We start from the raw sequence: 230,686 nt of genomic DNA, 5'->3' as shown, positions 1-230,686 counted from the left end.
TCGCCCGAACGCGCTACATCCGTCTTGCGGCCGCTCTCTGCGCCTTCTCGACCTGTCTGCGCGTCTTCTTGCGCGCTCTTTTCACGTCTGGATTGTTCCAGAAGGAACTCACGGACTCGACGATCGCCTCGTAGCGCTCGCGCCCAGCCCGGGCGCCGAGCAGGTATGCCACGACCGCGATGATCGCGATTCCCCAGTAGTTCATGCGCATAGCGTGTCTCCCTCGTGCTCTCGTGTCGCAGACGGCTGCGCCGCCCGGAACCATGTGGCTGATACGGATCGATCGCAGACCTGACCGGTCAGGTCTGACGCTCAGGTCTCCGGTTGGGCCTTTTCGTCTTCTTCTGGTTCGAACGTCGATTGCTTGTCCGTTCGGCCCACAGCGAGCCCATCGTCGGTCTCGGGGATCGTCTTGTCTGAGCCCGTGTAGCCTTGTGGCTCGTTGTCGTTCCTGCCCACGTGGTCCTCCCGTTCGTGGTCGCGACGGTGGGTCGCGCCGTTCGGATATGCTCTCCACGGTAATCCGAATGCTCGCGCAGCCAACCCTGCACAGCTGAGTCTCGCCTGTGTTCAGGGGGGAGCGCTCAACGCAGACGGTCAGTGCGAGCGGCAGCGGGGTGCTCGATGCGGGCGTTCGGTACCGGGTGCCGAGCGCCTGGTTCAGTGCCGAGTGCTGAATGTTGTGACCTCGGCGCTCACACGGTGCGCCGGTACACGTCGGCGCGCACGCGGGCGCGTCCGCGCCAGGAGAGCGGCGGCGATCGCTGTTCCGATCAGGGCCCCGAGTGTGTTCGCCACAACGTCTGAGGGGTCGGAGATGCGTTCGGGACGAAACCAGAGCTGGCCGAGCTCCACGCAGATCGACGCGGCGGCGGCAAGGAACGGTGCGGTCCAGCGGTACCCCGCACGCAGGACCAGCGTCAGCAGAAGCCCGAGCGGCAGGAACATCAGCACGTTCGACATGAACTCCGTCAGCGTGTAGTCGATGGAGCTCGGCAGCCCGCGATCGTGCAGGGCGGCGAGAACGCGGATCAGAGTGTTCTGCACCGGGGCATCCACCGGCGTGGGCCAGAAGGTGATGAGCGCGATCAGCCCGAGCAGCACGATCAGGGCCACCAGTGCGACACGGCGCTTCACGACCACGGCGGCTCCTTGTGCGGGTAGTTGACGGACGATCCCCCGTGATCTGTTTGCAGCAGTGTACTCCGCCACCCCTGAGAACAGTGCGCCCGAACGCAGATCGCACGCACGCGTCCGTCCCGGATGTGTGTGGCGTTGCCCTCACACCGCCCTCACCTGGAGTTTTGTGCTGGGCCGTTCGCGCCGTGTTCTGATCGGTTCTGCCCGCGCTCGGCAGTACTCTGAGCCTGAGTTCGAACACGAGGGAGTCGGCAGATGGTCAGATGGAAGTTGCGCGGCACGAAGCCTGTCGTACCGGAACCACCCGTCGCAGACGTGGTGCCTCTCGAGGGCGAGAAGGGCGTTCACATCCATGCCTTCCGCATAGGCCTGGTGGGCGGAATCGGTGTGCTGATCGCACTGTTGATCGGGCTCGTCTTCACGCAGCTCGGAACCGTGCTCGTCTATATCGGGCTTGCCCTGTTCCTCGCGCTCGGCCTCGACCCGCTCGTCTCATGGCTGGCGAAGAAGATGCCGAGAGGACTCGCGATCGGCATAGTCGTGCTCGCTGTGTTGCTCGCGTTCGCCGGCATCCTGTTCGCGGTCATCCCGGTTCTCATCACTCAGATCAGCAATTTCGTGCGGGACTTCGACGACTTCACGGCGAATCTCGAATCGAACCCGTTCGTTCACTGGGCCGAACAGGCCCTCGGCAACGACTTCGACATCGACTCGGCGCTGCAGAATGCCGCCGAGTTCCTGCAGAATCCTGAGAACCTGCTCGCCATCGGCGGTGGTCTCGCCACCGTCGGTGCTGGCGTCGCCGGGGGAGTGACGGGCGCCATCATCGTTCTGATCCTGATGCTCTATTTTCTCGCGTCGATGCGATCGATCAAGAACGTCATCTACCGATTCGTTCCGGCATACCGGCGCGACGGCTTCGCGCGCGTCACCGAAGAGATCACCGGTGCTGTCGGGCGCTATGTCGTCGGACAGTTGAGCCTCGCCCTCGTCAACGGCATCCTCAGCCTGATCCTGCTGACGATCATCGGGGCGCCCGTGCCGTACCTGCTTGCGCTCGTGTCATTCCTCGGCTCGCTGATACCCCTCGTCGGAACCCTGACCGGATCGGTGATCAACACGCTTGTCTGCCTGTTCGTCTCTCCCGTGACCGCGCTCATCGCCGGTGTCTACTACCTCGTCTACATGCAGATCGAGGCATATGTGCTGAGTCCTCGGATCATGAACCGCGCGGTCGCCGTCCCCGGTGCAATCGTGGTGATCGCCGCCGTCGCCGGCGGCGCGATCGGCGGAATCCTCGGTGCGCTCGTGGCGATACCCGTCGCGGCCTCTGCGATCATCATCATCCAGAAGGTCGTGTTCCCTCGCCAAGACGCCAAGGTCAAGGCCTAGCAGTGGGTTCACGCAGCAGTGAGTTCACGCGGTGAAGAGCGGGGTTGAAGTGGCACCCCGCCCCGCATAACCTGCGAGCAGGTGCGTTCGTGCGGAGCCGCACGGCGTTTGTGTGTCACCGGCCCGGTCAGGTGGCGCACGAGCCCGAGGCTCGGTTCTATCGCGTGCCGGAGAGAGGACGCAATGCGGCTGCAGGCATCCGGCGCACGGAATGACATCCCCACGCTGCGTGTGCCAGACAGCTCACTCGGGTTTCTGCGCGATGGCTATCTCTTCGGCACCCGGCGGTTCAGGGCCGTCGGCGCCGACGGCTTTCACACCCGGATCGCGGGGCTGCCCGTCACGGTGATGCACGGCTCGGATGCCGCGCGAATCTTCTATGAAGGCGGTCGGTTCGGACGGGAGCGGGCGATGCCGACATCCGTTCTGCACCTTCTGCAGGACGAGGGCAGCGTGCAGACGCTGAGCGCAGAACCGCACACACGCCGCAAGATGCTCTTCGTGAGGATGCTCTCGACCCAGCAGGCGCTCGCCGGACTGCGTGAGATCTTCGTTGAGGAACTGAGGGAAGCGGTGGGCGGCTGGCCTGCAGAGATCGTGCTGCACAACGCGTTGCAACTGGTGCTCACGCGGACCGTGCTGAGGTGGACGGGGATATCGGCCGACGATGTCGATGTGCCGAAGCTCGCAGGCGAACTGGGATCGATGATCGAGAACGCGGGGCGCTTCGGCCCGCCGAACTGGATCGCCCGCGCCAGGAGAAGGCGAACGGAGGCCTGGGCCGAACGCGTGATCGATGCCGCGCGAGCGGGTCGATTCGGCGACGAAACACCCGTCGCGGCCTTCGCCGAGCACGTTGACGAGAACGGCGAGCTGCTGCCGGCCGCCGTCGCAGCCGTCGAGCTGCTCAACGTGCTTCGGCCCACAGTGGCAGTCGCCCGATTCATGGTTTTCGCTGTGCACGCGCTGCACACGCGGGGGCGCTGGCGGGACCAGTTCGCGGCCGGTGACGACACGGACGTGTTGAATTTCGTGCACGAGGTGCGCAGGTTCTACCCGTTCTTTCCCGTGATCGGCGGTCGGGTCGAACGCGAGTTCGAGTGGAGGGGGCATCGATTCGGCGTGGGGGACTGGGTGATGCTCGACCTGTATGGCACCAACCACGATCCAAGACTCTGGTTCACGCCGGAGCGATTCACGCCGGAGCGGTTCCGCGACTGGTCCGGCGACCGCAACGCGCTCATTCCGCAGGGTGCCGGTGAGGCGAAGACCGGCCACAGGTGTCCGGGTGAGCAGGCGACCGTGGAGCTGATGGCAGAGGCGGTGCGGGTGTTCTCACGCGATATCGACTACACGGTCCCCGATCAGGATCTGCGGATCAGCCTGCGTCGTTTTCCGGCGCTGCCGCCCACCGGCCTGCTGCTGACCGCCGCACGACTGCGTCGGCCGTGACGGCTGTCGCCGGTGGCCCGGCCGGGCTTCCCGGGCGCCGGGTGGGACCGGCCGGCTTTGTGAGCGCTGTAGTGCCCGACACGGGCCGACGCCGCATGGTCAGCCGACGCGCTCGAGTGCCGGTCGATCGGTGCGTTCAACCTGTTCGGGCCGTGCATCCGGAGTCGGGGTCGATTTCGCCCTGGTCAAGGCCGGGTCGTTCCTGGTGAGAGGCGCGCCCATGACCGGTAGGGGCATACGCGGAAGGGTCACGATCGCCGGCACGGCATTGTCCGCTGCGCGGGAGCGGTGACGGTTCATCACGATGAGAGCCTCACCGAAGGTCTTCACGAACTCGTGCCCCACGACGCCGCCGTGCACGAACACGTCATACCCGAGGATGGCTCGCTGGATGTAACCGAGGAGCCGGGCCGAATCCGAAGAACTCACATCGGGGTCGCAGACACGCCAGAGGTGGTCGCTGAGGGTATAGATGTCAAGCGTGCGGTCCGAAGGCAGACCGAGAAACTGCACCATGTGTGCTCGTCGCCCCTCTGTGCTGTCGCGGCCGGTGTTGTCTGGCCGGTGTCGTCACGGCGAAGATTCCCTGTTCTTCGTCATATTCGAACACTAAATCGCGCAACAGTTTCTTGCACGGGGCTTGACAACCGCGCAACTGTGTGGCGGCAGCTTCTGGTGCTCACGAACTCGCTTCAGGAATTCGCTGGTGGCCCTGGCGGGCCGGGAATGAGGCCGAGCGAAGCCACGATGAACTCGCCGCCCGAGAAACGGTCTGCATAGCAATACCAGGCGGGACCTGCCGGGCCGAACACCTCGAACCTGGCCGAGGGCGAGGCATCCTGCACCGTGCGTTCCACGAGCACCGTGCACGTGTTGGCGGCCGTTGTGCTCGCGACAGAGATCGACACGAGGATGCTGGGCAGCACGAGGGCGAGGATGCCCAGGACCACGACCACCCGCAGCACACGGTGCCTGCGCGACGACCGCAGCGGCTGCTCGTCGTCGTCGTGCGCCGCAAGCTCGGGGTGATAATCCGACATGCAGCCATTGTCTCAGCTCAGGCCGAGTCGGAGGGCCGGTTGCACGGCTGCGCTATGCGGATGCGGGTTGTTCCTCTTGTTCCGGGATCTTGGTTCCGCGGATGGACGCGCCGGCGGTCTCTTTCACAAAGAGCAGCGCGATGAACCCCACCGCGCAGGCCGCCATCATGTAATACGCCGGAACGAGCAGGTCGCCCGTCGCCCCGATGAGGGCCTCGTTCACGACGGGCGCCGTGCCGCCGAAGAATGCCGTCGAGATGTTGTAGGTGATGGCGAAGCCTGCGAAACGCACCTGAGTGGGGAACATCGCGGGGAACGTGGCAGAGATGGTCGACAACTGCAGGACGTAGAGCACGCCGAGGATCGCGAACCCGATGAGCGCGCCGGCGAATCCGGTGCCCATCAGAAGGTAGAGCGGCACGGCGCCGACGAACAGGCCGAGCAATGAGTATCTCCACATCGGTTTTCGACCGATGCGATCTGACAGGCCGCCGGCGAACGGGATGAGCGCCATCATCATGACTTCGCCGACCAGGATCAGGGTGAGCGACCCGTTCGCCGTCAGCCCGATCTGGGTCTCGAGGTAGGTCGGCATGTAGCTGATCAGTGTGTAGTTGGCGACGTTGAGGGCGACCACGAGGCCGGCCATCGCCAGGAGAGGCCTCCAGTAGTGCAGGAAGAGATCCTTGAGCTCAAGGCCCGTGCCCGGTTCTGTCTCGTGCATCTCGTCCACTTCGCGGAACACCGGGCTGTCTTCGAGCCTGCTTCGCAGATAGACGCCGATCAGGCCGAGGGGGCCGGCGAGAAGAAAGGGAATGCGCCAACCCCAGTCATACATGATGTCTTCACCGAGTGTCAGCTGCAGGGCGAGCACAACTGCCGTTCCGAGCACGAACCCGCCGAGGGTGCCGAACTCGAGAAAGCTGCCGAAGAACCCGCGGTGCTTGTCGGGCGAGTACTCGGCCATGAACGTCGCGGCTCCACCGTATTCGCCCCCGGTCGAGAAGCCCTGGATGAGGCGCATAACGACGAGAAGCGCCGGAGCCCAGTAGCCGATGACGTCGAAGGTGGGCAGTAGTCCGATGGCGAATGTCGCGCTCGCCATCAGGATGATCGTCAGCGCGAGGACAGCCTTGCGTCCGATGCGATCTCCCAGCGGTCCCCAGACGAGACCACCGATCGGCCGGACGAGGAACGAGATGGCGAACGTCGCGAGCGCGAAAACGGTGCCGCCCGGAAAGAAGTTGGCCGTGATGTAAGTCACCGCCACCGCATAGACGCCGTAGTCGAACCACTCGGTCGCATTTCCGATCGCCGATGCGGCGATGGCTTTGCGGATCGTCTGGCGTCCTTCACGCGTGTCTGTCTCTGGCGCTGCGTATTGTTCTTCAGGTTCTGCATTGATGTTGATGGGGCGGTCTCCGTTGTCCCGACGCTCTCCCGTTGTCATCGTCACTTCGCCTCCACATGGCTGGCCCAGCCGATCGCCGTTGTCGATTGTTCTATCCTGGCTCTCATCGCGTACGGTCCGTAGGGGTTGCGCAAGGTGAAAATCGCCTTACTCACTCGAATCCTTGTTCGATTCCGACGCGCCAGGTATACTTCTTCGCATGGAAGATGTCTTCGACTCGCTGCGACATTCGGTGCACAGGGTGACAGCTGTGCGTGACCAGGCCGAGGCATCCGGCATCAGGGGGATAATGGGCCCGTCTGTGCCGCGGGGCGGACCTGTGCCGCGGGAAGTGCCGCGGAGTGGACGCCCAGACGGTAGCGCCGAAAGGGGGGCCACCACGGGTGCTGCGACGAACGGCAGTGCGCTCTCGCGCACGTCTGCGGCGACGAGCGTTTCTGCCGTGATGAGACAGCTGAGCGATGAGTCCGTGACTCAGCTGCTCTGGCAGCTCGGCGAGCTGCGCAGGCACGCAGACGCCTTGATGGCCGTCGTCTCTGGAGAGGTCTCACAGCGCTCACGCGGAGGTGTGCGGCCAACGGCGGTCGGGCTCACGCAGCGAAATGGCTATCGGGCGCCCGCCGCGATGGTGCAGGCCGTCGCCGGCGTGACACGGGATGACGCCGTCAGGCTTGTGCAGGTGGGCGAGGTGATTGTGGATGCAGAGCAGGCGATCGACGTTCGTGCCAGTGTTGACGAACTCGGACTCGACATCGAGGTCGACGGGTCGTGGTTGGGGCCGATAGGTGTCGCCGTGGTGGCACACGGCCTCTCGGTGGCAGCAGCACACGCGTTGATGCGCGGGCTCGGTGGGCCGAGCGGCGCGGTTCCGGCCGAAGCGCTTGAGAACGCGGCGGCGCGACTGGCGGCGGATGCTCGTGGCACGGTTCCCGATGAACTGTACCGGCGGGCCGTACGGGTGCGTCGACAGCTCGAGGGCGCCGTCGACCTGCTCGAGCAACCGGTGAGAGGTCGCGCTGCCGTCGGGTGAACGCGGGAGCCGAACGGGCGGCGTCATCGCGGGCTCGGATTATCGGCTATTCTTATTGAGGCTCTCGGGCCATCGGGGTGTGGCGCAGCTTGGTAGCGCGCTTCGTTCGGGACGAAGAGGTCGTGGGTTCGAATCCCGCCACCCCGACACATGGAGCTCCGGCTCACACCACGCACAGCGTGGTGTGAGCCGGAGCTTTGTCGGCCAGACCGGTGCAGTTGTCAGTTCTCGATGCCTGTGCGGCGATTCCGTGGGCTCAGGGGCGAGGGACGAGGGTGAGCAGCGTCGCCTCTGGGCGGCACGCGAACCGCACCGGCGCATAGATCGATGTGCCGAGACCGGCAGAGACGTTGAGGAACGCCGACCGCAACGCATGACGCCAGAGACTCAATCCCTTGACCTGGGTGCGCGGAATATCGCAGTTCGTGACGAGCGCGCCGTAGCCGGGCACACACACCTGGCCACCGTGCGTGTGCCCGGCGAGAATGAGGTCGGCCCCGTGCGTGACGAACGAGTTGAGCACACGCTGATAGGGCGCGTGCGCGACACCGATGTGCACAACGCGCTCAAGCCCGGCATCGTCGGTGTCGAGCGACTCGTCGTCTTGCTGCGCATCGATCAGGCCCGTGAGCAGATCGAGCCTGTCCGCGCCGATATGCGGGTCGTCAACCCCGAACACGTCGAATCGGGTGCCACGAACCGTGATGCTTCCGACGGCATTGTTCAGCGGATGCCAGCCAAGCGCATCCGTGAAGAACGATTCGAGTCGTGCGGTGTCGAGATCACGCGGCTTGCGGTGAGCGGGCGTCGACGACGGCCCGGCGAAGTAGCGCAACCAGTTCTTGCGCATCGGACCGTGATAGTCGTTCGAGCCGTTCACATAGAGTCCCGGAATGCCGCCGAAGTCAGCGAACGCGCGCTCGACACCGACGATGCCGTTCTCGTGGCCGAGATTGTCGCCCGTGTCGACGATCAGGTCAGGCCTGAGAGCGGCGAGCGAGCGGACCCAGTCCTGCTTGTCGCGCTGCCACGGGGCCATGTGCAGATCGGAGAGGTGCAGGATCGTCACCGGCTCGGCGCCGTGAGGCAGAACCGGAACCGAGACGCGTCGCAGGGTGAACATCCGGCGCTCGATGAGCGAGCCCCACGCGAATGAGCCGACGACGGCCGCGGCCAGGGCGAAGAGGATCGCCCTGCCGCCGCTCTGGCCTGAGCCGCTCAACCGCAGTCGGGTTTCTGGACGTTGAGCTTCACCTCTGACCCACGTGGCGCCTGTTCGCCTGCCGCGATGCTCTGCGCCGTCACCTTGCCCTGTGCATTGCCCGACTTCTCTTCACACTTGTCGATGGTCGGGTTGTAGCCGGCGCTGGTGATCGCATTCTGCGCCTCGTTGATCGTCTTGCCGACGACGTCAGGCACGGTGGCCGGCGGAGTGCCCGTGCTCGGTCGCAGTGTCACCGTCGAACCAACGGTTGCAGTCGTGCCCGCGCCTGGTTCTGTCGCGGCCACGAGCCCTGCGCCGACCGCCGAGTCGACGGGTTCTCCGACGGCAGCCGTGAACCCGGCCTCTTCGAGCAGCGCGGTCGCCGCCTCGACGGACTGCCCGGCGACATCCGGAATGGCGACCTCACGCACGACCGTCAGGTCTCGCGGGGGCGCAGGGAACTCGTTGCCGCCGAACTTGGCGATCGTGGCCGCTGTGATCCCCGCCCAGGTCGGGAACTTCGCGTTGTACGCCGATCGACCGTTCACATAGACGTTGTAGATGTTGCTGAATCCAGAGACGTTTCCGACCCAGAACGCGGTGACGGCCTCCGTGGTTCCGCCGATGATCCACGACGCCGTCGCTCCGGTCTTCAGGCCACCGTCCGCCGTTCCCGTCTTGCCGAAGATCGGTGCTCCGCTGACACGAGCGGCCGAACCGGTGCCGCCCGCAAAAACGCTCTGCATGGCGAACGCAGCGGTGTGAGCGACCTCGGGCGAGATGCCCTGTGTGCACTCAGACTGAGGCGGTGCCATCTCGGTGCCGTCGTGGCCAACGATCCGGTCGATGGCGACAGGTGTGCAGACGACACCGTCGTTGGCGATGCCCGCGAACGCCGTGGCCATCGTGAGGCCCGCGATCTCATTCGTGCCGAGGATCGTCGCCGGTGTGAACCCGAGCTCGCCGCCGTCTGCTCGATGGACCCCGAGCGCCTGGGCGGTGTCGCGGATGTCGCAGAGGTCGAGCTTCTGGGCCATCGCGATGAAGGCGGTGTTCACCGACTGCCGTGTGGCGTCATAGGCGTTTGTGGACGCCGGGCTGGAGCCGTCGTAGTTCTGCGGCGTGTATTTTTCGTAGTAGCCGCCGATGCACTCAGCCGGAAAACTCGTGAACGTGCGCTTCGCCGAGTTGATCTGCTCATAGAGGGAGTGGCCCTTGTTCAACCACTCGAGCAGGGCGAAGATCTTGTAGGCCGACCCCACCTGGAAGCCAGAAGAGCCCCCATAGTCGCGATCGGTGTTGTAGTTCACCGAGGTGTACGACGGGTCTGCGGCCGCGAGGGCTGGATCGTTGCTGTACACCTTGCTCTGCGCCATCGCGAGAACTCGCCCGGTGCCCGGCTGGACGGTGACGGCCGCACCTGCGATGTTCGCCGTCGGGAGCGACGAGGGGATGTGAGAGTTGATGGACCCTTCCGCCGCCGCCTGGATGTCGAGGTCGATGGTGGTGTAGATGTCGAGCCCACCGCGACGCAGCAGCGCCTCACGCTCTTCTGGTGTGTCTCCGAATGTCGGGTCGTTTTTGATGATCCACGTCACGTAGTCGCAGAAATATGCGCTTCCGCCGGCCGTCTGGCACCCGGTCGACGGCTGCACGATGTTCGGGGCGACCGGCGTCGCCACCGCCGCGTCATACTGCTCGCGCGTGATCTTCTTCTCGTCGAGCATCTTTTCGATGACGTAATCGCGACGGAGCTTCGTCTTCGCATAGCCGTCGGCGGCGCCGTTGACCTCGTTGTCGGGCTGATCGATGCGCAGGTTGCCCGGGTTGTTCAGGATCGCGATGAGCGTTGCGGCCTGCTCCACGGTGACGTCGGCGGCGTTCACACCGAAGTAGTACATCGACGCCGACTGCACGCCATACGTCCGAGCGCCGAAGTTCGCGAGATTGAGGTAGCCGAGCAGAATGTCGTCTTTCGCGTATTTCTTCTCGAGTCCGATGGCCATACGCATCTCTTTGAGCTTGCGGCTCGCGCCCTCGGCGCCGTCGGCGGTCGTCGCATCGTTTGCACAGGCATCCAGCTCTTCGAGCGACGTGGCGTCTTTGTCGCACTCCTGCACGAGAACGTTCTTGACGTACTGCTGAGTGATCGTGGAACCACCCTGCGTGTCGCCTCCGACGACATAGGTCTTGACGATCGCGCGGGCGGTTCCCATCATGTCGACGCCGCCGTGCTCGTAGAAACGCGGGTCCTCTGCCGCGATCGCCGCGTCTTTCAGATTCTGCGAGACGGCCTCCCAGCCGATCTCTTCGCGGTTCTGGTCATAGAACGACGCGAGCAGGGGAGTGGAGCCGTCACTCGCCGTGGCGTAGATGTTGCTCCGTTCCATCGGCTGTCCGATGGCGAGGTACTCTGGCAAGCCGTCGAAGACCCCGATCGCTTCGTTCGCTGTCATACCGGTCACCGCAAGGGCGGGTGTGACCGCCGCTGTGACGAGAATCCCGGTGGCCGCGCTCAGGCCGATGAAGCCCAGCAGGCCCCCGAGCGCGCCTCTAGCCGTGCGTTTTTGTTCAGGCATAAGCTTGAGTTTAAGTGAGAAGTCTGAAAAAGCACCTCATCAGCGTGGTGAGTGCTGTATTTTATGGCCCGACGGGGCCGTTGCTTGAGGAGAATCTGTGACCCGCTGGGAGTACATCACCACCCCGCTCATCATTCACAACACCGCGGCGATCCTCAATAACTGGGGATCCGAGGGGTGGGAGCTCGTGCAGGTCATCGCCGGCCCAGAGGGTGGACTGGTGGCGTACTTCAAACGGCCGGTCGCCGACCCGGCGGACTCCTGATGTCGCGGATCGATGACCGTCTTCGTGACCTGGGGCTGAGTCTTCCGGATGTCGCTGCTCCGGTCGCCGCATATGTTCCGGCCGTTGTGAGCGGCAACCTCGTGTACACGTCCGGTCAGCTTCCGTTCGTGGCCGGTGCTCTGCCCACCATAGGCAAGGTCGGGGACGGCCCCGGTCTCGTGTCCGTTGCAGATGCCGCGGGTCTCGCGGCGACGGCGGTGCTCAACGCGCTCGCTGCCGCCGAGAGCGTGATCGGGTCACTCGACCGGGTGACGCAGGTCGTCAAGGTCACGGGATATGTGGCATCCGACCCCGTATTCACTGGACAGCCTGCAGTGATCAACGGCGCCTCTGAGATGCTCGGCCGCATCTTCGGCGACATCGGATCGCACGCCAGGGCCGCCGTCGGTGTCGCCGTTCTGCCGCTCGACTCGCCGGTCGAGGTGGATGTTGTGCTCGCCTTCGCCTGAGACCGCCTGATGTCGCGGGCCTGAGAGCGGGCAAAACGGCCGGCAGCGGGACAACGCGAATTGATCTCCCGCTGCCGGCCGTCTATCCCGCGCCCGGCGTGAGCCTACGTGGCTCCGACCTGCCCGGTGATGATCTGCATCACCGTGGTATCGGCGAGGGTTGTTGTGTCTCCGACCTCGCGGCCCTCCGCCACATCGCGCAGCAGGCGGCGCATGATCTTGCCCGACCTGGTCTTCGGCAGCTCGTTCACCACGAAGATCTCGCGCGGACGAGCGATCGGGCCGATCTGCTCGCCGACATACGCGCGAAGAACCCCGGCGATGTCTTCAACGGCAGCCGACTCTTCGAGCTGGCTCTCTTTGATGATGACGAACGCGACGATGGCCTGCCCCGTTGTGTCGTCTGCAGCCCCCACGACCGCGGCCTCGGCCGTGAACGGATGCGCCACGAGCGCCGATTCGATCTCTGCGGTCGAGAGACGGTGCCCAGAGACGTTCATCACGTCGTCGACGCGACCGAGAAGCCAGATGTCTCCGTCTTCGTCGAGACGGGCACCGTCTCCGGCGAAGTATTTGTCGCCGAACTTGTCCCAGTAGGTTTCTGTGAATCGCTCGGGGTCGCCCCAGATCCCGCGAAGCATCGACGGCCACGGCTCGGTGACGACGAGAAGTCCTCCGTTGCCGTTGCCGACCCGGTTTCCGGCATCATCGACGACGTCGATCGCGATCCCGGGAATCGGCACCTGCGCGCTGCCTGGCTTGGTCTCGGTGATGCCGGGAAGAGCAGAGATCATGATCGCACCGGTCTCTGTCTGCCACCAGGTGTCGACGATGGGAGCCGTGCCCGCGCCGATCACCTCGCGGTACCACATCCAAGCTTCTGGGTTGATCGGCTCGCCGACCGAACCGAGCAGGCGAAGCGATGACAGGTCGAACTTCTCGGGAATCTTGCGCCCGAGCTTCATAGACGAACGGATGGCCGTCGGTGCCGTGTAGAAGATCGAGACCTTGTACTTCTCGATGATCTCCCACCACCGGCCGGGGTGGGGAGTGTCTGGTGTGCCCTCGTAGAGCACCTGGGTGGCGCCGTTGGCCAGTGGGCCGTAGACCACGTAGCTGTGGCCGGTGACCCAGCCGACGTCTGCCGAGCACCAGTAGACATCCGTCTCCGGGTGCAGGTCGAAGACTGCCTTGTGTGTGAAGGCCGTTTGCGTGAGATACCCGCCTGAGGTGTGCAGGATGCCCTTGGGTTTGCCGGTCGTTCCGCTCGTGTAGAGGATGAACAGCGGGTTCTCGGCTTCGAACGCCTGAGCTTCGTGGTCTGGGCTCGCCGTGGCCATCTGCTCGTGCCACCAGAGATCGCGTCCGTCGACCCAGTCGACGTCGTTTCCTCCGCGCCTCACCACGAGCACGTTCGTGACGGTCTCTTGCGCGCCGAGGCCGCCCCTCGGCTCGAGCGACGCGTCGACGGCCGGCTTGAGCGAAGAGACCTTGCCCTTGCGGTACCCGCCGTCTGCGGTGATGACGACCTTGGCGGCTGCGTCGTCGATTCTCGCGCGCAGGCTGTCAGCGCTGAATCCGCCGAAGACGACCGAGTGGGCGGCACCGAGGCGTGCAACGGCGAGCATCGAGATGACAGCCTCTGGGATCATCGGCAGGTAGATCGCCACGCGGTCCCCCTGCCCGACGCCGAGGCCGGACAACACGTTCGCTGCTTTCTTGACCTCTTCGGTGAGCTCGGCGTACGTGATCGCGCGGCTGTCGCCTGGCTCGCCTTCCCAGTAGATGGCGACGCGTTCGCCGTTGCCCGCAGCGACGTGGCGGTCGAGGCAGTTATGAGCGACGTTGAGGCGGCCGTCTTCGAACCACTTCGCGAACGGAGGGTTCGACCAGTCGAGTGTGCGTGTGAACGGAGTGTCCCAGCCCAGAAGCTCGCGGGCCTGGTTCGCCCAGAACTCGACGCGGTCGGACTGGTCATAGATCTCTGGGCCCACGACGGCAGAGGCTGCGAACTCTTCGGGCGGGGGAAACCGGCGGGACTCGTTCAGCAGGTGATCGATCTGAGTGCTCATGGTGTCGTTCTCGCTCCTTCGCGCGTCATATCGGTGGTCCTCCACGACTGTACTCCGATTCGGATAATGGCTTCATCTCGCGCCCGGGCGCCGGATGGGCGGTCTGGCGCAGTGGTCGGGCGCCTCGACGAACACGTGTTCCGGCCGTTTTCGAACCGGCGGGGAAGTGCCTGCTCGTGTGCTCGCCGGGTGCCGTCTGATTGTCCACCAAATGGTGGACAATCGGCCTTGCAAACCTGACTGTAACGCGTACACTTATTCACGGCCGAATGATCAATTCGTGCGTGCGGCGTGTTCCGATTCCCCCCAATCGGGCGCCGTTGCGGCGGCATCCATTCCCCCCAATGGGTGCCGCCTCTTTAATCTGACAACACACATCCAGCAGCGTGCTGATCCGGCAGTGCGACAGATGCCACACCGGCTGCGACGAAGCAGCCGTCGAGCCGGAGCGCTGTCATCGCCGCACCGATTCCGCTGTGACGCCGTCGTGCGCTCATGGCTTCTGCACAGGTGACGGCGTGCCAGGGCGTTCTCCACTCCGCGGGTGCCGGGGTCTTCTCGGCCGCCGAACTCTTCGTACTCTCGACGCATGCCTGACCGATTCGTGGCCGTGCCGAGTGAGAGCTCGAGCTCGCGTGCCGGCATCCGTCGCATCGGAACAGACCCGCCCGGAAGCCGCTCACTCGGAACGGAGCCGCGCGTGGCGAGGCCGCCCGTGGCGAAGTCGCCCGTGGATGCGACCCTGCCGGCAGACACGACGCCGCCCGTGGACGCAGACCTGCTCGCCGCGAGGTTCGTGGCCAGACCCACCGCACGAGCGCCGGCCGGTCGCATGCGCATTGCCGCCCAGGCAGGACCGCTCGGTCGTTATCTGACCGAAGAGGGCGTCACAGACATCTTCGTCAACGGTGCGGCAGGGCTCTGGATCGACAGGGGAACCGGACTGGAAGCGGTGCCAGGGTGGAACCTCGACGAACAGGGGTTGCGCCGCCTCGCCGTGCGCCTGATCGCCATGGGCGGGCGACACATCGACGAGGCGAGCCCGTGCGTCGACGTGCGACTGCACGGAGGAATCCGCGTGCACGCGGTGCTGCCACCGATCTCGGTCACGGGAACCCTGCTGAGCATCCGCCTGCCACGGATGCGCAGGCTGACCCTGGCCGAGCTCGCGGACCGGGGCATGTTCCGTGATGACCCCCTGCTTCTCGAGCGGCTGCGGTCCGCTGTCGTCGAGCGCACGAACCTGCTCATCACGGGCGCGGGCGGAACAGGCAAGACAACACTTCTCGGTGCCATGCTCGCCGAGGCCCCGGCGAATGAGCGCATCGTGGCGATCGAGGATGTCGCGGAGCTGGGTATCGAGCATCCGCACGTGGTGTCGCTCGAGGCCAGGCAGGCGAACCTCGAGGGAGCGGGCGGGCTCGGCCTCGACCGGCTCGTGCGCGAGGCGCTGAGGATGCGACCTGATCGCCTGGTGCTCGGTGAGTGCCGCGGCCCAGAGGTGCGCGACATGCTCGCCGCTCTGAACACTGGCCATGACGGGGGCGCCGGCACCCTCCACGCCAACTCGCTCCATGACGTGGCCGCCCGTATGGAAGCTTTGGGGGCGCTCGCCCACATGACCCCGGATGCCGTGGCTCGCCAGACGATCTCGGCCATCGGTGTTGTGCTGCACCTCGAACGCGTCGACGAGGTCAGACGGCTCGCGCAGATCGGTCGTTTCGAGCTCGATGCGCATGGGCGGCTCACGATGAGGGAGGAGTGGGGATGACCGGGCGACAGATCGGGCGACGGATGAACGGGCGACGGGTGAACGGGCGGGCGTCAGGCCAGGCGGAGAGGGAACGCTCTCGCGGCGGTGCTCCCGTCGTCGAGCGGATCGCTGCCGTCGCGGAACGGGTGGCCGTGATGCTCGAGGCCGGTGTGACGCCGAACGCTGCGTGGCAGTACCTCGCGGACCCGCCGCCGGGCTCGCGAGGTGAGCCGAAGAGCGGCGGGCGCAGCCCAGCCGAAAGGCGGCGGACGATGACGGTGCGCGGTGGTGTGAGCGACCCGGAACCGGTGGAGGACGTGGTCGCTGCGGCCGCGCGAGCCGGTCGCACAGGAGAAGACGTCGCAGACGCGATCGTCGAGGCGTCTTCGCCCCACCGTCGCGGAGCGGAGGACGGGGCGGCGGATGCCTGGCGTGCGCTCGCGTCTGCGTGGATGGTCGCGACCGAGACCGGCGCACCACTCGCCTCGACACTGCATCAGCTCGCCCGCTCCCAACGCTCCCTCGGCCAGACGCAGAGAGACATCCAGGCAGCGCTCGCCGGTCCGCGCTCGACGAGCCGGCTGGTCATGGTGCTGCCGTTCGTCGGCATCCTCTTCGGCCTGGCGCTCGGCTTCGACACGCTTCACACCCTGTTCGCCACCGGTCCGGGCCTGGCCTGCCTCGGAACCGGCCTTCTGCTGATGCTGGTGGCCTGGCGGTGGAGCGCGCAGATGGTGCGAAAGGCGACACCGTCCGAATCCGCTCCCGGTCTCACCATCGAGCTGACAGCCATTGCCATGGGCTCGGGAGTCTCCGTCGAGCGGGCACGGGCGAGTGTCAGCGACGCGATCCGTCGGTGCTCACCGGGGGTTCGTTCGGCAGAGGAGTCCGAAGCCGTCGACGCTGTTCTCGCGCTCTCGCGCGCAGCAGGGATCCCGGCTGCCGAACTGCTGCGTGGCGAAGCGGCACAGGCCAGACGAGACGCCCGGTCGTCTGCGCAGCTCGCGTCGGCGGCGCTTGCCACTCGACTGATGTTGCCGCTCGGTGCGTGCATCCTTCCCGCGTTTATGCTCGTCGGCGTCGCGCCGCTTATGTTGAGCGTGCTTGCATCGACCTTGCAGGTCGTGTGACGCCAGGGGTTATGCCTCGTGCGGCTCGCCGTCGGCTGTTTGCGGCGGCAGATCAGGCCGAACGCCATGCGCGAGCTGATCAGTGACGCGCTATATGTTTGTGACGCGCTACACCTTGTGACGCGCTACAGCTTTTGTGACGCGCGCCCCGAAATAGAGTGGCGCGTCACAAAAGGCGTAGCGCGTGGCAGAAGAACCCGGTGGCGGCTCGATGTGTGGCGGGCACCGCACATTCGGCATGATCGGCGCAGTGGAGTTCTGCACAGACTCGCCCTCACGTTGTGTTGTGCACGGATGTCTCTCTGGCACCCTTCGCAGACCCTTCCGTTGCGAGACTGGATCTGCTCGCGCCACCACCCCACCGCGGACCTCGGTCCGCCCATACACGTCGTGGCGACCCGGCTCCCCCACCGGGTCGCCACGATGTGGGAAGGAGCAGAAATGAATCTATTTCGAGCAGTCGCCGATCGAGCGCACGGGCCCACCACGGCCCGGGATGCCGCGCGCCGGGTCATCGCCCGATTGCGTGACGACGAGGGAGCGGCGACAGCGGAGTACGCCATCGCGACGATGGCAGCTGTCGGGTTTGCCGGGCTGCTCGTGGTCATCATGCGCTCAGATGAGGTCAGGGGAATCCTCACCGACCTCGTGCGCCGCGCGCTGTCATTCGAAGGGTGAGAGTCGTGCGGGCGGCGTTCAGTATCACGCACAGCGGCCTGCGATTCTTGGCTGCCTGCCGGGGGAGTGTGAGTGCGGAGTTCGCTGTTGCTCTTCCCGCCGTGGTCGTTGTGCTCAGCTGTTGCGTCGGAGCGATCCAGGTCGCATCGCAGCAGGTGCGGCTCACCGATGCCGCGGCGGACGCCGCCCGCACCCTCGCCAGAGGGGATTCACCGGACGTCGCCGCGGCACGTGTCGCTCGTGTCTCCGGCGGTGCAGCACTGTCGTCGTCTCACACCGGCGAGTTCGTGTGCGTCTCGCTCACCGCTCCCGCTGCATTCCCCGCCGCGAGTGCTCTCGGGCTCACCGTCGCAGCCTCCGGGTGCGCGCTCGCGGGAGGACTCTGAGATGGCGCGCTGTGGGAAGTCACGCTGTGCGGCCCGCGTTATGCCGCACGGCTGTGGAATGTCGCGTCTCGCCGGCGACGAAGGCTCTGGATCCGTGCTGATGGTGTCGGTGATGGCGGCGACGATGCTTCTCGCCGGCATCGCCCTGCCGTTCAACGCTGCTCTGACGGCACGGCAGCAGGTATCGAATGCAGCGGACGCCGCAGCGCTCGCCGCCGCCGACACCGCGTCGGGCTACGTGGCCGGCAGCCCGTGCCCGAACGCGGCCGAGGGGGCTCGGCTGAACGGGGCAGCACTGACAACCTGCACGATCGGAGGGTCAGGCCGGGCCGAAGGGCTCGAAGCGACAGTGGTCGTCGAACGCATCGTCATCGGGATCGCGGTCAGGGCGACGGCAAAAGCAGGCCCTCCGCCATAGCCGAGGGATGCGGCGGTCGCGGAGCTTGTGGCCACGGCGGCTGCTCGAATGCTCGAGCGTCAGTCGAATGACGTTGTGAGGTACCGGTAGTCCACTGCGCTCGGGCGGTCGGACGCCTCGAACTCCTGGCCGGCTGAGCGCGCATACACATAGGTCTTCGAACCGGCGGGAATTTCGATGCTCGGACGAGGATCGCCCGACTCGAGAAACTCGGTGGAGATGGTCTTGCCCTCGAGCGGACCATCGGTCAATTTCGCGGTGTAGCTGCTCTCGGTTGTGTTCATAGCCCCATTCTGCCCAACATTCCGCCGCAGGCAAGAGCCAGCTGTCGACGCCCGGTACTCGACGACGGATGGAAGAACCCTTACGTATGCGGGAGAGCCCCTCCGATAAAAACGAGGGCGAGACTCCTCATCGCGGTTCTCTTCGGCCTGGCCGGGTCTTCTTCGAGGGGGCGTCCTCTATATTAAGGGGTTCTGCCACCCGCCTATATAAGGGACCTGCCACTCGGGCTCCGCCGGCCGTTGACTTTCAACGGGTCTTCGATTAGGTGCATGCCGGGTAATGGTGTGTATGGTGTGCCTGATGAAAGGAGACGAGTGCCAGACAAAAAGAAGCTCGTCATCGTCGAGTCGCCCACCAAGATGAAATCGATCGCCGGGTACCTCGGCGACGACTTCGAGGTGCTCAGCTCGGTAGGTCACATCCGCGATCTCGCGGAGCCCAAGAATCTTCCTCCCGAGCTGAAAAAGGGAGCGTTCGGCAAATTCGCCGTTGACGTCGACAATGGGTTCGAACCGTACTACGTCGTCTCTGAGAGCAAGAAGAAGACCGTCGCCGAGCTCAAACGAGCTCTGAAAAATGCCGACGAGCTGTTGCTCGCGACGGATGAAGACCGTGAAGGCGAGGCCATCGCGTGGCACCTGCTGCAGGTGCTGCAGCCGAAGGTTCCCGTGAAGCGCATGGTGTTCCACGAGATCACCAAAGACGCCATCCTCGCGGCCAAAGACAACACCCGCGACCTCGACGAGGCGCTCGTCGACGCACAGGAGACCAGGCGCATCCTCGACCGGATCTACGGTTACGAGGTCTCACCCGTGCTCTGGCGCAAGGTCGGCCCCAGCCTGTCTGCAGGTCGTGTGCAGTCCGCCGCCACCCGACTTGTCGTCGACCGGGAGCGCGAGCGCATAGCCTTCAAAGCCGCCGAGTACTGGGACATCACCGCCCAGGCCGTTCCCGAGACAGACAACGATGCCACCCGCTTCGAAGCGCGCCTCGTGCGGCTCAACGGAAACCGGATCGCAACCGGCCGCGACTTCGACGACGACGGCGCTCTCAAAAGCTCTTCGACCGTGCTCGACGAGGCATCAGCCCAGCGCCTCGCTGCTGCGCTGGCCGCACCAGAGGCATCCGTGCGGGTGTCGAAGGTGGAATCGAAGCCCTACTCGCGCCGCCCCGCTGCTCCGTTCACCACCTCGACGCTTCAGCAGGAGGCCGCGCGCAAGCTGAGGTTCTCGGCCAGGCAGACCATGAGCGTCGCCCAGTCGCTGTATGAGAACGGCTACATCACCTATATGCGCACGGACTCGCCCTCGCTCTCGGGCCAGGCGATCAAGGCGTCGCGCGACCAGGCGACCTCGTTGTACGGCGCGGAGTCGATTCCCGAGAAACCGCGTCTCTACACCGGCAAGTCGAAGGGCGCGCAAGAGGCCCACGAGGCGATCAGGCCCTCAGGCGACACCTTCCGCACCCCGGCGTCGCTCTCCGGCAGCCTGCGTGGCAACGACTTCAAGCTCTATGACCTGATCTGGAAGCGCACCGTCGCCAGCCAGATGGCCGACGCCAAGGGGCAGACCGCAACGGTGACCGTCGAGGCGAAGGCGGGCGACGACCTCGCCGAACTGACGGCATCCGGAACCGTCATCACCTTCCGAGGCTTTTTGCAGGCCTATGAAGAGGGCCAGGACGAAGAACGCAACAGCGAGGGCGCGCGGGAAGCGAAGCTGCCGGCGCTGACCGAGGGACAGACCCTGGCGCTCAGCGAGGTCGAGGCCAAGGGCCACGAGACGAGCCCGCCGCCGCGCTACACCGAGGCGAGCCTCGTCAAGCGACTCGAGGAGCTCGGCATCGGGCGCCCGTCGACCTATGCTCAGACGATCGCGACCATCATGGATCGCGGATACGTGAGCTCCCGCGGGCAGGCTCTGATTCCGTCGTGGACGGCCTTCAGCGTTGTGCGCCTTCTCGAGGAGCATTTCGGTGAGCTCGTCGAGTACGACTTCACCGCGGCCATGGAAGAAGACCTCGACGAGATCGCTTCTGGCTCGCGCAACGCCACCGATTGGCTCTCGACATTCTATTTCGGCGGAGGAGACCACACTGGGCTTCGTCAGGTGATCGACAACCTCGGCGACATCGACGCCCGCGAGATCAACTCGATGCGGCTCGCAGACGACGTCACCCTGCGCATCGGCAAATATGGCCCCTATCTCGAGGTGACGGATGCCGAGGCCGGGCCAGACGCACAGCCTCGGCGGGTGAACATCCCCGAAGAGCTGGCGCCAGACGAGCTGACGATCGAGAAGGCGCGCGAGCTCCTCGACGCACCCGTCGCCGGAGATCGTGTGCTCGGCGTCAACCCGTCCACGGGCAAGCAGGTCGTCGCGAAGGACGGCCGTTTCGGCCCGTACGTCACGGAGCTCGATCCGGAGCCGGAACCCGTGGTCGACCAGGCGACCGGCGAGGTGCTCGAACCCGAACCCGCGAAACCGGTGAAGAGATCGGCCAAGAAGGCTGCTGCGCCCAAGCCGCGCACGGCATCCCTCTTCAAAACGATGTCGCCGGACACCGTTGATCTCGAGACCGCCGTCAAGCTGCTCGACCTGCCACGGGTTGTGGGAGCCGACCCCGAGTCGGGCGAAGAGATCACGGCGCAGAACGGCCGGTACGGCCCGTATCTCAAGAAGGGCGCAGACACCCGCTCGCTCACGAGCGAGGACCAGATCTTCGAGATCGACCTGCCGGGTGCCCTCGACCTGTTCGCACAGCCCAAGTACGGCGCCAGGCGAGCGTCGAGCGCGCTCAAGGAGTTCGAGGCAGACCCCGTGAGCGGCAAGCCGATCAAGGTGAAGGACGGCCGATTCGGGCCCTACGTCACCGATGGTGAGACGAACGCGACGATTCCGCGGGGCGAGGATGTCGAAGACGTCGATTTCGAACGAGCTGTGCAGCTGATCGCGGACAAACGCGCGAAGGGGCCTGCGAAGCCGCGCGCCAGGAAGGCGCCGGCCAAGAAGGCGCCCGCCAAGAAGGCACCCGCGAAAAAGGCGTCGACAACAAAGGAGCCGACAACACAGGCGTCGACCACCAGAAAGGCTCCAGCCAAGAAGACGGGCGTATCGACGAAGACAGCGTCGTCTGGCGACGCCGAGTGATCGGAATGGCGTCGACTGACCGGTATCCGGGGCTGTTCGTCACCCTCGAGGGGGGCGACGGCTCCGGCAAGTCCACGCAGGCAGCCGAGCTCGAGGCCTGGCTCGTCGCGACCGGCCGGTCGGTCATGCGCACGCGTGAGCCAGGCGGCACGGAGGTCGGCAACGAGGTCAGGGAGATCGTTCTGCACCATCGCGGCGACATCGCGCCACGTGCCGAAGCGCTGCTGTACGCGGCGGACAGGGCCCATCACATCCACTCGAAGGTGAGGCCGGCCCTCGAGCGCGGTGAGGTGGTGATCCAGGACCGCTACATCGACTCGTCGCTCGCGTACCAGGGCGCCGGGCGGGCGCTCGGCGTCGACGAGGTGCGGTCGCTCACGCTGTGGGCGACCGAGGGGCTGCTTCCAGACGTCACTGTTCTGCTCGACCTGCCCGAAGACGCCGCCCGCGCTCGGCTCGACGCCACCGAACGGCGGTTCGACAGGCTCGAGGCCGAGGAGGCGTCTTTTCACCGGAGGGTGCGCGAGGTGTATCTCGAGCTCGCCGCGGCAGAGGCAGAGCGTTTTCTCGTTCTCGACGGTACGAGGCCCGTGGCGGAGCTGGCTGCCGAGATCCGCGGGCGCATCGAGCCGCTGCTGCAGAGGCCGCTGTCGTCCTGAGCACGAGGGTGGAGGCCGCCGGGCGCCGATCGTGCGCATAGAATCCGGCTGGCTCCGTTGTCGACGCGGGATTCCGGGGGGCGAACAGCTGTTCCGACCAATCCGTTTGGGGGGTGCAGGCTTCGCGGCTCGCCTCCATTCGACACGTCCGTGCCAGGCCGCTGTGTCAAACCGTCTGTGCCAGGCCGCTGTGCCAGGCCGTCCGTGCCAGGCCGCCCTGCCAACCGTCTGTGCCAGGCGCCCCGAGCACAACTTCGGAAGAATGTGTCAATCGCGCCGATCCGAGCCCGAACCCGGGACGAAACGCACATTCTTCCGACGTTGTGCACACCCCGTTGGAGAATTGTGCGCGCAGACAGAGCTGTCAGCGGCGCCGGGTAGTCTTGTCGGTATGGCCTCGTGGAGTGATGTAGTCGGTCAGGGCGGGGCCGTCTCGCTTCTGCAGCAGGCCGCCTCTGAGCAGCTCGACCCGATCGACGGAATCTCTGCGGCGGCGCCGGCGCACAGCTCCATGGCACACGCCTGGCTGATCACCGGACCGCCCGGCTCAGGGCGATCGAACCTCGCCTATGCCTTCGCCGCCGCCCTGTTGAGTCCGCAGGCCGGCGACGAGGTGACGGCGCGTCAGGTGGCGGCTCGCACACATCCCGATCTCTCTGTGCTCGCCACAAGCAATGTGATCATCAAGATCGAAGAAGTGCGCGAGCTTGTCAAGAGCTCGCAGTTCTCGCCCTCGCTCGGCAGGTATCGTGTGGTCGTCATCGAAGACGCGGACCGCATGGCCGAACGCACGAGCAACGTGCTGCTGAAAGCACTCGAAGAGCCGCCTGAACGCACCGTGTGGATTCTGTGCGCGCCGAGCGAAGCCGACCTGCTTCCCACCGTCCGCTCGCGCGTGCGCGCCGTCAGGCTTCGGGTGCCGGCTGTCGACGAGGTGGCCGAACTCATCGTGGCCAGGGACAATGTCGATCGTGAGACCGCCGAACGCGCGGCCAGGCACGCTCAGAGCCACATCGGCATGGCGCATCGGCTCGCGACAGACGCCGGGGCGCGCGAAAGACGCGACGAAACGCTGAGGCTCGCCCTCGGCATCCATTCCGTGACGGATGCTGTGCTTGCGGCCGCCCGCATGATCGAGATTGCAGGCGCAGACGCCAGCGCGTTCACTCAGCAGCGCGACCAGGTCGAACGGGAGCACACGCTTCGCTCGCTCGGCCTGGAGCCAGGGCAGAGTATTCCGCCTGCCCTGCGCGGGCAGATCCGCCAGCTTGAAGACGATCAGAAACGGCGTGCGACGAGAAGCCTGCGCGACGGCATCGACCGCATCCTGACAGATCTGCTCTCGCTCTATCGTGACATCGTGATGCTGCAGCTCGGTCGCGAAGAGTCGGTGATCAACCGTGAGCTGCTCGGTGAACTGCGCAAGGCGGGTGAACGCTCAGCCGCGGCTGAGACGATGGCGACGCTGGATGCCATCCAGCAGGCACGGTTGAGAATAGAGGGGAACGTCGCACCGGCACTGGCGCTCGAAGCCATGCTCGTCGCGGCGATCAGGTAAGGACATACGCATGATTCGCACACGCTCGACTCTCGCCGCCGCTGCCATCGCAGCAGTTGTGGCCCTTGGCCTGAGCGGGTGCTTCACCGCGTTCGTGCCCGGAGGGAATGGGGCGACGCCGTCTGCCACCCCCTCGCCCACCGTCGAAGACGTCGCGGAGAACCTCAAGCCGTTCTATGGGCAAGAGCTCGAGTGGACAGACTGTGACGGTGGTTTCGAGTGCACAGCTGTGACGGCTCCGATGGACTGGGAGAACCCCGAAGCGGGCGAGATCGAGCTCGCGGTCATTAGACAGGCGGCGAGGGGTGACGACCGCATCGGTTCGCTCCTCACGAACCCGGGCGGTCCGGGGGCATCCGGTTATGAGTTCGTTGCGGGCTCGCTCGACTTCGCCGTGGATTCCGCGCTGCAGGAGCGGTTCGACATCGTCGGGTTCGACCCGCGTGGTGTGGGCCGCTCGACGGCCGTCGAGTGTCTCGAGCCCGACGAGATGGACGAGTACCTCTATGGGATCGTCGAACCGGAGCGCGGCAGCGAGGAATGGATCGCCGAGATGACAGAGGGCGCGATCGACTTCGGCGCCGCCTGCCTCGAGAACACCGGCGAGCCCCTCGGGTTCATCGACACGGTGAGCTCGGCGAGAGACATGGACCTGCTGCGCGCCGTGCTCGGTGACGCGAAGCTCAATTACCTCGGATACTCGTACGGCACGTTCCTCGGTGCGACCTATGCAGAGCTCTACCCCGAGAAGGTCGGCCGGATGGTGCTCGACGGCGCCATCGACCCGGCGGCGAGCAACTTCGACGTCACGAAGACGCAGGCCATCGGGTTCGAGAACGCGTTAGAGGCGTACCTCGACGACTGCGTCTCTGGGCAAGAGTGCCCGTTCGACGGCACCGTCGACGAGGCCATGCAGGTGGTCGCCGACCTGCTCGCCTCGGTCGACGAGACGCCGATCCGCAACGAAGACGGGCGGATGCTCGGGTCGAGCACTCTGCTCACGGCCATCATCTACCCGCTGTATTCGGCAGGCTCATGGTCAGCGTTGAGCGACATGTTCCGCGAGGTCATGGCGGGTGATGCGCAATACGCCTTCTACTTTGCGGATGCCTACAACGGCCGCGACGAAGACGGCACCTATGCAGACAACTCCACAGAGGCGTTCTCGGCGTACAACTGCCTGGACTACACCTATGACGACGATCCCGCGAAGATGGCCGAAGAGGCAGAACAACTCGCAGAAGAAGCGCCCGTGATCGGTCGGTACATGTCATACGGTGACATCTCGTGCGCGAGCTGGCCGTTCACCGACGGGGCGGAACGTGACGAGATCCACGCGGAGGGCGCGGCGCCGATCCTCGTGATCGGCACCACGAATGACCCTGCGACCCCGTATGTGTGGGCTGAATCGCTCGCGGAGCAGCTCGACAGCGGCGTGCTCGTGACCTATGAGGGCGAAGGCCACACGGCATACAACAAGGGCAGCACCTGTGTGAACGACACGGTGGACGAGTACCTCATCGAAGGCACTGTGCCGTCGAGCGACCCGGAGTGTGACTGACCCTGCGTGACGCCGGGCGTGGCTGGCCGGTGTGGCTGACCGGTGTGATTGACCTGTGTGGTTGACCGGTGTGGCTGGCCTGACGCGTTCGGGCACGACGGCCGAGGTGTGTTAAGATCGGTAGCTGTGTCGCCCACGCGTCACGCGCCGCCCTAGCTCAGTCGGCAGAGCGATTCACTCGTAATGAATAGGTCGGGGGTTCGATTCCCCCGGGCGGCTCCGTTCCCCTTCTCCGGGCGGTGAGAGATCAGCGCTTGCGCGGCTTGATGAATGAGGTCTCGCTCTTCTCGCGCTTGATCGCGCGCTTCTCTTTCAACGACATCTTCGGTTCTTTCTTCGCGGAGTCACCGCGGGGCGCCTTGTTTGCCATCTCCATCGCTTCCCCTCTTCAGCTGGCGTGGTTCCGACGACCATAGCCCATTCCAAAAAATAAAGCATCTTTTAGCTGACCGGGAAATAAATGGGCTCGAGAACGTGAGTTCCTGCCGGGGCGCCCACTCCCGCTACGCTGTGGATATGACCTCTGAAATCTCGTCCCGCGGCCTGCGCTGGGGGATCCTCGGCCCGGGCGGGATCGCTCAGGCGTTCGCCAGCGATCTCGTGCAGAGCGGGCTCACGGTCCAGGCCGTCGGATCGCGCAGCGCAGAAGCCGCACGACTGTTCGCCGAGCGATTCGGTGTGCCGAATGCTCATAACGGCTACGCGGATCTCGTCGGGGACCCCGAAGTCGATGTCGTCTACGTGGCCACGCCGCATCCGTTTCACGCAGAGCAGGCGATGCTCGCCCTCAACGCGGGCAAGCACGTGCTGATCGAGAAACCGTTCACCCTCAACGGCGCAGAGGCAGAGGAGGTCGTCACCCTGGCTCGTGAGAAGGGTCTTGTGGTGCTCGAGGCGATGTGGACGCGTTTTCTGCCGCACATGGCGCGGATTCACGAGATCGTGGCATCCGGCATCCTGGGCGATGTGCGCACGCTGATCGCCGACCACACTCAGGATCTGCCAGACGATCCCTCACACCGGATCAACAACATGGCACTCGGTGGCGGGGCTTTGCTCGACCTCGGCATCTACCCGATCTCGTTCGCGTCGAGCCTGTTCGGACCGCCACAGACCGTGCAGGCGACGGCCACGTTCGCCGAGACCGGTGCAGATTCGTCGATCGCCACTCTGTTCGGGTACGCGAACGGCAGCACAGCCCTCACGATCAGCGCGAGCGACCAGCGCGGTCCCAACACGGCGACAATACTCGGAACAGAAGGCCGCATCGATGTCGACGGCGTCTGGTATGCACCGACGTCGTTCCGCGTCTACAACTCGGCCGGCGAGGTCGTCGAGACCTTCAGCTCAACGGTCGCCGGGCGCGGCATGCAGTACGAGGCATTCGAGTTCGAGCGCCTGGTCGCTGAAGGACTGACGGAGACACCACTGCTCCCGCTCGATGAGACAGTGCGGATCATGCACACACTCGACGACATTCGTTCGCAGATCGGGCTCGTCTACCCCGGCGAATGAGCATCGCGGGGCGAACGAGCACCGCTGTCTTCTGTGACGACGTGTCGGTCACCGCTCGCGGGCCTGCGCCCTCTGCCTGCCGACGGGTCACCGAGCGGTCGCGAGAGGCCGCAGTCGTCCTGATGGGGGGAACGGAACGGTGAATTCTCTCAACGGCACACCGACGTCGCCCCAGTCCTCCTTTTTGACGCGTATCTCGCGAGGCGAGGCCTCGGTGATCCGCACTCGGAGCCAGCGGCCGTCGTCGAGGCGCAGTTCATAGGGGTCCGCGAGATATCCGATTCCCGTGGCCTCCAGAGTCTCTTCCGCGGTCAGCCAGTCGACGGCATCCGTCAGCGGCCGACCGAGCAGATCGATGGCGACGAAGCCCTCGAGCTCGGGCCGCATCCAACCCAGAAGCTCGCCGTCCGGGCGACGATGTTCGATCCAGTCAGAAGCTAGGGGCACTCGTCGAGACTACCAACGACCTCCTTTTCGAGCACGATCCGGCGTCAGCGGCTAAAATTCTCGAGTGCACGAATCTGCAACGCCCCACCCCGAGAGCGATGAGCCTGGGTCAGACGACCTCCAGGTGGATGACCAGTCGCTCAGTGCGCCCCGCGTGCCGGTGACGGATGCCGGGGGTCACGGCCCGGCGGCCCAAGATTCGGGGGTCGCCGAAGGCACAGGGGCCGAGAACGCAGAGACCCCGTCTGCCGGAGCGGACCGCGGTAGCCGCCGGCGCGCATTCGCGGCCGGAGGCGGCATCGGGGCGTACTTCTCACGGCATCGCAGAGGCTGGACGGCCGCTGCAGGTGTGGTCGGCTTCGCCCTGCTCGGTTCGGGCGCGGTCGCAGCCGGAGCGGCGACCGCGGGCCCTGCACCGGTAGCGGCTCCGCTGAACACAGAGACGAACACGCCGACCGCCACACCGACACCCGACCCGCGGCCGGTGCTCGAGACATCCGCCCAGCCGCTGCGCACCTGTTCGGTGCTGCCCGCGACTCAGGACCCGCGTTTCGGGCATCTGCAGGCGCAGGTGCTCGACGCTGCAACGGGTGAGCTGCTGTTCGAACGGGATCCGGCAACCCCGTCGCCCACCGCGAGCTCCATGAAGGTGCTCACCGCGGCCGCGGGCCTCGCCGTGCTCGGCCCCGATTTCCGTATGACCACACGTGTGGTGGTCGGCACCGAGCCCGGAACGATAGTGCTCGTCGGCGGCGGAGACGTGACGCTCACCCGACTGCCGACGGGGCAGGAGCCCGTCTATGCGGGCGCGGCCCACCTCGATGCGCTCGCGCAGGCGACGCTCGCCGCGTGGGAGGCATCCGGTCACACCGAACCGATCTCACGGATCGTGCTCGACTCGAACTACTTCGGTGGCGAGACCTGGGATCCGAGCTGGCCGGCCACCGAGCGCCAAGCAGGCTGGCTGTCGCACATCACCGCGCTTCAGGTCGACGCTGACCGCGCCGACCCGCAGGTGTTCCTCTCGCCGCGCGGAGAAGACCCGATCGGCCGGGCAGGGTCGGCCTTCGCCTCGTATTTCGGTGGGGTGACCGTTGAACGCGGCGCCGCCCCGGTCGGAGCAGCGGAACTGGCGTCGGCGCAGTCACAACCGCTGACCACCCTCATTCCGCAGTTTCTCATCCCGAGCGACAACACCCTCGCAGAAGCGATCGCCCGGATCGTGGCCATCACGCTCGGCACCGGCAACACCCTGCAGGCGCAGCCCGCAGCCATTGCCGAGGGTCTGCAGGGCTACGGCATCGACACCGCGGGAATCAACGCGTATGACGGTTCGGGCATGAGCCCGAACAACGCGGTGCCCCCGTCGTACTTCACGAAGCTGTTCCTCAAGATCAATGCACGTGAGGGCAACCTCGGTGCGATCTACGACGGCCTTGCTGTCTCTGGAGAGACGGGCACCCTCAACTACAGCAACCGCTTCTTCGGTGACAACGCTGTCGCTCGTGGGAAGGTGTACGCCAAAAGCGGTTCGATCACCTCGGCGTACACCCTGAACGGCATCATCTATGCCGAAGACGGCTCAACACTGGTCTTCTCGATCTATGGCACCGGACCCGGGGTGAGCTCGGGAACGAGAACGGCCATCGACACCCTCACCACCGCGTTCTATCGCTGCGGGTTGAACCTCTCGAACAACTAGGCGTGCCGCCCAAGCCGTCCTGACGGTTTCGCCGGCTGACGAGTCGTTCTGCAGACTGACGAGTCGTTCTGCAGGCAGGCGACGCAGAACATCCACCGGCGTAGGCTGGGAGTGACGCGATCAGGAGGAGACCATGACAAAGGCGCTTTTCATCATCGACGTGCAGAACGACTTCACAGAGGGCGGCGCTCTGGCCGTTGAGGGCGGTGCCGCCGTCGCGGCGGGGATCACCGGCTATCTCGCCGCGGCGGGATCACAGTACGACCTCGTCTTCGCCTCACGCGACTGGCACGATGCGGGAAACGACAACGGCGGGCACTTCAGTGAGCATCCGGATTACCGGCGCACCTGGCCGCCGCACTGCGTCGCGGGCACCCCGGGCGCCGAGTACCACCCGGATCTCGATGTCTCTCGTGTCGACATCCACGTGAAAAAGGGGCAGGGTGTTCCGGCGTACTCGATCTTCGAGGGGACCGCTGACGGCGGAGAACACGACGGTGACACGGTGTCACACCTGCTGGAGCATCACGGTGTCACCGAGATCGATCTGGTCGGGCTCGCAACAGATCACTGCGTGCGCGCGTCGGCGTTCGACGCCATAGAACACGGGCGTCATGTGCGTGTTCTCACCGATCTCGTGGCCGGGGTGGCAACCGAGACAAGCGAGGCGGCCCTCGCCGAGCTCGGGCACGCCGGCGCCGCGATCACCTCGTCCCGGGGCTGAGCGACGCAGCGGGTGAGTGGCTCGGCGGGCCGCTGAGTCACAGGCTCCCGTCGTCCTGGTTCTCGGGGTCGTCCGCGTTTCCTTCGAGCCCTTCGACGATGCCGTTCGTCTGGTCGAAAGGATGCGCGGGGTCGCCGAGCGAACTCAGGTTGCGCTCGTCGTCGCGTGGCTGAGCGACCTCATCGTTGATATCGCGTTCGGTATTCATGACTTAAACGGTACGCCGAATTCACCGCGAACCAAGAGGCCGAGTCGAAACGGCCAGCCGTCTTTGGCACGTGTGTCATCCCCGGCTGTGGCGGTCGAGGAACTGGAACACCTCTGTGTCGTCGACCCCGGGAAAGGTGCCGCTCGGCAATGGTGCGAGAACGTGCATGTGCAGGCGCGCGCTCGGCCACGCCTTGCCCTGCCAGCGCGACGACAGTTCCTGGCTCGGATGCCGGCAGCACGAGGGGTCGGGGCACGTCGAGACGGCCCGCGCGCTGGTTTCGCGACCCCTGAACCATTTCGCGTCGTCGAACGGCACGCCGATGGTGATCGAGAACTCACCCGATGCCTGTGAGCCGGTCTGGGTCGCGCACCAGTACGTGCCGGTCGGCGTGTCTGTGTACTGATAATGCTCGGTTGTGCGATTGGTCTGCTCGAACGCGGCGCGGGCGCTCCAGCTGCGGCAGACCTGCTGGCCCTCGATCGACCCGGTGACGTCTGTGGGAATCGGAAGGTCGTCATTCTCATACCCCTTCATCAGGGCGCCGTCGTCAGAGACCCGAAGAAAGTGCAGGCGGATGCCGAGGCGCGACGTGGCGAGGTTGGTCAGGCGCAGAGCAGCCGCCTCGTGTGTGACGCCGAATGCGTCGCGAAAGTCCTCGACGGCGATGTTCCGTTCGCGTTTCGCCTGCGTGAGAAAGTCGACGGCAGGTGTCTCTGGCATCAGGCAGCACGCGGCGAAATAGTTGATCTCGAGCCGCTGCTTCAAGAACTCGGCGTAGCTCACCGGTCGTTTGTGGCCGAGGATTCTGTGCGCAAGAGCCTGAAGGGCCATGGATCGCAGACCGTGACCGCCCGGGATCGACGACGGGGGCAGGTAGATGCGACCGTTCTCGAGGTCGGTCACCGACCTGGCCGAGTGCGGAAGGTCGTTGACATAGATCAGGTCGAAGCCCAGCTGCTCGGCCATGATGCTGACCTCGCGGTGTGTCAGCGCTCCGCTCACATGTCCAGACGCACGCACGCGCTCTTCCGCGACGCGTTCGATATCGGGCAGGTAGTTGTCGAGCTCACGCATCTGCAGACGCTGCTCCGTGTTGGCGCGCCGGGCCTCTTCCGGTGTGGCGATCGCTTCCCGTGCACGCCTCTGCAGCTCACGGTGCAGCCCGACGAGCGATTCGAGTGTGTCGTCGCTCATGCTCTTCGACACGCGCAGAGTCGGCAGGCCCAGGGTGCTATAGGTCGAGGATTGCTGCGCCTGTGCGAGTTCGATCTCGAGTGCCGCCCGCTTCGACGGCGCTTCGCCGTTCAGAAGGTCGCTGAGCCGGATGTCGAGGGAGTCGGCGATCGACTGCAGCAATGACAGCTTCGGCTCGCGTTTTCCGTTCTCGATGAGTGACAGCTGGCTTCCTGCGACATCGACGAGTGCGCCGAGAGCGTCGAGCGTCATTCCTCGGTCGATGCGAAAGTGGCGGATGCGATGGCCGAGCGTTGAGAGATCGGCGTTCGGTGGGCTCATTCTTTGACAATATCTAAAGAACTGTACTTTTTTCCATACAGATGGCCAGATTCCCTCGCTATTTATGCGCCAAAGTTGAATCACGTCCGAAAATTCGATCTCCGTCAGTGAAGTCCACATCGCAACGGCGCTGCACGGGTCCACCGAAGATCCGGACAACCGGAACCAGACAGACAAGTGGAGAAGCAATGTTCATCGCAGAACTCCCCTCGAGCGCGGGTGTCGAATCAGCTCGCCGTGGTGACGTCGCAGTCGACGACACCACGACCGGCCCGCAGTCAGACGGAGGGCTCGCCGCACTTCGAGCCTGGGTCTCAGACATCGCAGAGCTCACCCAGCCAGACCACATCGTGTGGTTCGACGGCTCGGCCAGGCAGACGAACGAGATCACGACGCAGCTCGTCGCAGAGGGCAAGTTGATCAAGCTGAACCCCGAGTGGCGCCCCAACAGCTATCTCGCCCGCAGCACTCCGAGCGATGTCGCTCGGGTCGAGGCGCGCACGTTCATCTGCTCCGAGCACGAGATCGACGCCGGCCCCACCAACAACTGGCGTGCGCCCGCAGAAATGCGCCGGGAGCTGGGCCAGGTCTTCGCCGGGAGCATGCGTGGTCGCACCATGTATGTGGTGCCGTTCTCGATGGGCCCCGTCGGCGGGCCGCTGTCACAGCTCGGTGTGCAGGTCACCGACTCCGGCTACGCAGTGCTCTCGATGGGAATCATGACACGCGCCAGCGACGAGGTGCTCGAGCTCATCGAGGAGGGCGAGCCGTGGGTGAAGACCGTTCACTCGGTCGGCGCCCCGCTCGAGCCGGGGGAGCAGGACGTCGCCTGGCCGTGCAACGACACCAAGTACATCGTGCAGTACCCCGAAACGCGAGAGGTGTGGTCCTACGGCTCAGGCTACGGCGGCAACGCGCTCCTCGCGAAGAAGTGCTTCGCCCTGCGCATCGCGAGTGTGATCGGGCGGGACGAAGGCTGGCTGGCCGAGCACATGCTGCTCATCCGCATCACGTCGCCCACCGGGCGCCGGTACCACGTCGCGGCGGCGTTCCCCTCTGCATGCGGCAAGACGAACCTCGCGATGCTGCGTCCGACGATTCCCGGATGGAGTGTCGAGACGCTCGGAGACGACATCGCCTGGCTGCGGCCGGGGGATGACGGACGCCTCTGGGCCATCAACCCCGAAGCCGGATTCTTCGGTGTTGCTCCCGGAACCGGGGAATCGACGAATCTCACCGCCGTCGAAACCCTCTGGGGAAACACGATCTTCACCAACGTCGGGCTTCGCGACGACGGCGATGTCTGGTGGGAGGGCCTCACAGACACCCCTCCCGCGCACCTCATCGACTGGGAGGGTCGTGACTGGACACCGGACTCCGGGCGCCCGGCCGCGCACCCCAACTCACGGTTCACCGTCGCTGCGGCCCAGTGCCCGCAGATCGCCGACGGCTGGGACGAAGCAGTCCCGCTCGACGCGATCCTCTTCGGCGGCAGGCGCGCGACAAACGTGCCGCTGGTCGCCGAGGCGACCGACTGGACGCACGGCGTGTTCATGGGCGCGACGATCTCAAGCGAGAAGACAGCCGCAGCCGAGGGCACCGTCGGCGAACTCAGGCGAGACCCGTTCGCGATGCTGCCGTTCTGCGGATACAACATGGCGGACCACTGGGCACACTGGCTCAAGATCGGCCAGAAGCTGCGCTTCGATCGCGCCCCCCGGCTCTACCAGGTGAACTGGTTCCGCAAGGGTGACGACGGCGATTTTCTGTGGCCGGGCTTCGGTGAGAACAGCAGGGTTCTCGAGTGGATCGTGCGCCGGATCGAGGGCGACGTCGAAGCCGTCGACACACCGATCGGCCGGCTTCCGAAACCCGCCGACCTCGATACAGATGGACTCGAGATCACCGACGACCGGCTTGACGCGCTTTTTGCGATCGACAGGGACTCGTGGCTCGCAGAGGCGGACCTGACCGAAGAGTTCTTCAGCAGATTCGGCACGAAGGTCCCACCGGCGCTCAACGCCGAGCTGGCGTCGTTGCGGTATCGGCTGCGCTCGGAGTAATACTCCGCCCACAGGCAAGTGCGCCTTACCCGCTGGGGGGTGGGGCGCACTTTTGTTCCACGGCGAATGCACCCCTCTCTGGGCATGCCACCCCCGCGTGAAGGTCCAGAGAGGGCGAGAACGCAGGCGGGGCGCGACTACACGAGCAGCTGGTGCTTGGCCAGGTCGCGGTAGAGCGGCACGGATGCCACAAGCTCACTGTGCGTGCCAGAGCCGATGACGCGCCCATGGTCGAGCACGATGATCTCGTCGCTGTCGACGACCGTCGAGAGGCGGTGGGCGATCACGATGAGCGAGCGGTCCTCGGCGACAGCGTCGATGGCGAGGCGCATCTTCTGCTCGTTCACCCCGTCGAGGCTCGACGTGGACTCGTCGAGCAGCAGCACGGGGGGTGCCGCGAGCAGCGCACGGGCGATCGCGAGCCGCTGTCGTTCACCGCCAGAGAGCATGATGCCCTCTTCGCCGACGGGGGCCGAGAGCCCGGCCGGGTTGCGGTCGAGCACGTCGCCGAGGTTGACGGCGTGCAGAACACGTGTGCAGTCCTCGTCGGATGCCTCCGGTGCGGCGAGCAGCAAGTTGTCGCGTATCGATCCGGCCAGAACGGGGGCGTCCTGCTCGACATACCCGATCCGGGAGCGCAGCTCACTGCGGCTCAGCGAACGGATGTCGATCCCGCCCATGAGAATCGCGCCGGACGAGGGGTCGTAGAAGCGCTCGATCAGCCCGAGCACGGTGGACTTGCCCGCTCCCGACGGGCCGACGAGTGCAGTGCGCTTTCCCCGCTGCGCGCGGAAGGAGACGTCGTGGAGCACCGGGTCACCTGGGCGTCTGGAGCTGCGCTGAGCCGGCTCGGACTCGGTGGCCGTTGCGGCACTCGGGGCAGAAGGCTCCGCCTCGCTCTCCGCGGTGCTCGCCCTGCTCCTCCCGTCGTCGTCCGCGCCGACCGGTACCGGCTCGGCGTAGGCGAACGTGACGTTCCTGAACTCGATGGCCGGGGCATCCGCCGTTGCGACGCCGCCGGTCAGAGTGCCGGCGACAGTGGCGTCTGTGTCGTCTTCGAGGGGGAGTTTGATGATCTCTTGGATGCGGCCGAGCGCACCGAGCGCCTGATTGGTGGCGGTGATGGCGCCGAAGGCCTGCCCGAGGGGCATGATCATCATAAAGAGGAACAGGATGAAGGCGACGAGGTTCGCGATGGTGATGGCGCCAGACGCGACGCGGAATCCGCCCACACCGAGCACAACGAGGAACGACACCTGCATAGCGATTCCGGCCACCGGCACCACGAAGGCCGAGATCTTCGCCACGCTGATGCCCGCTCGCCACGCACCGACGGCGTCGCTGTCGACGGCAGCGATCTCACGTTCGGTCGCGTTGGCGGCGCGTATCGTGCGCACGGCGCTGATCGCGCGTTCGACAGACGCTGTGAGGTCGCCCACCTTCTTCTGCGCCCGTGCGCTGGCGACGCGGATGCGACTGCCGAGCAGCGTGACAGACACGATGGACACAGCGATGACGAGCACCGTCAGCCCGAGTAGCACCGGGTCGAGAATGAGCATGGCGATCAGGGCGCCGATGAAGGTGATCGTGCCGCCCACCGCCTCGACGAGACCCTGCGTGAGCACTGCACGCAGAAGGGTCGTGTCGCTGCCGACGCGAGAGACGAGGTCTCCGGTGCGACGGGCGTCGAACTCGGAGATCGGCAGGTGCAGCATACGCGATACCAGCCTGCGCCTGCTCTGCAGCACAACCCCCTCACCCATACGCTGCAGCAGGTAGTGCTGGTAGCCGGCGATCACCCCAGAGATCACAACGAGTGCGATGAGCGCCCAGACGAGCCAGCCGAGCGGGGCGTTCTGCTCCACGATGGTGATGACCTGGCTCACCAGCAGGGGCTGGGCGAGCGAAGCGGCAGCTCCGAGCACACTGAGCACGATGACGAACCACAGCGCACGCTGGTGTTCGAACAGGTAGGGCAGGAGCTCGGAGAATCTCGCTCGAGGCCCCTCGTCTTTCTGACGGGTGAAGGGTGAACGCCGCGGTGGCCGCGGCTCTGCCGTCGAGTCTTCTGTCGGTGCGTGCGTCGTAGGCGTGCTCATTCTGCGCTTTCTGCCGGTTGGGAGGGTTCCAGTTTCTCGCGCGGCTGCTCGAGGGCCGAATCGACGAGCATCCTCGCAGCGAGCGGTCGATCTCTGCGCTGCCGCACGAGCCCCGGGATCGTGCCCCATGCGGCGCTGTCAGACGGTGTGCGGCCCACATCGGCCCGCGTGGCGCTGCGGCGTCTCTCCCCGGTGAAGGTCACCGGCGCCCGTACTTCTTGTGCACGGCCTGCCGGCTCACGCCGAGGGCGAGGGCGACGAGCTGCCACGAGGCATTCGCATTGCGGGCGCGGCGCACGGCGACGGCCTCGATGCCGTCGAGCTCACGCCTGAGCGCAGAGATCGCCCTGAGTGCCGTGATCGGATCGTTCGAACCGGCGTCGCCGGCGAGCGTGCGGATCGTGTCGAGTGTCATCGTGCCCCTCCCATATCGCAGTCAACATTAGTTGACACATGAGGGTGATGTCAACCATCGTTGACGCCATCCGGTGACGCGGCGATCGGGTCCGAAGCGGTGCTCCCCGAACCGAGGAGACCCGCATCGGGCCCACAGCAGGCGGGACCGAACACCCGGAACGAGCTCGGCGGGACTGTCGGCTCAGCGCACGCGTGCGAAGTCGGCCGGCTCATGCAGACGGCGCAGAACACGAGCCGCCGCAATGGCCGCTTCCGCGGCCTCTTTGCCCTTGTCTTCCTTCGACCCTTCCAGGCCTGCACGGTCGAGTCCCTGTTTCTCGTCGTCGAGGGTCAGCACACCGAAACCGATCGGTTTTCCGACGCGGATGGCCACATCCATCAACCCGGTGGTCGCCGCACTCGAGACGTACTCGAAATGCGGGGTTCCCCCGCGGATGATGACGCCGAGGGCTACCACGGCGTCCGCGCCGTTCTCGAGCGCGGCAAGCGCTGCGACCGGAAGCTCGAAGCTTCCGGGCACGCGCACCACCGTGTGGGTGGCGCCGGCCGCATCGAGGGCACGTGTGGCACCGGCGAGAAGACCATTGGAGATCTCTGTGTGCCACATGCCTGCGATGACGACGATTCTCAATCCCCGGCCATCCACAGACAGCTCGGGTACTCCTTCAGAACTCATAGATACTCTCCTGTGTGCTCGGGTTCACGGGGCGGTCGTGTACGGGGCGCCGACCGATCACAGCTGTTCGGTCGAGACGATCGCCTGCTCCAGCTGGTGGCCCATGCGGTCGCGCTTAGTCTCAAGGTAACCCTCGTTGAAAACTCCCACACCCACGACAAGCGGCACGCGCTCAGAAACCGTGATGCCGAACGACTCGAGCTGGCGCACCTTCTCGGGGTTGTTCGTGAGCAGGCGCACCTCGTCGAAGCCGAGATCCTTGAGAATCGCCGTCGCCGCGATGTAGCTGCGGGCATCGGCGGGAAGACCGAGCGCGAGATTCGCGTCGAGGGTGTCGAGGCCTTCCTCCTGCAGCTGATAGGCGCGCAGCTTGTTGACGAGCCCGATGCCCCTGCCCTCGTGACCGCGCAGGTAGATCACCACACCGCCGTGTCGCTGGATGGTGTCGAGCGATGCGTCGAGCTGTGGTCCGCACTCGCATTTGAGCGAGCCGAACGCCTCGCCGGTCAGACACTCCGAGTGCACGCGCACGAGAGCGCCGGATGCGGGGGAGCCGGCGATGATGGCGACGTGGTCCGCTCCGGTCTGACGGTCGCGATAGGCACGAATGCGGAACGGTCCATGGGCGGTGGGCACAGTCGTCTCGACTTCGAATCGCACAGCGTTCGACTCGGGAACCACGCTCTCGCCGCCCGAGCAGGCGACAGAGGCATCCGGATGCTCGTTGATGAAGTCGATGAGATCGGCGATCGTGATGACGGGGATCCCGTGCTCGGCGCCGAGCACGATGAGGCCGGGCAGCCGCATCATCTCACCGTCGTCTGCGATGACCTCGCCGATGGCGCCGACCGGCGGCAGACCCGCGAGGCGCATAAGGTCCACCGCTGCTTCGGTGTGGCCCGCGCGCTGCCTGACACCGCCGTCGACGGCCCGAAGCGGAACGATGTGCCCCGGCCTGACGAGGTGGTGCGCCGACGACGCGGGGTCTCCGAGAACCCGCAGGGTGCGTGTGCGGTCCGATGCGCTGATTCCCGTTGTCACGTGCTGTGCAGCATCGACGGTGATCGTGTACGCCGTGTTCCTGGTGTCTTCGCTCTCGCTCACCATGATCGGCAGTTCGAGGCGGTCCGCATAGTCGTTCGGCATCGGCGCGCAGATGTAACCGCTGGTGTGCGCGACTGTCCACGCCACCCACTCACGCGTGGCGAGCGTCGCGGAGAGGATCACGTCGCCCTCGTTCTCACGGCCCTCGTCGTCGGCGACGATGACGGGCTTTCCCGCACGCAGCGCGTCGAGGGCCTCTGGGATCGTCGCAATGCTCATGGCTGTGTCCTCTCTGGTGCCGTGTCTTCGCTGACGCGGAAGGCGAGCATCCGTTCGACATGTCTGGCGAGAATGTCTGTTTCGATGTTGACACGCTCGCCCACTCGGCGCTCGCCGAGGGTGGTGGCGGCGAGTGTCTCCGGAATGAGCGACACCTCGAACCACTGCTCGGTTTCGCCCGCGTCTGCCAGGTCGCTGACGGTGAGTGAGATGCCGTCGATGGCGATGGAGCCCTTGTTCGCCACGAACGGGGCGAGTTCGGGTGACAGGCTGAACCTGAGGACGCGCCAGGCTTCGCCCGGCGCGATGCTGAGCACGCTTGCCGTTCCATCGATGTGCCCCTGCACGATGTGGCCGCCGAGGCGGCCTCCGACGAGCGCGGCGCGTTCCAGATTCACCCGGCGTCCTGGTGCGACACCGTCGAGCGTGGACATCGAGAGGGTCTGTGCCATCACATCGGCGGTGAAGCCGTCCGGTGTCTGCTCGACGACCGTGAGGCATACGCCCGACACCGAGATGGAATCGCCGCGCTTCGCCCCATCGACCACCGCGGGGCCCCGCACAGTGATGCGGGCGGCGTCAGCGCCGTTCTCGACGCCCACGACCTCGCCGATCTCTTCGATGATTCCGGTGAACATTCAGAGGGGTCCTTTCACGGGAGCAGGTGTCGCGCGAATGAGAATGTCATCGCCGAGGTTCTGCAGGTCTGAGACAACAAGTCGTTTCGTCTCGTCGATCGTCGAGACGCCGAGGTCGCCAAGGGCGGTGATCGGCCCTCCGATGAGCGCGGGCGCCAGGTAGATGAGGTATTCGTCGACCAGCCCGGCGGCTATGAACGCGCTCGCGAGCGTGGGCCCGCCCTCGATGAAGAGGGTGCGGATGCCGCGTTGGCGCAACGCGCACAGGTCTGCCGCGAGGTCGTCGCCGTCGAGTGTGAGGTAGGGGCGTGGATGCCTTCTGAGGGCTGCGTCCGTCGGCACCTCTGTGTGTCCAAAGACGATCGGCGTCGGCTGGGCAGGCAGGAGCCCGCCGTTCGCGGTGCGCGCGGTGAGCGCCGGATCGTCGGCGATGAGGGTTCCCGTTCCGACGCCTATGCCGTCTGCCGCCGCCCGCCGGGCATGGACATCGGCCCGTGCCGCCGGCCCCGTGATCCACCGGCTGGTGCCATCCGCCGCCGCCGCCCGGCCGTCGAGGCTCTGCGCCCACTTCACCGTGACGAGCGGACGCCCGAGCCGTGCCGTCTCGAGCCAGTCGCCGAACGACACGGCAGCTTCGTCTTCGAGTACTCCGCCGTGGACCTCGACGCCCGCACTGCGCAGGGTCTTCGCGCCCCCGCCAGAGGCACGACCCGGATCGGTGACGGCATAGATCACGCGAGCGACGCCGGCATCGATCAGAGCGCGCGAGCACGGGCCAGTCCGACCCGTGTGGTTGCACGGCTCGAGGGTGACGACTGCGCTCGCCCCGCGCGCAGCGCCCGGCGGGAGCTTCGAGAGAGCGTCGACCTCGGCGTGTGGTGTGCCCGCTCCGCGATGCCAGCCTTCTGCGACGACGGCGCCGTCTGCGTCGACGATCACGCAGCCGACCCGCGGGTTCACCCCGCGCTCCGGTCCGTGTGCGGCGAGCTCGATCGCACGCCGCATCAGCGCCATGGTCGCGCTGTCTGCCGTGCCCGATCGGGGCTGCAAGGTGGTCATCCGTCTCAATCGTCTTCGTGATGAAGAAACGAGATCCGGGAAACGGCGTCGGCCGTACGGTGCGGAGCGCGTGCTGCGCTTCACACCCGTGCTTCCTCCCATCCGGACTCGAGTCGTCAGCTGTGCGGCTGGACGACCCATAACCGTCGGTACCGGAATTTCACCGGTTCAGCCGTCACCCTGTCGGGCGACGGCTCGCGGACTGTCACCGCCGGTTCGGACTCTCACCGACCCCGGAGCACGTTTCGTTTGATTCATGGTACTGCAACGCGGCGCGGCCGAGTCTATTCCCCGTGTTCTCAGGCTCAGGCTCAGGCTCGCTCGCGTTCAGTGAGATCGCCCTCTCCCTCGCTCGCCCTCCCGCTCCCCGCTGTCTCTCTCTGTGTGACCTTTCCGGACAGAGGTGGCCGGCGGAACGGCGACCTCCGTCCGGAAAGGTCACACAGGGGGGGGCGTCAGCGGAGAGGGGTGAGCAGGAGAGGGGAGGGGGGGTCAGCGGAGAGGGGCCGGGGCGTCAGCCCTCGACCAGCAGCTTGGCCGTGCCAGAGTCGACGATGAGGTCGGTCACAAGACCGGCGGCCAACGCGCCGCGCAGGCTGGCGAGCTTGCTCGAGCCGGTGACGACACAGACTCGACGCGCAACACTCCTCAGCACATCGACGCCCGGGCCCGACGATCGCTCGTTGAGAGCAATGCCGTCTGAGCTGCCGTCCTCTCGAAAGAACACCGTCGCCACGTCGCCCACAACCCGCTCCGCGCTCAGCGCTCGAAAGTCCTCGTCGTCGAGATAACCGCCGATGTAGACATGGCTCGGCACACCAGAGAACGGTGAGCCGAGGCCGAACACGGCGACGTCGAGAGTGCTGTGCATCGCCACAACCCGCGCGATGCTGCGTTCCCGCCACATCGCCGTTTTCGTCGCCGGGTCGTCGAACACCGCGGGAACAGCGAACTGCTGCACGGCCGCGCCGTATGCCGCGCCGAATCGCTGCAGGATCTCGCTGGCATAGAGGATGCCCGTGGTGCGGGGATTGGCCGCACCGTTCAGTTGCACGATCGTCGAGTTGTGCGTCGGTTTCGCGACCAGGTGCCGCGAGACTGCGCTCATGGTCGAACCCCACGCCACGCCCATCGACATGCTCGAGTCCATAAAGCCACCGAGAATCCGTGCAGCCGAGATGGCCACGCGCTCGAGACGGTCGACGTCATTGGTCTGGTCCGGCACGGGAACCACGTGGGCGGTGACCCCGAACCGCGCCCGGATGTCACCCTCGAGCTGACGGGGCATCTCGAGCGGTGATCGCACCTGGATCTCGACGAGTCCCGTCTCGCGTGCGTGGCTCAGCAGGCGGGAGACCGACGAACGCGACGTGTGCAGCTCGTGGGCGATGGCATCCATCGTGAGGTCCTGCAGGTAGTAGAGCTGGGCTGCGGTGAGCGCGTCGCGCAGACGAGGCGACTGGTGGATCGTCGGCATAACGACATCCTTGCACGTTTGTGCACCGAGATTGCACATCCTTGACGGATCTTCAAGAATCATCCGTGTCGATGCACCCGCGCGAGAAGCCACAGACCGGCACCGACATCAGCGAACGAAGGAACACAGGCAATGACACGCCACTCGCACGAGCAGAACACACCTCGAGCCCAGGTCGACGCCCTGCGGGAACGGCCCTCGGCGCGTGTGCTCGTCATCGGCGGCGGCATCAACGGAATCGCCACATTCCGTGACCTCGCCATGCAGGGCATCGACGTGGCGCTGGTCGAGCGATCCGACTGGGCATCCGGCGCGTCGGCGGCATCGAGCCACATGATCCACGGCGGCATCCGCTATCTCGAGAACGGCGAGTTCCGGCTGGTCAAGGAGTCCGTCACGGAGCGCAACGGCCTGCTGAAGATCGCACCACACTATGTGAAGCCCCTCGAGACCACCGTGCCGATCTTCTCGACGTTCTCTGGCATCCTCTCGGCACCCCTCCGGTTTCTCACGCACAAGCAGGGTGCGCCGAAGGAGCGCGGCGCCCTGCTCATCAAGATCGGTCTCACCCTCTATGACTCGTTCTCGCGCGACGGCGGCACGGTGCCGCGGCATCGTTTTCGCGGCAAAAGGACGTCGCTCTCAGAACTGCCGCAGCTGAACCACGACCTGAGCTACACGGCGACATACTTCGACGCATCGGTGCACGACCCCGAGCGGCTGGCCCTCGACGTGCTGCACGACGGACTCGCCGCGGGCAGAGCCACAGGGGCGCGCGCCGCGAACTACGTCGAGGCCGTCGGCTTCGACAGCGCCTCTGGCACGGTGACCCTGCGCGACACGGTCTCAGGCACCGAGTTCCCCCTGGCGGCAGACGTTGTGGTGAACGCCTCTGGGCCGTGGACAGACCTCACCAACGAAGCGCTCGGCACCCAGACCGCGTATATGGGCGGCACCAAGGGCTCGCATATCGTGCTCGACAACCCGGAGCTGGTCGCGGCAACGGGCGGGCGTGAGATCTTCTTCGAGCACTCAGACGGCCGCATCGTTCTGATCTACCCGCTCAAGGGCAGGGTCATGGTCGGCACAACCGACCTCGAGGCGGACCCGCGCGAGCAGGCCGTCTGCACCGAGGCCGAGGTCGACTACTTCTTCGATCTCATCGCCCACGTGTTTCCGCGGATCGCGGTCGACAGGTCGCAGATCGTGTACCGGTTCGCCGGCATCCGCCCCCTGCCCGGCCACGGCGACACGGCACCCGGCTTCGTGTCGCGGGACTACAGGATCGTTCCAGAAGAGCTGGGCGGGGTGAAGCTGTTGAGCCTCGTCGGCGGCAAATGGACGACGTTCAGAGCGCTCGCGGAGCATCTGTCGACAGAGGCGCTGACCGCCATCGGAGTCAGCCGGACGACGTCGACGGCGGGTGTTCCGATCGGTGGCGGCGCCGGATACCCGCAGACGGATGCCGCCCGCCGCGTCTGGCTGGCCGCCCACGCCGCAGAGGTGGGCGCCGCGCGAGCCGAGCAGCTGCTCGAGCGCTATGGCACACGGGCGTCGGAACTCATCGACGTGCTGTCCGAATCCCCGGAGACACCTCTGCTGCATGCGCCCGGCTACAGCGTCGAGGAGCTCTCACACCTCGCCCGCACAGAGAGCGTTGTGCATCTGCTCGATATGCTGCAGCGACGCACGAGCCTCGCTTTCACCGGTGCGGTGACGGCTGACCTGCTCTGCGAGGTGGCCGAGGTCGTGGCGGTCGCCCTCGGCTGGGATGCGGCGACCACTGCCGACGAGATCCAGACGTCTGCACGCGTACTGCGCGAGTTGCACGGTGTCGACATGCACCTGCATCAGGCCGGCGGTACGAGGATGGTCTCGTCGACCGGGTAGAAAAAGAAGACCACAACTGCACGAATTCTCACGTGTCGCCCTTGTCACACACAGCGGGTCATCGATACGTTTCAGATGGGTGGAAAAACAAGCGTCCCGAGCGAACGCGCGGGCAACCGAAAGAAGGTCAATGTGGACGTAACTTTAGGGACAGTGTTCCTGTCGGAGATCGTTGGTACGGCGATGCTCATATTGCTCGGTGGTGGCGTCGTCGCGAACGTCGTCCTGGCCAAGACGAAGGGGTTCGACGGCGGCTGGCTGTTGATCAACTTCGGGTGGGGACTCGGTGTGTTCGCCGGTGTGGTCGTCGCCTATTCGTCTGGCGCTCATATCAACCCGGCCGTCACGCTCGGCATCGTCACCAGCGGCGAGACGGAGTTCGCGCCGGGGATCCCCGTCAGCATCGTGTCTGTCCTCGTGTACATGGCCGCTCAGATGATCGGTGCGATGATCGGTGCCGCCCTCGTCTTCCTGACGTATAAACGACACTTCGACGCCTCGGAGGACCCGGCGGCGAAACTCGCCGTCTTCTCAACCGGTCCGGCCATCCGTTCATACGGCTGGAACCTCGTCACAGAGATCGTGGGAACCTTCGTTCTCGTGTTCGTTGTGCTCGCGTTCGGCCACCACGGCGATGCCTCGGGCCTCGCCGCACTCGGCGCCCTGCCCGTTGCCCTGCTGGTTCTCGCCATCGGTGTCTCGCTCGGTGGTCCCACCGGATACGCGATCAACCCTGCGCGTGACCTCGGGCCACGGCTTGTGCACGCGCTCCTGCCGATCAGCGGCAAGGGATCGAGCGACTGGAGCTATTCCTGGGTTCCCGTCGTCGGCCCCCTCGTCGGTGGCGCCATCGCGGGATGGGCATCACTCGTGCTGCTGCCCGTGCTCGGCTAGCACCGCGGCGGTGCCTCGGCCGGGTGGGGCACGGCTTCACCGTCTCGCTGCCCGGCCCGGGCACGGCCACGACACCCACGACATCCGACATACTTTCTGAGGAGTTTTCCATGGCCGACTACATCATCGCCATCGACCAGGGGACAACGAGTTCCCGAGCCATCATCTTCGACAAGTCCGGGTCGATCATCTCGACCGGCCAACTCGAGCACGAGCAGATCTTCCCGAAAGCCGGCTGGGTGGAGCACGACCCCGCCGAGATCTGGAACAACACCCGTGAGGTCATCGGACAGGCGCTCTCGAAGGCCAATCTGACGAGGCACGACATCGCGGCCGTGGGCATCACCAACCAGCGCGAGACGGCCGTCGTGTGGGACAAGAACACCGGCAAACCGGTCTACAACGCCATTGTCTGGCAGGACACCCGCACACAGCCCATCGTCGACCGCCTCGCGGCGGACGGCGGAGTCGAGCGGTTCAAACCCCAGGTCGGGCTGCCGCTTGCGACGTATTTCGCCGGCACGAAGATCGTCTGGATCCTCGAGAACGTCGACGGGGCGCGCGAGAAGGCCGAAGCCGGAGACCTGCTCTTCGGAACGACGGACACCTGGGTGCTCTGGAACCTCACGGGCGGCACAGACGGCGGCATCCACGTCACAGACGTGACGAACGCGAGCCGAACCCTGTTCATGGACCTCGAGACCCTGCAGTGGGACGACGAGATCCTCGGCATCTTCGACGTTCCGCGCTCGATGCTGCCCGAGATCAAGTCGTCGAGCGAGGTGTACGGCCACGCACACAGTTCGAGCCTTCTGCGCGAAACGCCGATCGCCGGCATCCTGGGCGATCAGCAGGCGGCGACATTCGGTCAGGCCGCCTTCGAGACCGGGGAATCGAAGAACACCTACGGCACCGGAAACTTCTTGATCTTCAACACCGGTGAAGAGATCGTGCACTCCAAGAACGGGCTGCTCACCACACTCGGCTACAAGCTCGGCGACAACCCGCCGCACTATGCGCTCGAGGGGTCGATCGCCGTGACCGGATCGCTGATCCAGTGGCTGCGGGACAACCTCGGCCTGATCAACTCCGCTCCAGAGGTCGAGAAGCTCGCCACAACCGTCGACGACAACGGCGGTGTGTACTTCGTGCCGGCCTTCTCTGGTCTGTTCGCGCCGTACTGGCGGCCGGATGCCCGTGGGGCGATCGTCGGGCTCACACGCTTCGTCAACAAGGGGCACATCGCCCGGGCGGCTCTCGAGGCGACGGCGTTCCAGACCCGCGAGGTTCTCGATGCGGTCAACGCCGACTCCGGTGAAGACCTCTCGGTGCTGAAGGTCGACGGCGGAATGGTCGCGAACGATGCCCTGATGCAGTTCCAGGCAGACATCCTCGACGTGCCGGTCGTCCGACCGGTGGTCTCAGAGACCACAGCACTCGGTGCGGCGTATGCGGCGGGCCTCGCCGTCGGCTTCTGGGCGAACCTCGACGAGCTGCGCGCGAACTGGCAGGAAGACAAGCGGTGGGAGCCGTCGATGGACGCGGACGAACGCGACCGTCAGCTGCGCCTGTGGAAGAAGGCCGTCACAAAGTCGTTCGACTGGGTCGACGAAGACGTGAGCTGAGCCGCTGCCCTCGCGGCACAAGAGGGTGAAAGAGTCACGAGGCTAGGACGAAATCGGTCATTTCGTCCTAGCCTCGTGACTTTTGCCTTTTGTGACGCTGACGTGTGCCTTCTGTGACGCACGGTGAGCTGGGGGTCTGGGCTGGGGCTCCCGCCGGTGTGCACAACGTCGGAAGATTGCGCGTTTCGTCGCGTATCTGCGCGGGATCGGCGTGATATGCGCATATTCCCCCGACGGTGTGCACGTGGCCGGAGGCGCGGCGGGGCATGGCCCAGCCCGGCGGAGCGTGAGACGTGCGGACAGTGGCCGAGCCGCATCCTGCGGACCAGGGCAGTACAGCTACGCCCGGCGGAGCAGCCCAACCCGGTCGTAGACAGCGGAGAGGGTCTCGTCGGCAACGGCATCGGCCTTCGCCGCGTTGACGGCGAGCACACGGTCGAGCTCGGCCGGATCGTCGAGCAGTTCGAGAGCCCTCTCTCGAACCGGTGTGAGCTCTCCGGTCACAACCGTGGCGAGATCCTTTTTGAAATCGCCGTAGCCGCGCCCCGCATACTCGTCGGTGAGCTGTGCGACGGACCGGCCCGAGAGCGCCGAATAGATCGTGAGCAGGTTCGAGACGCCCGGCTTGTTCTCGCGGTCGTACGCCACCACACCCTCTGTGTCTGTGACGGCGCGCATGATCTTCTTGGCGGTGATCGACGGCTCATCGAGCAGTGACAGCACACCCGCAGCAGACTCCGCGGACTTCGACATCTTCGACGTCGGGTTCTGCAGGTCATAGACACGGGCCGTGCCCTTCTGGATCACCGGCTTCGGCAGTGTGAAGGTGTCGCCGAACCGGGAGTTGAACCGCTCCGCGAGGTCACGGGTGAGCTCGACGTGCTGCTTCTGGTCGTCGCCGACCGGCACGATCTCGGTCTGGTAGAGCAGGATGTCGGCGGCCATCAGCACCGGATACGCGAACAGGCCGACGGTTGTGGCATCCGCCCCGTACCTGACCGACTTGTCTTTGAACTGTGTCATCCGGCTGGCCTCGCCGAAGCCGGTGATGGTGTTGAGGATCCAGGCGAGCTCGGCGTGCGCGCGAACGTGCGACTGCACGTAGAGCGTCGACCGCGACGGCTCGATGCCCGCCGCGATGTACTGTGCGGCTGTGCGCCTGGTCTTCTCGCGCAGTTCTTGCGGGTCTTGCGCGACGGTGATGGCGTGCAGGTCGACCACGGAGAAGAACGCGTCGTGCGACTGCTGCAGCTCTTTCCACTGCAGCAGGGCTCCGATGTAATTGCCGGCGTGCAGCGAGTCCGCCGACGGTTGCATACCCGAATAGAGACGGGGTTTTGTCATGGTGTGTCCAAAGAGGTCGTGTGTCACACGTGCGAGCGCCGCAAACCGGCGCCGACGAAAGGGAGAAGGGTTCAGATGGCGTAGTCGACGACAACAGGCGCATGGTCCGACCATCGCTGGTCGTATGACGCCGCACGATCGATTGTGTAGTTCGTCACGCGTTCCGCGAGCTGCGGGGTGACGACGTGGTAGTCGATGCGCCAGCCGGTGTCGTTGTCGAACGCCTGGCCGCGCTGCGACCACCAGGTGTACGGCCCCTCGACCTCGCCGGCCCAGCGACGACCGACGTCGACCCAGCCCAGGCCTGGCCCTGTCGTTCCGTCGACGCCCTCGACCGTCTCGCCCTCCGGGCCGAAGAACCGGTCGAAGTACGCTCGCTCGCGCGGCAGGAAGCCGGAGGTCTTGCGGTTGCCGCGCCAGTTCTTGATGTCGAGCTCACGGTGACCGACGTTGAGGTCGCCCAGGACGACCGCGAGCTCGGAGTGCGTGCGGAGCTCGGGGAGGCGTGCGGTCATCGCGTCGAGGAACCTGTACTTCTCGATCATCTTCGGCTCGTCATCGGCGACCCCCGAATGCACGTAGGTCGACACGACGGTGACGACAGAACCGTCGACCTCGTAGTCGGCCTCGAGCCAGCGGCCGGCGCTGTCGAAGTCGGGGTCGCCCAGATCAACACGGTGGATCGACGCCTTCGACCGGCTCGCCAGCGCCACCCCTGCCCGGCCTTTCGCAGTGGCGGGATCGTGCAGGATGTCCCATTCGGAGCCGAGCAGGTTCTCGAGGTCTTCTGTGGACGCCCGAACCTCTTGCAGTGCGAGGATGTCGACGTCTCGCCCCTCGAGCCAGTCGCCCATGCCCTTGCGGAATGCGGCACGCACCCCGTTGACGTTGACAGAGGCGATGCGAAGGCGGGTTGTCATGATTCCAGTCTAGGATGCCGCGCCGACACGTGAGCAAAGCGCCGGCGGCGCGCGAAATCCGCTCTCACCATCCACAGCTCACCGGCTCCGCTCATGGGGCGCGCCTGGCCGCATGTTCGGCGCGGCGCAGACGACGGCGGGCGACGAACCTGTGGAGTCCGCGGGCGGAGGCGTAGTCGGCCGCAGCGTCGTCGAGGTCGGCCTCGACGACGATGCGCCTCGCTTCTTCGAGACGTGCGAGCAGCTCAGCCTCTGTCGGCGCCAGCAGTTGCACGTTCCTGTCTTTCAAGCGCACGGCGATCCACGACGCAGAGAACAGGATGACCCGGCTCACCAGGTTGAACCACAGCAACAGCCCGATGAACACGGCGAAGGTCGCGAGCAGCGGGTTTCGGCTGGCCCCGGCGATGACGGCGCTCGACGCGACGCTGAGCAACGACAACGCAATGCCTCCGAGTCCGGCACCGACCCGCAGGTCCCGCCAGGGGATCGGGATGTTGGACAGGATCCGGAACATCGTCCCGAGCGCCACCACGTCGATCAGCACGGCGAGCACGAGCCCGGTGGTGCGTGTGCCGATCTCGCCCCAGAGCGAGTCGAGGCCGAGGCCGGTCAGATCGAGCACCCAGCTGAGGGCGGCGGTGCTGATGATGCTGACCACGGCTGAGGCCAGCAGAAGCAGCCCGAGCCCGAGCGCGAGCAGCAGATCCGAGGCCTTCTGCAGAAGGTAGGGCCGCGGATCGGGGGGCAGGCTGAAAATGGTGCGCACGGCCTGGCGTGTGTAGTACAACCAGGCGATCAGGGTCCAGAGCAGGCTGACCAGCGAGATCACACCCGTCCAGCCGAAGAAACCGCTCCGGCTGAGCATGGCGGGATCGATGAGACCGTGCTCGCCGATGAGGCCGGGAACAACCCGGTCGATGATGACGATGAGCGCCTCGACGAGGTCGTCGCTCGACGTCACCCAGACTCCCGCAATCGAAAAACCGACGAAGACCGCGGCGAAGACAGCGAAAAGCGCCTGAAAGCTCATGCCGGCCGCGAGAAGGTTCCCGTCGGCGTCGAGGTACTGCCTGAGCACGCGGTATGGCCGCCATCGGATCACCCTGTCTGCTGTCGCAGCCGCTGTCGTCGCCGGAGCCGCGAGGCGTCGGAGCAGGGCGTTGTCGCTCTCGCGCAGCCGTCTGGTGAATGCCGGTGCACTGTCGCTTCCACCGGCCGGGGCATCCGTTCGAGTGATGCGCCCTGTGCCGTGCCCGTCTGCCCCCACCACGTTCACAGACTATCGATCGGCGGCGTGAACAGGGCCGAGAATTCGCGGCCGATGCTCGCGAGGGGGCAGAATGAGAGGTGAGACGACATAACCCAGAGGTATGGGACCGGCTCGCACCACTCGAATTGCGACCACGGCAATGCAATCACGCGCAGGGGCACGGTTAATGAGAGCACACACAGCGCACGGCACCGGTGCCGTGGCGACGGCGAGGAACACTGCCGTGCGCGGCAGCTATCGGTACACACTCGGCTCTGAGGGCGCACCCTGGTTCCTGATCGCCGGCGAGAGCGTCGTCGTCGCCCTGCGGCCACCTGTCGATCCCGGGCTCGTCGACACCCTGTGGGCTCTCGTCAGACGCGGTTCGGCGACGCTCGACGACGTGCTGCGCGACATCCCGGATCCGTCGCTTCAGCCGGGGGAGCCCGTCGCGTTCTCTGTCATCGAGCGCACGGCAGATCGCGCACACGTGTTCGTGCATGGGTCGGCTGTCGTCGATGTGGGAACGGCAGAGGGCTGGCAGCGCGTCGCGACCCGGGGTGCGCACCCCTGGCGGCGCGAAGAGGTGACCGAGGCCACAAGGTTCTCGGTGGGCGACCTCGAGAACACGGCGGGCGGCACGGCATCCGGTGTGTCGTTCGCTCTCGGCAGCGGCGTCGTCGTCGCAGACAGGCTCGACTGGGCAGCGGATGCCCGCACGACGTCGCCGCCGGGCGTCGCCGGAGAAGGTGAGCGCGTCGAGGCCCCGCAGCCGCCCGCGTCGCGTGCGGATCACCCGAGCGCGGACCACCCGAGCGCAGACCGACCGAGCGCAGGGACTCCGGCTCGCGAGGCATCTGGCCTGATCGGACCGCCACCGGCGGCAGAACCACTGGCATCGCCGGACGAACGGGCACCCGCACCGGGCACAACGGCGCCCGGCATCCCGGCGCCGGCGCCCGCAGCGCCGCTCACCCACTCACCCGCGCCGTCCAGCCCGCCTGCGGCCAGCGAGCTGTCACAGGCCGACATGGAAACGGTCATCAGAAGGCGCAAGCCGTCGGCACCTGCCCATGACGACTCGCTGCTGAGGCACGATGGCGAAACCGTGCTCCGGCGCGACATCGAGCCGCCGATCGAAGACGAAACGGTTCTGAGGCAGAGACCGTTCGTGCCGGACGACCCGCAGACGGTGCTCTACGGGTTCCGCATCAACGGCGGGCAGGCGTATCCCCTCGACGCTGTGCATTACTTCGGCCGCAACCCCCGGCAGCCACGCATTCCGTTGCCGGATCCGTCGCGGCTCGTGCCTGTCGTCTCGGCGTCGAAGTCCGTGTCGGCGACGCACCTCGAGGTCAAGCAGGTCGGCGACGCGATCGTCGCGACGGACCTCAGATCCACGAATGGAACGAGCGTGATCCTGCCGGGCAAGCACTGGCAGCGGCTGAGGGCGGGAGAGACGATAGTCGTCGTTCCCGGAACGTTCATCGACATCGGCGACGGCAACGTGATCGAGATACTGCCCCCCTGGCCTGGGGTATAACCGCATCACCAGCGTCGCCTCCGGCACCGTAGAATTGTCGCGCGGCCGGGGGGCCGCACGACGATCACACGAGAAGCATCACACACGACACAGAGGGGGAGAACGTGGCACGACGACTGCCTTCGCAGCCGCCCACCCTTCCCGGTTTCTCGTTCGTGCGCGTGCTCGGCTCAGGCGGGTTCGCCGACGTGTTCCTTTATGAGCAGAACAGCCCGAGGCGTCAGGTCGCCATCAAGGTCATGCTCGCCGAATACGTGAACAACGAGGTCAGGGACATGTTCCAGGCCGAGGCCGATCTCATGGCCCAACTGAGCGCGCACCCGTCGATCCTGACCGTCTATCAGTCCGGGATCGCTGCCGACGGCCGCCCGTACCTCGTGATGGAGCTCTGCTCGGCGTCGATCGGTCACGAGTACCGCGAGAGACCTCTTCCGGTCGCGGATGTCTTGCGCATCGGCATCAAGATCGCCAGCGCCACAGAGATGGCTCACCGCTCGGGGGTGCTGCACCGAGACATCAAACCGTCGAATATTCTGATGACGGCATACGGCAACCCGGTGCTGAGCGACTTCGGCATCGCCGGACGCGTCGGCGAGACCCAGATCGATGAGTCACTCGGAATGTCGATTCCGTGGTCGTCTCCGGAGGTGCTGAACAATCAGACGAACGGCACCGTGCAGAGCGAGATCTGGGCGCTCGCCGCGACGCTCTATTCGTTTCTTGCCGGGCGTTCCCCGTTCGAGATCCCCTGGCAGAGCAACCGCTCAGCCGACCTGATCTCGCGCATCATGAAGGGCAAACCGCAGCCCATCGACAGGACAGATGTTCCCGAGCAGCTCGAGCTCGTGCTCCTCAGATGCATGTCGCGTCGGCCGGAGGCGCGTCCGCAGTCCGCCATGGAGTTCATCCATGCGCTCCAGACCGTTGAATCGGAACTCGGATACACGCCGACACAACCGGATGTCGCCGTCGACGTGTGGGCGACAGCCGCTGTCGACGACCCCGGCGATCGCACGAGGGTGAGCCCGGTGCGCACCGTCGATCCGGGTCGACGGCGCCGACGCGCGGCGAAGGAGCCCGCTGCAGGGGCCGACCAGACCGTGAAGCGCCAGGGAAGGGACCTCGGCCCGACGCCGCTGAGCGACAGGAGCGCTCCGGCCGTCGCCACGCCGCACAGCCGAACCTTCGTCGCCGTCATCCTCGCCTGTTCGGTGCTTGTGCTCGCCCTCGCGATCACCACCATCGTTGTTCTCACCCGGTCCGGAGCGTCTGCCGAGATACCGAAGGTCGCCAACGTGCAGGCCGAGGTGGCCGACGGATCCGTGGTGTTTAGCTGGGCAGACCCCGGTGTCGAGGCCGATGACACCTATCAGATCCGAACGTCGGACGGCGAGACGAGCATCCAGCGGTCGACGGAGTTCACCGTGACGGCAGAAGCGGGAGAGAACGTCTGCGTCACAGTGGCCGTCAACAGGAACGGCTCTGTCGGAGACCCGAGCAGCGAGAAGTGCATGATCGCCCCGGAGGGCTCCGGCTGATGATCGTGGTCTGGCTGCGCAGGTATCGGTCCGCGATCGCCACCGTCACGAGCGGCATGGTGGTCGCAGCTCTCGTCGTCACCGTCGCCGTGGTCTCGGCGGGCTATCGAGCGCAGCGCATCGATCTGGGGGACGCCGCGGTCTGGGTGGCGAATGAGGCCAGGCAGGCCATCGGGCGTGCCAACACCGAAGTGCTCGAGCTGAACACGGCCGTCGAGTCGGCGTCGACGCGGATCGACGTGCTGCAGGACGGCGCGAACGTGCTTCTGGTCGACCACGGCAGCAGCTCGATCGACATCGTCGACCCGGCTACGGCGACCATCGTCGAGACGGCGCCGATGCCGTCGGGCGAGGTCGAGGTCTCGCTCGCCGGCAGCCGGGTGACGATGGCGGCGGGGGGCGACCTCTGGTTCTCGTCCGTTGAGGACCTCGGCGACTTCAACGCCGACACCGACCCGGCTCTTTCGCTGGGCGACGATGCCGTGACGGCCGTCAGCCCTGACGGCGATGTCTTCGTCTTCTCGCCCGAGACCTCAGAGGTGTCGAAGATCGCTACCGACGAAGACGTCGTCAGCCAGACGAGCAGGGTCGACCTCGGCGAAGACGACGGCCTCGGGGCGTCACTCACCGTCATCGGCGACACCTGGGCGCTGCTGAGCGATGACACGGTGCACACAGCTGGCGCATCGACCTCGCTGAAGGGCGTCAACGGCGCCGTGCTCGAACAGCCGCGCACACGAGGCTCCACGGTGCTCGTCGCTCACGATTCCGGACTGCTTCGCGTACCGCTCTCCGGGGGCGATGCGAGCGTCGTCTCTGAGAACCCCACGGGCGAGCCCGCCAGGCCGGTGACGGTCGGCGACTGCGCGTTCGCCGCCTGGGCAGACGGCTCTGTGGTGCGCAGCTGTGCGGGTGAAGACCCTGAGAACAGCACCATCGAGACATCCGGCCTGGCACGGCCGGTGTTCGCCGTGAACAGCGGCAACGTTCTGCTCAACGATGCCGTCACCGGGGCGTCGTGGGCCGTGCAGCGGAGCAACGAGCTCATCGACAACTGGGACGATCTGATCGATGTCGTCGAAGACGAGCAAGAGGTCGAAGAGAACGACGAAGACATTCCGCCGGAGTACGAGCAGACGCAGGAGCCACCCGTGGCCATTGCGGACGAGTTCGGGGCGCGACCGGGGAAGACATCGACGCTCCCGGTGCTGCTGAACGACTACGACCCGAACGGCGACGTGCTCGCCGTGACCCAGCTCACCGCGCTTCCCGAGGCGATCGGAAGCCTTGAGCTCATCAACAACGACCAGCAGGTGCAGGTGCGGCTCCAGCCGACGGCCACCGGTCAGTTCACCTTCGACTACACGATCACCGACGGCAGGGGAGGCTCGGCGACAGCCGCTGTCACCGTGACCGTGCGGCAGCCGGGTGAGAACTCCGCACCGGTTCAGATGCGTCAGACGAAGGCGACGGTGGTGCAGGGAGGCCGCCTGACGATGCAGGTGCTCGGCGACTGGATCGATCCGGACAGCGATCCGTTCTATCTCACCGAGGCATCCGTGCCGGCACCGGACAACTCACAGTTCAAGCCGGACGGCACGGTCATCTTCACAGACGCCGGTCAGGGCGGGGACGTCAAGGACGTCGGCCTGGCTGTGTCTGACGGCATGGCGACGGGCAACGGGGTCTTCGCCGTGACCGTCAAACCCACCGGCGAGGTGCCGATCGACGCTGAGCCGTTCATGATGACGACGAACGCGGGCGAAGAGATCCTCGTCGAGCCGCTCGATCACGTTCGCGGCGGATCGGCACCACTGAGGCTTGTCAACGTGCAGGCGACGGACAAAGCGACGATCACACCCGATTACGGCGGCGGCACCTTCCGTTTCTCGAGCACCACCATCGGTTCGCACAACCTCGAGTACTCGGTGACAGACGGAGTCGACACGGCGACGGGAGTCGTCCGGATCGATGTGAAAGAGCCTGCAGAGGTCGGGGCGAAGCCGATCACGGTGCCTCACAGCGCGTTCATCGAGGAACGCAGCAGCAAGGTCGTCGACGTGCTCGCCGGTGATCGCGATCCGTCTGGCGGTGTGCTCGTCGTTACCGGCACCTATAACGTGCCGCCCGAGTCCGGCGTGCGCGTCGAGATCATCGAGCAGCGGATGCTGCGGATCACCCTGACGCGCCCGCTCGACGGACCGGTCTCGTTCACCTACAGCGTCTCGAACGGTGTCGCAGAGGCAGAGGGCACGGTGACCGTCATCGAGATCCCGACGCCGGCGAAACGCCAGCCTCCCGTCGCATACCCTGACACCGTTTCTGTGCGCGTCGGCGACGCCATCGACATCCCGGTGCTTCGGAACGACACCCACCCGAACGGCGACCCTCTCGCCCTCGATCCGGAACTCACCTCGAACGTCCCGGCGAACGGCGGTCTGCTCTTCGTCTCTGGCACCGTGTTGCGCTATCTGGCGCCGGACAAACCCGGCGACTACACGGCTGTGTACCGCACCGTCGCTCCAGACGGCCAGTGGGCCGATGCCGAGCTGCGCATCAACGTGCGTGAGGTGGATGCCGCGTCGAACGCGCCACCCATCCCTCTGACGGTGACCGCCAGAGTGCTCAGCGGCGAGTCCGTGCGCATCACCATCCCGCTCTCGGGAATCGACCCGGACGGCGACTCCGTGCAGCTCATCGGGCAGGCGTCCAATCCAGAGAAGGGCTCGGTGATCGACGCGGGCTCAGACTATTTCGACTACGAGGCCGGCGCCTATTCCACGGGGACGGACACCTTCACCTATACGGTCGTCGATGCTCTTGGAAAACAGGCGACCGGCACCGTGCGCGTGGGCATCAGCCCCAAGCTCGACGGCTCTCGCAACCCGATAGCCGTCGAAGACGAAGTAGTGGTGCGGCCGGGGCGAACGGTCTCTGTGCAGGTGCTCCTCAACGATTCAGACCCGGACGGCGGTGCGCTCGCGATCAGCTCGATCGAAGCGACCACTGAGGGCGCAGAGGCCGAGATCGACGGAGACATCGTCAGGATCACCGTTCCAGAGGGAAACGGGCGATACGGGTTCATCTACGAGATCCGCAACAAGTGGGGCGGCACGAGCTCGAACTTCATCACCGTCATCGCACGCGAAGACGCACCGCTCTCGCGCCCGATCGCGCGTGACGCCGTGCTGGCGCTCGACGACATCCTCGACCGCGACTCCGTTGACGTGAACGTGCTCTCGGGCGTCTTCTTCGCCGACGGCCCTGTGTCGAGCCTCGACCTCTCGATCCCCGCCGGTTATTCAGAGAACGCGTCCGTGACCGCGAACAACCGGGTGCGGGTGCGTATTGTCGACGAGTCCCAGATCATCCCGTTCGACGTCGCTCATCCCGACGACCCCGCCATCACCGCGACCGCCTTCATCTGGGTGCCGGGGCGCGACGATGCGCTTCCGCAGGTGCGCGCGGGCGTCAAACGCATCAGCGTGGTGAGCGAGGACTCGGTCACGATCGAGCTCGAGGACTACGTGGTGGCGGCAGACGGCAAGGCCGTTCGGCTGACGGATGCCGCGAACGTCAGGGCAACGCATGCCAACGGCGCCGACCTCGTTGTGGACTCGAACACCCTCTCGTTCACCAGCGCAGACCAGTACTTCGGCCCCGCATCGATCTCGTTCGAGGTGACCGACGGCACGAGTGCGGACGACCCGGACGGACGGAAAGCGACTCTCGTGCTGCCCATAGACGTGACGCCGCGCGAGAACCAGCCTCCGGTGTTCCAGGGCGGAAGCATCGATCTGGAGCCCGGGCAGGAGAAGAGCATCGAGCTGGTCAGGCTCACGACGTATCCCTATGCAGACGACCTCGACGAGCTGACGTACTCGATCCTCGACCCGAAACCCGCGGGCTTCAGCGCACGCATCGACGGTCAGACCCTCGTCATCAAGGCGTCGGATACCCTCAAGAAGGGCAAGAGCTCGCGCGTTCTCATCGGTGTGAAAGATGCGATCAACGACGGAACCTCCGGGGGCATCGGCTTGCTCGCCGTGCCGTCGACGAGGCCGCTCGCGGTGCCGGCCACCGACAGCGCGGTCGTCGAGCGCGGCGAGACGACGACCATCGACGTGCTCGCCAACGACGGCGCGACGAACCCGTTCCCGACCGCGCCCCTGCGAGTCGTGAGCGTTCGTGGCCTCGACGGTGGAGGCCTTCCCGCCGGTGTGACGATCACACCGAACAGCACGAACAGCAAGCTCGCCGTCTCGGTCTCCGCCGACGCCGCAGCCGCGGACGCCGTGCTGCAGTACCAGGTCGCCGACGCGACGGACGACCCCGATCGCTATGCATGGGGCACCGTGCGGATCTCGGTGCAGGACCGCCCTGAGCCGGTCACCGGGGTGCGGGTGACTGGATTCGCTGATCGCTCCATCTCGCTGAGCTGGGCGGCTGGAGGATTCAACAATTCACCGATCGAGGGGTACACCGTGACGCTGACCGGAGGTGGCGGCGTTGTGGGAACAACATCGTGCCCCTCTACGACATGTTCTGTTCCCACCCCTGGAAACGGCTCCGACAACAAGGTCCGCGTTCAGGTGACAGCGAAGAACGGGATCGGAGACTCAGACGCGGCGACTTTTGCTGAACCTGTCTGGTCAGACATCATTCCCGCAAAGGCAACCGAGCTCAACGCAGCACCGCTTGACGGCGGACTTCGGATTTCCTGGGCTCGCGTTCCGACCCCCGGCCACGGTTCGCCCGTCAGCTCGTACGTTGTCACCGTCAACGGGAACCAGATCGGGAACCCGAGTTGCGACGGGGCCCGCTGCACCGTGGAGACGCATGGTCTGCCGAACGGTTCGGAGGCCAAAATCCAGGTGTCCGCAAGAAACGATGCGTATCCGGCACTCGCCGTCTGGAACTGGGCGGACGGCGGAGGGACACCCTTCGGTGCTCCGCGTGCGGGCGGTATCAGGGTCAGCTCGGACGCCGAGGCAGGAACGGCAACTGTCAACTGGGACGCATTCGAAGGGCGGGGCGACGGCATCGCCGGCTACTTCGTTCAGCTTCTGAACTCTGCGGCGACGCCGAGCGGTGCACAGGCCTGCTCAGTGAGTTCTCCAGCACCCGGCACCGTGAAGGCTCCGTCTAGCGGAGGGAATGTCATCGAGACCGCCGCCGTCGGTGGTACCTCTCACACCTTCAAAAATCTCACGGGAGACGACACAACCTATTCATTCGTCGTCTGGGGATACAATCGCGCCGGGTGTGCTGTCACCGGGGTGGCGAGCGAGAACGTGCGGCCACGGCCGGGACCGGTGACCGCGATAAACGGCGAGATGCAGAATATCGAGGCGGGAACCGTCTGGGACTACTACGTCTCTAGCGTGAGCCCTGGGGGATACACATACGAGATAAGGGCTCCTGGCGGTGCATGGCAATCCTTCAGCGGCTCTGGGTACCCGCGGCAAATTCTGTCGCTCAGCTATGGGCAACCGGTGTCGTTCGAGGTCAGGGCCTGCAACGTCAAAGGAATATTCAAACTGTGCGGAGAGCCGCTTGCCCAGACAGCATCGCGAGCGTCGGTGACGCTCGCGATGACCGGCGTCGAGTACGATCCCGAGACCGGAGTGATCAGTTGGCTGACAGGACCACAAAACGGTGCACTGGTCGCCAGCTATTCCTGCAAGTCCGAGGAATCCCCGACTGTCGGGCACACCGTGGGGTCGAACTCCTGCACATTAAGCTCGCCGGTCGAGGGCAAGGTGAAACTGCTCGTCACCGTCGACGGGCGCAGCCGCGAAATTACTCTTCCATGACAGGTCGCACGGCACAGATAACGGCCCTATGAAAGGCGCACACGAATGACAATGACAGCGGAACAGGCGAGCTGGTTCGCCGACGTCACCGAGAGCATCGTCGACAACGTCGAGCAGGTGCTCCTCGGCAAGAACCACGTGATCAGGCTCGCCGTGGTGTCGATGCTGTCCCGTGGTCATCTGCTGCTCGAAGACGTGCCGGGCACGGGCAAGACCTCTCTCGCGCGCGCTCTCGCCGAGAGCATCGACGGCACATCGAACCGTGTGCAGTTCACACCGGATCTGCTCCCCGGCGATATCACGGGCGTCTCGATCTACGACCAGCGCAGCGGTGCATTCGACTTTCACCACGGCCCGATCTTCGCGAACGTGGTGCTTGCCGATGAGATCAACCGCGCGAGTCCGAAGACGCAGTCGGCGCTGCTCGAGGTGATGGAAGAAGGGCACGTCACGGTCGACGGCGTGTCTCACCCCGTCGGCGCGCCGTTTATGGTGATCGCCACCCAGAACCCGATCGAGCAGGCAGGCACCTACCGCCTTCCAGAGGCACAGCTCGACAGGTTCCTAATGCGCACCTCGATCGGATATCCGGATCACCAGACGACCATCCGCATCCTCGAAGAGTCAGAGAACGCCGCTGCCGTCCGTGTGCCGCCGATCGTTCCCGCGTCGACCATCACCGAGATGATCGCCGTGGCGACGACGGTGTATGCAGACGCCACCATCAACGACTACGTCGCCAGACTCGTCGACGCCACGCGCACCGCGAGCGAGGTCACGCTCGGCGCGAGCGTTCGCGGTGCGCTCGCGCTGATCCGTGCCTCGAAGACCTTCGCCGCGGCATCCGGCCGCGCCTTCGTCACGCCAGACGACGTCAAGTCGCTCGCCGAGCCCGTGCTCGCCCACCGCCTGGTGCTCGACGCAGAGGCCGAGTTCGACGGTGTGACAGCCTCGAGCGTGATCTCGAAGGTGCTCATCGAGGCGGCGCCCCCCGTCGATGCCGTTGCAGCGAGGCCCTGAGGCCGATGGCGGGCACACGAGCACCACGCGGCGACACAGGCCGCACCACGCGTTCTGACGCCACGGCCGGTCAGACGCAGCTCGACAACGCCCGCACGAGGCTCGTCGGCACGAGAGAGGGAGTTCTCGCCGACTCCGTCGTCTTCGTCGCACGCGTCGCCCGGCAGGTCGCCGCGGTCGCGCGTGTCTGGTGGGCTGTGCTCACCGACGTCATCACCCCACTCGGGTGGGGAATCGCGCTCGGCGTCGTCGCCGCGTTCGTCGTCGGCTACGGCTTCGCCTGGTCCGAGCTCGTCGCGATTGCGTGGGCCGGGCTGATCGTCGTCGCCGCCGCCGTGCTGTTCCTGATCGGGCGCACCGTGCACGAGGCGAACCTCGGGATGCCCGTGAACCGTGTGACCGTCGGCGAGACGGCTGTCGGGCAGATCACCGTGCGCAACCCGACGAAGCGGCTGCTGGGGGGTGCGCGCGTCGAGGTGCCCGTGGGCGAGGGGCGCGCCGACTTTCAGGTGCCCGTGCTCTCGGCGGGTTCGGAGTACGAGGACGTCTTCAGTGTTCCCGCCCTGCATCGCGGTGTGATCACCGTCGGGCCGGCACGCACTGTCCGGGCAGACCCGATCGGGCTCGTGCGCCGTGAGCGCGAGTGGGAGACGAGCGTCGACCTGTTCGTGCACCCGCAGACGATCTCGATCCCCAGCATGAGCTCGGGGTTCGTCCGTGACCTCGAGGGAAACCCGACGCGGGATCTCACCTCGAGCGACATCTCGTTCCACGCGCTCCGCGAGTACGTGCCAGGCGACGAGCGCAGGAACATCCACTGGAAGAGCACGGCGAAGACCGGGCAGCACATGGTCCGGCAGTTCGAGCAGACGAGACGCAGCCATCTGATGGTGGCGCTCAGCCTGTTCGAGGGCGATTACCTGAACGACGACGAGTTCGAGATGGCCGTGAGCGCAGCCGGCTCCCTCGGTGTGCGGGCGATCCGGGATGCGCGCACGGTCACGGTGGCCGTCAGCGAGTCCACACCGGAGTTCGCCCGAAAGCGCGTGCTCGCGATGCGTTCGCTCGCCGCGGTCAGTCCCACGCGCCTGCTCGACGACCTGAGCCGCGTCGACACCTCGTCTCGCGCACTCGGCATCGCCGACCTCGCTCGGGTGGCCGCAGACTCCGTGGCGGGCATCTCGCTCGCCTTTCTCGTCTGCGGATCGACGCCGACGGGGTCGATGCTCCGGCAGGCCTCGCAACACTTTCCCGCCGGTGTCGAAGCGGTTGCGATCGTGTGCGATCCCGAGATCACCCCGAGCGTCAAACGTGCGGGTGCACTCACCGTGATCACCATCGGGTTCCTCGACGACCTGAGGAACTCCCTGATGCGAGCGGCGGCATGAGCGGCGTGGGCCTGGGCTCCGTCGCGGCTCCGACGGGCTCGGCAGGGGGGCGGATGGCGTCACGGACCGACCATCGCACACACGGCAGGCATCCGGGCGCCGTCATCACCACGACCCTGTTCGCGCTCGTGGCGATCGCCGTCGCCGCAGCTGTCTGGTGGCCGATCTACCAGAGCCCCCAGTTCGTTGTGATGGCCGTGGTGTCCGCGGGCCTCGCCGCGATCATCGCGGCGCTCGGAACCCTCTTCAGATGGCCGGGCATCCTCACCGTCGCCGTTCTCATCGTGACCTACCTCGCCGCGGGGGTGCAACTCGCCGTGCCGAATCAGGCCGCCGCAGCTGTGCTGCCCACCTGGCCGGGCTTTCTCGCGCTGCTCGAGGGCTCCACCTTCGGCTTCAAGCAACTCGTCACGATCGTCACACCCGTCGGATCGTTCGAAAGCCTGCTCGCGCCGGCGATGCTCTCGATCGTCGTCACAACCGCGGCGACCGTGTCGATCGCAACCCGGCTCCGGCACTCGGCCGTCGCCGGCATCCCGCCGTTCCTGCTCGCGGCACTCGGCATCGCCCTCGGCAGAAGCACCGAATGGTGGTCTGTGGCGCTCGGCGTCGCCCTGATCGTGGTCACGCTGATCTGGCTGGTGTGGATGCGCGTGAGCCGTGAGCGACACCGGGAGCGTCGCCACGGTGCGGCCGTCGGCAGTGTGCGGTCGTCGTCACGGGAACGACGCAGGTCTGCACTCGTCACCCTCGCCGGGGCTTCGGTGATCATCGCCTCCGCGGCGTTCGGGGGAGCAGCACTCGCCTCTGTGGCGCCACCGTCGTCGGAGCGCGACGTCATCCGCACCCACATCGAGAAGCCGTTCGATCCGCGGGCCTATTCGAGTCCGCTCGCCGCCTTCAGGGCATACCTGCAACCCGAGAACGCCGACGAACCACTGCTCACGGTGTCTGGGCTGCCCGACGACAAGCGCGTGCGGATCGCCGCCCTCGACACCTGGGACGGCGTGGTGTTCTCCGTCGGGAGCGCCGAGCATAAAAGCGCCTCGGGAACCTTCACCCGCGTGCCGTATCGGCTCGAGCAGCCGGCACAGGGTGAATCCGTCACCCTCGACGTGACCGTCGAGGGATACAGCGGGGTGTGGGTGCCCGGGATCGGGCAGCTCGCCGAGATGTCGTTCTCGGGCGGCAATCGGGCGGCACTGACGAGCGAGTTCTTCTACAACGACAACAGCGCGACCTCCGCGGTGCTCGCTGGCCTCAGCGCCGGCGACGGGTACCGCGAGACGTCAGTGGTCGTTCCCGTTCCCACCCTGCAGGAGCTCGCCGGCATCAGCCCAGCGGCGACCTCGCTGCCGACGTTCGAAGAGCCGCCGGCAGAGATGCTCGACCAGCTCGAGGTCTGGACCGGTGACGTCGACGGCGCCGGCGAGAAACTCGTGGCCATGATCGAGGCCCTCAGAGCAGAGGGATACATCAGCCACGGAGTCTCTGACGACGAGCCGGTGAGCAGGTCAGGGCACGGTTCCGACCGCCTGTCTGAGCTGTTCACCGAGAAGCCGATGCTCGGCGACCAGGAACAGTATGCGGTCGCTGCCGCGCTGATGGCGCGTGAACTCGGGTTTCCTGCGCGAGTGGTCATGGGCTTCATTCCCGGAGGCGCCGCCGGCGCCGGGGGAGAAGCCGGGGCAGAGGCGGGGGCAGGCGGGACGTCTGCGGAAGATCCCGTCACGTTCACCGGGTCAGACGTGCACGCCTGGATCGAGGTGCAGGACGACTCCGGACGCTGGCTGACCGTCGACCCGACTCCTCCCGTGCGCGAGATTCCCGAGAAGCAGCCAGAGGACCCGACGACCGTCGCGAGACCGCAGACCGTCGTCGAGCCTCCGCTCGAAGAAGAAGAACACGAGGCCGAGCAGAGTCACCCCGATACCACGGAAGACGACGAGCAGCCAGAGGAAGACCCGCTGCTCAAGTTGCTGTTGCTGATCGCGCAGGTGCTCGCCTGGGTCGTCGTCGTGACCGCGATCGTCGCCGCGCCGTTCCTCGTGGTGATCGCTGCGAAGGTCAGGCGGCGCTCGCTCCGCCGGACGAGACCCGATCCCGCCGACCGCATCAGGGGCGGTTGGCAGGAGTTCAGAGACGCCGCCGTCGACCACGGTGTCGAGCCACCGCCGTCTGCCACCAGGCGGGAGACCGCGGCAGCCGTCGGCGGGAATCGGGCGCTCGCGCTGGCATCCGTTGCCGACCGGGCGACGTTCTCGCTCGAACGACCGAGCCACGAAGACGCCGACCGCGTCTGGATCGCGGTCGACGACCTGCGGCGCTCGTTCGACTCGGGCCGCACCCGGCGCGAGAAGCTGCGCGCCGCCGTGTCGTTGCGGTCGCTGTCTGCTGGCCGCTCGCGCAGGCGCCCGCCGCGCGAGGAGTGAAGCTGACCGGCGGTTCACCACGCGCTACACATGTTGCGACGCGCGCCCCTAGCTCGGGTAGCGCGTCACAAAAGAAAGCGCGCGTGGCGCCTTCGCGCCGCAGCGCCTACGGCTTGCCGCGCATGATCGCCTGCTTGACCTCGGCGATCGCCTGCGTCACCTGGATGCCGCGGGGGCAGGCCTCGGTGCAGTTGAACGTGGTGCGGCAACGCCACACGCCCTCTTTGTCGTTGAGGATGTCGAGGCGCACCTTGGCCTCGTCGTCGCGGGAGTCGAAGATGAAGCGGTGGGCGTTGACGATGGCGGCCGGGCCGAAGTACTGCCCGTCGGTCCAGAACACCGGGCACGACGACGTGCACGCGGCGCAGAGTATGCACTTGGTGGTGTCGTCGAAGCGGGCGCGGTCCGCAACAGACTGCACACGTTCCTTGCCGGCGCCGGGCTTCGTCTTCGCCTGCAGGAACGGCTGCACCTCACGGTACGACGCGAAGAACGGCTCCATGTCGACGACGAGATCCTTCTCGAGCGGAAGGCCTTTGATCGCCTCGACATAGATCGGCTTCGAGATGTCGAGATCCTTGATCAGGGTTTTGCACGCGAGACGGTTGCGACCGTTGATGCGCATGGCGTCCGACCCGCAGATGCCGTGCGCGCACGAACGACGGAACGTGAGCGATCCGTCCTGCTCCCACTTGATCTTGTGCAGGGCGTCGAGGATGCGATCGGTGGCATACATCTCGACGTCGTAGTCGACCCACTTGGGCTCGTCGTCGAGCTCCGGGTTGTAACGACGGATCAGCAGCGTGACGGTGAACGATTCGATGGCGTCGCTCTCGGCCGGCGCGTTTTCGAGGGTGGCTGTCGACATGACTAGTACTTCCTCTCCATCGGCTGGTAGTTCGTGATGACCACGGGCTTCCAATCGAGTTTGATGTGGTCCTCTGCCGTCGACGAGTGAGGGTCGCCGGTGAGGTAGGCCATCGTGTGCTTCATGTAGGTCTCGTCGTCGCGCTTGGGGTAGTCGTCGCGCATGTGCCCGCCACGGCTTTCTTTGCGGTTGCGGGCGGAATAGACCACGACCTCGGCGAGGTCGAGCAGGAACCCGAGCTCGACGGCCTCGAGCAGGTCGGTGTTGAAGCGCTTGCCCTTGTCCTGCACCGAGATGTTGCGGTAACGATCCCGCAGCTCGTGGATGGTCTGCGTGACGAGCCCGAGGGACTCGTCTGTGCGGAACACCTGGGCGTTCCGGTCCATCTGGTCCTGCAGCTCTTTGCGCAGCGTCGCGATGTTCTCGGTGCCGCCGGCGTTTCGGATGCCCTCGATCATGTTTCGCACGCTGGCGGCGGGATCCTCTGGCAGGGGCAGCCAGTCGGCGGTCTTGACGTATTCGACGGCGTTGTTGCCCGCGCGCTTGCCGAACACGTTGATGTCGAGCAGCGAGTTCGTGCCGAGCCGGTTCGAGCCGTGCACAGAGACGCACGCACACTCGCCCGCCGCATACAGGCCGGGCACAACGGTTGTGTTGTCGCGCAGAACCTCTGCCTTGACGTTGGTCGGGATGCCGCCCATCGCGTAGTGCGCCGTCGGCATCACGGGAACGGGCTCGGTGACCGGGTCGACGCCGAGATAGGTGCGGGCGAACTCGGTGATGTCGGGGAGCTTGGTCTCGAGGACCTCTGCGCCCAGGTGTGTGCAGTCGAGGTACACGTAGTCCTTGTTCGGGCCGGCGCCGCGGCCCTCTGCGACCTCTTGCACCATACAACGTGCGACGATGTCGCGCGGCGCGAGGTCCTTGATGGTCGGCGCGTAGCGCTCCATGAACCGCTCGCCTGAGGCGTTGCGCAGGATCGCTCCCTCGCCGCGTGCACCCTCGGTGAGGAGGATGCCGAGGCCGGCAAGGCCTGTCGGGTGGAACTGGAAGAACTCCATGTCTTCGAGCGGAAGACGCTTGCGCCAGATGATGCCGACGCCGTCGCCGGTGAGGGTGTGGGCGTTGGATGTCGTCTTGTAGATCTTGCCGAAGCCGCCCGTGGCGAAGATGATGGCCTTCGAATGGAAGACGTGCAGGTCACCCGTGGACAGCTCGTATGCGACGACGCCGGCGGGCTGGTCGACACCGTCGACGTTGCTCATCACCACGTCGAGCACATAGAACTCGTTGAAGAAGTTGATGCCGAGCCTGACGCAGTTCTGGAACAGCGTCTGCAGGATCATGTGCCCGGTGCGGTCAGCCGCATAGCACGCGCGCCGGACCGGCGACTTGCCGTGGTCCCTCGTATGCCCGCCGAAGCGACGCTGGTCGATCTTGCCCTCGGGTGTTCGGTTGAACGGCAGGCCCATGTTCTCGAGGTCGATGACCGCGTCGATTGCCTCTTTGGCCAGGATCTCGGCGGCATCCTGATCGACCAGATAGTCGCCGCCCTTGACGGTGTCGAAGGTGTGCCATTCCCAGCTGTCCTCTTCGACGTTCGCGAGGGCTGCGGCCATGCCGCCCTGTGCCGCCCCCGTGTGGGACCGGGTGGGATAGAGCTTCGAGATCACAGCGGTCTTCGCGCCGGGGCCGGCTTCGATCGCGGCCCGCATGCCGGCGCCGCCTGCGCCGACGATCACGACGTCGAACTGGTGGTAGTGGACTCCGTCGATGATTGTCGAGTCCGAGGTGGCGTCAGTCACAGAGTCAGTCACAGAGGCATCCGTCTTTTCACGCGTGGGGGTTTAGTTGCAGAACGAGGGGAGGAGGTGTGCCTGGTCCGGGCTCACGACCGGGCACGGGTCGAAGGTGAAGACGACGAGGGTGCCGAGCACGATGAGAACGACGACGGCGGCGAGGATGGCGACCTTCAGGATGCTCCTGATCGTCGTGCCGCGCGCGTAGTCGTTGACGAGGGTGCGCATGCCGTTGCCGCCGTGGATCAGCGCGAGCCAGAGCATCGCGGCATCCCACCACTGCCAGAAGGGATCCGCCCACTTGCCGGCGACGAAGCCGAAGTCGATGGCGCTGACGCCTTCGCCGACGATCAGGTTCACGAACAGGTGGCCGAAGATCAGCACAACGAGAACGACGCCGGAGGCTCGCATGTAGATCCAGCCCCATTTCTCCCAGTTCACGCCCTTCTTGCGTGCGGGGTGAATCGGGGAGCGAGGAGCTTCGATGGTTGCAGACATGTCTTCTCCTCTCAGTGACCGAACACGTTGATCAGGTGGCGGGGTGTGAAGCCGAGCATCGTGATCGTCCAGAGGGCGATGACGATCCAGAACATCAGCGTCTGGTAACGCGTGCCCTTCGACCAGAAGTCGATGAGGATGATGCGCAGGCCGTTGAAGGCGTGGAAGGCGATGGCCCCGACGAGCGCGACCTCACCCAGGCCCATGATCGGGGTCTGGTAGGTGCTGATCACCGCGTTGTACGCCTCTGGCGAGACACGCACGAGCGCGGTGTCGAGAATATGCACGAGCAGGAAGAAGAAGATCGCGACACCGGTGATGCGGTGGAGCACCCACGACCACATGCCTTCGCGGCCACGGTACAGAGTCCCCGCGGGGCGGGGCGATGTCGTTGTGGACGGATCTGGTGCCCGTGACGGCGTTGGCGGAGTTCCTGCAGTCTTCACTGACACGAACGGGCCCTCCCTGGTCGAAGCTTTCGCCTGGTCGAAGCTTTCGGCCGCCGTTGGCGGCCGTGCGTCGCGCCGGCGCGTGCCTCCAGTCTATGGCGAGAGGCAGACGCATGTCCCGTAAGGCATGCCTAAGTATCTTGACGTCGAGAGATTTCCCGTGCCTGCTTGTCTGCTCGCGGCCCCCTGTCTGCTCGCGGCCCCTCTCTGTGACCTTTGCGGACGAGTGTGCTCGTTACGCCGGCCACCTACGTCCGCAAAGGTCACAGAGAGGGGTGCGACTCGCGAGCCCGGCTACCCTGGAGACATGTCCAGTGCTCTTGAGCGTTTCTACAGTGTGATCCCGGCGGGTGGCATCGGTTCCAGGCTCTGGCCGCTCTCGCGCGCAGACGCCCCCAAGTTTCTGCACGACCTCACCGGCTCGGGCAGCACACTGCTCCGCAGCACCTGGGATCGCCTCGCCCCGCTGTCTGGCGACCAGCGCATCATGGTCGTCACCGGTCGCGCGCACCGCCGGGCGGTCGAGGAGCAGCTGCCAGACCTCAAGGACCACAACGTTGTGCTCGAGAGCGAGCCGCGAGAGTCGACGGCGGCCATCTGCCTGGCCGCGGCGATCCTGGCCACACGCGAACCGGATGTCATCATCGGCTCGTTCGCCGCCGATCACGTGATCAGGGGAGACCGGCTGTTCCGAGCCGCCGTGGTGCAGGCCGTGCACACCGCAGAGGCGGGCTACATCACCACGATCGGCATTCAGCCGACAGAGCCCGCCATCGCTTTCGGATACATCCGCTCCGGAGCGGCACTCAGCGTGCCGGCGGCAGACCAGGCGATGCTCGTCGATTCGTTCGTCGAGAAACCGGACCTCAAAACGGCCAAGCGATACCTGTCCGCGGGGGACTACCTCTGGAACGCCGGAATGTTCATCTCGCGCGCGGACGTGCTGCTCTCCGAACTCGAACGAAATCGCCCCGAGCTGCACGCGAGGGTGGTCGAACTGGCATCCGTCTGGGACGACCCCGCCACCAGGGGCCCGGCCGTCGACCGCATCTGGCCCGACCTCGAGAAGGTCGCCATCGACTATGCGATCGCCGAGCCCGCGGCGGCTGCCGGTCGGCTCGCCGTTGTGCCGGGCCTCTTCGACTGGGACGACGTCGGAGACTTCGCGTCGCTGGCCAAGCTGAACTCCGGTGGGCGCCAGACCGACCTGGCGATCCTCGGCGAGAACGCCAGGGTGCTGGCAGACGCGTCGAGCGGCATCGTGGTCAGCCACAGCAATCGGGTGATCAGCCTCATCGGCGTGAAGAACATCGTGGTCGTCGACACCCCGGATGCCCTGCTGGTGACGACGAGCGAGAACGCGCAACGGGTGAAGAGCGTCGTCGACGCCCTCAAGCTCTCTGGGCGCGGAGACGTTCTCTAACGGGGCGTTCCGTGAAAAACGGGGGCGTTCTGTGACAACGGAGACGGTTCCGCAGAGAGGCGTCGTGTGCACCGCGAGGCAGGCCGGTGTCTCGCGCGGATGTGGCATCGAACGCCGGAGTCGCACCGCCCGCGTTCCGACCGACCTGCCCGGTGTCGCGGCGGAACGACACTGGACAACGTGGCGTGAACCGCCTATGCTTGTCGATCGTGAAGTTGTGACGCCGTCATCCTGCTCGCGTCCGAGGCGCATCCGCCCGGCGAGCTCCATGACAGGCGCACCTTCCAGCTCCGTACCCCGACAGGGTGCGTGCTCTGTGCGCCTGTGCTTCGACCGAAGGCGTTCTTCGTGCACTCATCATCGAACACAGTCACTCATTCCCGCGCGATCTTCTCCGTAACCGGGGCGCCGGCCGGCGCGGGCTTCGGCACCGGGGCGCCCGTCGAGCATCTCAGGGTCGACGGCGTCTCGCGTTCCTTCGGCGACCGCCGGGTGCTGACCGACGTTTCGTTCACCGTGCCCGCGGGCAACCGCATCGGGCTGATCGGCGAGAACGGTGCGGGCAAATCGACGCTGCTGCGGATCGTGGCCGGCGCGGACGAGGCGGATGCGGGGACCGTTGTGCGCCCTCTGCGCACGGGCATCCTCTGGCAGGAGATGCAGCATACGCCAACTGCCACCGTCCGGCATCTGCTCGAGACCTCGCTCACGGAGGTCCGTGCGATCGAAGCCGAGCTGACGGATGCCGCGACAGGCCTCGCCGACGGCAGCTCGGCATCCGCTCGCCGGTACCAGGCCGCTCTCGATGCAGCGGAACGGGCGGACATCTGGTCGGCCGAGGCCAGGCGAGACACGATTCTGGCCGGGTTGTCGATCGACGAGATCCCGATGGAACGTGAGCTCGGCGAACTGAGCGGCGGGCAGCGGTCGCGCTTCGCGCTCGCCGCACTGCTCGTCGCGAGGCCGACGGCCCTGCTGCTCGATGAGCCGACGAACCACCTCGATGATCGCTCCGTCGTCTTTTTGCGCGAGCACCTGCTCGGCTGGAAGGGCCCGGTGCTCTTCGCCAGTCACGACCGTGCGTTTCTCGACGAGGTCGCGACCGGTCTCATCGATCTGGACCCCACCAGGAGCACTGCCGGAAGCACTGCCGGATCGCGAGGTGTGAGCGTCTTCGGCGGCACGTTCACCGAATATCTCGCCGAGAAGGCGCAGGAGCGTGAACGCTGGCAGGCGCAGTACGAGGCGGAGCAGCGCGAACTCGACGCGCTCACGCACGCTGTCGATGTGACGGCGAGGTCGATTCAGGTGCGCGATCGCGCACCGCGCGACAACGACAAGTTCATCGGGGTGTTCAAGGGCGCACGAGTCGACGCGCAGATCAGCCGCAGAGTGAAGAATGCGCGTGGCCGCCTCGACGAGCTGCGTGAGAACCAGGTGCGCAAGCCGCCAGCGCCGCTGAGCTTCGCGGGGATCCCTCCTGGCTCGCAGATGCTCGACGAGGGGATGCTGCTGCAGCTCACCGATGCGAGAGTGAACGGAAGGCTCGCTCTCGACAGGCTGAGCGTCGAGCCTGCCACGCGGCTGCTCGTCACCGGGGCGAACGGCGCCGGAAAGTCGACGCTGCTCTGTGCGCTCGCCGGAACCGTGCCGTTGGACGGGGGTTCCATTCGTCGTCGCCGCGGGCTGCGGGTCGCGCTGCTCGAGCAGGACGTCAGGTATCCGGAGCCCTCAGAGACACCACATACGATCTATGAGCGTGTGCTCGGCCCGAAACGGTCGGAGCAGGTTCCGCTCACGACCCTCGGCCTGATCGCGCGGCGTGACGCGGACAGGCCGGTCGGGATGCTGTCGATCGGGCAGCAGCGCAGGCTCGCCCTCGCGCTCATCATCGCCAGGCCTCCGCACGTCTTCCTGCTCGACGAGCCGACGAACCACCTGTCGCTCTCACTCGCGACGGAGCTCGAGAAAGCCCTCGGCACATATCCGGGAGCCGTGCTCGTCGCGAGCCACGACAGGTGGCTGCGACGCCGGTGGCAGGGCGAGGTGCTCGCGCTCTGAGCGGTCGGCTGTGAGAAAGGGCCGGCTGTAAGCGGGCAAATCGTCCGGCAGCAGGGAAGTGGAGGCGCGCGCATCCGACTGCCGCCGCCACGAGGTCGAATGCCAGGCTCGTCGGGGTATGCTCTGCACTGCCCAGCGCCGGGTTAGGTCACCGTTGTCGGATCCCAATCCAGAGGAACGAGGTGGTCAGAACGAGCGTGCGCGTGGAACTCATGGACGAAGAGTCTCGCGACATGCGACAGGCGATTGGTGCCGTTCCAGAAAAGCCCTATCGAACGCCCGCGTCCGTCGTCCAGCTGATGCGTGACGAGGCCTGTTGTGCCAACCATCTCAGCGGCGAGACGGCCGATCAGTCCCATACCGACCCCCGCTCGAACGAGGGCGACGAGTGTTGCCGGCTGACTCACGACCATCCGGCGCATGTTCTCTGCCAGAGAGTGCTGCAGGACGTTGCGATACTCGTACCCTATGTATTCTTCGTAGACGGGTTCGCCGATGGTGATGATCGGAGCGGTGCCGAGCCGAGTGAGAAGGTCGGCCGCGCCGGTATGGACACCATCATCAGGTCGTGCGATGAGCAGCAGCGGCTCACGAAATATCGGGACGTGTCTCAGCAGCGACCTGACGGGCTCTGGTTCGACCGCGCGGATCGCCACCTCGACGCGGTTCTTCGCAAGCGCCTCCTCCATCCAACGAGCGGGTCCTTCGTGCAACTCGATCTCCACATCGGGGAAAGTCCGCCCGTATCCGCTGATGAGCGGTGCGAGGAGCATGGCGCTTGCACTCGGAAAACTGCCGATCTTCAGACGGCCGACGGCGTGACCACCGATCGCGGCGACGTCGGCGGACCCCGCTTCCAACTCGTGCAGTACACGTTGCGCTCTGGGAACGAACGCGCGGCCCTCCTCTGTGAGGGCAGCCGGATTGCTGCGCCGGTCGAAGAGCCGGGCTCCCAGCTGGTGCTCCAATGCGGCGATATGGGCGCTCACCCGCGATTGCGTGCGGTGGAGGATCAAGCCCGCATTCGTGAATCCCTCGTGTTCCACCACGGCGAGGAATGACTCCAGCCATTCGAGGTTAAAGTGCCTTCTGGCCATCCGGTTTCCGAATCAGTCTCAGTCAAACAACGTGTTTTACAGATGATAGCGTCCATGCCTAACCTTGACGAGGGTCGCCCGGCCCATCAGTCGCACGGATAGAGCGGAGTCTCGATTGCGCAAGCCATCAGTGATCTTGGTGCACGGTCACGATGTCGGAACGTGGCTTTCCGCCTATGGCCACCCCACCGTGCCCACGCCTCAACTTCGTGCGTTCGGCCAGTCGTCGATTGTCTTCGATCAAGCCTTCGCCACCGCTCCATTGTGTTCTCCTGCACGAGGGTCTATCTTCACTGGCTTGATGCCACACCAACACGGGCTCATGGGTCTTGTTCACCACGCGTGGCGTTACCGTGAGGGAGTCACGACCCTTCCGGAATACCTCAACGGAAACGGATATGACACCATCCTCGTGGGTCTGCAGCACGAGAACGTCGACCCGTCAGTCCTGGGCTACCAGGCGGTTCTTAGCGACGGGTTCCTTCCCCGAGCTCTACCCGTAGCCGATCTCGCCGCCGAATGGCTGACGCGCCGCGACGACGCATCGACGACGGATCCCTTTCTCCTCACCGTCGGCTTCTGGGAGGCGCACCGTCCCTGGCCCGAAGAGGATTATGAGCCCGTGGACCCGATGCGGGTCGAGGTGCCCCCGTACCTGCCAGACACCGAGGGCACACGCAGGGATCTCGCCGCCTTCTATGGGGCGTTGCGTCAGCTCGACACCGCATTCGGACGGCTGCTCTCTGCGATCGACGACACGGAGGCCGGTCGCGAGGCCTTGGTCGTGTTCACCACGGATCATGGCGCGGCGTTTCCCCGCGCCAAGAGCACGCTCTACGACCCGGGTGTGCAGGTTGCGCTGATCGCCCGCCCCCCGCGCTCGTGGGGTCGGGAGCCCGCCCGTCACGCACAGCTGGTCAGTCATCTCGACATCCTTCCGACTGTGCTCGACCTGGCGGGCATTCCCATCCCGCACGAGCTCCCCGGTGAGAGCCTCGCAGGCATCCTCCGCACGACCGACGAATCGTCGTCGGCGACCCGCTCGCTGTACTTCGAAAAGTCGTACCACGACGGCTATGACCCGCTGCGAGCGGTGCGGACTAACCGATTCAAGTACATCCGCAGTCTTGAACCGAGCGTGTCTCCCACCGTCCCGGGCGACATCCTGAGCAGCGAGACGTACCGGTCGTCCTCACACTGGGAACGCCTTGTCCATGCGCCAGAGGAACTGTACGACCTGCGCGCCGACCCCGACGAGTTCGTCAACCTCATCGACTCACCGGCCCACGACATCGTTCGCGCAGAGCTGTCAGGAGCGCTCGACGAGTGGATGCGGGCAACCTCCGACCCCGTGCTGTCCGGGCCGGTCGCGCCCCCTCCTCCCCGCACACGCAGTACCGACGCTCTGCCTCCGCTCAGCGACGTGACCGCGCGCGCGGAGTCCAACTCCACCTCGTCATCATGAAGGAGCCATCATGAACACAGCCGCCACATCACGCATCGGCTTCGCAGGGCTTGGCAATATCGGATTTCCTGTGGCTCGCCGCCTAGCCGAAGCAGGCAACGACATCGTGGTCTACGACCCACACCCCAGGCCCGAGCGTCTCGAACTGCTCCGCGCCGCCGGCGCGCGTATTGCAGTATCCCTGGCAGACGCCGCTGCGGATCGAAGCGTCTTCATCACCCTTCTCCCCAGCTCTGCCATCGTCGAGCAAGTCCTCTCGGATGGGTCGTTACACGACGGTCTCGCGAACACAGCCTTGCTCATCGATATGTCATCGGGTTTTCCGCCCGACACCCGCCGCGTCGCCGCTGGGCTCGGAGCGCGCGGCTTCCGCTTCGTCGACGCACCCATCTGCAACGGGGGCGTCGACGGCGCGGACGCGGGCACCATGACGCTTATACTGGGCGGCGCAGTCGACGACGTGGAGGAGGCGACCCGCGTGCTGCAGCCGGCTGCGTCGACGATTCTTCGTGCTGGAGGCATCGGCGCTGGGCACACGGTCAAGCTCGTGAGCAACCTGCTCGCCAATGCGATCCCTGCCCTCGTATCTGAAGCGTTTGCGATCGGCAGAGCCGACGGACTTGAGGCGGCGACGCTGCGCAGTCTTCTTGAGGTGTGCGCAGCGACGAACAGTCTGGACTTGGAGGCGTACGTCCCGCCAGCAGATACCGACGTCGACGCCTCAGGAACCTTCCGCACCGATCTGGCGGCGAAGGATATGCGGTATGCCGCCACTCTGGCCGGGGAACACACTGTCCCGCACCTGTTCGCCGATGCCGCGCACGAGTTCTTCGTTGGCGCGGCCTTCGCCGGACACGCCAACGTCGAAGCTCGCCTCGCCGGCTGGGCCTGGCTCAACCGTCCCTGAGCATCACACAGCAACCCAATGAAAGGAAGCACCATGAAGAAGCTGCGCCACACAGTCGTCGCCAGCATCGCGTTCGTCGGGGTCACCGTGACACTGGCAGCATGCTCGAGCGGGGGCGGTCCCCTTCCTGATGGTGACGGGACACCGTCAGGTGCTGTCAACATCATCCTTAACTCGAACCCGACCGGTAACGCGGTCGCGGCACTCGTGGACGAATACAATGCCCTCGGCGGCCCACAAGTGAAGACCCAGCTGTTTGCCGAGCAGCAGATGCGCGACAAGATCCAGCTCAATCTCCAGTCGCGCAGCAGTGACATGGATCTGTACATGTCGCTGCCTAACCGTGAAGGTCCGCTGTATTTTACGTCCGGCTACTACGAGCAGCTCGACGAGTACGTCGAGGATGCACCAGCCGATTATGACGCGGCGGGCTTCGCCAGCGCTGCTCTGCAGGCGATGAAGGTGGACGACAAGCTCGTGGCGCTCCCGCTCAATGTCGAGGGGCCGGTGATGTACTACCGCACGGACCTGTTCGACCAGTGGGGCCTCGAGGTTCCAACCACGATTGACGAGCTGATCGACACCGCTGCACAGATCAAGGAGAAATCGGCGGGTTCCATCGTCCCGATCACCCTACGCGGTGCCGCCGACGCGCTGCCATACACTTTTGGGCCGTTCTTCCACGCCGAGGGTCTGCAGTGGACTGATGACGACAACGAGCCGAATTTCGACGACTCCAAGGCGGTGACGGCGATAAAGCAATACACCGACCTCGCTGCCAGCTACGGTCCTCCCGGCGTCGCGAACTATTCATTCAACGAGTCGACCAACCTGTTCGCTTCGGGCGGTGCGGCCATCGAACTCGAGTCGACGAACTTGTTCTCCACCATCATGGACCCGAACACATCAATTGTGACCGAGACCACGAGCGTCGCCAACATCCCTGGCGGTGCCGACGGCCCTATGCCCACCATTTCGGCATGGGGTCTCGCCATGTCGCCGTTCTCGATCAACAAGTCTGCCGCCTGGGACTTTATGCAATGGATCACCAGCCCAGAACAGCAGGCGAAGATGGCCCTCGCAGGCAACGCTCCCTCACGCGCATCCGTGTTCGACGACGCCGACTACCAGGCCGCCCTCGACAGTGACGCGGAGCAGCAGTGGGCTGACGCCGTGCTTTTCATCCAAGAGAACGGCAACACCGAGGTCGGCCCCGTCGGCACCCAGGCTCCAGCGATGCGCAAGGTGATCGGGGATGGCGTCGGATCGGCCATCCTCGGTTCCGCCACGCCGGAGGAAGCAGCTCAGGCCATCCAAGCCGGCCTCAAGCCGCTCCTCCAGCAGGACCGGTAGAGGTAGCCCATGACCACCTTGAGCGGCCCCTCCCGCCCGTTGCAGCCATCAGACGCGCCCTCTGCGGCGAGGGGTCGCTCACGGCGCAGGAACGATCCCCTCGGGAGAGGGATCTGGCCTCTTGCATCGCCCGCGCTCCTCATCACCGCTGTCGTGGTGTTGGCTCCTCTCGTCTACACCATCGTCCTGTCATTCACTCGGCAGCTCCCCACCGGCCTCAACACCGGCTTCGTCGGCGCGGACAATTTCACCCGCATGTTCAACGATTCGCTGTTCTTCGACTCCCTGCGCATCACGCTCGTGCTGTTCGTCGTCTGCCTGGTGATCGAGACGGTTCTGGGCCTCGGACTGGGCTACCTCCTCAGTCTTGACATCCGTGGCCGGAAGATCTTCTTGGCAGCGATGCTGATCCCCGCAATCACAGCGTCGGTGGCGGTTGGTCTGCTGTGGATCTTCATCTACGACCCGTCACTCGGCCTCGCCACAAAGATCCTTGCCTTTTTCGGGCTCGATCCCATCGTGTGGCTGGGCGACCCGTCCTTCGCGCCGTGGGCGATCGCGATCGTAGACATCTGGCAGTGGACTCCGTTTATGGCACTGATCATTTCCGCTGGCATCCGCTCGCTGCCGGTGGAGCCCTTCGAGGCCGCCGCGTTAGATGGAGCGACGGGATTCCGGAAGGCGTTCCACATCGGGCTGCCTCTTCTAGCTCCCGTGCTCACTGTCGCGATGCTCTTGCGCACCGTCGACCTCGTTCGTCTCTTCGACAGTATCTACGTGATGACCCAAGGCGGGCCGGTGAACTCCACGAACACACTCAACGTCTACGGCTACCGTGCGGCCTTCGTGAATCAGGACCCCAGTTACGCCGCCACCCTCCAGGTGACGCTGTTTCTCATCGTCCTTGGCATTGCCGCCGTGTTCACCTGGGCGCGTAGGAGGTTCACCGTTGAGTACTGACGACACCACACTCATCCGCGGCAAGCGGACGCTGCTGGTCTACCTCGGGTATCTGGTTGCGCTGATACTCTTCTTCAGCCCCGTCGCCTTCATGATCTGGTCCGCCTTCCGCAACGGGATCGACATCACGTCCCGTCCGCTCGACGTCACGTCCCCGGTGACGTTCGACAACTTCGTGAACATCTTCCAGCGATTCGACTTGACCCGATACATCCTCAACAGCCTCGTCATCGCAGGAACGTCCACGATCGTCGGGTTGGCGCTGGGGGCGCCGATGGCATACGTGGCTGTGCGACTGCGCTGGACGTCGATAGCGTTCGTCACGCTCATCGCGCGCATGGCACCGGGCGTCATGTTCGTGGTGCCACTGTTTATCATCGCAGTCGCCATCGGCTCGCCGAGCAACACCGCACTGAACTACGTGGTTCTCGTCGTTGCCCATCTGATCATTACGCTTCCGCTGTGCGTCTGGTTGCTGATCCCCTTCTTCGAATCCGTGCCGGTCAGCCTCGAAGAAGCCTCAATGATCGACGGCGCGGGAGTCTGGAACAGATTCACGCGAATTGTGCTCCCGCTGGTGGCACCCGGCATGGGCGTGGCCGTCACGCTGTCGTTCGTCTTCTCCTGGAACTACTTTCTCTTCGCACTCGCCCTCTCAAACTCAGACACGATCCCACTCACCGTCGTCGCTTTCAGCTTCATCGGCGAAGGGCAAAGCGACTACGGCGCGCTCATGGCCGCGAGCGCAATCATTTCCGCACCCGCCGTTGTCCTCGCCATCGTCGCTCAACGCTGGCTGGTACGAGGCATCACGGGCGGCGCCGTGAAGTGAGAACGGTCTCCGTGCCGTCACGGTGCGGCGGCACGGAGACCGACTTTGTGGATGGCCGAGGGGACGCAAACCGGGGATCGCGGCCACCACCTCCGACGTCGGTCAGGGCCGGTGCTGCTCGTCTGGGCGCCTATTTCATCGGCAGGTTCTCTGCCTGGATCAGGGCCGTCAGCTGTGCTTGCATGTCGTCCATGCCGTCCTGAGGGCTGACCTTTCCCGCCGCGATATCCTCCAGGATCGACTCGGTGAAGCCGAGCATCTTCTGCGAGAAGGACCAGCGGAGCTGACCCTGTGGGTCGTTCTCGGCTGTCTCTTTCGCAGCGTTGAGGATCTGCTCGCTCGCCTCAGAGATTCCCTCGGGGGCGAAAGCGTCTGAGCGGGTCGGGATGCCGCCGTTCTCGGCGAAGATCTCCATCGCCTCTTTCGACGACACGTACGCGATGAAGTCGAGGGCCGCCGCGCTGCGTTCCTCCGACAGCCCGACAGGAACAGCCAGGCTCCAGACCCCGGTGGCGGATCCCGCCGTGCCGCTCGGGGTCGCGGGGAGGGCGGCGTAGCCGACCTTGCCGACCACCGACGAATCCGACTCGCTTTCCATAGCCGCACCCGTCGCGGCAACCAAGAAGGTCTCGGCTGCTTCGCCGGCTTGCATCGTGGCGAGTGCTTGACCCTGACCGATCGTGGTCGTCGCCGAAGGACCGAGCTCTGCCAGCTGGCGGTAGATCGTCGCGGCTCTGACTCCGGCCTCCGAGTTCACCTGAGGGGTCCAGTCGGTTCCCTCGTCTGCGAACCATTGAGCCCCTTCGGCGTTGAAGATGGCCTGGAAGTCGAACGTCGTCGAGGCTGAACCCGGTGTTCCTTGAGTGCGGAAGACACCGCCGTACTCGGTCTCGCCGGCGTCGAGCGCGGCGCGGCCGTTCGCGACGATGTCGTCCCAGGTGGTCGGGACATCCAGGCCGAGGGCGTCATAGACATCCGTTCGGTACATAAACAGGTGAAGGTTTCCCATCAGCGGAACGCTCGTGAGCTCACCGTCCGCATCGAAAGCCTGAGTGTCGGCGTTCCAGTAGGGAAGACTGTCATAGGTGAAGACCTCTGGATCGAGCGTGAAGCTCGAGTCGATCTCGGAGAACGGCTGGACGAGCTCGTCTTCGAGAAAGCTCACCATGTCGCTCTCATTGATCTGGAACACGTCGTAGGTGCGGGTCTGACCCTGGATGTCGTTGCGTTGCTGCGTCTTGACGTCGTCGTTGGGGAACGAGCGGAGGTCGACAGTGACGCCCGTCTTCTCTTCGTAGGCCTTCACCACGGCTTCGTACGCCGGGTTCCAGGGTGCTTGACTGGTGGCCACGACGAGGGTTGTTCCGCTCCCGAGCGCACCGCCGCCGCCACCGCCGGCGGCGCACGCGGTCAGTGCGCTCAGGCTCAGCATGGCAGCGGCGCCTGCAGCGATTCGTGCGACCCGTCGTCGCGATTTCGGTGTTCGGTGTGTCATCTTGACTCCTTCATTGATGCAGTGTGCGGGGGAGGGGCTGTCGAGACCGGTCATCCTTTGACGGCCCCGGCTGTCAGACCGGCGACGATCTGCCGGTTGGCGAGGATGGCCAGCGCGATCGGAGGGACCGCCGCGGCCGTTCCCGCCGCGGCGAGCTGACCCCAGGTGATCGTCTCGGGCTGGAGGAGGCCGGCTATGCCGACCGTCAGGGGCGCTGTTGTGCCGCCCGATGTTGTGGTGAGCGCCATAAGGAACTCGTTCCACGCCATGATTCCGACGAAAACGCCGACGGCGGCGATGCCCGGACGCACGAGGGGCACCATGATCGAGAAGAATGCTCTCCATTCGCTCGCGCCGTCCACGATCGCCGACTCTCGGATCTCTTCGGGTATGCCCGAGAAGTAGGTGGACATGAGCAGAACGGCGAAGGGCAGGTTCACAAACGCGTTGAGGCAGATCAATCCGACGTTGGTTCCCAGGATGCCGAGATCGCCGAGGAGGGCGTAGAAGCCGGGGAGCAGGGTGGCCGGGGGAATCAGCGGAACGAATCCTGCAACAAGCAGACTGGGAAGGGTGATCCATCTCGGCGGCCTGAGTTTCGAGAGCGAGTAGCCGGCGAAGGATCCGAAGACGATGCAGATCGCGACAGTTCCGACGAGGATCTGCACACTGTTGAGCATCTGAACCGGAAAAACGCCGTCGGAGAAGACGTCCTCGAAGTTTCCGAGCCAGAAGTCGAACACGAACAACGGCTGAACGATGGCCCTGTTCGGGAGGAACGCAAGCAGCAGGAGCCAGACGATGGGGAGAACAGTGAGAATGAGCGCCGCGACAACGGCAAGCTCGGCGAGTGGATGCCTTCGGCTCGGGTTCACAGTGTCGCGCCTTTCCGTGTTCGAGCGAACAAGATCGCGCCGAGCACCAGTGCTGTGAGCACAACGACGAGCAGGCTGTATGCGGAGGCTTGGCCGAACTCCCGGTCGTCGAAGAACAAGACCTTGATCTGCTGAGAGACCAGGGTCGTGGCCCCACCCGGGCCGCCTCTCGTCATAAGGTACATCTCGTCGAAAGCCTTGATGCCCATGATCGTCCGCACCAGGGCGACGCCGATGATGGTGGGCCACAGGAGAGGCAGGATGATCAGACGGAGCGTCTTTCGCTCCGAAGCCCCATCGACCCGGGCCGCCTCGAGGATCGACGCGTCGATTCCCTGCAGCGCGGTATACGCAAAGAGGAAGACGACGGGCGTCCAGTGCCAGATATCGACGACAGCGACCGCGAGCATGGCGCCCGCGCCGGTATTGAGCCACTCCTGCGAGGGAAGACCCGAGAGGGCTAAGAGCTTGTTCAATCCCCCGGCGGTGGGACTCAGGATAAGGAGCCACACCAGGCTGACGACCACGGGCGCGATGACGGCGGGCCAGACGAGAACGTTACGGGCCAGCGGCAACAGGCGCACAGCACGCACGACCAGGATGGCCAAGGCCACTCCGAGGATCAGCGAGCCCACGACCGTGATTGCGACGAACACCACGGTGTTGAGGATGGCCCTCCACCCCATGGGATCCGCGAGCATGCTGGCGATGTTGTCGAACCCGTTGAACCGAAAGACGAATCCGCTGCCGGACAGAGCAATGTCCGAGACGCTCATTCGTATGACCTCGAAGAGCGGATAGACGAGGAAGACGAGCGCGAAGACCAAAAAAGGCAGCATCCCGAGTATTCGCATATCACCGAGCGAGCGGATCCTATGCCGCAGGCTCCCGCGGCTCATCGCCGCCGGCGTCGTCGTCTCAGCAGAAGGGCTCCATTGCATATCGTGGACTCTATTTCAGAGAAAATGAACTGTCAACCGTGAATGCAGGCGAATTTGATGAAAACATTCCCTAGGAAGTGGCTCTTAGATCATCGCAAATGTATTAGTGTTCACAGGAAGGACTTTGAGTGGAAAAGACACCGAGGTCTTCCGTGGATGTAAGGAGCGAAGAGATGGAACCCCTCGCAGGCAAGACAGCCGTCGTGACCGGAGCTGCTCGAGGCATCGGACTGGAGTATGCGTTGCGTCTCGCGCGCCTCGGCGCCGATGTGGCGGTCTGCGATCGCAACCTCGAGTCCGCGCTCGAGTACGAGCAGGAACGCGCGCGACTGGTCAACGGCAACGTGGCGGACACGATCGCGCAGTTCGGCAGACGTGTCATCACGTCGGAACTGAACGTGACGGATCAGGCCGCGACCGAGGAGTTCGTGCGCCGGGTCGAAGACGACTGGGGACACATCGACGTGGTCGTCTGCAACGCAGGGGGAGGAGTGGGCGACACGGCGACGGCTACACCGACACGTCTGTCGGACAGTCAGGCTCACGACCTGTTCGAACGGAACCTGTTCGGCACGATCAACACGGTGCGGGCCGTCGCCCCGGGCATGAAGTCGCACCGTTCCGGAAAGATCATCACCGTTGCATCCGTGTCGGGAACACGACCAGAACCGAGCGCGGCGGGCGCTGACTACGCAGCTGCCAAAGCAGCTGTCGTCAGTTATACCCAGAATCTCGCGCAGGAGCTCGGGCCGTATGGTGTCACGGCCAATGCCATCGCACCCGGGTTCATCGGGAGCGGGCAGTGGCTTGCCCGATTCGCCGAGCAGGACCCGAAGCAGCTCGAGGAGATGCTCAAGCGCGTTCCACTGGGCAGACTGGGGACTCCTGAAGACTGTGCGCGGATCATTGAGTTCCTGGCGACAGAGCTGTCGGACTACGTCACCGGCCAGGTGATCGTTGTGGACGGCGGTCGGCTGATCTAGTAGACGTGCCCGAAATCGAGAGCGGATCTGCGATGCCCAAGACTGACAAATCCTTCCGTAACGTGATGCTGGGAACGAACGGCCCGCGTGTCAAGCGGCACAACGAGGCCCTCGTCCTGAGCGTTGTCCGCAATCACGGTCCCGTCGCGCGCGCCTGGATCGCCGACCGGTTGGACCTCGAGTTTCAGACGGTGTCTGTCATCTGCTCGCGACTCATCGAGCGGGGATTGCTTATGGAGAAGGGCACCGTCGACGGCCTGCAACGGCAGTCGCGAGCGCTCGTGGTCAATCCGCTGGCCGCGTACTCCATCGGGGTCGAACTCAACCGTCAGCGGGCGACTGTCGTTCTCACGTCTTTCGACGGGAATGTTCTCGGCCGCGACCAGCTGGACGTCCTCGATCGCTCACCGGAGGATGTCCTGGCAGACGTCGCTCGAGCGATCCCTGCCTTGCTCGACGACTCGAACGCCGAACCGGCGAAACTCTCCGGAGTGGGGATCAGCGTTCCCGGGCCGATCGACAAGCGAAGCGGATCCATCCTCGAGCCGACGAACTTCAGCGACTGGCATCATCGCCAGGTGGGTGGGGAGCTGGCTGAGCTGACCGGTCTGCCGGTGTGGATCGAGAACACGGCCACAAGCGCGGCGCTGGGCGAGCAATGGGCAGCCGGTGGAGTCGACAACCTTCTCTACGTCTACCTCGGAGTGGGAATCGGCATCGGCGCAATCACGGAGGGACGCGCGGTACACGGCTCACAGGGCAACGCCGGTGAGTTCGCGCACATGGTCGTCGATCCTTCTGGGCCTGCGTGTTCGTGCGGGCAGCGCGGGTGTCTTGTTCAATACGCGACCCCGGGTGGCCTGTTGCATCTCATTCGTCGAGCGTGGTTGGACGAGATGCACAGAGAGCCGGGTCTGGATCTTCCGATGCCCGCCGATGCTGCCGCCTTGATCCAGGCTGACGCGCCCGCGTGGCTCCGAGCGGCCGGAGACGCGGCATTCGCGATCGTCGGGCGCACCATCGCCCAGATAGCCGTGAGCCTGGACCAGGAGCGCATTGTGCTCGGCGGGCCGACCACTGACTTGTTCGGTCAGTTCTTCTTGCGCCATACCGACGACGCACTGTCGAGCATCCCTCTCTTCGGGCGTCAGCGACCGGAGGTGTCGATCGCCGGGGCGACGGGTGACGCCGGACCCATCGGCGCCGCGTCGTTGCCATTTCACGCGCTCTACTCGCCGCACGCAACAGGCGGTCCTTCGTCGCTCTCTGCCGGCACGATGTGAGACAGGATCGATGAACCCACCACACGCCCCTCGTCCGACAGATCACGTCCTGCCCCGGTTCCTCGTCGTCGGTGAATCGTTTGTCGAGATGATCCGTGACGCGGCCGGCAATCAGGTCGCATCTCCCGGTGGAAGCCCTCTGAACGTCGCCGTCGGCCTCGCCCGTCTCGGCCGGCACGTGACGCTCATCTCGCAGGTCGGCGACGACGCCAACGGCGCCATCGTGCGCGGACACCTCGAGCGCAACGGCGCCATCGCCCGGATGCTTCCCCGGGAGAGCACGAATGTGGTGCGGGCGATCAACGGTGCTGACGGCGCAGCGGAACACGGGTTCTCCGTGTCGTGGGACCCTGCCATCAGCCTCGCCGAATGCGCTGACGCCGAGCTTGTTCACGTCGGCTCGATCGGAGCGCACCTGCACCCGGGGGCGCCTCGAGTGCTGGCGCTCGCGGAGGCGGCGCGAGAACGCGCGTTGACCAGCTACGACCCGAACTGCCGCCACGCCGCCCTGGGCTCACACCCGGCTCTCGTAGACGATGTCGAGAAGTATGTCGAGATCAGCGGCGTGGTCAAAGCCAGCGAGGAAGACGTTCGGCTGCTCTACCCGGGATCGCGCCCGCAGCAGGTCGCCGAACACTGGCTGCGCCGGGGCGCAAGCCTCGTCGTCATCACCCGCGGGGGCGCTGGAGCGTGGTGTCAGGCCGCCGCAGGCACCTCGTTCGACGCTCCCGCGATCGCCGTCAACGCCGTCGACACACGAGGCGCAGGCGACTCGTTCACGTCGGCACTGCTCTACGGGCTGGCCGAGCACGGTTTCGTCGGCGAGGGAGCGAACGAGCGTCTCGGACGGGTGACCATTTCCGACCTCCGAGACATCGTCCAGCACGCGAGCCGTGCCGCGGCGATCGCCTGCACCCGCGCCGGCGCGATGCCGCCGACCCTGTCTGAGCTCGGTCTCGCGCCGTCGCACGTCGCCGAACTCGTCACCCGGCCCGAAGCCTCATCAACCAACGTCCAGGACCAGGAGCTCACCCCATGACCGGCAAGAGACCCAACATCGTGCTCATTCTCACGGACGACCACGCCTCGCATGCAGTCGGCGCGTATGGATCCATCGTCAACGCCACCCCGCGAATCGACGAGATCGCGAGCAGGGGAGCTCTTCTGGAGAACTGCTTCTGCACCAACTCCATCTGCTCGCCGAGCAGGGCGACCATCCTCACCGGAACATACAGTCACGTCAACGGTGTGCTGACCCTCTCGACGCCTCTCGACAGCGGCCAGCCCACCTTCGTGTCTTTGCTTCGGGACCGGGGATACGCCACAGCCGTCGTCGGCAAATGGCATATGGGCGACGGAGAAGGACACAACCCTCAGAACTTCGACTATTGGGACGTGCTCATCGAGCAGGGCGAATACGTCAATCCGACGTTCCTCTCGGAATCGGGCCTTCGAACCGAGCAGGGCTACGCCACCGACCTGATCACGGACATGTCGCTGCGTTGGGTGGAGTCCCTTCCCGACGATCAACCCTGGTGCCTTCTCATCCACCACAAGGCGCCGCACCGCCCGTGGGAGCCCGACGAAGCCCACGCCGACCTCTACAAGGACCCGATCCCGGTGCCCGCGACGTTCTTCGACGACTACGCCACGCGTTCGACGGCAGCCCACCATGCGACGATGCGCATCGCGGACTACCTCAGTGAAGAAGACCTGAAGGTCGCGCCCCCGGAGGGGCTCAGCTACGAACAGCTCGCCGTCTGGAAATACCAGCGATACATGGAGGACTATCTGGCCGTCGTGGCCTCGGTCGACGACAATGTCGGGCGCGTCATCGACTGGCTCGAAGAGCGGGGAGAGTTCGACGACACGCTTGTGATGTACACCTCAGACCAGGGCTTCTTCCTCGGTGACCACGGATGGTTCGACAAGCGCTTTATGTACGAGGAATCGCTGCGGATGCCGTTCGTGCTCAGCTACCCCCGCGCCGTTCCGGCCGGCATCCGCTACACAGGCATCACAACGAACGTCGACATCGCCCAGACGATCCTCGACGTCGCGGGAGTTCCCCACCACGATCGGATGCAGGGCCGGAGCTTCCTCGCCGATCTCACCGGCGACGACCCCGCACCCCAAGCGGAGGGGCTCTACTACCGATACTGGGAGAACGACTCGTCGTTTCACCACGTGCTGGCCCACTACGGGTACCGCGACCACCGCTACAAGATCATCTACTTCTACAACGACGGGATGGGCACACCCGGCTCAGGGCATTACACCTTCCCGCCCGAGTGGGAGCTCTATGACCTCGAAACCGACCCAGACGAGCTCAACAATGTGTATCACGAGCCCGCATACGCCGAGAAGCGAGAAGAGCTGAAGGTCAAGATGTGGCGTGCTCAGGCGGCCGTGGGAGACACTCCGCACCCCAGTCAGCCGCGACCGGAGGGCGTCTGACGGGAGGGCGTCTGACGGCCTGAGTGCCAGACGGAACGATCTCGTCGCCACGGGTGCCGAGGTATCCGTCTCGTGGAACACCCTGGCCACCTGGTCGCGGTCGGGGGAGGGAGAGCCCCGCAGCACCGGGACGAGGCTCTCCCCGTTGATGTCGCCCGTCGGTCAGCCGACGGCCCGCTTGGTGGGAATCCCTCGGGCGGCGTAGTCGTCGAGAACGTCCTGCCAGGGGAGCACACCGTGCGCCTGGGCCCATTCCGCGTATTCGGCGGCGAGCTCCTCGACCAGCTCGGGCTCCTCGGCCGAGAGGTCGCGCGATTCGATGCGGTCGGCCTCGATGTCGTACAGCTCCCAGGGGCCGCTCCACTCGCGCACGAGCTTCCACCGTCCCCGCCGCACTGCCGCATTGCCTATGTGCTCCCAGCACACCGTGCGCTCGGCACCCCGCGAGGCGGGCGAACGCCAGACGTTGAGAAGGCTTGACCCTTCACCGGTATGGGGCGCGTCGAGTGCGTCCATGATGGTGGGGACGATGTCGGTGACATGGCCGACCGCGTGGCTGATGCCGCCCCCAGACGGCACGCCGCCGCCAGGCCAGGAGACGACGAAGGGCGATGAGATCCCTCCCTCGTGCACCCACCTCTTCCAGAGCCGGAACGGCGTGTTCGAGACGGTGGCCCAGTCGCGGCCGTAACTCTGGTACGTGGTGGCGGGTCCCGGCATCACCGTCGGGTCGTTGCCGAACGCCACCGGTTGTCCGCCGCGGGTGGTCCTCGGCACGGTGTCGGGTGGGAAGAAGGGCTCTCCGACGGGCAGCTCCTCTGCGCAGCCGCCGTTGTCGGAGAAGAACAGCACGATGGTGTCGTCCTCGACCCCCGCCTCGGCGACGGCATCGAGGATGCGGCCGACACCGCGGTCGAGGGACTCCACCTGCGCGGCGTACACGGACATCCGCTCGATCTGCCAGTCGCGGTTCTCGGCGGGCCATTCCGAAAGCGTCTGCCCCTCTGGGAGGTGGTCGACCTCGGGGAGGATGCCCTCGCTGCGCAGACGCCGCAGGCGCTGTTCTCTGATGGCGGACCAGCCGGGGGCGAACCGCTCGCGGTATTTGGCGACGTCCTCTTCTCTGGCGTGCAGCGGCCAGTGGGGGGCGGTGTAGGTCAGGAACAGCAAAAACGGCTCGTCGTTCTCTGCCCGCCGACGGATGAAGTCAGCCCCGTGCTCGGAGATGTCGTCGGTGAAGTAGAAGTCCTCTGCAAGGTCCTCCTGGGGGATGCGGGTCTCGCCCTCCATCATCGGCGGCTGATAGAAGCTTGACGCACCGGGCAGGATGCCGCGGAACTCATCGAACCCTCGGCGTGTGGGCCAGGTCTCGCTCGGCGTGCGGACCTCGCTGGCGAGATGCCACTTGCCGAACAGGCCTGTCGCGTACCCGCGGTCGGAGAGCAGCTCGGCGAGGGTCGGGACCGTCGTCGTCAGGGACCCGGCGTACCCGTGGGGCTGGTTGTCTGTGGTGAGCACCCCGATGCCCACCGAGTGGGGGTGGCGGCCGGTGAGCAGCGCGGCACGGGACGGACTGCACCGCGGGGTGACGTAGTACGAGCTCATGCGCACACCCCGATCGGCGAGGCGCTGCAGAGCGGGTGTGTCGATCTCGCCCCCGAAGGGGGCGATGTCCGAGAAGCCGAGATCGTCGGCGAGCATGATGATGATGTTGGGCTGATGTGCCACGGCGGGAATCCTTCGTAACGGCGAGTCGTGTGTGTATGTGTGCGTGGCTGGTCAGGTGCCAGCGGGCGGCGGATCCTCGCCGGGACTGTGCAGGTACGGCTCGAGCAGGCGCAGGAACAGCGACACGTGCCCGGCACGGTCGAAGGCTGTGGTGTCGAACACCCATTGGGCGCCGAGACCGTGTGCGAGCCCGAGCATCCAGCGGGCGACGACCTCTGCGTCCACGCCGGCGGGCAGCTTCGCTTCGTCGATGGTCTGCCTGACGTGCCCGACCATCGTTGTCATCAGCTCGTCGTTGCGGGCGGCGAACCAGTTGTGTCCTGGGTGCTCCTGTGCTGTGCTCTCGGCGGCGAGGACGACGAACAGCTGAACCAGCTCGGGGTTCCGGTCGTTTTCTGCGAGCGTCTTGATGAATGCCGCCAGAGGTGAGAGCCCGTCGTCCTGATATTCCTTCCGCGACGCGCGGTTGCGTGCCTCGCGTTCCTTCAGCACGTCGAGCAGAAGGGCTGCTTTTGTGGGGAAGTGGTACAGGATCCCCGCCTGCGTGATCCCGACCTCTTTGGCGATGTCGGCGAGGCTGACCGTGTTGAAGCCGCCGTTGGAGAAGAGTGACATGGCGGTGTCGAGGATCTCGCGGCGCCGTGCAGCACCGCGAGCCTGGGTCGGTGTGCGGGGCTGGGGATCGCTCGGGTCTTGCACTGTTCTCTCCTCCGTAGCGGCTGCGATGGCGCCGTTCATGCGATGGCCTTGTCGAGGTCTGGTGTGGCCGCGAGCAGCGTACGTGTGTACGGATGCTGCGCGTCGCCGAAGATCTGCTCGGTCGTTCCGTGTTCGACGATCTCACCTTTGTACATCACCGCGACGCGGTGGCTGATCTCCCTGACGACGGCGAGGTCGTGTGAGATGAACAGGTAGGCCAGGTCGTCTTCCTCCTGAAGCCGGGTGAGCAGCGTGAGGATCTGCGCCTGGATCGACACGTCGAGCGCCGAGACGGGCTCGTCGAGGATCAGCAGCCGTGGGCTGCTGGCGAGAGCCCGGGCGATGCCGATGCGCTGGCGCTGGCCGCCGGAGAACGCCCACGGGTAGCGGTCGAGGTACTCTGGCCCGAGGCTGACGCGCTCGAGCAGCTCGATGCTGCGGCGGCGGATGTCGCGGCGCGGGACTCCGGCGACCCTGAGCGCCTCGTCGAGCGACTGCCCGGCGGTGCGGCGGGGGTTCAGCGACGAGTACGGATCCTGGAACACGTATTGCACGCTGCGGGTGACGCCGCGCCGCTCCTCGGAGGAGAGGTCGTGGATGGAACGGCCGTCAACGAGGATCTCGCCCTCCGCCGGTTCGTTGATGCCCACAATCGTTCGTGACAGGGTGGATTTTCCGCACCCGGACTCGCCCACGAGCGCCAGGGTCTCGCCGGCGTCGACGTGAAGGGAGACCCCGTTGACGGCGAAGACGGGCGTGGGCTTGCGGAACAGGCTCGTACGCTGGGTGTTCACATCGGTCTTCAGCGCACGAACCTCCAGCACCGGGTGATCGACGGTGACAGGGGCGTCTTCTCGCAGCGGGGCGTCCATCCTCGGGATGGCATCCATAAGACGGATCGTGTAGGGATCGCGCGGCGAGGACAGCACTGTGCGCACGTCGCCCCGCTCGACGATCTTGCCCTGGTACATCACGACGACGTCGTCGCACAGTTCGGCGACAACACCCATGTCGTGGGTGATGAACAGGATCGCCACTCCGAGCTCGTCGCGCAGGCTTCGGAGAAGATCGAGGATCTGGGCTTGGATCGTCACGTCGAGAGCGGTGGTGGGCTCGTCGGCGATGAGGAGCGAGGGGTTGTTCGCCAGGGCGATGGCGATGACGACGCGCTGTCGCATTCCACCGGAGAACTGATGGGGGAACTTCTCCGCCGCCTGCTCCGGGCTGGGGATGCCGACCTGTCCGAGCAGCTCCACGGAACGCGTCGCGGCGAGTCTGCCGTCGACGCCGTGGATGCGCAGCGCCTCGGTGATCTGATCCCCGATGCGCATAACGGGGTTGAGCGCTGCTTGCGGGTCTTGGAAGATCATCGCGATCTGGTTTCCGCGGACCGACAGCATCTCTTTCTCGGTCAGATCGGTCAGGTCGCGTCCGCGCAGTTCGATCCGGCCGGCGGTGACGTGGCCGGGATGGCGCAGCATCCGCATGACGGCGCGCGACGAGACGGACTTGCCCGAACCGGACTCTCCGACGATGCCGAGGATCTGGCCGGGGCGCACGTCGAACGAGACACCGTCGACGGCCTTGAGCGGGCCATCAGGCAGGTCGAAGGTGACCTCGAGGTCGGTGACGCGCAGGAGCGGCTGGGTGTCGGCGGTGGTGGTCATTTACGGTTCACCGTTTCGTTGAGAGCGTCAGACAGGAGACTGAACGACATCGACAGGAGGATGAGCACGATCGTGGGTCCGAGGATGTACATCGGCGCCTGTTCGATGAAGCGCATGCCGACGTTCAGAAGCGAGCCGAGCGAGGGCTCGGGGGGCTGGATGCCGAGGCCGATGATGCTCAGACCGGCTTCGATGAAGACAGCCACGACGACGAAGATCGCGCCTCCGACGAGGATCGGGTCGACCGAGTTGGGGAGGATGTGCCGCCAGAGGATGGTGCTCTTGCGCACGCCGAGCGCTCGTGCGGCGGTGACGTACTCGCGCTGCATCTGCTCGAGAAGTGCCGCACGTGCCTGACGTCCGAAGAAGGGCAGGCCGCCGATGGTGATGGCGACGACGAGGGCGCTCCAGCCGGGGCCCATGATCAGCACGATGCACACGCCGAGGACGACGCCCGGGAACCCGAGGATGATGTCCAGGACGCGCTGGACGATGGTGCCTGCGATCTTCGACAGCGCGCCGAGAAGGCCCAACGCGGTGCCGAGGACCATGCTGAGGGGCACGGCGACGAGGATGATGGAGAAGTCGGTGCGCAGTCCGTAGATCGTGCGCACGAGCAGATCACGCCCCAGCTCGTCTGTGCCGAACAGGTGCGCCATGCTGGGTCCCTGCAACGCCTCTGCTGTCTGCTGGTCGTAGCCGCCGGGGAAGATCATCGGGGCGAAGACCGCCAGGATGACCAGGACGCCGAGGACGATGGCGCCGATGATGCCGCGCGGCTGACGGAAGGCGGACAGATAGCGCTGCAGTGTCGCGCTCGGGGTGAGCCGGCGCTGACGTCGCTGTGTGGTGCGCACCGCCTCCGTGGACGGCGGACCGGGAACGGCCGAGGTGTCTGTTTTGTCGCTCATCTCACGTGTCCAATCTGACTCGGGGGTCGAGAGCGGCGAGGATCATCTCTGTGACCAGCTGCGACAGCACGGCGATGAGCACGGCGCCCATGATGAGGATCTGGATGAGCTGGTAGTCGCGGGAGTTGACCGCCTGCACCGCCAGCTGCCCCAGACCGTTGCGGGCGAAGATGGCCTCGATGATGATGGCGCCGCCGAACAGCTCTCCGATGCGGATGCCGATCGCGACGACCGCAGCTCCCAGGCTGGTGCGCAGCACGTGCCTGTAGGTGATGCGCCGGGGAGAGGCGCCCTTCGCCCGCGCGAGGTCGACGAACTCCTCGCCGCGGGTTGTGCGCATGGTCGTCTGCAGCAACCGTGACACCGATGGCGCCTGGGAGAGCCCGAGCGCGAGGGCGGGAAGCAGCAGATACTGAATACCGATTCCCGGGTTCTCGCTGAGCGGCACCTCGCCGCTGACAGGCAGGATCGGCCAGGTGACGCCGAACAGCACGATCAGCAGCAGGCCGGCGAGGAAGCCGGGTGTGGCCAGCAGCAGCGTATTGGTGGTGTCTACAGCGAATCGCGCGCCACGCGACTGGGCGGAGCCCCCGGTGATGCCCAGGACGAGGCCGATGACGACGAGAAAGACGGAGGCGAGCAGTGCGAGCTCGACGGTGCTCTCCAGTCTTCCGAGAATGAGCTCGGAGACGGGACGGTTGAAGATGTACGACATCCCGAGGTTGCCGCGCAGCACACCGCCCAGCCACGTGACGTACTGCGTGATCAGCGGCTGGTCGAGGCCGAGAGACCGGCGGATCTCCTCCACCTGGTCGTGTGTGGCGTCTGAGCCGGCGATGGTCTGCGCCGGGTCGCCGGGGGCGAAGCGGGGCAGGAGGAAAGCGATCACCGACGTCGCGACCAGTACGATCGCGATGGAGGGCAGCTTGCGCAGCAGGAACCGAAACATCAGAGAGCGCCCTCCGGTTGGCGTGAGGCGTCGAGCATCCGGGAGAGCCGCGCAACGGACTCGGGGCGTTGCTCCGAGACGTCGTTCTCCTCGAACGGGTCGGTGGCGAGATCGACGAGATACGGCTGCGGCAGGTCCTGGCTCGTGATGAGCTTCTCGTCGGCGGTCGTGATCGCGCGCCATCGGCGCAGCGCCACCCACCGGTTGGCGCCGTAGTGATTCACAGCCAACTGGATCTCTTGTTCCGAGCGGTCAAGGCCGGACACCACCCAGTCGCGATGACGCTCGGTCCTCGCGCCGAGCACGCCGAGCATCGACCGTGCAGTCATCGTCTCGGGCACCGGCAGTCCCGCCGTCTCGAGGATGGTGGCCGCGACGTCCTCCAGAGACACGAGCGCGTCGCTGGTGGTGCCGGGTTCGGCCACGATCGGCCCGCTCACGATCAGCGGGATGCGGATGCTGGGATCGAGCGCGATCTGCTTTCCCCAGATGCCGTGGTCTCCGAGCATCTCTCCATGGTCGCTGGTGTAGATCACCACCGTGTTCTCGAGCTCACCGGCGGACTCCAGCCGGTCGAGGAAGGTCCCGAGGTGACTGTCGATGTTCTCGATCATGGCCGCGTAGCGGCGGCGCACCTCATTGTGGTCGCCGTCGAATTCCCCCGGCGCGTGCGGCGGGGGAAAGTCCGTGTCGGCCCAGGCGTCTCGCATCTCCTCGGTCACGTCCATCGGGTCGTGTGGGCCGGCGAAGTTCACCACGAGGTGCCACGGGGCACCTGGCGGGCGCCGGTCGAGCAGAGCATGGGCGTTGCCGGCGATCCAGTTGTCGAGATACGACTCCTCGGGGAGCGGGCTGATCTCCACGTCGCTGTACGGCGCCGACCTGCGGCGGTCGAAGTCGGCGCGATGCCTGTCGGCGAGGCCTGCGTCGTAGAGGTGTCTCATGTACGGCCCGCGGGGTGCGTCGTCCTGTGTCGACCAGAGCGAGTCGAACTTGCCCTCGCTGTCGATCCCGTCCGACAGACCCCATTCGCCGAGGAGGCGCGAGCCGTCGAGGTTCCAATCGAGGCTGGCCTTGTGCAGGTCGAACTTGCCGACGCCCGCGACGAAGTAGCCGCCCTCATCGCGCAGAGCCCGGTAATACGTATCGGCGTCGGCCGGTAGGTCGTGGAAGTTGTTGGGAACAGGGGCGGCCTCGTAGCCGACACCGGCCGCGAGACAGGCCCGCGCGGGGGCGCACAGAGGTGCGGGTGTCGTCGCGCGCCGGAAGGTGACGCCGGATTCCTGCAGCCGGCGGATGCTGGGTGTTCGCACCGGCAGGTCGGCCGAGCCTTCGAGCCAGTCGAAGCGGTGCTGGTCTGCCACGACCAGCAGGACGTTGGGGCGGTTCACGGGACTCCTTCCTGGGGAGGCGCCCCCTCGAGTCGAGGGGGCGCCGTGGGTCACTCGGTGACGAACGCGGTCTTCGCGTCGAGATATGAGCGCGAGGTCCACACGAGATCGTGTGCGGACGATGCCTGGACGAACTGCCCGTCCACCCGCACGACGTTCGTGCTGAAGGCTTGGTCGAGGATGTATTCGGACAGCGCGTGCAGGGCGTCGGCGTACTCGTCGTCCGCTGCGGTGAGCAGCTCGTTGCGCAGCTGCTCGTATTCGTCGGTCCAGAAATGTGACGGGTTGCCCTCGCGCAGAGACGGCAACGTGTTCATCAGCGTGATCGGCGCGAGCCCGTTCAGCCCGTGGAGCGGCATGAACATCTGACCGAGGTCTCCGGCGATCTGCCGCTGATCGAAGCCCTGGGTCTCGACCGCGTTGATGGTGGGGTTCAGGCCGACCTCTTCGAGGTTGTTCCGCACGATCTCTGCCACGCTCGTGTTCGAGGGCAGGCTGATGACCGAGATCGTGACGTCGGCACCGGCCGCGCCCGATTCCTCGAGCATCTGCTTCGCCTTGTCAGGATCGTACGCGTAATGCTCGTCCAGATCCGACGGATACCCCGTCGCCGTCTCAGACCAGAACAGAGAGGTGGCGGTCGCCGAGTCGCCGAAGATCTGAGAAGCGATACGCTCCCGGTCGATGGCGTAATTGACCGCCTGGCGTGCCTCCTTGGTGTCGAAGGGCGCCTGGGTGACGTCGATGCCGAGCGGGTACACCGTGCCGTCGGTGTCCACGATGGTGTAACCCGTGCTGGTGCCGATCGTTTGGACGTCTTGTGCGTTCATGCCGAGGGCGACCTGCGAGCGGCCGCTTCTCACGGCGTTGAGCATCGCTGTGCTGTCGGTGATGACGGCGATGTCGATGCCGTCGAGGTGCGGCTTCTCACCCCAGTAGTCGTCGTTGCGGACGAGCTTGACCTCGGATCCCGGTGACCAGCTCTCGAAGAGGAACGCCCCCGTGCCGATCACCTGCGTGCCGTCGGCGAGGCCCGCGGAGGTCTCCTGGTCGAGGATGAACGTCTGCTCGAAGAAGTCGAAGATGTTCGGGATGGGCTGCGAGAACCGGATCGTCAGCTCGGTGGCGCTGACCACGTCGACAGCCGTGAACATCTTCGCGATGTAGCCGACCTGTGCGCGGGACTGCGCCGACTGCTCGACGGAGTACTTCACATCCTCAGCGGTCATCGTGCGTCCGGTGTGGAAGGCGACGTCGTCGCGCAGCGTGATGTCGATGGACATCTGATCGTCGGCGACCGTCCAATCCGTCGCCAGCAACGGCTGCGGTGTGCCGTCCGCGTCGTAGGCGGTCAGCGTCTCGAAGACGTTCGCCGCCCACGCGGCGTTGCCCAGGCGCCCCGCCTGGACGTTGTTCGGCTGGGCATCCGAGCTCTGGGCGATGGTCAGTGTGCCGCCGTCTGCGGGTGTCGCCGAGGGCGACTCCTCGAGGTCGACAGCGGATTGGCACCCTGCCAGGCTGAGCGCGAGCACGCCCGCCGCGATTCCGGATGCCAGCGTCGTGCGCCGTGTGTGTGTGAACATCGTTGTTTCTCGCTCCTCGTCATTGAAGGTGGTGCGAGGTAAACTTACCTACTACTCGCTAAGTTTTGCAAGAACGGGTTTCGAGAAGGGTGAACGACATGTCGACGGCGAAGCCGAATGTTCTGTGGATCATGGCGGATGAGCTGCGCGCGGACGCGTTGTCCTGCTACGGAAACGCGCATCGGGGCATCTCCACCCCGCATATCGACGCGCTCGCCGCGAGCGGCGTGCTTTTCGAGCGTGCGTATACCTCTTCTCCGGTGTGTGTCCCCGCCCGCCACGCCATGCTCTCGGGGCAGAGCCCCCTCGCCTCCGGGGTGCTCAACAACGAGGGATACGTTCCCGAGGGGTTCGTGGCTCCCGAGATGTTCCCCGAGACGTTTGCGGCGGCGGGGTGGCGTACGGCGAACTACGGCAAGGAGCACCTCCCGGGCGGGCGTTCTCCGTGGCAGCACGATGACCACACAGGCTCCGGGATGCCGGAACTGCTGGCGCAGGCGCTGGCGCATGACGCAGACATCCGACGGTCGCCCGGGATCGGCCACGTGTTCTCAGCGGTTCTGCCCGCGGGCGCGGCGCTCGTCTCGGAGCGCATCACGGAGTCGGTCTCGACCGCTCTCGCGCAGGCCGACGGGCCGTTCGTGCTGCGCGCCAGCTTTGTGCAACCCCATAAGCCGATGGTCGTGCCAGAGCCGTGGGCGAGCCGGTACGACGATGTCGATTTCACCGTGCCGCGCTCGCCTCACCATTCCGGGAACGAGTTCGAACGTGAATGGGGTCGCCTCACGCGGGGCGCCGAGCTCTCGGACGAGGACCTGCAGGTCTCGTTCCGCCGCTACCACGCCTGCGTGGCCTGGCTCGACGACCAGGTCGGGCGCATCGTCGAAGCGCTGGACGGCGCGGGGTTGCGGGAGTCGACGATCGTTGTGCTCTCAACCGATCATGGAGCGTCGCTCGGAGAGTACGGCATCATGGCCAAACACACGTTCGCTCCCGAGAGCCACCGGGTGCCGTTGATCATCTCGTACCCGGGTGTGCTTCCGCACGGGCAGCGTCGGGGTGATCTCGTGCTGAGCGAGGACCTCGCCGTGACCCTGACCGGACTCGCGGCGCTCGGCCGTCCCGAGGGAGCCACCGGCCGCGATCTGTTCCGAGACGACGCCCCCGGCGTGGTGCTCTCGGCGATCGGATACGGCGAGTCGTCCAGTCGCGCGTTCCCCAACCGAGACGAGGGGGCGTGGGACGACGGCCGCGGCTGGCCTCAGCGCGTGTGCGCGCGCACCGTGCGCTACCGTCTCGACCTGACCGCCAGACGGGCGGGTGAGAATGCGCCAGAGGAACCGGACCTGTTTCTCGCCGACAGCCTGATCGATCCCCCCGAGCGCACCAACTTCGCGGGCGACCCCCGCTACGCAGACGTCGAGCGAGAGCTGACCCACCTCGTGCGTGAGGCCGTCGATCGCATCCCCGTCCCCGTTGCGCACGGCGAGGCCCTCGCGAGCGCGCGCGTTCCGTCCCTCACCCGGTCATCGAGACCTGGCTCACCACAGCCCATGACCAGTGGGAATCGCGATCGGGCTCAGAGGGGCGCCGCGAAGGCCTCGGTGACCCAATCGGCGATATAGCCGGCGACATAGGGCAGGTTGTCGATCGAGATGTGCTCGGTCCCGCCTTCCGGCTCACCGAACAGGCGCAGCTCCCGGCGGCTGCTCGACGTCGCTTGATCGTAGCTCTGCTGAGCGTACTTCACGTTGATCTGCCGGTCGTTGACGCCGTGCGTCACCAGAAAAGGGACGGTGATCTTGTCTGCGACCCCGTTGAGGTGCATCTCTTTCGTCTTCTCCATGAACTCGTCGATGTTGTCGACGCCCCACACCCAGAAGACGTGCTCCCAATAGTGCGGAACGGGGTTCTCGCCCTCGCGGTTGCGGCGGCCCTGCTGCACCTCGGCCCAATTGTGGTTCGCCCCCCATGCCACGGCGAGCTTGAGCCGCTTCTCGAACGCCGCCGCGCGCGGAGCGTAGTACCCGCCCAGCGACCAGCCGACGATCCCGATCCGCTCCGCATCCACCTCGGGAACGGTCTCCAGAAAATCGATGCACGCCGCGGCCCAGACCTCGGTGTCGTGACGCGCCGTGAGGCCCCTCAGGCGGAGTGCCTCGCCGGAGCCGGGGGTGTCCACCATGAGGGTGGAGATACCGCGCTTGGCGAGCATGGTGGGAAAGCCGGAGTAGTACATCATCTCTTTTGTGGAATCGAGGCCGTTCCACTGGATGATCACCGGCGTCGGCCTGCCGTCGGCGGACTCGGCGCGCATGAGATAGGCGGGAAGACTCGAATCCTCGAACGGGATCTCGACGGACTCCACATCGACGCCGCTCAGCTCCACGTGCTTCCGGAGGAGGTCGATCGATTTCTGGTACGCCGCGTTGCGTCCCTCCCAGCTCGGCGACTGCAGCCGCTCGGACTGCGAGACGTACAGGCTCGACCTGTAGTACTTGTCTGAGGCTCCGATGAGACGTCCACGGGCCTCGTCGTCCTGAGCCGCGGCGACCAGCCGGTCGGCCACCGCGACCCACGCGGCATACAGCTCCTCGGTTCCGGCGTCGTCGCCGTTCTTCGCGGCCTCGAGCACGGGCTTGCACGCCCGGTCGACCTCGTCGATGAATCCGCCGTTGTTGAGCGTCGCGACGACAGTCAGGCTCCACACGTAGTTGGTGGGAAAGTACATGAACATGGTTGTGATTCCTCGGTGTGATCTCAGAGCGCGGCGCTTGCGCGCGCGATCATGTCGGACATGTACTTGATCCCGGCAGACGAGGTGAAGCCTCCGTCGATCGGGATCTCGGCTCCGTTCACATAGGACGAGAGATCCGAGAGGAGGAAGGCGACAACGGCGGCGACCTCCTCCGGCTCGCCCGTGCGCTCGAGGGGAGTGAGCTGCAGTTGTGCCTCGGCCATAACGGGTGGGGCCGCAGCCATCATCTGCGTGTTGATGTACCCGGGGTGCACGATGTTGCTGCGGATGCCGCGCGCGCCGAACTCGGTGGCGGCGACGTGGGTGAGACCCCGCAGGCCCCATTTGCTCGCGGTGTAGGCGACAGTGTGGTGAGCGGTGAGCGCTGCAGACGAACCCACGTTGACGATGGAGGCGCCCGGGGCCATAAGGGGCAGCAGGGCCTGGATGCCGAGCATCGGGCCGGTGAGGTTGACGCGGAGAACGCGTTCCCAGTCCGAGAGCGCTATCTGGCCGAGTCGTGCCCGAAAGGGGATGCCCGCGTTGTTGACGAGCCCGTGCACTCCGCTGCCCCGCCCGGTGAGCCAGGCGGCGAGGTCAGACCACTGCTCTTCGGATCCCGCATCGAGCTGGCGGTACAGCAGCGTGCCCGGCAGCGGTTCCGCGGCGTCGACGAGGGATGCGGGCGGAGCGTCGGCGAGGTCGGTGGTTATGACCGTCGCCCCAGACGCGAGCAGCAGCAGGCTCTCGGCGGCGCCCTGACCCCCTGCTGCTCCGGTGATCACCACGGTCTTGTGCTCGAGGCCCGGCAGCGGGGCGGTCGCGGTCATGCGCCGACCGGTCCACGGCGGTCGAGGAGCTCGATGAGATTGCCCTCGGGATCGGCGACGAACGACATCCGCACTCCCGGTTCGGGGGACTGCTGTGGCGGCATCCGTTCGACGGCGCCGGCGTCGAGGAGGGCGGTATGAGCGGAGTCCACGTCGTCGATGCGGAGACAGATGTGACCGTAGCCTCGCGTCAGCAGAGCCGTCGCCGTGTCGGGCGCCTGAAGACCGGGGACCGAGCCCTGTCGTTCGAGCAGCTCGATGGCCAGTCCGTTCTCACCGACCATAAACACCCCGCGGAGTTGCAGCGGGCCGATCTCGAACGGAGTTGCCGCCCGAAGGCCAAGCGCGCGAGAGTACCACTGCACCTGGGCATCGAGGTCTGCGACGCTGAGGCCGACGTGATCGAGATACATGATGTCCTGTCTAGTCGTGGGGTCCATGGTGCATGACCTTCGCACCGGCGGGGAGTATTCGCTGAAGCTCGGGGCTGAACCGCCCGTCGATGAGAATGAACGCGACGCGCGCGACGGCCTCGCTGCGGTTGGCCCAGGCATGGTCGGTGCCGCGCTGCACAATCACGTCGCCGGCTCGCAGCACGACCTCGCTGTCGTCGAGCACGAGGACGATCTCGCCCTCGAGGACGATCCCGTAGTCCACCGATTCCGTGCGGTGCACGGGCGACTGATTGCCGAGATCGTCGAGGTGGCCGGGGAAGAACTCGTTGATGCGGATCTTGGTGCCGTCAGGTTCGGGCGGAACGCGCAGTGTCCGCTGAGTGGGTTCCGAGGGCTCTGTCGCATGCAGCGGCGCCGGCATCGCGTCGGTCTGCCAGATCTCATAGAACCCGACGCCGTCCTGCGGCATGATGCGGTGCACCGGGACCGGTCCGTCGGACAGGACGATGGACACCCCCTGCTCGTCGTGACCGGTGACGACGCGACGCGGGATGGTGCCGGACGGCATCTCTTCGGGCATAACGCGCCTCATGCGGCGTTCGTCAGGGCGGCGAGCGACGAACCCATCAGCGCGCCCGGATCGGCATCCGGTGTCTCCGGGTGCAGTTCCCACTCGACCAGCTGCAGGGAGGCGTCGACGACGAGGGTGACCCGAGGCATACGTCGTTCTTCGTACTCGGTGAGCAGCGTCTCCAGGTCGCCGTCGCGCGTCAGATAGTCGGCGAGCAGGAGTGCGTCCTCAGAGCACTGTGCAGCACCCTGAGCGATGAGCGGTGGGCACGCGTGCACGGCGTCGCCGATCGCGATCACCCGGCCCCTGTGCCAGGGCTCGTCGACGAGCAGCCACTCGATGGGCTGGAAGTTCATGAAGTCGGCGTCGGTGAGGTTCTCCCGCACGTTGTCCATGTGGCCGTGATAACCCGAGAGCAGACGCTTCATCTCGTCGCAGTCGCTCAGACCGTTGTCAGGCCGGACCGGGTCGGTGAGAACGTATGCGTAGCAGAGGGAGTCGGAGATCGGTGTGTAGCCTGCCTTGTACTCCGGGCCGTGGTAATACACCGCCGAAACGTCCATCTCGGGGGTGCGCTCGGTCACAACGCGCCAGATTCCCATCCCCGTCGGGGCGGGGACCTGCGGCAGGCCGAGCAGCTCTCTGGCCGTGGAGCGGATTCCGTCGGCGGCGATGACGAAATCGTAGCTCTTCGTCTCGCCCGTCGAGAGGACGACCTCGACCGAGTCGTCGTGGTTCGCGAACGACTCGAGCCTGGTGTCGAGCCGCACCTCGATGCCGAGCTCGTGGATCATGTCCATGAGCACGGTCTGCAGATCGCTGCGCAAGACGCCAGCGGTCGCGGGAAGCGCCGCACCGCCGGTGCGGGGGGTGTCGAGCACGGTCATCACATGCCCGTCCGCATGACAGATCTCCAGCCGGCTGAACGGATGGGCTTTCTCCAGGATGCGCTCGAGGGCGCCGATCTGCTGGAAGACCTTGAGGGCGTTGCCCTGCACGGTCAGCCCGTGGCCGACTCCGATCCACCGTGACGACTTCTCGATCAACGAGACGGTCACACCTTTCTGGGCGAGCGCGATGGCGGCCACCGAACCGGTGATGCCACCGCCGACCACGAGTACGTTCTCCAGTGTCATTCGACCAGGTTCTCCATTCAGGCATGCGTCGTTGCGGCTGGCTCACACGTTAGGCGCGTGCGAGACGCGCCGGAAGTCGGCCGCGATGATGGCAGGCATCACCGGAAGTCATGGTCGACGCGCCCACCCGCCCGAGTGGGGCCTTCGCCGCGTCTGCGAGCCACGACCACTGTCGTGGGTGACCGCGAGTCAGGCCGACGCTCAGCGCACCCGTTCGCGGACGTCTCTCGGATGCTCGTCCCGCACCGTCCGCACGATCAGCTCGCCCAGCCAGGCGTGCGAGGGATCGGCGTTGTGCGAGGGATGCCACCAGAGCGTCTCGATGATCTCCACCGTCTCGAAGGGAGTGGGCACCCCGACGGTCCCGGTGGAGGGACCGAGACGCTCCGCGAGGCGCCGGGGTACAACGGCGACCAGGTCGGTGCGGGAGACGACCGAGGGGAGGGACATAAAGCTCGAGGTCTTGACGTGGGCGTTCGGCGTGAAGCCCAGCTCCCGCAGACGGCGATCCGACGGAGTGAGATGCGCCTGCCCGAAGTTGCAGACGGCCTGCGGCAGGCGGCAGAACGCATCCCAGCTCAGTGTGCCGTCGATGAGCTCGGGGTTGTGCTGATCGACCAGGCACACGTAGCGATCGGTGAAGAGCTCGACGCTCTCGCCCTCGATCCCGATACCCGGCACCGCTGCGATGAAGTCGCTCGTGAGCAGGTCGTGCTGGCTGTCGGTCGGATTGCTCGGAAGGGGGAGCAGGTTGATCCGGATGCCGGGCGCGGCCTGCAGGGCCGCGTCGAGCGCGGGGCCGAGCTCGAGCACCGCGAAGTCGGACATCTGCAGGTTGTAGACCCGGTATGAGGTAGAGGGGTCGAACGGTCCCTCGCTCCCGAGGGCCTGCTCGATCAAGGGCAGCGTGAGCTGCACCTGGGGAAGCAGGAGCCGCGCCATGGGGGTGAGCTCGTAGTCGCGGCCGACCCGCACCAGAAGCTCGTCGCCGAACTGGAGACGAAGGCGAGAGAGCGCGGAGCTCATCGAGGACTGTCCCATCTGCAGGCGGTCGCCGGCCCGGGTGACGTTCGCCTCTTCGAGCAGGGCCCGGAGAGCGACGAGCAGGTTCAGATCCTTGCCCGCGAAGTTCACATCGCGCTCCTTTGCGTCGCATACAGCATCCGATGATGACCGCATCTCACACCCTAACCCGTGTGCTCGGCAACGGGGAGAACGGGAGCGATGGCAGGCATGGCAAGAAATCATCCTCGACGCGGCGGGGCTGAGCAAGACTGACGGGTATGACACTGAGGCGACGAACGACCCTGACCGCCGGCCTGCTCCTGGTGCTCGGTGCGAACGGAATCCTGGGACCGTTCGGCACAGACGCCTTTCTGCCGGCTCTGCCTCTTCTTGTGACCGAGTTCGGCACGACCCCGTCTACCGTGCAGCTCACACTCACGGCCTTCACCATCGGCATGGCGTGCGGTCAGCTGCTGCTCGGCACCCTGTCTGACCGATACGGTCGGCGACCCCTTCTGATCGGGGGAGCGGCCCTGATGTCGCTGGGGGCGCTTCTGGCCGCAGCTGCCCCCTCGATCCTTCTGCTGATCGTCTGCTGCACCGTCATGGGGCTCAGCGCGGCGGCGGGAGTGGTCGTCAGTCGCGCCGTCGTCTCTGACACCGCGCAGGGCGACACGGCTGCGCGCGGCTACGCCGCGCTCGGGCTCGTCGTCGGGATCGGGCCGATCGTCGGGCCGATCGGCGGAGCCCTCATCATGGGGGTGGCGAACTGGCGCGGCATCTTCGTCGCGCTCTGCCTGCTCTCGGTGGCGGTGCTCGTGGCCACGATCCTGGTCGTACCCGAGACGCTCCCGCTCGAGGAGCGGCGCACGGGCGGCGCCCGCGCGCTGGCACACACGTACGGCCTTGTTCTCCGCAGCCGCCGTTTCGTGGCGTACGCCCTCGTCCTGTGCTTCGGCTTCGGCATGATGTTCGCCTACATCTCGGCATCCTCGTTCGTTGTGCAAGGGATTCTCGGGTTCACCGCCGGGGGCTACACACTCGTCTTCGGGGCGAACGGCGTCGGGTTGATGCTGGCCGGGTCGCTCACGGCGGTCCTCGTCTCGCGGGTCGGGTCTCGGGCTCTGCTCGAGATCGGGGTCGCGCTCCAGGCTGTCGTCGCCGTGGCGCTCGGGGTCGTCGTGCTGACCGGGACCGTCTCGGTGTTCACCGTGTTGCCGATCCTCTTCGTCTGGGCGTCGAGCATGGGTTTCGTCTTCGGTCCGGCGACATCGCTCGCACTCGCCGACGTGCAGTTCGCGCGCGGGTCCGCCCTTGCGCTGATGGGAGCTGTCCAGTTCCTCGTGGCCGGGATCTGCGCGCCGCTCGTCGGTGTGCTCGGCGAGGCCGCTCTCGGCCCGCTCGCGATTCTCGGCGCGGCCTGCGCGACGGTGGCGGGGACAGGGGTCGTCCTCGGGCGACGGGCGGAGCGGCCGAGAACCGTCTCAGGCCGATAGGTGGTATCGGGCAGGCCAGGTGCCTGTGCCGGGGGAACGGACGTACCCTCGAATCGGCGTCAGTCCTCGCGCGCGAGCACCCCATGCCACGAACAAGGAGATCAACGATGACTCAGCGACTCATCTCACACCTGCGCTACCTCGCACTCGCAACGCCGGACTACGACGTGGAGCGTGAGTTCCTCACCAGACACTGGGGTCTGACCGCTGTGGAATCGAACGACGGGATCGCCTATCTGGCCGCCGAGGGATCGCCCGAGCCCTACGTGGTGCGCCTGCGCCGCGGCGACAAGCGCATCGATCTCATCTGCTTCGGCGTGCATTCGGTCGCAGACACCGACGAGCTTGCCGCCCGCCTCCACACGAACGGCGTGCGGTTCGTCTCGGAGCCCGGTCCGCTGACGCAGCCGGGCGGAGGGTACGGGTTCCGGGTCTTCGATCACGACGGGCGCACCCTGGAGTTCTCGACGGGGGTCGAACTGCGCCGGAGCCGAAAGATCAATCCGCGCGAACCCGTTCCGGTGAAACTCTCCCACGTCGTCGTCAACACCACGGACATGGCCGCGACGACCCAGTGGTACATCGACAACCTCGATTTCGCCATCAGCGACGTTCTCTACAGCTCGGCGATGGGAGACCTGATGAACTTCATGCGGTGCAACAATGCGCACCATTCCATGGCCATCGCGCAGGGTCCTCACGCCTCGCTGCACCACGCCTCGTTCGAGATGCGCGGCATCGAAGAGTGGATGCGGGGCTCCGGCAAGATCCTGCGCAGCGGTGCGCGCATGGTCTGGGGCCCGGGTCGGCACAACGCGGGCGACAACACGTTCGCCTACTTTCTCGACCCGGCCGGAAACACGTTGGAGTACACGACCGAGCTCGCCACCATCGAAGACGAGGACACCTGGCATCCGAGCCGTCTCGACGTCAACCTCGTCTCGACACAGGACCAGTGGGGCACGGCGAACGAGATGAGCGAGTTGGTGGCTCGGGAGTCGTTCAACGATGTCGACAGCGGGCTGTTCGTCGCCCCGCCCGTGTAATGATCTCGAGAGAGGACCGATATGCGCATCCACATCGCAGCCGACCACAACGGGTATGAGCGGGCCCGCGCTCTCGAATCCACGCTGTCCGCCGTTCACGAGGTGATCTGGCACGGTCCGGCGGAGCTCGATCCGGGTGACGACTATCCGGTTTTCGCGATCCGGGTCGGTCAGGCCGTCGTCGCAGATGAAGACGCAGGCACGCCCGCTCGAGGGGTGATCGTGGGCGCCAGCGGCGCGGGAGAGAGCATCGCGGCCAATAAGGTCGCCGGCGTGCGCGCGATCGCCGGGGCGACGGAGGAGCTCGTCCGCGAAGCGCGACGACACGCCGACGTCAGCATTGTCACGATCGGCACCCGGATACTGGACCGGGATGCCGAGCTGGCCGTTGTGCAGGCACTGATCGATGAGCCCTTCGCCGGTCTGCTCGACGACGCGCGCCGCATCCTCAACACCAACGAGTTCGAGTCGGCGGGCACCATCGAGGGCTGGCTGATCGACGAGGGGCGCCCCAACGTGCCGACCGGCACGGACGGCAGCACCCACTCGTAGGAGAGATTGCCGCACCCGATGGTTGGCATCGTCCGGCAGGTGTTCCGGCCTGCAGACAGGACTGCTTGACTGTGCGGGACGGTCGGTAAAGAAGCCGCCCGGAACTGAAGGCAACGGGGCCACGCTCGGTCATGGGCTCCCGCTTGCTTCACACAGCAGGAGGAATCCGTGAACAAGAAAGCTCTCTCGACAGCGGGCGCGATAGTCGCCGCCGCTCTCGTTCTCGCCGGCTGCAGCAGCGGCACCGCGCCGGCAGGCACATCCGACACCGATGACCTCAGCACCGAAGCCGTGGCCGCGCTGCAGGCGGCCTACGACGGCGTGGGCGGCGACCTGAGCGAACTCTCGAGCGTCACCCCACAATCGGACATCAGCCTCTACGTCGTCTCGTGCGGCGAGCAGGCCACGGGATGCTCTGTCCCTGCGGCGGCAGTCGTCGCGGCCGCCGAGGAAGTGGGGTGGGAGGCCACCATCGCCGATGGCAAGCTGACTCCTGACGGGTTCGCCACGGCGATCCGGCAGGCGGTCGCAGACGGGGCGGATGTCATCGTTCCGATCGGGATCGGCTGCGCCGTCGCTCAGGCCGCGTTCCAAGAAGCTGTTGACGCCGGCATCACGATCATCGGCGGCGGTGGAGTCGACGACTGCGCCACCAAGCTCTGGGCATCGGAGCGGCTGTGGCTCGACGGCTACACACCACAGGAGCAGTGGGAGCAGTTCGGAACGCTCCAGGCCGACTACGCCTACGGCAAGACCAACGGTGATGTGAGGGCGCTGGTGCTCAACTTCACGGGCCAGACCTGGGGACAGTGGATCACAGACGGGTTCACAGCCGAACTCGACAACCTCGGCGGCGGGACGATCGTCGACACCGTCGACGTCAACGACCCGGAGGTCGCCGACGGCTCGTTCGTGCAGAAGGTCACCACCGCGATCCTCAACGCAAGCGACGCCAACGTGCTCATCGTGCCGATCGACGGATGGCTCGTCAGCGGCCTCGCCACCGCCATCGTCCAATCGGGTCGCGACGCCGACCTGCTCGTCATCGGACGCGGAGGGGATGAGCCGGTTCTCGACATGATCCGCCAGGGTGACAGCGGTGTCGACGCCACGATCGGCTTCGCCGTGACGTGGGCAGGCTGGGGGTCGGTCGACACGGCCGCCCGCATTCTCGCGGGCCAGGAGGCGGCCTACATCGGAGAGTCGATGCAGGCCATCGACGCCGACACGAACATGCCCGCCAGCGGTCCCTATCTCGGCAGCGTGGACTTCGAGTCGGCTTTCGAGAAAGCCTGGGGTCTGTGACCCCCACGTCACGTGGCGCCGTGGGGGCGGCCGCGGCTCCCGCAGCCGCCCCCACCGGTGCCGTCGCTCTCACCGTCACCGGTCTGACGAAGCACTTCGGGGGCACAACGGCCCTGGACAACGCGTCGCTGACGGTGCGACGCGGAACCGTGCACGCCCTGCTCGGCGGCAACGGCTCCGGCAAGAGCACAGCCATCAAGATTCTCGCGAGCGTCTACACCGCCGACGCCGGCGAGCTCACGATCTTCGACAGGAACGTCCCCCTGGACTCCTCGTATCTGCCGAACACGGCGCAAGCCGCCGGCCTCCGGTTCGTGCATCAGGATCTCGGGCTCTTCGACGATCTGTCGATCGAGGAGAACTTCGCGCTCGACGCCGGGTACCCGCTCCGCGCCGGGGGGAGCATCCGATGGCGCCGGCTCCGTGAGCGGGTCGGTCAGCTGCTGGCCGAATACGAGCTGCGGGCCGACCCGCGCACGCCGGTCAAAGATCTTCGGCCGTCGGACCGGACGATGGTGGCGATCGCCCGGGCGCTGCAGGACCAGGAGGGCGCGGAACTGATCCTCGTGCTCGACGAGCCCACCGCGAGCCTGGCCGCACACGAGTCGAGTCTGCTGCTGCAGATGGTGCGCCGGCGGGCCGACAAGGGTCAAACGGTTCTCATCGTCAGCCACCGCATGCACGAGGTGCTCTCGGTCGCCGAAGACTTCACAGTCTTCCGCGACGGCAAGGTGGCGGGCACACTGGTCGACTCGACGCCGACAGAAGACGAACTCGTGTCGCTTATGGCAGGGGGTGCCGTCGCCGCCCTCCGCCCCACGGGGTCGATCGGTCACGCGACCGGCAAAAACGTGTTGCGCGTCGACGGTCTCACCGGCGGGCCTCTCAACGGCGTCGATCTCAGCGTCGACGAGGGCGAGATCGTGGGCATCGCCGGCCTGGTCGGTTCCGGCCGATCGTCGCTCCTCGGCGCGATCTTCGGTGCCGAGCGTCCTGTCTCCGGCACGATCCGGCTCGACGGCGAACGATTCGCACCCGCCCACATCGGCGACGCGATGGAGGCGGGGATCGCGCTGGTCCCAGAGGACCGCGGCAGGGATGCGGCATTCGCCGACCTCTCCATCCAAGAGAACATCGCGATGAGCGTCCTCCGCGAGAACTGGGTCACACGCTGGATGCCGCGTTCCCGGGAAAGCTCCGCCGCCCGCGACCTGATCAGAAGGTTCAGCATCAAGACGAGCGGCCCCGCCGCGTTGTTCAGCTCGATGTCGGGCGGCAACCAGCAGAAGGCGATCATCGCCAGATGGCTGCAGCGCAACCCGAGACTGCTTCTTCTCGACGAGCCCACACAGGGCGTCGACGTGATGTCCCGCTCGGATATCTATGCGGTCATCCGCCAGGCCGCCGCCGGTGGCTGCGCGGTGCTCGTGGCCTCGTCCGACATGAGCGAACTGCACGCGCTGTGCGACCGGATCGTGCTGCTGCGTGGAGGGCGGATCGGCGGCGAAGTCCTGGCCGGCGAGGTCGACATCGACGGTCTCACAGCTCTCGTCCTGAAAGACCCGACCGGGTCTATCCGCACCATCCAGCCGCCTCCTTCGGCCCCAGACAAAAAGAGAAGATCATGACCACAACGCCAACCGCCCATCCGGAAACGGCAGTGAAGACGCCGCCGCCCGCGCAGCGGCAGCGTGTGCCGCTGCGCATGCTGGAGAATTACGCGCTGCTGATCCTGACGGCCCTCGTGTTCGTCTTCTTCACCGTTAATCCGGCGAGCTCCGCAGCCTTCCCGACGATCGCCAACCTGAACGTGATCCTCGGCAGCCAGGCTGTTGTCTCGCTGATCGCCCTGGCCGCGCTGTTCCCGCTCATCTGCGGCTATTTCGACTTCTCGCTCGGCGCGATCGCCGCCACGACACAGGTGATGTCTGCCGGCCTCATGGCGAACGCCGGCGCCCCCCTCTGGGTCGCGATAGTTGTGCCGATCCTCGCCGCCGGGGTCGTCGGGCTGGTCAACGGGCTCTTCGTGACGAAGTTCTTTATGAGCCCCTTTGTGACGACGCTCGGCATGGCGACGCTGCTCGCGGGAATCATTCAGTGGTACACGGGCGGCCAGACCATCGTCTCCGGCGTCGACCCGGCCATCACGAGATTCGGGTCCGCCCGCTTTCTCGGGCTGCCCGTCGTGGTCTACGTTGTGCTGCTCGTGGCGGCCGTGGCCTGGTACTTCCTCACCCACACCCCCTATGGCCGGTCGCTGTACGCCGTCGGCTCGAATGCGTCGTCGGCGAAGCTGGTCGGCATCCGGGTCGAGCGCAACGTCTGGTGGAGCTTCGTCGTCGCCGCGGTCATCGCCGGCGGGGCGGGCGTCATCCAGCTCGCACGGCTGGGAAGCGCCACCGCCGACAGCGGGAACGGCCTGCTCTTCCCGGCCCTCGCCGCCGTGTTTCTCGGTGCCACAGCCATCAAACCGGGGTTCTTCAACGTGATCGGCACCGTCATCGGCGCCCTCTTCGTCTCGATCTCGGTCTCGGGTCTGGTGCTCAGCGGCGCCAGCGGGTGGGCCTCTCCCGTTTTCAACGGAATCGCGCTCCTCGCGGCGGTCGGTCTGTCGACCTACCTCGGACGACGCAAGAAGCGGGGCTGACGATGCGCATCGCTCGTTTCGAACACCACGGGTTCCCGCTCGTCGGCATCATCCGTCACGGCATGATCCAGTCGATCCAGGGAGCGACGGATGTGCTGAGCATCCTGAATCTGCCCATCGAGGAGCGCAACGCCCTCGAAGCCCAGGCCGGACGTTACTTTCGCGCTCCGGTCGACCAGGTCCGGCTGCTTCCTCCGATCGAGCCGCGGGCCATGCGCGACTTCGTGGCGTTCGAGGCGCACATCGCCGGGATGAAGAAGGCAGAGGGCGGTGACGGGTCCATTCCCGAGGCCTGGTACGAGGCGCCGGCCTTCCTCTTTATGAATCCCTGGTCGTTGATCGGCGCGAACGATCCGCTCCCCATGCCACCCCTCACCGCGGCGCTGGACTTCGAGCTCGAAGTTGCCGCGATCGTCGGGACCGCCACGCGGGACGCGGATCAGTCGCAGGCACTGGCGAATATCGTCGGCTACTCGATCCTGAACGACTGGTCGGCTCGCGACATCCAGGGGCGCGAGATGCAGGTCGGCCTCGGACCCTCGAAGGGCAAGGACTTCGCCAGCACCCTCGGACCGTGGATCACCTCGGCCGACGAGATCGAGCAGTACCGCGACGGCGATCGGCTCGACCTGGGGATGACGGTGTCGGTCAACGGAGCGGAGCTCGGCCGCGACAGCACGAAGAACCTGTCGTGGTCGTTCGAGGAACTGCTGATGCACGCCTCTCGCGGGGCGGTGGTGGGTGCCGGCGACGTGCTGGCCACCGGCACCTGCGGATGGGGAGCCCTCGCCGAGTCGTGGAGCAGAGGTGTCCAACCGCGCCCGGCGCCGCTGAAAGTCGGCGACACCGTCACGATGACCGTCGACGGCATCGGCACGATCAGCAACACCATAGTCGCCCCCACCAGCCCGGGCATCACCGTGCCGCATGCCCGCCGAACCTACAGTGAGGACCGTCTGTGAACCAGACAGCTGTGACATCCGTGACCACCGCCAACCCGTCCACGGGAGAGACCCTCGCGTCGTATCCCGCCGTCGCCGGCGCCGAGCTCGATGACCTTCTCGAGCGTGCCGCCGCCGCCCAGCAGGAGTGGAAACGGACGCCCGTCGCCACCCGCGCAGGGCTGTTGCGCGCACTGGCGGCGCTGCTGCGCGACGAGGTCGAGACGCACGCACGGCTGATCAGCGTCGAGATGGGCAAGCCCATCGCGGAATCCAGGAGTGAAGTGCTGAAGTGCGCACTGACCTGCGACTACTACGCGGATCACGCCGAGGAGTTCCTCGCGGACAAGCCGGTAGCCACCGAGGCGGCCATCTCTTACGTCGCCTATGAGCCGATCGGACTCGTGCTCGCCGTTATGCCGTGGAACTTTCCGTATTGGCAGGTCGTGCGTTTCGCTGCTCCCGCACTCGCATCCGGCAACGGCGCTCTGCTCAAGCACGCGTCGAACGTGACGGGATGCTCGCTCGCGCTGCAGGATCTGTTCGAACGAGCCGGGTTCCCCGAGCGTCTCTTCACGGCACTCGTGCTCGCCGACCACAACCTGGTCGGCGAGATCATCGCCGACCCCCGTGTGGCCGCGGTCACCCTCACGGGCAGCGAGAAGGCCGGGTCGACGGTCGCCGAAGCCGCCGGGCGCGCCCTCAAGAAGACGGTTCTCGAACTCGGCGGCTCCGACCCGTTTGTGATCCTCCGCGACGCCGACATCGCGGCGATCACACCGCTGGCGGTTCGCGCGCGATTCGTGAACACCGGCCAAAGCTGTCTCTGCGCGAAACGCTTTGTGGTCGAAAGCGATGTCATCGACGACTTCGAGGCCAGGCTGAAGACCGCCGTCGAAGCGCTCACCGTCGGCGACCCGCTCAACGACGGCACCCAGCAGGGCCCGCTCGCCAAACCCTCGTTCGTCGACGACATCGACAGCCAGGTCACCCGTTCCATCGCCATGGGCGCTCGCCTCGTGACGGGCGGGTACCGCATCGACGGGCCGGGCAACTACTACGCCCCGACAGTGCTCGCCGATGTCACCCGCGACATGCCGGTGTTCTCTGAGGAGACCTTCGGACCCGTGCTGGCGCTTGTGCGCGCGGAGGGGCCCGACGACGCGATCGAGCTCGCCGACGCCTCGCAGTACGGCTTGGCCGCCAGCATCTGGACGGCCGACATGCAGGCGGGCCTGCGCTATGGCGGAGGCATCCACTCGGGAGCCCTGTTCGTGAACAGCGTCGTCGTCTCGGACCCGCGCCTTCCGTTCGGCGGAGTGAAGCTCAGCGGCTACGGCCGGGAACTGTCCGTCGAGGGAATGCACGAGTTCACGAACGTGCGCGCCGTGTGGGCAGCCGAGATGCCACGGGCATGAGTGTCGCCGAGTTCGGCGTTCGAACCTAGAATGTTCACCAGCCGGCGGAAGGCGGGTGGAGAGTGAGGGCGGTGTTGGCCGATCTGCGGAAGGTGGACGTCAACCTGCTCGTCGTCCTCGACGCCATCCTGACGGAGAAGAACCTGACGCGTGCGGGCGAGTGCATCGGCATGACACAGCCCGCCGTGAGCGGCTCACTCGCGAGACTGCGTCAGCAGTTCGACGACCCGATCCTCGTCCGCAGCGGGCGGGGGTTCGAGCTCACCGCCAAGGGTGAGGAGCTCATTCCCCTGGTGCGCCAGGCGATGCAAGAGGTCTCGCGCACTCTGGAGCTCCTTCCGACCTTCCACGCGGCCACCAGCACCCGCACGTTCTACCTCTCGGCGTCCGACTACCTGCTGTCGCAGCTCACCAGCCCGCTGCTGCGTCTGCTGGCCGAACACGCTCCCGGCGTCGACGTGGAGTTCGATTCGCTGCCGGTCGGCGCGGCGGTCACCGAGAGCGATCTGCTTCGCCGTGACCTCGTCGTCGCCGGCGCGGGGCGGGGGGTGCCCGGTGCGCGCCAGTCGCTGTTCAGCGACCGATTCGTCTGTCTCGCGGGGGCCAACAACCCGCGTCTCAGGGCCGGCCGGCTGTCGATGACCGACCTTGCCGAGTTACGGCATGTGCGAAGCAGCTTCGGCGAGGGCATTGTCACGCACATCGACGACCTTCTGGCCGCGGCTGAGATCAGTCCGAGGATCGGAGTATCGGTGCAGGGGTTTCTGCCTGTGCCGTTTGTGATCACAGGAACCTCGATGATCGGGTTCGTTCCCGAGCGGGTCGCCCTGCAGCATCTGGACGACCTTCAGCTCGTGATACCCGAAACGCCTCTCCCCGCCGCGACCCTGGTCGAGGCCGCGTTCTGGCATCCGTCGAAGTCCGAGGACCCGGCAGTGAAGTGGCTCGTGAAGATGCTTCGCCACGCCTCGGAACTCGTCGAGTTCGGCGACGACTACGAGTTTCTCGAGCCCGTCGGCGACTGAGCAATGCGTGGTATCGCAAGCGACGATGCGAAACCGCCGGTGACCGACCATACGATCGAGAGGAACACCGGTGGGTGCTGGGGTCGCGCGCCGAGCTCGGTGATGGCCGCCGCGTCTCGATGAGGAGGAGAGCAATGCCAAGACTTGCAGGAAAGATCGCGTTGATCACGGGGATCGGTGGCGGAATGGGACGCACGGCAGCTCTCACCTTCGCACGGGAAGGCGCACGCGTTGTGGGCTGCGACCTCGTCGCCGACGGCGCGGAGGAGACGGTGCGGCTTGTGCGTGAGGCGGGAGGAGAGATCGAGAGCTTCTCTCCGGTCGACCTCGGCGACGCCGAGCAGGCCGCCGAGTGGATCCACGGGGCGCTCGAGGTGTTCGGCGGTGCGGACATCCTGTACAACAACGCCTCGTCGCCGAAGTTCGCGCCCATCCAGGACCTCTCGGTGGAGGACTGGGACTACGTGATGCGCAACGAGCTGGACCTGGTGTTCTATGCGACGAAGGCCATCTGGCCGCACTTCATGGAGCACGGCGGAGTTGTGGTGAACGTCGGCTCGATCGCCGGGATCCGCGGCGTCGACTTTATGGAGCAGAACGCTCACGGAACGGCGAAGGGCGGCGTCATCTCGCTCACGCAGCAGCTGGCGGCCGAGGGTGGCAAACACGGCATCCGCGCGGTGGCCGTGAGTCCCGGATTCACCGTGACCCCGTCGACGGCCTGGCTCGTCGAGTCGGGCCCGCAGCCGTTCAAAGACACCATCGCCCGCATCCCGCTGGGCAGGGTCGGGCAGCCGGAGGACATCGTCAACGCCGCTCTCTTCCTCGCCTCGGACGAGGCATCCTGGATCACCGGCGTCAACCTCGTTGTGGACGGCGGAGGGTCGACCCTCGCATGACCGCGCTCATCGCCGGCCGTTCCTTCGCCGGCCGGCTCGTCCTGCCCGAGCATCCCGACTTCGACGAGGCGCGGATCGGCCGGGTCTTCAACGGTCGGCGCCCCGATCGTCAGCCGGCGGCCGTGCTCATCGCCGAGACGGTTCAGGACGTCGTCGACGGGGTCCTCTTCGCCAGGGAGAACGGTCTGAGCGTCGCCGTCCGCAGCGGCGGACACAGCTGGGCGGCCTGGAGCGTGCGCGAGGGAACGCTGCTCATCGACCTCGGCCTGCTGCGCGACATCGAGTACAACGAGACGACCGGAATCGTCTCGGCGGAGCCGGCCGTCACGGGCGGCGAGGAGCTCGACCCGCTTCTCGAACCGTATGGCCGTTTCTTCAACGGCGGGCACTGCCCCACGGTCGGTATCGGCGGTTTTCTTCTGCAGGGCGGCCAGGGCTGGTGCGCACGCGGCTGGGGCTGGGCGGCTGAAAGCGTCGTCGGGCTCGACGTCGTCACGGCCGACGGGCAGCTGATCCGCGTCGACGCCGAGCATCACGCCGACCTGTATTGGGCCGCGCGCGGATCCGGACCGTCGTTTCCGGCGGTGGTCGTGAGGTTCCACATCCAGACCCGTCCCCGCTTCGGCTATCTCGGGCACACGGTGCAGGTGTTCCCGATCACCCTGTTCAGCGAGGTCATGACCTGGATCTACGGCATGCACGGCACGGTGTCGCCCGATGTGGAGCTCGTGGTCGTCAGCATGACCCCCGAGGCGGCGGTGCCTGGCGGCGAGCGGGAACGGGTTGTGCTCGTGACCGCTGTCGCACTCGTGGACACGAAGGAGGAAGCGGATGATGCGCTCGCGCCCTTCGCCGACAACCCGCTCCTCGACCGCGCGATCTTCTCGCAGAACGCCGCCGAGTCGACGTTGGCCGCGCAACGCGCGGAGCAGGTGCGGATGAACCCGGAGCACGCCCGTTACGTGGTCGACAACGTCTGGGTCGACGGCGACGTGGCAGACGTCGTCGAGGGCATCCGCCCGTTGTTCACCGAGCTGCCCACGCCGGAGGCCTTCTCGATCTGGTTCAGCATGGGCCCGCTGCGCGAGCTGCCCGACATGGCGTTCTCTCTGCAGAGCGAAGGGTACGTCGCGAGCTACATGGTGTACAACGACCCCGCACAGGACGAGGCGCACCGAACCTGGCTCAACGCGGCGATGGCGCACGCCCAGCCGGTGACAGTGGGCCAGTATCTCGGTGACAGCGACATGACCAACCGGCAGCTCCGTGTTATGGGTGACGAGCAGTACGCCCGGCTGCAGCGGATCATCGCCGAGCGCGATCCCGAGGGCCGGTTCGCTCGCTATCTGGCTCGCGACCATTCCACGGTCAATCGCAACCACTGGCAGATCGAGGGTGCGCTGTGACCCGCGGCCCCCACGACGACGCCGATGGCTACCGCGCCGTCAGGTACAACCGCTTCGGAGGCCCGGACGTCCTCGAGATCGTAACGCTCCCCGTCCCGACTCCGGGCGACGGAGAGGTGCTCCTCGCGGTCAGAGCCGCGGGGCTGAATCCGATCGACTCCAAGCTGCGCTCCGGCGTCGTCCCCCAGCCCGACCCGGTCTTCCCCTACGGCATCGGCCAGGACGTCGCCGGACGAGTCGTCTCCGCAGCCCCCGGGGCCCGTTACTCCGATGGCACCGAGATCGCCGTCGGCGACGACGTGCTCGGCTGGGTGGAGCGCGGTTCGGTCGCCGAACGTGTGATCGCACCAGCGGCCACCCTCACCCTGAAGCCGCGGGAGCTGCCGTGGGAGGTGGCCGGTTCGCTGATGACGGCCGGGCTCACGGCCCGCGCCGCCATCGACGTGCTCGACATCGGACCGGGCGACACCGTGCTCGTGAGTGCCGCCGCCGGCGGAGTGGGACTGCTCTACAGCCAGCTGGCGATCGCGCGGGAAGCCACGGTCATCGGCACAGCGGGGCCGCGTAACCACGACTTTCTCAGGAAGATCGGCGTCATCCCGGTCGAATACGGACCCGGGCTCGTCGAACGCGTCCGTGCGCTCGCCTCGGACGGCGTCACGGCCGTGCAGGACAACTTCGGCCGCGAGACCATCGACGCCGGGCTCGCTCTGGGGCTCCCGCCCGAGAGGATCGTCTCGATCGTCGACCATGCGGCTGTCGCCGAGCTCGGACTCTCGACCCCCGGACGATACGAACGGTCAGCCGTCACCCTCGGGGCGATCGCCGCTCTGGTCGCCGCTGGCACGCTGATCCTCCCGATCGAAGCCTCTTTCAGCCTCTCAGAGGTGCGCGCCGCCTTCGAGCTCCTCGAGGGACGGCACCTGAGAGGAAAGGTCGTCATCAGCATCTGACCAGGCCGAGCACCACATCCACCCTCAATGAAAGGAATCATCCCCATGGCTTTCGTCTGCAACGCCACCTGGACCGTCAAACCCGGCAGCGAAGACATCGTACGGGAGGCGCTCACGCATCTCTCGCCCGCGACGCGCACTGAACCGGGCAACATCTACTACCAGGCCTACGTCGATCCGGACGTGCCAACGGTTTTCCGCATCTTCGAGGTCTACACCGACGCCGACGCCTTCGCCGCGCACGGCGCCTCTGAGCACTTCAAGGAGCACGCCCTCGGCAAGGCGATCCCCGAACTCGAGACGCGTGTGCGCGACCTGTACGAGACGCTCGACGTCTGAGAGGCCCTCACCTGAGAGAGTGGCTCCAGGCGGATTCGCCTGGAGCCACGCCATTTGCGACCGGGGAATGCTTCTCGCCCGCGCACTCCGCCCCGCCACCACGGGTTCCGCTGCGAGGTGTGGCGCGGTGCTCACTTGGTCGCAGGTGCCGTTGACCTCCGGATGGTGAGGGTTGCGGGAATCGTGCGGTGGGGCTGCTTGGCCCCTGTCCTGATGCGCTCGGCAAGGATCTCGATCGCACTTCGCCCGAGCTCTTTGAAGTCGATCCGCGCCGTGGTCAGAGGTGGTGAGAAATAGGCGGAATCCGGCATGTCGTCGATGCTGACGATCGAGTAATGATCCGGCGCACGGTAGCCGCGTTGAACCATGGCTCCCATGAACCCGAACGCGAGGGCGTCGTTCGCCGCGAACACCGCGCTGAAACTCGTCGGATCTGCGAACGAGCCCTGAGCCGCTCCCGATGCCGCGTTCCACTCTGTGCACGTCAGCTCAGGCATCGGTTGAAGGCCGGCTGCGGCCATCGCGTCCTGATACGCACGTGAGCGGATAGCTGTCTCGATGCGCCCGGAGGGGCCGCCGAGATGGACGATTCGATGGTGGCCGAGGTCCAATAGGTGATCCATAACGATCCTCCCTGCACCATAGGAGTCACCGCTGGCGCTGTCCTCTGAGAGCCCGGTGGCCTCAGAGAGCGTCACAACGGCAACGGCCTTCGAGTATTCGTCCAGCTGCTTGACGATCTCGGCGTACTGGGTTCCCGCGATGATGCCGTCCACCCGGAAAGAGAGGAAATGGTCGAGTGCGACCTCCACGTCTCCCGCCGTTATCGACGCGTCCGGATTCGCGCCCAACTGGGTTGAGATCACCGACAGATTCGCTTCTCGTGCGGCGCTGTTCACCCCGGTGAGAAGCTCAGCATTGCCGTAATTCAGCGGCCCGATGATGAGGAGGCCGATCGTGTCTGTGCGTTCGGCCCGCAGATTGCGTGCGAGGCGATTGTGCCTGTAGCCGAGTTGCTTGACGGCGCTCTCGATGCGCATCCGAGTCTGCGCACTCACGTAGCCGCCTGTGAAGTACCGGGACACCGTCTGTGCTGAGACGTCGGCCAGCCGACCCACGTCAGCCATGCTGGCTCGGCCGATCAACTTGCTCTTGTCCATACCCATCCCTCTCGGTAGCTAGAGCTTAGCCGGTCGGATTGCTGTCTTTGCGAGCAGGTTGACCGACAGATGTGTTATGGGTAACATGAAGTCGCAACGGCTTGAGCATCACAGCGAACCGCCGCTGTTCTTGACAAGCGGACGGCCTATCGTTCGCTGATCTCAACGGAGAGGATTCCCCCATGAAGCGAAACGCGAAGGTCGTCGGTGCGGCCATAGCCGCCACGGTCCTTGGTCTCACAGTGAGCAGTTGCTCTGGCGGCACAGCGGGTGACGAGGGTGTGACCCTGACGCTGTGGCACAACACGCAGGACCCCGACGCCATCCTCAACCTCTACGAGGCGTATGAGGAGGAGTCTGGCAACACGATCGAGCTCATCCCCATCAGCTCAGACGGATTCGAGGAGGCGACCCTCAGCAAGTGGGCGTCAGGCGACCGCCCCGACATCCTCGAGTTCCACGGCGTCGGGGCGCTCATCGACTTGCTCAACGGTGCGCAGAACCTGCAGGACCTGAGCGATATGAGTTTCGTCGAGGCGTCTGGCGACCTCTACGACATCAGCGGCCGGGGCGCAGACGGCAACGTCTATGCGGCGATCACGAGCTTTCCCGAGGTCTGGGGTCTGTACTACAACAAGTCGATCCTCGCCGAGCACGGCCTCGAGCCGGCCACCACCTACGAGGAGCTGCTCGCGCAGTGCGGCCAGCTCTCTGCCGCCGGGGTCACGACCATCGCAGAGTCGGGAGCGTCGATCTGGCCGCCACAGGCATTGCCTCACCTGGTGGCGGGCTCGCTCGCTCCCGAGGACTTCACGGAACGGGTGATCACACAGGAGACCACCCTGGACGCCCCGGACTCCCCGGTGCTCGAGGCCATGGAGGACTACCAGACGCTGATCGACGACGGGTGCCTGAACTCGGACGTCAGCACGGCGACGTTCGAGGATTCCGTCTCGAAGGTCTATGAGGGTGAGGCTGCGTACCAGCCCCTCCACTCGAACATCGCCTCGGTCTACCTCGACGCGGCTGGCGGCGACCCGGCAGCGCTCGATGAGGCCGTCGGCTTCACCGCCTTCGGCGGAGAGTCGAAGGCCACAGCGGTCAACCCAGGCCCCATCGGGACCTATCTGCTTCCGAAGACCGGAGACTCCGCGAAAGAGCAGGCCGCGCAGGAGTTCCTCGAGTTCGCAACCGGCGAATACCACCAGACCTACGTCAACGAGTCCGGAACCTTCCCGGTCATCGAGGGTGTCGACGACCCCGCCGACGCCACTCCGCTGCTGCAGGCCGTGAAGGCGGCATACGACGAAGGCCCGCAGTTCCCCCTTGTGAACGCGAATCTTCCCGGCGGAATGCAGGGGTGGGCCGCTCTGCTCTCTGAGCTGCTCGCCGGGCAGAAATCGCCGTCCGAGGTCGCGTCGAGCCTGCAGGGTCAGCTCGCGACAGCAGCGAAGTCTCAGGGCCTCGAAGGCTGGTGACGCGCATGGCAGAGGTTCTCTCGGACGGAAGCCGGAAGGGGGAGCCGGCCTCGAGCCGGCTCCCCCTCGCACGGCGAGTGGCGAGGGTCTTGACGAGCGGAAGCCGGAAGGGGGAACCGGTTCCGGCCCGGCGCCGTCTGAAAGGCGCCTGGTTGTGGTGGTTCGCTCTTCCCGCGATCCTTTTCGTCGGAGTGTTCTTCGTCGTTCCGCAGATCCTCAACCTGCGCTTCGCGTTCTCCAACTGGACGACCTACTCCTCCGAGATCACGTGGAACGGCTGGGACAACTTCCAGTCGTTGATGGATCAGGGGTACCTCACCCAGGGCGTGGCCGTCACGGCCGGATACGCGGTCATCGCGATGGTCATCCAGAACACGGTCAGTCTGACGCTCGCCTACGGGTTGAAGGACGCGACCAGGGTGAACGGGTTCTTTCGGTCGCTCTTCTTCGTCCCGGTCCTGCTGTCACCGCTCGCGGCCGGCTACATCTGGCGCGGCATCCTCGCCCCAGACGGCCCGCTGAACGCATTCATCTCGTTCTTCGCACCCGGGTTCGACTGGGCCTGGCTGGGTGAGGCCTCGACAGCGCTGCTGTCGGTGGCGTTCATCGACGCCTGGAAGTGGATCGGGCTCACGACGCTCGTCTACATCGCGGGCATCAACGCCGTCCCGGCCGAGCTGATCGAGGCATCGATCATCGATGGCGCCTCCGCCTGGCAACGCTTCTGGCGCGTGGTCTTTCCGCTGCTCGCGCCGGCGTTCACCTTCAATGTCGTGGTCACGCTCGTGGGCGCCTTCAGCGCATATGACGTGATCGCAGCGACGACAGGAGGAGGGCCAGGGGATGCGACGCGGTCCTTGAACATCCTCCTCCGCATGCAGTGGGGACTGGGCAACTTCGGGACAGGCAGCGCGCTCTCCCTGATGGTCACTCTGATGGTGATCGTGGTCGCCATCCCGCTCGTATGGTGGCTGCGCAAGCGAGAGGCGAAGATATGAGACACAAGCCACGTTGGCTCGACACAGCGCGCTACGTCGGGTTGAGCCTCTTTGCCATCCCGTGGGTGATCGTTCCGATCTGGCTGGTCCTCGTCAACTCGGCGAAGACCGCCGGCGAAGCGGCCGAGCTCAACCTCGGACTGCCGCAGACCTGGGCGTTGGTCGAGAACTACACAGCTGTCTTCGTCGACGGCAGGTATCTGCAGTCTCTGGGCAACAGCCTGCTGGTGAGCATCCCGACGATCGTCGTTGTGATCCTCGTCGGGGCGTCCGCCGCGTGGGCCTTCGGACGCGGGCGGTCGCGGAAGCTTCAGTTCGTGTTCTACGTGATCGCGTTGTCGATGCTCATGCCCCCGACCCTGTTGCCGACGATCTTCCTGCTGCAATCGATGAACATCGACACAACGACGCTGGGATACGTCCTCGTGCTGATCGGCACACGAATGGGCATCGTCGTGTTCCTCGCCACCGGGTTCGTCAGAAGCATGCCGGAGGACTTGGAGTCGGCCGCCGCGCTCGACGGCGCCAACCGCATCCAGATCTTCTTCCGGATCGTGCTGCCTCTTCTGAGCCCGACGCTGTTCGTCGGGGCGATGATCCTGATCATCACGGTGTGGGGCGATTTCTTCTTCGCCCAGTTCCTCATTCCGGGAGCAGGGCGACAGACGCTCCCGCTGTCGCTGTACACCTTCGCGAACAGCTCCGCCCAGAGCCTGCGCTGGAACCTCGTCTTCGCTCACGTTCTCATGACCGCGCTGCCGCTCCTGATCGCATACGTGTTCGCGCAGCGAAGGGTGATCGGGGGATTGACCGAAGGAGCCCTCAAAGGCTGAACGACGACGGAGCCCCGCCCGCGGTCTCCATGAAGCCGGCATGGGGGCCGGCGGTTCGGCAGGGCAGAGAGCAACGGGCGCGGTGGCGCGTGCCGAGGCCGAATGTGAACTCGCGCGCTCGTGGCGCGCAGGCGTCTCGTGCGTGCGCGATCCGCCGATTGGCAGGGAAAGGACATCTGCATGACACTCATCAACCGGTTCGAGGTCGACTACGGCATCGACGCCGAATGGGGACGCCGCCCGCGGATCCGCTGGGCTCCCGATCATCCAGGCGCCGTCGTCGCCTGTCTGAAGACCGAAGGCGGGGTTGAACGTCTCGAGTTGGACCGGCTGGGCGGCAAAGCGGAGAGCGAGTGGCCGTTCGCCGACCTGGGCGATGCTCCCGCCCGCCTCGCTCTGGAGCGAGAAGGTGTGCCCTCAGCGGAGGAGATCGAGGTTCGCGGCCAGGAAGCCGTGTGGGAGGCGCCGTTGATCGGCCACCCCGATCCGTCGCACGGCGCGATGCCCTTCGTGGCCCGCCGTCGCGTCACCGTGGAACCGGGCGACGGCCGGGCGACGCTTCGCGTGACCGCCCATGGCGTCTATCGCGCGACGGTCAACGGGCGTGACGTCTCGGACGAGGTGTTGGCGCCAGGGTGGACCAGCTACCCGCAGCGCCTGCTCTTCCGGGACCATGACGTGACACCGCTGCTGAAGAGCGGTGAGAACGTGATCGAGGTGGAGGTGGCCGGCGGCTGGTACACGGAGGACTTCGGTCACCTCGACAACCTCGGCTACAGGTATGGCGAGCAGCCCGGTGTCGCGGCACGGCTCGATCTGTTGGGCCCGAGCGGCGCGGTGGTCGAGACGGACGAGACCTGGGAGGTCGGATCGGGGACGCTGACGTACGCGAGCATCTACCACGGGGAGACCCGCGACCTGCGCAGGGTCCCGCAGTGGGCCCCTGCCGTCCCGCTCGGGCCGGTTCGCGCGGCGAACGCGGTCGGCGTGCCAGCGGTACGCCGCCAGCAACGACTCGCCCCGGCGTCGATCGAGGAGCTCGCCGACGGGCGCATCCGCGTCGATCTCGGACAGAACATCGCCGGATGGCTCCACCTGCGTGTGCGTGGACGCGAGGGGGACGTTGTGATCGCGCGGCACGCGGAGATGCTCGACGACGGAGAACTCGCACTCCGCCCGCTCCGGCGCGCCAGAGCCGAGGACCGCTGGACGTTGCCGGACGGGGAATCCGTCCTCGAGCCGCACCACACCTACCACGGGTTCCGCTACGCGGAACTCACGGGCCTGCGTCGAGAGGACCTCATCGACGTGTCCGGAGTGGTCGTGCACAGTGACCTGCGCCGCACGGGGGAATTCACCACGTCGCATCCGCTGCTGAACCAGCTGCACAGGAACATCGTGTGGAGTACTCGCTCGAACTTCGTCAGCATCCCGACCGACTGCCCCCAGCGCGACGAGCGCCTGGGGTGGACCGGCGACATCCAGGTGTTCACCCCGACGGCCGCGTTCCTCTACGACGTCCGAGCCTTCCTCGGATCCTGGCTCCGCGATCTCGAGCTCGAGCAACGGGCGCTGGGCGGGGTCGTGCCGACCACCGTTCCCGACCCGATCCTCGACATCCGAACGCCAACGGCGGCATGGGGGGATGCAGCGGTGCTCGTCCCCTGGGCGCTGTATGAGGCCTACGGGGACGTGGCGGTCCTTGAGCGCCAGTTCACCAGCATGGTGGACTGGGTGGAAGCCGTGACCCGCTGGTGTCCGGATGGCATCTGGGACCGGGGGTACCAGCTCGGGGACTGGCTGGACCCGGCAGCCCCCGCCGACGACCCCGGTCGTTCTATGACCGATCTGGGCCTGCTCGCAACCGCATACGCCTACCGTTCCGCCTCGACGCTCGAGCGCGCCGCGCGAGTGCTGGGGCGCAACGAGGCGGCGGAGCGTGCGGCTGCCCGGTCGGCGCAGGTGAAGCGGGCGTTCCAGAGGAGATATCTGACGAGCGATGGGCGCCTCGTCTCCGACACCGCCAGCGCCTACGCGATGGCCATCGTGTTCGGGCTTGCACCGGACGACGGCATCGAACAGGCCATGGGCGCTCGGCTCGCAGAGCTGGTCCGCAGCGCCGGGTTCCGTATGACCACAGGTTTCCTGGGCACCCCGGTGATCTGCGACGCACTGCTCGCCGTCGGCGAGGTCGACGTCATGGAACGGCTGCTGCTGCAGACCGACAGCCCGTCCTGGCTGTATCAGGTCACACAAGGGGCGACGACGATGTGGGAGCGATGGGACAGCCTGCGACCCGACGGCACCATCAACCCCGGGGAGATGACCTCGTTCAACCACTATGCGCTCGGGTCGATCGCCGACTTTCTGCACCGGCGCATCGCCGGCATCGCGCCGGCGGAGCCCGGTTACCGGAGGGTGCTCGTCCAACCCGTCTTCCTTCAGGGTCTCGAGCACGCGGGCGCCGCGCTCGACACCGCGCACGGCCCGGTGCGCGTGGCCTGGAGCCGCGTCGACTCCGAGCGGGTGCGCCTCACCGTGGAGATCCCCCACGCGGTGGAGGCGACTGTCGACCTGCCCGGGCACGGGCTCGTCGCGGAGGTCGCGGAGGGCAGCCACGCATGGATCGTCCGCGCGCCGCGGCGATCGCTCGACAGGCGTGCACGTCTGTGTGGCTTGGACACCGAGATCGCCGAGCTTCGTGAGGACGGCGAGGCCTGGGACGACGTGATCACCACGATGTCGGCGTTGGCGCCCGAGCTGGCTGAGAGGACACACGCTGATCGTGGAGTCGGCACAACGCTGCGTGATCTCGTGCGGTATCGATCCCGGGAGATCCAGGCGTCGCTTGCAGAGGCGATCGACCGCCTCGAGGTGCGCAGAGCATGATTCGCGTGTGTCGTGCCCGTGCTGTGGACGCCGCTCGCGTTGCGCGCCCGTGCAGAGTTCGCGTTAGGCTCTGACCGTGTCGTCGATCGCAGTGCTCGGAAGTGCCAACATGGATCTCGTTGTGAGGCAGCCGCGTCTGCCGCTTCCCGGCGAGACGATGTTCGGATCGGACTTCTCCACCGTGCCGGGGGGCAAAGGGCTGAACCAGGCTGTGGCCGCGGCCAGGGCCGGCGGCGATGTCGCGCTGCTCGGCGCTGTCGGCGCCGACGCTTTCGGCACTGAGCTGCGGGCTGCGCTGGTGCGCGAGGGTATAGACGTCGATGGGGTCGTCGTCTCGGCGTCCCCATCGGGCACCGCGCATATCTCGGTCGTCGACGGCGGCGAGAACAGCATAGTCGTTGTCCCCGGCGCGAACTCGGCCGTCACCCGTCTGGACAGTGCTGCCCGCCGTCTCATCACGTCGGCGCAGTTCCTCGTGGCGCAGTTCGAGCGCCCCATCGAGTTGATTCACGAGGCTTTCGAGCTCGCGGGCGAAGCCGGCGTCACCACCGTGCTCACCCCCGCGCCGGTGATGGACGTCCCGAGCGGATTGCTCGAACTCACCGACTATCTGATTCCCAACGCGAACGAGGCGTGTGAGCTGGCCGGGGTCGGCGACGATGCCGAGGCCGCTGAGATCCTCAGCCTGAAGACGGGGTCTGTCATCGTGACGCGCGGCAGCCGCGGGGTGATCGTCGCGCGCGAGGGCGAGGTCGTCCTCGAACGCGCCGCTCGGTCGGTTCGGGCCGTCGACACCACGGGGGCGGGAGACACCTTCGTCGGTGTGCTCATCGCCAGGCTCGCCGCTGGCGCTTCGCTGGACCAGGCGCTGTCGGCGGCCACCGTCGGCGCCTCGATCGCCGTCACACGGCCGGGGGCGTCGACGTCGATGCCGACGTGGGAAGAGATCACGTCGACGATGTCAGAGCTCGGGAACGGGGTTCTCTGATGTTGAAGGGAATCCCCTCGCTGATCGGCCCCGAGCTGCTCGCGAGCCTTGCGCGTATGGGCCACGGGGACGAACTCGTTGTGGTCGACCGCAACTACCCGGCATATGCAGCGGGTGTGCCCGTGCACCGGATCGATGGCAGCGACACCCTCGACGCTATGGAAGCGATCCTCTCGCTCCTGCCCGTCGACGACTTCGTCGAGCAGCCCGTCTATCGGATGCGTCCGGTCGACGGGGGAGGGGAGCCGACGGAACTGCAGGAGCGGGTCGCGGCTCTCGTGGAACGAGTAGAGGGGCGCCCCATCGGGGTCGAGCCCGTGGAGCGTTTCGCGTTCTACCGCCGAGCAGCGGGAGCGTCAGCCGTTGTGGCGACGGGGGAGTCCCTGCCGTACGGCTGCTTCGGCCTGATCAAAGGTGTTGTGCGCTGACACCCGACGGGCGCGCCGACAGGTGACGTATGCGTCACGCCGCTGTGTCCGGCGTCTGGAGGGAGCATCACAGGGTGAACGTGACGAGCCCCTGCAGGAAACTGCGCAGTTCCGCGGCCATGTCGACCGAACTGCGATCGAGGAGCCACTGCACCTGCAGGCCGTCCATCACGGCGATGCTCATCCGCGCGGCGGCATCCGGAGTCGTCCCCTGACACAGGTCGCCCTGCTCCGCCAGCCTTTCGAACTGGCCGGTCAGGTCGGAGCGGGTCCGCGCGTAGCGGTCGGCGAAGTACCGGTGAGCCGGATGCTCAGGAGCGGTCGCCTCGGCCGAGAGCACGCAGTAGAGCTCGACAACGCCGGGTACTGAGACGTTGTACGCGGCGAGGGCGACCAGCCCGCGCAGGGTTTCGCGCGGCTTCTGCGGGTCCAGCGGCACGAAGTCCGCCGAGTGCTGGTTGCGCAGTTCGAGCACACCGGCAAGCAGGGCGCTCTTGTTCGGAAAATGGTGGAGAAGGCCGGCTTCGCTCATGCCGACGGTCTCGGCCACCTCGCGTATCGAGCCGGCGCGGTACCCGGATCTCGCGAAGACCGCGAGGGCGGCGTCGAGAATGGCCGCGCGTTTCATACCGGTCTTCGCGTACGCGCCGCGGCGTTTGCCCTCGCTCTGCGCGGTGTCGAGCTTCGTCATCTGGCTTCCCTTCACAGCGATGGAAACACCCTAGTCGTTCGCCATCGCCGCTGTGCGGGCCAGCCCGCGGAGCGAGAAACGAAAATCTAGTGATCGCTTGGATTTCATGTTAGCATTCTGTTCCACCTGGCGATTCAGTGGAGGATCGCCCCAGTCAAGAAGGACCGAAGATGTTCCGATGGAAGGTCACAGCAGCCGTCGCGCTCGCCGCCGTTCTCACCCTGTCAGGGTGCTCGGCAGACAACGGAGAGGGCGAAGCAGACGGCGGCACGCTGACGCTCGGCGCCATTCTGGCACCCACCACGTTCGACCCGGCGGGTGCGGAGTGGGGCAACCGATCGACGTACTATCAGGCGGTGTTCGACACTCTCCTGCTCGCAACGCCTGAGGGGGAGATCGAACCGTTCCTCGCCACCGACTGGTCGTACAACGAGGACAACACAGCTCTCACCCTCACGATCCGTGACGATGTCACGTTCACCGACGGGTCCACGCTCACAGCGGATGTCGTCAGGCAGAACCTGCAGCGTTACAAGGACGGCACGTCTCCGAACGCCGGCTCCTTCGCCGGAGTGTCCTCGATAGACGCGCCAGACGACAGCACAGTCGTCATCACCCTGACCGCGCCAGACCCGGCTCTGCTCGACTACCTGACTCGCGATGCGGGCCTCGTCGCGAGCGCCGAGGCCTTCGACGACCCCGAGAGCCTCGCGACCGACCCGGTGGGCTCGGGCCCCTACGTGCTCGACACCGATTCGACGGTGACCGGCACCACGTACGTCTACACCAAGAACCCGGACTACTGGAATCCCGACCTGCAGCACTACGACGCGCTGACGATCAACGTCTACACCGAGCCCACAGCAGCGTTGAACGCGATCAAGGCAGGTGAGGTCAACGCCGCGAAGCTCGCCAACAACGACAACCTCGCCGAGGTCGAAGGAGCGGGTTGGACCATCAACGCCAACGAGCTCGACTTTCAGGGGCTGCTGCTGCTGGACCGCGCCGGAACGATGAACCCCGCGCTGGGCGACGTCAGGGTGCGTCAGGCCATCAACCACGCGTTCGACCGCGAGGGGTTGCTGACGGCTCTGCAGGACGGCAACGGGACCGTGACGGAGCAGGTCTTCCCCGCCACCTCGGCGGCCTACGACCCCGAGCTCGACGAGCGCTACGCCTACGATCCAGAGAAGGCGAAGGAGCTCCTCGCCGAGGCCGGCTATCCCGACGGGTTCACCCTCGCCCTTCCGAGCTCCGCCATCAGCGCTTCCACGTTCACGCTCATCACGCAGCAGCTGGCGGATATCGGGATCACCACCGAGTACACCGATCCGGGCAACAACTACTTCGCCGACGTGCTCGGCGCGAAGTATCCCGCCGCGTTCTTCCCCCTGGAGCAGAATCCCGACTGGCAGCTCATCCAGTTCATGATCGCGCCCACCGCGACGTTCAACCCCTTCGGATACGAAGACCCGAAGGTGAACGAGTACATCCAGCAGATCCAGTTCGGCGACGAGCAGACCCAGGCCTCGGTGGCCAAGGAGCTCAACGCCTACATCGTCGAGCAGGCCTGGTTCGCACCGTGGTATCGAGTGCAGGGCAGTTACGCGACTGACGCGAACACCTCTGTCGAGGTGCTGCCGACGAACACCAACCCCAACATCTACGACTTCACCCCGAAGTCCTAGCGGCCCGCGCCTCGCCCGCCCGTCGCGGTCATCGCGGCGGGCGGGCGTCCCCACAGCGTCTGCGCACGTCCTCCCGGAGTCCCCATGTTCGGTTTCGTTCTGAAGCGCCTGCTCTCAGGCGCCATATTGATCGTCGTCATCTCGGTGATCGCCTACACCCTCCTCTATCTGGGCGGGGGTGACATCGCCCGCCGGATCCTCGGCCAGTCGGCCACGGCTGAGACGGTCACGAAGAAGGCCTCCGAGCTCGGTCTCGACCGCCCCCTCGTCACGCAGTACCTCGACTGGGTGGGCTCGGCCGTGCAGGGAGACCTCGGTCGATCCTGGTTCACCGGTCAGCTCGTCGGTGCAGACGTCACGAGTCGGCTCGGGGTGACGCTCTCCATCGTCATCGGCGCGACAGTCGTGTCGGCGATCATCTCCGTTGTGCTCGGCATCCTCGCCGCGCGGCGAGGCGGCTGGATCGACGCCGTTGTGCAGTTCCTGTCCGTCATCGGCTTCGCCGTCCCCGGATTCCTCATCGCCCTCGCGCTCGTGATCGTCTTCGCGATCAACCTGCACCTCTTCAAGGCCACCGGCTTCGTGCCGCTGACGACCTCCGTGTCCGGATGGATCGCCTCGGTCACTCTGCCCGTCGCCGCCCTCTCGATCGGAGCCATCACAAGCGTCGCCCAGCAGGTGCGCGGGTCCGTGCTCGACGCCCTCTCCCGCGACTACGTGCGCACCCTCCGCAGCCGCGGGCTGCCGATGAACCGCGTGGTCTACAAACATGTGCTCCGCAACGCGGGCGGCCCCGCCCTCGCCGTGCTGGCCGTGCAGTTCATCGGGCTCCTCGGCGGAGCGGTGATCATCGAGCAGATCTTCGCGCTGCCCGGGATAGGACAGCTCGCCGTGCAGGCCACGACCTCCGGAGACATCCCCATCGTGATGGGCGTCGTCATCGCCACGGCCGTTGTTGTGGTCGTCGTCAACCTCCTCATCGACCTGGCTCAAGCCGCCCTCAACCCGAAGGTGAGACTGTCATGACCACGGCGATCACCCCAGAACCGTTCGTCGCTCCCGCCCCCGCCGCCGGTTCCGCCGCTCGCGGCTCTCTGCTGCGTCGTATCGTCCGAAAGCCTCTCGGCGCGCTCTCGCTCGGGTTCCTCGTGCTCGTTGTGCTCGTCGCCATCTTCGGACCACTCATCACCCCTCACGACCCGAACGCGGCGTCCATCGCGGACGTGCTCGCCCCGACGAGCGCGGCGCACCCCCTCGGTGCGGACAGCGGAGGCCGAGACGTGCTGTCACGGCTGCTGGCCGCGACACAGGTCAGCATCGCCGCCGCGCTCCTGGCCCTTGTGGTGGCGGTCGTGGTCGGTGTCAGCGCGGGACTCATCGCGGGCTACTACCGTGGCTGGTTCGACTCGGTGTCGTCGTGGGTCACGAGCCTCACCATGGCGCTGCCTGGCATCGTTGTGCTGCTGGCCGCGCGCGCGGTCCTGGGACCCTCGGTCTGGCTCGCGATGCTGATCTTCGGCATCCTGCTCTCACCCGCATACTTCCGCCTGGTCTACGCGGCCGTCACGGCTGTTCGTTCCGAGCTCTACGTCGACGCGGCCCGGGTCTCCGGCCTCAGCGACGCCCGCATCATCACCAGACACATCCTGTCGGTGGTTCGGGCGCCGATCATCATCCAGTCCGCGATCATCGCGGGCATCGCCATCGCCATCCAGTCCGGCCTCGAGTTCCTCGGACTGGGCGATCTCTCCGTGCCCACCTGGGGCGGGATGCTGAACGACGGCTTCGGGAACATCTACAAGGCTCCGACACTGATGCTCTGGCCGTCGCTCGCGATCGCGCTGACCTGCATCGCCCTCACGATCCTGGCGAACGTTATGCGCGACGAACTCGAGCGAACGACGGCGAAGCGGCGCAGGCGCCGACCAGCGGCGATCGCCGCATCTGCCGCGACAGTGGCTGCGGAGCACGTCGCGGGCCGGGTTGCCACGATCGAGCACACCGACGACACCGGAACCGCGAGAACGTCGCCGGACGTCCTCCTGCGAGTGGAGGAGCTCCGTGTCGGCTACGACCAGCCCGGCGGACAGGTGACAGAGGTGGTGCACGGCGTCTCGCTCGACATCCGAAAGGGCGAGGTGCACGGCCTGATCGGGGAATCCGGCTCCGGCAAGACCCAGACCGCTTTCGCGATCCTCGGTCTCCTCCCCGACGGGGGCGGCATCCACGGCGGCACGATCGACTTCGACGGCGCGCGCCTGTCCGGGCTCGGCGAACGGGAGTACACGGCGATCCGCGGCAAGCGGATCGGCTACATCCCCCAAGAGCCGATGTCGAACCTCGACCCTGCCTTCACGATCGGCAGTCAGCTCGTCGAACCCCTTCGCGTGAGCCTCGGCCTCTCGAAGCGAGACGCGACAGCGCACGGTCTCGACCTGCTCGACCGGGTCGGAATACCAGACCCGAAGCGCACCTTCGCCGCCTACCCGCACGAGATCTCGGGAGGGATGGCACAGCGTGTGCTCATCGCCGGAGCCGTGTCGACCGACCCGGATCTGGTCATCGCCGACGAACCGACCACGGCGCTCGACGTCACCGTGCAGGCAGAGGTGCTCGATCTGCTGCGAGACCTTCAGCGCGAGCGGGGAATGGCGATGCTGCTCGTCACACACAACTTCGGTGTCGTCGCCGACCTCTGCGATCGTGTGTCGGTCATGCGGTCGGGCCTGATCGTGGAGACGGGGCCTGTGCGGTCGATCTTCCGGAACGCCGAACACCCTTACACACGATCGCTGCTCGCCGCGATCCTCGACGAGGGCCCCGCACGCCCTCCGCTCGGATCGCTCCAGGCCGGAGGAAGCCGATGACCGAGACCCTGCTCCAGGTGACCGACCTCGAGGTGGAATACCCCGGAACCGGTTTCCGAGCTCAGCCGTTCCGCGCGCTCAAGGGTGTGTCGATCGACATCGGACCGGGAGAGACGGTCGGGCTGGTTGGCGAGTCCGGGTCTGGCAAGACCACACTCGGCCGTGCGGTTCTCGGCCTCGCGCCGGTGACCGGCGGAAGCATCCGCTACCGCGACCGAGAGATCGGGCACATGAGCCCGCGTGCCCGGCGCGAGCTGAGCTCCGAGATCCAGGTCGTCTTCCAAGACCCGTACTCGTCGCTGAACCCGTCGCTCACGATCGAGCAGATCCTGATCGAGCCCCTCACGGTGCGCGGTGTGTCTGCCGCCGAGTCGAAGGCCCGTGTCGGCGCTCTGCTCGACCAGGTGCAGCTGCCGGCGGATGCTCGCAGCAGGCTTCCCCGGGAGTTCTCGGGCGGTCAACGGCAGCGCATCGCTATCGCGCGGGCGCTCGCTCTCGACCCGAAGCTCATCGTGTGCGACGAACCGGTGTCGGCGCTCGACCTCTCGACGCAGGCGCGTGTGCTCGACCTCTTCATCGAGATTCAGGAGCGCACGGGAGTGGCCTACCTCTTCATCTCCCACGACCTCGCGGTCGTGCGGCACATCAGCCACAGGGTCGCCGTGATGTACCGGGGCGAGATCGTCGAGTCGGGCGAGTGCGATCAGGTCACGGCGCACCCCGAGCATCCATACACGCAGCGCCTGTTCATGGCCGCACCGGTTCCCGACCCCGACCGGCAGGAGCAGCGTCGCAACGACCGCCGCCGGCTGTTCGAGGCGCAGCGCGAGGCCGATGAGCAGGCCGGCGCCGGCGTCGGCGCCGTGTGATTCGCGCTCCCCGCACACACCATGGAAGAGGACACTCAATGACCCGCTCGACCGCCGATCTTCACCGGCTGCTCGGCCAGCTCACCCTCGAGGAGAAGGTCTCGCTCGTCTCGGGCGCCACCTTCTGGACCACAGCGGCGCTGCCCTCCATCGGGCTCCGCGCCATGGTGGTCTCCGACGGGCCGGCCGGGGTGCGAGGGCCGGAGTGGGACGAACGCCATCCGTCGTTGAACTTCCCGTCCGCCACCGCGATGGCCGCGTCGTGGGACGCGGGTCTCGCGCACCGCTACGGGGTCGTCGCCGCGGGCGAAGCGCGCCGCAAAGGGGTCGACGTGGTGCTCGGGCCCACCATCAACCTGCACCGCTCGCCGCTGGGCGGACGGCACTTCGAATGCCTCAGCGAAGACCCGCTGCTTACGGGGGTGCTCGCAGCGGCCTACGTGCGCGGTCTTCAGCACAACGGCGTCGCGGCCACGCCCAAGCACTACGTCGCGAACGACTCCGAGACCGACCGATTCACGGTCGACGTGCGCGTCGACGAGCGGGCTCTGCGTGAGCTCTACCTGCTGCCGTTCGAGCACGCCGTCGAAGCCGGTGCGTGGGCGATCATGACCGCATACAACTCGGTCGACGGCGTGACGATGACCGAGAACGACCTGCTCGAGACACCGCTGAACGGCGAGTGGGGATTCGACGGGGTCGTGATCAGCGACTGGGGCGCCGTGCGAAGCCTCGCGTCGGTGCCCGCCGCTCAGGACCTCGCCATGCCGGGCCCGGCGCAGGCCTGGAGCGATGCGCTCCTCACGGCGGTGCGCAACGGCGAGGCCGACGAGAGCGATGTCGATCGCAAAGTGCTGCGCCTGCTCGCCCTCGCCGATCGGGTCGGCGCCCTCGCCGGCGAAGAGCCTGTGCGACCCGAGGGGGCGGATGGCGTCTCGTTCGTCCGGGAAGCCGCGGCCGAGGGAACCGTGCTGCTCACCAACAACGGCATCCTGCCGCTCGAGCCGGCGGCCATGTCGCGTGTCGCGGTGATCGGCCACAACGCCAGGGATGCCCGCTCTCAGGGGGGAGGCAGCGCCACCGTTCTGCCCGAGCACGTTGTGAGCCCGCTCGAGGGGATCAGGTCGGCTCTGCCGAACGCGCGCGTCGACTACGCCGTTGGCGCCGTTGTGCAGGAAGGCGTCAGTAGCATCCCCCTCAACCGGCTCACCAACCCGGAAACGGGTGAACCCGGTCTTGTGGCTCGATTCGAAGATGACGAGGGCCGCTCCCTCTTCTCCGAGCCGCGGCGGTCGACGGCCCTCGTCTGGTTCGGAGGCGACGCCCCGGTGGAGGAGGCGCACCGCCTGGTGCTTCACACCGTCTACACGCCGGAGCGGAGCGAGACCCTGAAGCTCGGATTCGCGACGTCGGCGCACGGGCGGCTGTTCGTCGACGGCCGGCTGATCCTCGACGAGTCACCGTTCGTCGAGGGAACCGACCTGGGAGCGGCATTCCTCGCCCCCGCATCGGCCACCGGAGTCGTCGACGTCACCAGCGGGGTGCCGGTCGAGCTGCGGGCCGAGTTCGAACTGCAGGGCGGACCGGGCGCGCCCAACACGTTCTCGGTGACTCTCGGCCTCGCTCCAGACGACTCAGACCCGGACGGACTCCTCGCCGAGGCGGTGCAGGTGGCCGCAGAGGCCGACGTCGCGATCGTCGTCGTCGGCACGAACTCGCAGGTCGAGTCTGAGGGCTACGACCGCTCGTCCCTCGAGCTCCCCGGCCGTCAGACCGAACTGGTGCGGGCGGTCGCCGCGGTCAATCCGCACACGGTTGTGATCGTGAACGCCGGCTCTCCGGTCGAGCTTCCGTGGATCGACGAGGTGCAGGCGGTGATGCTCGGCTACTTCGGGGGCGAGCAGATGGGATCGGCTCTCGCCGACGTGCTGTTCGGCCTCGCCGAACCGGGTGGACGCCTGACGACCACGTGGCCTGTCGCACTCGGCAACGTCCCCGTGGTCGACGTCTCCCCGCAGAACGGTGTTCTCCGTTATGACGAGGGCATTCACGTCGGCTATCGGGCCTGGCTGCGCGCCGGGACACAACCGCTGTTCCCCTTCGGCCATGGTCTCGGATACACCACGTGGACGATCGGCGACACAGCCGTCGACGGGTCGCTCGAGGCGGGCGACGCCCGCCTCGTCGGCACCGCAACGAACACGGGTGAGCGCGCCGGCAAACACGTGCTCCAGGTGTACGCCGAACGCTCCGACTCGACCGTGGACCGTCCCGTGCGCTGGCTGATCGGCTTCGCGGTCGTCCGGGCGGCGGCGGGACGGACCGTCGCGTGGAGCGTCGATCTCTCCGCGCGCGCCTTCGCGCACTGGTCAGACGGGTGGCAGTATGAACCGGGCGAGTTCACCCTCTCGGTGGGCGATTCGGTCGCGGACCTGCGCGTCTCGAACACGATAACGATGGCGCCGGCCCGTCGGCACAACGGCATCCACACGACCGACGACGTCACCACAATCGATCAGTACGAGCACGAAGGGGCAGCGCAGTGACCGATACGGAGACGGCGACACAGGAACAGGGGCGTCCTCCTGCCCGGATCGGCCGGCTTCGCGCCGAGTCGCGCGACGACAGCCCGATGGTCGGCACTCCGACGCCCCGCCTCAGCTGGACGGTCGAGACGACCGAGCCGGACTGGCTCCAGGGGGCGGCCGAGCTGAGAAGCGGCGACGAGACAGTGTTGCTCGACGGACCGGACTCGGTGCTGGTGGAGTGGCCTTTCGCGCCGCTTCTGCCCGGCGAGTCGCGCGAAGTCCGTGTGCGGGCGACGGCCCTGTCTGGACGTGCGACGGACTGGAGCGACCCGCTTCGGGTCGAGGCTGGTTTCCTCGGCTCCGGGATGTGGGTGGCGCGGCCGATCGGGCTCGCCGATCCCGGGCGTCCCGCACAGCCGGTGCTCCTCCGCCGCCCGTTCACCGTCGACCGGCCGATCGAGCGGGCGCGGTTGTTCTGGACCGCGCTCGGCGTTGCGGAGCTCGAACTCGGCGGTGTGGCCGTCGACGATTCGGTGCTCTCGCCCGGGTGGACAAGCTACCGCGACCGCCTCGTGCACGAGACCGTCGACGTCACAGCGTTGATCGTGCCAGGGGAGAACGTGCTCGCCGCGACCATCGCGGGCGCCTGGTACACGGAGAAATACGGGTTCTTCGACTTCGCCGAACGCGTCTACGGAGACCAGCCCTCGCTCCTCGCCCAGCTCGAGATCGAGTACGCCGACGGGAGTCGCGAGACCGTCGCCACCGACGAGAGCTGGCTCGCCTCGGGCGAGGGAGAGGTCGTCGACAGCGGTCTCTACGGCGGTGAGCATCAGGATGCCCGGCGGCGCCAGGCAGGATGGTCAACCCCTGGGTTCGACGACGCGCACTGGGCAGCCGCACGGATCCTCCCGGTGACGACCCCTGCCCCAGAGGCCCGAGTGGCGCCACCGGTTCGGCGCATCGACGAGGTGCCCGTGGCATCCGTTCTCCGCTCGCCCTCCGGTGGCACGATCCTCGACTTCGGGCAGAACCTCGTCGGCAGGCTCCGGCTGCGCGTGACGGGGCCACGGGGAACGCGCCTCACGCTCCGGCACGCCGAGGTGCTCGAGGACGGGGAGCTTGCCCTGCGTCCGCTCCGCAACGCCGCCGCGACGGACGTCTTCGAGCTCGACGGCTCGGGGGACGAGGTCTTCGAGCCGCGGTTCACCTTCCACGGCTTCCGTTACGCTCAGATCGACGGATGGCCTGGCGAGGTGGATCCCGCTGCCGTCACAGCCATCGTGCTGCACACCGACATGACCCGCACCGGCTGGTTCGAGTCGTCTCACACGCTGCTCAACCGGCTGCACAAGAACATCGTGTGGAGCATGCGCGGCAACTTCCTGTCGATCCCCACGGACTGCCCGCAGCGCGACGAGCGCCTCGGCTGGACGGGAGACCTGCAGGTCTTCACCCCCGCGGCGACGTTCCTCTACGACTGCTCCGGCTTCCTCGAGTCCTGGCTGCGCGACCTCAGCCTCGAGCAGGAGCGCCTCGGCGGCACGGTGCCGGTGGTCGTGCCTTCGGTGCTGGAGGGGCCGGGGGAACCGCCCGCGCTGGCGGCATGGGGTGACGCGGCGACGATCGTGCCCTGGGTGATGTACGAGCGGTTCGGCGACAGCGGGCTGTTGCGGGCTCAATATCCGAGCATGCGCGCGTGGGCCGAGGTTGTGCTGCGGGTGTCGTCCGACGGGCTGTGGTCAGGCGCCTTCCAGAACGGCGACTGGCTCGACCCCACCTCACCTCCAGACAAACCGGCCAAGTCCAGAGTCGACCCAGACATCGTCGCGAGCGCCTATCTGGTCCGTTCGCTTCGCATCGTGTCGGGCGCAGCGGCGGTGCTCGGACTCGCGGAGGACGCGGCTCACTTCGCCGAACGGGCGGAGAGGAGCAGGCGCGCCTTCGTCGCCGAATACGTCACTCCGGCAGGGCGCATGATGTCCGATGCGCCGACGGCATACGCCCTCGCCCTGCGATTCGGTCTCGTCACCGAGCCCGACGTGCGTGAGCGGCTCGCTCGTCGTCTCGCCGAGCTTGTGCGCGCAGACGGATACCGCATCGGCACCGGCTTCGTCGGCACACCTCTTGTGGCCGACGCCCTGGCCGACGGCGGCCAGGTCTACACCGCTGGCCGTCTCCTGCTGCAGACCGAGAACCCCTCGTGGCTCTACCCGGTGACCATGGGCGCGACCACCGTCTGGGAGCGCTGGGACAGCATGCTCGAGGACGGCTCGGTGAATCCCGGCGAGATGACCTCGTTCAATCACTACGCACTCGGGGCGGTCGCCGACTGGCTCCACCGGACCGTGGCCGGGCTCGCGCCCGATGCCCCCGGCTACCGTCGCCTGCGCATCGCACCACGGCCGATCGCGGGTCTCGACCACGCCGAAGCCAGGCACACCACCCCGTACGGGCCCGCAGAAGTCGCCTGGCGTCGCGAGGGCGGGGCGATCGTGGTGACAGCCACCGTTCCACCGAACGCGACAGCCGTCGTCGACCTGCCCGGCACGCTCGTCGGCGACGCACCGACCATCGGGTCTGGCCGGCACCAATGGGTTGTCCCCGATGCACCGTCCCCGGCTCCGAGCGGACCGTACGGTCTCGATTCGGCGACGGCCTCGATCATCGACGACCCGCGCGCCTACCGAGCCCTGCTCGACGCCATCGCCCGCCACGATCCGGGCAAGGCAGACGCCGTGCGGCGTGAGACCTCCTGGTCAGAGGGCCTCACCGTGCGGCAGGTCCTGATGTTCACGCCGCCGACACTTGCCGATGACGTCGAGGCCGCTCTCGCGGCTGTCGGGGTGGACTAGGGCGATCAACGACCCTCGGCGGGCATCGTCCGGTCGACGTCAGTTCTTTGCCGGACGTCCGCTTGTCGCGCGGACCTCCAGAGTGGTGGGCAGATATCTGCGCCGGGGATGATCGGCGAGAGGGTGACTGAGCAGCATCTCTCCGGCGAGCCTGCCCTTCTCGAACAGAGGCTGGCGCAGCGTGGTGAGGCCCGCACGAGTCGCCTCGGGGATGTCGTCGAAGCCGGTGATCGTGAGGTCGCCCGGCACGCTCAGCCCCCGTTGGCGTGCTCCCTCGAGAGCGCCGATGGCGAGCACATCACCGAAACAGCAGACGGCCGTGATGTCGGGATGACGCTGCATCAGGGCGTGGAGCGCCGTGGTCCCTGCCTCGACGGTGTTCTCGAAGCGCTCCTCGATCGCCAGCGGGCCGCCGCCGGCCCCGAAGAGGCCTTCGATGAGGCCGTGGATGCGATTGCGCTGCACCGAGTACGCCGCGTCCTTCCATGTCCCGTCCTCCGCTGGCCCGTTGTGGCGCGAACGGCCGAGTCTCGTTGTGATGACCCCGACCCTCTGATGCCCGAGCCGGCCCAGATAACGCCCGAGATCGGCAGTCGCCGAGTGGTCGTCCACGCCCAGCCAGTCGGCGTCGCCCGCGTCTTCCGGCTCGTCGACGACGACGGTGGGCAGACGTCGTTTGAGGGCAGCGGCGAGGTGCGGGTCGCCTTCCGGAACGGAGTAGACCACAAAACCGTCGACGACCGCCCCCATAACGTTGGACACCCGCGAGTCGCCGAGGGGCGGGCCCGCGGGCAACAGGAGCAGGTTGAGCCGAGCTTGCTGCAGCACGGTGGAGAGACCGGCGAGGAGTGAGACCGAGGCCGGGTCTGCCAGAGCGAACGACATCTCGTCGGTGAAGACGACGCCGATCGTTTCGGACTTTCCACGACGAAAACGACGGGCGACGGCGTCCGGTCCCGCATATCCCGCAGCCTCCGCAGCAGCGAGCACACGTTCCCGCACCGCTTCAGAGACCCGTTCCGGGTGGTTGTAGACGTTCGAGATCGTCGCGGGGGAGAGCCCGAGTGAGCGGGCGATGCTCGTCAGCGTCGGCGGCGGTTGCTGTTTTCTCGGCCTACTCACGTCTCAATGGTATCAAGATAAACGTTACAAGGATCATTTCTCCTCGATTCAGAACGATAAGACCTGAATTCGTAAGGATGTATGTTCACAGTTGACGTTTCGGTTTTGTACGTTCTAATATGCAACAAACCCGTATCCCACCCCGCAGGCCTCGAACGAAGGAGTTCACGTTGTCAGCCGTCGATCGACGTGACCCGACTGGTCGCAGCACCGTGACAACCGGATCCGTGCTCGCCGGGGTGTCTGCGCGAGAGTCGGGGGCTCCTCCCTGCGCTCAGTCCGGGATGAGCATGTCCGGGATGAGCATGGGGCGGTGCGTCGGAGGGGACCGGCGCCATGGCCCGGCGGCCCTGATGTCAGAGGGCGCTTCCGTCCCGGGTGTGTTCGCCGTGCCCGTGAAACCCTGAAGCACTTTCCGCAGACCTACGAAATGAAGGAGACAACATGAGCGAGATCCCGTCGAAGATGACCGCGAGCGTGCTTCGAGGAGTGCGTGACCTCGTCCTCGAGGAACGGCCGGTGCCGGTGCCCGCCGCCGACGAGGTTCTGATCCGCGTGCATAGCGTCGGCGTGTGCGGTTCAGACGTGCACTACTTCGCACACGGGCGCATCGGCCCGTACGTCGTCGAGTCCCCGCTGATCCTCGGCCACGAGGTCAGCGGCGAGATCGTCGCAGTCGGCTCAGACGTCGACGCCGCGCGCGTGGGACAGCGTGTGGCGGTCGAACCGCAGCGTCCGTGCCGAGTGTGCGACTTCTGTCGTGAGGGCGCATACAACCTCTGCCCCAAGATGGAGTTCTACGCGACGCCCCCGGTCGACGGTGCGTTCTGCGAGTACGTCCTCATCCAGGACGACTTCGCATACGAGGTCCCCGACTCGATCAGCGACAACGCGGCCGCCCTGATGGAACCCCTGTCGGTCGGCATCGCCGCCGCCCAGAAGGGCGGCGTCAAGGTCGGCGACACCGTCCTCATCGCAGGCGGCGGCCCTATCGGCATCATCGCGGGCCAGGTCGCACGCGCGTTCGGCGCAGCCGACGTGGTCATCGCCGACATCAATCCGGCACGGCGCGAGCTCGCCGCTCGCTACGGCGTCCGTGTCGTCGACCCGGCCGCCGAGTCGACTGAGGGCCTCGCCGCGAACGTGTTCATCGACGCCTCCGGCGCCACACCGGCTATTCTCAACGGCATCCGCTCGGTCCGTGCGGGCGGGACCGTTGTGCTGGTCGGAAGCGCCGACGAGTTCCCGCTCTCCGTTCCCGACGTCGCGATGCGCGAGCTGAACGTCACCGGCACGTTCCGCTACACGAACACCTGGCCGATCGCCCGGGCGCTCCTCGCGTCTGGCCAGGTCGAGCTCGACTCCCTCGTCACCCACGTGTACGGGATCGAGCAGGTCGAAGAGGCGCTGACGGGAGACGGTGCGATCGACTCGCTCAAACGCATCGTTCAGCCGGGAGTGCGCGTCGTCGAGGATCCGCTGGTGCGAGGCGCCGTATGAGCGACACGATGCTCTCCGTGAAGACCGTCTCGAAGTCTTTTCCGGGTGTGAAGGCGCTCGACGACGTGTCGTTCGACGTGCGTCCCGGGACGGTTCACGCGCTCTGCGGCGAGAACGGCGCAGGCAAATCGACGCTGATGAAGATCATCAACGGCATCTACCAGCCTGACACCGGATCGATCCGCGTCCATGGCGAGGACGTGCGCATCAGGAACCCGATCGAAGCGCGAGCCAACGGGATCGCGATGATCGCTCAGGAACTGAACTACGTCCCCGAGATGACGATCGCCGAGAGTTTCTTCCTCGGCCGCCTGCCGATGAGATTCGGAAAGGTCGACTGGCGATACATCCGCAGCGAGACCAGGCGGCTGCTCGAGGAAGAAGGCCTGGACTTCTCCGTGAACCGTCGTCTCAGCACGCTCACGGTGTCGGAGATCCAGACCCTCGAAATCGTGCGTGCGGTCTACCACAGCGCCGACATCCTGATCATGGACGAGCCGACCTCGGCCATCGCGCACCGCGAGGTCGAATCGCTCTTCGCAAAGATCCGCGATCTGCGCGCTCGCGGCAAATCGATCATCTACATCTCCCACAAGATGGACGAGGTCTTCGAGCTGGCCGACGACATCAGTGTTCTCCGCGACGGCACAGTCGTCAGCTCGCAGCAGGCGGTGCAGATCACACCGAGCCAGGTCATCGCCCAGATGGTCGGTCGGGACCTCGACCACCAGTCCTATCCGAAGGAACGCATCGACATCGGCGACACCGTCTTCGAGGCCTCAGGACTCTCGAGAGCCCAGGTGTTCGAGGACATCGATCTGAGAATCAACGCCGGAGAGATCGTGGGCCTCGCCGGCCTCATCGGGGCGGGGCGCAGCGAGGTGGTCCGCGCCGTGTTCGGTCTCGATCCCCTCGACAGAGGGACGATCACGGTGGAGGGCAAAGAGGCCAAGCTCACCACGCCGCAGAAGGCCATCGCGCACGGCGTGGCGATGCTTCCGGAGGATCGGCGCCTGGACGGCATCATCCCCAAGCTGAGCATCAAGAAGAACGCGACCCTGGCAAGCCTGAAAAAGGTGATCCACGGCGGCTTCACTCACGTCCGCGACGAGGAGAAGCTCGTCGAGGAGTACTTCACGAAGATGAACGTCAAGGCGCCGAGCACCGAGACGCGCATCGAGTCGCTCAGCGGCGGCAACCAGCAGAAGGTGCTGCTGGCCCGCTGGCTGATCGCCGACCCGAAGGTGATGCTGCTCGACGAACCGACACGAGGCATCGACGTCGGCGCCAAGTTCGAGATCTACAAGATCATGACCGAGCTCGCCAGGCAGGGGCGCGGCATCCTCATGATCTCCTCCGAGCTGCCCGAGCTGATCGGCATGTGCGATCGCATCTATGTTATGTCGGCAGGCCGGATCACCGCCGAGCTGACGCCGGACCAGTTCTCGCAGGAAACCATCCTCACGTACGCCATGAACGAAATAGAGGTGGCATAACAATGCCGTTAAAGCTGAAAACCTTCGAGGCGAGCCGTTACTCCATCTTCATCATCCTCCTGGTGGTGTTCGTGGCAGCGAGCTTCCTGAGCCCCAACTTCCTGAGCAGCGACAACCTGTTCAACGTGCTGCGACAGGTGGCGGTGATCACGATCCTCGCCTATGGGGCGATGACCCTGATCATCGGCGGGATGATCGACCTCTCCGCCGGCGCCGTGATGGCGTTCGCCGGGGTCGCGTCGGTCATGGTGTACAAAGCGACCGACAACATGCTGCTCGCGTTCCTCACGGGCATCGCTGTCGGCGTGATCTGCAACCTGGTCAACGCCTTCCTCGTCGCGACCCTGCGAACCCCCGCGTTCATAGTCACTCTGGGCATGATGCTGATGGCGCGCGGGGCGGTGCTCGAGCTCACACAGGGGCAGAACGTCCTGCAACTGGGTGACTTCATCCTCATCGGGCAGGGCAACCTCGGCTGGATGCCGATTCCGGTGCTGATCCTTCTCGTCATCACGGTGATCATCTGGTACCTCATGAACCAGACCCGCTACGGACGCTCCGTGTACGCGGTCGGCGGCAACGAGGAAGCTGCGCGCGCGGCCGGCATCGCCGTCGAACGGGTGAAGTACCAGGCGTTCCTCGTCAATGGCGCCCTGGTCGGAATCGCCGGTGTCATCTTTATGTCGCGTGTCAACGCCGGTCTTCCCAACGCGGGCATCGGCTACGAACTGCAGGCGATCACGGCGCCGATCATCGGCGGGACGAGCTTCTCAGGCGGAGTGGGCACCGTGGCGGGCACCCTCGCCGGGGCTCTCATCGTCGGCGTGCTGGGCAACATCATGAACCTCATCGGCATCGGCTCATACGTGCAGCAGATCGTGATGGGGCTGATCATCGTCGTCGCCGTCGCCTACGACGTGTTCAGCAAGCGCGGCAAAGCCAAGACCATCATTCTCAAAACCGACGCACAGGGCGAGACGGTTCCACCGGGGAGCGGATCGTCCGCAGCGCCGTCCGGAGGTGCAGAACCCAGGCCCTGACACACGCACACCCTCAGAACGCACATTCGCAACCCACCCGCTAGGAGAACTCAATGAAGACTTTCACCCGCAGGATCATCGCGCTCGGCACTGTAGCCGCCGCCGCAGTCAGCCTCGCTGGCTGTGCCGTCACCACCGGCAACCCCGGCTCCGGTGGCGGCGACCGCGAGCAGAAGGACGAGTACCGCGTCGCGTACATCGCCCGTGCGCAGGCAGACTCGTTCGCCGCATGGCTCGCGAACGAGATGAAGACCGAGGCCGAGAACTACGACGACATCACCCTCGAGGTGTTCGACGGACAGGCCGACGACGAGGTCGAGAACCGGATGATCGAGAACGCGATCGCCAACCAGTTCGACGCCATCATCATCCAGGCGAACAACGCGGACGCACAGCTGCCCTACATTCAGCAGGCCGTCGACGCCGGCATCGTCACCATCACCACGAACCCGCGCGTCGAAGACGTCGAAGGCGCCAGCTCTGTTGATGCGAACCCCTACGACCAGGGCGCGGTGGTGGCGCAGACCGCTCTGGAGCAGATCCCTGAGAACGCCAACGTCGTGGTGCTCAACGGGCCCGCCGGCAACTTCCACAGCACCGCGCGCCGCGACGCGTGGCAGAAGGAGTTCTTCGACAAGCGCCCCGACGTCACCATCGTCGCGGAGGACATCGCGAACTGGAACAAGGACGAGGCCCTCACCCTGATGGAGGACTGGTCTCTGGCGAACTCCCAGATCGACGCGATCGTCTCGATGAACGACAACATGGCATCCGGGGCCCTCGAGGCGGTGAAGGGCAAATCCGGATTCGACGGCATCCTCGCCTACGGTGTCGACGGCACTCCCGAGGCCACGCTCCTCATCCAGGAGGGCATCATGACCGCCACCTCGCTGCAGAACGCCCGCGAACTCGCCCAGTTGAACCTCAAGGCGGTGCACGACCTGCTCACAGGTGCCGAGGACGAGGTGAACGTCGACGTGGGCAACCCGTTGATCACGAAGGACAACGCGCAGGAGTACGTCGACCTCTATCGCGAAGCCGGCCTGATCGAAGACTGACGCAGTGACGAGGGGGCGAGGCTTCGGAACGCCTCGCCCCCTCGCCGCGAGAAGAAGGAGCGCCCGCAGGGAGCGGGGCTCCTCCGACGTCACCGAATACGCATCCGCGCCGCCGCAACACCGCGCCGGCGCGATCATCGACCACCTCACATAGGAGAAACGCATGACAGTCCTCGACACTTTCCAGCTCACCGATCGGACAGCCCTGGTGACCGGCGCCACACGAGGCCTCGGGCGCGCCTTCGCGCTCGCGCTCGCCGAAGCGGGAGCGGATGTCGTTGTCCACGGCCGTGATGCCGAGGCCGCCGCCGAGCTCAGGACCGAGATCGAAGCGCTCGGACGCAGCGCATACGTTGTGCTGGGAGACCTGACAGACCGCGCGAGCGTGAACAGCATCGTCGCCGACGCGATCCATCAGGCGGGGCGCGTCGACATCCTGATCAACAACGCCGGCGCCTGTGTCCACAACCCGGCACTCGAGGTCACAGACGATGAGTGGTCGCATGTCATCGACACGAACCTGACAGCGCTCTGGCACGTCTCGCAGCAGGTCGGCGCCCACATGATCGCTCGCGGCTCCGGCAGCATCGTCAACATCGGCTCGATCTCGGGCATGATCGTCAACCGCCCGCAGATGCAGCCCGCGTACAACGCGTCCAAGGCGGCGGTGCATCAGCTCACAAAGTCTCTCGCCGCAGAGTGGGCGCCTCTCGGCATCCGCGTGAACGCGGTCGCCCCCGGCTACATCAAGACCGACATGTCGCCCGTCGACGAACCCCGGTTCCGCCGCTATTGGATCGAGGACGCACCCCAGCAGCGCTACGCGAGCCCGGACGAGGTGAGCCCGTCCGTCGTCTTCCTCGCGTCAGACGCAGCGAGTTTCATGTCGGGGACGGTGCTTGTGGTCGACGGCGGGTACACGCTGTTCTAAGCCGCCACGCCGCTGTCCTCGTCTGCACAGCTCCTCGTGCGCAGACCGCTGTCGTTGTGATGACTGCGATCGAGCCTGGCCACACCGCCGAATCGCCGCGCACAGCGACCACGCGGCTACGCCCGGTTCCCTGCCGGTACCGCCCACCGACAGGGAACCGGCGGGAATCGTCAGAGATAGGAAAAACATAAGCGGCTGATGGGTGGGTCATAACTTGCTCTCGTAACGTCAGAATCGATGCGGCACAGGGTCGCACAAGTGAGGATTCTGAATGTTCGCCACCTATCTGCGGCGTGAGCTTGTCGGGCGCCGCAAACAAACAATCATCATTGCCATCGGCATGGCTCTGGCGATCGCGCTCGTGATCGTCGTCAACGCCGTGTCGGCGGGCATCAAGGACGCACAGACCAGTGTGCTCAGCTCCGTCTACGGCGTTGGCACAGACGTCACGGTGACGGCGACCCCCACGACGCCGGAAGACGGGGAGATGGGCGAAGGGCCTGGAGCTTTCTCTTTCGGCGCTGAAGAGGGAACAACGACCGAGGACGGCACCGCCGAGATCAGCGAGTCTCGGTTGAGCGCCGACCGAGGCACAACGACCTTCGACCAGTCGCTGCTCGACACGGTGCTCGGGATCGACGGCGTTGCCGCAGCATCGGCGACCTTGGCCCTGACGAACACGACCTTCGACGGCGAACTGCCCGAGGCCGGCGCGATGGCCGAGAGCCCGGAAGGGGACGCTGCTCGTCCCGAAGGCGGGGCGGGTGGCTTCGGCGGCAGCTCCTTCAACGTCGAGTCGTTCACCGTGATCGGCGTCGACCTCGCCGGTGCATCCGTCGGCCCGCTTTCGGCTGTCGAACTCGACGAGGGCCGTAGCCTCAGCGCGAGCGACACGGGCGAGCAGGTCGCCGTGCTCGACGCGAACTATGCGACCTCGGCAGAGATCGCGATCGGTGACACGATCGACATCGGCGGTTCCGACTTCGAGGTCGTCGGCACCGTGGCGTCGACGTCGGCCGACGCCGAGACCGCGGCGAACGTCTACATCTCACTCGACGTCGCGCAGGCTCTCGCCGAGGTCGACGGTCAGGTGAGCACGATCTCGGTGCAGGCCGATTCGGCCGACGCGATCTCGCAGGTGAAAGCCGATCTCGAAGCAGCACTGCCCGATTCCACCGTGTCGACTCAAGAAGACCTCGCCGCGGGCGTTTCGGGATCGCTGTCGTCAGCGGCCTCGCTCATCGCGAACCTGGGCACGTGGCTCTCGCTGCTCGTGCTGGCGGCGGCCTTCCTCATCGCCGTTCTGTTCACGATCTCCGGGGTCACCCGCCGCACCAGAGAGTTCGGCACCCTGAAGGCAATCGGCTGGTCGAACAGGCGAATCGTCGGGCAGGTGGCCGGTGAGTCGACAGTGCAGGCTCTCATCGGCGGAGTGATCGGTGTCGCCGTCGGGCTGTCGGCGATCCTCATCATCAATGCGGCGGCGCCCACGCTCAGCAGCGCGACGACCACAGAAGCGGCAGGTGCTGGCGGTATGCCGGATGCCGTTCCTGAGGGCGCTGCGTCCGGCGGCTTCGGTGCCGCGCAGTCGTCTGCCGCGGCGTCTGTCGACGTCGCCCTGAACGCACCTGTCACACCGTCGGTTCTCGTCATCGCAGCGGCCATCGCGATCATCGGCGGCCTTCTCGCCGGGGCGATTGGCGGCTGGCGCGCCTCGAGGCTGCGCCCCGCCGCCGCTCTCCGTTCCGTTGCCTGATCCGCTGCCGCACCGACCCATCTCGATCCCGACCACTATCGACAAGGACTCATCATCTATACCCTCAACCAGGTCACCAAGACCTACACCCAGACGAAGAACAAGGTCACAGCCCTCAACAAGGTCGACCTGACGATCCCAGACGGACAGATGGTCGCCATCCAGGGCCCGACGGGCGGTGGCAAATCCACCCTGCTGCAGATGCTCGGCGCGCTTGACCGCCCGACGTCTGGAAGCGTGACCCTCGGTGACGACAACCTCGCATCCCTCGGCGAATCGGCGCTCACCCGGGTGCGCGCTCGCCAGATCGGCATCGTCTTTCAGAACTTCAACCTCATCCCGACGCTGACGGCGCGTGAGAATGTCGAAATGGCCCTTGTGCCGTTCGGCACCGCGGTCTCGGAGCGCGAGAAGAAGGCGACGGATGCCCTCGCATCCCTCGGCCTCGGCGACCGCGGGGGCCACCTGCCCGGGCAGCTCTCGGGGGGTCAGCAACAACGCGTTGCGATCGCCCGCGCCCTTGTGAAGGAGCCGAGGGTGCTGCTCGCCGACGAACCCACGGGCAACCTCGACGAAGAAACCCGAGACGACATCATGATGCTGCTCGAAGGGCTTTGGCGCGAACACGGGCTCACCCTCGTGATCGTGACCCACGACACAGCGGTCGCGAAGCGCGCGGAACGCCGCCTTCACCTCAAGCACGGAAAGGTCAACGAGATCGCCAGAAGCGCGCCGTGACCATATGGGGCTCCGCAACGCCGGAGGGGGAGCGCTGACGTACGCGAGCATCTGCCGCTGTCATCCCCCTCCCGGCTGGTCCCCTGTCCTCGCCCCGCCGTCCTCGCCCCGCTGTTCCCGCCCCGCTGTCACCCCCGCGTCCGTTGGTCTGGATGCGCAGATTCGCCGCAACCTGCTCTTAAGAGCAAGTGTCTCGGGCACTGTTGCTCTTGTGTGGAGACACCGGAATCGGGTCGTGTTTCGCTCTAGGATCTGGCAGGAAACCCTTGTGTAACGCTTCAGCTGCGAATGCGCAGCGTGACGGGAAGCGTTCTTAACTTTGGGTAACGTTGTGCCATATCGACCCTGCGTCCTGCGCGGGACAGCACCTTGGAGGACACCTTGACAATCACAAAAAGACGAGCGGGGCTCAGCGCCATTGCCGGTGCCGGAATCATCGTCCTGCTCGCCGGCTGCGGCCAGGCTCCCGAAGAGAGCGGAGGGGACGACGGAGGCGACGCTGCATCTGACTTTCTCCCGTGTATGGTCTCAGACGCCGGCGGGTTCGACGACAAGTCGTTCAACCAGCTCGGTTTCGAAGGCCTCACCAAGGCGGCGGATGAGCTCGAGGTCGAGCCGAAGACCGTCGAGTCCGCCACGGAGACCGACTACGAGCCCAACCTCGAGAGCCTGATCGACCAGGGCTGTGACCTCATTGTGACTGTCGGCTTCCTGCTCGCCCCGGCGACGGCCAAGGCAGCCGAGAACAACCCAGATGTCGAGTTCGTCTCGATCGACGACACCGTCGACATCGACCAGGACGGCGAGACCGACTCGCCGAACATCAAGCCGATCATCTTCGACACGGCGCAGGCCGCATACCTCGGCGGTTACCTCGCCGCCGGCGTCTCTGAGACCGGTGTCATCGGCACCTTCGGCGGCGTCAACATCCCGACCGTGACGATCTTTATGGAAGGGTTCAAACAGGGCGCAGACCACTACAACGAGGTCAAGGGCAAAGACGTGCAGACGCTCGGACTCGACACCTTCACCGGTGGCTTCGAGGCCGGGATCGAAGCGCAGACCGCGGCTCAGGGCCTGATCGACCAGAACGTCGACGTTCTCCTGCCCGTCGGTGGCCCGATCTACCAGAGCGCTGCGTCCGCAATCCGTGACGCCGACCGTGAGATCGCACTCGTCGGCGTCGACGCCGACGTCTACGAGAGCGATTCCACCGTCGCCGACCTGCTGCTGACCTCGATCCGCAAGGGCATCGACGTCGGTGTGTATGACGCCGTGCTCGCCGCCGGGCAGGACGAGTTCGACAGCACGCCATTCGTCGGCACGCTCGAGAACGGCGGCGTCAGCCTGGCCGACTTCCATGACTGGGCGGATCGCGTTCCCGCAGAGCTCGCCGATGAGGTCTCAGCCCTGCAGGAGCAGATCATCAGCGGTGAGGTCACTGTCGAGTCGTACCTCGCGCAGTAGCCAGCACTGCTCCCGGGGAGGCCACCAGGTCTCCCCGGGAGCGTGTCGACCGTGTCCCGAGAATCAGGAACCATGAAGTTAGAACTTCGCGGCATCACGAAGAGATTCGGTGCCCTGGTCGCAAACGACCACATTGACCTCACCGTCGAGTCAGGCGAGATCCACGCCCTGCTCGGTGAGAACGGCGCGGGAAAGTCCACGCTGATGAACGTCCTGTACGGCCTCTACCAGGCCGACGACGGCGACGTTCTGATCGACGGCGACGTCAAGCACTTCGCCGGCCCCGGTGACGCCATGAACGCGGGAATCGGCATGGTGCACCAGCACTTTATGCTCATCCCCGTCTTCACCGTGGCCGAGAACGTGATGCTCGGCCACGAGCAGACCGGATTCGGCGGCAGGCTCGACCTCGAGGCGGCGCGTGCACAGGTGCGCGAGATCTCTGATCGCTTCGGTTTTCATATCGACCCTGACGCCCTCGTCGAAGACCTGCCCGTCGGCGTGCAGCAGCGGGTCGAGATCGTCAAGGCGCTCTCACGCGATGCCAGGGTGCTCGTCTTCGACGAGCCGACGGCCGTGCTCACGCCGCAAGAGACCGATGAGCTGATGAACATCATGAGGCAGCTGCGAGACGCAGGCACGTCGATCGTGTTCATCACGCACAAGCTCCGCGAGGTCAGGGAGGTCGCCGATCGCATCACCGTCATCCGACTGGGCAAGGTGGTCGGTGAGGCCTCTCCGACGGCGACGAACACCGAGCTCGCGTCGCTGATGGTCGGCCGGGCGGTGTCGCTGACCGTGCAGAAGAACGCGCCGACCCTGGGTGACGCCGCACTTGTGCTGAGGAACGTCTCTGTGATCGACCCTCACGGTCAGACCGTGGTCAAAGACGTGAGCTTCGAGGTGCGAGGCGGTGAAGTGCTCGTCATCGCCGGAGTGCAGGGCAACGGCCAGACTGAGCTCACCGAAGCGCTCATCGGGCTGCAGCCGCGCGTCACCGGCACAATCGATCTCGACGGTGCGCCCCTGCGCGGGCTCACGGTGAGGAAGATCCTGGATGCCGGGGTCGGCTTCGTGCCAGAAGACCGCACCGAAGACGGTCTCGTCGCGGAGTTCTCGATTGCCGAGAACCTGATCCTCGACCGCATCACGTCTGCTCCGTTCGTCAAAGCCGGCAACCTGCAGCTGGGTTATCTCGCTGCGTTCGCGCGTGAGAAGGTCGGCGAGTTCGACATCCGAGCGCAGGGGATCGACACGAAGGCCGGACGACTGTCGGGAGGAAACCAGCAGAAGGTCGTTCTCGCCCGCGAGCTGAGCCGCGACCTGCGCCTGTTCGTCGCAGCCCAGCCCACCAGAGGGCTCGACGTGGGTTCCATCGAGTTCGTGCACTCACGCATCATCGAAACACGAGATGCCGGTCTTCCCGTTGTGGTTGTGTCGACGGAGCTCGACGAGGTGCTCGCGCTCGCCGACCGCATCGCCGTGATGTACAGGGGAGAGATCGTCGGCATCGTGCCCGCAGACACCCCCCGTGACGTTCTCGGTCTTATGATGGCCGGAGAAGCCGGGGCGGGAGAAGCCGCATGAGCGACAAGAACTCCGAGAAGCCCGTGACGGGCGGCGAAGACGGCCGCGTGATCGACGGCGAGATGCCGACCGCCGGTCAGCTGAACGACGGCAACACGATCGCGGGCAGTCAGAATCGCACCGGTCACGACGGAACAGACGAGCGCTGGTCGCGCGCACTCCGCGACATCGTCGGCGGGAACGCCATGATCTCGGTGCTCGCCGTTGTGCTCGCCCTCGTTGTGGGCGCCGTGCTCATCGCGATCACGGACGAGCGGGTTCACGAGACCGCCGGGTACTTCTTCGCCCGCCCCGGTGACCTGGTCGGCGCCATCTGGCAGTCCGTGAGCGGTGCATACTCCGCGTTGTTCCAAGGCTCCATCGTCAATGTCCGACGAGAGGGATTCCTCGGCGCCGTCAAGCCGTTCACTGACACACTCCTCTACGCGACGCCGCTGATCGTCGCCGGCCTCGGTGTCGGGCTCGCGTTCCGCGTCGGGATGTTCAACATCGGCGGACAAGGGCAGATGCTGGTCGCCGCCGCCGCTGCAGGGTGGGCCGGTTTCGCCTTCGATCTGCCGCCTGTCATCCATCTGATCGTGGCCGTTGTGCTCGGACTCGTCGCAGGGGCGATCTGGGCCGGGATCGCCGGCGTTCTCAAGGCTCGCACGGGCGCACACGAGGTGATCGTGACGATCATGCTCAACTACATCGCGGTCTATCTGATCTCGTTCCTGCTGCGAACCCCCGGCGCTCTCCAAGCGCCGGGCAGCAACAACCCGAAGACCCCCGCGATGAAAGAGACGGCCGTCTTCCCCGATCTTCTGGGACCGCAGTTCAACCTGCACGGGGGATTCATCACGGCCGTCGCCGCCACTGTTTTCGTCTGGTGGCTGCTCAACAGATCGAGCCTCGGCTTTCAGTTCCGCGCCGTCGGTGAGAACCCGAACGCCGCACGCGTCGCCGGCATCAACGTCAAGGGCGTCTACGTCTACACCATGCTCATCGCCGGGGGGCTCGTCGGCCTCGCTGGCGTCAACCAGGTGCTCGGCACCGTGACGACCGGTTTCAGCTCGGGCATCGACGCCGGCATCGGTTTCGACGCGATCACCGTCGCGTTGCTCGGTCGTTCGAAGCCCGTCGGGATCTTCATCGCCGGCGTTCTGTTCGGCGCCTTCAAGGCCGGTGGGTTCTCGATGCAGGCCGCAGAGGGGATTCCGATCGACATCGTGCTCGTCGTGCAGTCGGTCATCGTGCTGTTCATCGCAGCGCCTCCGCTTGTGCGGGCGATCTTCCGTCTGCCGGCACCCGGTTCACGGCCGCGCAGACAACTGCCGATCGTCACGAGGGAGGTGACGGCCAAATGAGCGCAGTCACCCCGTCTTCGACGGCATCCGCCGGGCAGGCAACACCCGTCCCAGAACTCCGCAGCCGCAAGGCCCCGATCGCACTCGGTATCTTCGCTCTTCTCGCGCTCCTGCTCTTCGTGGTCGGGGGCAGAGAAGGCTCCACCAGCTTCCGGCTCTCTCAAGGCAACGACGTCATCCAGCTGCCCGTGCTGGTTCTGCCGACGCTCGCGACCGGAATCGTCGTCGCCCTGCTGCTGGTTCTGATGACCGTGTGGGCGTTCGTGCGCGTGCAGCGATACCGAAAAGTCCCGATCTGGTTCATAGCGGTCTTCGCCGCGTTCTTTATGATCGGGTTCCTCACCTGGGCCGCGGCAGATGCGACGGTCCCCGTTCCCGGCCTGCTGATCGGAACCGTGACCCTCAGTGTTCCGCTGATCTTCGGCGCAATGGGCGGGGTCATCTCGGAACGCGTCGGAGTGATCAACGTGGCCATCGAGGGTCAGCTGCTGGCCGGCGCCTTCGCCTCGGCGGTGATCGCCTCGATCACGGGCAACCTCGTCCTCGGATTGATCGCGGCCGCGATCGCGGGAATGCTCGTCTCGTTTGTGCTCGCGGCGTTCTCGATCACGTACTTCGTCGACCAGGTCATCGTCGGAGTGGTGCTCAACGTCCTGGTCATCGGGCTCACGAGCTTCTTCTACTCGCAGGTGCTCACGCAGAACCCCGAGCTGCTCAACTCACCGCCCCGTTTCGGCGCGATAGCGATTCCGGTGCTCAGCGAGATTCCCATTCTCGGGCCCGTGCTGTTCGAACAGACCGTCATCGTGTACATCATGTATGCCGTCGTCGCGCTGGTGTACGTTGGCCTCTTCCACACCAGGTGGGGCCTGCGCGTGCGCGCGGTCGGCGAGCATCCGACCGCCGCAGACACCGTCGGCATCAACGTGACGGGCACCCGGTTCTGGAATGTGTCGCTGGCGGGTGCGATCGCCGGACTCGGCGGCGCGTTCTTCACACTCGGCTCTGTCGGCGCGTTCGGCAAAGAGATGACCGCGGGCATGGGGTTCATCGCCCTCGCGGCGGTGATCTTCGGCCGCTGGGACCCGATCAGGGCGACCCTCGCGGCACTGCTGTTCGGCTTCGCAACCAATCTGCAGAGTGTGCTCGGAATCATCGGGTCCCCTGTTCCGAGCGAGTTCATGCTGATGCTGCCATACGTTGTGACCATCTTCGCCGTCGCCGGGCTGGTCGGCCAGTCCCGGGGGCCGGCGGCAGCGGGAAAGCCCTACATCAAATCATGAACGCTCACGTATCAGGCGGCGACATCGGCTGGGGCGCACTGCGCGACGAGGCGATGGATGCCATGGGAAAGGCCTACGTGCCGTACTCCCGGTTTCCGGTCGGGGCAGCGGCGTTGGTCACAGACGGTCGCATCGTCAGCGGGTGCAACGTCGAGAACGCGAGTTACGGTCTCACACTCTGCGCCGAGTGCGGGCTGGTGTCAGCCCTTCACGCAAGCGGCGGGGGCCAGCTGGTGGCGTTCGTCTGCGTCGACGGCGATGGTCACACGCTGATGCCGTGCGGTCGCTGCCGGCAGCTGCTGTTCGAACATGCCGTGCCGGGCATGCTGCTTGAGACGGTGTCGGGCATCCGCACCATCGACGAGGTGCTCCCCGACGCCTTCGGTCCGCGCGACCTGCGGGAGCTCAGGGGCCGGTGACCTCGTTCTGCGAGTTCGCACGGTGCGCGGGGTCCCAGGGCCGGCGCGGATTCCTGCTCCCGCATACGACGGAAGGCCCGCAGACGAGGGATGCGACACAATCACGAGGAACGAGGACGTAGGCCGCACATGAGCACCATCAATCAGACACCCACCGTCGAGGCCTTCGACGCCGTGGACCTCATCCGTACCAAACGCGATGGGGGCGAGCTGTCGACGGACGCCATCAACTGGCTGATCGACGCATACACCCGCGAGTACGTCGCCGACGAGCAGATGGCCGCCCTGGCCATGGCGATCCTGCTCAACGGCATGAGCAGGCGCGAGATCAAAGACCTCACGCTCGCGATGATCGCGAGCGGCGAGACGATGAGCTTCGCCGACCTCGGCAAGCCGACGGTCGACAAACACTCCACGGGCGGCGTGGGAGACAAGATCACCCTGCCGCTGATGCCGCTCGTCGCGAGTTTCGGAGTGGCCGTGCCGCAGCTGTCGGGGCGAGGTCTCGGTCACACGGGCGGCACCCTCGATAAGCTCGAATCGATTCCAGGGTGGCGCGCCGAGATCGCGAACGACGAGATGTTCGCCCAACTGCGCGAGGTGGGAGGCGTGATCTGCGCGGCTGGCGCCGGCCTGGCCCCCGCGGACAAACGGCTCTACGCCCTGCGCGACATCACCGGCACCGTCGAGGCGATCCCGCTCATCGCGTCGAGCATCATGTCGAAGAAGATCGCAGAGGGCACGGGCTCGCTTGTGCTCGACGTGAAATTCGGCTCCGGCGCGTTTATGACCGAGTACGCGCGTGCTGAGGAGCTCGCTCGCACGATGGTGGCGCTCGGCAACGATGCGGGGGTCAAGACATCCGCTCTGCTGACGAACATGAACGTTCCGCTCGGCCTCGCGATCGGCAACGCGAACGAGGTGCGTGAATCCGTCGAGGTGCTTGCGGGAGGAGGACCGCCGGACGTCGTCGAGCTCACCGTCGCACTCGCGCGCGAGATGCTCACCCTCGCCGGGCAGCCAGACGCCGACGTCGAGGCCGCTCTCGCCGACGGCCGCGCCATGGACGTCTGGCGTCGCGCGATCGCCGCACAGGGCGGTGATCCGGATGCCGCGCTTCCGGTGGCCCGCGAAACGCACGTCGTCGTCGCGGAGCGCGACGGTGTGCTCGTGCAGCAGGATGCCCTGCCGTTCGGGATCGCGGCGTGGCGCCTCGGCGCGGGTCGCGCGCGCAAAGACGACAGAGTGCAGCACGCCGCGGGCATCGACCTGATCGCCAAACCCGGTGACGGGGTGAAAGCGGGGCAGCCGCTCTTCACCCTCAGCGCAGACGAACCGGCGCGTTTCGAGCGCGCGCTCGAGTCGCTCGACGGCGCGTATCGGATCGGTGACGAGTCTGAGCCCGTGCAGAACGGCGGACCGCTCATCGCCGCGCGGCTCTGAGCTGGCGCCACGTGCAGCGCGGCTGCGCGGCGTTCGCACGCCGCCGGCTCTGTTCAGCCGTCGCCAACGCACCGAATGCCGCGTGATTCGGTGCGTTGGCGACGGCTGAACAGGTCACGATGGCAGCTCGCAATCGCCCAGCCGGTTCAGACGCCGCGCGAAGACACTGCGTGAGGCGCCGGCGGCGCGATAGTCTGAGCAGGTGACCAGGGCGAGCGACTACTACACCAGCGGCGGCATCGACATTGCGGCTCTTCCGAAGGTGTCGTTGCACGACCACCTCGACGGTGGACTGCGGCCGCAGACCATCATCGAGCTGGCAGACGAGATCGATCTCGATGTTCCCGCCACCGATGCCGAAGCGCTCGGCGAGTGGTTCCTCACCCAGTGCAACGCGGGAAACCTCGTCGACTACCTCAAGACCTTCGATCTTTCGACAGCTGTGATGCAGACCTCGGAGGGGCTCACCCGTGTCGCACGCGAGTTCGTCGAAGACCTCGTACATGACGGTGTGATCTATGGCGAGGTGCGGTGGGCGCCCGAGCAGCATCTCGGTCGCGGGCTGACCCTTGACCAGACCGTCGAAGCCGTGCAACGCGGCATCGACGAGGGAATCGACGAGGCCGCGCGCGCGGGCAGGCAGATCAGGATCGGACAGCTCGTCACCGCCATGCGCCACGCAGACCGCGGGCTCGAAATCGCCGAGCTCGCCGTACGACACCGCGAACGCGGCGTCGTCGGGTTCGACATCGCGGGCGCTGAGCTCGGTTTCCCGCCGTCCAGGCACCGTGTCGCCTTCGACTACCTGGCCCAGGAGTACCTGCCCGTCACCGTGCACGCCGGAGAAGCGGACGGCATCGCCTCCATCAAGGGTGCGCTCTTCGACGGTCGTGCCCTCCGGCTCGGGCACGGTGTGCGCATCGCAGAAGACATCACGATCGAACGCAGCGACGACGAGAACATCTACGTCACGCTCGGCCCTGTCGCTCAGTGGGTCAAAGACCGTCAGATCACGCTCGAGCTCAGCCCGTCGTCGAACCTGCAGACCGGGGCGATCGCCGCGTGGGGGCCTGAGCTCATCGACCACCCGTTCGACCTGCTCTACCAGCTCGGATTCCAGGTGACGGCGAACGTCGACAATCGCACCATGAGCGGCACAACGCTGACCCGCGAGCTCAGCCTGCTGAGCGATGCGTTCGGCTATGACCTCGACGACGTCGAGATGTTCCAGCTGAACGCCGCGTCCGCCGCCTTTCTGCCGCTCGAAGACCGTGAAGAGCTCGCGGATGCGATCTCAACCGGCTTCGAGGATGCCGAGAATTAGCGAGTTCGGTTCACACCGCTCAGGTTCGCCGACGAGTGAACCGGTAGCCTAGAGACGGCTCGACCGAGTCGCCCGATGATCCTGAATGTGACCCCCGATGGCGCTGCCTCCGCTCCCAGACAACGCAGTGACACTGCGCGCACACGCCAGTGACTGGCGTGCAGCGGTGTCGCTCGCCGGCGAGGCGCTCGAGAACAGCGGCTCGACCGGATCGGGCTACACACAGCGCATGATCGACGTCATCGACGAATTCGGCGCATACGTGGTGATCGCGCCTGGGCTCGCCCTTGCCCATGCGCGTCCCGGCAGCGACGTGCTGCACGAGGGCATCAGCGTGGTCACGCTCGACGAAGGGGTCCACTTCGGGCACCCGCACAACGACCCGGTGAATGTTGTGCTCGGGCTCGCCGTCACCACCGCGGAGAGCCACGTCACATCGATCGCCGAACTCGCCAACGTCTTCAACGATTCGGCAGCCATTCCGGCTCTCGCCGCGTCGGCCACTCTCGACGACGTGCGTGCGGTTCTCTTCGGCGGCGCCCAGACGGGCGCGGGGGAACACAACGCAGAGACGGGCGGGCACTCGTGAAGATCGTTGCGATCTGCGGAGCAGGCGTCGGGACCTCAGGCATCCTCAAGGTGAATGCCGAACGCGCCCTGAAACGCCTCGACATCGAAGCGGATGTCACGGCGAGCGACGTCGCATCCGTTGCGGTCGAGGCGGCAGACGCGCAGGTGATCCTCACCTCGCCCGAGCTCGTCGACCGCATCGGCAAGACCTTCGCCGACATCGTTGTGGTGCAGAACTACTTCGACCTCGACGAGCTCACCGAAAAGCTCGAACGGGCCCTCGGCTGACAACGCCCGCGGCGGCGGTCCCCACACCCGGTGTTCGGGATGCCCGGGTCCGGGGCCCTCGGGTCGCCGCACGACCGCATCGCTAACCTGCCTCGGCGGCGCGCTCTGCGAACGACTGCAGGTCTGCTCTGATCGCCGCGAGCAGCTCTGCCGAACGAGCACGTTCATCGTAGGGGAGCGTGACATCGAGATAGAACTTGAGCTTGGGCTCCGTTCCGCTGGGCCGGACCATGACGCGGGAGCCGTCTTCGAGGCGGAACCTCAGGGCATCCGTGGCCGGAAGGGAACCGAAACCGTCGAGCAGATCGTCGATCTCGCGCACCCGCATTCCGCCAAGGCTCAACGGGGGCGCCGTGCGCATGGCCTGCATGATCCGCTTGATCACGCCGAGGTCGACCACCCGTATCGAGAGCTGATCGCTCGCGAACGCGCCAAAGGTCCGGGCGAACTGGTCGAGAAGGTCGGCGACGGTCTCACCCCTCGCCTTCGCCTCCGACGCGAGCGCGAGAAAGGCGAGGCCGGCCGAGATGCCGTCTTTGTCTCTGATGATGTGTGGATTGACGAGGTAGCCGATCGCCTCTTCATAACCGAAGACCAGGCCGGGAACACGAGAAACCCATTTGAAACCGGTCAGCGTCTCGGCGAAGTCGAGGCCGTAGTGCTTCGCGACGGCGCCGAGCGCGGGCGACGAGACGATGGTGCAGGCCAGCGTGCCGGCTGTCGGCAGCTCGGACTCCGCGATCATCCTGGCCGTGCGCCACCCGAGCAGCCAGCCCACTTCGTTGCCGCTCAACTGGCGGTAGCCCTCTGCTCGTGTGTCGTCTGGGATGGCGACAGACATCCTGTCGGCATCGGGATCGTTGGCGATGATCAGCTCTGCGCCACGCTCGCGGGCGAGATGGAACGAGAGATCGAGTGCGCCCTCTTCCTCTGGATTCGGAAAGGTGACGGTCGGGAAGGCGGGGTCGGGCTCCTGCTGCTCGGCGACGGGAACCGGCTCGGCGAAACCGGCGGTGGTCACCACCCGCGAGAACGTGTTCCAGCCGACGCCGTGCATTGCGCTGTAGACCACGTCGAGGGGTGCGCGTTCGCCCGGGTGCGTTGTCGCGAGCGCGGCCGTCTCGGCGATGTACGCGTCGACGAGATCGTCGCCCGCGACCGTGAAGTCACTGGACCGGGGAAGCTCCCGCACGCTGAACGAGTCGGAGATTCGATTGATCTGGGCGGCGATGTCGCCGTCGGCGGGCGGAACGATCTGCGAACCGTTATCGTCGCCGCCGAGGTACACCTTGTAGCCGTTGTCGGCCGCGGGGTTGTGGCTCGCCGTCACCATCACGCCTGCGGAGGCACCGAGATAGCGCACGGCGAAGGCGAGCACGGGGGTCGGAAGCACACCGGGCAGCACGATGGCATCGATGCCTGCGCCGGCCATCAGCTCGGCAGTGTCCGTGGCGAAGAGGTGCGATTTCACCCGGCCGTCGTAACCGATGACAACCCGCGGTGTGGTGTCTGGAGAGCGCTCCAGCAGGTACGCGGCCAACCCGGCTGCCGCCTGGGACACCACCACCCGGTTCATGCGGTTCGGCCCTGCCGCGATTCGGCCCCTCAGGCCGGCTGTGCCGAAGGTGAGACGGGTGTCGAAACGATCGTGCAGGTCGTCGAGTGCTATCTGGCTGCCCGCCCTGGCATCCCGGATCAGGGTGTCGAGTTCGGCGCGAGTGTCGTCGTCCGGGTCCTGGGCGAGCCAGGCGGTGGCGAGATCGAGCACCGCGTCGTCGGCCGGTGTCTGTTCCTTCATCTGGTTCTCGGTGCTCATCAGAGGACTGCCACGATCTGCGCGAGCAGGGCGCTGATCCGGGTTTCTGCAGCACGACCGGCCTCGAGCACCTCTTCGTGGCTCAGGGGCGTTGCCTGGACGCCTGCGGCGAGGTTGGTGATGAGCGACATCCCGAGGATCTCCATCCCGGCCTGCCGCGCGGCTATCGCTTCGAGCGCCGTCGACATGCCGACGATGTGCCCACCGATCGTCTTGGCCATCTGCACCTCGGCCGGCGTCTCGTAGTGAGGCCCTCTGAACTGGCAGTACACCCCCTCCTCGAGGCTGTCGTCGACGCTTCTGGCGACGTCGCGCAGCCGAGCGGAGTACAGGTCGGTGAGGTCGACGAAGGTGGCGCCCTCGAGGGGTGAATCGGCTGTGAGGTTGATGTGGTCGCTGATCAGAACGGGTGTTCCCGGTTTCCAGTGCTCCTTGATGCCGCCGGCGCCGTTGGTCAGGATCATCGTCTTCGCACCTGTTGCCGCTGCAGCGCGCACGCTGTGCACCACCCGTCTCACGCCGTGGCCCTCGTAGTAGTGTGTGCGCGCACCGATCACCAGTGCGCGTTTTCCGCCCGGAAGCAGGATCGAGCGCAGAGTGCCCACGTGGCCGTCGAGGGCGGGCTTCGAGAACCCGGTGATCTCGTCGGCGGGGATCGTTGCGGTCGTCTCGCCGATCACCTCGGCGGCCCTGCCCCAGCCGGAGCCGAGCGTCAGCGCGATGTCGTGGCGGTCGACGCCGGTCTTCTCCGCGATCTCCCGCGCGGCTGTCGCGGCGACGTCTGCGGGATCGATGTCCGCCTGATCGAGCGGATTCACTGCAATGTGTGGCATCCCTCGAGTCTAAACACTCTCTCGTCGCGGTGTGCCGGCAGTGGACCATGGTGTGCGGTGTGCGGTGTGCGATCGGCTTCGTGCTTCGTGCTTCGTGCTGCGTGCTTCGTGCTGCGTGCCGCTGGTGTCTGTTGTGCTGTGTCGCCGGCTTGTGACGGATGCCGCTGGTTGGTTTGGTCGCGCCCTCCGCAGCCTGAGAGAATGGGGTAATGGCCTATGAGTTTGAGCGCAAGCAGCGGATCGCGATTCTGGGCGGCGGACCGGGTGGCTACGAGGCGGCGCTCGCGGGGGCTCAGCTCGGGGCAGACGTCACCGTCGTCGAGCGCTCGGGCATCGGCGGCTCGGCTGTCATCACTGACGTTGTGCCCTCTAAGAGCCTGATCGCCACGGCGGAAGCCGCTCTCGCGGTTCAGGCCTCGAGCGAGCTGGGTGTGCAGTTCTACAGCCGCGGCGACTCGGGAAAACCCGTTCGCCCGGAGGTCACCGTGAACCTCGCGGCCGTGAACAAACGGCTGCTCGGGCTTGCCAGGCAGCAGTCAGAAGACATGCGCAAGAACCTCACAGAGCTCGGGGTTCGGCTCATCACGGGTGAGGGCAGGCTCGACGGCCCCGACGCCATCATCGTGTCGACGGAGCAGGGTGGCGGAGGAACCGATTTCGACCGCATCGAGGCAGACACAGTTGTGGTCTCTGTCGGCGCGAGCCCGCGGATTCTGCCCACGGCGCAGCCAGACGGTGAACGCATTCTCACATGGACCCAGCTCTACAACCTGAAGGCGATTCCCGACCATCTCATCGTCGTCGGTTCCGGTGTGACCGGTGCCGAGTTCGCCTCTGCCTACCGTGCGCTTGGCGCCCAGGTCACGCTGATCTCGAGTCGCGACCAGGTGCTGCCCGGCGAAGATGCCGATGCGGCCGCTGTCATCGAGAACGTGTTCACGCGCAACGGCATGACGGTTCTCTCGACGTCGCGCGCGCAGAAGGTGGAGCGCACAGAGGACGGAGTCGTGGCGACGCTCTCAGACGGGCGCGAGGTCACCGGAAGCCACTGCCTGATCGCCGTCGGCTCGGTTCCGAACACGGCGAATATCGGTCTTGAAGAGGCCGGCATCCAGCTGACCGATTCCGGTCATATCCGCGTGAATCGTGTGGCGCGGACGTCTGTGCCGAACATCTATGCCGCCGGTGACTGCACGACCTTCATGCCGCTGGCATCCGTCGCCTCGATGCAGGGGCGCACGGCGATCTTCCACGCGCTGGGTGATGCGGTGAGCCCGATCGAGTTGCGCAACGTGGCGGCGAACATCTTCACGCAGCCTGAGATCGCGACAGTCGGGTGGACGCAGAAGCAGATCGAAGACGGAATCGCTCAGGGTGACATCTACAAACTGGCCCTCGAATCGAACCCGCGGGCCAAGATGATCGGCATCAAAGACGGCTTCGTCAAGGTGTTCGCGCGCACGGGCTCCGGCACGGTGATCGGCGCTGTTGTGGTGGCTCCGAAGGCGAGTGAGCTGATCTTTCCGCTCACCCTCGCGGTGGAGCACAGGCTCACTGTCGACCAGATCGCCCGGGCGTTCTCGGTGTACCCCTCGCTCAGCGGGAGCATCACCGATGCGGCGAAGGCCATGCACATCGTCCTCTGACACCCTCCGCACCCGCACCCTCTCATCACGCGCTACACCTTTTGTGACGCGCTACCCGAGCTAGGGGCGCGCGTCACAAAAGGTGTAGCGCGTGCTCGTCGAGGTGGTTCTGCACAGGGCGACGACTGTCGGGCGGATGTCCACATCGTGCGGCCGCTCACACCCTGTGGCTCGCGAAGGCACCACCCTGGCGGTATGACTTTTGTGAGTGACGGCAGCGCATTCATCCGTCGACGAGAGGTCGCTGCACGCGGGATTGCCGACTATCGACTTCAAACCCGCGTCAAACGCGGTGAGATCGTGCGCGTGGTCACCGGCGCCTATCTGAACACCGCGGATTGGCGTGCTCTCGTCGAGATGGAACAACACCGGATGCGCGTGCTCGCCACGAGCGAGAGGGTGCGGTCAGGCGTTGTGTACTCGCACTTCGCTGCCGCGGCGCTCTGGGGCATCCGCCTTCTCGGTCGATGGCCTCGGTTGGTCGATGTCACGCTGGACCGAGCGTCTGGCGGGCGCAGCACGGGCGGACTCCGTCGCCGATGCACAGGGCTCGACGGCGTCGAGGTCACAACAGTCGACGGGCTCACCGTGACGACTCCCGCCCAGACGGCAGTGGACCTCGCGCGCGTGCTGCCGTTTGCCGATGCTGTGGTTGCCCTGGACTCGGCGCAGTGGTCGAGACGTCGACCCGTGCTCGCGCAGCGAGACGAGATTCTGTTTCTCATCGAGAGAGCGCGTGGAAAACGCGGGTACCGTCGCGTGCGTGCTGCTGCTGAGTTCTCGACATCGCTCTCTGACTCGCCGGCGGAGTCGGAGAGCCGCGTTCAGCTGCATCTTCTGGGTTTTCCGGAGCCGGTGTTGCAGAAACGTTTTCTGACCCCGGGCGGCAAGGAGTACTTCACGGATTTCTACTGGGAGGAGTGTGACCACATCGGTGAGGCGGATGGGCGTTCGAAGTACCGTGACCCGCTGTTTCTGCACGGTCGCACCCCGGAACAGGCCGTGATCGACGAGAAGAATCGCGAGAACGAGCTGCGCAGGTTGGTGACGGGGTTCTCGCGGTGGGAGCCACGGGATCTTCACCCTCCCAGCAGGCTGTACGACATCCTCATCGGCGACGGACTGCCGTCGGCGCGGCCCAGACCGTGGGCGCGCTGACTTTTCTGCGGGAGCAGCTGAGCCGTCGCTGCCACGCGCCACACCTTTTGTGACGCGCTACCCGAGATAGGGGCGCGCGTCACAAAAAGTGTGGCGCGTGAAGCGAATCGCGAGGGTGAGAGGAGAGGAGAGGAGAGGAGAGGAGAGGAGAGGAGAGGAGAGGAGAGCGAGGGGGGAGGCGCGCCGCCTCAGCCGCTGATCGTCAGCAGCTGGTGCCCCGAAGACACGGTTGTGCCGACGGTTGCGTTGATGTCGCCGACCGTGCCGTCTTTGTGCGCGGTGATCGGCTGCTCCATCTTCATCGCCTCGAGCACGACCACCAGATCGCCCTTCACCACGTGCTGACCGTCCTGCACAGCGATCTTGACGATCGTCGCCTGCATCGGCGACGACACTGAGTCGCCGGTCGACGTCACAACGGTTCCCGCTCCAGAGGAGCCGCGCCTCGGAGCAGGGGGCAGCGCCCGCCCGCTTCCCCCGCCGGGAAGCACACTGGTCGGAAGGCTGACCTCGATGCGCTTGCCCTCGACCTCGACGACGACGTTGTGCCGAGCGGCCGGCGGCTTTCCGGTCTCTGGCTCTCCGGTCCACGGTTCGATGTCATTCACGAACTCGGTCTCGATCCAGCGGGTGTACACACCGAACTCACCGTTCTCTGCGGTGAACGCCGGGTCACGAACGATCTTGCGGTGGAACGGCAGAACGGTCGGCAATCCGGCGATCTCGAACTCGTCGAGAGCACGACGGCTTCTGGCCAGTGCCTCTTCGCGCGTGCGACCGGTGACGATGATCTTGCCGAGCAGCGAGTCGAAGGCCCCCGAGATCTCATCGCCGGCGGTCACACCGGAGTCGAGACGGATGCCGGGGCCGCCGAAGGTCTTGAACACGTGGATCGGGCCCGGCTGGGGCAAGAAGTTGCGTCCGGGATCTTCACCGTTGATGCGGAACTCGATCGAGTGCCCCATCGGCTCGGGGTCGTCGTAGTCGAGCACGCCGCCCTCGGCGAGCCTGAACTGCTCGCGTACGAGGTCGATGCCCGTGATCTCTTCAGAGACAGGATGCTCCACCTGAAGGCGGGTGTTCACCTCGAGGAATGAGACGGTTCCGTCTCGGCCGATGAGGAACTCGCAGGTTCCCGCGCCGACGTAGCCGACGGCCTTGAGTATCGCCTTCGATGCGCGGTAGAGCTCGGTGTTCTGCTCGTCGGTGAGGAACGGCGCAGGGGCTTCTTCGACGAGCTTCTGGTGCCGGCGCTGCAGCGAGCAGTCGCGCGTCGAGACGACAACGACGTTGCCGTGGGCATCCGCCAGGCACTGGGTCTCGACGTGGCGAGGCTGGTCGAGGTACTTCTCGACGAAGCACTCGCCGCGGCCGAAGGCGGCGACGGCTTCTCGGGTGGCCGACTCGAAGAGCTCCGCGACCTCGGCGCGGTCCCTCGCCACCTTGAGGCCGCGCCCACCGCCGCCGAATGCGGCCTTGATCGCGACAGGAAGACCGTGCTCATCGACGAACGCGAGCACTTCGTCTGCGCCAGAGACCGGGTTGATGGTGCCAGGCGCCAGTGGTGCGCCGACCTGCTCGGCGACATGGCGTGCAGAGACCTTGTCTCCGAGTTTCTCTATCGCCTCTGGTGACGGTCCGATCCAGATCAGCCCCGCGTCCGATACGGCGCGAGCGAAATCGGCGTTCTCGGCGAGGAAGCCGTAGCCGGGGTGGACGGCATCCGCACCTGAGCGACGCGCGACCGAGAGGATCTTGTCGATGACGAGGTAGGTCTCGGCGCTCGTCGCACCGTCGAGGGAGTAGGCCTCATCTGCGAGTGTGGTGTGCAGGGCATCGCGGTCCTGGTCCGCGTAGACCGCTACCGACGCGATTCCGCTGTCGCGGGCCGCGCGGATCACTCGAACCGCGATCTCGCCCCTGTTGGCAATCAGAACCTTCGTTATGCGTGGCACAGTTCTCTAGCCTACGGGCAGGCCACCTGTCCCTTTTGGACGACTCAAACAAAAATGAGTCGAAAACCAGCACGGATGCCTACAAGCAGCACCGGTGACCGTCCGGTTCTCGCGGGCTACAGCGCTCCCCGGCCGCGGTTCCACAGCGAGGGCCAGAACACCCCGAGCTCGGCGAACGAGCGTCGCAGCGCCGGAAGCGAGAGCCCCACGACGGTGGACGGGTCGCCGTCGACGTGGGTGATGAACGGGGCGCCGAGGCTGTCGATCGTGAAGGCGCCGGCCACCTTGAGCGGTTCCCCGGAATCGACGTATGCGTCGAGCTCGTCGTCTGCGATGTCGGCTGCGAACGTGACGCTTGCCGTCGCGACGGCTCCGACCGCCGGGCCGGGCGTTCCGCCGCGATGGTCGATGACCCAGTGCCCTGAGTGCAGCTCGCCGGTGCGCCCGCGCTGAATCTGCCAGCGTTCCCTGGCCACCTCGGGCAGGTGCGGCTTGCCGTAGATCACCCCGTCGAGCAGGAACGCCGAGTCACCGCCGATGATGAATCCGTCCAGGGGTTCGCCGTCGACCCGGTGTGCTCGCACGGCCTCTGCCTTCATCCTCGCGAGAAGCAGCACCATGTCCCGTGCAGACAGCTGGCCGTTCTGCTCGGCGTCTCGCACAGCGGCGTCTTCGTCGACGTCGCTCGGCACGATCACCGGTTCGATCCCGCTCGATCGCAGCAGCATCAGCCGCGCGGGGGAGGTGGAGGCGAGGTAGACGGTCACGGGATGTTGCAGGCCTTTCTCTGTGGAGCGAAGTCGCGATCGAGGAGGGGGCAGAGGCGTGTTCGCGGGCTCCGATTCACCTGTTTCGGACGTTCTCACCGCGCACAGCGGGTGAGAACGTCCGAAACAGGTGAATCGACGGAGAATCCCGCACGTCCACGCCCTGCTGTTTCGTGTCATGCTCGAGAGGTGAATGCACACCCCGAAACCCCCTCAGATGACGCAGAAGAGGTCGTCGAACTCGACATCACCAACGTAGCCCACGGCGGCATCAGCGTGGCCAGGCTCGAGGGCCGTGTGGTCTTCGTCTCTGACACGCTTCCGGGTGAACGGGTGAGAGCTCGCATCGTCGAACGCAGCAAAAAGAGCTTCTGGCGTGCAGAGACCCTCGAGGTGCTGGACGCATCGCCGCATCGCCGTCCGCACGTCTGGGCCGCGGCATCCGTTGACCGCGACCCCGTCGACCGCGCGGGCGGCGCGGAGTTCGGGCACATCGAGCTCGGTCACCAGCGCGAGCTCAAGCGGCAGGTGCTCGCCGACTCTCTGCAGCGCTTCGGCGGTGTGCCCCAGGAGCACGCAGACGGCGTGTCGGTCGAGGCGGCGCCGGGCGACGACGAGGCCGATGGGCTGGCGTGGCGCACTCGCGTCGCCCTGCACGTCGACGTCGACGGCCACATCGGCCCGTTCGCCGCCCGAAGCCATCGCGTCATCCGGGTAGACGATCTGCCCCTCGCGACGGGTGCCGCGGCGTCGGCGGCACCGCTCGAGCAGGTGTTCCCCGGTGCAGAGGGCGTGGATGTCGTGGCGCCGAGTGTCGGCGGGGCACGCGTCGTCGTGCGCGGTGAGTCGCGCAAGGCCGGACCGCCGCTCGTCGAACGGGTGGGCTCGCGTGAGTTCCGCCTCGACGAGGGCGGCTTCTGGCAGGTGCACCGCCTGGCGGCGGAGACGCTGACGGATGCCGTCACGTCGGCGATCGACGAGGCGAGGTTCGACCCGCGTGCGCCGAACCTCGATCTGTATGGCGGTGTCGGCCTGTTCGCTGCCGCCGTCGGCGATCGTTTCGGACCGGGAACACGCATCACGAGCGTCGAGTCCTCTGAGCGCGCCACGGACCACGCGTCAGAGAACCTTGCCGAGTGGATCGGCGCACGGGCGGTGACCGCGCGCGTCGATGCCTATCTGCGCACACTCGAGCAGCAGTCCGGCCGGGCGGAACGGGCGCGGATCGGTGCGGCGACGGTGGTGCTCGACCCGCCGCGCGCGGGCGCGGGCAGACAGGTCGTCGACCGCCTGGGCGCGCTCGCACCCGCGCAGATCGTGTATGTCGCGTGCGACCCCGTCGCGTTGTCGAGGGATGTCGGACTCTTCGCCGGCCAGGGCTACGAACTGCGCTCACTTCGCGCCTTCGACCTGTTCCCGCACACACATCATCTCGAAGCCGTTGCCCTGTTGACCAGGTGAGACCACCCTGCCGATACGATGATCCCGTGGTGCGTGTCGGGATAATCGATGATCATGAGTCCGTCAGACTCGGACTGACGGCTGTCCTCACCGCGGCCGGGCACACGATCGTGCAGAGTGTGTCGAGTGTGAGCACCTTTCTCGAGGGGCGCAACGGCGAGCCATGCGACGTTGTTGTGCTTGACCTGTCGCTCGGAGACGGATCGTCGATCACCGACAACGTGAAGGCCGTGCAGAACGCCGGCAGCCGTGTGCTCATCCACTCGATCGCCGACCGGGTGCCCGCGGTTCGCCAGGCGCTCGCCGCGGGCGCGGCGGGCGTGATCCCGAAGTCGGCGCCCACAGATGACGTGGTCGCGGCGATCGAGACGGTTGCGTCCGGTGACCCGCTCAACAATCTGGAGTGGGCGAGCGCGATCGATGCGGATGGCGAGTTCAGCACGGTGCAGCTCGGTCGTCGTGAACGTGACGTGCTTCACCTGTATGCGTCCGGGCTGCCCATGAAGGATGTCGCCGTGCAGCTCGGGATCGCCCCGTCGACGGTCAAGGAGCACCTCGGCCGCATCCGCACAAAATATGTGGAGGTCGGCAGACCGGCCCCCACCAAGGTCGACCTTCTGCGTCGGGCGATGGAAGACGGGATTCTGCCGAACCTCGACCGCGGCGGCCAGGATGGTCGATAGCCCCGCACCGGCGCCGCCGATCTTCGAGACGAGTCAGCGGCACTTCGGCGCTGAGCGCGTTGAAGAGATGTTCTCGCTGGCGATCAGCGTGATAGCTTTCGTTTTCGGGTTGCAGACCATCGCGTTCGCGATCGGAACGGAGCCGCTGTTCGTCGATGGCGATCGGACCTGGCTGGTGGTCGTGGTGATGCTCTCGCTGGCCGTAGTCATCGGGACGGGGGCGGTTCCGCGTCTGCAGCGCGTCTCGAACATCGGTTTCGCGCTCATCTATCTGGCCGCGATGCTTCTGTGGCCGGTCGTATCCGGGGGTGCTGATGCTGCGCTCCCGACCGAGCCGTGGCTCTGGTACCTGAACTCGGTCGCGTGCGCGTGTGCCGCGCAGGCGCTCTCGACGGCGCTGGCCGTTGTGTATGCGGTGGTCGCTCCCATCACGTATGGCATCGTGCGCACCATCGGCCCCGACGGTGTCTTCCTGAACGTCGACATCGGCATCTTCGACGCATCGTATGCGTTGATGATGGGGCTGATCGTCGTCTCGCTCGGGGTGGTCTTCAGGAGCGCGGCATCGCGCGTCGACGAAGCCCGTGCGTCTGCCCTCGCCCGATACAACGAAGCAGCCCGCGGGCATGCGAACCAGGCGGAGCGCGTCGAGGTGGATGCCATCCTTCACGACACCGTGCTCGCCGCCCTGCAGGCTGCAGAGCGTGCGGCGTCGCCCGAGCAGGCGCGGGTCGCCGTCGACATGGCGCGGGATGCCGTCGGGCGGCTCGCCAGTGTCGACGGTGCCGCACGGACGTCGGGCCCGGTGATGTCGACCGAGCGCCTGCTCGAGTCGCTCTCACGCTTCGCCGAGTCGCTCGACAGGCACTTTCGTGTCACGCGGACCGGTGAGCACGACCGCGAGCTGCCCTGGGCGGTGGGAGAGAGCCTGTACCTGGCCGCCGTGCAGGCGATGGCGAACAGCGTTCAGCATGCCGACGGCGAGGACAGACGCGAGGTGGACCGAGAGGTGATCCTGCGGCTCGACGAGCCGGGTGTGATCGACCTGAACATCGTCGACGACGGCGTCGGCTTCGAGCGTGATGCCGTCGACCCGTCTCGGCTCGGCCTTCGGGTGTCGATCGTCGAGCGGGTGACATCCGTCGGAGGGACGGCAGACATTCTCACAAAACCGGCAGAGGGCACGCGGATCAGGATCGTCTGGCCGTCGCAGGCGGTGCGCCCGCTATGATCCCCCTGAACCGGTACACGATCGTCGCCCTCGCGGCGCTCTTCTCCGTGTATCACACGGTGAGGGGCGTTCTCACGCTCGACAGGGCCGATTCTCCCTGGCCGAGCGTTGTGGCGATCGTGGTCTACCTGGTGGCCACCGGGTGTGCGCTGTGGCCTGTTTCTCCCACGAAAGTGCCGTTGTGGGTCGGAGTCGTCGGCCTGGTGGCGTCGATAGCGGTCCCTCTTCTCGTCACGAGTCAGCTCGACCCTGCCGTCAACAACGGCTATGCGACCTGGCACGTCGCCAGCGTGGGCACTCTGCTCACCATTCTCGCCGTGAGGGGGCACGCGCTCCTCGCCTGGGTCGGAGTCGGCTTTCTGCTGATTCAGACCATCGTGTGGGGCGGACCCATCGTCTCGGTCGAGGTCGGCGTCACGGGCAGCGTGATGTGGGTGGCGGTGGCGAACGTGCTCACCCGGTCGCTCGCGCGGCTCGCAAAAGACGCCGACCAGCTCGCAGACGCTGAGCGCAGGGCCGCGCAGTGGCAGGCGTCTCAGCACGCACACGAGAACGAGCGCCGAATCCGCCTCGCGCAGACCAGCCGGCTCGCGCAGCCCATGCTCCGCAAGATCGTTCTCGAGGGCGGTGAGCTCGGCGAGGCCGAGCGCTCTGAAGCCCGGGTGCTCGAAGCCAGCCTGCGCGATGAGATCCGTGGGCGTGAGCTTCTGAACGACGACGTGCGTGCGAGTGTGCTTGCGGCACGTCGACGTGGTGCAACCGTGTCGCTCCTCGACGAGGGAACCATCGACGATCTCGATCAGGCGGACCGCGATCGTGTGCTCGGCACAGTGGCTCAGTCGATCGCCGAGAGCACCGCTGAGCGTCTGATCGTGAGGACCGCTCCCGCGGACGGAGCGGTGGCCGTCACCGTCGTCGGTCTCACGCCGTCGACGGATGCAGCAGAGCCGGGTGACACGGTGACCCTTTGGCTCGAGATCCCTCGGTCGGTCGGCCGATGAGAGCCGTCCGGATCGAGGCGTCCGCCCGCACCGCGTGGAGGACCGGATGAGCATCGATCGCCCGTGGAAACGGCCGGGAGCACTCCGCTATGCACGGGAGCGGGTCCGCGGCATCCTTCGACCCCCGGTGACCGTCACGCCGAGCCCCGGCGAGATGGTCAAAGACGTCGACGTCGCCGTGCGGATGCGTGACGGCGTTGTGCTCCGTGTGAACGTCTACCGCCCGGCAGGTGACGGCCCGTTCCCCGTGCTGATGTCCGCTCACCCCTACGGCAAAGACGCAGCGCTCCCGCAGCGCACTCGACGGGGCTGGCGGGCGAGCTTTCAATACCGGATCCTGCGTCAGCCGACACCCGTCACCTTCTCGGACGAGACCGGGTGGGAAGCCCCGGACCCCGCATGGTGGACCGCGCGTGGTTATGCCGTTGTGAACGCCGATCTGCGTGGCGCGGGCACGTCGGACGGCACCGGCACGCTGATGTCCGAGCAGGAGGGCACAGACGTGTACGACCTGATCGAGTGGGCGGGCGCAGAGCCCTGGTCGACGGGGAGTGTCGGTATGCTCGGCGTCTCGTACCTCGCGATGTCCCAGTATCGGGCCGCCGCACTGCATCCGCCGTCGCTCAAGGCGATCTGCCCCTGGGAAGGCTTCAGCGACGCCTACCGCGACCTGTTCGCCCCCGGCGGCATCCCGGAGCGGGGGTTCTCGCGCATCTGGCAGCTTATGATGAAACGAAAAGTCCGGCTGACCGAAGACCTCGCGACGAGGCGCAGACAGCATCCGCTCAGGGACGAGTGGTGGCAGTCGCTGGTTCCGGACGCGTCCGAGATCGACGTGCCGATGTTGATCTGCACCAGCTTCTCAGACAACAACCTGCACAGCCGAGGCTCGTTCCGCCTGTTCCAGCGGGCCGGGTCTGCGGAGCGATTCGCCTGGACACATCGGGCGGGCAAATGGTCGACCTTCTACAGTGACGAGGCTCTGAGCGCGCAACTCGGCTTCTTCGAACGGTACCTTCGCCTGCAGGACACCCCGGTGCCGGCCCGTGTCAGGCTGGAGGTGCGCGAGCGCGGAGACAGGGTCTTCGAGGTGCGCGACGAGAGCGAGTGGCCCCTGGCGCGCACCGAGTGGACGAAGCTCTATCTGCACACAGGCGGCGTCCTGTCGGGTCGGCCGCAGACGCGCACGGGAACCGCGCGGTTTCGAACACGCCGTCACGGGCTGCGATTCGACCGTGTCTTCGATGCGGACACCGAGCTGACCGGACCGATGAGCCTCGACCTCTGGGTATCGGCAGAGGGAGCGGACGACGTCAACCTCTTCGTGGGCGTGGAGAAGTGGAGGGGCCGGGAGTATGTGCCGTTCGAGGGAGCATACGGTTACGGACGTGATCGGATCACAAGCGGCTGGCAACGAGTGTCGCTGAGGGGACTCGATCCGGTGCTGAGCACACCGCAGGAGCCGGTGCACACCTTCAGCAGGGCTGAGCCCATCGCCGGCGGCGAGATCGTGAACGTTCGTGTCGCCCTCGGGCCGTCGTCGACGTTCTTTCGCGCGGGCGAGAGCCTTCGCCTGGTCGTCGCGGGGCGTCCTCTCTCGTCGCGTAATCCTCTCACGGGTCATTTCCCCGCCTGGTACGAGCCGAGCAGGCCGTCGACGTGCACACTGCACTGGGGGCCTGGCGAACCCGCTGCGCTTCTGGTCCCGGTGATTCCCGGCATCGGGAGCGGCCGGCGGTCGTGAACGGGCCCCGCATTCGGTGATCGCTGCAATCCGGGGCGTTCTGCCGATGACGCCCGATAGCCCTCACCCGTTCACGGGTTATAGGCCCGTTCACGTTCGTGCGCACCCGGCAACGGAAGAGGGGCCGATTATCAGAAACCGGCCCCTCGTAACCCCGGGTCGGAGCAGTAACCCGAATAATGCTCCAACCCGCCCCCAAGATGCTTGCCCCTTACCCTAGTCGAGCAAGCACCTGGATGTAGCTCTCAGAACGAGAGTCACCTACATCTATATTGTGGGGGGTCGATCGGATTATTACTAGTCGGCTCTTTGGGGGACAAACCCGTACTCGTTCTGTGGTCACGCCCAGCTCGAGAACCGGCCGGCACCGGGTTCGAGAGGTGTTCGCAGCCGGCGCCTGCTGCGCTGCCAGGCCGACTCTGCGGCCTGCGGAACGGCATCCTGCGCCCCGGCCTGCTCGACCAGCGCGGCGGTGAGCACGGCCGTCACCGCGGCGATGTCGCCGGCGGACGGCGACCCGTTGACGACACGCACGGCGATCTGTGCTCCGTCGGAGCCGAGGGGGATGCCCTCGGCGACGAAGGTGTTGTGCGGCGCGTGTGCCGCCCCCTCTCGCCCGGCAGCATGCCTGACCGCGCGGCGCGAGGGCACGGGTGGCTGTGTCGAACCGGTCACAGCGGAATGTTCCCGTGTTTCTTCGGCGGCAGCGACGCGCGCTTTCCCACGAGCGATCGCAGCGCCTTGAGCACGGCGACCCGCGTCGCGGCGGGTTCGATCACACCGTCGAGCTCGCCGCGTTCCGCCGCGAGGAACGGGCTGGCGACGTTGTACGTGTATTCGTTCGCGAGGCGAGTGCGCACGGCTGCGACGTCCTCGCCGGCTTCCTCTGCTCGCCTGATCTCACCGCGGTACAGGATGTTCACGGCGCCCTGTCCGCCCATCACGGCGATCTCGGCCGTCGGCCAGGCGAGGTTGATGTCTGCACCGAGCTGCTTCGAGCCCATCACGATGTAGGCGCCGCCATAGGCTTTGCGCAGGATGACCGTGACCAGCGGAACAGTCGCCTCTGCGTAGGCATAGAGAAGTTTCGCGCCGCGGCGGATCACCCCTGTCCACTCCTGGTCGGTGCCAGGAAGGTAGCCGGGCACGTCGACGAGGGTGAGGATGGGGATCGAGAACGCGTCGCAGAACCGCACGAAACGGGATGCCTTCTCGCCGGCCTCGATGTTGAGGGTTCCGGCCATCTGCTGCGGCTGGTTCGCGATGATTCCGACCGACTTGCCCTCGACGCGCGCGAAGCCGATGACGATGTTCGGGGCGAAGAGCGGCTGCACCTCGAGGAACTCGCCGTGGTCGACGATGTGCTCGATGACCGCCTTGACGTCGTAGGGCTGATTGGGGGAGTCGGGGATGAGCGTGTTGAGCTTGCGGTCCGCGTCTGTGATCTCGAGCTCGACCTCGCTCATATAGACGGGCGAGTCCGCGAGGTTGTTGTCCGGCAGGTAGCTCACCAGCGTGCGGGCATAGTCGAGGGCATCGGTCTCGTCACTCGCGAGGTAGTGCGCGACGCCGGAGCGGGTGTTGTGGGTGAGGCCTCCGCCCAGCTCCTCCATGCCGACGTCCTCACCCGTGACGGTTTTGATGACATCCGGCCCCGTGACGAACATCTGGCTGGTCTTGTCGACCATGATCACGAAGTCGGTCAACGCGGGGGAGTAGACCGCGCCGCCCGCCGCCGGGCCCATGATGATGGAGATCTGCGGGATGACGCCGGATGCCGCCGTGTTGCGGCGGAAGATCTCGCCGTACTTGCCCAGGGCGACGACACCCTCCTGGATGCGGGCGCCGCCGGAGTCGAGCATGCCGATGATCGGGACACCCGTTTTGAGCGCGTGGTCCATGATCTTGATGATCTTCTCGCCGGCGACCTCGCCGAGGGAGCCTCCGAAGATCGTGAAGTCCTGTGCGTACACGGCGATCTGCCTGCCGTGGATGGTGCCCGTTCCGATGACGACGGCATCGCCGTATGGACGCGACCTGTCCATGCCGAAGGCCGTGGTGCGGTGACGCACGAACTCGTCGAGCTCCACGAAGCTGCCGGGGTCGAGCAGTCGCTCGATCCTCTCGCGTGCGGTGAGCTTGCCCTTCGCGTGCTGTTTCGCGATCGCGGCCTCACCGGAAGCGGTGACGGCTTCGTGGTAGCGCTGCTTGAGATCGGCGAGCTTGCCGGCTGTGGTGTACAGGTCTGGCGCTGACTGCTGGTCTGCGCCGGGGTCGAGCGGGGGATCGAGCTTGTCTTCGGTCACGCGCTTCACTCTATCCCCCGAAGGCTTGCCCGGACTGTTGACGGATTCCTACAAGTTGACGGTGTTTTCTGTCTTGACGTCGACAAGCATCACCGCATCGTACGCTGGACAGATGACACCTGAGCTTTCACGCAGTTCTGCAGTGGCTGCGCGTCTTGTGTGGCGCGACGAGAGCACCTCGACCAATGCCGAGCTGATGGCGCGTGCCGTCGAAGACGAGTCGGCTTGGCCTGACTTCTCGGTGCTGGCCACCGATCACCAGACGGCGGGCAGGGGGCGCCGCGATCGGACGTGGGAGGCAGACCCGGGAGGCTCGCTGGCGATCTCGGTGCTGCTCAGGCCGAGCGTCGCGCCGGATCGTCTCGGGTGGCTTCCGCTCATCGCGGGGCTGGCCATGACCCGCTCCGTGCGGTCTTGCCTCGCGAGCGCGGGTGTCGACCCCTCTCGCGCACAGCTGAAATGGCCGAACGACGTGCTCGTGGGTGAGCGCAAGATCTGCGGAGTGCTGTCTGAACTGGCCGTCGCGCCGGGCGGCGGTGTGGTGGTCGTCGTGGGCGCCGGGGTGAACACCAGCATGACCGAGGCCCAACTGCCCGTCGACACCGCGACGTCCCTTGCCGTCGAGGGGGTGGTGAGCCCGGACGCCGATGTGGTCCTCTCGGTGTATCTCACGGAGCTGCGCTCGCTGTACACACGGTTCACCGCTGCCGACGGGGATGCGGCGGCCGGTGGCATCCGTCGTGTGGTCTCTGATGCCTGCCTCACGCTGTCGACGAGGGTGCGGGTCGAGCGCCCGGGCGGCGAGGTTCTCTCGGGCGTGGCCACGGCTCTCGACGCCGACGGCCACCTCGTTGTGCGTGACGATGCCGCTGCCGGCTCCGAGGTCAGCGTCGCTGCGGGTGACGTGGTGCACGTGCGGCGCTGAGCGCCGCCCCTGCGAGGCTAGCGGGTGCGAGTGAGCCTTCCCGAGCGGTAGAGCAGCCAGACGAAGTAGGGCGTTCCGATCACCGCCGTGAGCAGACCGGCGGGCAGCTGCGCCGGCGCGATGACCGTGCGGCCGAGAAGGTCCGCTGCGCAGACGAGGATGCCGCCGAGCAGCGCGGCGGTCGGCAACACCCGGGAGTGTCGCCGTCCGACGAGCGAGCGAGCCGCGTGGGGAGCGATCAGACCGACGAAGCCGATCACGCCGATCCCCGCGACAGCTGCCGCCGCGAGGCCGACGGCGCCCGAGAGCAGCAGCAGGCGCGACCGTGCGACGCGGATGCCGAGCACACGGGGTGTGTCGTCGTCGAGTGAGAGCAGGTCGAGTTCGCGACGCGCGGACACGAGCAGGGGAACGACGAGAAGCGCGATCGCCAGCATCGGGATCAGGTGCTCGGGGGACCGGCCGTACGTCGACCCCGACAACCAGGTGAGCGCCTTGGTCTCCGTCCACGGGTCGGTGAGGGTGATGACCAGGCTCACAAGGGCGGTTGTTCCCGCCGAGACCCCGACCCCCACGAGCACCAGGCGGTCGCTCGCGAACCCGCCCCTCGCCGACAGCCCGAACACGATGACCGCGGCGACAGCGGCACCCGCGAGGGCTCCTCCCGCGATGCCCCAGAAGCTCGTGAGCGGAACGAACGAGATGACCAGGATCGCACCCAGACCGGCGCCGCCAGAGACGCCGATGATGCCTGGCTCGGCGAGCGGGTTGCGGGTGACGGCCTGGATGACGGCGCCTGACACGCCCAGGCACGCGCCGGCGAGAAGAGCGGCACCGATGCGGGGCAGGCGCGTGTCCAGCACCGTGCTGACGAGGGGGCCTGCCTGCCCGGTGACCCAGTTGGTGAGGTCGCCCAGCAGCAGTTTGGTGTCGCCGAGAAGGATCGAGGCGATCGTGAGCGCGGCGGCCGCGGCGACCAGTGCGATCACGAAGACGGTGAATCTGCGACGGGACGCACTCGTGCGTGCGGCCGCGGCAGGCGGCTCGTCGACAGTCGACGAGTTTCGCACGCGCTGCGCGAGGACGACGAGCAGGATCGCTCCGAAGATGGTGGTGATGACCCCTGTCGGCACCTCGACGGCGCTCTGCGACCCGATGACGGCGCGAAGCAGCACATCCGCTCCGATGATGAGCACCGCGCCAGACAGGGCTGCCGCCGGAATGAACGCCGCATGCCGGGCGAGACCGGGGATGCGGGAGGTGAGAAGCCTGATGACGGCGGGGGCGGCGAGGCCGACGAACCCGATCGGGCCGGCCAGGGTCACCGCGGCGGCCGCGAGCAGCACGGCGAGCACCACGGCCGCGACGCGTGTGCCGACGACAGGCACACCGAGGGTGCGTGCGTGGTCATCGCCGAGGGTGAGCACGTCGAGGCGGCGGCAGAGGATCAGCAGTCCGACGACGCCGAGGCCGATGAGGGGGAGCGCGCCGACGATGCCGTCGAAGCCGTTCTGACCGAGTGAGCCTGAACCCCAGGCGAAGAGCCCGCGGGTCTCGTTGGAGAAGAGCAGGATCAGCGTGGTCGTGAGCGAGCTCAGGCCGAGAGCCATCGCGGAACCGGCCAGAACAAGCCGCACCGCAGACGTTCCGCCCGCGCCCGAGAGTGCGAGCACAAGGGCCGCGGCAGCGAGCCCGCCGACGAAGGCGACACCGCTCATGCCGAAGAACGGCAGCTGGATGCCGAGTGCCGCGACGGCGACGACGGCCAGATGGGCTCCGGCGTTGACCGCGAGGGTGTCGGGCGAGGCCAGTGCGTTTCGGGTGACGGACTGCAGCGCCGCGCCGGCTGCACCGAGGGCGACGCCCACGATCAGACCGGCGGCGAGTCGCGGCAGGCGCGAGGCGACGACGATCGCACTGGTGTCGCCTGCCCCGCCGCCGAGCAGCATCCGCACGATCTCAACGGCATCGACGGCCGACGTGCCCTGCGTCACGTGCACGATCGCCACGGCGGCAAGCAGGGCGATGGTGACGGCGAAGAACGCCGTGAGACGCAGGAGCGACCGGCGGGGCGGCGCTGCCGCAACGCCCCGCCGGATGCCGGGTGCCGTTGTGGTCACGCGCTGCTACTGCTGGAGCGCGTCGACGGCGGCGTCGACGATCTGCATCATCGAGGTGGGGCCGCCGAACATCCAGATCGAGTCGGGAAAACGGTGGACCTTGCCGGACTCGACGAAGGGGAGTGAGGTCCAGATCGGGTTGTCGGCGAGTTCTGCGTAGGGGTCTGCTTCGCTGTCGTTGGCCATGTACCAGAAAGAGACGTCTCCGAGCGCGGTGAGGCCTTCGACGTCCGTCTGCGCGAGGCCGTAGACCTCGTCGCCCTCCATCGACCAGGCGTTCTCGAGGCCCATCTGCTGCAGGACGTCGGAGACGAGAGATCCCTCGGCGTACGGGCGTACGGACACACTCCCGGCATCCAGCCAGGCGTCTGAGAACGCGACCTCTGTCCCCGTCGCACCCGCGGCCTCGACGGCCGCGGCCCCTTCGTCGACCTTGTCGTCGAACGCCGTGCGCAGCTCGGCGGCGCGTTCTTCAGCACCCGTCACCTGGGCGATCAGGTCGAGGTTCTCGAACATCTGGCCGATGTTGTCCGTGGCGTCGCCACCGGGAACGACGATGACCGGTGTCGTCTGCTCGATCTGCTCGATCGCGCCGTCGACGAGCGAATCCGTCACGAGCACCAGATCGAGGTCCAGGGCGGCCAGGGTGTCGATGCTCGGCTCGCCCCGCGTGCCGATGTCGGTGACGTCGTCGTCGAGTGGCTCAGAGGTCACCCAGGTCTCATAACCCTCGATGTCAGACACACCGACGGGCATCACACCGAGTGAGACCAGGTTCTCGACCACGTTCCACTCGGTGCCAGCCACACGCTCGGCGGGTCCGTCGAGGGTCACCTCTTTTCCCCGTGCGTCTGTGACGGTGATCGATTCACCTGATGCCGCCGCGGCATCGTCGTTCGCAGCCGGTTCCTCCGTGGCGCCGCAGCCGGTCAGAGCGAGCGCGGCGGCCACGGCCACAACGCTCAGTCGCAGGGTTTTTCGCATGGGGGACTCCTTGGTGTGTGGGTGTAGGGACGATCGAGACGATCGGGACTGACAGAGGGGGGTGTTGTATCAGACGGCCACGGCGGCGTGTTGCCGGCGGGCTCCCGGCTGCGGGGTGTGTTCGCCGGCCGGATCGTTGTGCATACGCCGGTGATGCGCGTTATGCCGCCCGACGGCTGCCGTCGACACCGCACCAGAAACAGGGTCGACCTCGACGTCGACCCTGATGCCGTAGGCGCGGGAGAGGTTTTCTGCCGTCAGCACCTCGATGGGCGTTCCTGTCGCCGTGACGGTCCCGTTCTCGAGCAGCACAACGGTGTCTGCGATCGCGGCGGCCTGGTCGATGTCGTGGAGCACGATCCCGATCCCGATGCCGTGGTGGTCGGCCAGATCACGCACCACATCGAGAATCTCGACCTGGTAGCGAAGATCGAGATAGGTCGTCGGCTCGTCGAGCAGGAGCAGGCCCGTCTCTTGGGCCAGGCAGGTGGCGAGCCAGACCCGCTGTGCCTGTCCGCCCGAGAGGGCGTCGACCGGATGATCGGCCAGATCCGCGATGCCGGTGAGCGCCATCGCCTGATCGACGGCCCGGTCCGCGCCCGGGTCCTTTCCGGTGAACCGCGAGCGGTGAGGGTGCCGGCCATATGCGACGAGCTCGCGAGCCGTGACACCGCTCGGTGTCACCCGCGACTGGCTGAGCAGGGTGATCCGCGTCGCGAGGTCGCGTGCCGAGAGGCCGAGCAGATCGGTGGTTCCGCCGATCTCGATGTGACCGGATGCCGGCGGGTGCAGTCGGGCGAGCGAGCGCAGCAACGTGGACTTTCCGCTGCCGTTCGGGCCGATCAGAGCGGTCACGGTGCCCGGGCGCAGGGTGATCGACGCGTGAGTGACCACCGTGTTCTTGCCGTAGGCCACGTCCAGGTCTGTCGCATCGAGCCGTGCGATCGGCCGGGCGGAGGAAGGCGTCGAGTTCATCGCAAGCAACACTAAGGTAAGCCTCACCTCAATTGCAAGAGGGTCCTCAGAGAACCTGCCCGTCGCATCCGCTCGCCCTCACCCCGGCCGCCTGCTCGAGACAAGGAAATAATCACGAGGCTAGGACGCGAGCGGGCGACGTCGTCCTCTTCCCGTCGCTTTTGCCTTCTCCCCGGGGCCGGAGGCCGCCGTGAGACCGGTGCGCACGGGGCGTCAGGCGGTCGTTCGGGTGGCCAGCTGATAGGAATGAGGCATGCCAGACAACTCGAACGCGCCGCAGACCGGCGTCTCTGCCGCCGGAGGCCACTCGGTGGTTCCGACGGAGCGTGTTGTCGCCCGGTTGAGGTCACACGGGCGTGTGCTCGTGTGGCCGGCGATCGCGGCCATCGCTCTCGCGGGGGCGACTGCATACTTCTTCGGCGCGCTCGACGTCGCCTGGCAGCAGTGGGTTCTGCTCGGTTCAGCGGTGGTGGCCGGCCTGATGTTCGTGCTGCTGCCCTACCTCGTCTGGCTCAGCCGGCGTTACACGATCACCAGCAGGCGGGTGATCGCACGCTCCGGCTTCTTCGTGCGCGAACGCCGTGAGCTCTTCCACAGCCGCGGCTATCAGGTGATGGTCAAGCGCAGCTGGCTTCAGGCGATGTTCGGATGCGGGAACGTTGTGCTCAGCACCGGCGTCGACAAACCCGTCGTCCTGCGCGACATCCCGGGCGTGAAGCTCGTCGCCGAGTCGCTGAACGCCCTCGTCGAACGCAACCAGACGAGCCTCTCCGGCACACACGGTCACGCCACAGGCTCAACCGGCCCGGTCTGATTCTCGGCGTATGCCGGCCTGCCCGTGACCCTTGTGGCGTCAACGCCTTCGCGGGTGTGCGCCTGCCGTGTCGGTGAATAGACCCAGTAGCGATACAGCGCGAAGCGAAAGACCGCGCCGAGGGCGAGGCCGACCACGTTGCCCGAGATGTTGTCTGCCAGCACCGAGGTGAAGCCGAGCACATAGTGCGACAGGTAGAGACAGCAGAGCCCGATGCCCATGCCGGCCACGCTCACCACGGCGAACTCGACGCCTTCTCGAGCCGTGTTCTTCTGACGGTGCGCGGCGAAGGTCCAGTGGCGGTTGCCCAGCCAGTTCGCGAGGATCGCCAGCGACGTCGAGATCACCTTCGCGATCAACGGTCCCTCGTGAACGGTCTCCGGCGAGAGCAGCGTCAGGCGCAGGGCGTTGAACACGGCGATGTCGACGACGAGCCCCGCCGCGCCGATGATGCCGAATCGCACGAGTTGCGTCAGCAGCGACCGCAACCGGCTGCCTCGGTCAAGCGGGCTGCGTGTCATGGATGCTCCGGCGGCGGTGAGTCGTGGGGATTGGCTGCCCGGGCCGGGCATGCGCGAAGATGGACGTGCACAGGCAGTTTAGGCGACCGGGGCTATGAGGGCACTGGGGATCGTGACATGTGCGAACGTCTGCGCGACACGCGTCGACGGCTGGACACGAGGGAGATGATCGCGTGGTTCGTGTTGGAGTGATCGGCGGAGGCCAGCTGGCCCGGATGATGATCCCGCCCGCCGTCAACCTGGGAATCGAGTTGCGAGTGCTGGCTGAAGCCGAGGGGATGGCTGCAGCGCTCGCCGCGACCGACATCGGCGACTACCGCGATCTCGACACCGTGCTGCGCTTCGCCGAGGGCGTCGACGTTGTGACGTTCGACCACGAGCACGTGCCGCAGCACGTGCTGCAGGGGCTCGTCGAACGCGGCGTTCGGGTGCACCCCGGCCCCCACGCACTGTTGTATGCCCAAGACAAACTGCTGATGCGCGAGAAGCTGACAGAACTCGGGCTCCCCGTCCCGCCGTGGGCCGCCGTGCGCACTGTCGGCGAGCTGCAACGGTTTATGGACGACAACGGGGGCCGCGCCGTTCTGAAGACGCCGCGCGGCGGTTACGACGGCAAGGGCGTGCGGCTGGTCGAGGCCGCCCATGAGGCACAGGACTGGTTCGCCACCCTCGACGAGAACGGCGCGGACGGCGCGTTGCTGGCCGAGGGGGTCGTCGAGTTCCGGCGTGAGCTCGCGCAGCTCGCCGCACGCCGGCCGAGCGGCACCCTCGTCGTCTGGCCGGTGGTCGAGACTGTGCAGCGCGACGGTGTGTGCGCCGAGGTCTTCGCGCCTGCGCCGCAGTCCGCCGGCAACGTGGGCGCAGTGGCCGCGCAGATCGCCGTCGACGTCGCGACCGGGCTCGATGTCACGGGTGTCTTCGCCGTTGAGCTGTTCGAGACGACGGACGACAGGCTTCTGGTGAACGAGCTCGCCATGCGCCCGCACAACTCCGGGCACTGGACCCAGGACGGCTCGACGACGAGCCAGTTCGAACAGCATCTGCGCGCCGTTCTCGACCTGCCGCTCGGTTCGACGGGGTGCCGAGACGAGATCACGGTGATGGTGAACATTCTCGGTGGTCCGGCGACCGGCGCCATCGCCGACCGCTACGCGGCGGCTCTCGACAAGCATCCGATGGCCAAGATCCACAATTACGGCAAGGATCCGAGGCCCGGCCGCAAGGTCGGCCACGTTAATGTCGGCGGCGACGACATCGACGACGTGGTCTATGAGGCCAGGGCCGCGGCCGCCTTCTTCGCAGACTGACTGAGCTGGACCCGCGAAGGTCTCTGAGGCCAGGGCCGCGGCCGCCTGCTTCGCACCGACCGGATCCGGCGAACGTTACCGCGTGCCGCTCGGGCAAACATTCAGCCCGGAACTCTACGATTGTGGGCATGCCATTCCACGATTCTGCGCGCCCGCTCGTCGGTGTTGTTATGGGCAGCGACTCCGACTGGTCGGTCATGAGCGACGCCAGTCAGGTGCTGAGCGACTTCGGTGTCGACCACGAGGTCGAGGTGGTCAGCGCCCACCGCACCCCGCAGAAGCTGATGACATACGGCGCGGATGCCAGGGGGCGGGGCCTGAAGGCGATCATCGCCGGCGCAGGCGGCGCCGCACACCTGCCCGGCATGCTGGCGTCTGTGACGACGCTCCCCGTCATCGGGGTTCCGGTGCCGCTCGCGCGGCTCGACGGACTGGACTCACTGCTGTCCATCGTGCAGATGCCCGGCGGCATTCCCGTCGCCACCGTCTCGATCGGCGGCGCGAAGAACGCAGGACTGCTCGCGGTGCGGATGCTTGCCGCGACCGACGAGGCCCTGGCCGGTGCCCTCGCCGACTACCAGCGTGACCTCGCCGCACAGGTCGAGGCCAAGAACGAGGCGCTCAAGTCACGCATATGAGCGTCTACACGGCCAGCCCGATCCGCCACCCGGACCCGCGTTCACCCCAGGTGATGACGAAGCGGGCCTGGTGGCTCGTTGTTCTCAACTTCCTGATTCCCGGGTCGGCGCAGTCGCTGGCCGGAAGCCGTCGACTCGCCCGTCTTGGGCTCGGAGCGACTCTCGCGCTGTGGGCGTTCGCCGTGATCACCGTTGTGCTCTATCTGGTCTGGCCCACTGTCGTCTACACACTCGCCACCAATTCCCTTGTGCTGCTCGCCGCACAGGCCGTGCTCATCGCCTATGCCGTGCTGTGGGTGGTGCTCACCGTCGACACCCTGCGCCTGGTGCGCATCGTCAAGGCAGCGCCCAGTGCTCGCTTCTGGATCGCCGCCCTGACCGTGGTGCTTCTCGTGGTGTCCGCCGGCGGCGCGACAGCCGGCGTCTATTACGCGGGCGTCACGCGCGGCGCTCTCTCGAGCATCTTCGGTGGCGGAGCAGCGGCAGAGCCGCCTGTGGACGGGCGCTACAACATCCTTCTGCTCGGCGGCGACGCCGGACCCGACAGAGACGGGTTGCGACCGGACAGCCTGACCGTGGTCTCGATCGACGCCGACACCGGTGAGGCGGTGATGATCGGGCTTCCCCGCGACATGGAGTACGTGCCGTTCGCCGAGGACTCACCGTTCTATGAGCGCTATCCAGACGGTTACCAGAGCTGCGATGTGAGCGCGTGCAAGCTCAACTCCGTGTATACAGAGGCCGAGGTGGTGCATCCGGACTGGTATCCGGATGCCGCTGCACGCGGAAGCGCACCGGGCATCGAAGCGACGAAAGACGCCGCCGAAGGCATCACCGGGCTCACCATCCAGTACTACGTGCTCATCGACATGCAGGGCTTCAGCGACCTCGTCGACGCGCTCGGCGGCGTGACGATCAACGTCACCGAACGTGTTCCGCTCGGCGGCGACGAGAACCTCAACGGCGTGGCCGAGTGGTTCGAACCCGGGGAGCAGCACATGGACGGGTACCATGCTCTGTGGTATGCCCGTTCCCGGCACGGAGACAGCGACTACGCGCGCATGGAACGGCAGCGGCAACTGCAGGAGGCCATCCTGCGGCAGTTCACGCCGGCCAACGTGCTGTCGAAGTTCCAGGTGATCGCCGAGGCTGGAGCACAGGTGGTCAAGACCGACATCCCCGAGAGCATGCTGGGTTATTTCACCGATCTCGCGATGAAGACGAAAGAGCTGCCGATCTCCGCCATCGAGCTGACTCCGGCGAACGACATCGACCCGGAGAATCCGGACTTCGCTGCCATCCGTGAGCTCATCAACTCGACCCTTCACCCGCCGACGGACGAGCCCGGCGAGGGCTGACGGGCATCGTCCGCCGACTCTATGTGACCTTTGCGGACGCATGTGCGCGCAAGACCGGCCACCTACGTCCGGAAAGGTCACATAGAGCGTCGGCGTCGGCGGCGGGCACGAGAGCGAGCCCGCGCGTCAGCGGCGCAGGATCTTGCGCGCCAGCGCGTTGCCGGCGAACTGCACGATCTGCACGAGGACGATGATGATCACAACCGCAGCCCAGGTGACGACCGGGTTGAACTGGCGGTAACCCCACTGGATCGCGAACGAGCCGAGCCCGCCGCCGCCGACATAGCCGGCGACGGCAGACATGTCGACGAGCGCGACGAACACAAACGTGAAGCCGAGGATGAGAGGGCCGAGGGCTTCGGGAATGACAACGGTGAAGATGATCCGCAGCCGGCTCGCCCCGACGGAGCGCGCTGCCTCGACCACACCGGGCGAGACCGTGAGCAGGTTCTGCTCGACGATGCGGCTGATGCCGAACGCGGCGCCGACCGAGATGGCGAACACCATGGCGTTGTTGCCGATTCCCGTGCCGATCGCGAGTCTCGTCAGCGGCTGAACTGCGGCGAGAAAGATGATGAACGGAATCGGCCGGAAGATGTTCACGAGCACGTTCAGAACCGTGAACACAGCGCGATTCGAGAGGATGTTCCCCGGCCTCGTCGCGTACAGGCCGAGCCCGATGGCCAGTCCGCCGAACCCGCCGAAGAACAGGCTGAGCACAACGAGGTAGAGCGTCTCGAACGTGGCCTCGCCGAGCTTGGGCAGCAGTGCGATGATCTCGTCCACGTCAGGCCGCCTCGACGACGTCGATGCGCTCGCCGATGCGCGCCAGCACGGCGTCGACGGCCTGCCGGTCACCGGTGAGCGCGAGGGTCAGATGACCGAACGTCCGCCCCTGAACATCGTTGATCCCGCCGTAGACCAGCTCGAACGCCACGTTCGCCTCGGCCAGCTCCACAAAAACGGATGCCTGTGAGGCGTCTGCGTCCGAGAACGAGAACGTCACGATCCGGCCGGCGTGACGTTCGCGAAGTGTTGCCAGCTCGGCCTGAGACGGCACGCCCTTCACCACCGTCGAGACGAACCGCTGCGAGGCCGGATGCGTGGGGTTCGAGAACACGTCGAAGACGTCACCCCTCTCGATGATCTTGCCCTCGTTCATCACGGCGACCTTGGTGGCGATGGTCTGGATGACGTCCATCTCGTGGGTGATGACGACGATCGTGATGCCGAGCTCCCGGTTGACGCGTTTGAGCAGGGCGAGCACCTCGTGGGTGGTCTCGGGGTCGAGGGCGCTCGTCGCCTCGTCGGCGAGCAGCAGCCGCGGCGAGGTTGCGAGAGCGCGTGCGATGCCCACGCGCTGCTTCTGCCCGCCGGACAACTGCTCCGGATAGGCGTTCGCCTTGTCGGAGAGCCCGACGAAATCGAGAAGTTCGGCCACCCGCTTCGACACCTCGGCCCGCGGCATCCGTGCGACCTCGAGCGGGTAGGCGATGTTGCCGCGGATCGTACGCGAGCTGAAGAGGTTGAACTGCTGAAAGATCATGCCGATGCCCAGCCGCACCCGCCTGAGCCTGCTCTCCGACAGCCGCGCGATGTCGGTGCCGTCGACGATGATGCTGCCGGACGTCGATCGTTCGAGCGCGTTGATCAGGCGCACGAGAGTGCTCTTTCCCGCTCCTGAATAACCGATGATGCCGTAGACGTCGCCCGGCTCGATATCGAGCGAGACACCGTCGATCGCGACGGTCGGCGCATCACCCGGTCGCGGTGGCGGGTACGTCTTGCTCACATCGACGAGGCTGACGATGGACACGGTTTCTCCTTGGGTGCTGGCGATGCCGGCGGTGCCGGCACCGTGTTGCGTGCGGGAACGGGGATGGCCCGGCGCGCGTTTCGCGCGCCGGACCGGTGTGTGCACGGGCCGGCGTCAGCCCTGTGCGGCGATGTCCTGCTGCACGGTCTTGAGGGATTCGATCAGCTCGGCCGCCGGTGTGTCGACGAAGACCGCTGTGCCGCTCGACACCTCTGAGACCCCGTCGAGGACCTCTTGCGAGTTCTGATAGATCTCGACGAGCTGCTGGTACGTCTCGTCCTCGGCGTCTTCTGCACGGACGGCGAAGATGTTGACGTAGGGGAGGGCGTTCGCGTCTTCCGGGTCGTCCTGGGCGATCGCGTCCGCCGGGTCGAGGCCGGCATCCGCGACGAAGTCGTTGTTGATGACGGCGGCGGCGACATCCGGCAGTGAGGTCGCGGTCAGCGTCGCCTCGAGCGCCGTCACCTCGACCTTCGACGCCTCGGCGTCGACGTCGTCGACTGTCGAGAAGGCACTGCCGCCGTCTGCGAGTTCGATCAGGCCGGCCGACTGCAGAACGAGCAGAGCGCGTGACTGATTGCTCTCGTCGTTGGGCACGGCCACCGTCTCGCCCTCTGGAATGTCGTCGACGGAGTCGTACTTCGTCGAGTAGAGGCCGAGGGGATAGATCGCGGTCGCGCCGATCGGCACCAGATCCTCGCCGGATGCTTCGTTGAACTCTGCGAGGTACTGAATGTGCTGGAACTGGTTCATGTCGATGTCGCCGGCGGCGAGGGCCGGGTTCGGCTGGGTGTACTCGCCGAAGTCGACGATCTCGATCTCGATTCCCTGGTCGGCTGCGGCCTGAGTGTACGTCTCCCAGTACGGGTCGCTTGCCCCGACAACGCCGATCCTGATCGGTTCGCTCGCCGCGTCGCCAGAGGCGCCTGTGTCTGCGGATCCGGCGCATGCCGAGAGAACGGCGAGAAGCGGCAGGGCGGCCAGGGCGGCCAGTGCTTTCTTCTGGGGTGACATCGGGTGTTTCCTTTCACTGGATGCAGCTCTCGGTCCCGTGCGGGGCGCGCCGAATCTGCGACCTTCTGGGTCGAGAGAATGCGCTGCTTTCTGGCTGTCTGTCCAGTCTGCGTCAGCGGGAGGCCCGCCGAGAAAGAAGCCGTAACATTCCGGAACACTCGTTGTGCCGAATGGTGCCGAGGATCGGCAGCCCGGGACCGATCACGACACGCAGGCACCCGACGCGACGGGCTCGGTGAGCGACTCGGCCTGTGCGATCACGGGGAGCACCTCTTCCATGGCCAATGCGTAGCCGACGTTCGCCGCGACATCCGATTTCGCGAAGATCACGCCAGCCACCGCGCCGTCGAGGGTGAGCAGCGGGCCGCCGGAGTTTCCGTGCTGCACGTCGGCGGCGAGAGTGGTCACCTGCCGCGGGGCGGGATTCTGGCCATAGATGTCGCCCATGATCGTGGGGCCGCTCGAGAGCACGGTCGCGCCCTTCGCCGAGAACGGGCCGCCATACGGATAGCCGAGGAACGCGGCATCCGTCTCTGGCGGCAGGGTCGTCGTCGCAGGCAGGGCTGCTTCGTCGAGCCCGGGAACCTCGATGACGGCGAGGTCGTCAACGGGGTCGAAATAGACGATCTCGCCCGTGCGCGGAAACTCGCCCGGGGCCTCGACCACGAGTTCGGTGACGCCCGCCAGCACGTGCGCGTTGGTGAGCACACGCTCGTCGCCGATCACGAACCCGCTGCCGACGCTGCCGGTTCCGCACGCCGGCGCGTTTCCGGTGATGCGCACAACCGATTCGGATGCTGCGCGCAACGCGGCGTTGTCTGCGAGGGCTCCCGGAGCCTCAGGGGCGGTGTCGGGGATGCCCACGGCCTCGAGCACACGCGGAACACCGTCATTGAGGATCGTCGACCGCAGCTGGGCGAGAAAGGAGTCGACGGGCGTCGGGGTGAGCGTGTCGAGAGTGCGCAGGATCGTCGACGAGGCGACGGCCTGCGTGAGCGCCGGGATGCCGAGGGAGGCCGTGCTGAACGCGAGGACGGAGAGAACGGCGAGGGTGACGACCGTGTTGGCGATCGCACCGAGCACGCGGTCCACAACCCGCAGCGGCGTTTTGTGCAGCGGCCTGCGCACGAGATTCGTGATGGCCACGCCGATCGAATACCCGATCGTGATCAGCAGCAGGCCGATGCCGATCGATACGGCCACCCTCCACCCGGCGAGGGGAGCCCAGGTGGCGACCAACGGCAGCAGAAAGAACGCGGCGATCGCTCCGGCGATCATCCCGACGAGCCCGCCCGCGATGCGCAGAAGACCACGACTGTAGCCGTAGAGCAGCGCAACCAGAAGAACGACGGCCAACACCACGTCGATCACGACAGCACTGGTCGTTGGCACGATGGGTCCTCCCGGGTTCTCGGACGACTCAGTCTAAGCGGCGTCAGGTCGGCGCAGCCGAGAAGGAACTGAGTGCCGGTGTGTGCGGTGTGGAGCGGGCTGAGGCTGGGACGGCCCGCAGCGGCGCGCCTATCGCGCCGGCCGTTCTACGCGTGTGTGCGGTCCGGTCATCAGTTCTGTTGAACGGAGCACAACTGAGGTCGGGATAACCGCGCGACAGCGGGATATACGCTCGTGGGTTCTCCCGATGCCGGCCGTTCGTCCCGCTGCCAGCTGGGTGCTGTCAGGCGGGCCGCTGTCAGGCCGGACGGGTCTCGGGCGCAAGGGTCTTGGCCGGATCGCGTTCCGCGACGTCACCGATCGCCTCGTCGATACGCGCCATCACACCGGCGTCGAGTGTCACGCCGCTGGCCCGCACGTTGTCGGACACCTGCTCCGGCCGCGACGCCCCGATCAGAGCGGATGCGACGTTGGGGTTCTGCAGAACCCAGGCGATGGCGAGCTGCGCCATGGTGAGACCGTGTTCTTCGGCGATGGGAGCGAGCCGCTGCACGGCCGTGAGCACCCGGTCGTTGAGGAACCGCTTGACCATGCTCGCCCCGCCCTTCTCGTCGCGCGCACGCGAGCCCTCCGGCGCGTCGGCGCCGGGCTTGTACTTGCCGGTGAGCACCCCCTGCGCCACCGGGGACCAGACGATCTGCGAGATGCCGAGCTCTTCCGATGCAGGAACGACCCGGTCTTCGATCACACGCCAGAGCATCGAGTACTGTGGCTGGTTCGAGATGAGCTGGATGCCGAGGTCACGGGCGAGCTCCGCACCGGCACGCAGCTGCTCCGCGTTCCACTCCGACACTCCGATGTAGAGCGCCTTGCCCGCTCGCACGACGTCGGCGAACGCCTGCATCGTCTCTTCGAGCGGTGTCTCGACGTCGTAGCGGTGCGCCTGGTAGAGGTCGACATAGTCCGTCTGAAGTCGTGTGAGCGATCCGTTGATCGACTCGAGGATGTGCTTGCGCGAGAGGCCGACATCGTTGTGTCCCTTCGGACCGGTCGGCCAGTACACCTTGGTGAAGATCTCGAGCGATTCCCTGCGCTCATTCTTGAGGGCGTCGCCGAGCACGGTCTCCGCTGCCGTGTTGGCGTAGACATCCGCCGTGTCGAACGTGGTGATGCCCGCGTCGAGCGCCGCACGCACGCACTGGGCCGCGACGTCGTTCTCGACCTGCGAGCCATGGGTGAGCCAGTTGCCGTAGGTGATCTCTGAGATCTTGAGTCCGCTGTTTCCGAGATAACGAAATTCCATGTATGTCACGTTACGCAGTTCTGTCACGTGATGCAGTTCTGTCACGTGATGCAGGAATGCCGGCGAAGCGGCGGGTCTATCGACTCCTGTCCTCGGGTCGGTCGAATCGATCCGGTCGACCGGCGCCGTTGATCCCGGACCACACGTGACTCGGCGTTGTGTGTGCGCCGGCTACGCACCCCAGATCGTGCGCACCATGCTCGGTGTGTAGTCGGGAGGAGTGGCGTTGATCCACAGGGTTGCCAGCCAGAGATCGTCTCGCAAGAAGTGGGACTCGCCGCTGCGGTTGACGGTGCCGTCCTCGTTCGTCTCCTGCTGGGTCACACAGCGTCGGCCGTCGAGTTCTGCGTAGCAGCGGTAGCCGAGCTCGTTCAGGCGGGCCTCGACAGTCAGACTCTGCTCCGGAGTCACCTGCGAGACGTTCGTGATCAAACCGGATTCGCTCGCGCCGCCCCAGGTGCACCGCAGAGTGGGCAGAGTGGGAATCAGCGCGGCGAGCACCTCGTCGCGTGTGCCGACCTCGAGCGTGAAGGTCGGGTCGTTCAGGGGATAGTTGTTCTCCTGCATCATCGCGATGTAGTCGGCGGCGAACACGCCCGTGCAGTCTGCCGGCACCGAGCTGGCCGTCGGTTCTGGCGCCGGTTCGGATGCCGGTGTCTCGGCAGGTGGCGCGGTGGACGAGGCGCTCGGCGTCGCCCCTGCCTCCGGAGTGTCTCCGGAGCCCTGCGTGACCAGGGTGGTGACCGCTCCCGCAGACACGGCGAGGACCGCGGCAGCGATCCCGCCGGCAATCCATAGCCGGGCGCGGCGTTGTGCTGAGTGCTGCGTAGATTCGCTCATCGAAAACTCCCGGGTACAGCGTACCCGGGAGTTTTTCGGATTCGTTATTCGGCGAGGATCAAGTAGAGCGCACGCCTGGCCTCGTCGAGCTTCTCGGCTGCCGCGGCACGTTGCTCCTCAGTGGCGGCGACGCGGAACTGGTGCACAACGCCCATCAGCTTGCCGACGCTCTCGTGGAGCGTCGCATCCGCTTGCGTGCGTCCCGGCGCGGAGTCCCACGCCTGCTGCAGTTCGTCTTCGTGCTCTGCGACGTATGCCGTGCCCGCGTCTGTGAGCACGAACTCGGTCTTGCGGCCTTCGCCGATCGAGCTGATGAGGTCTTCATCGACGAGTTGCTGAAGCGTGGGGTATACCGAGCCGGGGCTCGGTCTCCACGCGCCGCTCGTGCGCTCTGCAATCGCTTTGATCAGCCCGTATCCGTTCGATGGGGTCTCGGCGAGAAGCGACAGGATGGCCGAGCGAACGTCGCCGCGGCCGGCTCGCCCGCCGCGTGGTCCGTGAGGCCGGCCGTCGAACCCGCGGCCGAAGCCTCGAGGGCCATGGCCGTAGTGGCTGCGGCGAGCGATATCAGGCCCGGCCTCCGGTGTGTGGAAAGGGTCTTCACTGTGGTGGAAAGTGTTTCTCATGGTGTCTCCTTGACTGTGGGCGAGGGTGCCGCCCGATGCGGCACACAACTCGAGAGTCGCTCGAGAGGAGCGGTATATCGCATCCTGTCAGCGATAGTTAACGATATATCGGTGAATATCGCGTGTCAAGCCCCGCAGGCCGATCTGGGCCCCGGCGCCGGGACTCGGCGCTGTGGGCCCGGCGCTGTGGTCCGGCGCTGTGGGGCGCGGCGCTGGGGTCCGGCGCTAGGAAAAAGTCACGGCGCGAGGACGAATCCGCGGATTTCATCCTCGCGCCGTGACTTTCTCCTCGTCGGCGCTCGCGGAATGCGCCACCCATGGTCCCGCCCGCACCCACAGCACTCAGAGCACTCAGAGCACTCAGAGCACTCAGAGCACTCAGAGCACTCAGAGCACTCAGAGCACTCAGAGCACTCACACACCCGCCGCACTCGCCGCACTCGCCGCGCGGGGGGAGTCGCCCGCACCACGCGCAGCCCACAAACAAACGGGGCGCCGCGCGTGTGCGCGACGCCCCGGTGAACGGATGTGTATGCCTACTGGCCCTGCTGCTTGTAGCGTGCCTCGGTGGTGTCTTTCTGCGGCGCCCACCAGGCTTCGTTGTCGCGGTACCAGCCGATGGTGTCGGCGAGGCCCGACTCGAAATCCGAGAACTGCGGCGCCCACCCGAGCTCGGTGCGCAGCCGGGTGGAGTCGATCGCGTAGCGCAGGTCGTGGCCGGGGCGGTCGTTGACGTGGTCGTAGGCATCCGCCGGCTGCCCGAGCTGGGTCAGGATGAGCTCGACGACCTCTTTGTTGTTCTTCTCGCCCTCTGCGCCGATGAGGTAGGTCTCGCCGATCTCGCCTTTGTCGAGGATCGTGAGCACCGCAGAGGAATGGTCGTTCGCGTGGATCCAGTCGCGCACGTTCTCGCCGGTGCCATAGAGCTTGGGGCGCTCGCCGCGCAGCACGTTCGTGATCTGACGGGGGATGAACTTCTCCACGTGCTGGTATGGACCGTAGTTGTTGGAGCAGTTCGAGATCGTCGCCTTCACTCCGAACGAGCGGACCCAGGCGCGCACGAGCAGATCGCTGCCGGCCTTGGTCGACGAATACGGACTCGACGGGTTGTATGGCGTCTGCTCGGTGAACTTGTTCGGATCGTCGAGGTCGAGGTCGCCATAGACCTCGTCTGTCGAGATGTGGTGAAAGCGGGTTCCGTGCTTGCGCGCCGCCTCGAGCAGTGTGTAGGTGCCGATGATGTTGGTGTCGAGGAACGGCCGAGGGTCGTCGAGCGAGTTGTCGTTGTGGCTCTCGGCCGCGTAGTGCACAACCGCATCGTGGTCGGCGACGAGGCCGTCGACCAGCGTTGCGTCTGCGATATCGCCCTCGACAAAAGCGAAGCGGTCTTGTGGCAGACCGTCGAGCGAGGCGAGGTTGCCTGCATACGTGAGCTTGTCGAGCACCGTCACGGAGTGATCGGTGTTGTCGAGCACATAGTGAACGAAGTTCGAGCCGATGAATCCGGCGCCGCCGGTTACAAGAAGTCTTGACACCCGAACATCCTACCCAGCCGCTCGCTGGGAACCCGCTGGCCGCCGGCGCCACGACCTTGCGGGCGTTTCAGGAGGCTCATTCCCCGGTATGCTCGGCGGGTCTGAGCCGGCACAAACGCCGCGAAGGGCACTGGACGCCGCCTAGCCGATCACGACAGGATGGGGAACTATGCCAGACGAACCAGACGAGCTGATTGTCGATGACGCCGAAGCCTGGCGCGACTGGTTGGACCAGCATCACGCGACGTCAACGGGTGTGTGGGTGGTGCTTGCGAAGAAGGGCACAACTCAGCCCACGTCGCTCACCTACGCGCAGGCACTGGACGAAGCTCTGTGCCAGGGGTGGATCGACGGGCAGAAACGCAGTCGCGACGCCGCGACATCGCTGCAGCGGTTCAGCCCGCGCCGGCCGAGGGGCCGGTGGTCGCAGCGCAATGTGGGGCACATCGAGCGTCTGCAGAAAGAAGGCAGGATGCGTGAGGCCGGGCTGGTCGAGGTCGAGCTCGCGAAGGCGGACGGCCGTTGGGACGCCGCATACGCCGGTCCGGCGACGATCGAGGTTCCCGACGATCTCGCCGCCGCGCTCGCTGCAGAGCCACGAGCGCAACGGATGTTCGAGATTCTCACGAGCCAGAACCGCTTCGCGATTCTGTTCCGGATCGACGGTGCCAAACGGCCGGAGACCCGCGCCCGCAACATCGAGCGGTTTGTGATGATGCTCGCCAGGGGCGAGACCGTCTATCCGCAGAGGCGCAGCCTCGACTGATCGCGGGTCGAGCCCGCCCCGGCCGTCGTGGTCGCATTCCGCACCCCGATCCCTACTCCACGAGCTTGCCCTCGGTGTCGACCTCGCGGATCAGGTCGGCGATCTCAGCGGGCACCGGCGGGATGTCCTCGCGGACGACGCCGGTGGTGGGGGACCAGACGAGATTAACGCGGAGGGCGGGGTCGATGTCCGGGAAATCGCTTCGGTTGTGGCACCCGCGGGTCTCTCGGCGCTCCAGCGCGGTCGCGAGCGTCGCGCGGGCGGCGAGCGCCGAGGCCTTCAGGTCGAACGCATGGGCGAGATCCTGAAAACCGGCGATGTCTGGGTGGATGCCGACGTCTGTCATGCGGGTCTCGATCGCGTCGAGCTCGGCGAGGCCGGCGGTCAGGCCCGCCTCGTCTCGCACGACGCCGGCGTGCTCGGTCATGGTGTCGCGGATCGCGCGTTGAAGGGCGCGGACGTTCTCCGTTCCATCGGCGGAGAGGAGGTCGTTGATCTCCGCTCGCGCCTGCGCGACGGCATCCGCGGATCGCCGTTGGGCGTCGAGACCGGCGGAGTGGGCGACCGCCGCCTGCCCGACGATGCGTCCGAAGACGAGGAGCTCGATCAGCGAGTTGCCGCCGAGGCGATTGGCGCCGTGCAGGCCGCTGGACGCCTCGCCGATCGCGTAGAGGCCGTCGACGTCGGTGCCGTGGTCTTCTGGCCGCACCCAGACCCCGCCCATGGAGTAGTGCGCGGTGGGGGCGATCTCGATCGGATCGGTTGTGATGTCGAGCATCTGGAGCTCCATCATCGTCTGGTACACACGAGGCAGCCGCGACATGATCGTCTCGCGAGGCAGGTGAGACACATCGAGCCAGACACCGCCGTTCTCTGTGCCGCGACCCTCTTTGATCTCTGTGTATGCGGCCAGCGCCACCCGATCACGTGTGGAGAGCTCCATACGCTCCCGGTCGTAGCGCTCCATGAACCGCTCGCCGAGAGCGTTCCGGAGAATGCCGCCCTCGCCGCGCGCGGCCTCTGAGATGAGCGTTCCGGCCGCGTTCTCGGGCTCGATGATTCCCGAGGGATGGAACTGGACGAGCTCAGGGTCACGCAGGCGCGCACCGGCGTCGACGGCGAGGCGAAACGAGTCACCGGTGTTCTCGTCGCGACGAGAGGAGGTGCGACGCCAGATCCGATTGTGGCCGCCGGCGGCGAGGATCACGGCGTCGGCGTGGATGAGGTGCCGGGTGCCGTCGAGCACGTCGAACCCGTATGCGCCGAAGACCGTGTTGCCCTGCACGAGGATCCGGGTGATGTAGACGGTGTCGAGGATCGGGATGTCGAGCTGCTCGGTGCGATTCACGAGCGCCCGCTGGATCTCGAGCCCCGTGTAGTCGCCGGCGAAGGCGGTGCGGCGGTAGGTGTGTGCGCCGAAGAAGCGCTGCGAGATGCGGCCGTCCTGCTCGCGGGCGAAGGCCATCCCATAGCGCTCCAGGTCGCGGATGCCCTGCTCGGCGCCCTGCGTCACGATCTCGACCGTGTGCGGGTTCGCGAGGAAGTAGCTCTCTTTGATCGTGTCGGCGGCATGTTGCTGCCAGCTGTCGTCGGCGTCCATCGTGCCGAGCGCCGCATTGATCCCGCCGGCGGCCAGAGAGGTGTGGGCGTCGTGGCGCGGGCGTTTGCCGACGGCGAGCACGTCGACACCCTGTTCGGCGACCTCGATGGCTGCGCGCAGCCCCGACCCGCCTGTTCCGATCACGAGGACGGTGGTGGACAGCTGGTGCTCGATTGCTTTCGATCCGTTCATGCATCCCACGTTAGGAAGCCGAGAGCCATTACTCCAATGCATTATTCTCGTCGAGTCGATGCGAGTATGCTATCGACGTGAATCTCGAACAACTGCGAGGCTTTGTGGAGATCGCCCACCACGGGCATTTCACGCACGCCGCCGTATCGTTGCATCTCGCCCAGCCCTCGCTCAGCCGGCAGATCGCCGCGCTGGAGCGGGATCTCGGTTCAGAGCTCTTCCATCGGGCGCGGGGCCATATCTCCCTGACGGCAGCCGGTGAGGCGTTGCTGCCGCTCGCCAAGCGCATGCTCGCGGACGCAGAGACGGTTCGCCGCGAGATGGCCGGGCTCGCGGGTCTGCGCAAGGGAAGGGTGCGGCTCGGTGCGACACCGAGCCTGTGCATGAGCCTGGTGACCGAGGTGGTGGATGCCTTCCACAGTGCTCATCCCGGCATCGAGATCCATCTCACCGAGCGCGGTTCTCGCGGGCTGATCTCCGAGCTGGCCGAAGGCGCCCTGGATCTCGCGCTGCTCACGTCGTCGGCGGGAGGGGCGTCGTCCGCCGCGCGCCTCACCCGCACCGCTCTCCTCACGGAGGAGCTCGTGGTCGTCTGCTCGTCGGCCCATCCGCTCCTGACGTCGCGGCGAAGCATCACCCTCCCGCAGCTGGCACGGCTGCCGCAGATCGTGTTCCACGAGAGCTACGATCTGCGCGCGGCGACCGAGGCGGCGTTCGAGAAGGCCGGGGTGACCCCGTCCGTCGTTCTGGAAGGAGCGGAGATGGATGCCGTGCTGCGGTTCGTGGAACGCGGCCTCGGCGTCGCCGTCGTGCCGGCGATGGTTCCGCTCGACCGACCCGAGCTCCGGGCCGTTCGCCTCGCCGAGCCGAGGCTGAACCGCACAGTCAGCCTGGCCCACCGCGCCGATGTGACGCTCACGCGTGCCGCGGTGGCGATGCGGGATTCCATCATCGCCATCGCCGATGCCCTCGCCTCGCGTGGTCCGTCGCGCAGCCGCCTCGTGACGCGCGTCCTCTGACGGGGGTGTCGGTGACGACCACGCCTCATTCGCCGCATACGAGCATCGGAGGCGCGCCTATGCCGATGGCAGAAGCGGAGCAACCTCGGCGTGCTCCTTTCTCCGCGCAGCGCGGCGGGGCCGAGGGGGCGCACGTTCTTCACATCTTCGCTCGGCCGGCATATGCTCATTCCGAGCAGCAAATCGCTCATACCTTCCCGACTATCCCATCGACCTGCGCGGCAGGAATCCACACATGCCAGGAATTGAGGACAGGAGGCAGTGACATGCCGACATTCATCACGATCGGCTACGGGGACAGTGCCGGCTACGAACGGACAGACGCTTCGGTGCGGGAGGCAGCACACGCCCACGACGAGCGTCTCAGGGCCATGGGCGCGGTGATGGGGATCGCCGGTGCGCCGGTCCAGGTCCGCAACCCCGGGGGCAGCGGCACACACCACAGATGGCCCCTTCATGCGGTGCGACCTGCCCGTCGCAGGGTTCGCCGTGATCGAAGCCGCCGACATCGAAGAAGCCGCACAACTCGTCGCCGAAACGCCGTGCGCGGTAGCTCACGGTGTCGTCGAGGTATGGCCGCTCGACGCCACGTCGTGATCGCCACTGCTGCGAGCTTGCTCTGGTTCGCTCCGACCGAGTGACGGCGCATCGTGACCTGACGGCGGTCGCTTCGATTGCCGGTCACGTCGATCGGAGGGGCGTCCCGTTGGCGGCGGCCATGTGTGTCCCGTGTCGACGGAAAGCAGCACAAGGTGTGAGCGGGTGTGCGGCCAGGGCTCTTCGGGATCCGTCTCGTGGGGGACGCGTGTCAGGCTCTTGGTTTCTTAGAGTTGGATCGTGAACTCAGCGCATGCCGGACGATCACTCGTCGAGGATCGCCGTGGTGTGCGTTCAGGGTCCACGGGCACCGGTGCGCCGGGATGACGTTTGCGTGGCTGTCGCGGATGCTCGGTCTGCCCGGGTCCGTGTCGTTCGCTCGTTTCGACGCTCTGGTGCGCCGCGCTGGCGCGCTCGAGAGTGAGATCCGCACGTGGAGCGATGCCGTCTTTGCCACGGAGGCCGCTGCGCCGGCCGCGTCGGCCCGCAGCGTTCTTCAGCGGACGGCGACGGAGCGGTTCCTCGCCGTGGCGCGTGAGGCGGCACGGCGCACGGTCGGGATGCGGGCTTTTGACGAGCAGCTCGTCGCCTGCTGTGCGTTGCTGTCGGGCCACGCGGTCGAGATGGACACGGGTGAAGGAAAAACGCTCGTCGGTGCGCTCGCCGCGGCCGGGCACGCGAGAGCCGGCCGTCGGGTGCACGTGATCTCGGTCAACGACTACCTCGCTCAGCGTGACGCGGAGTGGATGAGACCGTTCTTTGAGGCGCTCGGCGTAAGCATCGGATGGGTCGGTCAGCACACGTCGCGGAAGGATCGACAGCGGACATATGAATGCGATGTGGTCTACGTCCCGGTGAGCGAGGTCGGGTTCGACGTGCTTCGTGACCGCTTCGTCGTCGCTTCGGACGAGCGGGTCGCGCCGGTGTTCGATGTCGCGATCGTGGATGAGGCCGATGCGGTGATGGTCGACGAGGCGATGCTCCCGCTTGTGCTCGCGGGGACGTCGGACGAGGGCGACGCCGATGACCTCGGCGAGGCCACAACGCTTATCGAGCATCTGCGCGACGGGATCGACTTCGTCGTCGACGCGGAGCGGACGACAGTCGTGCTCACCGACCTCGGGCTCGACAGCATCGAGCTTCGGCTGGGCGGGATCAACCTGTACGACGCCGAGAACACAGATCTGCTGACGCGGATAAACCTGGCCCTGCACGCTCGTGTGCTTGTGCGGCGTGACGTGGACTACCTCGTGGAGGGCGAAGCGATCAAGCTCATCAACACGGGTCGCGGCCGCGTCGCTCATCGTCAACGATGGCCAGACGGCTTGCACGCCGCCATCGAGTCGAAGGAACGTCTGGCGGCGAGCGCGGCGGGGGTGCTCCTCGACTCGATCACGATCCAGGACCTGCTGCTCGGATACCGAACGCTCTCGGGCATGAGCGGCACTGTCCTCGCCGTCGCAGAAGATCTCGCCGAGTTCTACGGGCTCCCCGCCGGTCGAGTCGACCGGCACAAGCCGAACCGGCGTGTCGACGAACCCGATCGTGTGCTCATCGACGAGGCGGAGAAGCTCCCGGCGATCGTTGACGAGGTCGTGAGCCGGCATCGGGCCGGTCAGCCCGCCCTGGTGGGAACGCAGAGCGTCGCCGAGTCCGAGCACCTTGCCGCCAGACTCGCTGAGATGGGGATCCGGGCGCGTGTGCTGAACGCGAAGAACGACGCGGACGAGGCAGCGATCATCGCCGGCGCGGGCGAATACGGTGCCGTGACGATCTCGACGCAGATGTCAGGCCGTGGCACAGACATCCGACTCGGTGGAGTAGACGAACGGGACCGTGATCGCGTTCTCGCCACCGGAGGTCTGGCGGTCATCGCGGCAGGCCGCTATCCGTCTCGTCGGCTCGACGCGCAGCTACGCGGCCGTGCCGGACGGCAGGGCGACCCGGGAACCAGTATTGTTTTTGCGAGTCTTGGCGATGAACTCGTGCAGGCGAACGCACCGACACACTTGCTCACCGAGATCGCACGGGCGGGCGAGAGACTCGCGGTGGGTCGACGGCGTTACATCCTGGACAGATCGCAGGCCATCGCCGAGGGAATGCGGCTCGACCGGCATCGCGCGACGTGGGGCTACAATCGGGCGATCGCTGCGCAGCGAGCGGCCGTTCTCAGGGAACGCCGTGAGATCGCCGACGCGGATCTCGCGGCGACGACCATTCGAGACAGGCTGCCGGATCATCTCCGTCTGCTCGAACGGGAACGAGGTGCGGCCGTCGTGGCCGACGCCGTGCGGGCCGTCGCCCTCCATCATCTCGACGAGCGCTGGGTAGACCATCTTGCTCTGCTGCAGGAGATCCGTGACGGCATCCACCTCCGCGCACTCGCCGGTGAGCGGCCTCTTGAAGAGTTCCACCGCATAGCATTGCGTGAGTTCCACGGGTTCTTCGATGGCGTCTACCGGGATGCCGCTGATTTCGTCGAGACTCTTCGCCCAGAGGACATCGGGCGGGATCTCGAAGATCTCGGGCTTCGACGGCCGTCGGCGACCTGGACCTATATGATCACCGACGATCCCCTCGGAAGCCCGGGCGACCGGCTCGCCAACGAGCTCGGCAAGCGCTGGCGCTCGACGGTGCTGAGGATCGAGTGATCGACCGACCACAACGTGGCGCTAGACGGCGGCCGCGAGCTCCTCGTTCCCGTGGTGCGAGCGCGCCGCCAGCGTTTCCGCCAGTTCGAGCAGCAACTCCTCCGTGGTCTCCCAGCCGAGGCAGGCATCCGTGACGCTCTGGCCGAAGGTGAGTTGATCGACCGGGCGTCCGTCGAGCTTCTGCGCGCCTTCGACGAGGAAACTCTCCAGCATCAGACCAGCTATCGGCTCGCCGGCGGCGATCTGACCGGCCAGCTCGCGTACGACAGCCGCTTGGCGAACGTGGTCCTTGCCGCTGTTCGCGTGACTCGCGTCGACCACGAGTCGAGCGGGGCGGCCGGTGGTGGCGAGAAGCAGCGATGCGGCGGCGAGATCGGGGGTCGCGTAGTTGGGCCCGCCGCGTCCGCCGCGCAGGATGACGTGTGCGGCGGTGTTGCCTGTGGTGGTCACAACGGATGCTGCGCCGTTGTCGTCGACCCCGAAGAAGACGTGCGACTGGCTGGCCACTGTGCATCCGTCGACGGCCACCTGCACATCGCCGTCTGTCGCGTTCTTGAAGCCGACGGGCATCGAGAGCCCCGAGGCGAGCTGCCGGTGGATCTGACTTTCGGTTGTGCGTGCTCCGATCGCACCCCAGCTCACGGCGTCGGCGATGTACTGGGGACTCGTCGGCTCGAGGAACTCGCAGCCGACGGGAAGGCCCAGGTCCAGGATGTCGAGCAGGAGCTTCCGAGCGATCCGGAGTCCGTCGGCCACACGGTGGCTGCCATCGAGGAACGGGTCGTTGATGAGGCCTTTCCAGCCGCCTGTCGAACGCGGCTTCTCGAAGTACACCCGCATAACGATCAGCAGTCGGTCGCTGTATCGGCGGGCGATCGGCGCCAGCCGCCGAGCGTATTCGAGCGCTGCGACCGGGTCGTGTACGGAGCACGGCCCGACGACGACGAGCAGGCGGCCGTCGTCACCTCGGAGGATGGCCTCGGTGGCGGAGCGGCTCGTTGACACGAGGTCTTGATGGGCGGCGGTGAGCGGTAACTCGCGTCGAAGCTCGGCAGGTGAGGGCAACGCGTCGAAGGAGGTCACCCGCAGATCGTTTGTGGAACTCATTCTGATCCGTTCTCGGCGGATCGGTCCTGAACCAACCCGCCTGTTAAAGACGAAAGGCAAGGGCGGTGCCCCTGCCTGCTGGCTCTGGAAGTATCGGTCGGCGTATCAGGCCGTCGGCTCTCCCAGAGCCAACGTGAAATACGCATACCAACGATTGTCCATGCACCCAATCTAGCATCCCCCGGGACGAATGATCGGTGGGAAGCGATGGGAGCGCCGGCACGGAGCGATCGGGCCATAGGCTGTCCGTATGGTCGGCACATATCGTTTGACGCGGTTCCGCCGTGGGATCGACAGGACCATGGCGGCGCTCGCGCGGCGCGGGCTCGCGCCAGGGGGGATCGCCTCGCTCACCGTCGTGGGCCGTGTCAGTGGCGAGCCGCGCACTGTTCCGGTGACGCCGATCTCTGTCGGCGGGAACCGCTACCTCGTCGCCCCATACGGTCCTGTGGCATGGGTGCAGAATCTGCGTGCCGCCGGCACCGCGACCCTGCGGCGAGGCCGACTCGACGAGCGCGTCGCCGTCGAGGAGCTCAACACGACGGATGCCGCGCCCATTTTGAAGCGTTACGTGCAGCAGGTGCCCATCGTGCGTCCGCACGTCGGGGCAGGGCCGGACGACGACCTCGCGGCTTTCGAGGCGATCGCGCCCCGGCATCCGGTCTTCCTGCTCGGCCGCGCGGACTGAGGGCGGTACAGCCGCACGGTGAGCCGGGCCGCTGACGGCACTCCAGCGCTCGCCGCCCCGTTGATGCTCGGGATCGGTTTGCTCGGCGACCCCGGAAAGCGTGTATCGGGGATGCGACGCCTTCAGATCGCCTCTGGCGGGGTCATCCGAAAGAGACATCACCCCGGGAATCGATATGCCAGCCCGGGTTGTGCGCGATCTCCCAGATGACGCCGTTGGGATCGCGGACGTGGGCGTGGAAGATGCCGCCGAACTGTCCGCTCTGGGGAGGCTTCAGCACCGTGCCGCCCGCTGTGGCCATGGCGTCGACGAGGGAGCGGACGTCGCCGGGGCTGTCGACGTTGTGCGAGAGAGTGACGCCAGAGACCTGGGATCGATCGGTGTCTGTCTCCAGGTCCTGATTGAACTTGTCGGCGTCGAAGAACCCGAGGACGAGGCCAGGAGCGGTCTGGTAGAAGATGATCTCGCCTTCGACGTCTGCGAGCGGCTTCCAGCCGAGCACACCGTAGAAAGCACGTGTCGCGTCGAGGTCGGCCGTCGCGAGGGTGACGAAGTGCACGTTCTGTTTCATCGGGAAATCTGCCTTTCGAGGTATCGGGATATCGGGGTATCGGGGCCGCTCCGGGGTGACCTGGAGCCCGACCGCTGATGCTGTAACGGATCTGGTGTAGAAGACGTGATGGCGCTCGGCACGAGCTTATGCGCGTCTGCCCGCGTGGGTCGCGGGATCCGTTCGAGAAGATCGCTGATGTTCCCCGTGTGTCGGTCGGCTCGTCGCTAGGCTGTGCGATGTGTCTCGATTCATGAGGGCGGTCGTCTACGACCGATACGGTTCGCCCGATGTGTTGCGCCTCGAGCGGGTTCCTGTGCCCTCGCCGGCGGCGAACCAGGTGCTCGTCGAAATCGCTGCCACCTCGGTGAACCTCTCGGACTGGGAATGTCTGCGGGGAAGCCCGCTGTATGCGCGGGTCGGCGGGCTGCGTTCCCCGGCTCGCCGGGTGCTCGGCTCCGACATCGCCGGCCGGGTCGAAGCCGTTGGTGCTGGTGTCACCCGGTTCCGTGCCGGAGACGAGGTCTACGGTGACAACCTCGACCTGAAGGGCGGTTTTGCAGAATACGCGGTCGCTCCCGAGTCAGCGCTCGCCCGCAAGCCGCGGGGACTGACGTTCGCCGAGGCATCGGCGCTTCCTCAAGCGGGTGCTATCGCACTGCAGGGCACATCCCGTGTGAGCACGGGGCGCCGGATGCTGATCAACGGCTCAGGCGGAGGCTCCGGATCGTTCGCAATCCAGCTCGCCAAGAATGCCGGGGCGCACGTGACCGGTGTGGACAACGAGGGCAAGCTCGAGTTCATGCTGTCGCTGGGCGCCGATGAGGTGATCGACTATCGCAGCCGGGATTTCACGCGGGTCGGACAGTATGACCTTGTGCTCGACCTCGTCGCCCACCGCTCGGTGTTCGCCTATCGGAGGGCGCTGCTCCCCGGCGGCAGGTACTCATGTGTCGGCGGGTCCGTTCCGACGCTTCTGCGGGTCGCGACGATGGGTTCTCTGCTCGGCGGTCTCACCGGCCGCAGGCTCGGGGTCCTCGTTGTGCGGCAGGGCCCCGCCCACTTCGAACCGCTTGCCGAACGATGCGTCACCGGTGAGGTGGACATTCACATCGATCGCACGTTCCGGCTCGACGATGTGCCTCACGCGCTGACCCACGTCGGTGAAGGGCGGGCCCGCGGGAAGGTGATCGTCGAGATCGCCTGAAGGCAGCTCGTGTGCCGTCGCAGTGAGCGCGAGCCGACGGGCGGCCAGTGAGCGGGGTCACGACCCAGCTCGTCGGCGATCTCGCTGAGGGGTTTGCGTTTGAGCCTCGCCTCGTCGACCAGAAGCTGAGGTGCTTCCCCGATGACATCCCGCCCGAGACCGAACTCGCAGATGAGCTCGTCTTCAGCGGGGAGCACGTTCGGGCCCGACCCTCTCGGCAGCCCGGGCTAGAGGTCGGCGTGCAACTGCCAGACACGTTCAGCTGAATCTCTCCAGCTGAACGCGCGTTCGCGGTCGGTGGCGAGCACACTCAACCTCGAGCGCAGCTCGCTGTCGCCGAGCACGTTCGCCAGTGCGGCCGAGAGCCGCTCGGGGTACCCTTTGCCGCTGTGCTCGACGACGAGCCCCGCTCCGCCGGCAACCTCGACGAGCGCCTGGTCGTCTGAATGGATCACCGGAATCCCGAAACGGAACGCCTCGAGGATCGGCAGTCCGAAGCCCTCGTGCGTGCTCGGGTGCACGAACACCGTCGCCCGGCTGAGCACAACGGCCAGGTCGGACTCCGAGACGAATCCGAGCGCCCTCACCCGTCCGTCGCTGAGACCCGCCTCATCGGCGGCCTCGGCGACGGTGATGTCGCCCCAGGTGTCAGGGCCGAGAATGAGGAGCGGCAGGTCGGGGGCGCCCGGCAGCCCGAGCGCGGTGATGAGGTCTGTCAGCCCCCGTCGGGGGTCAAGCGTGCCGACGACGAGGATGTATTCGTCTGGCAGACCGAGCTTCGCGGCGCGGCGGTCGGCGTCTGAGGGAACCTCGAGGTTCGCCCCGGCGGCCCCGCCGATGATGCGCACCCTGTCGTCGAGGTCGACGATCTCGGCAAGACGCTCTGCCACCGCGTGCGACGGAACGACGACGGCATCCGCGTGCTTTCGGGCACGCTTGACCATCGCCTTCGTCCAGGCGACCCGCGCCGGGGTGAGCGACTTCGGGTGGGTCCAGGCGAGGGTGTCGTGCACGGTGACCACGATCTGCGTGGCGTCGTAGTCGCGGTTGTGCTTGACGAGCGGAGCCATAAGGCCGGGGGCGTGCACGAGCCCGTTCGAAAAGCCGGGCGCGATGCCCAGCTGCCACGTGGCCATCAGTTCGCGGCGGGGGAGTGCGGCCTTGTGCAGTTTGGCGAGGCCCGGCAGCTGCAGCTCGAGAGCCTCGATCTTCTCGGGTGGCAGGGCAGACACGATTCCCTCGACCACGCAGCCGGGGGGAGCGGTGTTGACGAGCTCCCGGGTGAGTTCATGCGTGTAACGCCCGATGCCCGTAGGAATCGGGCCGATCATCTGGTCGACCACCACACGAAGCCTGGTGGTCATTCGGATGCCTTCGGCGTCTCGGCGGATGCAGGGCGCGGCACAGCGCCCGCCGCCACAGCTGCCGTGAGGGCGTCGCGCCAGTGCCTGATCTCGGGAAGACCCGCTGCGGCCCATGCGTCGTGGCCGAGCACCGAATACGCCGGACGAGGCGCCGGGCGGGTGAAAGACGTGCTGTCGGTGGGCAGCACTCTGCTCGGGTCGATCCCGACCTCTTCGTAGATCGCCTTGGTGAAGTCGAACCAGCTGCACTTTCCGGCGCTGGTGCCGTGATAGACGCCGGCGGGCGCCTCGGAGTCGGCGAGCAGCACGATCTGCCTCGCGAGGTCTGCCGTCCAGGTGGGTTGTCCGACCTGGTCGTTCACGACGCTCACTGTGGGGTGGCTGCCGGCGAGCCGCACCATGGTGGCGGCGAAGTTTGGCCCGTGCTGACCATAGAGCCAGGCGGTGCGGACGATGTAGGTGCCGTCAGGATGCTCGGCCTGCGCCAGCTTCTCGCCCTCGGCTTTGGTGCGGCCATAGGCAGAGATGGGATCGTGCGGGGTGTCTTCGGCGTAGGGCTCGGTGGCCGACCCGTTGAAGACGTAGTCGGTTGAGATGGTGATGAGCTTCGCGCCCGCTTCTCTCGCGGCGACGGCGAGTGTTCTCACTCCGATGGCGTTGACCGCATAGGCGGCGTCTTCGTTGCTCTCGGCATCGTCGACCTTTGTGTATGCAGCGGCGTTGATCACCACATCGTGGCCGGTGACGGCTGCGCGAACGGCGTTGAGGTCGGTGACATCAAGGTCGGCTCGGCTGAGCGCCGTCACGTCGCGGGCGGCGAGTTCTGCCTGCAGGTCGGTGCCCAGCATGCCCGAGGCGCCGGTGATGAGGTATCGCATGGTGCTCCTTTGTGGTGTCTTCCGATTGTATGCGGCGGTTCTCAGCCTGCGATTTCTGCCGTTGGTAGACTCTCACGGTGCAGATCCGTGAACTGAAGATCCCAGACAGCTACGAAATCACCCCGAAGCAGTTCGGCGATGATCGTGGTGTGTTCCTCGAGTGGTACCGCTTCGACAAACTCGAAGAGGCGACGGGGCGGTCAATCCAGCTCGCGCAGTCGAACACGTCGGTCTCGAAGCGGGGAACCGTCCGAGGCATCCACTTCGCCGACGTTCCGCCGAGCCAGGCCAAGTACGTCACGGCGACCCACGGGGCTGTGCTCGACTACGTGATCGACATCCGGGTCGGGTCACCGACATTCGGCGAGTGGGATTCGGTTCTGCTCGACGACAAGGATCGTCGCGCAATCTTCCTCTCCGAGGGCCTCGGGCACTGCTTCGTGGCGTTGACTGAAGGAGCCACCGTCAGCTACCTCGTGACGGACGTCTACCGACCCGATCGAGAGCACGGCATCAACCCGCTCGATGACGAGATCGGCCTCGTTTTTCCCCACGAAGCCGGGGAGCTGCTGCTGTCGCCGAAAGACACGGATGCTCCTGGCCTTGCTCAGGCTGCCGAATCCGGATCGCTTCCCACGTGGGAAGCAGCGCGTGCCTATTACGACTCATTGAAGAAGGAGAGCTGATCGATGCGAGGCATCATTCTCGCCGGCGGATCCGGCACGCGCCTCTGGCCGATCACCAAGGGCATCTCGAAGCAACTCATGCCCATCTATGACAAGCCGATGATCTACTATCCGCTGTCGACACTGATGATGGCGGACATCAAAGAGATCCTCATCATCACAACACCGGAGTACAACGAACAGTTCAAAGCACTGCTCGGTGACGGGTCTGAGCTGGGCATCAGGCTCGAGTACGCCGTGCAGCCCGCACCAGAAGGACTTGCCCAGGCATTTATCATCGGCGAAGAGTTCATCGGCGACGAGAGCGTTGCGCTTGTGCTGGGAGACAACATCTTCCACGGCACAGGCCTGGGCTCCTCATTGCGCAGCCACGGTGACATCGATGGTGCGACCATTTTCGCTTACCACGTGTCCAACCCGACGGCATACGGTGTCGTGGAGTTCGACGACGACTTCAGAGCGGTCTCCATCGAAGAGAAGCCGGTCACGCCGAAGAGCAACTACGCCGTTCCTGGCCTCTACTTCTATGACAACCACGTCGTCGAGATCGCTAAGACTATCGAACCGAGTGATCGCGGGGAGCTTGAGATCTCGACGGTCAACGAGCGCTACCTCGAGGCCGGCAAGCTTCAGGTCAAGGTTCTTGACCGCGGAACGGCCTGGCTCGACACCGGAACCTTTGAGTCGATGATGCAGGCGTCAGAGTATGTGCGCGTCATCGAAGACCGTCAGGGGTTCAAAGTGGGCTGCGTCGAAGAGATCGCGTGGCGCGCCGGCTGGATCGATGACGCGCAACTCGCCAGACTCGCTGAGCCGCTGGTGAAGAGCGGGTACGGGCGATACATCATGAGCCTTCTCTCATGAGGTGGCCCGCGCTCTCCAGACGAGCGGTGACTGCCATCGCTGTTTTGATCGGTCTCGTTGTTGTGGCCGGAGTCACTCTGAGCCTTGTAACCGCCGACGTGAGCTGGCTGCTTGCGGGGTTCGTTCTTGCGGTCGGGCTTATTGTGATCGCGGCCGCCAAATCTGCCCACAATCAGGCAAACGCATTGCTTGTCGCCGTGCGCGAGGTTCCGATTCCCGCTTCAGAACCGTCCTATGGCCCTGGCTCGTCCTTGGACATGCTCCGCAGAGACGTGCAGCGTGACTCTTCTGCGCTCCTCGCGCTGTACGGCCTCTTACCAGCGACGGGCGCAATGCCTGCACCTGGCGGATGGGCTGCTACTCCGGAAACCTTGCTCGCGTTGGTATCCGAGGTTCTTCACGCTCCGAAGATCGGCACTGTCGTCGAGTGCGGTAGTGGTACGTCTACTGTGTGGATAGCTTCCGCGCTGAAACAGCGTGGAAGTGGTCGACTCATTTCTCTTGAGCACGATGCGGACTACGCTGCGAAAACTCAGGCCAACCTCGTGGCGCTAGGTCTCGCCGAGTACGTCGAAGTACGTACACACTCGCTCGTTTGGCGGGAGGTGCATGGCGAGAACGTGCAGTGGTTCCCCGACAGCGCTCTGGACGGGATCACCGATGTCTCAGTGCTTTTCGTCGATGGACCGCCCGGATACCTCGGTCCGCTGGTCAGGTACCCCGCTCTGCCGCTTCTGGCGGACCGTCTCGCCGAAGGCGCCTGCGTCGTGCTTGACGACACTGATCGGGCAGAAGAGCAACATGTGCTCCATCTGTGGCTGGGACAGCGTTGGGCAGGGCGCCAGTACGGTGTCCGCACTCAGACAGACCGGTCCACCATTCTCGTCGGCCAGCCAGCCGACTAGCGTACCCGGCCGACGAGCGTCTTAGGGCAGGTAGGGGTCTCTCAGCGGTGTGCCCCAGCGCTTCCGCACGATCGCGCGCTCATAGGCCTCTATCTGATTCACGCGAGTCTTCGACTCGAAGTGAAACAGCTCGACGTTGTGCAACCAGATCAATCGATAGCCCTGGCTTCTGAGCTTCAGCGAGAAATCGACGTCGTTGTAGTTGAGGGGGAGCAGCTCCGTGAACCCTCCGGCCTGTTCGAAGGTCTCGCGTCGCACCGCGACGCAAGCAGCCGTCAGCCCCGCCACTTCTCGGTTGACGAAAAGGGTGCTGAACTCTCCGGGGTAATCAGGGGATGCATGAAGGTAGGCGTGAATGAAATCACCGCCGCCGTACCGGTGCCCGCCATGCTGCAACGTGCCGTCCTCGAAATTGAGTCGTGCGCCGGTCATCCCGACGTCCGGCTCTCGAAGCGGGGCGATGAGATTCTCGATGACGCCGTGACTGACCGCCTCAACGTCGTCATTGAGAAAGACCACGACCTCGCCCCGAGCTTCCAGAAAACCGACATTGCATTTGCGGCTGAAGTTGAACGGCTCCTCATAGGGAACGAGCTTCACCCGTGTGGGCAGAGCGCTGAGCTCATCGAGCACGCGGGGCGGGGTTTCGCTGTCGTGCACAACGACGAACTCGAGATCTGAATGGCTTGTTCGCTCAAGAACGGACTTCACCGCGCTCACAACGAAAACCCGCTCTTCGCCACCGATGGTCCCGGTGCTGCCTCGTGTGGGGATGACCACGCTCACCGGGGTCGTCGTATCCGGCGTGCGATCGACGTTGTAATGGCTGGGGGCACGGCCGCGTGAGGCGACGCCCGGAATACCCACGCGTTCCATGTGCTCATGCACCGCCCTCACTCCGGCGTCCCATGCATACGGCTTGGCATTCTCATCTGCCGCTGCCGACCCCTGGATGGCCTTCCAGTGGTAGAGCACCTCTGGAACGTGAACGATGCGACGAGCACGCTCTGTGACGCGCAACACCAGGTCGTGGTCCTGAGAGCCTTCGCATTCGTGCCGAAAACCCCCTACGGTTTCGACCACCGATCGGCGCAACACCGACAGATGGCCAACGTACATGTGCCCGCGGAGCCGTTCAGGTGACCATTCCGGCTTGCGGAACTCGTCATAGTGCTCGCCGTTCTCATTGACTTTGTCTTCGTCTGTGTAGAGATAGTCGACATGTGGCTCGTCGTCAATGGCAGCCGATACGAACTCGAGCGCACGAGGATGCAGCAGGTCGTCGTGGTCCACGAGTGCAATGAACTCGCCCCGTGCTACCGCGAGCCCCGCATTCGAAGCACCGACGATACCTCGGTTCTCCTCCAGTTCGACGATCGTCAGACGAGCGTCTTGTGCTGCGATCTCGCGAAGCTTTGCAGGGACCGCTTTGCGAGGTGAAGCGTCGTCGACGAGTACAAGCTCCCAGTCCGTGAAGCTCTGACCGATCACGGATTCGATCATGGACGTGAGCGCGTCTATCGGCGTGTTATAGACCGGCGTCACGACGCTGAAACGTGGTGTCATCGCAATCCCCCCTGTTATTTGCGTGTCAGTGTCGAGAGTCGAGAACGCACCTTGAAGAGTGGACGGACAATCGCCTGTCCGACGCGCCACGTGGTCGAGTTCGCAATCTCGGTCGCTCTCTGTTCCTGCACCTGAAGTGCCTGCCGTGCAACGCTGGTTTCAGCGGCAAAACCGAGTCGGGCGTCGGTAGCGATCAGTCGGGCGTGTCGGTCTTGGCGGGAGTCACTGCTCACAATTGGTCCTCAGTCGTGTATCGAGATGGTCTGCGGCTAGCCGTGTACGGCGCGGTCGTTTCGTTTGCTTCTGATCTTCAAACCAAGTTTGAGAACCGCACGCAAGGGCATGTGATACCAGTGCGGGTAGCGTTTTGCGAGATAGAGATAGGCGCTCGAATGATGGACTTTTGTCATGAGCTCTGACTGTTTCGCGGTCGAGTGCGCTCCGGTGTGGGTGACGACTGCAGTGGGGTCATACACACTCCGCCAGCCGGACTCGCCGAGACGGTAGCCCAAGTCGACGTCTTCAAAATACATAAAGAACGCTTCATCGAAGCCGTTTACGGACTCGAAGCTCTGGCGTCTGAGGAGCAGGCAAGCACCTGAGAGCCATTCAACCTCTCTCGGGCTGCTGTCATCCGAGTGATTGTGATATCGCTTTGTCCATGGGTTCGTCGGCCACGCAGAGACAAAAAGGGCGTGCGCGGCGCCCACGAAGAGCGAAGGCTGGCGCCGCGCGGATGGATAGACTTCGCCGGCCTGGTCCACGATCTTCGGTCCGACTGCGCCCGCAGCCGGATCCGAGACCGCATACTCCACGAGTTCCTTGATCGCACCGCGATGGAGGGAGACGTCCGGGTTCGAGACGAGTATGAAATCGCACTCGTGCGAGAGTCGTTTGACGCCGGCGTTCGCAGCCGCACCGTAACCGGCGTTCCTTCCGAGCTGAATGGGCGATGCCTCGAAACGGCGTGAGACCTCAACGATCTGATCCCAGTCGTCGGATTGATTATCGGCGACGACGACTTCAGTTTCGAAAGCATCGTTAATGCGCACGGAACGAAGGAAAGTCTCTAGCTCAACGACTGAATTGTGTGTGACTGTGACGACACCCACTCTCGGCGAAGGCATCATTCAGTGTAGCTCGGTGATCGACGGAGTGGCCGCGAGTATGCCTGTGGAGGACGGACTGCTGACGACGTTGAATGACGCTGCTTGGGGTGCATCGAGGAGGTGACGATTCGCATAGTCCAAGAGCGACACGTTGACGAAGTACTTGCCGGTGGCCAGTCGCACGTCGTCGATGGTGAGGCGCATCCGTTTCGTCCCCGCCAGAGGTGGAAGAGTGAGTCCCACCTTGTGCGAGGTCGTTCCGTATACGGCCTGGCCCAGTTCGTTGTCGATCTGAATAGCAAAAACCCAATCTTCGAGCCCTGATCTATTCTCCAGCTCCACGTCGATGGAGAGCGTATCGCCAGGCGTGAGCGGTTCAGTGGGGGAACCGCCTTCTTTGTAGGCAGAGACTTCTCCGACACGTCCACGTTCTGGCTCGGGCGTGCGGGCCTCTCTCGCCTCAGAGAGACGTCGTCCCTCGAGGATGTCGCGAAAGTCGGCGACTGCCTCCCTCGGATTGCCGTCGAGAACCACTTTTCCTTTGTTGAGAAGAACGGCTCGATCGCACAGCTCGACCACCTGGCCCAGCGAATGGGTGACCAGAATGATGGTTCGCCCCTCGTCTTGGAAAGACCTGATCTTGTCGAGGCATTTGCGTTGGAACGCTTCGTCGCCGACCGCAAGCACTTCGTCGACGAGCAACAGGTCTGGATCGGTGTGCACGGCGACTGAGAAGGCAAGCCTCACGTACATGCCAGAGGAGTAGAACTTCACCTGAGTATCGATGAAGTCGCCGATGCCTGAGAAGCTGAGGATCTCATCGAACTTCGACTCGGTTTCATCCCGGCTCAACCCGAGAATCGACGCGTTGAGGAACACATTCTCGCGCCCAGTGAGGTCAGGATGAAAGCCGGCTCCCAGCTCCAGCAGGGCAGCAACGCGACCGCGGCGCTTGACCGTGCCGCGAGTGGGGTCCAGGATGCCGCCGATGACCTTGAGCAGCGTGCTCTTTCCCGAGCCATTGTGGCCGATGAGACCAACAGTGGTTCCGGCCTCAACGGATAGGTTCACTCCGTCGAGCGCCCAGAAGTCTTCTTTGTGTCGTCTTCCGGCGCGGCCGAGCGTGACGATTCTCTCTTTGAGTGAGTTGTCTTTGCGTATGGTGAATCGTTTCGCCACATTCTCGACCTCGACGAGCGTTGGTCTGCTCGCTTGTGGTTCGCTTGTGGTCGTCGCTGGTGTGCTCATAGTCGTTGTTCTCTCACAGTTCCTGAGCGAAGTTCCCTTGGAGTCGGGCGAACACCCGCTGTGCAAAGAAGAGACCGATCAGTCCGACGACGAGCGCGACCCCGATCCGAATCATGAGATCAGGTGGCGACGATGCGGGGTTGTCGTGACCGGCCATCCAGAAGACTCGTTGGAATCCCAGAACGCCGAGCGTGATCGGATTGTTGGTGTATACCTCGAGAAGAAGCAGGTTATTGCCGGCAATGTTCTTCACCATCTCCCACGAATACACGATCGGCGATGCCCACATCAAAAGCAGAATCGCGACCTCGACCAGGTACTGCATATCGCGCAGGTACACATTGACCGCAGAGAGCAATACAGCGAACGCGGCGCCCCATACGACGAGCAGGAGCAGTGAAGGGACGAAATAGACAAGATCCGGCGAGAGGGGGGCGCTCCCGAAAACGATAGTCGCCACAAGAAGGATCGCGAGCTGAATCAAGAAGCTGAACCCAGCCGAGCCGATACTGGCCAGAGGGAACACTTCGCGAGGAAGATATACCTTTTTGATCAGCCCTGCGTTCGCGACTATCGACGAGGTTCCTCCGCCTACGATCTCGCTGAAGAGCCCATAGGCGGTGAGCCCGGTATACACGTAGATGGCGAACTCTGGAATTCCTCGTTCAGCGCCCAGGATCTTCCCGATGACAAAGTAGAAGATCGCGAGCTGTGTAAGCGGGCGAACGAGAGTCCAGACGAGTCCAAGACTCGAGTCCTTGTAACGAGACCGGATGTCACGGCGGACGAGCAGACCCAGCATCTGTCTGTGACGGATGATCTCGCGAAGCGCTGTCCAGGAGTTTCCGACTCTTCCATCGGACGATCCGACCTGCACCAGAGGCTGTTGGCGGAGTGCATCGTATCTTTCTTCTGCAGACATACCGCGTTTCTTTCGTTTCACATCAGGTCCGGCGCAGTCGAACTTGTCCGATCCGCAGGGCACACATGATGTTGTGGACACACGAAGTGCGCTGCGTCGCCTTGCAATGGCTCATCTAGCGGGGTCGCGCTCTTAAACGGCGAACTCTCGTTGCGACGCCGTCGATCAGTCTAACCGCTCGCCTATTGCGTAATGCCTGTACGTCATGTTCGAGTTCGCGAACGCGCGCCCCGGCCGATTCAAGCTCTGTTCGAAGCGCGTGCTCCTTTGCCAGCGCTTCATGTCGGGCGCCCTCGAATTCCGTTGTCAGTTGACGGAGGGCATTTTCGTGAGCGACAAGTTCTAGACCGTCGGCACGAGCGATTGATTCTGTGAAGGCGTCAACCCTGTCATCGGCGACGGGAGCCGCACGTTGCGCGAGAACGGTCTCCTCGGCGAACTCGCCGGATTCAAGTCCGCGTTTGATGGCCTGATCGTCCGGGTGTCGCGCGATGTAGTGCGCGAAAAGAGTACCCCTTTGGAGGCGGTGGTAGTCGCGTATTCCGTGGTGGTTCGGACTCGGCGTCATATCACTGGCTGCGTAAGCGCGCCCTGCGTTTTCGACCTTTTTGCGGTATTGGTCCCATGAGCGCCATGGCAGGTGGAGCACTTCGATCGAGAGCTCAGGTTCGGGCTCACCGGCACTCGCAATACTGACGTAGTGGTTGCCTTGCGCCACTTCAACGTGTCGGTCACCCACGTGAACGGAATCGTGAGTGGAATGGGCCAGCAGCCCGAGCTCGTTCAGTTGTTCGGTAGTTCGCAGGTCGCGGTAGATGAGTCGGCTCATGCCCGATCCATGCATCGCAGGCGGACCTGTCATGTCAACGACTGGAACCACGAACGAACGGAGTTCCTTGGGGATCTTGTCGAACACCTGACTGAGTGTGAGGTGCCTGTCGACCGGCAACCAGAACTCATCCGCGTCTGCATTGATTACCCAGTCGGCCCCATAATGCGTGTACGCGTCGCGCGCCATCGCTGTAACGGTTTGAGACTGTTGCTTCTTGTGTATGGGATCGCTCCGAAGATCGATGAGTCCTCGATCTGCATATGATTGCAAGATAGAGAGGGTTCCGTCTTTGGAGCCGTTGTCCGTGACGATGACTACATCGACGCCTTGGTCAAGATGGTGGTCGAGCATCGGCGCGATGATGTCCGCCTCGTCGCGGACCATTATCGTCATGGCGAGTTTCATAAAGATAGACCTTACGGGTTTCGAGAACGAAGTGATCGTCGTCGTTCAGGCTGTCCATAGCGTCAGAGGTTCAGTAAGACGGCAACTTCGTGCTCTATATTTGCGTGAGTCACGCTGGACAATACGACAATATCGAGAGGTACCTAGTTATGAGCGTTGTTCGATCGGGTGTCGTTTCAGTAGTTCTCGTCAACTTCCGCGGAACCGACGACACCCTCAACGCGATTGCCGAACTCGAAAAGCTGGAGTGGCCGGCTGACAAGCTGGAGATCGTTGTGGTCGAGAACGGCTCCGGCGACGATAGTGAGAGCCGGATTCGAAATGGTGCGCCCCGGGTATCCCTGGTGGTCTCGGACGAAAACCTCGGTTTCGCAGGCGGCTGCAATCTCGGCGTTCGGAAGAGCACGGGCGAGTACATCGCGTTTCTGAACAACGATGCGAGACCGGACAAGCGGTGGGTGGCAGAGGCAATGGCCCGCTTCAAATCGAGTCCACGGGTGGGTGCCGTTGCGAGCAAGGTTCTGGATTGGAACGGTGAGAAGGTCGATTTCATCGGGGCCGCGCTGACCTGGTTCGGTATGGGGTACAAGCCGCTAACGGGTCAAGACCTTCCTAAGAAGGCCGACGAACCCGAGAGCGTGCTCTTCGGAACCGGATCAGCGATGTTCGTGAGGCGCGACGTCTTCGACCGGCTCGGGGGATTCGATGAGAAGTTCTTTATGTTCTTCGAGGACGTCGACTTCGGCTGGCGTCTTAACCTGCTCGGTTATAGATTCGCATATGAGCCCCGCTCCATCGCGTTCCATAAACATCACGCGTCGATGAACTCGTATGGTGAGTACAGAGAGACCTATCTTCTCGAACGCAACGCACTCTTCACTCTCTACAAGAACATCGGGGAGCCGGCGCTTAGTAATGCTCTCTCCGGCGCACTTGCGCTCTCGGCCAGAAGAGCCGTCGCACGTAGCAAATCCGATTCCTCTGATTTCGACCTGCGAAAACACAACGCCGACGCGCGCGAAACAATCGACTTCTCGAAAGATGCGGTTGCAACGCTTTACGGAATTGACCAGTTCGTTGAGAACCTCGACGACCTCTCGGCCGACCGTGAACGCATCCAGGCGACACGTGTCGTCTCGGATCAGGTGATTTGGGGCCTTTTCGGCGAGACCGACGCACCTTCTTACGGAGGCGACCACTACCTGAGAGGTTATTCCTCTGTGGTGCGCGCTTTCGCGCCGCTCGATCCGCCCCCGGCGACTCGCGTCCTTATCATCACCGGCGACCCTATCGGCACACAGATGGCCGGGCCTGCGATCCGTGCTTGGCACATGGCGATGGCGATCTCGGCCGCGAACGATGTGCGGCTCGTTTCGCTCTCGGGGGTCGGGCCAGTAGGTGCTCCCTTCCCCGTGCTCCATATCGCGCCGGGCGACGAACGGGAGATGAAGAAACTCGAGTCGTGGGCAGACGTTATCGTCTTTCAGGGCTTGGCGATGGCGATGTTCAGAACGATTCGTGACACCAAGAAGATTGTCATCGCAGACATCTACGACCCCATGCATTTCGAACAGTTGGAACAGGCGCGGGACCAGGGAGAAGCCGAATGGGCTCATCAGGTCGAAAGCGCAACTCAGGTTCTCAACCAGCAACTGGAGCGTGGCGATTTCTTCTTGTGCGCTTCGGAGCGGCAGCGCTATTTGTATCTCGGACAGCTGGCGGCTCTCGGGCGAATCAATCCTGCCAATTATGCGGATGATCCGGATTTGACCGGCCTGATCAGTTCGGTCCCGTTCGGGTTGGAGGAGGACCCGCCCACACACCAGTACGACGTTCTCAAGGGGGTAGTGGAGGGGATCGAGGCTGGTGACAAAGTTCTTCTCTGGAGCGGAGGGCTCTACAACTGGTTCGATCCCAAGACCCTGATTCAGGCCGTACATGAGCTCTCCGCAAGTCGCCCGAATGTGCGGCTTTTCTTTCAAGGGACAAAACACCCGCATCCCGGCGTGCCGGAGATGGCGATCGTCAGTGAGTGCCGTGCACTGGCAGCTGTATTGGGAGCGAAAGACAAAACCGTCTTCTTTAATGACTCGTGGGTTCATTATGCGGCCCGTCAGAACTACTTGATGGAAGCGGACGCGGGCGTCAGCACGCATCATTCTCACATTGAGACGACGTTCTCCTTCCGGACACGAATCCTTGACTATTTGTGGGCCGGGCTTCCGATGGTGGTGACCGAAGGTGATCATTTTGCTGACCTCGTGGAGCGGGAAGTTCTCGGAATCGTCGTTCCGGCGGAGGACACGGCCAAACTGGCGGCTGCGCTAGAGCGCGTGCTGTTCGACGAAGAATTCATCGCGCAGGCGAAAGCTAATATCGCCCGAGTTCGCGAAGAATACAAATGGGATCGCGTACTACAACCGCTGACATCGTTCATCGCCCGTCCGAAGCATGCGGAGGACCTCGTTAAGTGGGGTCGCTTCGCCGATGAAACCCCGACGCGCGTGGCAGTCAGAAGAACGCCGGCGCCTCATGGTGTGACACGGGATGTTCAGCTCGCCTTCTTCTATCTGAAGAACGGTGGCCCTCGCGCACTTCTGGGGAAGGTGAAGAGCAGACTCTCGAGACGCTGAATACCCGATACAGACATCGGGGCTTGGGCTTACGGTGCGGCGCGCACAGCGCATCGTGATTCGTGAGTAGGCTTGCGTGCTGTCGGACACTGTCGAGAGGGACATCGAGTGGAGCGAGCGCGCGTACGGGGCGGTGTGTTTGCAGTAGTAGCGGCGGTTGTCTTGAGCTTGCTCACGGTGACGACACCATCGCATGCAGCCAATGGGTCGGACTTTGACCCAGGAATGATCATGTCAGACGAGGTCTTTTACGACTCGACAACGATGTCTGAGGCTGACATCCAAGCGTTTCTCAACTCAAAACGCGCCACGTGCACGGCGGGTTACACCTGTCTGAAGGATTACAGAACGCCGACGATTTCGAAGGCCGCCTCTGCCGGACGTTGTAACGGCTACGCGGCATCGTCGAGTGAGAGTGCCGCGCGGATCATTTTCAACGTCTCTCAGTCATGTGACATCAACCCCAAGGTGCTGATCGTTCTTCTCGAAAAGGAACAAGGCCTGGTAACGAGTTCGGCACCGTCGGCAGGCCGCTACCGCAGTGCTACCGGATACGCGTGTCCCGACACCGCAGCATGCGATGTCAACTACTACGGCTTTTTCAATCAGGTTTATCACGCTGCGTTGCAGTTCCAGATATATAGGACCGCGCCGCAGTACTTCAACCACCAGGCCGGGCGGAATAACACGGTCAAGTGGCATCCGAGTTCGGCGTGCGGAACCTCGACCGTTTACATCAAAAATCAAGCTACGGCCGGTCTCTACAACTACACGCCGTATCGCCCTAACGCCGCTGCTTTGAACAATATGTACGGCCTTGGAGACGGGTGCTCGTCATACGGCAACAGGAACTTCTTCGCTTTCTACACAGACTGGTTCGGTTCGACCAATGGAGGCGCGAACGACCCTAGAGGGAGCCTCGAGGCGACTGTCGTCGGAAACGAGTCTCTGCGCCTCTCCGGGTGGGGCCTCGACCCCGACACCGCAAACTCCATCGATGTGCACGTATACGTGGACGGCGTTGGCGCCGCTGTGTTCACCGCGAATCTAGACAGGCCGGACGTTGCGCGACATTATCCCGCGCTTGGTTCCAAGCATGGTTTTGACAAGACCATCAATGTGGCAGCCGGTGAGCGACGTGTGTGCGTCTATCTCTTCAATGTCGGAGCGGGGGGTAATACTCTGCTTAGCTGCCAGGAAGTGACTGTTCCCTCTTCCAGCCCGGTCGGTAGCCTTGAACTTATCCAAGCTCAGCCCGGAGGCGTTAGAGTTTCTGGATGGGCACTAGACCCTGATACAACAGGTCCGTTGGACGTGCACGTTTATATCGGCAGTTCAGGGCATGCCCGAGCAGCAAACCTTGCTCGGGCAGACATAGGTCGTGTCTACCCGGCCTGGGGTCCGAATCACGGCTTCGACATCACTCTTCCCGCCGATAGCGGGTCCCACAATGTTTGTGTGTATGCAATCAACGTGGGACGAGGCGGCCATGCTCTGCTCGGCTGCAAGACCATCACTGTGATGTCGGGGAGCCCGATAGGCGCGATCGATAGCGTCACGAGCAATAGCTCTGGTATTCGAGTATCAGGATGGGCGCTCGACCCCGACGTGAGCGGGCCCATCGACGTTCACGTGTATGTGGGCACTGCCGGCTATGCAGTGCGTGCTGACTTGGCTCGCTCGGATATTGCTCGTGTCTTTCCTGTGTACGGCGGAAACCACGGCTTCGACAGCACCATCCAAGCGAGCGCGGGGACTCATAACGTCTGTGCGTATGCCATAAATGTGGAATCAGGTTCAACGGTCGCGATGGGTTGCAGGAGTGTGACGGTGAGGTCCGGATCTCCAATTGGAGCCCTGGACGCTGTCTCGGCGTCTTCGAGTTCAATCACTGCGTCTGGTTGGGCAATTGACCCTGATACTTCCGCGTCGATCCCCGTCCACATCTATATAGGTCCTCAAGGGTACGCTGTCTCAGCAGACTTGCCTCGATCGGATATCGGCCGAATTTTCTCGTACGGAGCCAACCACGGATTCTCGAATTCTTTTGCCTCGGTTCCTGGCGATTACAACGTCTGCGCATATGCCATTGACAGTGTGGGGGGCCATCCGCACACGCTTCTCGGTTGTAAGCCGGTTACGGTTCGATAATTCATAGAATGTGACGGCAGAATCTGAGTCGGGGATGCTGGCAGGCTCTGCCATGTCGATAGAGGCCCATCCGCAGCGGTCGTCATCACCAGGAGTATCGTCGTCCTCCTCGCCGCGGTATGCAAGCCGACGATCACTGGCGCGGTGACGTCGGTTACTCGTCGCCGGTTCGGAGCCGGGGCGGCGACGTCCCGGTCGAGCAGGTTAGGGGAAACAACGAGGCCGCGCAGGTATCCCGGTCGCCGTCGAAAATTGTCGAGTAGGGCTGAGGTCCAACGGATAGTGCGCGTTCATGCACACTTAGCTCGGCAAATCAAGGTTTTGCCGCACGCGGAGTTCAGGTTCAGTCGAAGCAGGTTGGACTGAGAAGTGCGTTGAACCACTGCCGTCAACGGCCCTCGACAGGAGCAGCATAACGGCCCCGAACGCAATTGTGCCGAGGATCCAGATCGTCATAGGTGAAGGAGCGACTGTCCACCACCACTCGATATGAGAATCGAGATTGAAGGTGAGGATATCTGTTCCCGTGGTATAGCGACGGATGTTCGTGTGAAGCGCAAGGCTGTTCGCGAACGTTAGCCCCAGTGCAATAGCTGTCCGTTGCACGCGGGTGAAGCGGATTCTGTCGCTGGAGTTGCTCAGGAGCGCGAACCCAGCAAGCAAGGTCAGTAGGGGAAGGATATAGCGTGGTTGGACGTGCTCTCCGACAAAGGCGCCGCTCTTGGTCTGGAGCACGGTGGGGATCGCCCAGCAGCAGACGAAAATCAGTACAAAAGAGATCACCTTGCGTCGGTTGACGGCAGACAGACCGAGAAATACGACTGCTGCAAAAATTGCCGACCCGATTACCCAGACCGCCGACGGTAGCTGAGTATCGAGCCATCCAAGGCCCCATTTGCCAAAGATCCCGGCCCAGAGGTCCGGAATGTTGATGAAACTTATTATCGCAAGCACGGGTGTGCTGATCGCCTCTGCATTGGCGTTCGGCAATCCCTCTACGGCGGCGTTGGCCTGACCCGACCTGAGAAAGAAGAAGAGAGCGATTATTCCAATAATTGCCGGCACTGCAAGGGATAGGACGTACCGGCGATCTCGTTTCATCGTGAGTATGACAGCACCTACGACCGAGAGCCCGATATACACCGCCGCATCCGCTCGAGCGCCTGCCCCCACGACAGCGAGAACGATAGCAAGGGCGCCGAAGACGATACGACGTTTTCCAACGGACTCGAAATAGTTGAGAAGTGCGACCCAGCAGGTTCCGACAGCTACGAGAGCCCAGCTACTGGGATTCGTCGATGGCACGATAAACATGCCCAACGGGACCATTGTGACCACAAGAGGTGCCACCGCAACTATACGGCGATGTCGAGGAGTGAGAAGAGATAACGCCGTGAGAATAAGTACGAAGAGGGCCGCATTGACGAGTCTCATTATCAGTACCGAGGTCGCCTGATCCTGACTCGCGAAAATCGACATGGTTGTGTAGAAGACCGGGGGGTAGAGTCCGTCGAAGTTACCTCTCTCTGTCTCCCTGAACTCATCAGGGCCTGCGGCGTCTTGGCATGCGGCGCTCTGAAAGGGTTGGAATTTGAAACAGATCGAATCTACGGAGAGCTCTCGCGAGATCTCGCGTGTGATCTCGGAGTCGGAGTCTGCGGTTTCGCATAGGCCGTCGCGTTCGCCTAGTCCGCACCAGATGCTTGCGAGGTGAAAGTCGTCATCGGGACTCGATCCGACGGGGGATGAGTACGCCCACGAGGCCAATGCGAAGAATGCGAGTAGGGGCACGATTATCCAGGGGGCGCGCTTTCGCCATCGAGCTTGTTTCTGAGGCGAATGTGCGTTCATTCTGTTTCGTGGTCCTTGCTGTTGTGTACGCCTCGCATGATCCTCGGCAGGATTCAGGATTCAACGATCTGGTATCTAAGGGATGGAGATGTCTCCTGACTATGCAGCCTAGTAAACATGAAGCTGCGTGCCAGACAGATTCGCTTCAGCCAGTTGATTACCCAGGAAGAATCGGCTTCGACGGCTGGATCTGAGGCGCCGAGCTCGAATCGGTGTGCGACCACTCATCGGTGAAGGGGCTTGGTGCGTCTGACTCGATCGAGGACGCGGTACGACCGCTGCGGCGGAAGTAGAAGGCCAGAAGTACGAGGCAGGCAGCGAAGCAGAGTGAGCCTGCGCTCCACATGACGATAGGCGACGGAATATTCGCCCACCACCACTCGACATGGGCGTTTATGTTCAGACCGCCATCACTTCCGAAAACGTACCTTCTGATATTGAAGTAGAGCGCAACGGAGTTGGCTACCGCTATTGCCAACACCAGCGCCAAAAGTTGGACCCTGTTAGGGACGAGCTGGCTCCTGGTCGATCGCAGGTATACGAATCCCGCCAGAAGAACAGCGAGCGGAAGGATATATCGTGGCTGCACCGCATCGCCAACAAGAGCGCCTGATTGCGTAAGGAGCACAGTCGGAACAGCCCAGAGACACGCTGTCAGAAAGCCGATGGCTAGATATTTCCGCGGGCCGCCAGCCGATATGCCGTTAAAGGCAAGCGCTGCGGCAGCGCCAAGCCCCAACACCCATACGACGTGAGGCAACGTGGTGTCGATCCATCCCAAGCGCCATTGGCCGAGGAAACCTGCCCACAACTCTGGAACATTGATGAAATTCGTGATGGCGAGGAAAGTCAGATTCGACGGTTGAGCAGAGGTGCCCAGCCCCTCTACGGCAGCTGTCGACTGTCCTGCGCTGAGGTAGAAGGCCAGCGCGACACACACCAGTAGAACGGGAAATAGAGATGCCAGCAGGAATGCTCGGCTTCGCTTTGCCCTCACTATCAAGACTGCGATCACTGCTATGCCCACGTAGCCTGCCGAGTCTGCTCGCGCGCCTGCGCCTACTACGACGCCGATCCCCGCAATCGTCGCAAATAAGATTCTGCGGAATCCTGTCGATTCGAGGTAGCCGACCACGCTGATCCACACGACTCCTGCTGAGATGATGGCCCAACTACTGGGGTTTGTTGAGGGGATTATGAACATGCCCAGGGGAACAACTGTCGCAACGAACTGAATCAACAAAGCGGGACGGTGCACGATCGGGAGCAGCGCAAAGAGAGCCGTGATGAGTCCCACGAAAAGTGCGGCGTTGAACAAACGCATTATAAGGACGGACGTCTCAATATTGTCACTTGCGAAAATAGACATCGTTGCGTAGAAAACGGGAGGGTAACTCGCATCGAAGTTCCCACGAACCCACTCAACAAGAGACCCACCCTCTAACGTGGACTGACATCCCGCGCTCTTGGCGGAGTCGAACACGAAACATACTGAATCGATGACGAGGTCGTGAGGCAGCTTTGCGCCAGGACCGGAGTCTGCGGTTTCGCATAGGCCGTCGCGTTCGCCTAGTCCGCACCAGATGCTTGCGAGGTGAAAGTCGTCATCGGGACTCGATCCGACGGGGGATGAGTACGCCCACGAGGCCAATGCGAAGAATGCGAGTAGGGGCACGATTATCCAGGGGGCGCGCTTTCGCCATCGAGCTTGTTTCTGAGGCGAATGTGCGTTCATTCTGTTTCGTGGTCCTTGCTGTTGTGTACGCCTCGCATGATCCTCGGCAGGATTCAGGATTCAACGATCTGGTATCTAAGGGATGGAGATGTCTCCTGACTATGCAGCCTAGTAAAGATGAAGCTGTGTATCGTGCAAGGTCGGGGCGGATACCATTTTCAGGTGTCTCATACCTCCCTTACGAGCCAGGCCGCTCTCTCGACCTTCGGAATGCTCGTGCAAGGGCTGTCCCGTTTCGCCTATACGATTCTGATCGGCCGGTTCGTCGGGCCAGAAGCACTCGCTCACACATCGGCGATACTCTCGCTCGCTATCCTGGTTTCGCTCATCTGGCCGACGGGAGCGGGAAACGCCGCCGGTCACTTTCTGGCAAAGGCTCTCGCGTCTGGTGTTTCGCCGGCTGAGTCGCTCAGAATCATCAAACGGTCATTCCTCTATTCATGCATGGTGATGCTCGCGATCGGCGTGCCTGTCTCACTCATTTGGCTCGACGCGACACCGAGCGACCTCCTCGTGGCGGCATGTCTGATCGTCGCGTGGTCTGGCTACATCCTGACGCGGGGAATCCGCATGGGTCTCGGTAAGGTCACGTCCGTCGCAATGTGGGATTCGATCTCGTCGGCACTGACGATCGGCCTGCTCATCCTGGTGATGGCTACCGGGCTCGACTGGGCGCTGCTCTGGCCGATCACCATCGGCTACGCGCTGTTCGCGCTCTCGGGCTGGTCTTCGCTCGAAACGCGCTACGCGGAGCTCGATCCCGATTTGGCGACGCACCGCAGCGACGTCTGGCGCCTCACGGGATGGAATTCGCTCGGACTCATCGCGTCGAACGGGCTCATCCAGTTTGCGATGATTTTCGTCTATGCAGCCGCCCCCAGTTTTGAAGCGGGCCTGTTCGCGGCTGCGATGTCTCTGGCAACACCCGCCTCGATGCTCGCTCAGGCGGTCAGCCAGGTGCTCATTCCGCGATTCTCTGCATGGGCGGCCGCACCGGGGGAGCGCCGCTCGAGGCGACCGTACTTGATCGTGCTCGGGGGCATGACCGGGGTGCTCGCTGTCGCCTTCGCCGCTGTCGCCGCTGTCACCCCCTGGTTCATCCCGCTGCTCTATGGACCAGGGTATGAGGGAGCGATCAACATCATGGTGCTTCTGCTGATCGGCGTCTTCTTATTCTCAGTGGGACTTATCGCGACGTCGTTTCTCATTTCGACCGAACGCACGAGACAGTCGTCGTGGTGCGCGCTGGCCGGCACGATCATCGGTGTCGCGGTGACGGCGGTGACCTCGGTCCCGCTCGGCGCTCCGATCGCCGCAGGGATAGGCGTCATAGTGGGCTATGCGCTCGCCAGCGTCTCCCTCATCGCCGTCTCGCTCCGCCGCTTCCCTTCAGAGCTGTAAACGGGATTTCACCGTCACTGACTCTGTTTGCCGTTGCCGTCGTCGAGTGTTGAGGCCAGCGCCCTTTCGAGTTCTTGAATTCGCAGATCGTTGATCGCGCTCACTTCGGCGAGGGTTCGGGTCTTGCTCTCCAGCGTTGTGAGCTCCGAGCTGTTCTGCAGGCATACGAGAAAGAGAATGGTGATGCTCACGAAGAACACGAGGTTGGTCGGCGCATCGATGCCGACGAGAGCCGCTGCCGAGTCGAGGATGCTCGGGAAGACTCCGACGATGAGCGCAAGGGTCCCTGCGATAAGCCACCAGACCGCGTGGCGTTCGCGTAGCCGGCCGCGTCGCAGCATATCGATCACCACGGCGAGCACGAAGAGAGCAGCGACGATGCCGAAAATATAGGTGACGACGCTCATGCTTTGCGCACCCGTGATTCGTATATGGCACGTGGCCGGAGCGCGGCGAATCCGAGCGCAATGACCGCGCGACCGAGATAGACCGCCGACTTGAGGGGATTTTGAGAGGGCACACCGCCCGACCGCTGTCGCATCGCTACCGGGATCTGCAACACGCGGCAGCCGGTCCGGGCAGCGATGACGAGAGCTTCGATCGTGTCGCCGAGGTATTCAGCCGGATAGTGCTCGGAGAAGAGCCGGATTGCCCGCGGCCCGGCCGCTTTGAACCCGCTGGTGGTATCGGTAAGTCGCTCGCCGGTCATCCTGCTGAGGATCTTGGAGAGTAGGCGCATCGCCCAACGTCGTGGCCCTCGCACGTGGTAGTCACCCACGCCAGCGAACCGAGCGCCGATGACGATGTCTGCGCGGCTCAGGCCCGCAAGGAGCTCCGGTACATTGGCCGGGTTATGCTGGCCGTCTGAGTCCAACTGCACAACGGCGTCGTACCCGTTCTCACGTGCGTACCTAAACCCGAGCCGCATGGCTCCGCCGACGCCGAGGTTGTAAGGGAGGCTGAGCACACGGGCTCCGGCCGCACTCGACAGTTCAGCTGTGCGGTCGGTGGAACCATCGTCAACCACCAGAATGTCGACGCCTGGCACCGTGTCGAAGACCTCGTTGATGACCGAGACCACAGAGGCCTCTTCGTTCAGTGCAGGCATCACAATGAGTGATTTCTGGTGCGCGGGCATAGTCGGAATCCTAGCAACCAGCCGATCGACTCTTGACATCGCCGCTCGCAACGCTGTGATTTGCACAAACCTACCGCATTGCATGACGGATCAGTTCGCGCAGCCCACGGGAGTCGCGAGCCAGCGCGGCAGAGGGTATCCGCGTCAGCGCGTTCAGCCGACTCGATACGTGCCTTCGGGCTGTACGTGCAGCGTTCTGCCAGCCCATAGCGTCCATTCGCGCCGCCATGTCGGCGAAGAATGCTCTCTCTTCCGTGAAGCGCGATCCGTCGTTCGCCTTCCATGACGAGACACTGGCAGAATGTCGCCGATAGCGGAACATCTGGTCGTCGAAAACTACCATCGTGGCACCGGCGGTGACCAGGTCGAGCTGGAGAGCAAGGTCGAGAACCACCTCGTAGTCGGGATTGAAGCCGTGTGTGCGAACATCTGCCGTTCGCCAGCAGATCGAGGGAAAGTAAGTCCAGTTGCCTCGGAGCAAGCTTGTCGCGAAAGCTTCGCTTGAAAGCGGCGTCGGCGAAGACGCCTTCGGGCGATAGCGTGCCTTCACCCTGTCGGCCAGGGGAAGAACGGGCGATCCGTCGCCGTCGATCACGATCACGCCGGGCTGAAAATACGAGGCCTCTGGAAAGCGATGGATAAGTGCGTGCACGGTGGCGACATAGTTTGGCTCCATGATGTCGTCGCATCCCATGATCACCACATACTCGCTCGTGGCGAGGTCAACGGCTTTCTGGAAATTGCCGCTGACGCCAAGGTTCGTGTCGTTGCGGATATATTCGACGCGAGGATCGTCGAGCGTGGCGGCCCATTCGCCCGGCTCAGGGTCCGGATAGACGTCATCGATAATCACCAGACGCCAGTCTCCGTCGGTCTGACCTCTTACACTCTCCACGGCCTGTTTGAAGAGGGCCGGGTCACCATAGAACGGCATCATGATGTCGATGGTCATGTCTGAAGTGCTCCGATCGACGGCAGCCAGATCGTTCCGCGTCAGTCTCGGAGCGCGAAAGAAACTCAGGCACCGACAAGGTGCCACCTTACATATCTTATGGGGCACTCGCAGGCTTGTGTCATTCGTGAAGAACTTGTTGTCACAAGTGGGTGCGCAGGACATGCGCACCGCCTGCGCTGAGCTGAACGGAAACGTGATACGCAGCCCGCTACATTAACGCCGGTATGGCGGACCAAAGCTCAGGGAGCAAGCGTCCGGGCCAGTGCGTTCGTGAGAGTCCCCCGCATGGACCGGCCGTAGCTCCGATCGCCGAGGCGCTGGAGGCAGTAGGTTCTGTAATCCTCGATGATCTTCACCGTCACGTTCAGCTCCTCGGCGATCGAGTGGGTGTCCGAATTGATCCGTTCGGCCGCAGCGAAGGCGACCGGGTCGACGAGCATCTCCGCGGCCCAGGCGTCGGCCTGCCGCTCCGACCTGGCGTCATCGCACACGTGTCCGTGATAAGCATGGCCGAGCTCGTGCGCGAGAGCAGAACGCTGTTCGCTCGGCGTGAGGTCGAGATCGAAGTAGATGCGATTCTCAGAAGGGACATAGAGCCCCAGCCGGTCATCCGGTAGATGCGCCGCATGAACGCTGAGCCCGAGTCTGTGGGCCTCCCGTATCAGCATCTTCATGGCTTCCCCTACTCCGCGGCATCTTCGTCTGCCTTCTTCGTCCCCTTGAGCGCAGCGTGTGGCAAGCCGAGACTGTGTTGAACTTCTTCAACAGACGCGACGTCGTACTCCTCCCCTGAAGTATCCATGTCGGCTACGACACTGAGTCTCGGGCGAGATTCGCTGGCGAATCTCTCTTCGGCGCGCGCGACGACCAGTGATGGTTCGATCTCGAGCGCCCTGGCCACCTTGTAAAGCGTCGGAACCGAAAGAGGCCTCTCGCCTTTCAGCCATCGGTCGAGTGTCTCGCGGTTGATGCCGGCTCGCTGCGCCAGCCGCACGACGGGGACGTTCTGCGCCGCCGCTTCTGCTCTCAGCTGGGCGGCCACAGTCTGCCCGAATCGGTCAGCGTCGTTCGTATTGATCACGTGGGCAACCTATTCCAGAACGGCTACAAAAGCAAGCCATAGTGCTACAAAGGTCAGCTTGACGGCCGCAGCCGCCACGATTACCGTAGCCATACGGCTACAGAGATCAACCGAGGGGTCGCAGAACGATCGTCGACAAGCGCGGGCTGAGAGCGGATGGCCATACGGCACTGGAGGAATCCGAGCCACTGATTCAGAGGGGGAGCAGTATGAAAACCACAATCGAGATGCCCGATCGGGTCTGGGGTCGACTCGCCACGATTGCGGAGAACCGCGGCCTGAAGGTCGCAGACGTGATCGCCGAGTCGATCACGGCGACGGTCGATCATCAAGCGACAAAGATCCGACGACAGTACCGGCCGGTCGACGAGGCGGTGATAGACGAAATCAGGGAGCTCCATGCATTGGGGCATTCGTCCCCTGAGATCGGGCGGCGCATCGGGGTGAACCCGAACACGGTCAGGTACCACATGCGGCGGCTCGGGTTGTCGACGCGGACCTACACAAGACGAACCGCGCAGGGCCAGCAACAGGATGGCTACTGAGACAGACGTCAGCGTCCTCGCTGCAGGCAGTCTGGGGCGCGGCCGCCAATGATTCGCGCATACAGCGCGGTACCCGGGGGAGAGGTATGACACCACAAGAGTGGGCAGCCATCCTCACCGCCGTGGGCGTTGGAGCGATCGGCAAGGAGCTCGTCGCCTGGGCGATCAAAGCGATCACGGGCAGAACATCGCGACAACGTCACGAGATCGACCGCACCGCTGCGGAACGGGATGAAGCGCGAGCACGTGAACTGGAGGAACGCCGCCGTGCCGACAGAGAGTCCAAGCGCGCCGACGACGAGGCGCGGAAACGTCGTGTGCTTCAAGAGCACGCATCAGCGCTCCGTTCAATGCTGTTCGAGCGCGGACGTATACCCCCGGAATACCCGGTCATCGATGAAACACAACCACGCCACCAGATCAAGGAGTAACCCATGCTCGACGAGCTCATTCCCGCATCAGTCAAGACTGCGGCGAAGCGCGGATTCATCCGCACCACATCACAGGCCTACGCAACCGCTTTGGCTGGTGGCATCAGTGCATCGGTGATCATTGCGACCCTGCAGGGCGGCGCCGACTGGGCGGCGATCGGGATCACCGTTGGCGTGACGGTCGTGTCACCTCTTCTTGCCGGCGCAGCGTCGTTCCTGTCGATCATCAGCAAGGGTGTTCCTGAGGAGTACCTCGACGCTGATAGTGACACTTTGTGACCCAGCCGTGTCGCCAACATGCCCGGGAACTCGCAGAGCGCCTTGATCAGGCGGCGTTGGTGATGTTTCGGTAGCCGCCGATGATGCTCGGTGGTTGGATTCCCGAGATCTCTCGGATTCCCTGCGCCCGAAGATAGTTCACCTTGTCCATCGAGGTCACGTGCCAGTATGAGCGGACGCCATGATCGATAACGATCCAGTGGACGCCGGCGTCGCCGTTACTGCCGTTGAAGGGGATTTGAGCGAGCCGTACCATATCGTCCTCCTCTGCTAGTGCTGCTGGTTCGTCTGGGGTGGCTGTGTTGTATGCAACCATGAAGTCCTGAGGATTGACGTGTTGTCCATTGACCTCGGTTTGAAAATGCAGATGAACACCGGCTGCCGTTCCGGTTGCGCCGGTACCTCCGAGGACTGTCCCTTGTGAGACTGTCTGGCCTACTATGACATCGCGGCGGTTTAGGTGCCTGTAGAGAGTCACCAGCCCGTTTCCGTGCGAGACGATCATTCGGTGTCCCCAGCTTGAGGGTGTGTAGTCGGAGGTGACACGACGCCGCTGCCCGCGCATTTTGACACCCGTTCCTGCAGTGTTCGCGGCTCCCTTCCCAAAGTCGACGCCCGTGTGAAAGGCCGGCGTCCACCCATTGGGCGTCCATATCGGATCACGCGGCCCATACCATGCGGTGACCAATGAGAGATCGAATGGCCAGATAAACCTCGTCGCCGCAGCCGATGCTGTGTCGGCAGTCCGGGCGTGAGCCGGTGAAGTGACGTCAGAGGTTACTTGGATGGCTGCGAGGGTCGCCGCTACTGCCGTCCCCGTGAAGAGTCTTCGCCGGCTAACGCGTCGAGGGGCAAGGTGCTCTTGCTCGTCAGTTTCGCTCACGAGGGGGAGCTTATCGATGGCGCCAACCGGTCCCCATTTGGTGGGTAGTGCACTTCACTCCCTGTTGTCGGAGAGCCTATTAATGGTGCTCATGAGGTTCCGCGTTGCTCGTTCGGAACCCGTCGAGTGGCAGCACGCCGCAGCGTAGTAGCTGATAATGGCTGCCGACCTGTGCCGCAAGTGCCAGCATGGTCCGCCTCGTCGCAGCTACAGGTGCTACAGCACTCTTCCTTGCTCGTTCAGCCCTGCGACATGCCCGCGGGACACGCTCGGCAAAGATGCACATCGCCGATTCGCTCATCTTTTGAGCTAACCGGGGTTGGGACGAGTGCTGCCCCCAAGCTCAAGGACCGAGGAACAAACCTTGGGTGTGAATATATCTACTAATGTAAGCCGATCCGGTGCGCGCATAAGGTCATCTATGTGTTCGAAAGCCGAACGCATCACATGTAGAGAGGAGGGTCGCATGGCACAGTTTCCGTTTCCGCTGAGCACGATGACACAGGTGTACGGATGGCGAAATCTGCCCGCTGATCCCTATCACAAAGGGATCGACTTCGGCGTTGGAGAAAACACTCCGATTCCGTGCGCGGCGGGTGGCGTTGTGATCGACGCCGGCTATCGTTCAGCGATTCAGAACTATAAGGAAGTCGACCACGGTCCGGATGCCAATGGCGTTCGGTGGACGACGCGCTATCACATGATGCGCAACTACCAGGAGGGCCCACAGCTCGGTCAGCCCATTTCTCAGGGGCAGATCATCGGTTACGTGGGTCCAAAGGCCGGTGTCAGCACCGGCGTGCACTTCCACTTCGAAGTGCACAACAAAGGCGTCTGGACCGCAAACTATGGTTCAGCCGTTGACCCCGTAACAAACATCAATAACATCCCTGCATCTGTGCCAGAGGCACCTTTGCCAGAACTAGGAGAAGAAATGAAACTCGTAAGGCGCGGCACAGGAGTCGAGCACTTTCTGATGGGCGAACTGAGTTCGCAGAACCTCACAGCATTTAAGGATCCTGGTGTGAGCAACGCTGAACTGGTCCAAGCTGCGAACGCTGTCTATGGTGCGACGATGACGGTCACGGCCCGTGAGTTCGATGTGATGAATTCGATCATCAACAACCGTCGGGGACAGTTTATCGATTCGGTGGCAAAGGCCGTCATCGCAAGGACCAGCGCGTCCTAATCAAGCACGGTGGCGGGCGAAGCGCTGCGTTGCTCTAGGGACTGATGCTTATGGTGGCTCAGCGCTGGATGAGTCGCCATAAGTGTCGTTTCCTCACGGTACACAACAGGTTATTCCAGAACATATAGAAGAGGAGACAATATGGCTCGGTTTCCGTTCGATCTGTCACTTGTACCAAGGGGTATGGACCTCGAGTTCTGCAAACGGTGTGCGTTGGACCACGAGATATCACATGCTCCGCAACAACGCTGAGGGACCGCAGGTAAGCCAGTTGGTCGATGAAGGCCAGGTCCACGGCTACGTGGGCTTGGGTGGACTGTCGACCGGTCCTCACCACCATTCCGAAATTCATAACAAAAAGCGTCTGGACCGCGAACTACGGTTCAGCCGTTGACCCCGTGATCAACATCCGGAACATACCAACACCCCAGGAGAACGACATGTATTCAGACCTTGACCGCGCACGCGACCAGCTCACCTATGAAGCGGTCGCTCGTCCCGAACAAAAGCTGTGGACACCCACTCAAGCAGCGAACCGCATCGAGACGAACGTTGCGCTCAACAAATGGGCTCTAACCGATGAATCGGGTTGGCCTTCGGAAGCAGATCACCGAGATGCTCAACGTTGTTCGCGGGCTCGATCTGGCGCCTATGACACCGGCGGCGTAACGGTGCGTCTCATTCAGACACCGGGAAAGTTAGGAGTGCACCTTGGCTAGATTGCCTTTTCCCGCAAACCTCGTTTATGCCCCCTTCGGACCCCGAGATTTCGCACTTGACCCCTATCACAAAGGCGTCGACTTCGGATACGGCATCGCGAACCAACTCGGAACACCTGTTCCCTGCGCCGCTGGCGGGTACGTATTCGACCAGGGTCACTCAAGCGGTTTCGGCTACTGGAAAGAAGTGCACCACGCCGCCGGTTGGCGCACGAGATACCACATGCTCGGCGCGAGCGGCGGAGCCCAGAAGGGTTCCCAGATCGCAGAAGGCGAAATCATCGGCCTCATCGGCGCTCCATCAGGAGGAGCGACAGGAGTGCACCTGCACTTCGAACTCTGGGACCCGAATCACTATGACTCGATCTATGGGCAGCGAGTCGATCCCATCACCAATATCAATAGATTACCGTCACCCCAGGAGGACGACATGTACGATGCAGCAGCGCAAGCGGCACTTTTCGCGAAAATTGACTCACTTCGGGGTGCAACGCCGGAAATGCGGCTCTACCGAAACCCTTCGACCTTCGAGGTAGGTATCGCTTGCATCGCGACCGGTTACTACCGGAAGCTCGCGAACACTGACTACATCACCTTGGTTCGCGCCAAGCGGATGGCTATCGATGAGGACCCTGTTGACCTCTCTGGTGGTCAGTGGAGTTTTCTGCATCAGCTGCTCGCTGAAGCGAGGGCGGCATCAACGGGAGATACTTCTTCAATTGCAAGCTACGTCTCGGCGAACACCATAGAGGCCGTGCGGGCCAACGTTCAGGACTTCTCTGATGAGGAGATCGAGAGCATCCGGTCCGCCGCGTCCGACGAAGCGTATCGTCGTTCCGTAGCCTAAATTCCGAAGGCCTGGAAACGCCTCGCCCCGCCTGTAGGGGCGGGGCGTTTCAACGTCTGGGCAGCACTGTTTGTGTTACAGGTGTCGAGAAGATGTTTGCCAGAGGGTCAGACACCCGCGACTGCGCTCTCGGGTTCGGGCTGCGACGAGCGCAAGCCGGCGAACGCACCCCGGTAGCGCGCGGCGGGGTGGCGCGTATTGAGCTGGGCCGACCCGAACAGCTTCTGCCGCAGTGGGCCCTCTGCGTATTCGACCTGTGCGAGGCCCCGTCCGCGCAGAACCGGCAGCACGTGGTCCGCGAACTCGGCGAACGAGCCGGGCAGCACCCAGTTGATGACGTTCACGCCGTCGATTCCTGCACGCTGCCACCGCTCGATCTCGTCGGCGATCTGCTCGGGTGTGCCCACGATGCGGCCGCTGGTCGCGCGCCGTCGCACCAGGTCGCCGAGCGTCGGCTCGCGATCGGTGAAGGCACGTGCCGCCCACTCGACGAAGCCTTTCGACGTGTTGCTGTCGACCTGCGAGACGGGGGTCTCTGGGTCGTAGACCCGCCCGGTCTCGTCGACCAGAGCCGAGTGTGCGAGGTACCCCTCAACGCTCACATAGCTGTTGTACTCCCGCTCCTTCTCACGCGCTTCTGACTCGGTCGCGCCGATGATGAAGCTGAGCCCCTGAAAGAACTTGAGATCACTGGGCCTGCGCCCGTGCGCAACGGCCAGGCGGCGGGTCTCTGCGATCTGCTGCCGGGCGACATCCGGTGTCGGCGCCACGATGAACGTCGCCTCGGCGTGACGGGCGGCGAACACCCGACCAGAGGCAGAGGATCCGGCCTGAAAGAGCAGGGGAGTCCGCTGCGGCGACGGCGACGGCAGGTGCGGACCATCCACCCGGTAGCGCTCACCGCGGTGAGCGATCTTGTGCACCTTCGACGGGTCTGCATAGACGCCGCGCTCACGATCTTTCAGCAGCGCACCCTCGTCCCACGACCCCTCCCACAGCTTGTAGACGACGTCGACGTACTCCTCGGCCCAGCGGTAGCGCTCCGCGTGATCGGTGAGCTGCTCCAAGCCATAGTTGCGCGCGCCATTGTTTTGCATGCCCGTGACGACGTTCCACGCGGCACGCCCGTTCGAGATGTGGTCGAGCGTCGACACCTGCCTCGCGAAGTTGAACGGATGATTCTGCATCACATTCGAGGTGAGTGCGAGACCGATGTGCTCGGTGTGGGTCGCGAGGGCGCCGAGCAGCACGGTCGGATCGTTGCTCGGAATCTGCAGGCCGTGCCGCAGATAGACATCGAAGTCGGCGTCTGCATCGCCGTAGAGACCGCTGACATCCGCGAAGAACATCGCATCGAACTTCGCCGCCTCGAGCAACCGTGCGAGCTCGATCCACGTGTTCACGTCGTTGAAATCGACCTGCCCGGCGTCTGGCCGGCGCCACTGCCCGTGCTGAATGTGCGAGTTCGTGTTCATCACAAACGCGTTGAAGTGAAGAGGGGTGCGAGCTGAGGTCATCGTGTGTCCTTTGGAGTGGCGAGGGCCGGTGCGTGTGCGTGTGCCTGCCTGTGTCCGGCTGCCGACGACGTGTCCGCGCCGAGCGTGCTGTGGTCGAGGCTGAGCAGCGAGCGCACCAGCTGCCGTGTGTACGGATGCTGCGGGGTCGTGAAGATCTGCTGCGGTGCGCCGCTCTCGACGACGACACCGTCTTTCATCACGAGCACGCTGTCGCTCATGTGGCTGATCACACCCAGGTCGTGAGAGATGAACAGGTAGCTCAGTCCGAAGGCCTGCTGCAGGTCTCGAAGCAGATCGAGAATCTGGGCCTGCACCGAGACATCCAGTGCAGAGACGGCCTCGTCGAGCACGATGATCGACGGCGACGAGGCCAGCGCCCTGGCGATCGCCACCCGCTGGCGCTGCCCGCCAGAGAGCTGAAGCGGAAACCGGGTGAGCACCTCGTCGCCGAGCCCGACCTGGCTGAGCAGCTCGCGCACACGCTCGCGTTTCTGCACGGCCCACCGCGATCGGATGCCGGTGACGGCGTCGACGAGAATGCGCTCGGTGTTCCATCTGGGGTCGAACGAGCTGAGGGGATCCTGTGACACCACAGCGATGTGCGTGCGCAACGGTCTGCGCTGCGGCTCGCGCAACGACGACCAGGCCCGCCCGAGCAGTCGCACTTCGCCGTCGTCAGCCGTCTCGAGCGCCAGGGCGATGCGGGCCGTTGTGCTCTTGCCCGAGCCGGACTCCCCGACGATGCCGAGGGTCTGGCCGCGTTCGAGCACGAACGAGACATGATCGACGGCCACCGCGCGCGAGCCGTCCGGTGTGCGGAACGCCTTGACCAGGCCGGACGCCTCGAGCACCGGGCCGTTGTGGGCCTCGAAGCGGCTGCGCGCCTCGCTGTGCTCGACGGCGAGTGCCGCCGGCGGCTCCGGCGCGAGCCGTCTGCCCCTCGTGTGGGCCCCAGGCACCGCGCTGATGAGCCGCTTCGTGTACGGATGCCGCGGGTGGCGCAGCACCTGCTCGGCCTCACCCTGCTCGACGACCTGGCCTCCCCGCATCACGAGAATCCGGTCGGCGAGGTGCGCGACCACGGCCAGGTCGTGGCTGATGAGCACGAGCGACGACCCCTGCTGCTTCATCTGCCGCAGAACGGCGAGGATCTGCGCCTGAACGGTCACGTCGAGAGCCGTGGTGGGCTCGTCGGCGATGATCACCTCTGGGTCGAGCGCGATCGCCGACG

At 65.4% G+C, this 230,686-nt stretch carries 196 protein-coding genes, 2 tRNA genes and 1 riboswitch (1 of these 199 cut by a window edge); of the genes, 112 read left to right on the top strand and 86 right to left on the bottom strand.

Features of this window, described 5'->3' with window-relative positions; all coding sequences use genetic code 11:
• Window positions 1-13: 13 nt before the first annotated feature.
• From ACYVF5_RS03945 to ACYVF5_RS03935, 3 genes are all read right to left on the bottom strand, one after another.
• Window positions 14-205 (bottom strand): hypothetical protein, encoded by a 192-nt coding sequence (locus tag ACYVF5_RS03945; RefSeq protein WP_460943549.1) that lies wholly within the window; start codon window positions 203-205, stop codon window positions 14-16.
• Between the two features lie 107 nt (window positions 206-312).
• Window positions 313-459 carry a hypothetical protein gene (locus ACYVF5_RS03940; RefSeq protein WP_460943547.1) on the bottom strand — a complete coding sequence of 49 codons (147 nt, stop codon included), beginning with the start codon at window positions 457-459 and terminating at the stop codon, window positions 313-315.
• A gap of 201 nt (window positions 460-660) precedes the next feature.
• Window positions 661-1,143: a VanZ family protein gene (locus ACYVF5_RS03935; protein ID WP_460943545.1), complete on the bottom strand. Its 483-nt coding sequence runs from the start codon at window positions 1,141-1,143 to the stop codon at window positions 661-663.
• A gap of 252 nt (window positions 1,144-1,395) precedes the next feature.
• Here ACYVF5_RS03935 and ACYVF5_RS03930 point away from each other — a divergent pair, with 252 nt between their 5' ends.
• Window positions 1,396-2,532 (top strand): AI-2E family transporter, encoded by a 1,137-nt coding sequence (locus ACYVF5_RS03930; protein WP_460943543.1) that lies wholly within the window; start codon window positions 1,396-1,398, stop codon window positions 2,530-2,532.
• Window positions 2,533-2,715: 183 nt separating this feature from the next.
• Window positions 2,716-3,984, top strand: coding sequence for a cytochrome P450 (locus tag ACYVF5_RS03925; RefSeq protein WP_460943541.1), 1,269 nt, complete (start codon window positions 2,716-2,718; stop codon window positions 3,982-3,984).
• A 99-nt stretch (window positions 3,985-4,083) separates the two neighbouring features.
• On the opposite strand, the gene ACYVF5_RS03920 is transcribed toward ACYVF5_RS03925, so the two are convergent.
• The 3 genes from ACYVF5_RS03920 to ACYVF5_RS03910 all read right to left on the bottom strand — a co-directional run bounded on the left by ACYVF5_RS03920 (window position 4,084) and on the right by ACYVF5_RS03910 (window position 6,474).
• Window positions 4,084-4,500: a hypothetical protein gene (locus ACYVF5_RS03920; RefSeq protein ID WP_460943539.1), complete on the bottom strand. Its 417-nt coding sequence runs from the start codon at window positions 4,498-4,500 to the stop codon at window positions 4,084-4,086.
• Between the two features lie 176 nt (window positions 4,501-4,676).
• A complete protein-coding gene (locus ACYVF5_RS03915; protein ID WP_460943537.1) occupies window positions 4,677-5,024 on the bottom strand; it encodes a hypothetical protein in 348 nt (115 codons plus the stop codon).
• A gap of 52 nt (window positions 5,025-5,076) precedes the next feature.
• Entirely contained in the window at window positions 5,077-6,474 is a 1,398-nt protein-coding gene (locus ACYVF5_RS03910; protein ID WP_460943661.1) for an MFS transporter, read from the bottom strand.
• A 160-nt stretch (window positions 6,475-6,634) separates the two neighbouring features.
• Here ACYVF5_RS03910 and ACYVF5_RS03905 point away from each other — a divergent pair, with 160 nt between their 5' ends.
• Window positions 6,635-7,465, top strand: a complete 831-nt coding sequence (locus ACYVF5_RS03905) for a hypothetical protein (protein ID WP_460943535.1) — start codon at window positions 6,635-6,637, stop codon at window positions 7,463-7,465.
• Between the two features lie 73 nt (window positions 7,466-7,538).
• Window positions 7,539-7,612, top strand: a tRNA-Pro gene (locus ACYVF5_RS03900).
• Window positions 7,613-7,721: 109 nt separating this feature from the next.
• Here the strand turns inward: ACYVF5_RS03900 and ACYVF5_RS03895 are convergent.
• Together ACYVF5_RS03895 and ACYVF5_RS03890 are read right to left on the bottom strand one after the other, a co-directional pair.
• Window positions 7,722-8,588 carry a metallophosphoesterase gene (locus ACYVF5_RS03895; RefSeq protein WP_460943659.1) on the bottom strand — a complete coding sequence of 289 codons (867 nt, stop codon included), beginning with the start codon at window positions 8,586-8,588 and terminating at the stop codon, window positions 7,722-7,724.
• 95 nt (window positions 8,589-8,683) lie between these two features.
• Window positions 8,684-11,248: a transglycosylase domain-containing protein gene (locus ACYVF5_RS03890; protein WP_460943533.1), complete on the bottom strand. Its 2,565-nt coding sequence runs from the start codon at window positions 11,246-11,248 to the stop codon at window positions 8,684-8,686.
• A gap of 97 nt (window positions 11,249-11,345) precedes the next feature.
• On the opposite strand from ACYVF5_RS03890, the gene ACYVF5_RS03885 reads away from it, so the two are divergent.
• Window positions 11,346-11,513: a DUF4177 domain-containing protein gene (locus ACYVF5_RS03885; protein ID WP_460943531.1), complete on the top strand. Its 168-nt coding sequence runs from the start codon at window positions 11,346-11,348 to the stop codon at window positions 11,511-11,513.
• Window positions 11,513-11,983, top strand: coding sequence for a RidA family protein (locus ACYVF5_RS03880; RefSeq protein WP_460943529.1), 471 nt, complete (start codon window positions 11,513-11,515; stop codon window positions 11,981-11,983). The genes ACYVF5_RS03885 and ACYVF5_RS03880 overlap by 1 nt, the downstream gene beginning before the upstream one ends.
• 104 nt (window positions 11,984-12,087) lie before the next feature.
• Here the strand turns inward: ACYVF5_RS03880 and acs are convergent, their stop codons facing one another.
• On the bottom strand, window positions 12,088-14,055 hold the full coding sequence (gene acs / locus ACYVF5_RS03875) for an acetate--CoA ligase (RefSeq protein WP_460943527.1): 1,968 nt from the start codon (window positions 14,053-14,055) through the stop codon (window positions 12,088-12,090).
• A gap of 589 nt (window positions 14,056-14,644) precedes the next feature.
• Here acs and ACYVF5_RS03870 point away from each other — a divergent pair.
• From ACYVF5_RS03870 to ACYVF5_RS03850, 5 genes are all read left to right on the top strand, one after another.
• Window positions 14,645-15,826, top strand: a complete 1,182-nt coding sequence (locus ACYVF5_RS03870; protein ID WP_460943525.1) for a TadA family conjugal transfer-associated ATPase — start codon at window positions 14,645-14,647, stop codon at window positions 15,824-15,826.
• Window positions 15,823-16,938: a type II secretion system F family protein gene (locus tag ACYVF5_RS03865; protein ID WP_460943523.1), complete on the top strand. Its 1,116-nt coding sequence runs from the start codon at window positions 15,823-15,825 to the stop codon at window positions 16,936-16,938. The genes ACYVF5_RS03870 and ACYVF5_RS03865 overlap by 4 nt, the downstream gene beginning before the upstream one ends.
• 441 nt (window positions 16,939-17,379) lie before the next feature.
• On the top strand, window positions 17,380-17,616 hold the full coding sequence (locus tag ACYVF5_RS03860) for a DUF4244 domain-containing protein (RefSeq protein ID WP_460943521.1): 237 nt from the start codon (window positions 17,380-17,382) through the stop codon (window positions 17,614-17,616).
• A gap of 68 nt (window positions 17,617-17,684) precedes the next feature.
• The gene (locus tag ACYVF5_RS03855; RefSeq protein WP_460943520.1) at window positions 17,685-18,002 is read left to right on the top strand and encodes a TadE family type IV pilus minor pilin; all 318 of its coding nucleotides are present in this window, start codon (window positions 17,685-17,687) and stop codon (window positions 18,000-18,002) included.
• Between the two features lie 58 nt (window positions 18,003-18,060).
• A complete protein-coding gene (locus tag ACYVF5_RS03850; protein ID WP_460943518.1) occupies window positions 18,061-18,420 on the top strand; it encodes an Rv3654c family TadE-like protein in 360 nt (119 codons plus the stop codon).
• Window positions 18,421-18,479: 59 nt separating this feature from the next.
• On the opposite strand, the gene ACYVF5_RS03845 is transcribed toward ACYVF5_RS03850, so the two are convergent.
• Window positions 18,480-18,704: a hypothetical protein gene (locus ACYVF5_RS03845; protein WP_460943516.1), complete on the bottom strand. Its 225-nt coding sequence runs from the start codon at window positions 18,702-18,704 to the stop codon at window positions 18,480-18,482.
• Between the two features lie 315 nt (window positions 18,705-19,019).
• On the opposite strand from ACYVF5_RS03845, the gene topA reads away from it, so the two are divergent.
• The 5 genes from topA to ACYVF5_RS03820 all read left to right on the top strand — a co-directional run bounded on the left by topA (window position 19,020) and on the right by ACYVF5_RS03820 (window position 25,851).
• Window positions 19,020-21,854, top strand: coding sequence for a type I DNA topoisomerase (topA, locus tag ACYVF5_RS03840; RefSeq protein WP_460943514.1), 2,835 nt, complete (start codon window positions 19,020-19,022; stop codon window positions 21,852-21,854).
• Between the two features lie 5 nt (window positions 21,855-21,859).
• Entirely contained in the window at window positions 21,860-22,513 is a 654-nt protein-coding gene (gene tmk / locus ACYVF5_RS03835; RefSeq protein ID WP_460943512.1) for a dTMP kinase, read from the top strand.
• Window positions 22,514-22,904: 391 nt separating this feature from the next.
• The gene (locus tag ACYVF5_RS03830; protein WP_460943510.1) at window positions 22,905-24,071 is read left to right on the top strand and encodes a DNA polymerase III subunit delta'; all 1,167 of its coding nucleotides are present in this window, start codon (window positions 22,905-22,907) and stop codon (window positions 24,069-24,071) included.
• Window positions 24,072-24,081: 10 nt separating this feature from the next.
• Window positions 24,082-25,632, top strand: a complete 1,551-nt coding sequence (locus ACYVF5_RS03825) for an alpha/beta hydrolase (RefSeq protein WP_460943508.1) — start codon at window positions 24,082-24,084, stop codon at window positions 25,630-25,632.
• Between the two features lie 146 nt (window positions 25,633-25,778).
• A tRNA-Thr gene (locus tag ACYVF5_RS03820) sits at window positions 25,779-25,851 on the top strand.
• A gap of 28 nt (window positions 25,852-25,879) precedes the next feature.
• On the opposite strand, the gene ACYVF5_RS03815 is transcribed toward ACYVF5_RS03820, so the two are convergent.
• A complete protein-coding gene (locus ACYVF5_RS03815) occupies window positions 25,880-26,002 on the bottom strand; it encodes a hypothetical protein (RefSeq protein ID WP_460943506.1) in 123 nt (40 codons plus the stop codon).
• 146 nt (window positions 26,003-26,148) lie between these two features.
• Between ACYVF5_RS03815 and ACYVF5_RS03810 the strand changes: the two genes are divergently transcribed.
• Window positions 26,149-27,147 (top strand): Gfo/Idh/MocA family protein, encoded by a 999-nt coding sequence (locus tag ACYVF5_RS03810; protein WP_460943504.1) that lies wholly within the window; start codon window positions 26,149-26,151, stop codon window positions 27,145-27,147.
• 87 nt (window positions 27,148-27,234) lie between these two features.
• On the opposite strand, the gene ACYVF5_RS03805 is transcribed toward ACYVF5_RS03810, so the two are convergent.
• Complete coding sequence (locus ACYVF5_RS03805) at window positions 27,235-27,534, bottom strand: hypothetical protein (protein ID WP_460943657.1); 300 nt, start codon at window positions 27,532-27,534, stop codon at window positions 27,235-27,237.
• A 124-nt stretch (window positions 27,535-27,658) separates the two neighbouring features.
• Between ACYVF5_RS03805 and ACYVF5_RS03800 the strand changes: the two genes are divergently transcribed.
• Together ACYVF5_RS03800 and ACYVF5_RS03795 are read left to right on the top strand one after the other, a co-directional pair.
• On the top strand, window positions 27,659-29,296 hold the full coding sequence (locus ACYVF5_RS03800) for a D-alanyl-D-alanine carboxypeptidase/D-alanyl-D-alanine-endopeptidase (RefSeq protein ID WP_460943502.1): 1,638 nt from the start codon (window positions 27,659-27,661) through the stop codon (window positions 29,294-29,296).
• A 133-nt stretch (window positions 29,297-29,429) separates the two neighbouring features.
• The gene (locus ACYVF5_RS03795; RefSeq protein WP_460943500.1) at window positions 29,430-30,020 is read left to right on the top strand and encodes an isochorismatase family protein; all 591 of its coding nucleotides are present in this window, start codon (window positions 29,430-29,432) and stop codon (window positions 30,018-30,020) included.
• A gap of 37 nt (window positions 30,021-30,057) precedes the next feature.
• On the opposite strand, the gene ACYVF5_RS03790 is transcribed toward ACYVF5_RS03795, so the two are convergent.
• Window positions 30,058-30,228, bottom strand: coding sequence for a hypothetical protein (locus ACYVF5_RS03790; protein WP_460943498.1), 171 nt, complete (start codon window positions 30,226-30,228; stop codon window positions 30,058-30,060).
• Window positions 30,229-30,303: 75 nt separating this feature from the next.
• Window positions 30,304-31,746, bottom strand: a complete 1,443-nt coding sequence (locus ACYVF5_RS03785; RefSeq protein ID WP_460943496.1) for a helix-turn-helix domain-containing protein — start codon at window positions 31,744-31,746, stop codon at window positions 30,304-30,306.
• Between the two features lie 188 nt (window positions 31,747-31,934).
• Between ACYVF5_RS03785 and ACYVF5_RS03780 the strand changes: the two genes are divergently transcribed.
• Window positions 31,935-33,809 carry a phosphoenolpyruvate carboxykinase (GTP) gene (locus ACYVF5_RS03780; RefSeq protein WP_460943494.1) on the top strand — a complete coding sequence of 625 codons (1,875 nt, stop codon included), beginning with the start codon at window positions 31,935-31,937 and terminating at the stop codon, window positions 33,807-33,809.
• A 137-nt stretch (window positions 33,810-33,946) separates the two neighbouring features.
• Here the strand turns inward: ACYVF5_RS03780 and ACYVF5_RS03775 are convergent, their stop codons facing one another.
• The 7 genes from ACYVF5_RS03775 to ACYVF5_RS03745 all read right to left on the bottom strand — a co-directional run bounded on the left by ACYVF5_RS03775 (window position 33,947) and on the right by ACYVF5_RS03745 (window position 41,498).
• Complete coding sequence (locus ACYVF5_RS03775) at window positions 33,947-35,908, bottom strand: ABC transporter ATP-binding protein (protein ID WP_460943492.1); 1,962 nt, start codon at window positions 35,906-35,908, stop codon at window positions 33,947-33,949.
• Window positions 35,909-36,107: 199 nt separating this feature from the next.
• A complete protein-coding gene (locus tag ACYVF5_RS03770) occupies window positions 36,108-36,323 on the bottom strand; it encodes a hypothetical protein (RefSeq protein ID WP_460943490.1) in 216 nt (71 codons plus the stop codon).
• Between the two features lie 183 nt (window positions 36,324-36,506).
• Window positions 36,507-37,001 (bottom strand): 6,7-dimethyl-8-ribityllumazine synthase, encoded by a 495-nt coding sequence (gene ribH, locus ACYVF5_RS03765; protein ID WP_460943488.1) that lies wholly within the window; start codon window positions 36,999-37,001, stop codon window positions 36,507-36,509.
• Between the two features lie 57 nt (window positions 37,002-37,058).
• A complete protein-coding gene (ribA, locus tag ACYVF5_RS03760; RefSeq protein ID WP_460943486.1) occupies window positions 37,059-38,324 on the bottom strand; it encodes a GTP cyclohydrolase II in 1,266 nt (421 codons plus the stop codon).
• Window positions 38,321-38,962: a riboflavin synthase gene (locus ACYVF5_RS03755; protein WP_460943484.1), complete on the bottom strand. Its 642-nt coding sequence runs from the start codon at window positions 38,960-38,962 to the stop codon at window positions 38,321-38,323. Before ACYVF5_RS03755 ends, ribA begins: the two co-directional genes overlap by 4 nt.
• A complete protein-coding gene (gene ribD / locus ACYVF5_RS03750) occupies window positions 38,963-40,021 on the bottom strand; it encodes a bifunctional diaminohydroxyphosphoribosylaminopyrimidine deaminase/5-amino-6-(5-phosphoribosylamino)uracil reductase RibD (RefSeq protein WP_460943482.1) in 1,059 nt (352 codons plus the stop codon).
• A gap of 85 nt (window positions 40,022-40,106) precedes the next feature.
• Window positions 40,107-40,266: riboswitch (FMN riboswitch) on the bottom strand.
• A gap of 269 nt (window positions 40,267-40,535) precedes the next feature.
• Window positions 40,536-41,498 (bottom strand): sugar-binding transcriptional regulator, encoded by a 963-nt coding sequence (locus ACYVF5_RS03745; protein ID WP_460943480.1) that lies wholly within the window; start codon window positions 41,496-41,498, stop codon window positions 40,536-40,538.
• A gap of 132 nt (window positions 41,499-41,630) precedes the next feature.
• Between ACYVF5_RS03745 and ACYVF5_RS03740 the strand changes: the two genes are divergently transcribed.
• From ACYVF5_RS03740 to glpK, 3 genes are all read left to right on the top strand, one after another.
• The gene (locus ACYVF5_RS03740) at window positions 41,631-43,388 is read left to right on the top strand and encodes a glycerol-3-phosphate dehydrogenase/oxidase (RefSeq protein WP_460943479.1); all 1,758 of its coding nucleotides are present in this window, start codon (window positions 41,631-41,633) and stop codon (window positions 43,386-43,388) included.
• Window positions 43,389-43,520: 132 nt separating this feature from the next.
• Window positions 43,521-44,282 carry an MIP/aquaporin family protein gene (locus ACYVF5_RS03735; RefSeq protein WP_460943477.1) on the top strand — a complete coding sequence of 254 codons (762 nt, stop codon included), beginning with the start codon at window positions 43,521-43,523 and terminating at the stop codon, window positions 44,280-44,282.
• Window positions 44,283-44,392: 110 nt separating this feature from the next.
• Window positions 44,393-45,907 carry a glycerol kinase GlpK gene (gene glpK, locus ACYVF5_RS03730; RefSeq protein ID WP_460943475.1) on the top strand — a complete coding sequence of 505 codons (1,515 nt, stop codon included), beginning with the start codon at window positions 44,393-44,395 and terminating at the stop codon, window positions 45,905-45,907.
• A gap of 339 nt (window positions 45,908-46,246) precedes the next feature.
• Here the strand turns inward: glpK and trpS are convergent, their stop codons facing one another.
• The 3 genes from trpS to ACYVF5_RS03715 all read right to left on the bottom strand — a co-directional run bounded on the left by trpS (window position 46,247) and on the right by ACYVF5_RS03715 (window position 49,444).
• A complete protein-coding gene (trpS, locus tag ACYVF5_RS03725; RefSeq protein WP_460943473.1) occupies window positions 46,247-47,251 on the bottom strand; it encodes a tryptophan--tRNA ligase in 1,005 nt (334 codons plus the stop codon).
• 71 nt (window positions 47,252-47,322) lie between these two features.
• Window positions 47,323-48,171: an exodeoxyribonuclease III gene (locus ACYVF5_RS03720; RefSeq protein WP_460943471.1), complete on the bottom strand. Its 849-nt coding sequence runs from the start codon at window positions 48,169-48,171 to the stop codon at window positions 47,323-47,325.
• Between the two features lie 91 nt (window positions 48,172-48,262).
• Entirely contained in the window at window positions 48,263-49,444 is a 1,182-nt protein-coding gene (locus ACYVF5_RS03715; protein WP_460943469.1) for a YihY/virulence factor BrkB family protein, read from the bottom strand.
• A 166-nt stretch (window positions 49,445-49,610) separates the two neighbouring features.
• Here ACYVF5_RS03715 and ACYVF5_RS03710 point away from each other — a divergent pair, with 166 nt between their 5' ends.
• The 6 genes from ACYVF5_RS03710 (at window position 49,611) to ACYVF5_RS03685 (ending at window position 63,160) form a co-directional block, all read left to right on the top strand.
• Complete coding sequence (locus ACYVF5_RS03710) at window positions 49,611-50,966, top strand: FHA domain-containing protein (RefSeq protein WP_460943467.1); 1,356 nt, start codon at window positions 49,611-49,613, stop codon at window positions 50,964-50,966.
• A gap of 104 nt (window positions 50,967-51,070) precedes the next feature.
• On the top strand, window positions 51,071-52,504 hold the full coding sequence (locus tag ACYVF5_RS03705; protein WP_460943465.1) for a serine/threonine-protein kinase: 1,434 nt from the start codon (window positions 51,071-51,073) through the stop codon (window positions 52,502-52,504).
• The gene (locus ACYVF5_RS03700) at window positions 52,474-58,320 is read left to right on the top strand and encodes an Ig-like domain-containing protein (protein ID WP_460943464.1); all 5,847 of its coding nucleotides are present in this window, start codon (window positions 52,474-52,476) and stop codon (window positions 58,318-58,320) included. Before ACYVF5_RS03705 ends, ACYVF5_RS03700 begins: the two co-directional genes overlap by 31 nt.
• Before the next feature lie 45 nt (window positions 58,321-58,365).
• Window positions 58,366-59,340 carry an AAA family ATPase gene (locus tag ACYVF5_RS03695; protein WP_460943462.1) on the top strand — a complete coding sequence of 325 codons (975 nt, stop codon included), beginning with the start codon at window positions 58,366-58,368 and terminating at the stop codon, window positions 59,338-59,340.
• A gap of 5 nt (window positions 59,341-59,345) precedes the next feature.
• On the top strand, window positions 59,346-60,728 hold the full coding sequence (locus tag ACYVF5_RS03690; protein WP_460943460.1) for a DUF58 domain-containing protein: 1,383 nt from the start codon (window positions 59,346-59,348) through the stop codon (window positions 60,726-60,728).
• Window positions 60,725-63,160 carry a transglutaminase-like domain-containing protein gene (locus tag ACYVF5_RS03685; protein WP_460943458.1) on the top strand — a complete coding sequence of 812 codons (2,436 nt, stop codon included), beginning with the start codon at window positions 60,725-60,727 and terminating at the stop codon, window positions 63,158-63,160. Before ACYVF5_RS03690 ends, ACYVF5_RS03685 begins: the two co-directional genes overlap by 4 nt.
• 106 nt (window positions 63,161-63,266) lie before the next feature.
• Here ACYVF5_RS03685 and ACYVF5_RS03680 read toward each other — a convergent pair whose 3' ends face one another.
• The 4 genes from ACYVF5_RS03680 to sdhC are packed head-to-tail and all read right to left on the bottom strand — an operon-like array spanning window position 63,267 to window position 66,777.
• Window positions 63,267-64,028 (bottom strand): succinate dehydrogenase iron-sulfur subunit, encoded by a 762-nt coding sequence (locus tag ACYVF5_RS03680; RefSeq protein ID WP_460943456.1) that lies wholly within the window; start codon window positions 64,026-64,028, stop codon window positions 63,267-63,269.
• Between the two features lie 2 nt (window positions 64,029-64,030).
• Window positions 64,031-65,833, bottom strand: a complete 1,803-nt coding sequence (sdhA, locus tag ACYVF5_RS03675; RefSeq protein WP_460943454.1) for a succinate dehydrogenase flavoprotein subunit — start codon at window positions 65,831-65,833, stop codon at window positions 64,031-64,033.
• A 42-nt stretch (window positions 65,834-65,875) separates the two neighbouring features.
• Window positions 65,876-66,325, bottom strand: coding sequence for a succinate dehydrogenase hydrophobic membrane anchor subunit (locus ACYVF5_RS03670; protein ID WP_460943452.1), 450 nt, complete (start codon window positions 66,323-66,325; stop codon window positions 65,876-65,878).
• An 11-nt stretch (window positions 66,326-66,336) separates the two neighbouring features.
• Window positions 66,337-66,777 (bottom strand): succinate dehydrogenase, cytochrome b556 subunit, encoded by a 441-nt coding sequence (sdhC, locus tag ACYVF5_RS03665; RefSeq protein ID WP_460943450.1) that lies wholly within the window; start codon window positions 66,775-66,777, stop codon window positions 66,337-66,339.
• Window positions 66,778-67,081: 304 nt separating this feature from the next.
• Here sdhC and ACYVF5_RS03660 point away from each other — a divergent pair, with 304 nt between their 5' ends.
• Together ACYVF5_RS03660 and ACYVF5_RS03655 are read left to right on the top strand one after the other, a co-directional pair.
• Entirely contained in the window at window positions 67,082-68,197 is a 1,116-nt protein-coding gene (locus ACYVF5_RS03660) for a mannose-1-phosphate guanylyltransferase (RefSeq protein WP_460943448.1), read from the top strand.
• A gap of 348 nt (window positions 68,198-68,545) precedes the next feature.
• Window positions 68,546-70,258, top strand: coding sequence for an ABC-F family ATP-binding cassette domain-containing protein (locus ACYVF5_RS03655; RefSeq protein WP_460943446.1), 1,713 nt, complete (start codon window positions 68,546-68,548; stop codon window positions 70,256-70,258).
• Window positions 70,259-70,401: 143 nt separating this feature from the next.
• Here the strand turns inward: ACYVF5_RS03655 and ACYVF5_RS03650 are convergent, their stop codons facing one another.
• Window positions 70,402-71,355 carry a LysR family transcriptional regulator gene (locus ACYVF5_RS03650; RefSeq protein WP_460943444.1) on the bottom strand — a complete coding sequence of 318 codons (954 nt, stop codon included), beginning with the start codon at window positions 71,353-71,355 and terminating at the stop codon, window positions 70,402-70,404.
• A gap of 130 nt (window positions 71,356-71,485) precedes the next feature.
• On the opposite strand from ACYVF5_RS03650, the gene ACYVF5_RS03645 reads away from it, so the two are divergent.
• The 5 genes from ACYVF5_RS03645 to ACYVF5_RS03625 are packed head-to-tail and all read left to right on the top strand — an operon-like array spanning window position 71,486 to window position 76,872.
• Window positions 71,486-72,820, top strand: coding sequence for a sulfatase family protein (locus ACYVF5_RS03645; protein WP_460943655.1), 1,335 nt, complete (start codon window positions 71,486-71,488; stop codon window positions 72,818-72,820).
• A 10-nt stretch (window positions 72,821-72,830) separates the two neighbouring features.
• The gene (locus ACYVF5_RS03640; RefSeq protein ID WP_460943442.1) at window positions 72,831-73,727 is read left to right on the top strand and encodes an NAD(P)-dependent oxidoreductase; all 897 of its coding nucleotides are present in this window, start codon (window positions 72,831-72,833) and stop codon (window positions 73,725-73,727) included.
• Window positions 73,728-73,760: 33 nt separating this feature from the next.
• Window positions 73,761-75,080, top strand: a complete 1,320-nt coding sequence (locus tag ACYVF5_RS03635) for an ABC transporter substrate-binding protein (RefSeq protein WP_460943440.1) — start codon at window positions 73,761-73,763, stop codon at window positions 75,078-75,080.
• Between the two features lie 9 nt (window positions 75,081-75,089).
• Window positions 75,090-76,040, top strand: a complete 951-nt coding sequence (locus ACYVF5_RS03630; protein ID WP_460943437.1) for a carbohydrate ABC transporter permease — start codon at window positions 75,090-75,092, stop codon at window positions 76,038-76,040.
• The gene (locus ACYVF5_RS03625) at window positions 76,030-76,872 is read left to right on the top strand and encodes a carbohydrate ABC transporter permease (RefSeq protein WP_460943435.1); all 843 of its coding nucleotides are present in this window, start codon (window positions 76,030-76,032) and stop codon (window positions 76,870-76,872) included. The genes ACYVF5_RS03630 and ACYVF5_RS03625 overlap by 11 nt, the downstream gene beginning before the upstream one ends.
• A 130-nt stretch (window positions 76,873-77,002) precedes the next feature.
• Here the strand turns inward: ACYVF5_RS03625 and ACYVF5_RS03620 are convergent, their stop codons facing one another.
• The 3 genes from ACYVF5_RS03620 to ACYVF5_RS03610 are packed head-to-tail and all read right to left on the bottom strand — an operon-like array spanning window position 77,003 to window position 80,183.
• Window positions 77,003-78,367: an ABC transporter substrate-binding protein gene (locus ACYVF5_RS03620; RefSeq protein WP_460943433.1), complete on the bottom strand. Its 1,365-nt coding sequence runs from the start codon at window positions 78,365-78,367 to the stop codon at window positions 77,003-77,005.
• Window positions 78,368-78,417: 50 nt separating this feature from the next.
• A complete protein-coding gene (locus ACYVF5_RS03615) occupies window positions 78,418-79,242 on the bottom strand; it encodes a carbohydrate ABC transporter permease (RefSeq protein ID WP_460943431.1) in 825 nt (274 codons plus the stop codon).
• A complete protein-coding gene (locus tag ACYVF5_RS03610) occupies window positions 79,239-80,183 on the bottom strand; it encodes a carbohydrate ABC transporter permease (RefSeq protein ID WP_460943429.1) in 945 nt (314 codons plus the stop codon). Before ACYVF5_RS03610 ends, ACYVF5_RS03615 begins: the two co-directional genes overlap by 4 nt.
• Before the next feature lie 173 nt (window positions 80,184-80,356).
• On the opposite strand from ACYVF5_RS03610, the gene ACYVF5_RS03605 reads away from it, so the two are divergent.
• From ACYVF5_RS03605 to ACYVF5_RS03590, 4 genes are read left to right on the top strand one after another with little or no spacing between them, the layout of a single operon-like run.
• Window positions 80,357-81,166 (top strand): SDR family NAD(P)-dependent oxidoreductase, encoded by an 810-nt coding sequence (locus ACYVF5_RS03605; protein WP_460943427.1) that lies wholly within the window; start codon window positions 80,357-80,359, stop codon window positions 81,164-81,166.
• A 32-nt stretch (window positions 81,167-81,198) separates the two neighbouring features.
• Window positions 81,199-82,449, top strand: coding sequence for an ROK family transcriptional regulator (locus ACYVF5_RS03600; RefSeq protein WP_460943425.1), 1,251 nt, complete (start codon window positions 81,199-81,201; stop codon window positions 82,447-82,449).
• A gap of 10 nt (window positions 82,450-82,459) precedes the next feature.
• Window positions 82,460-83,488: a PfkB family carbohydrate kinase gene (locus ACYVF5_RS03595; RefSeq protein ID WP_460943423.1), complete on the top strand. Its 1,029-nt coding sequence runs from the start codon at window positions 82,460-82,462 to the stop codon at window positions 83,486-83,488.
• On the top strand, window positions 83,485-84,906 hold the full coding sequence (locus ACYVF5_RS03590; protein ID WP_460943421.1) for a sulfatase family protein: 1,422 nt from the start codon (window positions 83,485-83,487) through the stop codon (window positions 84,904-84,906). Before ACYVF5_RS03595 ends, ACYVF5_RS03590 begins: the two co-directional genes overlap by 4 nt.
• A gap of 162 nt (window positions 84,907-85,068) precedes the next feature.
• Here ACYVF5_RS03590 and ACYVF5_RS03585 read toward each other — a convergent pair whose 3' ends face one another.
• The 7 genes from ACYVF5_RS03585 to ACYVF5_RS03555 are packed head-to-tail and all read right to left on the bottom strand — an operon-like array spanning window position 85,069 to window position 93,834.
• Window positions 85,069-86,634, bottom strand: coding sequence for an arylsulfatase (locus ACYVF5_RS03585; protein WP_460943419.1), 1,566 nt, complete (start codon window positions 86,632-86,634; stop codon window positions 85,069-85,071).
• A 51-nt stretch (window positions 86,635-86,685) separates the two neighbouring features.
• Window positions 86,686-87,372, bottom strand: coding sequence for a TetR/AcrR family transcriptional regulator (locus ACYVF5_RS03580; protein WP_460943417.1), 687 nt, complete (start codon window positions 87,370-87,372; stop codon window positions 86,686-86,688).
• Window positions 87,369-89,000: an ABC transporter ATP-binding protein gene (locus ACYVF5_RS03575; RefSeq protein ID WP_460943415.1), complete on the bottom strand. Its 1,632-nt coding sequence runs from the start codon at window positions 88,998-89,000 to the stop codon at window positions 87,369-87,371. Before ACYVF5_RS03575 ends, ACYVF5_RS03580 begins: the two co-directional genes overlap by 4 nt.
• Window positions 88,997-89,911: an ABC transporter permease gene (locus tag ACYVF5_RS03570; RefSeq protein WP_460943413.1), complete on the bottom strand. Its 915-nt coding sequence runs from the start codon at window positions 89,909-89,911 to the stop codon at window positions 88,997-88,999. Before ACYVF5_RS03570 ends, ACYVF5_RS03575 begins: the two co-directional genes overlap by 4 nt.
• A 1-nt stretch (window position 89,912) precedes the next feature.
• Window positions 89,913-90,860, bottom strand: a complete 948-nt coding sequence (locus ACYVF5_RS03565) for an ABC transporter permease (RefSeq protein ID WP_460943411.1) — start codon at window positions 90,858-90,860, stop codon at window positions 89,913-89,915.
• Window positions 90,860-92,251 (bottom strand): sulfatase family protein, encoded by a 1,392-nt coding sequence (locus ACYVF5_RS03560; protein ID WP_460943409.1) that lies wholly within the window; start codon window positions 92,249-92,251, stop codon window positions 90,860-90,862. Before ACYVF5_RS03560 ends, ACYVF5_RS03565 begins: the two co-directional genes overlap by 1 nt.
• A gap of 50 nt (window positions 92,252-92,301) precedes the next feature.
• On the bottom strand, window positions 92,302-93,834 hold the full coding sequence (locus tag ACYVF5_RS03555) for an ABC transporter substrate-binding protein (RefSeq protein ID WP_460943407.1): 1,533 nt from the start codon (window positions 93,832-93,834) through the stop codon (window positions 92,302-92,304).
• A 98-nt stretch (window positions 93,835-93,932) separates the two neighbouring features.
• On the opposite strand from ACYVF5_RS03555, the gene ACYVF5_RS03550 reads away from it, so the two are divergent.
• Entirely contained in the window at window positions 93,933-95,459 is a 1,527-nt protein-coding gene (locus ACYVF5_RS03550) for a sulfatase-like hydrolase/transferase (RefSeq protein ID WP_460943405.1), read from the top strand.
• Here the strand turns inward: ACYVF5_RS03550 and ACYVF5_RS03545 are convergent.
• The 6 genes from ACYVF5_RS03545 to ACYVF5_RS03520 form a co-directional block, all read right to left on the bottom strand.
• Window positions 95,414-96,571, bottom strand: coding sequence for an alpha/beta hydrolase family protein (locus tag ACYVF5_RS03545; RefSeq protein ID WP_460943403.1), 1,158 nt, complete (start codon window positions 96,569-96,571; stop codon window positions 95,414-95,416). The two genes, ACYVF5_RS03550 and ACYVF5_RS03545, sit on opposite strands and share 46 nt — an antisense overlap.
• A 23-nt stretch (window positions 96,572-96,594) precedes the next feature.
• Window positions 96,595-97,401, bottom strand: coding sequence for an SDR family NAD(P)-dependent oxidoreductase (locus ACYVF5_RS03540; RefSeq protein WP_460943400.1), 807 nt, complete (start codon window positions 97,399-97,401; stop codon window positions 96,595-96,597).
• Window positions 97,398-97,841: a VOC family protein gene (locus ACYVF5_RS03535; protein WP_460943398.1), complete on the bottom strand. Its 444-nt coding sequence runs from the start codon at window positions 97,839-97,841 to the stop codon at window positions 97,398-97,400. Before ACYVF5_RS03535 ends, ACYVF5_RS03540 begins: the two co-directional genes overlap by 4 nt.
• Window positions 97,825-98,388 (bottom strand): cupin domain-containing protein, encoded by a 564-nt coding sequence (locus tag ACYVF5_RS03530; protein WP_460943397.1) that lies wholly within the window; start codon window positions 98,386-98,388, stop codon window positions 97,825-97,827. The genes ACYVF5_RS03535 and ACYVF5_RS03530 overlap by 17 nt, the downstream gene beginning before the upstream one ends.
• Window positions 98,385-99,503, bottom strand: a complete 1,119-nt coding sequence (locus tag ACYVF5_RS03525; RefSeq protein ID WP_460943395.1) for an FAD-dependent monooxygenase — start codon at window positions 99,501-99,503, stop codon at window positions 98,385-98,387. Before ACYVF5_RS03525 ends, ACYVF5_RS03530 begins: the two co-directional genes overlap by 4 nt.
• A gap of 201 nt (window positions 99,504-99,704) precedes the next feature.
• Complete coding sequence (locus ACYVF5_RS03520) at window positions 99,705-100,637, bottom strand: LysR family transcriptional regulator (RefSeq protein WP_460943393.1); 933 nt, start codon at window positions 100,635-100,637, stop codon at window positions 99,705-99,707.
• Between the two features lie 149 nt (window positions 100,638-100,786).
• Between ACYVF5_RS03520 and ACYVF5_RS03515 the strand changes: the two genes are divergently transcribed.
• The 13 genes from ACYVF5_RS03515 (at window position 100,787) to ACYVF5_RS03455 (ending at window position 114,535) form a co-directional block, all read left to right on the top strand.
• The gene (locus tag ACYVF5_RS03515; protein WP_460943391.1) at window positions 100,787-102,004 is read left to right on the top strand and encodes a multidrug effflux MFS transporter; all 1,218 of its coding nucleotides are present in this window, start codon (window positions 100,787-100,789) and stop codon (window positions 102,002-102,004) included.
• A gap of 107 nt (window positions 102,005-102,111) precedes the next feature.
• The gene (locus ACYVF5_RS03510; RefSeq protein WP_460943389.1) at window positions 102,112-103,050 is read left to right on the top strand and encodes a VOC family protein; all 939 of its coding nucleotides are present in this window, start codon (window positions 102,112-102,114) and stop codon (window positions 103,048-103,050) included.
• A gap of 21 nt (window positions 103,051-103,071) precedes the next feature.
• Window positions 103,072-103,602, top strand: coding sequence for an RpiB/LacA/LacB family sugar-phosphate isomerase (locus ACYVF5_RS03505; RefSeq protein ID WP_460943387.1), 531 nt, complete (start codon window positions 103,072-103,074; stop codon window positions 103,600-103,602).
• Between the two features lie 168 nt (window positions 103,603-103,770).
• Entirely contained in the window at window positions 103,771-104,907 is a 1,137-nt protein-coding gene (locus tag ACYVF5_RS03500; protein WP_460943385.1) for a sugar ABC transporter substrate-binding protein, read from the top strand.
• Complete coding sequence (locus ACYVF5_RS03495; protein WP_460943383.1) at window positions 104,904-106,535, top strand: sugar ABC transporter ATP-binding protein; 1,632 nt, start codon at window positions 104,904-104,906, stop codon at window positions 106,533-106,535. Before ACYVF5_RS03500 ends, ACYVF5_RS03495 begins: the two co-directional genes overlap by 4 nt.
• Window positions 106,532-107,554: an ABC transporter permease gene (locus ACYVF5_RS03490; protein ID WP_460943381.1), complete on the top strand. Its 1,023-nt coding sequence runs from the start codon at window positions 106,532-106,534 to the stop codon at window positions 107,552-107,554. The genes ACYVF5_RS03495 and ACYVF5_RS03490 overlap by 4 nt, the downstream gene beginning before the upstream one ends.
• Window positions 107,555-107,556: 2 nt before the next feature.
• Window positions 107,557-108,516, top strand: a complete 960-nt coding sequence (locus ACYVF5_RS03485) for a fumarylacetoacetate hydrolase family protein (protein ID WP_460943379.1) — start codon at window positions 107,557-107,559, stop codon at window positions 108,514-108,516.
• Window positions 108,513-109,913 carry an NAD-dependent succinate-semialdehyde dehydrogenase gene (locus ACYVF5_RS03480; protein ID WP_460943377.1) on the top strand — a complete coding sequence of 467 codons (1,401 nt, stop codon included), beginning with the start codon at window positions 108,513-108,515 and terminating at the stop codon, window positions 109,911-109,913. The genes ACYVF5_RS03485 and ACYVF5_RS03480 overlap by 4 nt, the downstream gene beginning before the upstream one ends.
• 62 nt (window positions 109,914-109,975) lie before the next feature.
• Window positions 109,976-110,938 carry a LysR family transcriptional regulator gene (locus tag ACYVF5_RS03475; RefSeq protein WP_460943375.1) on the top strand — a complete coding sequence of 321 codons (963 nt, stop codon included), beginning with the start codon at window positions 109,976-109,978 and terminating at the stop codon, window positions 110,936-110,938.
• A 134-nt stretch (window positions 110,939-111,072) separates the two neighbouring features.
• Window positions 111,073-111,837 carry an SDR family NAD(P)-dependent oxidoreductase gene (locus ACYVF5_RS03470; protein WP_460943373.1) on the top strand — a complete coding sequence of 255 codons (765 nt, stop codon included), beginning with the start codon at window positions 111,073-111,075 and terminating at the stop codon, window positions 111,835-111,837.
• Window positions 111,834-113,243 carry an FAD-binding oxidoreductase gene (locus ACYVF5_RS03465; protein ID WP_460943371.1) on the top strand — a complete coding sequence of 470 codons (1,410 nt, stop codon included), beginning with the start codon at window positions 111,834-111,836 and terminating at the stop codon, window positions 113,241-113,243. The genes ACYVF5_RS03470 and ACYVF5_RS03465 overlap by 4 nt, the downstream gene beginning before the upstream one ends.
• Window positions 113,240-114,196, top strand: coding sequence for an NADP-dependent oxidoreductase (locus ACYVF5_RS03460; protein ID WP_460943369.1), 957 nt, complete (start codon window positions 113,240-113,242; stop codon window positions 114,194-114,196). The genes ACYVF5_RS03465 and ACYVF5_RS03460 overlap by 4 nt, the downstream gene beginning before the upstream one ends.
• Window positions 114,197-114,223: 27 nt before the next feature.
• Window positions 114,224-114,535, top strand: a complete 312-nt coding sequence (locus ACYVF5_RS03455) for a putative quinol monooxygenase (RefSeq protein ID WP_460943367.1) — start codon at window positions 114,224-114,226, stop codon at window positions 114,533-114,535.
• Between the two features lie 131 nt (window positions 114,536-114,666).
• Here ACYVF5_RS03455 and ACYVF5_RS03450 read toward each other — a convergent pair whose 3' ends face one another.
• Entirely contained in the window at window positions 114,667-115,695 is a 1,029-nt protein-coding gene (locus ACYVF5_RS03450) for a LacI family DNA-binding transcriptional regulator (RefSeq protein ID WP_460943365.1), read from the bottom strand.
• Window positions 115,696-115,877: 182 nt separating this feature from the next.
• On the opposite strand from ACYVF5_RS03450, the gene ACYVF5_RS03445 reads away from it, so the two are divergent.
• The 6 genes from ACYVF5_RS03445 (at window position 115,878) to ACYVF5_RS03420 (ending at window position 123,309) form a co-directional block, all read left to right on the top strand.
• Window positions 115,878-117,173, top strand: coding sequence for an ABC transporter substrate-binding protein (locus tag ACYVF5_RS03445; RefSeq protein WP_460943363.1), 1,296 nt, complete (start codon window positions 115,878-115,880; stop codon window positions 117,171-117,173).
• Between the two features lie 5 nt (window positions 117,174-117,178).
• On the top strand, window positions 117,179-118,171 hold the full coding sequence (locus ACYVF5_RS03440) for a carbohydrate ABC transporter permease (RefSeq protein WP_460943361.1): 993 nt from the start codon (window positions 117,179-117,181) through the stop codon (window positions 118,169-118,171).
• Window positions 118,168-119,004: a carbohydrate ABC transporter permease gene (locus ACYVF5_RS03435; protein ID WP_460943359.1), complete on the top strand. Its 837-nt coding sequence runs from the start codon at window positions 118,168-118,170 to the stop codon at window positions 119,002-119,004. Before ACYVF5_RS03440 ends, ACYVF5_RS03435 begins: the two co-directional genes overlap by 4 nt.
• Window positions 119,005-119,184: 180 nt before the next feature.
• A complete protein-coding gene (locus ACYVF5_RS03430; RefSeq protein WP_460943357.1) occupies window positions 119,185-121,893 on the top strand; it encodes a family 78 glycoside hydrolase catalytic domain in 2,709 nt (902 codons plus the stop codon).
• 76 nt (window positions 121,894-121,969) lie between these two features.
• The gene (locus ACYVF5_RS03425) at window positions 121,970-122,881 is read left to right on the top strand and encodes a ribokinase (protein ID WP_460943355.1); all 912 of its coding nucleotides are present in this window, start codon (window positions 121,970-121,972) and stop codon (window positions 122,879-122,881) included.
• A complete protein-coding gene (locus ACYVF5_RS03420; protein ID WP_460943354.1) occupies window positions 122,881-123,309 on the top strand; it encodes an RbsD/FucU family protein in 429 nt (142 codons plus the stop codon). Before ACYVF5_RS03425 ends, ACYVF5_RS03420 begins: the two co-directional genes overlap by 1 nt.
• A gap of 67 nt (window positions 123,310-123,376) precedes the next feature.
• On the opposite strand, the gene ACYVF5_RS03415 is transcribed toward ACYVF5_RS03420, so the two are convergent.
• Window positions 123,377-124,000: a TetR/AcrR family transcriptional regulator gene (locus tag ACYVF5_RS03415; RefSeq protein ID WP_460943352.1), complete on the bottom strand. Its 624-nt coding sequence runs from the start codon at window positions 123,998-124,000 to the stop codon at window positions 123,377-123,379.
• A gap of 170 nt (window positions 124,001-124,170) precedes the next feature.
• On the opposite strand from ACYVF5_RS03415, the gene ACYVF5_RS03410 reads away from it, so the two are divergent.
• The 6 genes from ACYVF5_RS03410 (at window position 124,171) to ACYVF5_RS03385 (ending at window position 134,807) form a co-directional block, all read left to right on the top strand.
• Window positions 124,171-125,688, top strand: coding sequence for an ABC transporter substrate-binding protein (locus ACYVF5_RS03410; protein WP_460943350.1), 1,518 nt, complete (start codon window positions 124,171-124,173; stop codon window positions 125,686-125,688).
• Between the two features lie 84 nt (window positions 125,689-125,772).
• Complete coding sequence (locus ACYVF5_RS03405; RefSeq protein WP_460943348.1) at window positions 125,773-126,714, top strand: ABC transporter permease; 942 nt, start codon at window positions 125,773-125,775, stop codon at window positions 126,712-126,714.
• Window positions 126,711-128,555, top strand: coding sequence for a dipeptide/oligopeptide/nickel ABC transporter permease/ATP-binding protein (locus tag ACYVF5_RS03400; RefSeq protein ID WP_460943346.1), 1,845 nt, complete (start codon window positions 126,711-126,713; stop codon window positions 128,553-128,555). Before ACYVF5_RS03405 ends, ACYVF5_RS03400 begins: the two co-directional genes overlap by 4 nt.
• Window positions 128,552-129,424 (top strand): ATP-binding cassette domain-containing protein, encoded by an 873-nt coding sequence (locus ACYVF5_RS03395; RefSeq protein ID WP_460943344.1) that lies wholly within the window; start codon window positions 128,552-128,554, stop codon window positions 129,422-129,424. The genes ACYVF5_RS03400 and ACYVF5_RS03395 overlap by 4 nt, the downstream gene beginning before the upstream one ends.
• Before the next feature lie 38 nt (window positions 129,425-129,462).
• Window positions 129,463-131,970 (top strand): glycoside hydrolase family 3 C-terminal domain-containing protein, encoded by a 2,508-nt coding sequence (locus tag ACYVF5_RS03390; protein WP_460943341.1) that lies wholly within the window; start codon window positions 129,463-129,465, stop codon window positions 131,968-131,970.
• Window positions 131,967-134,807 carry an alpha-L-rhamnosidase gene (locus ACYVF5_RS03385; RefSeq protein WP_460943339.1) on the top strand — a complete coding sequence of 947 codons (2,841 nt, stop codon included), beginning with the start codon at window positions 131,967-131,969 and terminating at the stop codon, window positions 134,805-134,807. Before ACYVF5_RS03390 ends, ACYVF5_RS03385 begins: the two co-directional genes overlap by 4 nt.
• A 39-nt stretch (window positions 134,808-134,846) precedes the next feature.
• Here ACYVF5_RS03385 and ACYVF5_RS03380 read toward each other — a convergent pair whose 3' ends face one another.
• A complete protein-coding gene (locus tag ACYVF5_RS03380) occupies window positions 134,847-135,929 on the bottom strand; it encodes a LacI family DNA-binding transcriptional regulator (protein ID WP_460943337.1) in 1,083 nt (360 codons plus the stop codon).
• Between the two features lie 444 nt (window positions 135,930-136,373).
• Between ACYVF5_RS03380 and ACYVF5_RS03375 the strand changes: the two genes are divergently transcribed.
• The 16 genes from ACYVF5_RS03375 (at window position 136,374) to ACYVF5_RS03300 (ending at window position 154,175) form a co-directional block, all read left to right on the top strand.
• The gene (locus ACYVF5_RS03375; protein ID WP_460943335.1) at window positions 136,374-137,429 is read left to right on the top strand and encodes an NAD(P)-dependent alcohol dehydrogenase; all 1,056 of its coding nucleotides are present in this window, start codon (window positions 136,374-136,376) and stop codon (window positions 137,427-137,429) included.
• Window positions 137,426-138,925, top strand: coding sequence for a sugar ABC transporter ATP-binding protein (locus ACYVF5_RS03370; RefSeq protein WP_460943333.1), 1,500 nt, complete (start codon window positions 137,426-137,428; stop codon window positions 138,923-138,925). The genes ACYVF5_RS03375 and ACYVF5_RS03370 overlap by 4 nt, the downstream gene beginning before the upstream one ends.
• A gap of 2 nt (window positions 138,926-138,927) precedes the next feature.
• Window positions 138,928-139,965 carry an ABC transporter permease gene (locus tag ACYVF5_RS03365; RefSeq protein ID WP_460943331.1) on the top strand — a complete coding sequence of 346 codons (1,038 nt, stop codon included), beginning with the start codon at window positions 138,928-138,930 and terminating at the stop codon, window positions 139,963-139,965.
• 53 nt (window positions 139,966-140,018) lie between these two features.
• Window positions 140,019-141,023 (top strand): sugar ABC transporter substrate-binding protein, encoded by a 1,005-nt coding sequence (locus ACYVF5_RS03360; protein WP_460943329.1) that lies wholly within the window; start codon window positions 140,019-140,021, stop codon window positions 141,021-141,023.
• A gap of 163 nt (window positions 141,024-141,186) precedes the next feature.
• Window positions 141,187-141,954, top strand: a complete 768-nt coding sequence (locus tag ACYVF5_RS03355; protein ID WP_460943327.1) for an SDR family NAD(P)-dependent oxidoreductase — start codon at window positions 141,187-141,189, stop codon at window positions 141,952-141,954.
• A 271-nt stretch (window positions 141,955-142,225) separates the two neighbouring features.
• Window positions 142,226-143,710, top strand: coding sequence for an ABC transporter permease (locus tag ACYVF5_RS03350; RefSeq protein ID WP_460943325.1), 1,485 nt, complete (start codon window positions 142,226-142,228; stop codon window positions 143,708-143,710).
• A 54-nt stretch (window positions 143,711-143,764) separates the two neighbouring features.
• Window positions 143,765-144,448 (top strand): ABC transporter ATP-binding protein, encoded by a 684-nt coding sequence (locus ACYVF5_RS03345; protein WP_460943653.1) that lies wholly within the window; start codon window positions 143,765-143,767, stop codon window positions 144,446-144,448.
• A gap of 381 nt (window positions 144,449-144,829) precedes the next feature.
• Window positions 144,830-145,915 (top strand): BMP family lipoprotein, encoded by a 1,086-nt coding sequence (locus ACYVF5_RS03340; protein WP_460943323.1) that lies wholly within the window; start codon window positions 144,830-144,832, stop codon window positions 145,913-145,915.
• Window positions 145,916-145,987: 72 nt separating this feature from the next.
• Entirely contained in the window at window positions 145,988-147,502 is a 1,515-nt protein-coding gene (locus tag ACYVF5_RS03335) for an ABC transporter ATP-binding protein (protein ID WP_460943321.1), read from the top strand.
• On the top strand, window positions 147,499-148,848 hold the full coding sequence (locus ACYVF5_RS03330) for an ABC transporter permease (protein ID WP_460943319.1): 1,350 nt from the start codon (window positions 147,499-147,501) through the stop codon (window positions 148,846-148,848). Before ACYVF5_RS03335 ends, ACYVF5_RS03330 begins: the two co-directional genes overlap by 4 nt.
• Entirely contained in the window at window positions 148,845-150,131 is a 1,287-nt protein-coding gene (locus ACYVF5_RS03325; protein ID WP_460943317.1) for an ABC transporter permease, read from the top strand. The genes ACYVF5_RS03330 and ACYVF5_RS03325 overlap by 4 nt, the downstream gene beginning before the upstream one ends.
• Entirely contained in the window at window positions 150,128-150,550 is a 423-nt protein-coding gene (locus tag ACYVF5_RS03320) for a cytidine deaminase (RefSeq protein WP_460943315.1), read from the top strand. Before ACYVF5_RS03325 ends, ACYVF5_RS03320 begins: the two co-directional genes overlap by 4 nt.
• 129 nt (window positions 150,551-150,679) lie before the next feature.
• Window positions 150,680-151,993 (top strand): thymidine phosphorylase, encoded by a 1,314-nt coding sequence (locus tag ACYVF5_RS03315; RefSeq protein WP_460943313.1) that lies wholly within the window; start codon window positions 150,680-150,682, stop codon window positions 151,991-151,993.
• Window positions 151,994-152,195: 202 nt separating this feature from the next.
• Complete coding sequence (locus ACYVF5_RS03310) at window positions 152,196-153,317, top strand: adenosine deaminase (RefSeq protein WP_460943311.1); 1,122 nt, start codon at window positions 152,196-152,198, stop codon at window positions 153,315-153,317.
• Window positions 153,318-153,414: 97 nt separating this feature from the next.
• Window positions 153,415-153,906: a PTS sugar transporter subunit IIA gene (locus ACYVF5_RS03305; RefSeq protein ID WP_460943309.1), complete on the top strand. Its 492-nt coding sequence runs from the start codon at window positions 153,415-153,417 to the stop codon at window positions 153,904-153,906.
• Window positions 153,903-154,175 (top strand): PTS sugar transporter subunit IIB, encoded by a 273-nt coding sequence (locus ACYVF5_RS03300; RefSeq protein ID WP_460943307.1) that lies wholly within the window; start codon window positions 153,903-153,905, stop codon window positions 154,173-154,175. Before ACYVF5_RS03305 ends, ACYVF5_RS03300 begins: the two co-directional genes overlap by 4 nt.
• Window positions 154,176-154,257: 82 nt before the next feature.
• On the opposite strand, the gene ACYVF5_RS03295 is transcribed toward ACYVF5_RS03300, so the two are convergent.
• On the bottom strand, window positions 154,258-155,991 hold the full coding sequence (locus ACYVF5_RS03295) for a phospho-sugar mutase (protein ID WP_460943305.1): 1,734 nt from the start codon (window positions 155,989-155,991) through the stop codon (window positions 154,258-154,260).
• Entirely contained in the window at window positions 155,991-156,824 is an 834-nt protein-coding gene (locus tag ACYVF5_RS03290) for a purine-nucleoside phosphorylase (protein ID WP_460943303.1), read from the bottom strand. The genes ACYVF5_RS03295 and ACYVF5_RS03290 overlap by 1 nt, the downstream gene beginning before the upstream one ends.
• 209 nt (window positions 156,825-157,033) lie before the next feature.
• On the opposite strand from ACYVF5_RS03290, the gene ACYVF5_RS03285 reads away from it, so the two are divergent.
• Together ACYVF5_RS03285 and ACYVF5_RS03280 are read left to right on the top strand one after the other, a co-directional pair.
• A complete protein-coding gene (locus tag ACYVF5_RS03285) occupies window positions 157,034-158,470 on the top strand; it encodes an NAD(P)H-quinone dehydrogenase (RefSeq protein ID WP_460943300.1) in 1,437 nt (478 codons plus the stop codon).
• A 195-nt stretch (window positions 158,471-158,665) separates the two neighbouring features.
• Entirely contained in the window at window positions 158,666-159,628 is a 963-nt protein-coding gene (locus tag ACYVF5_RS03280) for a type IV toxin-antitoxin system AbiEi family antitoxin domain-containing protein (protein WP_460943298.1), read from the top strand.
• Between the two features lie 188 nt (window positions 159,629-159,816).
• Here the strand turns inward: ACYVF5_RS03280 and ACYVF5_RS03275 are convergent, their stop codons facing one another.
• Window positions 159,817-161,583, bottom strand: a complete 1,767-nt coding sequence (locus tag ACYVF5_RS03275) for an acetyl/propionyl/methylcrotonyl-CoA carboxylase subunit alpha (protein ID WP_460943296.1) — start codon at window positions 161,581-161,583, stop codon at window positions 159,817-159,819.
• 116 nt (window positions 161,584-161,699) lie between these two features.
• Window positions 161,700-162,350 (bottom strand): Maf family protein, encoded by a 651-nt coding sequence (locus ACYVF5_RS03270; protein ID WP_460943294.1) that lies wholly within the window; start codon window positions 162,348-162,350, stop codon window positions 161,700-161,702.
• A 189-nt stretch (window positions 162,351-162,539) separates the two neighbouring features.
• Here ACYVF5_RS03270 and ACYVF5_RS03265 point away from each other — a divergent pair, with 189 nt between their 5' ends.
• The 5 genes from ACYVF5_RS03265 to ACYVF5_RS03245 are packed head-to-tail and all read left to right on the top strand — an operon-like array spanning window position 162,540 to window position 168,470.
• On the top strand, window positions 162,540-163,811 hold the full coding sequence (locus ACYVF5_RS03265; protein WP_460943292.1) for a class I SAM-dependent RNA methyltransferase: 1,272 nt from the start codon (window positions 162,540-162,542) through the stop codon (window positions 163,809-163,811).
• Window positions 163,812-163,837: 26 nt separating this feature from the next.
• Window positions 163,838-164,494: a response regulator gene (locus ACYVF5_RS03260; RefSeq protein WP_460943290.1), complete on the top strand. Its 657-nt coding sequence runs from the start codon at window positions 163,838-163,840 to the stop codon at window positions 164,492-164,494.
• Window positions 164,484-165,725 carry a sensor histidine kinase gene (locus tag ACYVF5_RS03255; RefSeq protein WP_460943288.1) on the top strand — a complete coding sequence of 414 codons (1,242 nt, stop codon included), beginning with the start codon at window positions 164,484-164,486 and terminating at the stop codon, window positions 165,723-165,725. Before ACYVF5_RS03260 ends, ACYVF5_RS03255 begins: the two co-directional genes overlap by 11 nt.
• Window positions 165,722-166,726 (top strand): hypothetical protein, encoded by a 1,005-nt coding sequence (locus ACYVF5_RS03250; RefSeq protein ID WP_460943286.1) that lies wholly within the window; start codon window positions 165,722-165,724, stop codon window positions 166,724-166,726. The genes ACYVF5_RS03255 and ACYVF5_RS03250 overlap by 4 nt, the downstream gene beginning before the upstream one ends.
• Window positions 166,727-166,772: 46 nt before the next feature.
• The gene (locus tag ACYVF5_RS03245) at window positions 166,773-168,470 is read left to right on the top strand and encodes a CocE/NonD family hydrolase (protein WP_460943284.1); all 1,698 of its coding nucleotides are present in this window, start codon (window positions 166,773-166,775) and stop codon (window positions 168,468-168,470) included.
• Between the two features lie 339 nt (window positions 168,471-168,809).
• Here the strand turns inward: ACYVF5_RS03245 and ACYVF5_RS03240 are convergent, their stop codons facing one another.
• Both ACYVF5_RS03240 and ACYVF5_RS03235 read right to left on the bottom strand, forming a co-directional pair.
• On the bottom strand, window positions 168,810-169,145 hold the full coding sequence (locus ACYVF5_RS03240) for an acyl-CoA carboxylase epsilon subunit (RefSeq protein ID WP_460943282.1): 336 nt from the start codon (window positions 169,143-169,145) through the stop codon (window positions 168,810-168,812).
• Window positions 169,142-170,776, bottom strand: a complete 1,635-nt coding sequence (locus ACYVF5_RS03235; protein WP_460943281.1) for an acyl-CoA carboxylase subunit beta — start codon at window positions 170,774-170,776, stop codon at window positions 169,142-169,144. The genes ACYVF5_RS03240 and ACYVF5_RS03235 overlap by 4 nt, the downstream gene beginning before the upstream one ends.
• A 112-nt stretch (window positions 170,777-170,888) precedes the next feature.
• On the opposite strand from ACYVF5_RS03235, the gene ACYVF5_RS03230 reads away from it, so the two are divergent.
• Window positions 170,889-171,701 (top strand): biotin--[acetyl-CoA-carboxylase] ligase, encoded by an 813-nt coding sequence (locus ACYVF5_RS03230; protein ID WP_460943279.1) that lies wholly within the window; start codon window positions 170,889-170,891, stop codon window positions 171,699-171,701.
• Window positions 171,702-171,718: 17 nt separating this feature from the next.
• On the opposite strand, the gene ACYVF5_RS03225 is transcribed toward ACYVF5_RS03230, so the two are convergent.
• The 3 genes from ACYVF5_RS03225 to ACYVF5_RS03215 all read right to left on the bottom strand — a co-directional run bounded on the left by ACYVF5_RS03225 (window position 171,719) and on the right by ACYVF5_RS03215 (window position 175,780).
• A complete protein-coding gene (locus ACYVF5_RS03225; protein WP_460943277.1) occupies window positions 171,719-173,821 on the bottom strand; it encodes an iron ABC transporter permease in 2,103 nt (700 codons plus the stop codon).
• Between the two features lie 6 nt (window positions 173,822-173,827).
• Window positions 173,828-174,805, bottom strand: coding sequence for an ABC transporter substrate-binding protein (locus tag ACYVF5_RS03220; RefSeq protein ID WP_460943275.1), 978 nt, complete (start codon window positions 174,803-174,805; stop codon window positions 173,828-173,830).
• Window positions 174,806-174,874: 69 nt separating this feature from the next.
• On the bottom strand, window positions 174,875-175,780 hold the full coding sequence (locus tag ACYVF5_RS03215; protein ID WP_460943273.1) for an ABC transporter ATP-binding protein: 906 nt from the start codon (window positions 175,778-175,780) through the stop codon (window positions 174,875-174,877).
• A 253-nt stretch (window positions 175,781-176,033) separates the two neighbouring features.
• Between ACYVF5_RS03215 and ACYVF5_RS03210 the strand changes: the two genes are divergently transcribed.
• A complete protein-coding gene (locus tag ACYVF5_RS03210; protein WP_460943271.1) occupies window positions 176,034-176,594 on the top strand; it encodes a PH domain-containing protein in 561 nt (186 codons plus the stop codon).
• Here the strand turns inward: ACYVF5_RS03210 and ACYVF5_RS03205 are convergent.
• On the bottom strand, window positions 176,564-177,115 hold the full coding sequence (locus ACYVF5_RS03205; protein WP_460943269.1) for a GtrA family protein: 552 nt from the start codon (window positions 177,113-177,115) through the stop codon (window positions 176,564-176,566). The two genes, ACYVF5_RS03210 and ACYVF5_RS03205, sit on opposite strands and share 31 nt — an antisense overlap.
• A 173-nt stretch (window positions 177,116-177,288) precedes the next feature.
• Here ACYVF5_RS03205 and ACYVF5_RS03200 point away from each other — a divergent pair, with 173 nt between their 5' ends.
• The 3 genes from ACYVF5_RS03200 to ACYVF5_RS03190 all read left to right on the top strand — a co-directional run bounded on the left by ACYVF5_RS03200 (window position 177,289) and on the right by ACYVF5_RS03190 (window position 180,418).
• Complete coding sequence (locus ACYVF5_RS03200; protein ID WP_460943267.1) at window positions 177,289-178,422, top strand: 5-(carboxyamino)imidazole ribonucleotide synthase; 1,134 nt, start codon at window positions 177,289-177,291, stop codon at window positions 178,420-178,422.
• Window positions 178,423-178,550: 128 nt separating this feature from the next.
• Complete coding sequence (purE, locus tag ACYVF5_RS03195) at window positions 178,551-179,060, top strand: 5-(carboxyamino)imidazole ribonucleotide mutase (protein WP_460943265.1); 510 nt, start codon at window positions 178,551-178,553, stop codon at window positions 179,058-179,060.
• Window positions 179,057-180,418, top strand: coding sequence for an LCP family glycopolymer transferase (locus ACYVF5_RS03190; RefSeq protein ID WP_460943263.1), 1,362 nt, complete (start codon window positions 179,057-179,059; stop codon window positions 180,416-180,418). Before purE ends, ACYVF5_RS03190 begins: the two co-directional genes overlap by 4 nt.
• Window positions 180,419-180,544: 126 nt before the next feature.
• On the opposite strand, the gene ACYVF5_RS03185 is transcribed toward ACYVF5_RS03190, so the two are convergent.
• From ACYVF5_RS03185 to rfbB, 8 genes are all read right to left on the bottom strand, one after another.
• On the bottom strand, window positions 180,545-181,204 hold the full coding sequence (locus ACYVF5_RS03185) for a methionine ABC transporter permease (protein WP_460943260.1): 660 nt from the start codon (window positions 181,202-181,204) through the stop codon (window positions 180,545-180,547).
• A 1-nt stretch (window position 181,205) separates the two neighbouring features.
• Window positions 181,206-182,234: a methionine ABC transporter ATP-binding protein gene (locus ACYVF5_RS03180; RefSeq protein ID WP_460943258.1), complete on the bottom strand. Its 1,029-nt coding sequence runs from the start codon at window positions 182,232-182,234 to the stop codon at window positions 181,206-181,208.
• A 114-nt stretch (window positions 182,235-182,348) separates the two neighbouring features.
• Complete coding sequence (locus ACYVF5_RS03175) at window positions 182,349-183,248, bottom strand: MetQ/NlpA family ABC transporter substrate-binding protein (RefSeq protein ID WP_460943256.1); 900 nt, start codon at window positions 183,246-183,248, stop codon at window positions 182,349-182,351.
• A 201-nt stretch (window positions 183,249-183,449) separates the two neighbouring features.
• Complete coding sequence (locus tag ACYVF5_RS03170; protein WP_460943254.1) at window positions 183,450-184,640, bottom strand: MarP family serine protease; 1,191 nt, start codon at window positions 184,638-184,640, stop codon at window positions 183,450-183,452.
• A 298-nt stretch (window positions 184,641-184,938) separates the two neighbouring features.
• On the bottom strand, window positions 184,939-185,943 hold the full coding sequence (locus ACYVF5_RS03165; RefSeq protein ID WP_460943252.1) for an aldo/keto reductase family protein: 1,005 nt from the start codon (window positions 185,941-185,943) through the stop codon (window positions 184,939-184,941).
• A 171-nt stretch (window positions 185,944-186,114) separates the two neighbouring features.
• Entirely contained in the window at window positions 186,115-186,783 is a 669-nt protein-coding gene (locus ACYVF5_RS03160) for a hypothetical protein (RefSeq protein ID WP_460943250.1), read from the bottom strand.
• A gap of 44 nt (window positions 186,784-186,827) precedes the next feature.
• The gene (locus ACYVF5_RS03155) at window positions 186,828-187,409 is read right to left on the bottom strand and encodes a PadR family transcriptional regulator (protein ID WP_460943248.1); all 582 of its coding nucleotides are present in this window, start codon (window positions 187,407-187,409) and stop codon (window positions 186,828-186,830) included.
• 536 nt (window positions 187,410-187,945) lie between these two features.
• The gene (rfbB, locus tag ACYVF5_RS03150) at window positions 187,946-188,944 is read right to left on the bottom strand and encodes a dTDP-glucose 4,6-dehydratase (protein ID WP_460943246.1); all 999 of its coding nucleotides are present in this window, start codon (window positions 188,942-188,944) and stop codon (window positions 187,946-187,948) included.
• A gap of 169 nt (window positions 188,945-189,113) precedes the next feature.
• Between rfbB and ACYVF5_RS03145 the strand changes: the two genes are divergently transcribed.
• Window positions 189,114-189,710 (top strand): YdeI/OmpD-associated family protein, encoded by a 597-nt coding sequence (locus ACYVF5_RS03145; RefSeq protein ID WP_460943244.1) that lies wholly within the window; start codon window positions 189,114-189,116, stop codon window positions 189,708-189,710.
• 52 nt (window positions 189,711-189,762) lie between these two features.
• On the opposite strand, the gene ACYVF5_RS03140 is transcribed toward ACYVF5_RS03145, so the two are convergent.
• Window positions 189,763-191,502 (bottom strand): FAD-binding protein, encoded by a 1,740-nt coding sequence (locus tag ACYVF5_RS03140; protein WP_460943242.1) that lies wholly within the window; start codon window positions 191,500-191,502, stop codon window positions 189,763-189,765.
• 77 nt (window positions 191,503-191,579) lie between these two features.
• Between ACYVF5_RS03140 and ACYVF5_RS03135 the strand changes: the two genes are divergently transcribed.
• The 3 genes from ACYVF5_RS03135 (at window position 191,580) to secA2 (ending at window position 195,769) form a co-directional block, all read left to right on the top strand.
• Window positions 191,580-192,521 carry a LysR family transcriptional regulator gene (locus ACYVF5_RS03135; RefSeq protein WP_460943240.1) on the top strand — a complete coding sequence of 314 codons (942 nt, stop codon included), beginning with the start codon at window positions 191,580-191,582 and terminating at the stop codon, window positions 192,519-192,521.
• 396 nt (window positions 192,522-192,917) lie between these two features.
• Window positions 192,918-193,118 (top strand): YciI family protein, encoded by a 201-nt coding sequence (locus tag ACYVF5_RS03130; RefSeq protein WP_460943238.1) that lies wholly within the window; start codon window positions 192,918-192,920, stop codon window positions 193,116-193,118.
• A gap of 323 nt (window positions 193,119-193,441) precedes the next feature.
• Entirely contained in the window at window positions 193,442-195,769 is a 2,328-nt protein-coding gene (gene secA2, locus ACYVF5_RS03125; protein ID WP_460943236.1) for an accessory Sec system translocase SecA2, read from the top strand.
• A gap of 21 nt (window positions 195,770-195,790) precedes the next feature.
• On the opposite strand, the gene ACYVF5_RS03120 is transcribed toward secA2, so the two are convergent.
• The gene (locus ACYVF5_RS03120; protein ID WP_460943234.1) at window positions 195,791-196,876 is read right to left on the bottom strand and encodes a 3-deoxy-7-phosphoheptulonate synthase; all 1,086 of its coding nucleotides are present in this window, start codon (window positions 196,874-196,876) and stop codon (window positions 195,791-195,793) included.
• A gap of 250 nt (window positions 196,877-197,126) precedes the next feature.
• Here ACYVF5_RS03120 and ACYVF5_RS03115 point away from each other — a divergent pair, with 250 nt between their 5' ends.
• A complete protein-coding gene (locus tag ACYVF5_RS03115; RefSeq protein WP_460943232.1) occupies window positions 197,127-197,564 on the top strand; it encodes a nitroreductase family deazaflavin-dependent oxidoreductase in 438 nt (145 codons plus the stop codon).
• Between the two features lie 142 nt (window positions 197,565-197,706).
• Here the strand turns inward: ACYVF5_RS03115 and ACYVF5_RS03110 are convergent, their stop codons facing one another.
• The gene (locus tag ACYVF5_RS03110; protein ID WP_460943230.1) at window positions 197,707-198,135 is read right to left on the bottom strand and encodes a VOC family protein; all 429 of its coding nucleotides are present in this window, start codon (window positions 198,133-198,135) and stop codon (window positions 197,707-197,709) included.
• A 220-nt stretch (window positions 198,136-198,355) separates the two neighbouring features.
• On the opposite strand from ACYVF5_RS03110, the gene ACYVF5_RS03105 reads away from it, so the two are divergent.
• On the top strand, window positions 198,356-199,321 hold the full coding sequence (locus ACYVF5_RS03105) for an NAD(P)-dependent alcohol dehydrogenase (protein ID WP_460943228.1): 966 nt from the start codon (window positions 198,356-198,358) through the stop codon (window positions 199,319-199,321).
• A 227-nt stretch (window positions 199,322-199,548) separates the two neighbouring features.
• On the opposite strand, the gene ACYVF5_RS03100 is transcribed toward ACYVF5_RS03105, so the two are convergent.
• Together ACYVF5_RS03100 and rfbD are read right to left on the bottom strand one after the other, a co-directional pair.
• Window positions 199,549-200,685 carry a glycosyltransferase family 4 protein gene (locus ACYVF5_RS03100; protein ID WP_460943226.1) on the bottom strand — a complete coding sequence of 379 codons (1,137 nt, stop codon included), beginning with the start codon at window positions 200,683-200,685 and terminating at the stop codon, window positions 199,549-199,551.
• On the bottom strand, window positions 200,682-201,563 hold the full coding sequence (gene rfbD, locus ACYVF5_RS03095) for a dTDP-4-dehydrorhamnose reductase (RefSeq protein WP_460943224.1): 882 nt from the start codon (window positions 201,561-201,563) through the stop codon (window positions 200,682-200,684). Before rfbD ends, ACYVF5_RS03100 begins: the two co-directional genes overlap by 4 nt.
• Window positions 201,564-201,640: 77 nt before the next feature.
• Between rfbD and ACYVF5_RS03090 the strand changes: the two genes are divergently transcribed.
• From ACYVF5_RS03090 to ACYVF5_RS03080, 3 genes are read left to right on the top strand one after another with little or no spacing between them, the layout of a single operon-like run.
• Entirely contained in the window at window positions 201,641-202,249 is a 609-nt protein-coding gene (locus ACYVF5_RS03090; RefSeq protein WP_460943222.1) for a dTDP-4-dehydrorhamnose 3,5-epimerase family protein, read from the top strand.
• A gap of 3 nt (window positions 202,250-202,252) precedes the next feature.
• The gene (gene rfbA, locus ACYVF5_RS03085) at window positions 202,253-203,113 is read left to right on the top strand and encodes a glucose-1-phosphate thymidylyltransferase RfbA (RefSeq protein ID WP_460943220.1); all 861 of its coding nucleotides are present in this window, start codon (window positions 202,253-202,255) and stop codon (window positions 203,111-203,113) included.
• 26 nt (window positions 203,114-203,139) lie between these two features.
• A complete protein-coding gene (locus ACYVF5_RS03080; protein WP_460943218.1) occupies window positions 203,140-204,018 on the top strand; it encodes a class I SAM-dependent methyltransferase in 879 nt (292 codons plus the stop codon).
• A gap of 21 nt (window positions 204,019-204,039) precedes the next feature.
• On the opposite strand, the gene ACYVF5_RS03075 is transcribed toward ACYVF5_RS03080, so the two are convergent.
• The 5 genes from ACYVF5_RS03075 to ACYVF5_RS03055 form a co-directional block, all read right to left on the bottom strand.
• Window positions 204,040-205,584: a glycosyltransferase family 2 protein gene (locus ACYVF5_RS03075; RefSeq protein ID WP_460943216.1), complete on the bottom strand. Its 1,545-nt coding sequence runs from the start codon at window positions 205,582-205,584 to the stop codon at window positions 204,040-204,042.
• A gap of 269 nt (window positions 205,585-205,853) precedes the next feature.
• Entirely contained in the window at window positions 205,854-206,696 is an 843-nt protein-coding gene (locus ACYVF5_RS03070; RefSeq protein ID WP_460943214.1) for a glycosyltransferase, read from the bottom strand.
• Between the two features lie 18 nt (window positions 206,697-206,714).
• Window positions 206,715-207,941 (bottom strand): ABC transporter ATP-binding protein, encoded by a 1,227-nt coding sequence (locus ACYVF5_RS03065; RefSeq protein WP_460943212.1) that lies wholly within the window; start codon window positions 207,939-207,941, stop codon window positions 206,715-206,717.
• 13 nt (window positions 207,942-207,954) lie between these two features.
• Window positions 207,955-208,863, bottom strand: a complete 909-nt coding sequence (locus ACYVF5_RS03060; protein WP_460943210.1) for an ABC transporter permease — start codon at window positions 208,861-208,863, stop codon at window positions 207,955-207,957.
• A gap of 115 nt (window positions 208,864-208,978) precedes the next feature.
• Entirely contained in the window at window positions 208,979-210,100 is a 1,122-nt protein-coding gene (locus ACYVF5_RS03055; protein ID WP_460943208.1) for a glycosyltransferase family 2 protein, read from the bottom strand.
• A 149-nt stretch (window positions 210,101-210,249) separates the two neighbouring features.
• On the opposite strand from ACYVF5_RS03055, the gene ACYVF5_RS03050 reads away from it, so the two are divergent.
• Both ACYVF5_RS03050 and ACYVF5_RS03045 read left to right on the top strand, forming a co-directional pair.
• Window positions 210,250-212,733 carry a glycosyltransferase gene (locus tag ACYVF5_RS03050; RefSeq protein WP_460943206.1) on the top strand — a complete coding sequence of 828 codons (2,484 nt, stop codon included), beginning with the start codon at window positions 210,250-210,252 and terminating at the stop codon, window positions 212,731-212,733.
• A gap of 231 nt (window positions 212,734-212,964) precedes the next feature.
• Complete coding sequence (locus ACYVF5_RS03045) at window positions 212,965-214,884, top strand: hypothetical protein (RefSeq protein ID WP_460943204.1); 1,920 nt, start codon at window positions 212,965-212,967, stop codon at window positions 214,882-214,884.
• 300 nt (window positions 214,885-215,184) lie between these two features.
• Here ACYVF5_RS03045 and ACYVF5_RS03040 read toward each other — a convergent pair whose 3' ends face one another.
• Together ACYVF5_RS03040 and ACYVF5_RS03035 are read right to left on the bottom strand one after the other, a co-directional pair.
• A complete protein-coding gene (locus ACYVF5_RS03040; protein WP_460943202.1) occupies window positions 215,185-216,675 on the bottom strand; it encodes a DUF2142 domain-containing protein in 1,491 nt (496 codons plus the stop codon).
• A gap of 217 nt (window positions 216,676-216,892) precedes the next feature.
• Window positions 216,893-218,470, bottom strand: a complete 1,578-nt coding sequence (locus ACYVF5_RS03035; protein WP_460943200.1) for a DUF2142 domain-containing protein — start codon at window positions 218,468-218,470, stop codon at window positions 216,893-216,895.
• Window positions 218,471-218,632: 162 nt separating this feature from the next.
• Here ACYVF5_RS03035 and ACYVF5_RS03030 point away from each other — a divergent pair, with 162 nt between their 5' ends.
• On the top strand, window positions 218,633-219,871 hold the full coding sequence (locus tag ACYVF5_RS03030) for a lipopolysaccharide biosynthesis protein (RefSeq protein ID WP_460943198.1): 1,239 nt from the start codon (window positions 218,633-218,635) through the stop codon (window positions 219,869-219,871).
• Window positions 219,872-219,885: 14 nt separating this feature from the next.
• On the opposite strand, the gene ACYVF5_RS03025 is transcribed toward ACYVF5_RS03030, so the two are convergent.
• The 5 genes from ACYVF5_RS03025 to ACYVF5_RS03005 all read right to left on the bottom strand — a co-directional run bounded on the left by ACYVF5_RS03025 (window position 219,886) and on the right by ACYVF5_RS03005 (window position 223,045).
• On the bottom strand, window positions 219,886-220,278 hold the full coding sequence (locus ACYVF5_RS03025) for a DUF2304 family protein (protein WP_460943196.1): 393 nt from the start codon (window positions 220,276-220,278) through the stop codon (window positions 219,886-219,888).
• Window positions 220,275-221,009 (bottom strand): glycosyltransferase family 2 protein, encoded by a 735-nt coding sequence (locus ACYVF5_RS03020; RefSeq protein ID WP_460943194.1) that lies wholly within the window; start codon window positions 221,007-221,009, stop codon window positions 220,275-220,277. The genes ACYVF5_RS03025 and ACYVF5_RS03020 overlap by 4 nt, the downstream gene beginning before the upstream one ends.
• 70 nt (window positions 221,010-221,079) lie before the next feature.
• The gene (locus ACYVF5_RS03015; protein WP_460943192.1) at window positions 221,080-221,961 is read right to left on the bottom strand and encodes a glycosyltransferase family 2 protein; all 882 of its coding nucleotides are present in this window, start codon (window positions 221,959-221,961) and stop codon (window positions 221,080-221,082) included.
• Window positions 221,962-222,203: 242 nt separating this feature from the next.
• Window positions 222,204-222,638, bottom strand: coding sequence for an ImmA/IrrE family metallo-endopeptidase (locus tag ACYVF5_RS03010; RefSeq protein ID WP_460943190.1), 435 nt, complete (start codon window positions 222,636-222,638; stop codon window positions 222,204-222,206).
• 8 nt (window positions 222,639-222,646) lie between these two features.
• A complete protein-coding gene (locus ACYVF5_RS03005) occupies window positions 222,647-223,045 on the bottom strand; it encodes a helix-turn-helix domain-containing protein (RefSeq protein WP_460943188.1) in 399 nt (132 codons plus the stop codon).
• Window positions 223,046-223,254: 209 nt separating this feature from the next.
• Here ACYVF5_RS03005 and ACYVF5_RS03000 point away from each other — a divergent pair, with 209 nt between their 5' ends.
• The 3 genes from ACYVF5_RS03000 (at window position 223,255) to ACYVF5_RS02990 (ending at window position 224,300) form a co-directional block, all read left to right on the top strand.
• A complete protein-coding gene (locus tag ACYVF5_RS03000; RefSeq protein ID WP_460943186.1) occupies window positions 223,255-223,590 on the top strand; it encodes a MalT transcriptional regulator family protein in 336 nt (111 codons plus the stop codon).
• Between the two features lie 86 nt (window positions 223,591-223,676).
• The gene (locus ACYVF5_RS02995; RefSeq protein WP_460943184.1) at window positions 223,677-224,021 is read left to right on the top strand and encodes a hypothetical protein; all 345 of its coding nucleotides are present in this window, start codon (window positions 223,677-223,679) and stop codon (window positions 224,019-224,021) included.
• 3 nt (window positions 224,022-224,024) lie between these two features.
• Window positions 224,025-224,300 carry a hypothetical protein gene (locus ACYVF5_RS02990; RefSeq protein WP_460943182.1) on the top strand — a complete coding sequence of 92 codons (276 nt, stop codon included), beginning with the start codon at window positions 224,025-224,027 and terminating at the stop codon, window positions 224,298-224,300.
• Between the two features lie 46 nt (window positions 224,301-224,346).
• Here the strand turns inward: ACYVF5_RS02990 and ACYVF5_RS02985 are convergent, their stop codons facing one another.
• Window positions 224,347-225,183, bottom strand: coding sequence for a M23 family metallopeptidase (locus tag ACYVF5_RS02985; protein WP_460943180.1), 837 nt, complete (start codon window positions 225,181-225,183; stop codon window positions 224,347-224,349).
• 466 nt (window positions 225,184-225,649) lie between these two features.
• On the opposite strand from ACYVF5_RS02985, the gene ACYVF5_RS02980 reads away from it, so the two are divergent.
• The 3 genes from ACYVF5_RS02980 to ACYVF5_RS02970 all read left to right on the top strand — a co-directional run bounded on the left by ACYVF5_RS02980 (window position 225,650) and on the right by ACYVF5_RS02970 (window position 227,938).
• On the top strand, window positions 225,650-226,372 hold the full coding sequence (locus tag ACYVF5_RS02980; RefSeq protein ID WP_460943178.1) for a M23 family metallopeptidase: 723 nt from the start codon (window positions 225,650-225,652) through the stop codon (window positions 226,370-226,372).
• A 440-nt stretch (window positions 226,373-226,812) separates the two neighbouring features.
• The gene (locus tag ACYVF5_RS02975; RefSeq protein ID WP_460943176.1) at window positions 226,813-227,091 is read left to right on the top strand and encodes a hypothetical protein; all 279 of its coding nucleotides are present in this window, start codon (window positions 226,813-226,815) and stop codon (window positions 227,089-227,091) included.
• Entirely contained in the window at window positions 227,084-227,938 is an 855-nt protein-coding gene (locus ACYVF5_RS02970) for a M23 family metallopeptidase (protein WP_460943174.1), read from the top strand. Before ACYVF5_RS02975 ends, ACYVF5_RS02970 begins: the two co-directional genes overlap by 8 nt.
• A 107-nt stretch (window positions 227,939-228,045) precedes the next feature.
• Here the strand turns inward: ACYVF5_RS02970 and ACYVF5_RS02965 are convergent, their stop codons facing one another.
• Together ACYVF5_RS02965 and ACYVF5_RS02960 are read right to left on the bottom strand one after the other, a co-directional pair.
• Window positions 228,046-229,455 carry an LLM class flavin-dependent oxidoreductase gene (locus ACYVF5_RS02965; protein WP_460943172.1) on the bottom strand — a complete coding sequence of 470 codons (1,410 nt, stop codon included), beginning with the start codon at window positions 229,453-229,455 and terminating at the stop codon, window positions 228,046-228,048.
• On the bottom strand, window positions 229,452-230,686 hold the 3' portion of the coding sequence (locus ACYVF5_RS02960; protein WP_460943170.1) for a dipeptide ABC transporter ATP-binding protein. Its footprint extends 547 nt past the window's final position; 1,235 of the gene's 1,782 nt are visible here — the last part of the coding sequence; the start codon falls outside the window, past its right edge — the gene reads right to left on this strand; the stop codon is at window positions 229,452-229,454. Before ACYVF5_RS02960 ends, ACYVF5_RS02965 begins: the two co-directional genes overlap by 4 nt.

Source organism: Okibacterium endophyticum, assembly GCF_054780075.1.
This window is presented reverse-complemented; position numbering and strand designations above follow the sequence as displayed.

Coding starts and splice junctions, on each gene's coding strand:
- ACYVF5_RS03810 (WP_460943504.1), top strand. CDS start 26,149: ATGACCTCTGAAATCTCGTCCCGCGGCCTGCGCTGGGGGATCCTCGGC.
- ACYVF5_RS03045 (WP_460943204.1), top strand. CDS start 212,965: ATGTCAGACGAGGTCTTTTACGACTCGACAACGATGTCTGAGGCTGAC.
- ACYVF5_RS03295 (WP_460943305.1), bottom strand. CDS start 155,991: ATGAGCACCGAGAACCAGATGAAGGAACAGACACCGGCCGACGACGCG.
- ACYVF5_RS03025 (WP_460943196.1), bottom strand. CDS start 220,278: ATGAGCGTCGTCACCTATATTTTCGGCATCGTCGCTGCTCTCTTCGTG.
- ACYVF5_RS03865 (WP_460943523.1), top strand. CDS start 15,823: ATGACCGGGCGACAGATCGGGCGACGGATGAACGGGCGACGGGTGAAC.
- ACYVF5_RS03880 (WP_460943529.1), top strand. CDS start 11,513: ATGTCGCGGATCGATGACCGTCTTCGTGACCTGGGGCTGAGTCTTCCG.
- ACYVF5_RS03745 (WP_460943480.1), bottom strand. CDS start 41,498: ATGCCGACGATCCACCAGTCGCCTCGTCTGCGCGACGCGCTCACCGCA.
- ACYVF5_RS03160 (WP_460943250.1), bottom strand. CDS start 186,783: ATGAGCGAATCTACGCAGCACTCAGCACAACGCCGCGCCCGGCTATGG.
- ACYVF5_RS03575 (WP_460943415.1), bottom strand. CDS start 89,000: ATGACCACCACCGCCGACACCCAGCCGCTCCTGCGCGTCACCGACCTC.
- ACYVF5_RS03595 (WP_460943423.1), top strand. CDS start 82,460: ATGAACCCACCACACGCCCCTCGTCCGACAGATCACGTCCTGCCCCGG.
- ACYVF5_RS03770 (WP_460943490.1), bottom strand. CDS start 36,323: ATGACACTCGACACGATCCGCACGCTCGCCGGCGACGCCGGTTCGAAC.
- ACYVF5_RS03635 (WP_460943440.1), top strand. CDS start 73,761: ATGAAGAAGCTGCGCCACACAGTCGTCGCCAGCATCGCGTTCGTCGGG.
- ACYVF5_RS03315 (WP_460943313.1), top strand. CDS start 150,680: ATGAGCACCATCAATCAGACACCCACCGTCGAGGCCTTCGACGCCGTG.
- ACYVF5_RS03390 (WP_460943341.1), top strand. CDS start 129,463: ATGACCCGCTCGACCGCCGATCTTCACCGGCTGCTCGGCCAGCTCACC.
- ACYVF5_RS03115 (WP_460943232.1), top strand. CDS start 197,127: ATGGTCGGCACATATCGTTTGACGCGGTTCCGCCGTGGGATCGACAGG.
- ACYVF5_RS03670 (WP_460943452.1), bottom strand. CDS start 66,325: ATGTCTGCAACCATCGAAGCTCCTCGCTCCCCGATTCACCCCGCACGC.
- ACYVF5_RS03910 (WP_460943661.1), bottom strand. CDS start 6,474: ATGACAACGGGAGAGCGTCGGGACAACGGAGACCGCCCCATCAACATC.
- ACYVF5_RS03640 (WP_460943442.1), top strand. CDS start 72,831: ATGAACACAGCCGCCACATCACGCATCGGCTTCGCAGGGCTTGGCAAT.
- purE (WP_460943265.1), top strand. CDS start 178,551: ATGCCATTCCACGATTCTGCGCGCCCGCTCGTCGGTGTTGTTATGGGC.
- ACYVF5_RS03830 (WP_460943510.1), top strand. CDS start 22,905: ATGGCCTCGTGGAGTGATGTAGTCGGTCAGGGCGGGGCCGTCTCGCTT.
- ACYVF5_RS03410 (WP_460943350.1), top strand. CDS start 124,171: ATGTTCCGATGGAAGGTCACAGCAGCCGTCGCGCTCGCCGCCGTTCTC.
- rfbD (WP_460943224.1), bottom strand. CDS start 201,563: ATGCGATACCTCATCACCGGCGCCTCGGGCATGCTGGGCACCGACCTG.
- ACYVF5_RS03445 (WP_460943363.1), top strand. CDS start 115,878: ATGAAGCGAAACGCGAAGGTCGTCGGTGCGGCCATAGCCGCCACGGTC.
- ACYVF5_RS03815 (WP_460943506.1), bottom strand. CDS start 26,002: ATGGCAAACAAGGCGCCCCGCGGTGACTCCGCGAAGAAAGAACCGAAG.
- ACYVF5_RS03075 (WP_460943216.1), bottom strand. CDS start 205,584: ATGACACCACGTTTCAGCGTCGTGACGCCGGTCTATAACACGCCGATA.
- ribA (WP_460943486.1), bottom strand. CDS start 38,324: ATGAGCATTGCGACGATCCCAGAGGCCCTCGACGCGCTGCGTGCGGGA.
- ACYVF5_RS03590 (WP_460943421.1), top strand. CDS start 83,485: ATGACCGGCAAGAGACCCAACATCGTGCTCATTCTCACGGACGACCAC.
- ACYVF5_RS03710 (WP_460943467.1), top strand. CDS start 49,611: ATGAGAGCACACACAGCGCACGGCACCGGTGCCGTGGCGACGGCGAGG.
- ACYVF5_RS03860 (WP_460943521.1), top strand. CDS start 17,380: ATGAATCTATTTCGAGCAGTCGCCGATCGAGCGCACGGGCCCACCACG.
- ACYVF5_RS03450 (WP_460943365.1), bottom strand. CDS start 115,695: ATGGACAAGAGCAAGTTGATCGGCCGAGCCAGCATGGCTGACGTGGGT.
- ACYVF5_RS03525 (WP_460943395.1), bottom strand. CDS start 99,503: ATGACACTGGAGAACGTACTCGTGGTCGGCGGTGGCATCACCGGTTCG.
- ACYVF5_RS03890 (WP_460943533.1), bottom strand. CDS start 11,248: ATGCCTGAACAAAAACGCACGGCTAGAGGCGCGCTCGGGGGCCTGCTG.
- ACYVF5_RS03550 (WP_460943405.1), top strand. CDS start 93,933: ATGTCGACGGCGAAGCCGAATGTTCTGTGGATCATGGCGGATGAGCTG.
- ACYVF5_RS03660 (WP_460943448.1), top strand. CDS start 67,082: ATGTCCAGTGCTCTTGAGCGTTTCTACAGTGTGATCCCGGCGGGTGGC.
- ACYVF5_RS03365 (WP_460943331.1), top strand. CDS start 138,928: ATGCCGTTAAAGCTGAAAACCTTCGAGGCGAGCCGTTACTCCATCTTC.
- ACYVF5_RS03555 (WP_460943407.1), bottom strand. CDS start 93,834: ATGTTCACACACACACGGCGCACGACGCTGGCATCCGGAATCGCGGCG.
- ACYVF5_RS03740 (WP_460943479.1), top strand. CDS start 41,631: ATGACACGCCACTCGCACGAGCAGAACACACCTCGAGCCCAGGTCGAC.
- ACYVF5_RS03570 (WP_460943413.1), bottom strand. CDS start 89,911: ATGAGCGACAAAACAGACACCTCGGCCGTTCCCGGTCCGCCGTCCACG.
- ACYVF5_RS03175 (WP_460943256.1), bottom strand. CDS start 183,248: ATGTCACCCCAGAAGAAAGCACTGGCCGCCCTGGCCGCCCTGCCGCTT.
- ACYVF5_RS02965 (WP_460943172.1), bottom strand. CDS start 229,455: ATGACCTCAGCTCGCACCCCTCTTCACTTCAACGCGTTTGTGATGAAC.
- ACYVF5_RS02980 (WP_460943178.1), top strand. CDS start 225,650: ATGGCACAGTTTCCGTTTCCGCTGAGCACGATGACACAGGTGTACGGA.
- ACYVF5_RS03035 (WP_460943200.1), bottom strand. CDS start 218,470: ATGAACGCACATTCGCCTCAGAAACAAGCTCGATGGCGAAAGCGCGCC.
- ACYVF5_RS03440 (WP_460943361.1), top strand. CDS start 117,179: ATGGCAGAGGTTCTCTCGGACGGAAGCCGGAAGGGGGAGCCGGCCTCG.
- secA2 (WP_460943236.1), top strand. CDS start 193,442: ATGACGTTTGCGTGGCTGTCGCGGATGCTCGGTCTGCCCGGGTCCGTG.
- ACYVF5_RS03355 (WP_460943327.1), top strand. CDS start 141,187: ATGACAGTCCTCGACACTTTCCAGCTCACCGATCGGACAGCCCTGGTG.
- ACYVF5_RS03395 (WP_460943344.1), top strand. CDS start 128,552: ATGACCGAGACCCTGCTCCAGGTGACCGACCTCGAGGTGGAATACCCC.
- ACYVF5_RS03565 (WP_460943411.1), bottom strand. CDS start 90,860: ATGTTTCGGTTCCTGCTGCGCAAGCTGCCCTCCATCGCGATCGTACTG.
- ACYVF5_RS03165 (WP_460943252.1), bottom strand. CDS start 185,943: ATGGAATTTCGTTATCTCGGAAACAGCGGACTCAAGATCTCAGAGATC.
- ACYVF5_RS03755 (WP_460943484.1), bottom strand. CDS start 38,962: ATGTTCACCGGAATCATCGAAGAGATCGGCGAGGTCGTGGGCGTCGAG.
- ACYVF5_RS03010 (WP_460943190.1), bottom strand. CDS start 222,638: ATGAAGATGCTGATACGGGAGGCCCACAGACTCGGGCTCAGCGTTCAT.
- ACYVF5_RS03210 (WP_460943271.1), top strand. CDS start 176,034: ATGCCAGACAACTCGAACGCGCCGCAGACCGGCGTCTCTGCCGCCGGA.
- glpK (WP_460943475.1), top strand. CDS start 44,393: ATGGCCGACTACATCATCGCCATCGACCAGGGGACAACGAGTTCCCGA.
- ACYVF5_RS03055 (WP_460943208.1), bottom strand. CDS start 210,100: ATGAAACTCGCCATGACGATAATGGTCCGCGACGAGGCGGACATCATC.
- trpS (WP_460943473.1), bottom strand. CDS start 47,251: ATGACAAAACCCCGTCTCTATTCGGGTATGCAACCGTCGGCGGACTCG.
- ACYVF5_RS03435 (WP_460943359.1), top strand. CDS start 118,168: ATGAGACACAAGCCACGTTGGCTCGACACAGCGCGCTACGTCGGGTTG.
- ACYVF5_RS03790 (WP_460943498.1), bottom strand. CDS start 30,228: ATGAATACCGAACGCGATATCAACGATGAGGTCGCTCAGCCACGCGAC.
- ACYVF5_RS03505 (WP_460943387.1), top strand. CDS start 103,072: ATGCGCATCCACATCGCAGCCGACCACAACGGGTATGAGCGGGCCCGC.
- ACYVF5_RS03155 (WP_460943248.1), bottom strand. CDS start 187,409: ATGAGAAACACTTTCCACCACAGTGAAGACCCTTTCCACACACCGGAG.
- ACYVF5_RS03000 (WP_460943186.1), top strand. CDS start 223,255: ATGAAAACCACAATCGAGATGCCCGATCGGGTCTGGGGTCGACTCGCC.
- ACYVF5_RS03545 (WP_460943403.1), bottom strand. CDS start 96,571: ATGTTCATGTACTTTCCCACCAACTACGTGTGGAGCCTGACTGTCGTC.
- ACYVF5_RS03015 (WP_460943192.1), bottom strand. CDS start 221,961: ATGACCATCGACATCATGATGCCGTTCTATGGTGACCCGGCCCTCTTC.
- ACYVF5_RS03220 (WP_460943275.1), bottom strand. CDS start 174,805: ATGCGAAAAACCCTGCGACTGAGCGTTGTGGCCGTGGCCGCCGCGCTC.
- acs (WP_460943527.1), bottom strand. CDS start 14,055: ATGAGCACTCAGATCGATCACCTGCTGAACGAGTCCCGCCGGTTTCCC.
- ACYVF5_RS03825 (WP_460943508.1), top strand. CDS start 24,082: ATGATTCGCACACGCTCGACTCTCGCCGCCGCTGCCATCGCAGCAGTT.
- ACYVF5_RS03205 (WP_460943269.1), bottom strand. CDS start 177,115: ATGACACGCAGCCCGCTTGACCGAGGCAGCCGGTTGCGGTCGCTGCTG.
- ACYVF5_RS03245 (WP_460943284.1), top strand. CDS start 166,773: ATGAGCATCGATCGCCCGTGGAAACGGCCGGGAGCACTCCGCTATGCA.
- ACYVF5_RS03285 (WP_460943300.1), top strand. CDS start 157,034: ATGGCCTATGAGTTTGAGCGCAAGCAGCGGATCGCGATTCTGGGCGGC.
- ACYVF5_RS03330 (WP_460943319.1), top strand. CDS start 147,499: ATGAGCGACAAGAACTCCGAGAAGCCCGTGACGGGCGGCGAAGACGGC.
- ACYVF5_RS03230 (WP_460943279.1), top strand. CDS start 170,889: ATGACACCTGAGCTTTCACGCAGTTCTGCAGTGGCTGCGCGTCTTGTG.
- ACYVF5_RS03190 (WP_460943263.1), top strand. CDS start 179,057: ATGAGCGTCTACACGGCCAGCCCGATCCGCCACCCGGACCCGCGTTCA.
- ACYVF5_RS03915 (WP_460943537.1), bottom strand. CDS start 5,024: ATGTCGGATTATCACCCCGAGCTTGCGGCGCACGACGACGACGAGCAG.
- ACYVF5_RS03540 (WP_460943400.1), bottom strand. CDS start 97,401: ATGACCGCGACCGCCCCGCTGCCGGGCCTCGAGCACAAGACCGTGGTG.
- ACYVF5_RS03065 (WP_460943212.1), bottom strand. CDS start 207,941: ATGAGCACACCAGCGACGACCACAAGCGAACCACAAGCGAGCAGACCA.
- ACYVF5_RS03400 (WP_460943346.1), top strand. CDS start 126,711: ATGACCACGGCGATCACCCCAGAACCGTTCGTCGCTCCCGCCCCCGCC.
- ACYVF5_RS03600 (WP_460943425.1), top strand. CDS start 81,199: ATGCCCAAGACTGACAAATCCTTCCGTAACGTGATGCTGGGAACGAAC.
- ACYVF5_RS03320 (WP_460943315.1), top strand. CDS start 150,128: ATGAACGCTCACGTATCAGGCGGCGACATCGGCTGGGGCGCACTGCGC.
- ACYVF5_RS03510 (WP_460943389.1), top strand. CDS start 102,112: ATGACTCAGCGACTCATCTCACACCTGCGCTACCTCGCACTCGCAACG.
- ACYVF5_RS03470 (WP_460943373.1), top strand. CDS start 111,073: ATGCCAAGACTTGCAGGAAAGATCGCGTTGATCACGGGGATCGGTGGC.
- ACYVF5_RS03490 (WP_460943381.1), top strand. CDS start 106,532: ATGACCACAACGCCAACCGCCCATCCGGAAACGGCAGTGAAGACGCCG.
- ACYVF5_RS03850 (WP_460943518.1), top strand. CDS start 18,061: ATGTCGCGTCTCGCCGGCGACGAAGGCTCTGGATCCGTGCTGATGGTG.
- ACYVF5_RS03020 (WP_460943194.1), bottom strand. CDS start 221,009: ATGCCCGCGCACCAGAAATCACTCATTGTGATGCCTGCACTGAACGAA.
- ACYVF5_RS03870 (WP_460943525.1), top strand. CDS start 14,645: ATGCCTGACCGATTCGTGGCCGTGCCGAGTGAGAGCTCGAGCTCGCGT.
- ACYVF5_RS03895 (WP_460943659.1), bottom strand. CDS start 8,588: ATGTTCACCCTGCGACGCGTCTCGGTTCCGGTTCTGCCTCACGGCGCC.
- ACYVF5_RS03720 (WP_460943471.1), bottom strand. CDS start 48,171: ATGACAACCCGCCTTCGCATCGCCTCTGTCAACGTCAACGGGGTGCGT.
- ACYVF5_RS03415 (WP_460943352.1), bottom strand. CDS start 124,000: ATGACGAAGCTCGACACCGCGCAGAGCGAGGGCAAACGCCGCGGCGCG.
- ACYVF5_RS03775 (WP_460943492.1), bottom strand. CDS start 35,908: ATGAGCACGCCTACGACGCACGCACCGACAGAAGACTCGACGGCAGAG.
- ACYVF5_RS03420 (WP_460943354.1), top strand. CDS start 122,881: ATGTTGAAGGGAATCCCCTCGCTGATCGGCCCCGAGCTGCTCGCGAGC.
- ACYVF5_RS03050 (WP_460943206.1), top strand. CDS start 210,250: ATGAGCGTTGTTCGATCGGGTGTCGTTTCAGTAGTTCTCGTCAACTTC.
- ACYVF5_RS03920 (WP_460943539.1), bottom strand. CDS start 4,500: ATGGTGCAGTTTCTCGGTCTGCCTTCGGACCGCACGCTTGACATCTAT.
- ACYVF5_RS03805 (WP_460943657.1), bottom strand. CDS start 27,534: ATGCGGCCCGAGCTCGAGGGCTTCGTCGCCATCGATCTGCTCGGTCGG.
- ACYVF5_RS03370 (WP_460943333.1), top strand. CDS start 137,426: ATGAGCGACACGATGCTCTCCGTGAAGACCGTCTCGAAGTCTTTTCCG.
- ACYVF5_RS03110 (WP_460943230.1), bottom strand. CDS start 198,135: ATGAAACAGAACGTGCACTTCGTCACCCTCGCGACGGCCGACCTCGAC.
- ACYVF5_RS02975 (WP_460943176.1), top strand. CDS start 226,813: ATGTATTCAGACCTTGACCGCGCACGCGACCAGCTCACCTATGAAGCG.
- ACYVF5_RS03930 (WP_460943543.1), top strand. CDS start 1,396: ATGGTCAGATGGAAGTTGCGCGGCACGAAGCCTGTCGTACCGGAACCA.
- ACYVF5_RS03795 (WP_460943500.1), top strand. CDS start 29,430: ATGACAAAGGCGCTTTTCATCATCGACGTGCAGAACGACTTCACAGAG.
- ACYVF5_RS03120 (WP_460943234.1), bottom strand. CDS start 196,876: ATGAGTTCCACAAACGATCTGCGGGTGACCTCCTTCGACGCGTTGCCC.
- rfbA (WP_460943220.1), top strand. CDS start 202,253: ATGCGAGGCATCATTCTCGCCGGCGGATCCGGCACGCGCCTCTGGCCG.
- ACYVF5_RS03515 (WP_460943391.1), top strand. CDS start 100,787: ATGACACTGAGGCGACGAACGACCCTGACCGCCGGCCTGCTCCTGGTG.
- ACYVF5_RS03605 (WP_460943427.1), top strand. CDS start 80,357: ATGGAACCCCTCGCAGGCAAGACAGCCGTCGTGACCGGAGCTGCTCGA.
- ACYVF5_RS03375 (WP_460943335.1), top strand. CDS start 136,374: ATGAGCGAGATCCCGTCGAAGATGACCGCGAGCGTGCTTCGAGGAGTG.
- ACYVF5_RS03580 (WP_460943417.1), bottom strand. CDS start 87,372: ATGAACGGCGCCATCGCAGCCGCTACGGAGGAGAGAACAGTGCAAGAC.
- ACYVF5_RS03620 (WP_460943433.1), bottom strand. CDS start 78,367: ATGACACACCGAACACCGAAATCGCGACGACGGGTCGCACGAATCGCT.
- tmk (WP_460943512.1), top strand. CDS start 21,860: ATGGCGTCGACTGACCGGTATCCGGGGCTGTTCGTCACCCTCGAGGGG.
- ACYVF5_RS03465 (WP_460943371.1), top strand. CDS start 111,834: ATGACCGCGCTCATCGCCGGCCGTTCCTTCGCCGGCCGGCTCGTCCTG.
- ACYVF5_RS03100 (WP_460943226.1), bottom strand. CDS start 200,685: ATGACCACCAGGCTTCGTGTGGTGGTCGACCAGATGATCGGCCCGATT.
- ACYVF5_RS03650 (WP_460943444.1), bottom strand. CDS start 71,355: ATGGCCAGAAGGCACTTTAACCTCGAATGGCTGGAGTCATTCCTCGCC.
- ACYVF5_RS03305 (WP_460943309.1), top strand. CDS start 153,415: ATGGCGCTGCCTCCGCTCCCAGACAACGCAGTGACACTGCGCGCACAC.
- ACYVF5_RS03845 (WP_460943516.1), bottom strand. CDS start 18,704: ATGAACACAACCGAGAGCAGCTACACCGCGAAATTGACCGATGGTCCG.
- ACYVF5_RS03360 (WP_460943329.1), top strand. CDS start 140,019: ATGAAGACTTTCACCCGCAGGATCATCGCGCTCGGCACTGTAGCCGCC.
- ACYVF5_RS03530 (WP_460943397.1), bottom strand. CDS start 98,388: ATGAGGCGCGTTATGCCCGAAGAGATGCCGTCCGGCACCATCCCGCGT.
- ACYVF5_RS03455 (WP_460943367.1), top strand. CDS start 114,224: ATGAAAGGAATCATCCCCATGGCTTTCGTCTGCAACGCCACCTGGACC.
- ACYVF5_RS03680 (WP_460943456.1), bottom strand. CDS start 64,028: ATGTCGACAGCCACCCTCGAAAACGCGCCGGCCGAGAGCGACGCCATC.
- ribD (WP_460943482.1), bottom strand. CDS start 40,021: ATGACCACCTTGCAGCCCCGATCGGGCACGGCAGACAGCGCGACCATG.
- ribH (WP_460943488.1), bottom strand. CDS start 37,001: ATGAGTTCTGAAGGAGTACCCGAGCTGTCTGTGGATGGCCGGGGATTG.
- ACYVF5_RS03325 (WP_460943317.1), top strand. CDS start 148,845: ATGAGCGCAGTCACCCCGTCTTCGACGGCATCCGCCGGGCAGGCAACA.
- ACYVF5_RS03785 (WP_460943496.1), bottom strand. CDS start 31,746: ATGAGCCCACCGAACGCCGATCTCTCAACGCTCGGCCATCGCATCCGC.
- ACYVF5_RS03250 (WP_460943286.1), top strand. CDS start 165,722: ATGATCCCCCTGAACCGGTACACGATCGTCGCCCTCGCGGCGCTCTTC.
- ACYVF5_RS03685 (WP_460943458.1), top strand. CDS start 60,725: ATGAGCGGCGTGGGCCTGGGCTCCGTCGCGGCTCCGACGGGCTCGGCA.
- ACYVF5_RS03690 (WP_460943460.1), top strand. CDS start 59,346: ATGGCGGGCACACGAGCACCACGCGGCGACACAGGCCGCACCACGCGT.
- ACYVF5_RS02990 (WP_460943182.1), top strand. CDS start 224,025: ATGCTCGACGAGCTCATTCCCGCATCAGTCAAGACTGCGGCGAAGCGC.
- ACYVF5_RS03430 (WP_460943357.1), top strand. CDS start 119,185: ATGACACTCATCAACCGGTTCGAGGTCGACTACGGCATCGACGCCGAA.
- ACYVF5_RS02995 (WP_460943184.1), top strand. CDS start 223,677: ATGACACCACAAGAGTGGGCAGCCATCCTCACCGCCGTGGGCGTTGGA.
- ACYVF5_RS03485 (WP_460943379.1), top strand. CDS start 107,557: ATGCGCATCGCTCGTTTCGAACACCACGGGTTCCCGCTCGTCGGCATC.
- ACYVF5_RS03925 (WP_460943541.1), top strand. CDS start 2,716: ATGCGGCTGCAGGCATCCGGCGCACGGAATGACATCCCCACGCTGCGT.
- ACYVF5_RS03335 (WP_460943321.1), top strand. CDS start 145,988: ATGAAGTTAGAACTTCGCGGCATCACGAAGAGATTCGGTGCCCTGGTC.
- ACYVF5_RS03140 (WP_460943242.1), bottom strand. CDS start 191,502: ATGAACGGATCGAAAGCAATCGAGCACCAGCTGTCCACCACCGTCCTC.
- ACYVF5_RS03780 (WP_460943494.1), top strand. CDS start 31,935: ATGTTCATCGCAGAACTCCCCTCGAGCGCGGGTGTCGAATCAGCTCGC.
- ACYVF5_RS03405 (WP_460943348.1), top strand. CDS start 125,773: ATGTTCGGTTTCGTTCTGAAGCGCCTGCTCTCAGGCGCCATATTGATC.
- ACYVF5_RS03905 (WP_460943535.1), top strand. CDS start 6,635: ATGGAAGATGTCTTCGACTCGCTGCGACATTCGGTGCACAGGGTGACA.
- ACYVF5_RS03350 (WP_460943325.1), top strand. CDS start 142,226: ATGTTCGCCACCTATCTGCGGCGTGAGCTTGTCGGGCGCCGCAAACAA.
- ACYVF5_RS03290 (WP_460943303.1), bottom strand. CDS start 156,824: ATGCCACACATTGCAGTGAATCCGCTCGATCAGGCGGACATCGATCCC.
- ACYVF5_RS03695 (WP_460943462.1), top strand. CDS start 58,366: ATGACAATGACAGCGGAACAGGCGAGCTGGTTCGCCGACGTCACCGAG.
- ACYVF5_RS03535 (WP_460943398.1), bottom strand. CDS start 97,841: ATGGACCCCACGACTAGACAGGACATCATGTATCTCGATCACGTCGGC.
- ACYVF5_RS03215 (WP_460943273.1), bottom strand. CDS start 175,780: ATGAACTCGACGCCTTCCTCCGCCCGGCCGATCGCACGGCTCGATGCG.
- ACYVF5_RS03945 (WP_460943549.1), bottom strand. CDS start 205: ATGAACTACTGGGGAATCGCGATCATCGCGGTCGTGGCATACCTGCTC.
- ACYVF5_RS03255 (WP_460943288.1), top strand. CDS start 164,484: ATGGTCGATAGCCCCGCACCGGCGCCGCCGATCTTCGAGACGAGTCAG.
- ACYVF5_RS03610 (WP_460943429.1), bottom strand. CDS start 80,183: ATGCAATGGAGCCCTTCTGCTGAGACGACGACGCCGGCGGCGATGAGC.
- ACYVF5_RS03060 (WP_460943210.1), bottom strand. CDS start 208,863: ATGTCTGCAGAAGAAAGATACGATGCACTCCGCCAACAGCCTCTGGTG.
- ACYVF5_RS03280 (WP_460943298.1), top strand. CDS start 158,666: ATGACTTTTGTGAGTGACGGCAGCGCATTCATCCGTCGACGAGAGGTC.
- ACYVF5_RS03145 (WP_460943244.1), top strand. CDS start 189,114: ATGCCAGACGAACCAGACGAGCTGATTGTCGATGACGCCGAAGCCTGG.
- ACYVF5_RS03630 (WP_460943437.1), top strand. CDS start 75,090: ATGACCACCTTGAGCGGCCCCTCCCGCCCGTTGCAGCCATCAGACGCG.